This is a genomic window from Pedobacter sp. AC402 (assembly GCF_979252805.1).
In genome coordinates this window covers 1-230686 of sequence record NZ_CEEDAI010000011.1, presented here as the reverse complement: position 1 = coordinate 230686, position 230686 = coordinate 1, and the positions used below count along the sequence as shown (strand labels likewise).

The 230686-nt window shown below is 37.8% G+C and carries 226 protein-coding genes, 1 tRNA gene, 13 pseudogenes and 1 riboswitch; of the genes and pseudogenes, 142 read left to right on the top strand and 98 right to left on the bottom strand.

Annotation, left to right across the window (positions count from 1 at the left end; translation table 11 throughout):
• Positions 1 to 503 precede the first annotated feature (503 nt).
• Positions 504 to 1190 (top strand): hypothetical protein, encoded by a 687-nt coding sequence (locus AC0IWE_RS19750; RefSeq protein WP_471794424.1) that lies wholly within the window; start codon positions 504 to 506, stop codon positions 1188 to 1190.
• A gap of 145 nt (positions 1191 to 1335) precedes the next feature.
• Here the strand turns inward: AC0IWE_RS19750 and AC0IWE_RS19745 are convergent, their stop codons facing one another.
• On the bottom strand, positions 1336 to 2028 hold the full coding sequence (locus AC0IWE_RS19745; RefSeq protein WP_471794423.1) for a hypothetical protein: 693 nt from the start codon (positions 2026 to 2028) through the stop codon (positions 1336 to 1338).
• A gap of 686 nt (positions 2029 to 2714) precedes the next feature.
• On the opposite strand from AC0IWE_RS19745, the gene AC0IWE_RS19740 reads away from it, so the two are divergent.
• The 6 genes from AC0IWE_RS19740 to AC0IWE_RS19715 all read left to right on the top strand — a co-directional run bounded on the left by AC0IWE_RS19740 (position 2715) and on the right by AC0IWE_RS19715 (position 7556).
• Entirely contained in the window at positions 2715 to 3734 is a 1020-nt protein-coding gene (locus AC0IWE_RS19740) for a DUF262 domain-containing protein (RefSeq protein WP_471794797.1), read from the top strand.
• A gap of 131 nt (positions 3735 to 3865) precedes the next feature.
• Positions 3866 to 4243 carry a hypothetical protein gene (locus tag AC0IWE_RS19735; protein ID WP_471794422.1) on the top strand — a complete coding sequence of 126 codons (378 nt, stop codon included), beginning with the start codon at positions 3866 to 3868 and terminating at the stop codon, positions 4241 to 4243.
• A 782-nt stretch (positions 4244 to 5025) separates the two neighbouring features.
• Entirely contained in the window at positions 5026 to 5394 is a 369-nt protein-coding gene (locus tag AC0IWE_RS19730) for a hypothetical protein (RefSeq protein ID WP_471794421.1), read from the top strand.
• Positions 5384 to 6187: a hypothetical protein gene (locus tag AC0IWE_RS19725; RefSeq protein ID WP_471794420.1), complete on the top strand. Its 804-nt coding sequence runs from the start codon at positions 5384 to 5386 to the stop codon at positions 6185 to 6187. Before AC0IWE_RS19730 ends, AC0IWE_RS19725 begins: the two co-directional genes overlap by 11 nt.
• 3 nt (positions 6188 to 6190) lie before the next feature.
• Positions 6191 to 6280, top strand: a tRNA-OTHER gene (locus tag AC0IWE_RS19720).
• 517 nt (positions 6281 to 6797) lie between these two features.
• Complete coding sequence (locus AC0IWE_RS19715; RefSeq protein WP_471794419.1) at positions 6798 to 7556, top strand: DNA cytosine methyltransferase; 759 nt, start codon at positions 6798 to 6800, stop codon at positions 7554 to 7556.
• On the opposite strand, the gene AC0IWE_RS19710 is transcribed toward AC0IWE_RS19715, so the two are convergent.
• The 11 genes from AC0IWE_RS19710 to AC0IWE_RS19660 form a co-directional block, all read right to left on the bottom strand.
• Positions 7497 to 8390, bottom strand: coding sequence for a TOTE conflict system archaeo-eukaryotic primase domain-containing protein (locus tag AC0IWE_RS19710; protein ID WP_471794418.1), 894 nt, complete (start codon positions 8388 to 8390; stop codon positions 7497 to 7499). The genes AC0IWE_RS19715 and AC0IWE_RS19710 overlap by 60 nt on opposite strands.
• Before the next feature lie 140 nt (positions 8391 to 8530).
• Entirely contained in the window at positions 8531 to 9070 is a 540-nt protein-coding gene (locus tag AC0IWE_RS19705; protein WP_471794417.1) for a DUF4143 domain-containing protein, read from the bottom strand.
• Positions 9048 to 9881, bottom strand: a complete 834-nt coding sequence (locus AC0IWE_RS19700) for an ATP-binding protein (protein WP_471794416.1) — start codon at positions 9879 to 9881, stop codon at positions 9048 to 9050. Before AC0IWE_RS19700 ends, AC0IWE_RS19705 begins: the two co-directional genes overlap by 23 nt.
• A gap of 552 nt (positions 9882 to 10433) precedes the next feature.
• Positions 10434 to 11066, bottom strand: coding sequence for a hypothetical protein (locus AC0IWE_RS19695; RefSeq protein WP_471794415.1), 633 nt, complete (start codon positions 11064 to 11066; stop codon positions 10434 to 10436).
• Between the two features lie 577 nt (positions 11067 to 11643).
• Positions 11644 to 11892, bottom strand: coding sequence for a DUF4834 family protein (locus AC0IWE_RS19690; protein ID WP_471794414.1), 249 nt, complete (start codon positions 11890 to 11892; stop codon positions 11644 to 11646).
• 124 nt (positions 11893 to 12016) lie between these two features.
• Positions 12017 to 12214, bottom strand: coding sequence for a YwbE family protein (locus AC0IWE_RS19685; protein ID WP_055903038.1), 198 nt, complete (start codon positions 12212 to 12214; stop codon positions 12017 to 12019).
• 50 nt (positions 12215 to 12264) lie between these two features.
• Complete coding sequence (locus AC0IWE_RS19680) at positions 12265 to 13557, bottom strand: DUF3472 domain-containing protein (RefSeq protein ID WP_471794413.1); 1293 nt, start codon at positions 13555 to 13557, stop codon at positions 12265 to 12267.
• Between the two features lie 76 nt (positions 13558 to 13633).
• Complete coding sequence (gene uvrB / locus AC0IWE_RS19675) at positions 13634 to 15676, bottom strand: excinuclease ABC subunit UvrB (protein ID WP_471794412.1); 2043 nt, start codon at positions 15674 to 15676, stop codon at positions 13634 to 13636.
• Between the two features lie 197 nt (positions 15677 to 15873).
• The gene (locus tag AC0IWE_RS19670; protein ID WP_471794411.1) at positions 15874 to 16764 is read right to left on the bottom strand and encodes a hypothetical protein; all 891 of its coding nucleotides are present in this window, start codon (positions 16762 to 16764) and stop codon (positions 15874 to 15876) included.
• Positions 16751 to 18247 (bottom strand): M1 family metallopeptidase, encoded by a 1497-nt coding sequence (locus AC0IWE_RS19665; protein ID WP_471794410.1) that lies wholly within the window; start codon positions 18245 to 18247, stop codon positions 16751 to 16753. The genes AC0IWE_RS19670 and AC0IWE_RS19665 overlap by 14 nt, the downstream gene beginning before the upstream one ends.
• Before the next feature lie 9 nt (positions 18248 to 18256).
• Entirely contained in the window at positions 18257 to 18841 is a 585-nt protein-coding gene (locus AC0IWE_RS19660; protein WP_471794409.1) for a HupE/UreJ family protein, read from the bottom strand.
• A gap of 243 nt (positions 18842 to 19084) precedes the next feature.
• On the opposite strand from AC0IWE_RS19660, the gene AC0IWE_RS19655 reads away from it, so the two are divergent.
• The 16 genes and pseudogenes from AC0IWE_RS19655 (at position 19085) to AC0IWE_RS19580 (ending at position 29984) form a co-directional block, all read left to right on the top strand.
• Positions 19085 to 19750, top strand: coding sequence for a class I SAM-dependent methyltransferase (locus AC0IWE_RS19655; protein ID WP_471794408.1), 666 nt, complete (start codon positions 19085 to 19087; stop codon positions 19748 to 19750).
• A 43-nt stretch (positions 19751 to 19793) separates the two neighbouring features.
• Positions 19794 to 19934, top strand: coding sequence for a DUF6702 family protein (locus AC0IWE_RS19650; RefSeq protein WP_471794407.1), 141 nt, complete (start codon positions 19794 to 19796; stop codon positions 19932 to 19934).
• A gap of 37 nt (positions 19935 to 19971) precedes the next feature.
• Positions 19972 to 20301: a DUF6702 family protein gene (locus tag AC0IWE_RS19645; protein WP_471794406.1), complete on the top strand. Its 330-nt coding sequence runs from the start codon at positions 19972 to 19974 to the stop codon at positions 20299 to 20301.
• A gap of 330 nt (positions 20302 to 20631) precedes the next feature.
• Positions 20632 to 21708, top strand: a complete 1077-nt coding sequence (locus tag AC0IWE_RS19640; RefSeq protein WP_471794405.1) for a DUF7033 domain-containing protein — start codon at positions 20632 to 20634, stop codon at positions 21706 to 21708.
• 81 nt (positions 21709 to 21789) lie between these two features.
• Positions 21790 to 22434 (top strand): annotated as a pseudogene (gene upp, locus AC0IWE_RS19635) (uracil phosphoribosyltransferase).
• 56 nt (positions 22435 to 22490) lie between these two features.
• Positions 22491 to 22808, top strand: coding sequence for a low molecular weight protein tyrosine phosphatase family protein (locus AC0IWE_RS19630; RefSeq protein ID WP_471794404.1), 318 nt, complete (start codon positions 22491 to 22493; stop codon positions 22806 to 22808).
• A gap of 39 nt (positions 22809 to 22847) precedes the next feature.
• Positions 22848 to 23537, top strand: coding sequence for a YjjG family noncanonical pyrimidine nucleotidase (locus tag AC0IWE_RS19625; RefSeq protein ID WP_471794403.1), 690 nt, complete (start codon positions 22848 to 22850; stop codon positions 23535 to 23537).
• 77 nt (positions 23538 to 23614) lie between these two features.
• Complete coding sequence (locus tag AC0IWE_RS19620; protein ID WP_471794402.1) at positions 23615 to 24319, top strand: DUF4476 domain-containing protein; 705 nt, start codon at positions 23615 to 23617, stop codon at positions 24317 to 24319.
• Positions 24320 to 24338: 19 nt separating this feature from the next.
• Positions 24339 to 24857, top strand: coding sequence for a DUF1569 domain-containing protein (locus AC0IWE_RS19615; protein WP_471794401.1), 519 nt, complete (start codon positions 24339 to 24341; stop codon positions 24855 to 24857).
• A 40-nt stretch (positions 24858 to 24897) separates the two neighbouring features.
• Positions 24898 to 25512 carry a hypothetical protein gene (locus AC0IWE_RS19610; RefSeq protein WP_471794400.1) on the top strand — a complete coding sequence of 205 codons (615 nt, stop codon included), beginning with the start codon at positions 24898 to 24900 and terminating at the stop codon, positions 25510 to 25512.
• An 80-nt stretch (positions 25513 to 25592) separates the two neighbouring features.
• The gene (locus AC0IWE_RS19605; RefSeq protein ID WP_471794399.1) at positions 25593 to 26918 is read left to right on the top strand and encodes a flippase; all 1326 of its coding nucleotides are present in this window, start codon (positions 25593 to 25595) and stop codon (positions 26916 to 26918) included.
• Positions 26915 to 27199 carry a hypothetical protein gene (locus AC0IWE_RS19600; RefSeq protein WP_471794398.1) on the top strand — a complete coding sequence of 95 codons (285 nt, stop codon included), beginning with the start codon at positions 26915 to 26917 and terminating at the stop codon, positions 27197 to 27199. The genes AC0IWE_RS19605 and AC0IWE_RS19600 overlap by 4 nt, the downstream gene beginning before the upstream one ends.
• 56 nt (positions 27200 to 27255) lie before the next feature.
• The gene (locus AC0IWE_RS19595) at positions 27256 to 27564 is read left to right on the top strand and encodes a hypothetical protein (RefSeq protein WP_471794397.1); all 309 of its coding nucleotides are present in this window, start codon (positions 27256 to 27258) and stop codon (positions 27562 to 27564) included.
• A gap of 12 nt (positions 27565 to 27576) precedes the next feature.
• A complete protein-coding gene (locus AC0IWE_RS19590) occupies positions 27577 to 28338 on the top strand; it encodes a class I SAM-dependent methyltransferase (protein WP_471794396.1) in 762 nt (253 codons plus the stop codon).
• Positions 28339 to 28507: 169 nt separating this feature from the next.
• Positions 28508 to 29425 carry a glycosyltransferase gene (locus AC0IWE_RS19585; protein ID WP_471794395.1) on the top strand — a complete coding sequence of 306 codons (918 nt, stop codon included), beginning with the start codon at positions 28508 to 28510 and terminating at the stop codon, positions 29423 to 29425.
• A 103-nt stretch (positions 29426 to 29528) separates the two neighbouring features.
• Positions 29529 to 29984: a PA2169 family four-helix-bundle protein gene (locus tag AC0IWE_RS19580; RefSeq protein ID WP_055903112.1), complete on the top strand. Its 456-nt coding sequence runs from the start codon at positions 29529 to 29531 to the stop codon at positions 29982 to 29984.
• A gap of 149 nt (positions 29985 to 30133) precedes the next feature.
• On the opposite strand, the gene cphA is transcribed toward AC0IWE_RS19580, so the two are convergent.
• Both cphA and AC0IWE_RS19570 read right to left on the bottom strand, forming a co-directional pair.
• Positions 30134 to 32191, bottom strand: coding sequence for a cyanophycin synthetase (gene cphA / locus AC0IWE_RS19575; RefSeq protein WP_471794394.1), 2058 nt, complete (start codon positions 32189 to 32191; stop codon positions 30134 to 30136).
• Positions 32154 to 32676, bottom strand: a pseudogene (locus AC0IWE_RS19570) (cyanophycin synthetase family protein). The gene cphA and the pseudogene AC0IWE_RS19570 overlap by 38 nt, the downstream one beginning before the upstream one ends.
• A gap of 367 nt (positions 32677 to 33043) precedes the next feature.
• Here AC0IWE_RS19570 and AC0IWE_RS19565 point away from each other — a divergent pair.
• From AC0IWE_RS19565 to AC0IWE_RS19545, 5 genes are all read left to right on the top strand, one after another.
• Positions 33044 to 33919, top strand: coding sequence for a cyanophycinase (locus AC0IWE_RS19565; RefSeq protein WP_055903005.1), 876 nt, complete (start codon positions 33044 to 33046; stop codon positions 33917 to 33919).
• Positions 33920 to 34067: 148 nt separating this feature from the next.
• Positions 34068 to 34832, top strand: coding sequence for an isoaspartyl peptidase/L-asparaginase (locus AC0IWE_RS19560; RefSeq protein WP_471794393.1), 765 nt, complete (start codon positions 34068 to 34070; stop codon positions 34830 to 34832).
• Between the two features lie 162 nt (positions 34833 to 34994).
• Positions 34995 to 35555, top strand: coding sequence for a hypothetical protein (locus tag AC0IWE_RS19555; RefSeq protein ID WP_471794392.1), 561 nt, complete (start codon positions 34995 to 34997; stop codon positions 35553 to 35555).
• A gap of 234 nt (positions 35556 to 35789) precedes the next feature.
• Positions 35790 to 35945 carry a hypothetical protein gene (locus tag AC0IWE_RS19550; protein WP_471794391.1) on the top strand — a complete coding sequence of 52 codons (156 nt, stop codon included), beginning with the start codon at positions 35790 to 35792 and terminating at the stop codon, positions 35943 to 35945.
• The gene (locus tag AC0IWE_RS19545) at positions 35920 to 37980 is read left to right on the top strand and encodes a carboxy terminal-processing peptidase (RefSeq protein ID WP_471794390.1); all 2061 of its coding nucleotides are present in this window, start codon (positions 35920 to 35922) and stop codon (positions 37978 to 37980) included. Before AC0IWE_RS19550 ends, AC0IWE_RS19545 begins: the two co-directional genes overlap by 26 nt.
• Before the next feature lie 208 nt (positions 37981 to 38188).
• Here AC0IWE_RS19545 and AC0IWE_RS19540 read toward each other — a convergent pair whose 3' ends face one another.
• On the bottom strand, positions 38189 to 39130 hold the full coding sequence (locus AC0IWE_RS19540; protein ID WP_055902995.1) for an SPFH domain-containing protein: 942 nt from the start codon (positions 39128 to 39130) through the stop codon (positions 38189 to 38191).
• Between the two features lie 90 nt (positions 39131 to 39220).
• Here AC0IWE_RS19540 and AC0IWE_RS19535 point away from each other — a divergent pair, with 90 nt between their 5' ends.
• Complete coding sequence (locus AC0IWE_RS19535) at positions 39221 to 41263, top strand: M13 family metallopeptidase (protein WP_471794389.1); 2043 nt, start codon at positions 39221 to 39223, stop codon at positions 41261 to 41263.
• A 274-nt stretch (positions 41264 to 41537) separates the two neighbouring features.
• Positions 41538 to 41723: a hypothetical protein gene (locus AC0IWE_RS19530; RefSeq protein WP_055903108.1), complete on the top strand. Its 186-nt coding sequence runs from the start codon at positions 41538 to 41540 to the stop codon at positions 41721 to 41723.
• A 114-nt stretch (positions 41724 to 41837) separates the two neighbouring features.
• On the opposite strand, the gene AC0IWE_RS19525 is transcribed toward AC0IWE_RS19530, so the two are convergent.
• From AC0IWE_RS19525 to AC0IWE_RS19515, 3 genes are all read right to left on the bottom strand, one after another.
• Entirely contained in the window at positions 41838 to 42023 is a 186-nt protein-coding gene (locus tag AC0IWE_RS19525) for a hypothetical protein (protein WP_471794388.1), read from the bottom strand.
• A 44-nt stretch (positions 42024 to 42067) separates the two neighbouring features.
• Complete coding sequence (locus AC0IWE_RS19520; protein WP_055902986.1) at positions 42068 to 43165, bottom strand: CapA family protein; 1098 nt, start codon at positions 43163 to 43165, stop codon at positions 42068 to 42070.
• A 98-nt stretch (positions 43166 to 43263) separates the two neighbouring features.
• The gene (locus AC0IWE_RS19515) at positions 43264 to 43821 is read right to left on the bottom strand and encodes a C40 family peptidase (RefSeq protein ID WP_055902984.1); all 558 of its coding nucleotides are present in this window, start codon (positions 43819 to 43821) and stop codon (positions 43264 to 43266) included.
• Positions 43822 to 44327: 506 nt separating this feature from the next.
• Between AC0IWE_RS19515 and pdhA the strand changes: the two genes are divergently transcribed.
• The 8 genes and pseudogenes from pdhA to AC0IWE_RS19475 all read left to right on the top strand — a co-directional run bounded on the left by pdhA (position 44328) and on the right by AC0IWE_RS19475 (position 53045).
• The gene (gene pdhA / locus AC0IWE_RS19510) at positions 44328 to 45323 is read left to right on the top strand and encodes a pyruvate dehydrogenase (acetyl-transferring) E1 component subunit alpha (RefSeq protein WP_269426432.1); all 996 of its coding nucleotides are present in this window, start codon (positions 44328 to 44330) and stop codon (positions 45321 to 45323) included.
• Positions 45324 to 45353: 30 nt separating this feature from the next.
• On the top strand, positions 45354 to 47018 hold the full coding sequence (locus tag AC0IWE_RS19505) for a dihydrolipoamide acetyltransferase family protein (RefSeq protein WP_055902980.1): 1665 nt from the start codon (positions 45354 to 45356) through the stop codon (positions 47016 to 47018).
• A 140-nt stretch (positions 47019 to 47158) separates the two neighbouring features.
• Positions 47159 to 48937 (top strand): DUF885 domain-containing protein, encoded by a 1779-nt coding sequence (locus AC0IWE_RS19500; protein ID WP_471794387.1) that lies wholly within the window; start codon positions 47159 to 47161, stop codon positions 48935 to 48937.
• Between the two features lie 198 nt (positions 48938 to 49135).
• Positions 49136 to 49687, top strand: a complete 552-nt coding sequence (locus AC0IWE_RS19495) for a cupin domain-containing protein (protein ID WP_471794386.1) — start codon at positions 49136 to 49138, stop codon at positions 49685 to 49687.
• Positions 49688 to 49755: 68 nt separating this feature from the next.
• Positions 49756 to 50990, top strand: a pseudogene (locus tag AC0IWE_RS19490) (serine hydrolase domain-containing protein).
• Between the two features lie 5 nt (positions 50991 to 50995).
• On the top strand, positions 50996 to 51979 hold the full coding sequence (locus tag AC0IWE_RS19485) for a hypothetical protein (RefSeq protein WP_471794385.1): 984 nt from the start codon (positions 50996 to 50998) through the stop codon (positions 51977 to 51979).
• Positions 51980 to 52001: 22 nt separating this feature from the next.
• Positions 52002 to 52308: pseudogene (locus AC0IWE_RS19480) on the top strand (YbaB/EbfC family nucleoid-associated protein).
• A 59-nt stretch (positions 52309 to 52367) separates the two neighbouring features.
• Positions 52368 to 53045 carry a metal-dependent hydrolase gene (locus AC0IWE_RS19475; protein ID WP_055902966.1) on the top strand — a complete coding sequence of 226 codons (678 nt, stop codon included), beginning with the start codon at positions 52368 to 52370 and terminating at the stop codon, positions 53043 to 53045.
• Positions 53046 to 53147: 102 nt separating this feature from the next.
• Here the strand turns inward: AC0IWE_RS19475 and AC0IWE_RS19470 are convergent, their stop codons facing one another.
• From AC0IWE_RS19470 to AC0IWE_RS19445, 6 genes are all read right to left on the bottom strand, one after another.
• Positions 53148 to 53486 (bottom strand): hypothetical protein, encoded by a 339-nt coding sequence (locus tag AC0IWE_RS19470; protein ID WP_055902963.1) that lies wholly within the window; start codon positions 53484 to 53486, stop codon positions 53148 to 53150.
• A gap of 181 nt (positions 53487 to 53667) precedes the next feature.
• Positions 53668 to 54135 (bottom strand): hypothetical protein, encoded by a 468-nt coding sequence (locus tag AC0IWE_RS19465; protein WP_471794384.1) that lies wholly within the window; start codon positions 54133 to 54135, stop codon positions 53668 to 53670.
• An 18-nt stretch (positions 54136 to 54153) separates the two neighbouring features.
• Positions 54154 to 54390, bottom strand: coding sequence for an energy transducer TonB (locus AC0IWE_RS19460; RefSeq protein ID WP_471794796.1), 237 nt, complete (start codon positions 54388 to 54390; stop codon positions 54154 to 54156).
• 58 nt (positions 54391 to 54448) lie between these two features.
• Positions 54449 to 54964 carry a toxin-antitoxin system YwqK family antitoxin gene (locus tag AC0IWE_RS19455; protein WP_471794383.1) on the bottom strand — a complete coding sequence of 172 codons (516 nt, stop codon included), beginning with the start codon at positions 54962 to 54964 and terminating at the stop codon, positions 54449 to 54451.
• Positions 54965 to 55016: 52 nt separating this feature from the next.
• The gene (gene polA, locus AC0IWE_RS19450) at positions 55017 to 57824 is read right to left on the bottom strand and encodes a DNA polymerase I (RefSeq protein ID WP_471794382.1); all 2808 of its coding nucleotides are present in this window, start codon (positions 57822 to 57824) and stop codon (positions 55017 to 55019) included.
• Between the two features lie 95 nt (positions 57825 to 57919).
• Positions 57920 to 58618, bottom strand: a complete 699-nt coding sequence (locus tag AC0IWE_RS19445) for a CPBP family glutamic-type intramembrane protease (protein ID WP_471794381.1) — start codon at positions 58616 to 58618, stop codon at positions 57920 to 57922.
• A gap of 58 nt (positions 58619 to 58676) precedes the next feature.
• On the opposite strand from AC0IWE_RS19445, the gene AC0IWE_RS19440 reads away from it, so the two are divergent.
• Both AC0IWE_RS19440 and AC0IWE_RS19435 read left to right on the top strand, forming a co-directional pair.
• Positions 58677 to 59015: a hypothetical protein gene (locus AC0IWE_RS19440; protein ID WP_471794380.1), complete on the top strand. Its 339-nt coding sequence runs from the start codon at positions 58677 to 58679 to the stop codon at positions 59013 to 59015.
• A gap of 20 nt (positions 59016 to 59035) precedes the next feature.
• Complete coding sequence (locus AC0IWE_RS19435) at positions 59036 to 59356, top strand: hypothetical protein (RefSeq protein ID WP_471794379.1); 321 nt, start codon at positions 59036 to 59038, stop codon at positions 59354 to 59356.
• 186 nt (positions 59357 to 59542) lie between these two features.
• On the opposite strand, the gene AC0IWE_RS19430 is transcribed toward AC0IWE_RS19435, so the two are convergent.
• The 3 genes and pseudogenes from AC0IWE_RS19430 to AC0IWE_RS19420 all read right to left on the bottom strand — a co-directional run bounded on the left by AC0IWE_RS19430 (position 59543) and on the right by AC0IWE_RS19420 (position 61024).
• The gene (locus AC0IWE_RS19430; protein ID WP_471794378.1) at positions 59543 to 59929 is read right to left on the bottom strand and encodes a GNAT family N-acetyltransferase; all 387 of its coding nucleotides are present in this window, start codon (positions 59927 to 59929) and stop codon (positions 59543 to 59545) included.
• Positions 59929 to 60493, bottom strand: a pseudogene (locus tag AC0IWE_RS19425) (DNA-3-methyladenine glycosylase I). Before AC0IWE_RS19425 ends, AC0IWE_RS19430 begins: the two are co-directional and overlap by 1 nt.
• 177 nt (positions 60494 to 60670) lie before the next feature.
• Positions 60671 to 61024: a carboxymuconolactone decarboxylase family protein gene (locus AC0IWE_RS19420; RefSeq protein ID WP_055902946.1), complete on the bottom strand. Its 354-nt coding sequence runs from the start codon at positions 61022 to 61024 to the stop codon at positions 60671 to 60673.
• Positions 61025 to 61082: 58 nt separating this feature from the next.
• Here AC0IWE_RS19420 and AC0IWE_RS19415 point away from each other — a divergent pair, with 58 nt between their 5' ends.
• Positions 61083 to 61442, top strand: coding sequence for a hypothetical protein (locus AC0IWE_RS19415; protein ID WP_463492045.1), 360 nt, complete (start codon positions 61083 to 61085; stop codon positions 61440 to 61442).
• On the opposite strand, the gene AC0IWE_RS19410 is transcribed toward AC0IWE_RS19415, so the two are convergent.
• Both AC0IWE_RS19410 and trmB read right to left on the bottom strand, forming a co-directional pair.
• Positions 61432 to 61764, bottom strand: a complete 333-nt coding sequence (locus tag AC0IWE_RS19410) for an MGMT family protein (RefSeq protein ID WP_471794377.1) — start codon at positions 61762 to 61764, stop codon at positions 61432 to 61434. The genes AC0IWE_RS19415 and AC0IWE_RS19410 overlap by 11 nt on opposite strands.
• The gene (trmB, locus tag AC0IWE_RS19405; protein ID WP_471794376.1) at positions 61764 to 62414 is read right to left on the bottom strand and encodes a tRNA (guanosine(46)-N7)-methyltransferase TrmB; all 651 of its coding nucleotides are present in this window, start codon (positions 62412 to 62414) and stop codon (positions 61764 to 61766) included. Before trmB ends, AC0IWE_RS19410 begins: the two co-directional genes overlap by 1 nt.
• A gap of 113 nt (positions 62415 to 62527) precedes the next feature.
• On the opposite strand from trmB, the gene fcl reads away from it, so the two are divergent.
• Both fcl and AC0IWE_RS19395 read left to right on the top strand, forming a co-directional pair.
• Entirely contained in the window at positions 62528 to 63454 is a 927-nt protein-coding gene (fcl, locus tag AC0IWE_RS19400; RefSeq protein WP_463492042.1) for a GDP-L-fucose synthase, read from the top strand.
• Between the two features lie 117 nt (positions 63455 to 63571).
• Positions 63572 to 64693 carry a hydrogen peroxide-inducible genes activator gene (locus AC0IWE_RS19395; protein WP_471794375.1) on the top strand — a complete coding sequence of 374 codons (1122 nt, stop codon included), beginning with the start codon at positions 63572 to 63574 and terminating at the stop codon, positions 64691 to 64693.
• On the opposite strand, the gene AC0IWE_RS19390 is transcribed toward AC0IWE_RS19395, so the two are convergent.
• From AC0IWE_RS19390 to AC0IWE_RS19365, 6 genes are all read right to left on the bottom strand, one after another.
• The gene (locus AC0IWE_RS19390; RefSeq protein WP_471794374.1) at positions 64688 to 64930 is read right to left on the bottom strand and encodes a hypothetical protein; all 243 of its coding nucleotides are present in this window, start codon (positions 64928 to 64930) and stop codon (positions 64688 to 64690) included. The two genes, AC0IWE_RS19395 and AC0IWE_RS19390, sit on opposite strands and share 6 nt — an antisense overlap.
• A 43-nt stretch (positions 64931 to 64973) precedes the next feature.
• Positions 64974 to 65108: a hypothetical protein gene (locus AC0IWE_RS19385; protein WP_471794373.1), complete on the bottom strand. Its 135-nt coding sequence runs from the start codon at positions 65106 to 65108 to the stop codon at positions 64974 to 64976.
• Positions 65109 to 65178: 70 nt separating this feature from the next.
• Positions 65179 to 65436, bottom strand: coding sequence for a hypothetical protein (locus AC0IWE_RS19380; protein WP_471794372.1), 258 nt, complete (start codon positions 65434 to 65436; stop codon positions 65179 to 65181).
• A 97-nt stretch (positions 65437 to 65533) separates the two neighbouring features.
• The gene (locus tag AC0IWE_RS19375; protein ID WP_055902921.1) at positions 65534 to 66142 is read right to left on the bottom strand and encodes a superoxide dismutase; all 609 of its coding nucleotides are present in this window, start codon (positions 66140 to 66142) and stop codon (positions 65534 to 65536) included.
• A 253-nt stretch (positions 66143 to 66395) separates the two neighbouring features.
• Complete coding sequence (locus tag AC0IWE_RS19370) at positions 66396 to 66863, bottom strand: nucleoside deaminase (protein WP_471794795.1); 468 nt, start codon at positions 66861 to 66863, stop codon at positions 66396 to 66398.
• 297 nt (positions 66864 to 67160) lie between these two features.
• Positions 67161 to 67496: a tRNA-binding protein gene (locus AC0IWE_RS19365; RefSeq protein ID WP_471794371.1), complete on the bottom strand. Its 336-nt coding sequence runs from the start codon at positions 67494 to 67496 to the stop codon at positions 67161 to 67163.
• A gap of 177 nt (positions 67497 to 67673) precedes the next feature.
• Here AC0IWE_RS19365 and AC0IWE_RS19360 point away from each other — a divergent pair, with 177 nt between their 5' ends.
• From AC0IWE_RS19360 to AC0IWE_RS19350, 3 genes are all read left to right on the top strand, one after another.
• Positions 67674 to 69158, top strand: a complete 1485-nt coding sequence (locus AC0IWE_RS19360; RefSeq protein WP_471794370.1) for a xylulokinase — start codon at positions 67674 to 67676, stop codon at positions 69156 to 69158.
• A 68-nt stretch (positions 69159 to 69226) separates the two neighbouring features.
• On the top strand, positions 69227 to 70558 hold the full coding sequence (gene xylA / locus AC0IWE_RS19355) for a xylose isomerase (protein ID WP_471794369.1): 1332 nt from the start codon (positions 69227 to 69229) through the stop codon (positions 70556 to 70558).
• Between the two features lie 554 nt (positions 70559 to 71112).
• Positions 71113 to 72789, top strand: coding sequence for a sodium/sugar symporter (locus tag AC0IWE_RS19350; protein ID WP_471794368.1), 1677 nt, complete (start codon positions 71113 to 71115; stop codon positions 72787 to 72789).
• Positions 72790 to 73387: 598 nt separating this feature from the next.
• Here AC0IWE_RS19350 and AC0IWE_RS19345 read toward each other — a convergent pair.
• The 8 genes and pseudogenes from AC0IWE_RS19345 to AC0IWE_RS19310 all read right to left on the bottom strand — a co-directional run bounded on the left by AC0IWE_RS19345 (position 73388) and on the right by AC0IWE_RS19310 (position 79501).
• A complete protein-coding gene (locus AC0IWE_RS19345; protein WP_471794367.1) occupies positions 73388 to 73768 on the bottom strand; it encodes a hypothetical protein in 381 nt (126 codons plus the stop codon).
• Positions 73769 to 73770: 2 nt separating this feature from the next.
• Positions 73771 to 74808, bottom strand: coding sequence for an ABC transporter permease (locus AC0IWE_RS19340; RefSeq protein ID WP_471794794.1), 1038 nt, complete (start codon positions 74806 to 74808; stop codon positions 73771 to 73773).
• Positions 74805 to 75002 carry a hypothetical protein gene (locus tag AC0IWE_RS19335; RefSeq protein ID WP_471794366.1) on the bottom strand — a complete coding sequence of 66 codons (198 nt, stop codon included), beginning with the start codon at positions 75000 to 75002 and terminating at the stop codon, positions 74805 to 74807. The genes AC0IWE_RS19340 and AC0IWE_RS19335 overlap by 4 nt, the downstream gene beginning before the upstream one ends.
• A gap of 89 nt (positions 75003 to 75091) precedes the next feature.
• A complete protein-coding gene (locus AC0IWE_RS19330; protein ID WP_471794365.1) occupies positions 75092 to 75730 on the bottom strand; it encodes an MBL fold metallo-hydrolase in 639 nt (212 codons plus the stop codon).
• Between the two features lie 52 nt (positions 75731 to 75782).
• A pseudogene (gene gldD / locus AC0IWE_RS19325) lies at positions 75783 to 76371 on the bottom strand (gliding motility lipoprotein GldD).
• A 55-nt stretch (positions 76372 to 76426) separates the two neighbouring features.
• Complete coding sequence (locus tag AC0IWE_RS19320; RefSeq protein WP_471794364.1) at positions 76427 to 77170, bottom strand: shikimate dehydrogenase family protein; 744 nt, start codon at positions 77168 to 77170, stop codon at positions 76427 to 76429.
• Positions 77171 to 77268: 98 nt separating this feature from the next.
• A pseudogene (locus AC0IWE_RS19315) lies at positions 77269 to 78037 on the bottom strand (phosphosulfolactate synthase).
• 60 nt (positions 78038 to 78097) lie between these two features.
• Positions 78098 to 79501, bottom strand: coding sequence for a tetratricopeptide repeat protein (locus AC0IWE_RS19310; protein ID WP_055902889.1), 1404 nt, complete (start codon positions 79499 to 79501; stop codon positions 78098 to 78100).
• A gap of 250 nt (positions 79502 to 79751) precedes the next feature.
• Between AC0IWE_RS19310 and AC0IWE_RS19305 the strand changes: the two genes are divergently transcribed.
• A complete protein-coding gene (locus AC0IWE_RS19305; protein ID WP_471794363.1) occupies positions 79752 to 80207 on the top strand; it encodes a nuclear transport factor 2 family protein in 456 nt (151 codons plus the stop codon).
• An 18-nt stretch (positions 80208 to 80225) separates the two neighbouring features.
• Here AC0IWE_RS19305 and AC0IWE_RS19300 read toward each other — a convergent pair whose 3' ends face one another.
• Both AC0IWE_RS19300 and AC0IWE_RS19295 read right to left on the bottom strand, forming a co-directional pair.
• On the bottom strand, positions 80226 to 80447 hold the full coding sequence (locus AC0IWE_RS19300; RefSeq protein ID WP_471794362.1) for a hypothetical protein: 222 nt from the start codon (positions 80445 to 80447) through the stop codon (positions 80226 to 80228).
• The gene (locus AC0IWE_RS19295) at positions 80396 to 80872 is read right to left on the bottom strand and encodes a hypothetical protein (protein ID WP_471794361.1); all 477 of its coding nucleotides are present in this window, start codon (positions 80870 to 80872) and stop codon (positions 80396 to 80398) included. The genes AC0IWE_RS19300 and AC0IWE_RS19295 overlap by 52 nt, the downstream gene beginning before the upstream one ends.
• 273 nt (positions 80873 to 81145) lie before the next feature.
• On the opposite strand from AC0IWE_RS19295, the gene AC0IWE_RS19290 reads away from it, so the two are divergent.
• Genes AC0IWE_RS19290 through AC0IWE_RS19270 form a run of 5 tightly spaced genes read left to right on the top strand, consistent with a single transcriptional unit; the run spans position 81146 to position 86689 of the window.
• Positions 81146 to 81586 carry a carboxypeptidase-like regulatory domain-containing protein gene (locus AC0IWE_RS19290; RefSeq protein ID WP_471794360.1) on the top strand — a complete coding sequence of 147 codons (441 nt, stop codon included), beginning with the start codon at positions 81146 to 81148 and terminating at the stop codon, positions 81584 to 81586.
• A gap of 1 nt (position 81587) precedes the next feature.
• The gene (locus tag AC0IWE_RS19285; protein WP_471794359.1) at positions 81588 to 84257 is read left to right on the top strand and encodes a SusC/RagA family TonB-linked outer membrane protein; all 2670 of its coding nucleotides are present in this window, start codon (positions 81588 to 81590) and stop codon (positions 84255 to 84257) included.
• A gap of 17 nt (positions 84258 to 84274) precedes the next feature.
• Positions 84275 to 85777 carry a SusD/RagB family nutrient-binding outer membrane lipoprotein gene (locus AC0IWE_RS19280; RefSeq protein ID WP_471794358.1) on the top strand — a complete coding sequence of 501 codons (1503 nt, stop codon included), beginning with the start codon at positions 84275 to 84277 and terminating at the stop codon, positions 85775 to 85777.
• A gap of 13 nt (positions 85778 to 85790) precedes the next feature.
• Positions 85791 to 86498, top strand: a complete 708-nt coding sequence (locus AC0IWE_RS19275; RefSeq protein WP_471794357.1) for a DUF1735 domain-containing protein — start codon at positions 85791 to 85793, stop codon at positions 86496 to 86498.
• 35 nt (positions 86499 to 86533) lie between these two features.
• On the top strand, positions 86534 to 86689 hold the full coding sequence (locus AC0IWE_RS19270) for a hypothetical protein (RefSeq protein WP_471794356.1): 156 nt from the start codon (positions 86534 to 86536) through the stop codon (positions 86687 to 86689).
• A 92-nt stretch (positions 86690 to 86781) separates the two neighbouring features.
• Here the strand turns inward: AC0IWE_RS19270 and AC0IWE_RS19265 are convergent, their stop codons facing one another.
• Positions 86782 to 87072 carry a hypothetical protein gene (locus tag AC0IWE_RS19265; protein WP_471794355.1) on the bottom strand — a complete coding sequence of 97 codons (291 nt, stop codon included), beginning with the start codon at positions 87070 to 87072 and terminating at the stop codon, positions 86782 to 86784.
• A 43-nt stretch (positions 87073 to 87115) separates the two neighbouring features.
• Here AC0IWE_RS19265 and AC0IWE_RS19260 point away from each other — a divergent pair, with 43 nt between their 5' ends.
• Positions 87116 to 87259 (top strand): hypothetical protein, encoded by a 144-nt coding sequence (locus AC0IWE_RS19260; RefSeq protein WP_471794354.1) that lies wholly within the window; start codon positions 87116 to 87118, stop codon positions 87257 to 87259.
• Here AC0IWE_RS19260 and AC0IWE_RS19255 read toward each other — a convergent pair.
• Complete coding sequence (locus AC0IWE_RS19255; RefSeq protein ID WP_471794353.1) at positions 87248 to 89293, bottom strand: M1 family metallopeptidase; 2046 nt, start codon at positions 89291 to 89293, stop codon at positions 87248 to 87250. The two genes, AC0IWE_RS19260 and AC0IWE_RS19255, sit on opposite strands and share 12 nt — an antisense overlap.
• 123 nt (positions 89294 to 89416) lie before the next feature.
• Here AC0IWE_RS19255 and amaB point away from each other — a divergent pair, with 123 nt between their 5' ends.
• Positions 89417 to 90958, top strand: coding sequence for an L-piperidine-6-carboxylate dehydrogenase (gene amaB, locus AC0IWE_RS19250; protein ID WP_471794352.1), 1542 nt, complete (start codon positions 89417 to 89419; stop codon positions 90956 to 90958).
• A gap of 160 nt (positions 90959 to 91118) precedes the next feature.
• Here amaB and AC0IWE_RS19245 read toward each other — a convergent pair whose 3' ends face one another.
• A complete protein-coding gene (locus AC0IWE_RS19245) occupies positions 91119 to 91760 on the bottom strand; it encodes a GIN domain-containing protein (RefSeq protein ID WP_471794351.1) in 642 nt (213 codons plus the stop codon).
• 287 nt (positions 91761 to 92047) lie between these two features.
• Between AC0IWE_RS19245 and AC0IWE_RS19240 the strand changes: the two genes are divergently transcribed.
• The 4 genes from AC0IWE_RS19240 (at position 92048) to AC0IWE_RS19225 (ending at position 97112) form a co-directional block, all read left to right on the top strand.
• Positions 92048 to 94834 carry an outer membrane beta-barrel family protein gene (locus tag AC0IWE_RS19240; protein ID WP_471794350.1) on the top strand — a complete coding sequence of 929 codons (2787 nt, stop codon included), beginning with the start codon at positions 92048 to 92050 and terminating at the stop codon, positions 94832 to 94834.
• Positions 94835 to 94839: 5 nt separating this feature from the next.
• The gene (locus AC0IWE_RS19235) at positions 94840 to 95622 is read left to right on the top strand and encodes a GLPGLI family protein (protein ID WP_471794349.1); all 783 of its coding nucleotides are present in this window, start codon (positions 94840 to 94842) and stop codon (positions 95620 to 95622) included.
• Between the two features lie 96 nt (positions 95623 to 95718).
• Positions 95719 to 96249 (top strand): Crp/Fnr family transcriptional regulator, encoded by a 531-nt coding sequence (locus AC0IWE_RS19230; RefSeq protein ID WP_471794348.1) that lies wholly within the window; start codon positions 95719 to 95721, stop codon positions 96247 to 96249.
• A 428-nt stretch (positions 96250 to 96677) separates the two neighbouring features.
• Positions 96678 to 97112: a carboxymuconolactone decarboxylase family protein gene (locus AC0IWE_RS19225; RefSeq protein ID WP_471794347.1), complete on the top strand. Its 435-nt coding sequence runs from the start codon at positions 96678 to 96680 to the stop codon at positions 97110 to 97112.
• A 271-nt stretch (positions 97113 to 97383) separates the two neighbouring features.
• On the opposite strand, the gene AC0IWE_RS19220 is transcribed toward AC0IWE_RS19225, so the two are convergent.
• Both AC0IWE_RS19220 and AC0IWE_RS19215 read right to left on the bottom strand, forming a co-directional pair.
• A complete protein-coding gene (locus AC0IWE_RS19220) occupies positions 97384 to 98169 on the bottom strand; it encodes a rhamnogalacturonan acetylesterase (RefSeq protein WP_471794346.1) in 786 nt (261 codons plus the stop codon).
• Between the two features lie 4 nt (positions 98170 to 98173).
• Positions 98174 to 99814, bottom strand: coding sequence for a glycoside hydrolase family 43 protein (locus tag AC0IWE_RS19215; protein WP_471794345.1), 1641 nt, complete (start codon positions 99812 to 99814; stop codon positions 98174 to 98176).
• Between the two features lie 358 nt (positions 99815 to 100172).
• Here AC0IWE_RS19215 and AC0IWE_RS19210 point away from each other — a divergent pair, with 358 nt between their 5' ends.
• The 11 genes and pseudogenes from AC0IWE_RS19210 to AC0IWE_RS19160 all read left to right on the top strand — a co-directional run bounded on the left by AC0IWE_RS19210 (position 100173) and on the right by AC0IWE_RS19160 (position 116095).
• The gene (locus AC0IWE_RS19210; protein WP_471794344.1) at positions 100173 to 101129 is read left to right on the top strand and encodes a pectinesterase family protein; all 957 of its coding nucleotides are present in this window, start codon (positions 100173 to 100175) and stop codon (positions 101127 to 101129) included.
• A gap of 159 nt (positions 101130 to 101288) precedes the next feature.
• On the top strand, positions 101289 to 102959 hold the full coding sequence (locus AC0IWE_RS19205) for a glycoside hydrolase family 28 protein (protein ID WP_471794343.1): 1671 nt from the start codon (positions 101289 to 101291) through the stop codon (positions 102957 to 102959).
• A 5-nt stretch (positions 102960 to 102964) separates the two neighbouring features.
• On the top strand, positions 102965 to 104896 hold the full coding sequence (locus AC0IWE_RS19200) for a glycoside hydrolase family 88 protein (RefSeq protein ID WP_471794342.1): 1932 nt from the start codon (positions 102965 to 102967) through the stop codon (positions 104894 to 104896).
• Positions 104897 to 105196: 300 nt separating this feature from the next.
• Positions 105197 to 106228 (top strand): pectate lyase, encoded by a 1032-nt coding sequence (pelA, locus tag AC0IWE_RS19195; protein ID WP_471794341.1) that lies wholly within the window; start codon positions 105197 to 105199, stop codon positions 106226 to 106228.
• Positions 106229 to 106342: 114 nt separating this feature from the next.
• Positions 106343 to 107854: a tagaturonate reductase gene (locus AC0IWE_RS19190; RefSeq protein WP_471794340.1), complete on the top strand. Its 1512-nt coding sequence runs from the start codon at positions 106343 to 106345 to the stop codon at positions 107852 to 107854.
• 1 nt (position 107855) lies between these two features.
• Positions 107856 to 109502, top strand: coding sequence for a UxaA family hydrolase (locus AC0IWE_RS19185; protein WP_471794339.1), 1647 nt, complete (start codon positions 107856 to 107858; stop codon positions 109500 to 109502).
• A gap of 163 nt (positions 109503 to 109665) precedes the next feature.
• The gene (gene uxaC / locus AC0IWE_RS19180; protein WP_471794338.1) at positions 109666 to 111066 is read left to right on the top strand and encodes a glucuronate isomerase; all 1401 of its coding nucleotides are present in this window, start codon (positions 109666 to 109668) and stop codon (positions 111064 to 111066) included.
• Positions 111067 to 111180: 114 nt separating this feature from the next.
• A complete protein-coding gene (locus AC0IWE_RS19175; protein ID WP_055902833.1) occupies positions 111181 to 112236 on the top strand; it encodes a sugar kinase in 1056 nt (351 codons plus the stop codon).
• Positions 112208 to 112891 (top strand): bifunctional 4-hydroxy-2-oxoglutarate aldolase/2-dehydro-3-deoxy-phosphogluconate aldolase, encoded by a 684-nt coding sequence (locus AC0IWE_RS19170; protein WP_369800102.1) that lies wholly within the window; start codon positions 112208 to 112210, stop codon positions 112889 to 112891. Before AC0IWE_RS19175 ends, AC0IWE_RS19170 begins: the two co-directional genes overlap by 29 nt.
• Before the next feature lie 22 nt (positions 112892 to 112913).
• Positions 112914 to 114352 (top strand): annotated as a pseudogene (locus AC0IWE_RS19165) (MFS transporter).
• Between the two features lie 117 nt (positions 114353 to 114469).
• Positions 114470 to 116095 carry an NADP-dependent glyceraldehyde-3-phosphate dehydrogenase gene (locus tag AC0IWE_RS19160; RefSeq protein WP_463492018.1) on the top strand — a complete coding sequence of 542 codons (1626 nt, stop codon included), beginning with the start codon at positions 114470 to 114472 and terminating at the stop codon, positions 116093 to 116095.
• A gap of 200 nt (positions 116096 to 116295) precedes the next feature.
• On the opposite strand, the gene AC0IWE_RS19155 is transcribed toward AC0IWE_RS19160, so the two are convergent.
• Complete coding sequence (locus AC0IWE_RS19155) at positions 116296 to 118791, bottom strand: YfhO family protein (RefSeq protein ID WP_471794337.1); 2496 nt, start codon at positions 118789 to 118791, stop codon at positions 116296 to 116298.
• A 126-nt stretch (positions 118792 to 118917) separates the two neighbouring features.
• On the opposite strand from AC0IWE_RS19155, the gene AC0IWE_RS19150 reads away from it, so the two are divergent.
• From AC0IWE_RS19150 to AC0IWE_RS19125, 6 genes are all read left to right on the top strand, one after another.
• Complete coding sequence (locus AC0IWE_RS19150; RefSeq protein ID WP_471794336.1) at positions 118918 to 120021, top strand: alginate lyase family protein; 1104 nt, start codon at positions 118918 to 118920, stop codon at positions 120019 to 120021.
• Positions 120022 to 120067: 46 nt separating this feature from the next.
• The gene (locus tag AC0IWE_RS19145) at positions 120068 to 120382 is read left to right on the top strand and encodes a GbsR/MarR family transcriptional regulator (RefSeq protein WP_471794335.1); all 315 of its coding nucleotides are present in this window, start codon (positions 120068 to 120070) and stop codon (positions 120380 to 120382) included.
• A gap of 5 nt (positions 120383 to 120387) precedes the next feature.
• Positions 120388 to 120573 carry a hypothetical protein gene (locus tag AC0IWE_RS19140; RefSeq protein ID WP_471794334.1) on the top strand — a complete coding sequence of 62 codons (186 nt, stop codon included), beginning with the start codon at positions 120388 to 120390 and terminating at the stop codon, positions 120571 to 120573.
• Between the two features lie 273 nt (positions 120574 to 120846).
• Positions 120847 to 121539, top strand: coding sequence for a DUF393 domain-containing protein (locus AC0IWE_RS19135; protein ID WP_471794333.1), 693 nt, complete (start codon positions 120847 to 120849; stop codon positions 121537 to 121539).
• Positions 121540 to 121544: 5 nt separating this feature from the next.
• A complete protein-coding gene (locus AC0IWE_RS19130) occupies positions 121545 to 122474 on the top strand; it encodes a TIGR01777 family oxidoreductase (protein ID WP_471794332.1) in 930 nt (309 codons plus the stop codon).
• Positions 122475 to 122486: 12 nt separating this feature from the next.
• A complete protein-coding gene (locus AC0IWE_RS19125) occupies positions 122487 to 122975 on the top strand; it encodes an SRPBCC family protein (protein ID WP_471794331.1) in 489 nt (162 codons plus the stop codon).
• A gap of 18 nt (positions 122976 to 122993) precedes the next feature.
• Here AC0IWE_RS19125 and AC0IWE_RS19120 read toward each other — a convergent pair whose 3' ends face one another.
• The 6 genes from AC0IWE_RS19120 to AC0IWE_RS19095 form a co-directional block, all read right to left on the bottom strand.
• Positions 122994 to 123734 carry a rhamnogalacturonan acetylesterase gene (locus tag AC0IWE_RS19120; protein WP_471794330.1) on the bottom strand — a complete coding sequence of 247 codons (741 nt, stop codon included), beginning with the start codon at positions 123732 to 123734 and terminating at the stop codon, positions 122994 to 122996.
• A 13-nt stretch (positions 123735 to 123747) separates the two neighbouring features.
• A complete protein-coding gene (locus AC0IWE_RS19115; RefSeq protein WP_471794329.1) occupies positions 123748 to 124770 on the bottom strand; it encodes a pectinesterase family protein in 1023 nt (340 codons plus the stop codon).
• Positions 124771 to 124840: 70 nt separating this feature from the next.
• Positions 124841 to 126487, bottom strand: coding sequence for a hypothetical protein (locus AC0IWE_RS19110; RefSeq protein WP_471794328.1), 1647 nt, complete (start codon positions 126485 to 126487; stop codon positions 124841 to 124843).
• Positions 126488 to 126497: 10 nt separating this feature from the next.
• Complete coding sequence (locus AC0IWE_RS19105; protein WP_471794327.1) at positions 126498 to 128342, bottom strand: RagB/SusD family nutrient uptake outer membrane protein; 1845 nt, start codon at positions 128340 to 128342, stop codon at positions 126498 to 126500.
• 17 nt (positions 128343 to 128359) lie between these two features.
• Positions 128360 to 130669 (bottom strand): SusC/RagA family TonB-linked outer membrane protein, encoded by a 2310-nt coding sequence (locus AC0IWE_RS19100; RefSeq protein ID WP_471794793.1) that lies wholly within the window; start codon positions 130667 to 130669, stop codon positions 128360 to 128362.
• Entirely contained in the window at positions 130599 to 131591 is a 993-nt protein-coding gene (locus AC0IWE_RS19095; RefSeq protein ID WP_471794326.1) for a TonB-dependent receptor plug domain-containing protein, read from the bottom strand. The genes AC0IWE_RS19100 and AC0IWE_RS19095 overlap by 71 nt, the downstream gene beginning before the upstream one ends.
• A gap of 265 nt (positions 131592 to 131856) precedes the next feature.
• Here AC0IWE_RS19095 and AC0IWE_RS19090 point away from each other — a divergent pair, with 265 nt between their 5' ends.
• Both AC0IWE_RS19090 and AC0IWE_RS19085 read left to right on the top strand, forming a co-directional pair.
• Positions 131857 to 132867, top strand: a complete 1011-nt coding sequence (locus AC0IWE_RS19090; RefSeq protein ID WP_055902794.1) for a LacI family DNA-binding transcriptional regulator — start codon at positions 131857 to 131859, stop codon at positions 132865 to 132867.
• A 111-nt stretch (positions 132868 to 132978) separates the two neighbouring features.
• Complete coding sequence (locus AC0IWE_RS19085; RefSeq protein ID WP_471794325.1) at positions 132979 to 134163, top strand: class I SAM-dependent rRNA methyltransferase; 1185 nt, start codon at positions 132979 to 132981, stop codon at positions 134161 to 134163.
• Positions 134164 to 134303: 140 nt separating this feature from the next.
• On the opposite strand, the gene AC0IWE_RS19080 is transcribed toward AC0IWE_RS19085, so the two are convergent.
• Both AC0IWE_RS19080 and AC0IWE_RS19075 read right to left on the bottom strand, forming a co-directional pair.
• Positions 134304 to 134555, bottom strand: a complete 252-nt coding sequence (locus tag AC0IWE_RS19080; protein WP_055902788.1) for a DUF6814 family protein — start codon at positions 134553 to 134555, stop codon at positions 134304 to 134306.
• An 11-nt stretch (positions 134556 to 134566) separates the two neighbouring features.
• Complete coding sequence (locus AC0IWE_RS19075) at positions 134567 to 136090, bottom strand: MFS transporter (protein ID WP_055903090.1); 1524 nt, start codon at positions 136088 to 136090, stop codon at positions 134567 to 134569.
• Between the two features lie 141 nt (positions 136091 to 136231).
• Here AC0IWE_RS19075 and AC0IWE_RS19070 point away from each other — a divergent pair, with 141 nt between their 5' ends.
• A complete protein-coding gene (locus tag AC0IWE_RS19070; protein ID WP_471794324.1) occupies positions 136232 to 137122 on the top strand; it encodes a bestrophin family protein in 891 nt (296 codons plus the stop codon).
• A 53-nt stretch (positions 137123 to 137175) separates the two neighbouring features.
• Here AC0IWE_RS19070 and AC0IWE_RS19065 read toward each other — a convergent pair whose 3' ends face one another.
• From AC0IWE_RS19065 to AC0IWE_RS19050, 4 genes are all read right to left on the bottom strand, one after another.
• Entirely contained in the window at positions 137176 to 137721 is a 546-nt protein-coding gene (locus tag AC0IWE_RS19065; protein WP_471794323.1) for a peroxiredoxin family protein, read from the bottom strand.
• 71 nt (positions 137722 to 137792) lie between these two features.
• Positions 137793 to 139076, bottom strand: a complete 1284-nt coding sequence (locus AC0IWE_RS19060) for a hypothetical protein (RefSeq protein WP_471794322.1) — start codon at positions 139074 to 139076, stop codon at positions 137793 to 137795.
• 129 nt (positions 139077 to 139205) lie between these two features.
• Positions 139206 to 139733 carry a hypothetical protein gene (locus AC0IWE_RS19055; RefSeq protein ID WP_235525975.1) on the bottom strand — a complete coding sequence of 176 codons (528 nt, stop codon included), beginning with the start codon at positions 139731 to 139733 and terminating at the stop codon, positions 139206 to 139208.
• Positions 139726 to 140283: an RNA polymerase sigma factor gene (locus AC0IWE_RS19050; RefSeq protein ID WP_471794321.1), complete on the bottom strand. Its 558-nt coding sequence runs from the start codon at positions 140281 to 140283 to the stop codon at positions 139726 to 139728. The genes AC0IWE_RS19055 and AC0IWE_RS19050 overlap by 8 nt, the downstream gene beginning before the upstream one ends.
• A gap of 797 nt (positions 140284 to 141080) precedes the next feature.
• On the opposite strand from AC0IWE_RS19050, the gene AC0IWE_RS19045 reads away from it, so the two are divergent.
• Positions 141081 to 141485 carry a hypothetical protein gene (locus tag AC0IWE_RS19045; protein WP_471794320.1) on the top strand — a complete coding sequence of 135 codons (405 nt, stop codon included), beginning with the start codon at positions 141081 to 141083 and terminating at the stop codon, positions 141483 to 141485.
• 284 nt (positions 141486 to 141769) lie between these two features.
• A complete protein-coding gene (aspS, locus tag AC0IWE_RS19040; protein WP_471794319.1) occupies positions 141770 to 143515 on the top strand; it encodes an aspartate--tRNA ligase in 1746 nt (581 codons plus the stop codon).
• 228 nt (positions 143516 to 143743) lie between these two features.
• Here the strand turns inward: aspS and AC0IWE_RS19035 are convergent, their stop codons facing one another.
• The 10 genes and pseudogenes from AC0IWE_RS19035 to AC0IWE_RS18990 form a co-directional block, all read right to left on the bottom strand.
• On the bottom strand, positions 143744 to 144133 hold the full coding sequence (locus tag AC0IWE_RS19035; RefSeq protein ID WP_471794318.1) for a hypothetical protein: 390 nt from the start codon (positions 144131 to 144133) through the stop codon (positions 143744 to 143746).
• Positions 144120 to 144497, bottom strand: a complete 378-nt coding sequence (locus AC0IWE_RS19030; RefSeq protein WP_055902772.1) for a phage holin family protein — start codon at positions 144495 to 144497, stop codon at positions 144120 to 144122. The genes AC0IWE_RS19035 and AC0IWE_RS19030 overlap by 14 nt, the downstream gene beginning before the upstream one ends.
• Before the next feature lie 51 nt (positions 144498 to 144548).
• Positions 144549 to 144816, bottom strand: a pseudogene (locus tag AC0IWE_RS19025) (YtxH domain-containing protein).
• Between the two features lie 73 nt (positions 144817 to 144889).
• Positions 144890 to 145756 carry an AI-2E family transporter gene (locus tag AC0IWE_RS19020; RefSeq protein WP_471794317.1) on the bottom strand — a complete coding sequence of 289 codons (867 nt, stop codon included), beginning with the start codon at positions 145754 to 145756 and terminating at the stop codon, positions 144890 to 144892.
• Between the two features lie 246 nt (positions 145757 to 146002).
• Positions 146003 to 146356 (bottom strand): AAA-type ATPase lid domain-containing protein, encoded by a 354-nt coding sequence (locus tag AC0IWE_RS19015; protein WP_471794316.1) that lies wholly within the window; start codon positions 146354 to 146356, stop codon positions 146003 to 146005.
• Positions 146350 to 146937: a sigma 54-interacting transcriptional regulator gene (locus tag AC0IWE_RS19010; protein WP_471794792.1), complete on the bottom strand. Its 588-nt coding sequence runs from the start codon at positions 146935 to 146937 to the stop codon at positions 146350 to 146352. Before AC0IWE_RS19010 ends, AC0IWE_RS19015 begins: the two co-directional genes overlap by 7 nt.
• A 37-nt stretch (positions 146938 to 146974) precedes the next feature.
• Positions 146975 to 147415, bottom strand: coding sequence for a response regulator (locus AC0IWE_RS19005; RefSeq protein ID WP_471794315.1), 441 nt, complete (start codon positions 147413 to 147415; stop codon positions 146975 to 146977).
• Between the two features lie 166 nt (positions 147416 to 147581).
• The gene (locus AC0IWE_RS19000; RefSeq protein WP_471794314.1) at positions 147582 to 148034 is read right to left on the bottom strand and encodes an enoyl-CoA hydratase-related protein; all 453 of its coding nucleotides are present in this window, start codon (positions 148032 to 148034) and stop codon (positions 147582 to 147584) included.
• Positions 147953 to 148360, bottom strand: a complete 408-nt coding sequence (locus tag AC0IWE_RS18995) for an enoyl-CoA hydratase-related protein (protein WP_471794313.1) — start codon at positions 148358 to 148360, stop codon at positions 147953 to 147955. The genes AC0IWE_RS19000 and AC0IWE_RS18995 overlap by 82 nt, the downstream gene beginning before the upstream one ends.
• A 3-nt stretch (positions 148361 to 148363) precedes the next feature.
• Entirely contained in the window at positions 148364 to 148783 is a 420-nt protein-coding gene (locus AC0IWE_RS18990; protein ID WP_055902760.1) for a cobalamin B12-binding domain-containing protein, read from the bottom strand.
• 264 nt (positions 148784 to 149047) lie between these two features.
• On the opposite strand from AC0IWE_RS18990, the gene AC0IWE_RS18985 reads away from it, so the two are divergent.
• Positions 149048 to 150703 (top strand): glutamine--tRNA ligase/YqeY domain fusion protein, encoded by a 1656-nt coding sequence (locus AC0IWE_RS18985; protein ID WP_471794312.1) that lies wholly within the window; start codon positions 149048 to 149050, stop codon positions 150701 to 150703.
• 191 nt (positions 150704 to 150894) lie between these two features.
• On the opposite strand, the gene AC0IWE_RS18980 is transcribed toward AC0IWE_RS18985, so the two are convergent.
• On the bottom strand, positions 150895 to 151731 hold the full coding sequence (locus tag AC0IWE_RS18980; RefSeq protein WP_471794311.1) for an N-acetylmuramoyl-L-alanine amidase: 837 nt from the start codon (positions 151729 to 151731) through the stop codon (positions 150895 to 150897).
• A gap of 115 nt (positions 151732 to 151846) precedes the next feature.
• On the opposite strand from AC0IWE_RS18980, the gene AC0IWE_RS18975 reads away from it, so the two are divergent.
• The 4 genes from AC0IWE_RS18975 to AC0IWE_RS18960 all read left to right on the top strand — a co-directional run bounded on the left by AC0IWE_RS18975 (position 151847) and on the right by AC0IWE_RS18960 (position 156445).
• The gene (locus AC0IWE_RS18975) at positions 151847 to 153526 is read left to right on the top strand and encodes a dipeptidyl-peptidase 3 family protein (RefSeq protein ID WP_471794310.1); all 1680 of its coding nucleotides are present in this window, start codon (positions 151847 to 151849) and stop codon (positions 153524 to 153526) included.
• Positions 153527 to 153996: 470 nt separating this feature from the next.
• Positions 153997 to 154407: a carboxypeptidase-like regulatory domain-containing protein gene (locus AC0IWE_RS18970; RefSeq protein WP_471794309.1), complete on the top strand. Its 411-nt coding sequence runs from the start codon at positions 153997 to 153999 to the stop codon at positions 154405 to 154407.
• Positions 154400 to 154789: a TonB-dependent receptor plug domain-containing protein gene (locus AC0IWE_RS18965; RefSeq protein ID WP_471794308.1), complete on the top strand. Its 390-nt coding sequence runs from the start codon at positions 154400 to 154402 to the stop codon at positions 154787 to 154789. Before AC0IWE_RS18970 ends, AC0IWE_RS18965 begins: the two co-directional genes overlap by 8 nt.
• Before the next feature lie 90 nt (positions 154790 to 154879).
• Complete coding sequence (locus tag AC0IWE_RS18960) at positions 154880 to 156445, top strand: outer membrane beta-barrel family protein (RefSeq protein ID WP_471794307.1); 1566 nt, start codon at positions 154880 to 154882, stop codon at positions 156443 to 156445.
• Between the two features lie 106 nt (positions 156446 to 156551).
• On the opposite strand, the gene AC0IWE_RS18955 is transcribed toward AC0IWE_RS18960, so the two are convergent.
• The 6 genes from AC0IWE_RS18955 to AC0IWE_RS18930 all read right to left on the bottom strand — a co-directional run bounded on the left by AC0IWE_RS18955 (position 156552) and on the right by AC0IWE_RS18930 (position 163718).
• Positions 156552 to 157046, bottom strand: coding sequence for a GNAT family N-acetyltransferase (locus AC0IWE_RS18955; protein ID WP_471794306.1), 495 nt, complete (start codon positions 157044 to 157046; stop codon positions 156552 to 156554).
• Positions 157043 to 157552: a thiamine pyrophosphokinase gene (locus AC0IWE_RS18950; protein WP_471794305.1), complete on the bottom strand. Its 510-nt coding sequence runs from the start codon at positions 157550 to 157552 to the stop codon at positions 157043 to 157045. The genes AC0IWE_RS18955 and AC0IWE_RS18950 overlap by 4 nt, the downstream gene beginning before the upstream one ends.
• A 114-nt stretch (positions 157553 to 157666) precedes the next feature.
• Positions 157667 to 158959: a hypothetical protein gene (locus tag AC0IWE_RS18945; RefSeq protein WP_471794304.1), complete on the bottom strand. Its 1293-nt coding sequence runs from the start codon at positions 158957 to 158959 to the stop codon at positions 157667 to 157669.
• Between the two features lie 58 nt (positions 158960 to 159017).
• Positions 159018 to 159662, bottom strand: a complete 645-nt coding sequence (locus AC0IWE_RS18940; RefSeq protein ID WP_471794303.1) for a thiamine phosphate synthase — start codon at positions 159660 to 159662, stop codon at positions 159018 to 159020.
• 164 nt (positions 159663 to 159826) lie between these two features.
• Positions 159827 to 162274 carry a TonB-dependent receptor gene (locus AC0IWE_RS18935; protein ID WP_471794302.1) on the bottom strand — a complete coding sequence of 816 codons (2448 nt, stop codon included), beginning with the start codon at positions 162272 to 162274 and terminating at the stop codon, positions 159827 to 159829.
• Between the two features lie 913 nt (positions 162275 to 163187).
• Positions 163188 to 163718: an AAA family ATPase gene (locus tag AC0IWE_RS18930; RefSeq protein WP_471794301.1), complete on the bottom strand. Its 531-nt coding sequence runs from the start codon at positions 163716 to 163718 to the stop codon at positions 163188 to 163190.
• Between the two features lie 435 nt (positions 163719 to 164153).
• Between AC0IWE_RS18930 and AC0IWE_RS18925 the strand changes: the two genes are divergently transcribed.
• Positions 164154 to 164471: a hypothetical protein gene (locus tag AC0IWE_RS18925; RefSeq protein ID WP_055902734.1), complete on the top strand. Its 318-nt coding sequence runs from the start codon at positions 164154 to 164156 to the stop codon at positions 164469 to 164471.
• Between the two features lie 212 nt (positions 164472 to 164683).
• A pseudogene (gene carB, locus AC0IWE_RS18920) lies at positions 164684 to 167524 on the top strand (carbamoyl-phosphate synthase large subunit).
• Between the two features lie 174 nt (positions 167525 to 167698).
• Here the strand turns inward: carB and AC0IWE_RS18915 are convergent.
• The 6 genes from AC0IWE_RS18915 to AC0IWE_RS18890 all read right to left on the bottom strand — a co-directional run bounded on the left by AC0IWE_RS18915 (position 167699) and on the right by AC0IWE_RS18890 (position 172220).
• A complete protein-coding gene (locus AC0IWE_RS18915) occupies positions 167699 to 169006 on the bottom strand; it encodes a M20/M25/M40 family metallo-hydrolase (RefSeq protein ID WP_471794300.1) in 1308 nt (435 codons plus the stop codon).
• A 22-nt stretch (positions 169007 to 169028) separates the two neighbouring features.
• Positions 169029 to 169868 (bottom strand): PDZ domain-containing protein, encoded by an 840-nt coding sequence (locus AC0IWE_RS18910; protein ID WP_471794299.1) that lies wholly within the window; start codon positions 169866 to 169868, stop codon positions 169029 to 169031.
• Positions 169822 to 170304: a M61 family metallopeptidase gene (locus AC0IWE_RS18905; RefSeq protein WP_471794298.1), complete on the bottom strand. Its 483-nt coding sequence runs from the start codon at positions 170302 to 170304 to the stop codon at positions 169822 to 169824. Before AC0IWE_RS18905 ends, AC0IWE_RS18910 begins: the two co-directional genes overlap by 47 nt.
• Entirely contained in the window at positions 170292 to 170864 is a 573-nt protein-coding gene (locus AC0IWE_RS18900) for a M61 family metallopeptidase (RefSeq protein ID WP_471794297.1), read from the bottom strand. The genes AC0IWE_RS18905 and AC0IWE_RS18900 overlap by 13 nt, the downstream gene beginning before the upstream one ends.
• A gap of 227 nt (positions 170865 to 171091) precedes the next feature.
• A complete protein-coding gene (locus AC0IWE_RS18895) occupies positions 171092 to 171886 on the bottom strand; it encodes a DUF4407 domain-containing protein (RefSeq protein WP_471794296.1) in 795 nt (264 codons plus the stop codon).
• Complete coding sequence (locus tag AC0IWE_RS18890) at positions 171864 to 172220, bottom strand: DUF4407 domain-containing protein (protein WP_471794295.1); 357 nt, start codon at positions 172218 to 172220, stop codon at positions 171864 to 171866. Before AC0IWE_RS18890 ends, AC0IWE_RS18895 begins: the two co-directional genes overlap by 23 nt.
• 128 nt (positions 172221 to 172348) lie before the next feature.
• Here AC0IWE_RS18890 and AC0IWE_RS18885 point away from each other — a divergent pair, with 128 nt between their 5' ends.
• Complete coding sequence (locus AC0IWE_RS18885; protein ID WP_029277953.1) at positions 172349 to 172666, top strand: rhodanese-like domain-containing protein; 318 nt, start codon at positions 172349 to 172351, stop codon at positions 172664 to 172666.
• Here the strand turns inward: AC0IWE_RS18885 and AC0IWE_RS18880 are convergent.
• Positions 172663 to 172824: a hypothetical protein gene (locus AC0IWE_RS18880; RefSeq protein WP_471794813.1), complete on the bottom strand. Its 162-nt coding sequence runs from the start codon at positions 172822 to 172824 to the stop codon at positions 172663 to 172665. The two genes, AC0IWE_RS18885 and AC0IWE_RS18880, sit on opposite strands and share 4 nt — an antisense overlap.
• On the opposite strand from AC0IWE_RS18880, the gene AC0IWE_RS18875 reads away from it, so the two are divergent.
• Positions 172806 to 173003 carry a DUF6358 family protein gene (locus AC0IWE_RS18875; RefSeq protein WP_055902719.1) on the top strand — a complete coding sequence of 66 codons (198 nt, stop codon included), beginning with the start codon at positions 172806 to 172808 and terminating at the stop codon, positions 173001 to 173003. The two genes, AC0IWE_RS18880 and AC0IWE_RS18875, sit on opposite strands and share 19 nt — an antisense overlap.
• On the opposite strand, the gene AC0IWE_RS18870 is transcribed toward AC0IWE_RS18875, so the two are convergent.
• Positions 172981 to 174012 carry a dipeptide epimerase gene (locus AC0IWE_RS18870; protein WP_471794294.1) on the bottom strand — a complete coding sequence of 344 codons (1032 nt, stop codon included), beginning with the start codon at positions 174010 to 174012 and terminating at the stop codon, positions 172981 to 172983. The two genes, AC0IWE_RS18875 and AC0IWE_RS18870, sit on opposite strands and share 23 nt — an antisense overlap.
• Positions 174013 to 174089: 77 nt before the next feature.
• Between AC0IWE_RS18870 and AC0IWE_RS18865 the strand changes: the two genes are divergently transcribed.
• Positions 174090 to 174950, top strand: coding sequence for a hypothetical protein (locus AC0IWE_RS18865; RefSeq protein WP_471794293.1), 861 nt, complete (start codon positions 174090 to 174092; stop codon positions 174948 to 174950).
• A 713-nt stretch (positions 174951 to 175663) separates the two neighbouring features.
• A complete protein-coding gene (locus AC0IWE_RS18860; RefSeq protein WP_471794292.1) occupies positions 175664 to 176620 on the top strand; it encodes a hypothetical protein in 957 nt (318 codons plus the stop codon).
• A gap of 157 nt (positions 176621 to 176777) precedes the next feature.
• Here the strand turns inward: AC0IWE_RS18860 and AC0IWE_RS18855 are convergent, their stop codons facing one another.
• Genes AC0IWE_RS18855 through AC0IWE_RS18840 form a run of 4 tightly spaced genes read right to left on the bottom strand, consistent with a single transcriptional unit; the run spans position 176778 to position 179895 of the window.
• The gene (locus AC0IWE_RS18855) at positions 176778 to 177392 is read right to left on the bottom strand and encodes a rhomboid family intramembrane serine protease (RefSeq protein ID WP_055902711.1); all 615 of its coding nucleotides are present in this window, start codon (positions 177390 to 177392) and stop codon (positions 176778 to 176780) included.
• A 4-nt stretch (positions 177393 to 177396) separates the two neighbouring features.
• On the bottom strand, positions 177397 to 177630 hold the full coding sequence (locus AC0IWE_RS18850; protein ID WP_471794291.1) for a hypothetical protein: 234 nt from the start codon (positions 177628 to 177630) through the stop codon (positions 177397 to 177399).
• A gap of 2 nt (positions 177631 to 177632) precedes the next feature.
• Positions 177633 to 179135 (bottom strand): M14 family metallopeptidase, encoded by a 1503-nt coding sequence (locus AC0IWE_RS18845; RefSeq protein WP_471794290.1) that lies wholly within the window; start codon positions 179133 to 179135, stop codon positions 177633 to 177635.
• A 28-nt stretch (positions 179136 to 179163) separates the two neighbouring features.
• Entirely contained in the window at positions 179164 to 179895 is a 732-nt protein-coding gene (locus AC0IWE_RS18840) for a hypothetical protein (protein WP_471794289.1), read from the bottom strand.
• 59 nt (positions 179896 to 179954) lie between these two features.
• On the opposite strand from AC0IWE_RS18840, the pseudogene pepT reads away from it, so the two are divergent.
• Positions 179955 to 181209 (top strand): annotated as a pseudogene (gene pepT, locus AC0IWE_RS18835) (peptidase T).
• Between the two features lie 69 nt (positions 181210 to 181278).
• On the opposite strand, the gene AC0IWE_RS18830 reads toward pepT, so the two are convergent.
• Positions 181279 to 181608 carry a hypothetical protein gene (locus AC0IWE_RS18830; protein WP_471794288.1) on the bottom strand — a complete coding sequence of 110 codons (330 nt, stop codon included), beginning with the start codon at positions 181606 to 181608 and terminating at the stop codon, positions 181279 to 181281.
• 248 nt (positions 181609 to 181856) lie between these two features.
• Between AC0IWE_RS18830 and AC0IWE_RS18825 the strand changes: the two genes are divergently transcribed.
• Together AC0IWE_RS18825 and AC0IWE_RS18820 are read left to right on the top strand one after the other, a co-directional pair.
• On the top strand, positions 181857 to 182183 hold the full coding sequence (locus tag AC0IWE_RS18825; protein ID WP_471794287.1) for an aldose epimerase family protein: 327 nt from the start codon (positions 181857 to 181859) through the stop codon (positions 182181 to 182183).
• 191 nt (positions 182184 to 182374) lie between these two features.
• A complete protein-coding gene (locus AC0IWE_RS18820) occupies positions 182375 to 182635 on the top strand; it encodes a hypothetical protein (RefSeq protein WP_471794286.1) in 261 nt (86 codons plus the stop codon).
• A 591-nt stretch (positions 182636 to 183226) separates the two neighbouring features.
• Here AC0IWE_RS18820 and AC0IWE_RS18815 read toward each other — a convergent pair.
• Positions 183227 to 183793 carry a Crp/Fnr family transcriptional regulator gene (locus AC0IWE_RS18815; RefSeq protein WP_471794285.1) on the bottom strand — a complete coding sequence of 189 codons (567 nt, stop codon included), beginning with the start codon at positions 183791 to 183793 and terminating at the stop codon, positions 183227 to 183229.
• A gap of 180 nt (positions 183794 to 183973) precedes the next feature.
• On the opposite strand from AC0IWE_RS18815, the gene AC0IWE_RS18810 reads away from it, so the two are divergent.
• The gene (locus AC0IWE_RS18810) at positions 183974 to 184636 is read left to right on the top strand and encodes a DUF1349 domain-containing protein (RefSeq protein ID WP_471794284.1); all 663 of its coding nucleotides are present in this window, start codon (positions 183974 to 183976) and stop codon (positions 184634 to 184636) included.
• Positions 184637 to 184723: 87 nt separating this feature from the next.
• Here AC0IWE_RS18810 and AC0IWE_RS18805 read toward each other — a convergent pair whose 3' ends face one another.
• Positions 184724 to 186025 carry a leucine-rich repeat-containing protein kinase family protein gene (locus AC0IWE_RS18805; protein WP_471794283.1) on the bottom strand — a complete coding sequence of 434 codons (1302 nt, stop codon included), beginning with the start codon at positions 186023 to 186025 and terminating at the stop codon, positions 184724 to 184726.
• 331 nt (positions 186026 to 186356) lie between these two features.
• Here AC0IWE_RS18805 and AC0IWE_RS18800 point away from each other — a divergent pair, with 331 nt between their 5' ends.
• From AC0IWE_RS18800 to moeB, 10 genes and pseudogenes are all read left to right on the top strand, one after another.
• Entirely contained in the window at positions 186357 to 187037 is a 681-nt protein-coding gene (locus AC0IWE_RS18800; protein ID WP_471794282.1) for an Ig-like domain-containing protein, read from the top strand.
• Positions 187010 to 187402 (top strand): hypothetical protein, encoded by a 393-nt coding sequence (locus AC0IWE_RS18795; RefSeq protein ID WP_471794281.1) that lies wholly within the window; start codon positions 187010 to 187012, stop codon positions 187400 to 187402. Before AC0IWE_RS18800 ends, AC0IWE_RS18795 begins: the two co-directional genes overlap by 28 nt.
• A complete protein-coding gene (locus AC0IWE_RS18790) occupies positions 187356 to 188030 on the top strand; it encodes a S8 family serine peptidase (protein ID WP_471794280.1) in 675 nt (224 codons plus the stop codon). Before AC0IWE_RS18795 ends, AC0IWE_RS18790 begins: the two co-directional genes overlap by 47 nt.
• A 305-nt stretch (positions 188031 to 188335) precedes the next feature.
• Positions 188336 to 188424: riboswitch (TPP riboswitch) on the top strand.
• A gap of 61 nt (positions 188425 to 188485) precedes the next feature.
• Positions 188486 to 188689: a sulfur carrier protein ThiS gene (gene thiS, locus AC0IWE_RS18785; RefSeq protein WP_471794279.1), complete on the top strand. Its 204-nt coding sequence runs from the start codon at positions 188486 to 188488 to the stop codon at positions 188687 to 188689.
• A gap of 83 nt (positions 188690 to 188772) precedes the next feature.
• Positions 188773 to 190656, top strand: coding sequence for a phosphomethylpyrimidine synthase ThiC (gene thiC / locus AC0IWE_RS18780; RefSeq protein ID WP_471794278.1), 1884 nt, complete (start codon positions 188773 to 188775; stop codon positions 190654 to 190656).
• A gap of 6 nt (positions 190657 to 190662) precedes the next feature.
• Complete coding sequence (locus AC0IWE_RS18775; RefSeq protein WP_471794277.1) at positions 190663 to 191265, top strand: thiamine phosphate synthase; 603 nt, start codon at positions 190663 to 190665, stop codon at positions 191263 to 191265.
• An 11-nt stretch (positions 191266 to 191276) separates the two neighbouring features.
• A complete protein-coding gene (locus AC0IWE_RS18770) occupies positions 191277 to 191912 on the top strand; it encodes a thiamine phosphate synthase (RefSeq protein WP_471794276.1) in 636 nt (211 codons plus the stop codon).
• A gap of 10 nt (positions 191913 to 191922) precedes the next feature.
• Positions 191923 to 192687, top strand: coding sequence for a thiazole synthase (locus tag AC0IWE_RS18765; RefSeq protein WP_471794275.1), 765 nt, complete (start codon positions 191923 to 191925; stop codon positions 192685 to 192687).
• Positions 192680 to 193803 (top strand): annotated as a pseudogene (thiH, locus tag AC0IWE_RS18760) (2-iminoacetate synthase ThiH). The gene AC0IWE_RS18765 and the pseudogene thiH overlap by 8 nt, the downstream one beginning before the upstream one ends.
• Positions 193797 to 194834, top strand: a complete 1038-nt coding sequence (gene moeB / locus AC0IWE_RS18755; RefSeq protein ID WP_471794274.1) for a molybdopterin-synthase adenylyltransferase MoeB — start codon at positions 193797 to 193799, stop codon at positions 194832 to 194834. Before thiH ends, moeB begins: the two are co-directional and overlap by 7 nt.
• Before the next feature lie 60 nt (positions 194835 to 194894).
• Here the strand turns inward: moeB and AC0IWE_RS18750 are convergent, their stop codons facing one another.
• A complete protein-coding gene (locus tag AC0IWE_RS18750; protein WP_471794273.1) occupies positions 194895 to 195920 on the bottom strand; it encodes a hypothetical protein in 1026 nt (341 codons plus the stop codon).
• The gene (locus tag AC0IWE_RS18745) at positions 195917 to 196219 is read right to left on the bottom strand and encodes a hypothetical protein (protein WP_471794272.1); all 303 of its coding nucleotides are present in this window, start codon (positions 196217 to 196219) and stop codon (positions 195917 to 195919) included. Before AC0IWE_RS18745 ends, AC0IWE_RS18750 begins: the two co-directional genes overlap by 4 nt.
• 316 nt (positions 196220 to 196535) lie before the next feature.
• Here AC0IWE_RS18745 and AC0IWE_RS18740 point away from each other — a divergent pair, with 316 nt between their 5' ends.
• A complete protein-coding gene (locus tag AC0IWE_RS18740; protein ID WP_471794271.1) occupies positions 196536 to 197087 on the top strand; it encodes a hypothetical protein in 552 nt (183 codons plus the stop codon).
• A 78-nt stretch (positions 197088 to 197165) separates the two neighbouring features.
• On the opposite strand, the gene AC0IWE_RS18735 is transcribed toward AC0IWE_RS18740, so the two are convergent.
• A complete protein-coding gene (locus AC0IWE_RS18735; protein WP_471794270.1) occupies positions 197166 to 198428 on the bottom strand; it encodes a hypothetical protein in 1263 nt (420 codons plus the stop codon).
• A gap of 378 nt (positions 198429 to 198806) precedes the next feature.
• Between AC0IWE_RS18735 and AC0IWE_RS18730 the strand changes: the two genes are divergently transcribed.
• From AC0IWE_RS18730 to AC0IWE_RS18555, 36 genes and pseudogenes are all read left to right on the top strand, one after another.
• Positions 198807 to 199013: a hypothetical protein gene (locus AC0IWE_RS18730; protein ID WP_471794269.1), complete on the top strand. Its 207-nt coding sequence runs from the start codon at positions 198807 to 198809 to the stop codon at positions 199011 to 199013.
• Between the two features lie 63 nt (positions 199014 to 199076).
• A complete protein-coding gene (locus AC0IWE_RS18725; protein WP_471794268.1) occupies positions 199077 to 200747 on the top strand; it encodes a tetratricopeptide repeat-containing sensor histidine kinase in 1671 nt (556 codons plus the stop codon).
• 14 nt (positions 200748 to 200761) lie between these two features.
• Positions 200762 to 201427, top strand: coding sequence for a response regulator (locus tag AC0IWE_RS18720; RefSeq protein ID WP_471794267.1), 666 nt, complete (start codon positions 200762 to 200764; stop codon positions 201425 to 201427).
• Between the two features lie 243 nt (positions 201428 to 201670).
• On the top strand, positions 201671 to 202213 hold the full coding sequence (locus tag AC0IWE_RS18715) for a type I restriction endonuclease (RefSeq protein WP_471794266.1): 543 nt from the start codon (positions 201671 to 201673) through the stop codon (positions 202211 to 202213).
• A gap of 21 nt (positions 202214 to 202234) precedes the next feature.
• Positions 202235 to 202735, top strand: a complete 501-nt coding sequence (locus tag AC0IWE_RS18710) for a hypothetical protein (RefSeq protein WP_471794265.1) — start codon at positions 202235 to 202237, stop codon at positions 202733 to 202735.
• A gap of 262 nt (positions 202736 to 202997) precedes the next feature.
• A complete protein-coding gene (locus AC0IWE_RS18705) occupies positions 202998 to 203336 on the top strand; it encodes a hypothetical protein (RefSeq protein ID WP_471794264.1) in 339 nt (112 codons plus the stop codon).
• Positions 203337 to 203496: 160 nt separating this feature from the next.
• Positions 203497 to 203880, top strand: coding sequence for a DUF6232 family protein (locus tag AC0IWE_RS18700; protein ID WP_471794263.1), 384 nt, complete (start codon positions 203497 to 203499; stop codon positions 203878 to 203880).
• A gap of 39 nt (positions 203881 to 203919) precedes the next feature.
• Entirely contained in the window at positions 203920 to 204300 is a 381-nt protein-coding gene (locus AC0IWE_RS18695) for a DUF6804 family protein (protein ID WP_471794262.1), read from the top strand.
• Between the two features lie 36 nt (positions 204301 to 204336).
• A complete protein-coding gene (locus AC0IWE_RS18690; RefSeq protein WP_471794261.1) occupies positions 204337 to 205668 on the top strand; it encodes a hypothetical protein in 1332 nt (443 codons plus the stop codon).
• 33 nt (positions 205669 to 205701) lie between these two features.
• Positions 205702 to 206532 carry a hypothetical protein gene (locus AC0IWE_RS18685; protein WP_471794260.1) on the top strand — a complete coding sequence of 277 codons (831 nt, stop codon included), beginning with the start codon at positions 205702 to 205704 and terminating at the stop codon, positions 206530 to 206532.
• 261 nt (positions 206533 to 206793) lie between these two features.
• Positions 206794 to 207324, top strand: coding sequence for a thermonuclease family protein (locus AC0IWE_RS18680; RefSeq protein WP_471794259.1), 531 nt, complete (start codon positions 206794 to 206796; stop codon positions 207322 to 207324).
• A 375-nt stretch (positions 207325 to 207699) separates the two neighbouring features.
• Positions 207700 to 208554 carry a UDP-2,3-diacylglucosamine diphosphatase gene (locus AC0IWE_RS18675; protein ID WP_471794258.1) on the top strand — a complete coding sequence of 285 codons (855 nt, stop codon included), beginning with the start codon at positions 207700 to 207702 and terminating at the stop codon, positions 208552 to 208554.
• Positions 208555 to 208574: 20 nt separating this feature from the next.
• The gene (locus tag AC0IWE_RS18670; protein ID WP_471794257.1) at positions 208575 to 209564 is read left to right on the top strand and encodes a glycosyltransferase family protein; all 990 of its coding nucleotides are present in this window, start codon (positions 208575 to 208577) and stop codon (positions 209562 to 209564) included.
• Positions 209565 to 209621: 57 nt separating this feature from the next.
• Complete coding sequence (locus tag AC0IWE_RS18665) at positions 209622 to 210602, top strand: DUF6427 family protein (protein ID WP_055902616.1); 981 nt, start codon at positions 209622 to 209624, stop codon at positions 210600 to 210602.
• Positions 210603 to 210756: 154 nt separating this feature from the next.
• Complete coding sequence (locus AC0IWE_RS18660; RefSeq protein WP_055902615.1) at positions 210757 to 211491, top strand: type III pantothenate kinase; 735 nt, start codon at positions 210757 to 210759, stop codon at positions 211489 to 211491.
• Between the two features lies 1 nt (position 211492).
• Positions 211493 to 212785, top strand: a complete 1293-nt coding sequence (locus tag AC0IWE_RS18655) for an OmpP1/FadL family transporter (protein ID WP_471794256.1) — start codon at positions 211493 to 211495, stop codon at positions 212783 to 212785.
• Positions 212785 to 213357, top strand: coding sequence for a hypothetical protein (locus tag AC0IWE_RS18650; protein WP_055902609.1), 573 nt, complete (start codon positions 212785 to 212787; stop codon positions 213355 to 213357). The genes AC0IWE_RS18655 and AC0IWE_RS18650 overlap by 1 nt, the downstream gene beginning before the upstream one ends.
• 160 nt (positions 213358 to 213517) lie before the next feature.
• Entirely contained in the window at positions 213518 to 214609 is a 1092-nt protein-coding gene (locus AC0IWE_RS18645) for a peptidylprolyl isomerase (RefSeq protein WP_471794255.1), read from the top strand.
• Between the two features lies 1 nt (position 214610).
• Positions 214611 to 215516 (top strand): peptidylprolyl isomerase, encoded by a 906-nt coding sequence (locus AC0IWE_RS18640; RefSeq protein WP_471794254.1) that lies wholly within the window; start codon positions 214611 to 214613, stop codon positions 215514 to 215516.
• A gap of 151 nt (positions 215517 to 215667) precedes the next feature.
• A pseudogene (locus AC0IWE_RS18635) lies at positions 215668 to 216184 on the top strand (DUF2480 family protein).
• 97 nt (positions 216185 to 216281) lie between these two features.
• A complete protein-coding gene (locus AC0IWE_RS18630) occupies positions 216282 to 217055 on the top strand; it encodes a DUF3108 domain-containing protein (protein WP_471794253.1) in 774 nt (257 codons plus the stop codon).
• A 2-nt stretch (positions 217056 to 217057) separates the two neighbouring features.
• A complete protein-coding gene (locus AC0IWE_RS18625; protein ID WP_057930843.1) occupies positions 217058 to 217621 on the top strand; it encodes a DUF3109 family protein in 564 nt (187 codons plus the stop codon).
• A gap of 379 nt (positions 217622 to 218000) precedes the next feature.
• Positions 218001 to 219053 (top strand): dTDP-glucose 4,6-dehydratase, encoded by a 1053-nt coding sequence (gene rfbB, locus AC0IWE_RS18620; protein ID WP_471794252.1) that lies wholly within the window; start codon positions 218001 to 218003, stop codon positions 219051 to 219053.
• The gene (gene rfbC, locus AC0IWE_RS18615; protein WP_471794251.1) at positions 219053 to 219601 is read left to right on the top strand and encodes a dTDP-4-dehydrorhamnose 3,5-epimerase; all 549 of its coding nucleotides are present in this window, start codon (positions 219053 to 219055) and stop codon (positions 219599 to 219601) included. The genes rfbB and rfbC overlap by 1 nt, the downstream gene beginning before the upstream one ends.
• The gene (gene rfbD / locus AC0IWE_RS18610; protein ID WP_471794250.1) at positions 219598 to 220455 is read left to right on the top strand and encodes a dTDP-4-dehydrorhamnose reductase; all 858 of its coding nucleotides are present in this window, start codon (positions 219598 to 219600) and stop codon (positions 220453 to 220455) included. The genes rfbC and rfbD overlap by 4 nt, the downstream gene beginning before the upstream one ends.
• A 72-nt stretch (positions 220456 to 220527) precedes the next feature.
• A complete protein-coding gene (gene rfbA / locus AC0IWE_RS18605; RefSeq protein ID WP_471794249.1) occupies positions 220528 to 221388 on the top strand; it encodes a glucose-1-phosphate thymidylyltransferase RfbA in 861 nt (286 codons plus the stop codon).
• A 380-nt stretch (positions 221389 to 221768) separates the two neighbouring features.
• Positions 221769 to 223046: a nucleotide sugar dehydrogenase gene (locus tag AC0IWE_RS18600; RefSeq protein ID WP_471794248.1), complete on the top strand. Its 1278-nt coding sequence runs from the start codon at positions 221769 to 221771 to the stop codon at positions 223044 to 223046.
• A 445-nt stretch (positions 223047 to 223491) separates the two neighbouring features.
• Complete coding sequence (locus tag AC0IWE_RS18595; RefSeq protein WP_471794247.1) at positions 223492 to 223740, top strand: CpsB/CapC family capsule biosynthesis tyrosine phosphatase; 249 nt, start codon at positions 223492 to 223494, stop codon at positions 223738 to 223740.
• Positions 223737 to 224219, top strand: coding sequence for a CpsB/CapC family capsule biosynthesis tyrosine phosphatase (locus AC0IWE_RS18590; protein WP_471794246.1), 483 nt, complete (start codon positions 223737 to 223739; stop codon positions 224217 to 224219). The genes AC0IWE_RS18595 and AC0IWE_RS18590 overlap by 4 nt, the downstream gene beginning before the upstream one ends.
• A gap of 175 nt (positions 224220 to 224394) precedes the next feature.
• Positions 224395 to 224964: a polysaccharide biosynthesis/export family protein gene (locus AC0IWE_RS18585; protein WP_471794245.1), complete on the top strand. Its 570-nt coding sequence runs from the start codon at positions 224395 to 224397 to the stop codon at positions 224962 to 224964.
• Between the two features lie 259 nt (positions 224965 to 225223).
• Positions 225224 to 226309, top strand: coding sequence for a GumC family protein (locus tag AC0IWE_RS18580; RefSeq protein ID WP_471794244.1), 1086 nt, complete (start codon positions 225224 to 225226; stop codon positions 226307 to 226309).
• Positions 226291 to 227364, top strand: coding sequence for a polysaccharide biosynthesis tyrosine autokinase (locus AC0IWE_RS18575; protein ID WP_471794243.1), 1074 nt, complete (start codon positions 226291 to 226293; stop codon positions 227362 to 227364). The genes AC0IWE_RS18580 and AC0IWE_RS18575 overlap by 19 nt, the downstream gene beginning before the upstream one ends.
• 232 nt (positions 227365 to 227596) lie before the next feature.
• A complete protein-coding gene (gene gmd, locus AC0IWE_RS18570; RefSeq protein ID WP_471794242.1) occupies positions 227597 to 228688 on the top strand; it encodes a GDP-mannose 4,6-dehydratase in 1092 nt (363 codons plus the stop codon).
• Between the two features lie 173 nt (positions 228689 to 228861).
• Complete coding sequence (locus AC0IWE_RS18565; RefSeq protein WP_471794241.1) at positions 228862 to 229695, top strand: GDP-L-fucose synthase family protein; 834 nt, start codon at positions 228862 to 228864, stop codon at positions 229693 to 229695.
• A gap of 431 nt (positions 229696 to 230126) precedes the next feature.
• A complete protein-coding gene (locus AC0IWE_RS18560) occupies positions 230127 to 230462 on the top strand; it encodes an HAD family hydrolase (RefSeq protein WP_471794240.1) in 336 nt (111 codons plus the stop codon).
• A partial coding sequence (locus AC0IWE_RS18555; RefSeq protein WP_471794239.1) for a hypothetical protein occupies positions 230459 to 230686 on the top strand: 228 nt, incomplete at its 3' end. The genes AC0IWE_RS18560 and AC0IWE_RS18555, both read left to right, overlap by 4 nt.

The following is a 230686-nucleotide window of genomic DNA, read 5'->3' as shown; positions in this document are numbered from 1 at the left end:
GTAACAATTAACCGATTTATTAATAGGTTACACATTATATAACTCGTAGGCTGTTGAAGACAACGAAACCGACAACCAAGCTTTTAGAGTAAAGATAGAGCAGCTAAAAAAGTGCCTTGAGACACGGATAGAATAGAAACTACCTAAACTTTAGATATGAGTTCGATTCTCGTCGGGACCACCCCTTTTGCCAGTAGTTACGTATAACTGCTGGCTTTTTTGTTCAATGGGGCTAAGAAAGGGGCGAGTTGTTCTGAATAAGTTGGGTTAAAAAAGCATTCTTTTGAGTTATTATTAATTCTTTATCATCTTAGAAGTAAATTTCAGAACGAATATAGATGGTTCAAATCTTGTTTCGGCAAATGGTTTTTTAATTAATGCTTTACGAACTATTCCCCAAAAGCAAAGTAGATCAAAACTTAGCAAGATATTGAGATATATTACATAACCTCCTCACATATATCATAGTATTCCATCAATCAAAAATATTGTATCTTCACAATATGCTTTTATCAGAATCAATGACGCTTGCAATTCATCAACCAAGTGCTAAAATAATACATATAGATAATGCTTTAAATGGATTAGCTTGTAATTGTGTTTGTCAAGAGTGTGGTGGAATTCTTGAAGCAATTCAAGGTAAAAAAAGGCAAAAACATTTTAGGCACCACTCAACTGACACCAACTGCAAAGGTGGAGTTGAATCAGCACTACACAAGCTTGCAAAGCAAATTCTGATTGAAAACAAGTCTATTGTATTACCTCGATATGGTAAGATCATATATCATAGTGCGATTGCAGAGCAACTATTTCAAAATATAATTCCAGACATTTCGGCTGTACTTCCAGATAATCAGCAAATCTTCATTGAGATATTTCACACTCATAAGTCGACTGATTCTAAAAATAATTTCTTTATAGATGGTCAATACAAGTCCGTGGAAATCGATATGAAACATTGTCCCATTGAAACTATTTCTGAGATTGAGGATTATGTCTTGAACAAGACACACAATAAGACTATTATCTTTTGGGAACTGCAGAAAACGATAATAACATCAAAGCCTAATGAAGAATACTCTTTTTTTCAAAAGATTGTACTAGGGATTTTATCATTAATACTTTTGAGATTTGCATTTCCCGATACGTTTAAAAAAGTTTGGAGAGGAATTCGAATGTTGACAAGCTAAGATATTCAGCAGCAAATCGGAAAGGGTTAGTCCCTGCCGAATAGATTAATTCGAAATTTGCCATTTTTTATTGCTTTAGAAGGAATAACCGCTCTAAAGTCAGGTAAATAGATAGACAAAATTAAATCACTTAAATTTCGAGGGATTAATTGTTTAAAGGGCGTCCGCCAATAGTTTCAATATCAACTAGATTATCAAAGTCACATTTTGTACAATGTTCAATAAGCTTGTTATCATTTTTTCTAGAATAAATTTCAAGAGTCCTGCTTCCACAATTTGGGCATCGTGGTTCAAGATCAAAGCCAAGATATTTCATGAATAGATTCTCAAAGATAGATACTGTTGAAGCGGCTAATATAATACAGATTTTAACATCAGGGAAATTTTTATAAGAGGAATGCACAATTTCAGAGGCATAGCTCCAAGCCATGTCACTCATTTTTCTAGCGTGACTACGTAGAGTTGCATTGTTTGCACCAGGCGCATATTCATCGATGAATAATTTAGCGATACCTTTGAAGTCTCCTTTCTTTAACTGTTCGTCTTCAACGATTTTGGTGTTTCGTTTTGTGAGTTCTTGAGCCAAAGCCAAAAGACTCTCTCGACAAATTAAACCGATGGCTTGCATTTCTTCGGATTCCATGCCAATATGTAAGCGGTCAGATGCAAGTGTCAGTTTTCTTCTAATTGAATGAACCTCCTCAAGGTCTAAGGGTAATTGCGATAGTACGTCATCATCATTTTTTTGCTCAATCTCCATACGTTGAATAATGCCAACATGAAACGAATAAGCTTCGTCCGCAGTGAAATAAAATGCATCCTGCGGATAAAGATTCATTGGAACTCTTAAGCCCTCTACTACCCACCAAGCCCCTTTGTTCGTCTTGACGTTTCCAAACGTTGGCTGTTATTCCACCATCATCAAAAATTCCTTCGAGTCGTAAATCTAATACCTTAGAAATTTTATTTTCCTTTAAATACTTGATTATTCTTTTTTCAGTGTCTTTTGCTTCTTGAGAGGTCATGGTTGAGATCAATAATTTAGGTTTGATTAATTTTTAAATATAGATATTCTAAAAAATATTTACTCTAAGTAGTTAATCACTTTTGATTTATCAGGTTATCAATGACTTATAAGTATAACCAAGCTTACCCAAGCTAAAATAGTTGAATAGAAATGTTTGAAATTTCGAAAAACATCATGCCAATTCATTTAACGGAATCTTGACATAAGCATTATTCAGATTAATTTGATGAATTGAAATTGATAATGTAATTTCAGAAAAATTTCAATTTATCTAATAGCTGCCACTAGTTTTTGCTAGCCTGCTAAAATGTATCGAATTATAACGCTAATGAATATACAACCAAATAATCAAACAGTAGAAAAATGTTTGAAGCAAAGACCATATTATATCGATTTTTATCAGCGTGAGTATGTGTGGGATAAAGAAACGATCACAATTTTACTTGATGATATCTTTATTCTTTTGAACTAGCCTACGAGGACATCAAGGGAAAGATATAACCCCAGAAGTAATTGCCAAATATAATTGGTATTACCTTAATATCTATATTACAAATACAATTAATGGGAAGGAATACATTGTAGATGGTCAACAACGGCTGACGACTCTTGGTCTCATAGCTACAAAGCTTTACCACTTAGCAAATGACAATAAAGACAAGTTTGAGAATCTTTTGGACACATTAAAGGATTGTATCCTTGGAAAGGACAAATATAAAGGTAATATTTTTTGGATTGACAATGATAAAAGAGGTAAGGTAATGCAGCATATAATTGCATCGCCAAAATCAGATTATAAAGGTTTATTTGAGTACACTACCGAGGAAAATATTTTGGAAAGATTTCGGGATGTGGATAAGTATTTGGATAGTAAAAAGCTATCTCTTGATAAACTTCAAGCTTTTATTATGTATTTTTTAGAACGACTTGTTTTGGTTGAACTAAAAATTGAAAAGGATGATACTCCAATGGTCTTCGAAGTAATAAATGATAGAGGGGTAGCGCTAAATCCTTTTGAAATTTTGAAAGGAAAACTAATCGGAGCATTGGATAAAGATGATACAGAAAAGTATAGTGAGTTATGGGAGCAATCACTAAATCAATTAAAAGGTATTGAAGATGCATTTTTTATCGACTATCTCAAAGGGAAATTTATTTTTAAAAAAAATGCTGACATAGAAAAGTCTATTAACAATGAATATCATCGATATATATTTGCGGATAACGATATTGCTGATAGTCTAGGTTTCAGGAAAAAGGATAACAATCATTTAAGAAATATTAAAGATTTTATTGAGAAGGATCTTGTCTACTATTCAGCCCTATATGCAAAGATAAAAAGGAATGAATTTATATATTTAAGCTATAACTATGATATAAATGACCTCTCAGGGCAATATCAAAATATTATGGCGGCCTGTTTGGTCGATGATAAGTCTGAACAACAAAAAATTGAGACAATCTCAATGGAAAATAGATCGTCTTTATATTTTGTTGAGGCTAAATGGAATTTATAGTAGTAGTGATTATACAGAACATCAGTATAACCTTAACAAGCTTTTGCAAAATGAAGATCCTAATAATTTTAGAAGTATATTTAATAATCTGTTAACCTGAAGTTATCAAGTACTCAAGAAATGTAAGCGAGGTGAATTCTGTTTTAGAATACGACAAATTTGCCTTACGTGGATATGAAGATATTGACCGAAGACCATTAAGGTACTTTTTTGCCAGAATCGAAAAATATATATGTGATAATCTAGGCAAGGAAATGGAAAATACTGTCCACTATATTTCAACCAAAACAGGGCACAAAACAGGATACCACATTGAACACATTATTTCAAGAAACGAACAAAATAAAAAATACTTCAATAGTGAGGAAGAATTCGAAATTAAGAAGGAACAAATTAGGCGCGGCTTTTACTTTTGTTTAATATGGATAATATTATATCTAATAATGAACAATATTTCAATGGGAAGAGAAAAACCTATAATAATGGGCTTGTATAGTGTAGAACTTTGATCGATAACTTTTATCATAAGACGAATTCACGTTTTACAAATTTCAATAATCATTTTAAAGAAAGGACGGGCTTAGAATTCAAGCCGATTGACCAATTTGACAATGATTCACTCGACTATCGAAGCAAATTGCTTTATAGTATTGTAAAAGACATATGGGAAGTTGATAACGAATTTAAAGATGTCTGAAGAAAGAGAAGAATAATTTTTGATTTATATTCAGAAAATCTGTTAAGACTAAGAGAAGCAGGTCTACTAGATAACATTAAGACTACTAATGATCGTCCATATTTATGCCCAATATGTCTTGTAGAATTTACTGAGGAACATTTAAATGTCGAACTGGACTTGCACTTGACACTAGAAGATGCCCCACCAAAATCATTGGGAGGGAAAGCTCATATTTTAACGTGTAAAAAGTGTAATAATACTTATAAACATAGAAATTGATGCACACTTAGCAAATCGAATTAAAGAGCTTGACCAGACTAAATTTTTTCGTAATTCGAAAGCGAAAATCAAGGCTAGAAAAGGAGCGTTACAGGTTAATGGGACTTTAACAGTTGATAGCGATGGGGAAATGATTGTCCGTCATGAAGAGAAAAATAATAACCCAAAGATACTTGCTGAATACATCGCAAATGTACACAAGGATGATATTATTGATCTCGATTTTATGCCCTCTCAGGTTGATGATAGAAGGTTACAGATCGCATTATTAAAAACTGGCTACCTTTTGCTTTTTGAGCAGTTTGGATACCTTTTTTTTATTTGATGAGGCATATGATAGGATTAGAAACACAGTTGCTCTACCCTAGCGAAGAAATTTACCCGTTGAATTTTTGGTTTTTAGGCAATTTTGATCCAGAATTAACTAAGACAATTCCATTTGTCAAAGAAGAAGGAATTAGGTGTATTTTTCCATTCTTTCAATTAAAAACAAAGTATCTAAGCCATATTTTTGGAGTAATTTTACCAGTTAATAATGATGAAATTGAACAAATAATTTCAGGTTTCATTAAAAAGTTTGATGCTGCTTCAGGGTTTAGTGCTTTAATGGAGAAATTTGATCCTAAAGATAATTTCTTGTTAGATATGGATAGGGCAAATGAAGTTCTGAAATTTTCAAAAACATTAACCAATGATATTTAAGTATAAGGCTTATTCAGATCTTCTAATTGAACTTGGGCGTAATGACTATATTGTAGAGATTACGACTATTGCTATGAGAGATTTTTTTTCGCAAATGGAACAAGTGATTGACCCAAAATTATTTATAAAGGAAAAATGCTATAAATATGGAATAATGGTGTCTTATGACGACAAAAACAATAATCAGCTCATATTGAGCCAGATAGCTACAGTATATCACCTTGCTGAGACATTTTTCTATAACATGCAAATCGAACATAATGATTTTCCAGATACAAATAAATTTACATTCGCTTCTGGAAAAACCAAATTAGAGCAGGTGATTACCTTTATAAAAGATAAGAACAGAATAAATAACGCAGATACGATTAACCCTCACTTAATAGATACATTTGAATATTATCATGAACTTAGAGTTTACTTTGCACATAGAAAAACTGTCAATATAGGAGATCTTAAAAAAAAGTGGGAAAAAGCTGTAGAACACTTTACTCCTGAAGTCTTAGCTAAATACAAAGTAAAAAATGGTCCAAAGATTCTAACTGAACTCGATTTTGAAGATTATTTTTTATTCACACAGATAACAAAAGAGTTAGCTTTAAGGTTGAGCAGTCTATTCTACCCTGAACCACAAAATATAGTTAGAGACCCCAGGTTTGTTGCTTTGAGGAAGCATAAAGATAACATCGCTAGGGTTTTAAAAGGTGTTGAAAACATTCTTAGTACAGATTACGGATGGATAAAGGAAAATGATTCTGATACTTATTCAGAAGATATTTGTAAGTTTGTATAAATTGGGTGTTAGGTCTATTGGTTAAGACGTCCATAGCCATCTTGTTAAGCAGGATGATTGTGGGAAATGGAAGTTCGAATCTTCTGACATCCACTACAAGTTAATACCCATCGTTTAATCTTCAAGAAACTGGGGTAGATTTTAGGGTAGGTTTGTTAGAGCAAATATGATTGGATTGCGTTTGATTTGGGTTCAAAAAGATACTTTCTTAGACAATAATTGAATTCTAAATTCTGCTCGGGGCTACAAAAAAGTCATCAGTCCAATGTGATTGATGGCTTTTTTTGTTTTTGGGGCTAAAAACAGGGCGAACTAATACAAGCTGTTATAACAGTTTCTAATTATATACCGGATGATTATAATTGTATCGCAAATAACCCGGCAATAAAGATGATTTAGGATATATATAAATATATTTGTGACAAGAGATAGATGCTGTAAGTAGGTAAAATTTATATTCCATATAGTTAACAATGATCATGTAGGGAGTTAAATAAAATAAGGTGAAAGTCTTCTGAATCGACTCCAAAACAAGTCAGTGGTTATAGGAGGCTTGCTAAAAAAACAAATGTTTAATGTGGATGAGATTTTTAAAGATTAAAAGAGGCCAATGCCAAATAAAATTGAAGAAAAAGCAATAGTGATTAAGAATATTCCGATTTTATCATATTTTTCAGGTGGTGGTTTCTTAGACCTCGGCTTTGAACAAGAAGGATTTAGTTCGGTTTGGTCTAATGAAATTTCTAATGAAATTTCTAAAATGTACAGTTCAGGAATGACTTCTGCTTTGTCTAAGGAGATGAAAATATCCTCTAACGATTCTATTAGCGAATTAGATATTTCATCGTTAAAGCGGAATGTAGTAGATAAGATGCAGAACGATGTATGGGGAATTATAGGTGGCCCTCCTTGTCCAGATTTTTCTGTTGGTGGAAAAAACAAAGGTAAAGATGGAGAAAGAGGAAAACTTTCTAAGACTTACATAGATCATATTTGCCAGTTAAAACCTTCCTTTTTCATATTCGAGAATGTAAAAGGATTGATTAGGACTCAAAAACATAGAGAGTTTTTTCTTGAGTTAATTCAACAACTGGAAATGAACGGCTACGCTGTTGACGAGAAATTGTTAAATGCTTTAAATTTTGGTATACCACAAGATAGAGAGCGAATAATTTTATTAGGTATAAGGAAAGGACTATACAGAAAAATATTTAATAAGAGTTACGCTAAGAATAGAAACTGGTACCCGTGGCCATTAGAAAAATATCCTATGGCAAAAAAGGCCTTTGAGTGGAACCGAATTAATGAATTAAAATGTGCTCTTACCGCTATTTTTTCTAATGATAAATTCTCTATTCGGAAAATTTAATGATTCCCTTAGAAACTCTGTCAAGGCTGGTGTCAGGCCTTCTCTACTGATTTTAACATCATTAGAAAGGCTGATTGTCAATTTTGTAGGGGACGCATTTTCATTAGCCGCTTCATTGAAAAGCGATGTGTATATATCATTTAAATATTGTATGTCGATACGCTCTATCTTTTTTAGAAAGCCCCATTGGTCATCATATTTTTGTAGGGTATCGGGATCTATGAAACAATTATTTCCTTGGCTACTAATTGTTTGATTAAGTGGTAGGGCGATGAGATTACCAATCCCTTTTCCAGAAAGGTCGTCCTGATTTGGAAACATCCTGTCGAAACTCGCATTTTTATCGAAAATTGACACTACATTACTGCTTTCAAGAAGTTTTAACAGAATCTTCCGGGCTTTGTAAGCAGGGAAAGGCTTGTTAAAAAAAATCCATACATGCCCGCCATTGCCAGACCTTGATCTCTCAAGGTAACAAGGGATTTTATTTTTTTTGCATTCAATTATAAATAAGCGACAATCGTTTATCCAATTTTTTTCATCAAAATCTGCAGCTATAAACCACGATGTGTTGTTTTGTAAAAGAGGATAAATTCCAACAAATTGTTTTCCATTTAGATGATTCGCGATCTGGATATTGTCTAGCGCTTGATGTGTTTTTTCTGTATAGTTCTGAAAACCTCCACCTTTCATTTTGTGAATTTTATACAGATATGGGTCATACGAATAAGCTGGTGAGTATCCGATTTTCTTTTCTTTTTCCCATCGCAATGCGAAAACATCTTCTCTTCCCTTAAATAGGGACTTATACAAATTAATTTGTTCTTGAGTCAAATTTTCCATTTACGTAGGATTCGATTATAATCTTTCTGTACTACTTTTCGAATATACAGCTATGATCCTAAGATTTGATAATAAATGCTATGGACTAATTTATTTTAATTCTTTTGAGAAAATTCGTGTAAACTGCTAATCTAGATTTGTGTTTTGAACCAGGTTAGGTAATTCTCGATTTGAGATACCAGGTAATAAGGGAGATTCAATAGTTTGTATTTCTTTCCGCCGGGGGTAACGGCATCAGTAATGTGCAGCGAGCCTGCATAAAATCGGATGGCCATATTATGTGGGCACAGATCCATAAACATATGCAAAGATTTTAATTTACCTTCAGCTCCTGATTTCACTTCTACCGGAATTAGTTGCCCTTCAAAAGGTACAACGTAGTCCACCTCTGCACTTGAAGTATTCTTCTCCCGTACCCAAAAATGGAGTGCACTTAAGGATTTAAACTGTGTGGCTAACAACTCCTGACCAACCAAGTGCTCAATTAAGGTTCCTTGATAAACTTTATTTAAATCATCAGTTCCTAAAATCTCTGTCTGTATACCAGCAAAATAATTAAGCATTCCAGTATCCAGCACCTGAAGCCTTGGAGATTTCCGATAGTCTGGCAGCAAAGGCAGTTTTACATCACTTGACGGGTAAATGAGCTCAATTAACAGGGCCTTTTCCAACGTTCTTGAATGCTTCTCCCATATCCCTAGACCGGTAGGGCGAATTTCCGAAACCTTCAAACTTAATACGCTGACCGGCCTGTCCAAATGATGCCCTTATAGCATGACCTATATGTAATGCCTGTGCATTTGTGCTGGCATATTTCTCAACATCGTCCATATATGCCGTAATCAACGAATCGAAGATTGCTGACAATTCCAGTAGATCTTTGTTTATACTATACGCTGCAATAACTTCTGGCATTCCCCCTATAAGTGCATAAGTATGAAATAGCTGCATAAGTTTATCATGTGTAAAGGTTGGTGCGGGTACCTGTTGTAAATAATTTATAGCTTCCCGCTCATCCATAGCACTCAAAAATTCTGGAAAAGAAGCAGGTCTTAAAACCATATATTCCACTCTTCCGACCGGAAAGCTAATGTTTTTATCAAATAAAGTTTCGAGCATACTGCCCGCAGCTATTACCGCAATCCCTGGTTGGTCTTCATAAAAATAACGTAGAATGTTTAAGGCCTCAGGCACTTCCTGTATTTCATCGATAAACAAAAGTGTATTGTTTCTTCGGGTAAGTGATTGATTTTTAATAAAAAACAAAGATTGCACAAGTAGTTCGATCGTTGTGAATTCTTCAAAAGGCTTTCTGTCAGCAGCAAGCTCCAGATTTAGATAGATATACTGCTTAAATTTTTTTGAAAATTGCCCAACAACGGTCGTCTTACCTACCTGTCTAGCACCTCGTATAACTAATGGCTTACGATTTGATTTGGTAAGCCATTTTTCTAACTCTGTAAATATTATCCTATCGAACATTTGACAAACTTTAAATCAAAACTGCTTGTTGTTACAAAATTAGGGTTAATTAATTGATATTTCGTCACAGAATTAGGGTTAATTAATTAATTTTCTGTCACAGAATTAGGGTAAATATAATTAATATTGTAATAGAATTAGGGTAAATGTATGTGTTGTTATTGAAATGTTTGCGAAAATCATTATTGATTTTCTTGATATTTTATAGCCGGTTGTATTTAGATGTTTTTTTTGTGTTACCTCGAGAGAATGCTTTGGCACAATAGAATAATTATTCCTGCTTAGTAATGTTAAGAGCTATTTAGTTATTAATTTACAGGCGTCATTTTTCACTAAAAGTTTTATATTTTCTGAATTCAATCTTGCACCCATCAGAAAGGGGCTTTTTAAATAATACATCTATCAGGCTTGGGCTGAGCCCATCGAAATCAGCTATCCCACAATCTTTTATTTCCGTTTGATTTTCAAATAACAGGCATTTTTTAACAAGTATTCACTGTCATAACTCTACTCAATATTGGCATTACAGTTCAATCCAGGCCTATGAATTGATTATTGAAGTTTAAGCGTTCTTTGCATTCTAATTTCGCTTATTGGTAACATAAATATCGATTTTATGCAAAGGATTACCATTTCCGTTATCATCAAACTTATAGTGGTTGGCAAGGATAATAGACATATAAATTTGAGTTCCGTCTTTGGTTGTCCAAAAATCAGATCTCCACTCAAGCCTTTGTTAGTGTCAATTTTTGCCAAATCTGTCAGATCGTTCTTAGCTTCAGATACACCGAACCGAGCGGTAAGTTCCTTTAGCACAAGGTTATATTTTTTAATCAGTGCTTTATCAAATTCGATGGATTGGGCGGCCGGCTTTCCTTCTTCAAAATTCCTGGCATCCCAGCTGTATTGGATTTCGTGAATAACAGAGTCTTTTTTTGTAAAAATATAATTTATAGTGAGATCGGGAATGCCTTTTTGTGCTCTCCTATATAGGATCGGCATCTCCATCCCGCCAGGAATAATAATATCGCCACCTTTTTGATAAACCTTGCCTTTAAGTTTAGCTTCCAGTAAGATAAAGTCGCTCATTTTTTTGCCTGTAATTTCAGTACTGATCTCCTGTGAAAAGGCAGTTGTAATTTGAGATAGCAACAGGATAAGTGCTGCGAAGAGTAGTTTTTTCATGATGGGACAAGATATTGAAAATTCTTCTTATTTATGAGTAAGGCAATAAATGTTTATACAAATGCTTTTTATAGCTGCCTAATATCCTGCTTCTGTTCTCTGCTGACTGGTAACTGAAAAGCTTCTGATCTCATAAAAAAAACTGCTCGATTAAGCGTATGTCGTGCGTTACAATTTCGACATTCCCTTTATTTTTATCTAAAAAATGTTTCCGATTAAGAACTTTTCAGTTTATTAAGAAACAGAGGCATCTGGAGTTGCGCCACTTCTGGCCGAGAAAAGGCGAGCACAAGAAAGAAAAGATAATAATGTCTTACTACTAAACTGCATAGAGGCAATTCAGTTGCCCTGAACAATCAATTTTTGAAAAAAAATATTGAATGATGCTCCAATCCATATTCAACTGTGGATTCGCGTTGCTTCGAATATAATTGGTTCACATGAAGTCAACATTACAGTTGTAATCTTTTCTGTTGAGTAGAACACGAAGATTTTGAAACAATTATCCGGAATGTGGATGTAGAGAAAATATTAATTACTTTAAACAAAAAACCCTGAAGCAAGTTCAGGGTTCTTTTTATTTTACTTCCTCGTAATCTACGAAGTCGCCGAGTTTATCTGTTTTACTTTGATCGGGTTTTGGAGGCATATAATCTATAGAAATAGAACCTTCAGGTTTCGATCGCCTTTGTTGCTGCTGCCCGGTAGCCTGACTCTGCATTTTGCCCGCCAGGTTATTAAACAGCATTGGAAGAATCAGCCTAATCAACATTCTGATTAGCCAGAGTACCAATATCGTTATAAATATGAATTTTACTAATACCATTCTTTAAATTACTGTTGTTACAAATATAGACGTCAGGAAATTTATTTTGTTACTTTTTTCGCCTTTAATTGCATTTCCATTACAATATAATACGCAAATTGGCTTGTAAAAGTTTTAATATCTGCTAATCTTCGATAATTTCAGTAACGCGGCCCACCTGTCCATCTTCGAGTCTTACCTTTATTCCTCTCGAATGAAATGCCGATGATGTAAGCAGATCTTTTACCACGCCATAAGTAACATTTCCAGATCGCTGATCTTTCTTCAATATAATTCCGACCTCTAAACCCGGATAAATGTCTTTTCTATTTTGCCCGTCCATTTGTTATAATAAATAATTAAAGCCGCAAAAATCCATAATTATTTCGAATGTTAAGGTAATGTGCTGAATTCTATTTCAGGTTTTTTACCTGTAGCGTTTCTATTGAGAATTTTTCTTGGGGAGGTATAATTATTAAAGAATCCTCCATTTTTTAAGTAAAATGAACCTTGGTCTATTCCTCCCTGGTAATCCATTCTATATCCTTTTGCACCAGTATTATCGGTGGTAAAACGTGCAGAATTTAATTCAGTCCACTTGCCTTTATCATCGCAGATCCATTGATTGTTGAATAAAACTTTTCTTGATAAATCTCCCTGAACGGGTGAGAAATTTTCTAAAAAGGAATGGAAGCGTTTTAGATAAGTTTTAGTCTGTGGCCTGGTAAAACTGGCAATTAACTGCCATTTATTCATTTCTGGAGCGAAGAAATAAGCAGTATATGTAGTGATGCTATCGTTTCCGGGCACACCATGTAGCAAAAATTTATAGGTATTTCCTGCTTTCCACATGTAGTTTAAGTAACTCTGACCGCCAGCACCTTCATTGCCAAATTCACCTGTATGTACACTTTCTCCTTTTTTAAGCATTTTAATTTTGTGCGATTCTGGAATACTTTTCGGATCATCGGTATTAAAAGGACTCCATACTGAAAACAAGATGTGCCTTTCTGTCGGGCTGTTTACCTGCATACCAAAATATCCTTCCCCAAAGCCACAGGCCATAAAGTATGAACCATGAATATCTTCTCCTTTTGGCACAGTTACCTCGTTGTAATACCATTCCGCATTTACATTTTCAGGCTGTAAATAGTTTAGGTGAACAGATGGACCGCGTCTGCCCCAGTGGAAGAAATTTCCTTCATTATTTTTTACATAAGCAGTTTTGCCTTCTGTTGCCGTTCCGCTGAGAATTAAACTTGGGATGGAAGGAAATTTAGCACCACTTTTATTTATCCCTTTTATGGCAATGGCAACATATCCGGTATCTTTAATCGTCCATTCCCCAATTTTACCATCGAAAGATCTGGATTCATCGAAGTTAACTTTTTTGGGTTGATTGTTAATGGAGAATTCCAAAGTTCCCCGCCCTTCAATAACTGGCTTTTCGCTAAGGGAAATGACCAATTTACCTGGCTTTCCAACCCTGAAGTAAGCCGTAAAATATTCGTTCGGATTGCTCCAGTTTACGATTCCCTGATTGGATAAAGTTCTTTCAGCATCCTGGTGTAAGGAGCTATAGGCATTACCACCAAGCGGCAGGGAGATTGCCGCAACATTTTGGGCCTGACTTTTCAGACCCATAGCACCGAGTACGATCAGTGCTGATAGTTTAAAAGATTTCATTAAATGATTTTTAGATAACTTATTGAAAGCAATTGTAGGCTAAATTATCTAAAAATCATGCTATAAAACCAAATCGTTACGTGCCAAACTTTTCGTTAAACATTTTCTCTAAAGCAAACATTTCATCACGCAGTTTTGCCGCTTGTAAAAAGTCCATATCTTTTGCTGCTTTCTGCATATCCTTTCGGGTGGTATCGATGGCGCGTTGCATTTCTGCTTTTCCCATATATTGCACTATTGGATCTGCAGCAATGCTGATTTCGGCATTTTCTACATAAGCTCTTGCTTTGTTATCGCTTGCTTTTTGAGAGAAATCAAGTACAGAGGTCTGCTCTAAAATGGCTTCCCTTGATTTTCCAACGGTTTTTGGTGTAATGCCGTGCTCAAGGTTATATGCGATCTGTATATCCCTCCGTCTGTTCGTTTCTGAAATGGTTTTTTCCATACTTTCGGTAATTCCGTCAGCATACATAATCACACGCCCCCTATCATTACGGGCAGCACGGCCAATAGTCTGTATTAAAGATTTCTCCGAGCGCAGGAAGCCCTCTTTATCGGCATCTAAAATAGCAACCAAAGTTACTTCCGGTAAATCCAAACCTTCACGTAAAAGGTTAATCCCTACTAAAACATCAAATTCTCCAAGGCGTAAACCACGCAGGATTTCTACACGTTCCAGGGTTTTAATTTCGGAGTGGATATACCTCGTTTTAATATTTAAACGGTCTAGATATTTGGTTAACTCCTCGGCCATCCGTTTAGTCAAAGTAGTTACCAGAATACGTCCGCCATCTTTTATGGTGAGGTCAATTTCATCCAGTAAATCATCAACCTGATTAATTGCAGGTCTGATTTCAATCACAGGATCAAGTAAACCTGTAGGTCTGATTACCTGCTCTACCACTACACCTTCCGATTTTTCAAGTTCATATTCCGCAGGCGTTGCACTCACATAAATGGTTTGCGGAGCAAGAGCTTCAAATTCGTTAAAGTTTAAAGGCCGGTTATCAAGTGCTGCTGGTAAACGGAAACCGTATTCAACCAATGATAATTTACGCGATCTATCCCCGCCGTACATCGCCCTGATCTGTGGAACGGTAACATGGCTTTCGTCAATTACCATTAAATAATCTTCCGGGAAATAATCCAGCAAACAGAAAGGACGCATACCAGGCTGTCTACCATCAAAAAAACGCGAATAATTTTCGATACCCGAACAATAACCAAGTTCTTTCATCATCTCGATGTCGAAATTCGTCCGTTCTTCCAATCTTTTTGCTTCCAGCAAATGTCGGTCGGCAATGAGCTGGTTTTTACGGATTTCCAGTTCTTCCTGAATTCCCCAGATGGAAGAGTTGAACCTATCTTTTGGCGTAACAAAAAGATTTGCAGGATAAATGGCCATATCTTCAAGTTTTTCCAACGTTTTGCCCGAAACTGGATCAATTGCTGAAAGTTCTTCAATATCATCGCCGAAAAAGGAAATGCGGTAGGCATGATCAAGATAGGCAGGAAAAATATCTACAGTATCACCCTTAACCCTAAAAGTTCCGCGTTTGAACTCGGTTGTGGTACGTGAATATAGAATTTCTACTAAACTATGTAAAAAAGCATTTCTTGAAATCCGTAAGCCTACGCCAAAACGGAAAACCATTCTGGAGAAATCTTCAGGATTACCCATACCGTAAATACAGGAAATAGAAGATACCACAATAATATCGCGCCTTCCGCTCATTAGCGAAGATGTAGTGCGTAACCGAAGCTTTTCAATTTCTTCGTTTATGCTGAGGTCTTTTTCAATATAGGTATTGCTAGAGGCGATAAACGCTTCGGGCTGATAATAATCGTAATAAGAAACAAAATAATTTACCGAGTTTTCGGGAAAGAAATTTTTAAACTCGCCGTAGAGCTGCGCCGCCAGGGTTTTATTGTGACTTAAAATCAAAGTAGGCTTTTGCGTCTGTTCAATCACGTTGGCCACAGTAAATGTTTTTCCCGATCCTGTAACCCCCAATAACGTTTGATAATGTTCGTTTGCATTTACACCATCAACCAATTGTTTTATTGCGCTGGGCTGGTCTCCGGTGGGCTGATATTCTGAGGTGATTTTAAATTTCATGAGTATATCAAATATACGGTTTAGGCTGTAAAGAGTAAAACAGGCGAAAGTCAGGAAAGTTGGAAAATAAAATCCCCGTTGATTTTTTTCAACGGGGATTAGATGCAATATTAATACACTTCGCTAGTAGCTGGCAATAATTAAATTTCTCCGCTACGGTCCAAATTACGATCGCTTAGAATAAGCGCGGGTATCTTTTATTTACCCGTAGCCGCCTGCATTGGGTTTTTGCCAACAGATTGGCCTCTTACTGCCCCACCTGTTTTTACTTTATAAACTTTAAACTTGCTTTCTTTGGCTTTACCTCCCCAACTATTGTTTGTGGTATCAATATCAGCGGTTTCGCGTAATGGATCAACTAATATAGAAGCCACTTCTTTATCTTTTACATAAAATTTAGAAGTTTTCAATTCATTATGTCTCCAAATCTGTGCCGGTATACGGTCTATTTCTTTTGTTCCATCTTTATAAGTAAATTCTACAATAACCGGCATAACCAAGCCACCTTTGTTGCTAAAACTTAACTCATACAAGAATTTATTGTTGTATTTACTTTGATCTGCATCTGCAACAACTTCTACAGGTGGAGTTATATCCATCTTTGATGAAATTGTAGTATCAACAGTAACCAGGCCTCTATCATACTTGTAATAAAAATCTTGGGCTGCGGTATTTTTATCGGTATAGAAGTTGATTTTTTTATCTTCACGGTTTCTGATTTTCGAAATATCCTCAAAAGCATTCACTGCAGGCTTATCTATTTTTACCATTCTTGATCTTGCCGCAGGTACTTCTTTAGGGAAATCTGCCTTTGCAAATTTTACGCTATCCAAAGAAATGTCACATGGATCGGTTCCATAAAACCAACCTCTCCAAAACCAATCTAAATCTTCTCCACTGGCATCTTCCATCGTACGGAAAAGGTCGGCAGGTTCAGGGTGTTTAAATGCCCATCTTCTTGAATATTCTTTAAAGGCATAATCGAAAAGGTCTCGGCCCATAATTGTTTCGCGTAGGATGTTTAAACCCGTTGCAGGTTTTGAATAGGCATTCGGACCAAAACGTGCAATGTTTTCAGAATTGCTCATAATCGAGCTCCAATTCATCCTTAGGCAGTTTCATGTAATCAACAATGGTATATGCCGGCCCTTTTTTGCTCGGAAATTTATTGTCCCAAAGTTCCTCTGTTAAATATTCTACAAAAGAATTCAGCCCTTCATCCATCCAGGTCCACTGGCGCTCATCACTGTTAACAATCATCGGGAAAAAGTTGTGTCCAACTTCGTGAATTACCACGCCCAACATGCCGTTTTTAGTGCTTTCACTATATGTTCCGTCAGCATCAGTACGGCCGTAGTTGAAACAGATCATCGGATATTCCATTCCGTTGGCCGCCTCAATGCTTTGGGCAACAGGATATGGGTAAGGAATGGTGAAATCTGAATAAGTTTTAATGGTGTGGGCAACTGCGCGGGTAGAAAATTTACTGTATAAACTATAGGCTTCTTTACCATAAAAACTCATACACATTACGGTGTTGTTGTTGGCCTGGATTTTTTGAGGCATTGCATCCCAGATAAATTTCCGTGAAGAAGTCCAGGCGAAATCGCGCACATTATTGGCATTAAAAACCCATGTTTTTTTAGCGGTCGATTTTTTGGTTTCTGCAATTTTTGCTTCTGCAAGCGTTTGAATTTCTACAGGTGCAGCTGCGGTTTTAGCAGAATTGTATCTGGCCAATTGCGTTGGATTTAGAACAGCGCTGTAATTGATACATTCGCCTGTTGAACCTACCAAGTGATCTGCCGGAACAGTCATCTGTACTTTAAAATCACCAAAAGTTAAGGCAAATTCTCCTCTGCCTGTAAATTGATGGTTCTGCCATCCCTGGAAATCGCTATATACACATAAACGTGGGTACCACTGAGTCATGGTGAACAGGTAATTCCCATCATTTGGAAAAAATTCATATCCGCCACGGCCTCCAACGCTCATTCTGTCGGTAATTTTGTAGTTCCAGTCAATGTTAAAGATTAATTTTTGGCCGGTTCTTAAAGCTACAGGCAAATCAACCCTCATCATGGTTTTATTAACAGTATACTTTAGGTTTTTGCCTGTTGCATCTGTTAATTTGGTAATGTTAATCCCAAAACCATTATTATCCTTTGCACTAAGTTGATCTAAATTTTTGGTGGTACCGATAGCTGGCATTTTGGTTGCATCCTGATAGTTTGCACTTTTATCGGTGCTATGCTCGTTTTCGTCAAGCTGCAACCAGATATAGGTTAACGGATCGGGCGAATTATTGGTGTAGGTTACGGTTTCAGACCCTGTTAACAATAGGTTTTTTTCATCCAGCTCACACTTGATGTTGTAATCGGCCCGTTGCTGCCAATATTTAACGCCTGGTGCACCACTGGCTGTGCGCTGTTCATTTGGGGTAGGTAAAATAGTGCCCAATTGCTCAAACTTGTTTCCGTGGTTGCTGCCCGGATTGTTCAAAATGTTTTGGGCCATGGCCAAACTACCCGAAAAGAGTAAAAGGCCGGTTAATGTATACAGTTTATTCATAATATGTTGTTAAAGAGGAATTCTTTCCAAAGCCATTTTTAAAGCCAGGCTAAATACGGCTGCAGATACAAATAACACCCAACTGGTGCGTTTTATACGTGTATAGTTAAAAATAAAAAATGTAACCAATAAAATAATAATCACCATAAAAACCTGGCCGGCCTCTAAGCCAACATTAAAACCAAATAATCCCCACCCAATATTCTGGTCTTTTGCCAGCATAATCCTAATGGAATTTGCAAAACCCATTCCGTGGATCAATCCAAAACCCAATGCCAGAAAGTAATTGATTTTGACTGATTTTAATGAAAAATTCTTCCTGAATAAATTACTTATCGCGGTAATTACTATGGTGCAGGGAATTAAAAATTCTACCCATTTGCTTTCGAATCTGATGATGTCCAATACACTCAAAAGTAAGGTTAGCGAATGGCCGATGGTAAAAGCAGTAACGAGTATCAATACCTGTTTCAGATTATTGTAGCTGTAAATGGCCACCAATGCTAAAACAAAAAGTTGATGATCTAAAGCATCAGTGCTTATAATATGTTCCCAACCCAGTTTGAAATAAAAGATAAAATCTTGTAACGGCATGAAATAATAAGCTAACTATTGGAGGCAAAATAGATTATAAAGATTAAAAATATATTTTTAATTGCAAAAAGACCAAATATCCATTAAACAAAAGCCTAAATACCAAATTTGTTACCAATATTTTGTGTTTTACAGCAATTATTAACCAATTACAGGGTTTACAGGTGTAAACTAGATTGTTGTTTAAGCTGCACAAACAATAAGTTATATTGGTACCTGTAAATACTGGTTTTATTCATCGATATGCTTTGGCTTAAATATTATTTTCAAAAACCCGAAAAAGGTTTCGATCCTGTTCCTAAAGCTTTTGCGGAAAAGTATGCCGCAAATGAATATCAAAAATTAAATAATGAGGTGATAGAGGCCATAAAAGAACGGATTCCTAATTTTGAAAATAAAACAATACTCGATCTCGGTGCCGGACCAGGGCAATATAGCATCGCTTTTGCTAAAAAAGGGGCAAAAGTTACCTGGCACGATATCAGCCGGAACTATCTTGATATCGCCAAAACCAAAGCTGCAAACGAAAGCCTAGCACTAAACTTTTCACTTGGTTACCTGGAAGAAGCCCATGGGAAATTCGATGTAATTTTTAACCGCATCTGCTGGTATTATTGCATTAACGACATCCGTTTTGCCAAGTGCATTTACAATCTGGTAAAAGAAAACGGATATGGTTTTATTATAGTTAACAATGAAAAATACCTAAAGGAAGAACTTGAAAAAGAATCAGGATTAAAAAAAATGGCAATGAAAATGAGTTATTGGCTTAACGAAAATTTTAATATCAAATTTACCCACGTCCATCCCTCTCACAAAAAACTAACTAAAATATTTGCCAGGTTAAATTTTAAACATTTACAGCTTGAGCAACGCGGGCATAACACCTTAATTACATTTAATAAGTAGCCGATTTATCTCTTAACTTTGTTTGCTGAAAACAAAAATATTGATGCATAAATTAAAATATATTCTGCTGCTTTTGTGCGGTGCCTTTTTCTCTGTTGAGGCTGGCATAAAACACCCGCTTCATGTAAGTACAACCGAAGTAAACTTTAATGCTAAAGATAAAACGCTGGAGATAGCGCTGTAAAATTTTTTCGGATGATTTTGAGGCCATTTTGGCTAAGGTGTATAAGCAGAAAACCGATTTAAGCAATCCAAACATGAAGAATGCGATGGATGAACTGGTGAAAAAATACCTGCTTTCACATTTACAGGTAAAAGCCAATGGAAAACCCGTCTTAATGAATTACATCGGGTTTGAGATCGATCATGAAGCCACAAACATCTACCTCGAAGTTGAAAAAATTCCGGCAATAAAATCTGTTGAAGTGAACGATACTATTTTATACGATATGTTTGATGATCAGATGAGTATAGTGCATATTGTGAAGGGGAATAACCGCAAAAGTACCAAGATTCTTTACCCTGATAAAAAGTTCAGCGCAAACTTTTAATTGTAATTTTTGTATTAGATAACGGTTCAGTGTTAAATTACCGTTAATTTTATTAGGCGGTATTGTTTTGTTAATATTGGCTGAGAAATATTTCTTGTAATCTTTGTTTTAAAATTCCGGTTTGTTAAAATAGGTTATGCATCTAATCATCTTCTCCAATATATTAACGCCCAGGATAAAATATATCTTCAATTTTATTTTTAAGGATATACTTAAGGCCGAAGTCAGAATTTACCGGCAATAGCCAATATTTTCTGCAAAGCGACCAGGTTAAGATCAGCTATGGCGAGCAGCCATTAGGCGCTGAACTTTTTTTTTAAAAGTACCCCGTTGCTTTTCTCCAATAAACTGGAAGAACTAAAACCTAAAAGCATTTCTTTTGGCGAGTACCAGGTTCCTTTTCCTGTTGAGGATTCTACTTTACCCTTTGATATTTTTGCTGCCTCGTTTTTTATTGTTACCCGTTACGAAGAATATCTTCATCAGCAAGTAACAGACGAAGCTTTTAAACCATCAAAAAGTTATCAGCACAAATGGCGGATTTTAGAGCGGCCGATTATTGATGAGTGGGCGCTGATGATTAAAAGTATCATCAGGAAAAAACATCCCGAGTTTAAATTTCACGAAAAGAAATTTCAACAGCAGCCCACCATACACTTTAGTTTATCGCCCAATATACCCGATGGCTTTTTAAACCGTACTAAATTTGTTTTTAGTGCACTTTTTAAAAAAGAGAACAATTACCTCAGCTCCAAATTTGATCTGCTTACCGGTATTGGTATCAATAATGAGAAGGTTTTGGAAGAAACGAACAGTATTTTTGCCAAAAAGAAAAATAAGCCGCTTTATTTTGTCGATTTTCCTGAGGTACCGGTAGAATACCTTCGGATAAACAGCATTTCACAGCTTTTAGTTAACCAATCATTAGGTTTATTAAGGCCTTGTGCTAGCGATGTGCAAAAAAAGGTAGAAATTAAAGAAGGCTTATCGAAACTTAAAAAGATACATCCAAATATTGTTCCTTCAACCAGTCAGCAACTGGAAGTTTTAAAGTTTCCCATTTGTTACCTTAATATTCTCAACTCAGGTATTACTGCCGATTATTCGATGGGTTACAGTAATGTACCTGGTTTTAGGGCCGGTACCTGCACAGCATTTAATTGGTACGATCTGCAACTCGAAAAAGTAACGCCCCTGATTGTTAATTCTTATTGTTTAACCGATTACATTCTTCAGTTCTTACCACATCAGGACGCTACAAAAATTTTGCGGCGGTATATTGATTCGGTTAAGGTGGTAAATGGCACTTTTTATAGCAGCTGGCATTTAAAGAGTTTAGCTAACCACCCTAAATACAAAAAGTTAAAACTACTTTTTGCAGAAATGATGAGTTACACAGGTAATTGATTTAGTTTAACATATTTTGGCTTAAAATTCTTAAATTTAAACCATTACAGGGTAATTCCCTGGGTACCGAAAAACATGATTATGATTTTTGATCTGAGCAAAACAAAATCTATTGCCAATACCTTTATTGCCGAACTCCGGGATGAGAATATCCAGAAAGATTCGATGCGTTTCCGTAAAAACCTGGAGCGGCTTGGTGAGTTTTTCGCTTACGAAATCAGTAAATCACTTCAATACACAACCAAAGATATTACTACACCCCTAGGTGTTTCGCCTTGCAATGTTTTGGCAGAACAGCCGGTTATGGCTACCATACTAGGGCCGGTTTGCCCTTACAGCAAGGTTTGCTTAATATTTTCGATAAAGCAGAATGTTGTTTTATTTCGGCATACAGGAAAGTAAAAAAGAGCGGTGATTTTGTAATTCAGATGGATTACATTTCTACCCCTGATCTTGATGGAAAAGTTTTAATTATGGCCGATCCTATGTTGGCCACCGGCCAAAGCATGGTAATGTGCTGTAAAAGAGCTTATAAACCGCTATAAAATAGCAGAACTTCATATAGTTGCCGCAATAGCAAGTACCGAGGGGGTAGCACATGTACGTGCCAACCTGCCAAAGGCGAAACTCTGGCTGGGTGCCATTGATGAGGAAATGACCAGCAAATCTTACATTGTTCCAGGGCTTGGTGATGCTGGCGACCTGGCTTACGGAGAGAAAGTGTAAATTGGTCTGCAATCTATATTTTTACCCCAACGTTATTAATCATTAGTAAATAAAACTTGAATATTCTCTTTGTATGCAGTAGAAACAAATGGCGAAGTGCTACTGCCGAAACCATTTATAAAAACCATGCTGTTCACCAGGTACGATCTGCCGGAACCGAACCATCGGCCAGGATTAAAATCAATGCAAAACTGATTTTGTGGGCCGATTTGATTTTTGTAATGGAGAAAAAACACAAGCAAAGAATTACGCAGCGTTTCGCTGAAGAAACCTATCAAAAGGAAATTATTGTACTTGATATTCCTGACGATTACCAATACATGGATGAAATGCTTATTGAAGAGTTAAAAGCGAAAGTTGATGATTATTTATAATTCAAAAATCATTAGGCTACCTTTGTAAAAACTTATTTCATGAAAAAACATATTTTCTTCGACCTTGACCACACCATTTGGGATTTTGACCGCAATGCCGAAGAAACGTTGAATGAGCTTTACTTAACGTATAAATTGGATACGCTTGGCCTAAAATCCTGCTCTGATTTTATCTCCACTTATACCGAAAATAATCACCAGTTGTGGGCCGATTATCACCTGGGGAAAATCACGAAAGATTTTTTAAGGTCGGAACGCTTTAGCAAAACCTTTATTCAATTGGGTATTCATCCAGATGCAGTACCTCATCAGTTTGAAGATGACTATGTGAGTATTTCACCTACCAAAACCAATCTTTTCGAAGGAGCTGAAAATGTTCTGGCTTATTTAAAACAAAAATATACCCTGCATATAATTTCCAATGGATTTAAGGAAACCACTTTAACCAAAATGAATCTTTCTAACCTTAATCCTTATTTCGAAAATGTAATTATCTCCGAAGATGTAGGCGTAAACAAACCAAATCCACTAATTTTCGAATATGCATTGGATAAAGCCAGGGCTTCTAAAGCAGAAAGCATTATGATTGGCGATAGTTTGGAGGCTGATATTTATGGTGCTTTAAACTTTGGGATGGAGGCTATATTTTTCAATCCCATGCGCAAAGAAAAACCTGATGATGTACACAAAGAAATTCTTCACCTCGAAGAATTATTAAGACTTTTTTAGCCTTACTCCTTTTTTGTTTGATTTTGGCATTTGTTTGGCATTAGGTTAATACACACACAAATGAAACCTTAATTAAAATGAAAAAAACCATCTTTTTAGGATTGGCAATGCTATTTGCTACCCTAACTTTCGCTCAACACAATGGCAATTCTGCCGAAGTATTCTTACAAATTGTTAATCCAGGCAAGTATAGCGTGTATTTAGACGATGAACTCGTTGGATCTGCCAATGGGAGGTTCCGCTTTTACGATGTATACAGCACCGCACCAACACTATCTATTATTCAGGGCAATACCGTATTATTAAAACAGCGGCTTAGGGTTACTCCGCAAGAGCGGCTTGTATTAAGTTTTGAAAATAAGCGGTTAATCACTTTAAAACAGCTCACCATCTTCCGCAATACACAATATGCGCTAAATGATTTTGATGGTTATACCGGAGATTACAATACTGGGATTGTGCCGCCAAGGCCACCGCAACCAGAATTAAATTATAGATTACTGTCTGAGGAGGCTTTCCAGGCGTTTTTAAACCAGTACAGAAAGGAAAATTTTGATGATGGCAGACTAAGAATGATTAATGTAGTGAGTAAAAACTCCTCACTGTTAAGCGCTCAGGCAAGAATTTTGTTAAAATCTTTCAGCTTTGATGATGAGCGATTGAAAGTGGCCAGGAATCTTTATAAAAACGTTGCAGATCCTCAGAATTATTTCACGGTATCTGATGTTTTCATTTTCCCGTCTTCTAAAGACGACTTCTTAAAATATTTGGAGAAGCAGTAATTCATCCTATCTTTATTAAATGACAGCGGCAAAAATAAAGGCATCGATACATAAAATTATCGATGCCTATAAAACAAAATTATTTAATTATCCCGACGATATCTTTCAAAGTACACCCCCAATTGCCGGTTGGAGTTACAGCGAAGTATACTCACATATTTTTGATGCGAGCCTCTTATCTATAATTGCGATGGAGCATGCAGCTAACGGCAAGGGCGAAAACAAACCGACACACTTCATTGTAAAAATGATTTTACTTTTGGGTGCTCTTCCGCCTGCAAAAAAATACAAGGTGCCCAAACGCCTGGCAGATCGTGTAAAAAAGATCAGTAAAACGGAAGCTCTGGATTTTATTTTAGAGTTCGAAAAGGCGCTGGAAGATAATTATCCTTTAATTGCCAATGCGAAGCCCGATTGTAAAACCAAACACCCCAGGTTAGGCTATTTAAATGCTAAACAATGGTTAAGGTTTATTGAAATTCATTTAAAACACCATTTAAAACAGTTAGAAAGAATAGAAAAGAGTTTTCAGGCGTAAATTAATTTCACCATATTTGGGTAGTCCCAAATTCAGTCTCATGAAATACGCTTTTTACCTCCTCATTATTACTGTGCTTTGTGCCTGCAATAGCGAAAAAAAAGAAACTGCTCAAACGGTTATTTCAACACCTACGGGGATGCAGGGTTTGCAAAAAAGCAACACCGTTCAGCCAGTAAGCCAAAGTTCAAAAACTAACCTTATTTTTAATCCACCGCATGGCGCAGCTGGCCATACCTGTGCTTTAGCGGTAGGTGCACCACTAAATCAAGCGGCAGCTGCACAACCACAGCAAAAACTAAATCAGCAGGCAAATAATACTCCCGCAACACCACAAGCAAATACCTCAGGGAAGAAATTAAATCCCAAACATGGAGAGCCAGGTCATCGGTGTGATATTGCTATCGGCGCACCTCTTGACAGTAAACCCACTCAGGTTGTTACCACTCAACCTGCGGTAAAACAATCGATAGGTATTAAAACAGCCAAAGGTTTAAACCCACCGCATGGCCAGCCAAACCATAGGTGCGACCTTGCAGTTGGTGCTCCTTTAAACAGCAAGCCAATTCCATCGGTAAATACTATCCCTGCGCAAACGCCTGAAGTTAAAACAACAGAAACAAAAGTGTTGGAAAGTAAGAGTGAGGGCAAATAACCTTTATATGTACTTTCGGGATTAAATATTTAGCATTTACATCGCCTTACTTAACGCACATTTTTTACATCTTTGCGTTAATGAAATTACCCGCCATAAAAGGTTTTGACCAGGAAGCACTAATAAAGTATTTTAAAAATACAGGAATGCTTTTGATGGGGAAGGTTGGCAGTTTAGGAATTAAAATGCTAACCAATATTGCGGTTGCGAACTATTTGCTGTCTTATGGCAATGGTATTCTGACTACCTCAATCGCCTATGTTTTTTTATTTGCTGCATTGGCAGGCCTCGGTTTGGATCAGTTTCTTGTAAAAGAACTTCACCAGTTCCCACAGAAAAGAGATCAGATTTTAGGGACGGCATTTGGACTGAAAATTTTTGCTGGATTTATCTGTATTCCTTTAGTTTCACTCGCATGGCTTATTTATCCTCTACAGGATATCCAATATCAGTTCATTTTGTTACTTTCATTTATTGGTGTATTTCAATCATTTACCGTTATCGATTCTTATTTCCAGTCTGAAGTAAAATCCAAATACATTATGCAGGTACAGATTATCGGGAATTTGATATCTGCCGGAGTAAAAATAATTCTAATCTCTATTCATTCACCAATTAGTTACTTCTTCTTTGCTTTTCTTTTTGATACGATTTTACTTTCTATAGGCTATATTGTTACCTACAATAGAAAAGATAGAAATATCTTGAAGTGGAAATTTGAGAAAGCATTGGCAAAAAAACTCTTTTCGCTTTCTTGGCCGCTAATTATTTCAGGCATAATGGTATCCGTTTATATGAAAATAGATCAGATCATGCTAAAACAGATTTTAGGGGAAAGAGGAACCGCCGAGGCAGGTGCATATGCAACAGTAGTAAACTTTAGTGAGGCCTTAAACTTTGTTCCTGTTGCGATCGTTTCATCGCTATTTCCAGCAATTTTAAATGCAAGAAGAGATGATAAGGACCGCTACCAGAAAAGGCTTCAGAATTTATATGATTTAATGGTTTGGTTAAGTTTAAGTTTTGCCATTTTTATAACTTTTGCCTCGCCATTTATTTATAGTTATTTTAAACCAGAATTTGCAGACGCAGCACCTGTTTTATCAATTCATGTTTGGGGTTCTGTATTTATATTTCTTGGCGTTGCAAGCGGACAATATTTAATTGCAGAAAATTTTGGCCGCTTAACTTTTATTCGAACAGGGATTGGGGCAGTTGTAAATATCATTTTAAACATTATCCTGATCCCAAAAATGGGAATGATGGGTACAGCAATAGCAACTGTAATTGCATACTTTATTTCGGCTTTTTTTATACTTTTTATTCCTAAACTTCGTCAACAAGGTATAATGATGTTAAAATCATTATTTTTGGTCACAGCATTTCAAAAAATATTTAAACGTTGAGTACTCTTAAAGCATTAACCACATTAGTTGCAAAGCCAAGCAGGCTTAAAGCATTATTATCTTACGGTCATAAAGGCTACCTGAACAGCATTGGCTGGTTCACCGCTTTTGATAAGAAACAGGCTGTAGATGGCAAAGGAAAAGCTTTGCCCTGGGTAACCTATTCGTTTATCGATTTTATAAAGGAGCGGATCAACAAAACACAGCATATTTTTGAATACGGTTCGGGCAGTTCTACCATTTTTTATGCAGAAGAAGAGCAGGTTCGGTTACTTCGGTAGAACATGATAAAGGCTGGTTTGATAATGTTAAAAATACAAGTCCGGCCAATGCCGAGATGATTTTCTGTCACTTGGAAAAAGATGGCGAATATGCTAAAAAAGCAACTTTACTGGGTAAAAAGTTCGATATTATTATCGTAGATGGCCGCGACCGCGTAAATTGCTGTAAATATAGCGTTGATGCGTTATCATCAAATGGTGTATTGGTTTTGGATGACAGCGAACGCGAAGTTTATAATCCTGCACGTGTGCTTTTAAAAACACAAGGTTTTAAAGAAATTAGTTTTAGTGGAATTTCACCAGGGCTTTTCTACGAAAAAGCAACATCAGTTTTCTACAAGCAAGACAATTGTTTAGGTATTTAAATTAATTAGCACATGTTAAGCGAAGAAGTAAAAACCGCATACGATAATTTTTATACCAATAGCGATGTGGCCTGGCGAATGCTTGGTGCAAAATATAAAGCGCAAAACATTGTTGAGGTTTGTAAAGGGCTAAAACCTAAAAAAGTATTAGAGGTTGGTGCAGGTGATGGCAGTATTTTACACTTTTTAAATGAATGGCATTTTGCACCTGAACTTTATGCGCTGGAAATTGCGCAAAGTGGTGTCGACATTATAATAGACCGTAAGCTTGCCAGTTTAAAAGAGGCACAAACCTTTGATGGATATAAAATTCCTTATCAGGATGATGCTTTCGACCTGATCATCTTAGCGCATGTTTTAGAACACGTGGAACACGAAAGAATTTTGCTCCGTGAGTTAAAAAGGGTTGCAAAATATGTAGTGGTAGAAGTGCCAAAAGATTATCGTTTCGGTGTAGACCAAAGAATGAAACATTTTTTGGATTATGGGCACATCAACATGTATACGCCAACTTCTTTGCGGTTTTTATTGCAAAGTGAAGGTTTGGAAATTCTGGAAGATAAAGTTTCGATGACTGCCCCTGAAACGGTTAAATTTAATGAGTTTATCAATAGAAAAGCACCAAAAACGTTTTCTAAAAATCTAAAAATAGAACTCGAATACCGCATTAAAAAAGTGTTGGGCAATCTTTTTGGAAAGAAAAAGCAGGAGCAATTTGCAAACGCATACACGGTTTTAACTAAAAAATCAGATCATAACCTGCATATATTTTAAATTAGAAATACCGTCATTTCGAAACGAAGCCGAGAAGTCTTTTCACTTCATGCTAGGTTTGATGATTTTTCTCCAGTCCACGATGCTTTATCCGGTAGCTATCGGATCAAAATGACGATGAGTAACAGCAACTGGCCAATTTATTGATAGGGTAATTTATAAAACAAAAATGCAAAACTTTGCTCCAATAGCACTTTTCGTATATAACCGTCCACAACATACCGAGCGGACAATCAAATTTCTCCAGCAGAACGAACTGGCTGAACAAAGCCACTTATACATCTTTTCTGACGGGGCAAAAACGGATCAGGATAAAGAAAAAGTTGCTGCGGTACGGAAAATCATAAAAAAAATCGACGGATTTAAATCTGTCAAGGTTATTGAAAGTAAAAATAATGCCGGATTGGCCAATTCGGTAATCGCAGGGGTAAGCCAATTAGTAGAGGAATACGATCAAGTGATTGTTTTTGAAGATGATCTGGTTACTTCACCTCATACGCTGGCATATTTTAATGATGCCCTAAACCGTTACCGCGAAGAAGAAAAGGTAATGCATATTGGTGCTTATATGTATCCTTTAAAGACGGAAACATTGCCGCAATCTTTTTTTTACAGGGCTGCAACAAGTTGGGGATGGGCAACATGGGGAAGAGCCTGGAAAAATTTTGAACCTAATATAGACTTGCTCTTAAAACAATTTGATAAAAAGAAGCGTGCAGCGTTTTCTATCGACAACAAAATGAATTTCTGGAAACAAATGCAGGAGTTTAAAAAAGGAAAAAACAATAGCTGGGCCATAAGGTGGTATGCTTCCATCTTTTTAAAAGGAGGTATAACGCTTAATCCATCACAATCGCTTGTGAACAACATTGGGCACGATGGAACAGGAGTGCACTCCGGTATAAATGACATCTATAACGTTATTATCAATCCAAAACCAATTACCGAATTTCCGACAGTAATTGCTGAAGATCCTATTGCATATGCAGACATAAAAAACTTTCTGATCAAACGGAAGGGCAATATGGTTATGCGGGTGAGAAGATTCGTAAAAGAAAAACTTACACAGTATTTTTCTAAAGAATAAGCGGTTCATCTTTAGCGATCTGTTGTAAACAATCAAAAATATGACAAACCTTTTTTTGATTGTAGGTGTTGCTTTTATACATCAAAACTATAAAAATAACAACATGAAAACGACAACAGCAACAGCAGAAATATTAAACGACCTTGTTCAAATCAATAACGACCGTATTGAGGGTTATGAAAAAGCCCGTCAGGAATTAAAAGATGGCGACGCTGATCTAAAAACACTATTTTTAAATATGATTGCCGAGAGCCAAAAATATAAAATGGCTTTAGCTACAGAAGTAGCTGCATTGGGCGAAGATATTGAAACAGGAACAACCAACTCTGGTAAAATTTATAGAGCTTGGATGGATGTTAAAGCAATTTTTACCGGACACGACCGTAAAACAGTTTTAAACAATTGTGAATTTGGTGAAGATGCCGCTCAAAATGGATATAAAATGGCTTTAGAAGAAGAAGATCTTCCATCGAATATTAGAGAACTGATTTCTGATCAAAAAGCATCATTAAGAACATCACACGACGAGATTAAAAGATTGCGTGATGCACAAGCATAAATAAAAAGAATATTCAATAAAAAACCCCTCTTTCGTTTTCGAAAGAGGGGTTTTTTATGGATTTCCATCATACAAAGCTTAACAATTCTGCTATTTAAAATCCTAAAATGAATTCAAGATAAAGATGGGTAGCATAATAAAATTGAAAATTATGACTCCAGTTCACGGTCTAAATGTTCAGTAACACGCTGAATTGTATTGTCGATCGTATTACTTAAAATCGTTAAATAAGAACCTTTTTGAGCAGTTTCAATTGCAATCTGCAAACATTCGGTACTTTTATTATTGATAATGATTTCTTTATTGGGATCTACCTCTTTAATTCCTTGCACCAATAAATCAACCAGTTGCTGCTGATCTCTTCCCCTTAAATACTTTTCCTGACAGATGTAGATCTTATCGAACATTTGAGCTGAAATACGGGCAGTTTCGATAATATCTTCGTCTCTTCTGTCGCCGGTTCCAGATATTATGCCTACATGTTCTGTTGCTTCAACACTTTGTAAAAAAGATTTAACACCATTAAATCCATCCGGATTGTGCGCAAAATCAACTAATACTTTAAAATCCTTAAATCTGAAAACATTCATTCTGCCGGGAGTATGTGCTGCAGATGGAATAAAAGTTTCCAATGACAAACGGATATCTTCCGGTTTATAACCCCACAAATAGGTAGCAAGCGTTGCGGCAAGAACATTTTGGATCATAAAGTTTACCGAGCCACCAAAAGTTAAAGGAATATGAGTTGCTTTATCTACGCGAAGTTTCCAGTCGCCTGTTTTAATGGTGATAAATCCGTTTTCGTAAATGGCGGCAATGCCACCTTTTCTGCAATGCTCCTTAATTACCGGATTGTTTTCATCCATACTGAAATAAGCAACATTACAGCGTGCATCTTTAGCAATGCGTACACAATAACCGTTATCAGCATTTAATACAGCCCAGCCTTTACGGCGCACAGCACCAATTACAACCGCTTTAACGCGAGTTAAATCGTCAAGGTTATGGATATCTGAAATGCCTAAATGATCTTCCTGAATATTGGTTACCACACCGATATCACAGGCATTAAAACCTAATCCTGCCCTTAAAATTCCGCCACGGGCCGTTTCCAAAACAGCAAATTCTACGGTTGGGTCTTTTAAAATAAACTCCGCACTTACAGGCCCCGTGGTATCGCCTTTCATCAGCATGGTATTGTGCACATATACGCCATCACTGGTAGTAAAGCCCACACGCTTACCATTGCTACGGATAATGTGTGCAATTAATCGGGTTGTGGTGGTTTTGCCGTTCGTTCCGGTAACGGCAATAATTGGAATCTGTGATAATTTACCCTGAGGATACAGCATATCAATTACCGATGCGGCAACGTTTCTAGGTAAGCCTTCGCTCGGGGCCAGGTGCATCCTAAATCCCGGTGCCGCATTAACCTCTAAAACAACACCGCCATTTTCGGTTAAGGGCTGAGTAAGATTTTGGGCCATAATATCGATACCACAAATATCCAAACCGATTACCCTCGAAATTCTTTCACAAATAAAGATATTTTGAGGATGAACAATATCAGTTACATCAATCGATGTTCCGCCGGTACTTAAATTAGCGGTTGATTTTAAATAAACAACCTCTCCTTTTTCGGGGATGGTTTCTAAAGTATATTCTTTTTTGGCAAGCAGATCTAACGTATCCCGGTCTACAGCAATCTCGGTTAACACGTTTTCGTGTCCGTAACCACGGCGTGGATCTTCGTTTTCCTTATCAATAAGCTCCTGAATGGTATGGATTCCGTTACCTCTTACATGCGCAGGATCGCGTTGAGCCGCTGCAATTACTTTATGGTCAATTACCAATACACGAAAATCATATCCGGTAATGAATTTTTCAATAATAACCCTTCTCGAGTAAGTTTTTGCATATTCAAAAGCAGCTATAGAATCTTCCATCGTTTTAACATTGATGGTTGCCCCCTTGCCATGATTTCCATCAAGTGGTTTGAAAACCAATGGGAAGCCAACTTTTTTAACCGAAGCTTCAAGGTCATCAATATTGGAAATGGTAACGCCAGATGCGACCGGAATAGCCGCCTCAGTGAGCAAACGTTTCGTTTCCTCCTTATTGCTTGCAATATCTACCGCAATACTACTGGTTTTTTCAGTCATGGTGGCCCTAAAACGAACCTGGTTTTTGCCGTATCCCAATTGCACCAGAGAGCTTTTGTTCAGTCTGATCCATGGAATGCTTCTGCGTCACTGCCTCTTCCACTATTGAGCCCGTACTTGGACCCAAAGCTTCCAGCTCACGAATTTCTTTCATCCTACGGATGTCGTGCTCCAGATCGTATTCTTCATTATTAATTAAAGCTTCGGCAATTTTTACGGCAGCTTCCGCAGCATAAACACCTACTTTTTCTTCCAGATAGCTGAATACCACATTATAAATGCCTTCAGTTTTGGTTTGGCGTGTTCTACCGAATCCGGTTTCCATGCCTGCAAGAGTCTGAATCTCTAAAGCTATGTGCTCAATTACATGGCCCATCCATGTTCCTTCTTTCACGCGGGTAAAAACTGCCTTCTACCCCTTTAGAACAGCGGTGGGTAAACATACTTGGCAATAGTTTCTCTATCCGTTCGCTAAATCCTTCTATTACATTGGTTGGTTTTTGTTCTAAATCTTCTAAATCCAGACGCATCTGAATCAGTTTCTTCCGGCTAATCGACCAAATATTTGGCCCTCTCAATACTTGTATGTTTGATATCTTCATGTAATATTTTGTTCGTTTTTTAGGTAAATCAGGCATTTGAAACAGCCTGTTTTATTCAATTTAAAGAAAGAAATTGATGACTGTAAATTATGCATTTATTTTGAAAATAGGTGCCTCATTTAGCTAAATCAATTTTAAGGTGTATTTGTTTTATTTTCAAGTACAATAACGTTAAATTTAGGTTAGATTATTTTAAGGTTTGTTAATAATTTGAATATTATTGACAAAAAAAGTCGTGTTTTTTTATCTTAAGCCTATATATTTGGGTTTTTTGATACAATATAATACACAAAGAATGGTTCCGAAAGGTAAACTCATCATTATTGGCGGCGCAATAAACACAGGTAGCTTCGCAGAAACGCAATTTGGCCTCCCTGAAAACATGAATTTTTTTGAGCGTGGAATTCTTAAACGGATTACTACAGAATCGTTAAGAGACACACAATCCCGCTTCGAAATCATTACTACGGCTTCATTAATGCCCGAAAAAGTTGGCGAAGAGTACATAAAGGCTTACGCACAACTGGATGTTCATAATGTTGGTGTATTAAATATCACCAATCGTGAAGAAGCCAATTCTGACGAAAATTACGAACGGATCAAAGCAGCTGAGGTAATTATTTTTACGGGTGGCGATCAACTCCGTCTTTCTTCGATCTTCGGCGGAACAAAAATTCACCAGATTTTACTCGAAAAATATAGAAATGAACCTGTGGTAATTGCAGGTACTTCTGCAGGTGCAGCGGCGAGTTCTAAAAACATGATTTACCAGGGTAGCAGTAAAGATGCTTTGTTAAAAGGGGAAGTGAAAATTACAGGTGGCCTTGGCTTTATTGATGATGTTATTGTAGATACACACTTTGTTCAGCGCGGCAGAATTGGCCGTTTACTATATGCTGCGGCCAGTAACCCGGGTATTTTAGGCATCGGCCTTGGCGAAGATACAGGTCTTTTTATCTCCGACGGGCATATTATGGAAGCGATCGGCTCGGGGATGGTGATTTTGGTAGATGGACGCAATATGGCCGATACCAATTTAACCGATGTAGAAATGGGCCAACCGGTTTCGATTAAAAATATGGTGGTACATGTAATGTGTGATGGTGACGTTTATGATTTAACAGACCATAGTTTGGTTATTCATCATCCAAAAGTTATTCCAATATCTTAAAAGAAGATTATGGTGTAGGATTTAAAGCCAAAAGCTCATAATAATTGTTTTAATACACAAATTTAACAGATGAAACTCATCATACACGGAGGCTTTTTCTAGTGAATCGTCTACCAATCAGGAAACAAAAAAGGCGAAACAAGATGCTTTGGCTTCAATTGTTACGCTTGGGCATGAATATTTAAAAACGCATACGGCTTTAGAAACCGTTGTGTATACTGTTGCACTGCTGGAGGATAATGAGTTATTTAATGCAGGTATTGGCTCACAGATCCAAAGTGATGGTAAGGTGAGGTTAAGTGCTGCTTTAATGGATGGCAAAACAGAAAAATTTAGTGGAGTGATCAATATTGAGGATGTTAAAAACCCGATTGAAATTGCACAGAACTTATTAACTTATGACGACCGTGTTTTAAGCGGAGCTGGTGCACAGCAGTTTGCCAGGGATAATGGGTTCGACTATTTTAATCCCATTACCGCGCAACGTCAATCAGAGTATGAAGCTAAATTAAATTCAAAAAACAATAAAGGCACTGTAGGTTGTGTTGCGCTCGATGCAGATGGAAATTTGGCTGCTGCAACATCAACCGGTGGCAAAGGGTTCGAAATTCCTTGCCGGGTGAGTGATTCTGCAACTGTTGCGGGCAACTATGCAAATCAATATGCAGGTATTTCCTGTACAGGTGTTGGCGAAGATATAGTGAGCGGGGCACTGGCTGCTAAAATCGTTACCCGTGTTACTGATGGCTTTTCTTTGAAAGATGCATCTGATAAATCTTTTGATGAACTTAAGGCTTTTGATGGCTTTGCAGGAGTTGTTGGCATAACCGCTACAGGCGAGGTATACCATTGCGATTCACACCCATACATGGTTTGGGCATCTTTTGATGTTAATTTACAGGTATTTAGCTGAAATTAGATTTAAAGTATTATTTTTGTTGCATGACCAAGATTGTATTGGCTTTGATTGGCCTTTTCGCATCATTACAATTACAAGCTCAAAAACATAGATAAAACTGAAATCCAGGAACCAAATGGAGGTAGCGCTATTAATATTGCGGTATCTAAATTTGATTTGGAAGACGGAAATTCTTTTTTTGAGGAAGCAGAAGATTTAGAGCGAAAAGGAGATTTTAACGAAGCCCTTACCTTATTCGGAAAAGCCGCTTTCGAATATAATGCCGTAAAAAACTTCAACAGGTACGGTCAGGCCATTATCAAAATGAGCAGCATGCATTATCAGTTGGGCCGTTTTAGTGATGCAGAACAGATTCTTTTAAACGTTGCGCTAAAAAACTATTCTAAAACAGGCAATAGAGCGGGTGTAATGAATACTTATAGCCTATTGGGTAAAGTTTATCTGGCAGATACCAAATACACGCAGTCGATGTGGTTTTATACTCAACAGGGTATCCTTGCAAAACAATCCAAAAATAATAACGCATACATCGAATCTATTTTAGGGATTGTTCAGGTAAAAATCAAAAAGAAGGATTTCACACTTGCCCTCCGCGATCTTAAATCAGCAGAATGGATTGCCAATTCAATTAAAACTTCTCAATATAAATCACAGATTAAAGATGCAAGAGAAGTAATTGCAAGTAAAACAACAAGCAAAAAAGTAAATCCAAGCTAGTTTAAGCATTTAAACCCTCTCTTCTTCCTCATAGCTGATCTTTTTGCGTCTTTAATTAGTCAAAATCAGTTCCCTTTTAAAACAAAAAATAAGGCTCAACGTTCTCCTATAGAAATTGTTAAATAAAAAGCTTTTAGTTAGATTTGATAAAGTTTTAACAAGAGACGGTAATAATGCTGTCTCTTTTTTGTTTTTTTGCTAAAATGGTATCATATTGGCTATATAGAATTGGAAATGGATTTTAAATCATTTAAAGAGATGTTAAAGAGAATATTTTTTGTAATTTTTACTGCGGCAGTACTTGCTTGTCATGCTGCACCTAAAACTCAGCCCATGGTTGAGGGTGTTACCAATGTAAAACCTGATGAGGCAACAACAATTGGTTATTAAGGAGGTTGTAAACCTGATTGAAAGCTATAATTACAAAAAAATTCAGATTAATGATTCCATATCTTCTATTATTTTAGATAAGTACATTAAATCTCTAGACCAGGGCAAGAATTATTTCTTAGCATCGGATATCAAGGAATTCGAAAAATACAGGTATACACTTGATGATGATTTTAAAAATGGCGATTTAAGTGGCCCGTTTTTCATCTATAATGTTTATGCCAAAAGGTTAAACGAATACTTTAGCTACTCTTTAGCGCAGATCAAAACCAAATTCGATTTCAATCAAACCGATACCTATGTTTACGACAGGGAGAAAATGCCTTGGGCAGTTTCTTCAACAGCTTTAAATGATACCTGGAAAAAACGTGTTAAATATGAACTGATCAATTTAAACCTAGCAGGAACAGCTGAAGCCAAGAATGTAGAAACATTAACAAAACGTTATCAAAACCTGCAATCTCAAACTTCAAAAACAAACAATCAGGATGTTTTCCAGATTTTGATGGATGCATTTACCGAATCAATCGATCCGCATACCAACTATTTTAACCCTAGCAATGCGGTTGCCTTTAACGAGGATATGTCGCGCTCATTTGAAGGTATTGGTGCCCGTTTACAATTGGAAAATGAAGTGGTTAAAATTTCGGAAATTATAGCCGGCGGACCTGCTTTTAAAGGCAAACAATTAAGTGCCGGCGACAGGATTATTGCTGTAGCGCAAGGCGATGGTGAATTTGTTGATGTTGTGGGCTGGAGATTAGACAATACCGTAACTAAAATTAAAGGTCCTAAAGGCACAAAAGTCCGCTTAAAAGTTATCCCGGTAGGTAAAGAAATGTCATCAAAACCAGTCATAATTGAATTGGTTCGCGATAAAATTATTTTGGAAGAAACCTCTGCCAAGAAAAAAGTTAAAACGATCAACAGCAACGGTAAAGACATTAAGATCGGAATAATTACGCTGCCTGCATTCTACGCTGATTTTAAAGCAGCAAATGCTGGTGATAAAAATTATAAAAGTACCACACGTGATGTAAGAAAACTGATCGATTCGTTAAAAACATATGATAAAGTAAATGCAATTGTATTGGATTTACGCGGTAATGGAGGTGGTTCTTTAGTAGAAGCCATTTCATTAACAGGTTTGTTTATTGATAAAGGCCCGGTTGTTCAGGTAAAAGATTTACGTGGCAAAATTGAAGTAGATGAAGACGAAAATAGTGGTGTAGCATGGGATGGTCCTTTTGGTGTAATGGTAGACCGCCTAAGTGCATCAGCATCAGAGATTTTTGCAGGGGCAATACAAGATTACGGACGTGGTATTATTATGGGAAGCCAAACCTATGGTAAAGGTACTGTTCAATCTTCTATCGATTTAAATAAATTGGTAAACCCAAGCATGTTACAAAGAGTTGCCGGGTTGGTTTCTAAAGATAAAACGGTAGGTACTTCGCCAAACGGCACGAGCCCTGCTGATATTAATTTAGGTCAGATTAACTTAACCATGGCTAAATTTTACCGTGTGGCCGGAAGCAGTACCCAACACAAAGGTGTAACGCCTGATGTTGTTTTCCCTTCTATTTATCCGATGGATAAAATTGGTGAAGATACTGAGCCATCTGCATTGCCTTGGGATGTTATTCCAAGTTCTAACTTTAAAGCAGTTGCAAACTTAACAACCGTTAAGGCACAGTTGATGAAAAACAGTGAGCAACGTGTTGCAAATTCATTGGATTTTAAATACCTGAAACAAGATATCGCCGATCTTAAAAAACGCGATGCTGAGGTTTCTGTAACGTTAAATGAAGCCAAGCTTAAAGCTGAACGTGAAGCTCAGGAAGCGAAAACACTTACCAGACAAAATGAATTAAGAGCATTGCGCGGATTGCCTGCAATTAAAAAAGGAGATAAAATTACCAAACAGGATGCTTACGATTTTATCGAAGATGAATCGTTAAAAGTTATGGGCGATTTTATGCAACAATCAGGTAATTATGTAATGAACTTAGGTTTAATGCCTAAGAATAATTAATCAGAAATATTTTTAACCAAAAAGGCCGCTTTAGTTTTTTGCTGAAGCGGCCTTTTATATATTACAAACACTTCGGAGGTTTCATCGGCACCTGGCCTATCAAATCTAAGAGGTCTAAATTATTGTGATTTCGGATATTCTTATCCGATATAGCAATTTAATCTGGTTAACTGTCTAATGCTAACATCCTACTGCACTTCAAAATAGGCTAGGCTTTCTTTGAAGAGGGTTCAGTTTGTTTATTCAATTGCATCGCCATCATTTCTTTCATGGTTTTATTCATTCCATCGGCACTTCCATCTAAAAAGATTACATTACCATCCCCATTTTCTGCAAAGTGTTTGATCGATTCAGTCCACATGGTAAATAAAATTACCGAAATATCCAGGTTAGCCTGTTCCATTTCCTGTGCAGCTTTGCTCATACCATGGGCAACCTCAGCTCTGAATAAAGCAATACCTTGGCCGCGCAATTGCGCAGCCTCACGCTCTGCTGTTGCTGCAATTTTAATGGCATTACCATCAGCTTCTGCAGCTTTAGTTTTGGTAATCAACAAAGCCTGACCTTCATTTTCTGCGGCAGCTTTAAGGTTGTTTGAAGCCACCACACGGCTCATTGAGCGCATAATTTCTTCATCAAAGGTAATATCATTCAACTGAAGATCCTGAAGGTGATAACCCCAGCCATCCAGTACCTGGTCTATCTGTTCCTTAACATGCAGTACAATTTCATTACGCTGAGCCAATACGTTGGCTTGTTTTTGTGTAGCTACATATGCCCTGATTGAGCCTTCAATCGTTCTGATCAACGCTTGCATAAGGTTAGTGGCATCTACGAATTTAAAGGCTACATTTTTAATGGTTTCTTCATCCTGGTTTACTACAGAATATAAAAGCATGGCTTTAAAATATACATTGGCCTGATCTTGCGTTACCGCCTGGAATGAAAGTTCTACCGAACGGTTTTGAATCGAAATACGCGAATAAATCTGTTCTATCAACGGAATTTTAAAGTTTAACCCCGGCCTTAACTGACGGCGGTATTTACCGAAAACCGTTACCACGGCAATGGTTCCTTGTTTAACAGTAACAAACGAGCTGAGTAGAATAATAAAAGCTACTATAACTACAATGTAAATGGTGTATTGCATAATTAGATTTTTTTATGAAGTTATAAAAAATTCATGCAAACTACATCAGGCATTTAGTAGCTTTAAGTTTTTCTAACTAATTCATAAACAATGAAAACTAAATTAATTCTTCCGGCGGCCAGCATTTTGTTGTTTGCTGCTTGTCAGAATAAGAAACATCAGGAAACCGAAACGATAACTGCGCGTACCGAATTTTTTGATAAAACAGGTATGGATACCACAGTTAAGCCAGGTGATAATTTTTTCCTGTATGCAAATGGCAAATGGATTAAAAACACCGAGATTCCAAAAACAGAAACCGGATGGGGCTCTTTTTATGTTTTGTATAATGATAACCTCAAAAACTTGGATAAGATTCTTGAAAGCGCGTCAAATTCAGATGGTGCTAGGGGAAGTGCCGAGCAAAAAGTTGGCGATTTTTATGCGAGTGGAATGGATACACTTACCATCGAAAAATTAGGTATCGAACCTATAAAACCTTTACTTTCGAAAATTGACGGGATAAAAAATGATAAAGATTTAATCAACTTTGTGGCTGATGGTTATAAAAATGGCGAAGGTGGTTTGCTAAGTTTTAGTGTAGAGCCCGATGATAAACTGAGTACCATAAATGCGCTGGCATTTTCACAGGCAGGCCTTACCTTACCCGATCGGAGCTATTACCTGGATCAGGATGATAAAGCAAAAAAAATAAGAGCAGAGTATATTAACTACATCACAAAGATTTTTAGTCTTGCAGGCGATTCAATAAATGCAGCAAAGTATGCAGATAACATTTTAAAGTTAGAAACTGCCATTGCACAATCGCATTCAACACCTGTTCAGCTCCGCGATCCACAAAAAAACTATAACAAAATGACAGTGGCCGATTTCCAGAAACAAACACCGAATATTGAGTGGAAATCTGTGTTGAATAAATTAGGCGCAACTACTGATACGATTATTGTTAGACAGCCGAAATATTATCAAACTTTATCAGGCCTGTTAAAAAGCCAACCTATTGAGGTTTGGAAAGAAAAGCTAAAATTTGATGCCTTAAACCGATCGGCCAATGCTTTTACCAAAAAATTCAGAGCGGCTAAATTCAATTTCTTCTCCAAAACGCTATATGGTCAGCAGGCACTAACAGAAAGGTGGAAATCCATTGTAAACGCTACAGACAATAGTTTAGGAGAACTTTTAGGTCAATTGTATGCCGAAAAGTACTTTAAACCGGAAGCGAAAGAACGCATGTTGACTTTGGTAAATAACTTACAAAAGGTATATGCAGAACGGATTCAGAAAGTGGATTGGATGACCCCGGAAACTAAAAAGAAAGCTTTGGAGAAATTAAATGCATTTATTAAAAAAATCGGCTATCCGGATAAATGGAAAAAATATGATGATGTAGAGGTTTCCAAAAATACGTATTATGCAAACCTCCAATCAGCAAATAAGCACGGCTATAAAGAAATGATGGATAAGCTGGGCAAAAAAGTTGATAAAACGGAGTGGGGAATAACTCCGCCTACAGTGAATGCCTACTATAATCCTTCATTTAACGAAATTGTATTCCCTGCGGGAATTTTGCAGTTTCCTTTCTTTGATTTCGCGGCTGATGATGCAATAAACTATGGTGCTATAGGTGCGGTAATCGGACATGAAATGACACATGGTTTTGATGATCAGGGCCGCCAGTATGATGCTGTAGGCAATTTAAAAGAATGGTGGACCAAAGCTGATGCAGATAAATTTAAAGCTAAAGTGGGTAAGGTTGAAACATTTTACAACAACTTCACTTTGCTGGATAATCAGCACGTTAACGGTTCATTAACTTTAGGCGAAAACCTTGCCGATATTGGTGGATTGAACATCGCTTATGATGCATTTAAATTAACTGAGCAGGGAAAAGGCGATAAAAAGATTGATGGTTTTACGCCAGATCAACGTTTCTTTTTAAGTTTTGCCCAGGTATGGAGAATGAAAACCCGTGATGAAAGTATGCGTGTAAGGATAAAAACGGATCCGCATAGCCCAGAAATGTTCCGGGTAAATGGCCCGGTTTACAATATGGAGGCGTTTTACAAAGCTTTCAATATACCTGTTACGGCAAAAATGTATGTTGCACCTGCAAACCGCTTGGGTGTTTGGTAAGCAATTGATTAAAATTAAATTATAGAATCGTCATTTCGAGCGGAGTTTAACGCAGTCGGGATATCTGAATATATAGGTCTCCCCATTTCGTTACGCTCCAGTCGAGATGACGGTTTTTTTTGTAATATTTTGTCTGATAGGTATTTACTGTTTTTATAAAATTTCTGGAAGAGATAATTTACAGGCAAATTGCATTTACAACACAAGCACTTTTTTGATCGATTTAAAACAAAAGCAAAGTTATTTTGTATTAGTCATATTAAAAAATAACCTCATGAATGTAAAACGCACTTTTGGAACCGTATTAACTATATTAGGAATAATAGGCCTAATATACGCAGGGTATGGTTTTGTAAACCACAATCAAAACTCAAGAGGTTTGATGGTTTATGGAATCATCGGATTGATATTCTTCGTATCAGGCATTGGCTTGGTAAAAAACACTAAAGACGAAAGCTAAGCTATTGTTTTTGTCTTATTTTTTGGGATAGCTGGAGGAGTATCGAAGGTGCTCTGAGGTTATCCCAAATTGTTTTTATTCTTAATCGGCATTTTGTTCGCTAAATTAACTGAATCACTTCTGTTTCTTTTTTTGCTTAATAATCTGGTATTGACTAAAAGCAACAAGGCACGCCGCTAAAATAATAATACCTGCCGATAATAAGTTCTTAGGATTCTGATTGATGTAATAAGCTGCTGCCAACACCAAAAGTGCCGCTGCAATACCTATGATATAATGAATGATTAATCCGGTTTTCATGGCGCAAATATTCTTAAATAAATTGAGATTGATGTCTTAGAAGATTAATCTTTTAAGCTAATCCTGTTATCAGCAAATTTCAGCTGATGGCCAATGAAATCAATATCCGTTAATTCTTTAATCCTTTTAAAGGCACCATAATTATCATCCAATGTCAAACGGTTGATTTTATCCTGTTTAACGGAAACGATATCCGCAAAAAGAAAATCTCCTTTAGCGTTTATTTTAAGCTGTAGCAAAGGAGCAATGCCATTATTTCCTTTTAGGCTGAACATGCCATAAGTGCAAAAATTACCCAGACTGTAAGCAATAAATTTATTTTTATATACTTCAACCGCACGGGTTACATGTGGGCCATGGCCTAGTACTACATCTGCACCGGCATCTATAACGGCATGTGCAAACGCATATACATTGCCTCTGTTTTCATTGTAAAAAATCTCATTTTTGCGCGGCACATGCTCAAACCTGGCACCTTCGCCCCCGCCGTGAAAAGAAACGATTACAATATCGGCCATCTTTTTTAAACGGGTTACTAAAGCTTTGGCACTATCTATCTTATTAATAGAAACGGTATTTTCATTTGGTGCAAAAGCACAGAAAGCATATTTTACACTATCCTTTTCAAAAATTTCGAATGGTTTGTTTACTTGACCCGCATAATGAATCTGTAACGAATCCAAAATTCTTGCGGTGTTTTTACGTCCTTTCGCATCAAAGTCGCCAACATGGTTGTTTGCTATGCTTAAAACATTAAAGCCTGCACTTTTGTAAATTCCTGCATACCGTTCAGGCATTCTAAATGCGTAACAGTTGTTAGGGTTGATGCCATTACATTTATTAGAGTTGCCAGAATTAAGGAAACAACCTTCAAGGTTCCCGAAAACGATATCACCTTTTAACAGGCTATCTACCGCATCAAAACTATTTAAAGCGTCATCGGGTGGCAAATTTGTTTTTGAAGGAAATGCTGAGCCAAGCATAATATCGCCTACAGCAGTAATGGATATCGTATCTTTTATTTTTCTGATTACGGTATCCTTTTTGGCAACTGTAGTGGTAATCTGGGCATTATTACTGGTGCAACTAATCAAAATAATCAGTGCAATAGCGGATATCATTAGTGTATTGAAGAACTTCATTATTGATTTAAGCGGTATAAAAAAATCCTCCAAAATTTCTTTAGGAGGATTATGTATGTTTTAAACTGTTAACTGAAAACCGTTAACTATATATTCGTTTATTCTACTTCAAATTCTTTCTTGAACGATTCTAAAACACGACCGCCTTTGTAAAAGTAACGGCTGTAATAAGGTTCGTTCAGGTTACTGATTACCACACCGCGAGAACTTGATGCGTGAGCAAATCTATTGTCGCCTAGGTAAATTCCTACATGAGAAATACTTCTGCTTTTTATTTTGAAGAAAACCAAATCACCTTCTTTCAAATCTTCTTTAGACAATGGATCTACCATGCTGAAAATATCGCGGGAATTTCTTCTGATCGTTGTGTTGAAAACTTTGTCGTAAATCGCTTTGGTAAAAGCCGAGCAATCAATGCCTCTTTTACTGTTTCCACCATAACTATATGGCGTTCCGATCCATTCGTATATAAACTTATATAGTTTTAAATTCGAAGTTGCATCTACTGCAACACCCATCACCTGTGAGAAATATTGCGAAGCAAGATTGTCGGGATCGTTCAGGTCTTTACCAGATTCTTTTGTTTTTGTTTGCGCAAATGCGGTTGAGAGCGTGCAGATAGCGATTAAGGTTGAAAACAAAAATTTTTTAATCATGTTATACAGTTATGTTTGGGTATTCACTTACACATTAACGTACACCACATGGGCTTATTGTTGGTTGTCAAAAGTATTGATTATACAAATGTTATCCAAATGTAATCTTATAAAAAGTGAAAGTTATTAACATTTTTATTTTTTATCCACGTTTTTTTAAAAAATATTTAAGCACAGAAAGGACTTTTTTCCCCGTGCCGTTCTCACATTAAATTTCGGTTCGGGATAAAATTATTGTTTTTTAAATTATGTAAATCCCGACTTAAACAAAATTATATTTTATCGTAATTTGATTCCGTATTATGATAAAGGGTGTTGATTTAATTATAGGAAATCGTACTAAAACCGCCGAAAAATTGAAAAGTCCGGTTAGTTGTTGCATTTAATTGTAAAACAACTGTTAAATCTGATTTTAACCCTAATACTATGATGTTTTTACACTAGAAAGTGCCAAAAATTACAATAAAAAAATTAGATTTGCTGTCGCAAAAAACAAATATCCTAAAATGAGTGCAGTAGAAATAAATAAAGATACCTGGTTAAAGTGGTTTGAGTCGATGTTGCTTATGCGCAAGTTCGAAGAAAAAACTGGCCAGTTATACGGACAACAAAAAATACGTGGCTTTTGTCATTTATACATTGGACAAGAAGCTGTAGTTGCAGGTGCAATATCTGCAATGCAAAAAGGTGATTCAATGATTACAACTTACCGTGATCATGCCCATGCCTTAGCTTTAGGAGTTAGTGCCGATAGTATTATGGCAGAAATGTACGGTAAAGCTACAGGTTGCTCTAAAGGTAAAGGTGGTTCGATGCACATGTTCAGTAAAGAACATAACTTTTATGGTGGTCATGCAATTGTTGGCGGTCAGATTCCATTAGGTGCTGGGGTTGCTTTTGCAGAAAAATATAAAGGAACCGACAATGTTAATATTTGTTACATGGGCGATGGCGCGGTGCGTCAAGGTGCATTAAACGAAACATTTAACATGGCCATGCTTTGGAAATTGCCTGTTGTTTTTGTTTGCGAAAACAATGGTTATGCAATGGGTACCTCAGTACAACGTACCACCAACATGACCGATATTTATAAAATAGGTTTAGGTTTTGATATGCCATGTGCACCGGTTGATGGTATGGATCCTGTTGCGGTTCATAACGCAATGGATGAAGCAATTCAACGTGCACGTAAAGGTGAAGGACCTACTTTCTTAGAAATGAGAACTTACCGTTACCGTGGTCACTCAATGTCTGATCCGGCAAAATACCGTACCAAAGAAGAATTAGAAGATTATAAAGCAAAAGATCCGGTTGAGCATGCAAGAGAAACTATTCTTAAAGAAAAGTATGCAGATCAGGCCTGGATTGAAGAAGTAGAAGCTAAAGTGAAAGCAACTGTAGATCAGGCAGTGAAATTTGCTGAAGAATCTCCTTGGCCTGATGCATCTGAATTATACAAAGATGTATATATGCAACAGGACTACCCTTACGTAATGGACTAACAATATTTAGATTTCAATTAATTAGATATAATGGCTGATGTAATTAAAATGCCCAAGATGAGCGACACCATGACCGAAGGGGTTTTGGCGAAGTGGCACAAAAAAGTGGGCGATAAAGTGAAAAGCGGCGATGTTTTAGCAGAAGTAGAAACTGATAAAGCAACAATGGACATGGAATCATATTGGGATGGCACGCTTTTATACATAGGTGTAGAAGAAGGATCATCTGTACCTGTTGATGCCATTATGGCCGTTATCGGTAAAGAAGGCGAAGATTATAAAGCTGCTTTGGAAGCTGAAAAAGGTGCTGAAGCACCAAAGGCCGAAAGTACTGATGCTCCAAAAGCTGAAGAGAAAAAAGAAGAAGCTGCGCCTGCACAAGGTGGTGGTTTAACTGAAGAAGAATTGGCTGCTAAAGGTGTAACGGTAATCCGTATGCCTTTATTAAGCGATACCATGACCGAAGGCGTAATTGCCGAATGGCATAAAAAAGTTGGCGATAAAGTAAAAGATGATGATGTTCTTGCTGATGTAGAAACCGATAAGGCAACTATGGAAGTAATGGGCTACGCAACCGGAACTTTATTGCACATTGGTGTAGAAAAAGGTGCTGCTGCGAAAGTAAACGGAATTATCGCTATTGTTGGTCCGGAAGGGACTGACGTAAGCGGAATTTTGGCTGGTGGTTCTGCCCCGGCTCCTAAAGCTGAAAGTGCCGAAGCACCTAAAGAAGAAAAACAAGCTACAGCTGCAGATGCAAATACATCTGCTCCTGTTGCAGAAAGTTCATCTGATAGTCGTGTTAAAGCATCTCCTTTGGCAAAGAAAATTGCTAAAGATAAAGGAATCGATTTAGCACAGGTTGCAGGTAGTGCAGAAGGTGGTCGTATCATTAAAAAAGATATCGAAAACTTTAAACCATCTGCTGCTCCGGCTAAAGCAGAATCTGCTTCGGCTCCGGCTGCTGAGAAAGCTGCTGCTCCTGCACCGGTTATTCCTCAATATGTTGGTGAAGTTAAATTTACTGAAGCTCCGGTTTCGCAAATGCGTAAAGTAATTGCAAAACGTTTGGCAGAAAGTTTATTTACTGCTCCACATTTCTATTTAACCATCAGTATTGATATGGACAACGCAATGGCTGCCCGTACGGCTATTAATGCAGTTGCTCCTGTTAAAGTTTCTTTCAACGATATCGTAATTAAAGCGGTTGCTGTTGCATTGAAAAAACATCCTGCGGTTAATTCATCATGGGGTGGCGATAAAATCAGATTTAACGAACATACCAACATTGGTGTGGCTATGGCTGTTGAAGATGGTTTATTGGTTCCGGTGGTGCGTTTTGCCGATGGCAAATCTTTATCTCACATCTCTGCAGAAGTAAAAGATTTTGGTGGTAAAGCAAAAGCAAAAAAATTACAGCCAGCAGATTGGGAAGGTTCTACTTTCACAGTTTCCAACCTGGGTATGTTTGGTATTGATGAGTTTACTTCAATTATCAACTCACCTGATGGTGCAATTTTATCAGTTGGTGCTATCCAGCAAGTTCCTGTGGTTAAAAATGGAGCTGTTGTTCCTGGTAATGTAATGAAATTGACTTTAGGTTGCGATCACCGTGTGGTTGATGGCGCAACAGGTGCACAATTCTTACAAACTTTAAAAGGTTTATTGGAAGAACCAATCAGGTTATTAGCATAATCACTTAGCGATTTACAATTTCAGCTCAAGCTGACAATATATTTAAAGCCATCCTTTCAGGATGGCTTTTTTGCGTTTAAAGCTTTTAGTAAATGGCCACATATTTTACTATTTTTGAATAGAACCATAAACCAAACTAAATGAAAAAGATATTTCTATTTGCGGCCTGCATTATGGCACTTGTTGCCTGTAAACAAAAAAGCAGCCTGGATAGCAGTGCTGAAAATAAAGCTTTTGCCGGCATGTGCGAACAGTACTATCAGGACGGATTAAAATTGAATCCCATTAATGCAACTTACATTGGTGATGAAAGGTATAACGACCTTTTGGCCAATGATGGATCGCAAGCCTATTTAAAGGCATATAGATCTTACAACGAACGTTACCTTGATAGTTTGGGTAAATATGATAGAGAAAGCCTGAATGCAAATGATAAATTATCTTTCGATTACTTGAAAGATCAGTTGGATATCAATCTTGAGGGTTTGAAGTATCATTTCGAATACCTGCCCTTTAACCAGATGTTTGCTTTGCCGCTAACCATTGGTCAGTTTGGGTCGGGTACGGGGATACAGCCGTTTAAAACCGTAAAAAATTACGAAGACTGGTTAAAGCGTGTAGATGCTTTTTCGGTATGGGCAGATACTGCAATTGGGAATTTTAAAAAAGGTGCAGCTGCCGGTATTGTATTGCCTAAGGCATTGGTGGTAAAAATGATTCCTCAAATGCAAAGCATGGTGGTGGCAAAGCCCGAAGAAAGTTTATTTTATGGTCCGATTAAATTAATGCCTGGTAGCTTTTCTGCGGCTGATAAACAAAAACTAACCACAGCTTATCGCAACTCCATCACCAATGTGATTATCCCCACCTATAAAAAACTGGGTGATTATCTCCAAAATGAATATTTACCAAAAACCCGAGCAACATCTGGTTATTCTGCCATGCCAGGTGGTTTGGCCTGGTATACTTACCTGGTTAAACAACAAACAACTACCAACAAAACACCCGAGGAAATTTATCAAACAGGTTTAAAAGAAGTTGCCCGGATTAAAGGGCAAATGGACAGCATCAAAAATTTGGTTGGCTTTAAAGGCGATTTAAAGACTTTTTTCGAGTACATGAAAACGGATAAAAAATTTATGCCTTATAAAACACCTGAAGAAATTTTGGCTGCTTTTGAGAATATCCACCAAAGGATGAAGCCGAATTTGAAAAAAATGTTTGATGTGGAGCCTAAAACCCCTTTCGAAATACGCCAAACGGAAGCTTTCAGAGCAGCATCGGCCAGTGCAGAGTACAATCAGGGTTCGGCAGACGGAACACGCCCCGGGATATTTTATGTACCTATATTAGATGCCAAAACTTTTAATACCACTTCAGGAATGGAATCGCTTTTCCTTCATGAAGCAATCCCAGGTCACCATTATCAGATTTCTTTAACGCAGGAAAACAAATCGCTGCCTAACTTCCGCCGTTTTGGTGGGCATAATGCTTACGTAGAAGGTTGGGCATTGTACTGCGAATCGTTGGGTAAAGAACTGGGCTTGTATCAGGATCCTTATCAGCACATGGGCGCATTGGGTGATGAGATGCATAGGGCAATCCGCTTGGTGGTTGATGTGGCCATTCACACTAAAAATATGACCAGAGAGGAAGCCATAAAGTATATGACGGATAATGAGGCCATCAGTGATGAAGGTGCAACGGCAGAAATCGAACGTTATATGGGTATTCCTGCGCAGGCTTTGGGTTACAAAACCGGTGCAATGAAAATAAGGGAATTAAGAACAAAGTATGAAAAAGAATTAGGTCAGAAGTTTAAATTGGCAGCTTTTCATACAGCAGTTTTAAAAGATGGATCTTTGCCATTATCTGTTTTTGAAGCAAAGATGGATGCCTGGGCTGAAAGCCAGAAATAGGATAGTTTTTTGTTGTAAATAATTGTTCAAAAAGTCGTCATTTGAAGCGAAGTGCAATCTAGCCGGGAATCTGTCTGAATGAATCCCGTTAATCGATGCCTCATACAAATGACGGCTATTGTAGAAATGTGCATGAAGCAATCAAATCTTTAAACCCTTTGCCAATAACTTTGTTAACTATAAAAACATCCCTAAAACATGGACAAAGAAAAATTGATACAAGAAGCTTACCTAGTTGCGCATAAAATTGAAGAGAACGGCAATTTCCCGAATAACCCAACTTTGCCATTAATGATTTACAAAGGCACCTTTAGGCTTCATCCTGACGACAGCGAAGAGGTAATTAAACGTGTTTTTGCGCAGAATGGTTATACCAATGCCTGGGTTGATGGTATTTTCGATTATCACCATTACCATAGCAATACACATGAGGTAATGGGCGTTTTCTGCGGCAAGGCCGATGTGCAGTTTGGTGGCGATCATGGGGTTTGTATTGAACTGGATAAAGGTGATGTAATCATTATCCCCGCAGGTGTTGCACATAAAAAGCTGAACTCAAGTGAAGATTTTACTGTTGTTGGCGCGTACCCGAATGGTGCCGAATACAACATGAAATATGGCAAAGCCGAAGAGCGGCCGGAAGCAGATGATGAGATTGCAAAAGTTAAAAATCCGGATAACGACCCGGTTTATGGAAGTAAAGGTCATTTATTGGAGTGCTGGTATAACCAAAATTGCGAAAATGTGTAAAACTCTTTCGTTTTAACCGTCTAAAATTCTTTAATTTTCGGGTTTTAAATACACTATCCTTAATATAAATGAATTTTCGATACATCTGTTCAGCATTAGCCCTCTCTGTAACTTTACTAACTGCATGTTCAAGCAAAAAATCCGAGGAGAAAAAGGCGGCTGAAAAAGAAAATCCGTACCAAAGATGACGACAAAGCCGATAGCCTTTTATTGGTTTACAATCCCCAAAAGGGAGATAAATGGATTGCTGATTTTGTAGATAATCTACACCGGAAATTCGGTTTCAACGGAAATATGCTTGTGGCCAAAGATGGTAAGATCCTTTACGAAAAAGCCATAGGCTGGGCTGATTACCTGCACCGCGATAGTTTAAACATCAACTCAGAATTTGAGCTGGCATCGATTACTAAAACGTTTACAGGCACTGCAATAATGCAACTGGTAGAAGCAGGGAAGCTTTCGCTAAACGATAACGTAAAAAAGTTTTATCCTAATTTTCCATACGAAGGGATAACCGTGAAACTATTGCTCTCTCACCGAAGCGGTATGATGAACTACGTTTATTTTATCGATGATATCTGGCGGAAAGAAAAACGCAATATGAAAAAAGGCGTTACCAACCAAGAGGTTATGGATGTAATTGCCGAACGTAAACCAAATCCGTATACCAAACCCGACAACCGTTTTCATTATAACAACTCAAATTTTATGGTTTTGGGGGCCATTATTGAAAAAGTAACCGGACAGCGTTATTCTCAATATATGATGGAACATGTATTTAAGCCTGCCGGGCTAAAGCACACCCATGTATACAGCACCACTGAATATGAAAAAATACCTGTTGATGTGGTTGGCCATGACCGCAATAGCTTTAGGTATTCTGTTGCACAGAATTTTTTAGATGGGCCGGTGGGCGATAAGGGTATTTACAGTACAGTGCACGATCTGGTATTATTTGATAAATATTTGAAAAACGGAAGATTATTAAGTAAAAAAAGTTTAGATTCTGCATATACCGGACATAATAAACCTATAAATGGCCACTTTAACTATGGTTATGGATGGAGAATGTTTTGATGGAGAGAAAATGGACAAAGTGGTTTATCATACTGGCTGGTGGCATGGTTTCCGCCATATTTATGTTAGAGATTTAAACAAAAACATTGTTATTGTGTTTTTAGGCAACCTAACTAACGGAAGTTTAATGCATCTCGATGATTTATACAAACACTTTGATATGCCGATTATCCGTAAAGGTGCTTACCATGGCAACGGAAGTTTGCCAGGCTCAGACGAAGATTAATTTTTATGGCAAAAACTAAGTGGATTATTGAACCAAGTACATTAACCATCTATCCTAAAAGAAACTTGAGGATAATTGGTATTATCTTTTTCGTACTTATTGCGGCTTTTATTTTCTATCTGTCAAGGTCGGTTCAAGGTTATTCATACGGCTTAACTTTTGGGTATTATATCTTTATGCTGCTCATCCCACTATTGTTAGTTTTTGTAGCCGAAACTAAAATTATCTTTGATGGCAACAGCAGGAGATTATATAAAAAGATTGGTTTTTTGCCTACCGGATCTATTGCCTTTGATGATATTGCTTCGGTTCAGGCCTATGAAATACTGGGAAGTGGTTTTAATTACAGGCTGTTTAAAAAGAGTAACAGGCACGGAAAAGGCTTAATCGTTTCTTCTGGTTACAGCAAGGCCACCAATGCCAACCTCATTCAATTTCAACAGGAAGTACTGCCAAAAATTGATGAACTTGTTTTTGCCAATGCCCCGGTTATCCCTAAACAGGCCATTTACGATTTTAAATTTTTTAAAGAAGAGGGTGGGGTTTACCTGCTGCGCGACAATAAAATAGGCAGTTTAATTATCGGATTATTCCTGATCGGTATTACTGTTGCCATCCTACTTACCCCAAATGCTTTAAGTAGTGAAGGATCTATCAAAAGGTTATTGATAACCTATTTCCCGGCGGTTATCGGTTTGGCATTACTTTTTGCAGCAACTTCCAATATTCGTTTTGATAAAACTCAGCGTAAAATAATCCGTTCTACATTTGCTGGTCGTGTGGTAAAAGAATATCCTTTCGATGATCTGATCCGCTTCCAGATTATCCGTAAAACAACAAACCTTATTTATTCGGGTACCGAAGTTAGGGCGGAGATAGAAATTCCGGCCAAAAACAAGGCAATTACCTTAATCCTTAAAAATTTTATTGGTACAAAAAAAATCGATCGCTTTATTGATGAGGCGAATACGATTTTAGGCAGAATTTAGTTTAATATAAAACACATCCATTATGTTCGATAAATTATTTGCGGCACAACAAAAAGCCGAAGAAATTAAAAAACGCCTCGATACTGTATCAGTATATGGCGAGGTAGAAAACGGTGCAATAAAGATTACAGCAACAGCAAATAAAGCTATTACTGCTGTTTCTATTGATGAAGAATTTTTAAAAAGTGCTGATAAAGAGGAGTTGGAAGAGTTGTTACTAACCGCAATTAACAAAGCTTTGGCAAGTGCCGAGGCAGGTAAGTGCAGCAGAAATGCAAGCTTCCGCACAGGATATGCTTGGCGGGTTGGGCGGCATGTTCGGGCAATAATATCATGAGCTTTTATTTGCTTCCAATATTAATTATACTCAAATTTTGATAAAATAATCATGAAATACACCTATTATGGCCAATCTTGTTTCTTATTAGAAGCAGCTGGAAAAAAACTATTGTTCGATCCGTTTATCTCACACAATCCACTTGCTAAAAAGATAGATATTACTGCTATTGAGGCAGATTATATCTTGGTGAGCCATGGCCATGCCGACCATGTAGCCGATTTGGTTCAATTGGCCAAACAAACGCAAGCTACGGTAATTGCCATGCCGGAGGTTATCGAATGGGCTGCAAAGCAAGGCATAGAAAAAGTACATGGTATGAACTTTGGTAAATTTACCTTCGATTGGGGAACCGTACGAATGGTGCCTGCAACACATTCATCTGGTTTACCTGATGGAAGTTATGGTGGTAACCCTGCTGGCTTTGTTTTAGAGGTAGATGGTAAACAGATTTATTTTGCAGGTGATACTGGATTAACCATCGAAATGAAAGTGCTTGCCGACATTTATAACCTGGATTATGCCATTCTACCAATCGGTGGAAATTACACCATGGATGTTGATGATGCCTTAATTGCTACTAAATATTTTGATTGCGATCAGGTAATTGGCGTGCATTACAATACTTTCCCTGTAATTGAAATTGATACTAAAGTAGCTTTGGATAAGTTTGCACGTGAAAATAAAACCTTATTACTGCCAGAAATTGGCGAAACGATAAGTTTATAGTTTTAGCGGATGTTCCGCTGCCTTCAGTCGGGATGACGAGCTTAAGAAACAAAAAAGGGCCTCTGATTTTAATCGGAGACCCTTCAAATTATAAACCTGAACCTAATTCTTTTTAGCAGCTTCTTTGTTTGCTTTATAGCGCATATCTGCTGTACCATCTTTTTTAGTTGGACCAGCAACCTTAGTTACCGCTTTTGTTTTATTTTCTTTAAAACGCATATCTGGCGTACCATCTGCTTTTACTTTAGCAGCTGTAGTAGTCGTTTTTGTTTCTACTTTTTTAGCCTCTTGTTTTGCACCTGCTTTAACCGGTGCTGTGGTAGTTTTTACTTCTTTTTTGGCAACCATCTTAGTTTTAGCTGGTGCTGTTGCCGGTGTTTGAGCAAATGCTGTTGTTAAACCAAATGCTGCGATTGCGATTAAACTCAATAACTTTTTCATAATTCTTTGATTTTTTTTTAGTTGTTATGAAGCTTCTTCGTTTTACTCCGAGGTTTCATAATCTTTAATTTTTGTTTTACTCGTTTATTTGTTGATATAAAATTGATTAATTGGTATGAAGTTTTAATGAAGATAATAAAATTTGAGTTGATTGTGATATTTATTATTGGGCTTGATCTAACTAAACTTTGGTTTTTCTCAAAATAAGTTTATAACCATTATTGTGATCATTAGCAAAAATATTGGATAATGTTTGTCCGCCACCATCAAATTTCGCACTTGGTTTTTTAGCGCTAAATTCGGTTTGATAAGTTTTGTTTATCGAAATAGACTTATCTTTTGGATTAATTAACGTAAAAAATATGTTTTTGCTACACGAGCTTTTATCTTGGGCATATATCGAAATTGATTTGACAATTATGCCGTTTGTTTCTACAATAATAGAATCAACAGTAGTCAGAAAGTCCGATTGCCTGTTTTGGATCAGGTTTTTTACAGCAATCTCTTTATTTATTGAGGCTTTGAGCAAATTTGCAGTCTGGATGTCTGCGCTTAATATTTCCTGAATTTTGTCGAAAGATTTATCCGTTTGTGCAACCGAAATATGCGCCACAAATAAAATAATTGCAACAGTGAGTAAAACTTTCATTTTTGAGCGTTACCTAGATTAATTAATTACAAAGTTGATTATGATTTTGGTTTGCATAGCAGTAGGCTTGCCGAACAATGTACCAGGAAACCACGGCGGTGATAATTTGAGCACCCTAATGGCTTCCTGACTTAGCATATCGTGGGGTGATGAAAATATTTCGATATTGGATAATCGGCCATCAGTATTTACCGTTGCCGAACAAATTACTTTACCAGTAAGGTTTGGGGCAGGAAGGCGAAGCGTTTTGCTCAGAAATTTATAAAATTTAACATTACCTCCTTTAAAAATGGGTTCGGTTAAAATATTTTTCTTAGCAGCCGGCTGATTGTTTTGATCTAAATAAATACTGTCTGTTAAATCGCCTGTGGCATTGTAAAGCTCTTTTTGCCGCCAGTTGTTCGTTGGGATAAAAGATTTTCCATTCGCCGGTTTTTAAACCCTGATTAAAGGAGCCCTGATGTTGAATGTGGTCCTTATCGTAATATGACTTGAATGGACCGTCAATTTTGTTGTTCTGGAAATGAATTTCCTGCGCTGTATTGCCCAATGAATCGTAAACTATCCATTTACCTGTTTTAGCATTTTTGCTGTAATGACCGTGAATAAAAAGCTTGCCATTTAAAAATTCCTGATAACTCCCATGATGGTTTTTCAGTTGTTCGTCAGCAAAAGTCTCTTTTTTGAGCAGAACAAAGTTTTTATCAGCCGTAGTTTTAACCCATGCTAACGTGTCTCTCCTATTAATTTTGTATACGTTAACATTTTCCTTTTTTGCTTCTGCACCGCCAAAATTATAGGTTACAAGCGTATCGCTTTTCTGTGCCATGCATGTAATAAATGTTAAGCAGCAAATCAGAAATGGTAAAAACGTTTTCATGTTAATGTGCGGCCAACCAATTATCACCCTCACCAATTTCGACTACAATAGGCACAGTTAATTTAATTGCATTGCTCATTTTATCCTGGATGATTGCTTTCATCGCATCTTTTTCTGATCTCAATACGTCAAACACCAACTCATCATGCACTTGCATGGTCATGGTTGATTGCATATGCTGGACTTTCATTTCTTTATGGATATTAATCATGGCTATCTTGATCATATCTGCCGCAGAGCCTTGTATCGGTGCGTTAATGGCATTTCGTTCGGCAAAACCCCGCACAGTTTGGTTGGCAGAGTTAATATCTCTTAAATAGCGTCTTCTGCCCATTATCGTTTCCACAAATCCATTTTCTCGGGCAAAATTCATGGTATCACTCATGTAGCGTTTAATACCTGGGTATTGTGCAAAATATTGTTCGATAATTTCTGCAGCTTCTTTGCGCGGAATACCTAAATTTTGAGATAAACCAAAAGCAGATTGGCCATAAATAATTCCAAAGTTTACCGCTTTTGCATTTCTGCGCTGTGTGCCGTCCACCTCTTCAATGCTAATGCCATATACTTTTGCAGCTGTTGCGGTGTGGATATCGATGCCTTTGCTAAAGGCATCGAGCATGTTTTCTTCTTTACTGATTTCTGCAATAATGCGCAGTTCGATCTGCGAATAATCTGCTGATAACAAAATGTGGTTTTCGTCTCTTGCAATAAATGCTTTACGTACTTCCCTGCCACGTTCTGTACGGATTGGAATATTCTGTAAGTTTGGGTTGTTAGAACTTAACCTCCCTGTAGCGGCAACAGCCTGATTATATGAGGTATGTACCCTTCCTGTTTTTGGATTAACCATTAATGGCAGTGCATCAACATAGGTTGATTTGAGTTTCTGCAACTGTCGGAAATCTAAAATATCCTGTACAATATCGCTTTTGCTTGCCAAAGCGCTTAAAACATCTTCTCCAGTCTGATACTGGCCAGTTTTGGTCTTTTTAGCTTTTGGATCAAGCTGAAGTTTATCAAACAATACTTCTCCGAGTTGTTTTGGAGAGGCCAGGTTAAATTTGATTCCGGCTTTATCATACACATTCTGCTCAAACTTGATAATTTCGGTTTCAAGCTCTTTAGAATAGGCCTGTAAGGTTTCAATGTCAATCCGAACACCTTCTTTTTCTATATCTGCCAAAACATACACCAAAGGATTTTCTATTTCTTCGGCCAGTTTTGCGGCATTCAATTCTTTCAACTTAGGTTCAAAAATGTGTGCAAGCTGTAGGGTTACGTCTGCATCTTCAGCGGCATAATCCACTACATCTACCACTGCAACATCACGCATGGTGCCTTGGTTTTTGCCTTTTGCACCAATTAATTTAGTAATGGATATGGGCGAATAACCAAGGTAATTCTCAGAAAGAACATCCATTCCATGCCGGGTGTCGGGATCAATCAGGTAATGGGCCAGCATGGTATCAAAAAGTTTGCCTTTAACCTGAACACCGTACCATTTCAACACCAGGATGTCGTATTTGGTATTTTGACCTATTTTTTCGATCGCTTCATTTTCCAGTACAACCCTAAATTCGTCTACAATAGCTTGAGCTTCTGCTCTTTCGGCCGGAACTGGTATATAATAGCCGGTGCCTGGTTTTATAGAGAAAGATAAGCCCACCAAATCGGCCATGTTTGCATCTGTACCGGTGGTTTCGGTATCAAAAGAGATCCGCGTTTCAGCTAGCAAAATTTTAATTAAATCGGCTCGTTGTTCTGCAGTTTCTACCAGTTTGTAATCGTGTTCTGTATTTTCGATGGTTTTAGGTGGAAGTTTTTCTGCAGGTTCTTCTTCAATCGTGTTGGTGTATTGAATTGCTTCACCCGTTTGGTTGCCAAATAAATCCGTTTGTGTTCCTTCCTGAAAACGGGCTGTTGTAACCGAAAATTCATCACCAAATACCCTTCGCCCTAATGTTCTAAATTCCAATTCGGTAAATAACGGCTCTAATAAATCGCGGCTTGGATCACAAAGTTCTAAACTTGCTTCATCCAGTTCAACAGGAACATCGAGTAGGATGGTGGCGAGCTTTTTGGAAATTAAACCCTGCTCTGCAAAATTTTCTACGTTTTCGCGTTGTTTTCCTTTTAATTCGTGAGCATTTGCAATAATGTTTTCCATAGAACCGTATTGCTTAATCAAAGCTTTAGCGGTTTTTTCTCCTATGCCGGGTATACCTGGTATGTTATCAACCGCATCGCCCCATAAGCCTAAAATATCTATTACCTGTAGCACATTTTCGATTTCCCATTTGGCCAATACTTCTTTTACGCCCAAAATTTCCATATCATTACCCATACGAGCAGGCTTATAAATGAAAATATTTTCTGAAACCAATTGAGCAAAATCCTTATCAGGCGTCATACAATATACCTGATAACCTTTTTGTTCTGCTTTTTTGGCCAGTGTACCAATAATATCATCTGCCTCGTAACCATCAGATGTTATTACAGGGATATTAAAACCCGTAATTAATTTAATCACATATGGCATTGCTGCCGCAAGATCTTCGGGCATGGCCTGGCGGTGTGCTTTATATGCTTCGAAAGATGTATGTCTTTCTGTGGGTGCTTCGGTATCAAAAACAACTGCAATATGGGTTGGTTTTTCTTTCTTCAAAACATCCAGCAAGGTATTGGTAAAGCCCATTACTGCTGATGTATTGATGCCTGTTGAGGTAAAACGCGGGTTTTTACTTAATGCAAAATGCGCCCTATACATTAGCGCCATACCATCGAGGAGAAAGAGTTTTTTATTCATGTGATTACACTGATTTAAAGATTACACCGGCAAACGGATTTACCGGATGATAAAAGTAACCAAAGTTAAAGGTTTAGAAAAGATATACCTCCAATTTAACTGAAAAAGAACGTTAATAATACTAGGATAAAATTAAATGCCCCATGTAATAACATTGAATAGCCTAAACCATATTTTATACGAACAAATCCGAGAGATATGCCTGTAAAAACCTGCGAGATGACAAATAGTATAAAAGCTGGATCGCTTAACGTTAAACCTTTAATATTATTTATGTGTATTAAGCCAAATATAATTGCGGTATAGTAAAAAAGATATCCAAAATACCTCTGCTGGATAGCTAAGCGTTTACGAACATCGAAATGTTTAAAATATGCTCGGGCTATTAATGCGATGAATAGCGAAAAGATATAGATAGGCCATGTTAAGAAGCTACTTTTTATAAAATAGTTGAATATAAGACCTAATGTAAAGCACACAAAATAAATTGATTGATATTTTTTTTTCAGGTGCCATCTGAATAAAAATTCTTCTATTATCGGTGCTATTACACAGGCTAAAATTATAGTTACGGTAAGACCAAACCTCCGGATAATGTCAATTTTTTGCTCATATGCTTTAATAATATCAAAATGAACTAAAACACTATAGATTGTTAGTACTAAACCAGCAAATATCAAGTCTAAAATGAGTAGCCAAAGCAGATCTCTCCAAAGAGATTTATTATCTTTACTGAGTTTTAAAAGTTTTGGCTTTTTCAAGAAATGCCAAAATGCAAATAGCGTTTGTATCATTAAAATATTGAATATTATTTTTGAGTAATTAGCGTTTATATCCCGAGATGACTAACATATGAAGATTTTTAGCTTTTTTGTTCTATTTTTTATAATAGTTACTGCTGCTCAAGCGCAGGATTTTATCGTTAAAAATAATGATGATGTAATCCGTGGAACAATCAAGGGAACTGATTACTTTTCTGTTTTTATTAGTGCTAACGACGAAGCAGATGTGATTTTACCTGCAAAAGAGGTTAAAAACTTCTTCTGGAACGGCAATAGTTTTGTAAGTAAGGGCTTTGCTAACGGCCGCAATTTCGAATACCGTTTTGTTAAGGTAATTGAAATGGGAAATGTTAACCTATATTCTTTTGGTGGTGGCACTTTAGTGCCCCAAGTAAAGAGAAAAAGGTAAAATTCGGCCATCAATCGGTATTGGCGACAGGAACCGGCGGATATGGCGGTATGGGCATGGGTGGAGGCATTAGTATCGGTGGTGGCCGTAATGCTGCTCCAGAAAGACCAGCAGGAGCACCGGTAGTGCGTTATTTTATCGAAAAACCAGGTTCAGGGCCTTTGCAGGAAGTGCCTATGAAAGCAATAACTGAGGATGCCAAAAAAATTGAAGTAAAAAATATTCTTTTACAGAAAATTGGCGATTTGCCTGCATTAAAAGCCAAAGTTGAGACGGGAACCGATTTTAACAGCAAAGATGTTGTTGAGTGGGTGAAAGAATATAACGCGACTAAAAAGTAAACAGGATTAATGATCGATTATAGGATTGCAGGATCGTTTTTATCATTAAACCACAACTTTTCATAGATTTCCAAACTGATGAGTTTACCATTTTTAATTTCACAATTTTTAATCGTTTTATGGTAGTTGAATCCCATCTTTTTTAGCACCTTTTTGCAGTCTCCGTTTTCTGTTTCAACTAGAGCTTCAATTTTTTAAGTTTAAATTTTCAAATGCATAACTGCATACAAACCTGGCAGATTCGTTAATAATTCCCAATCCCCAATATTCTGGTAACAGCCAGAAGCCAATTTCTGCTTTTTCTTCGAAAGTGTTCAGGTCATTAATTCCTATTGCTCCAAAGAATGTTAAACTTTTCTTGTCGCAGATTGCCCACCAAATGCCTGTCTCATTTTTTTGAAGTTCATTAAACCAGGTTAATTGTGCATTGGTTTCCTCGAGGTTATCATAACTTACACCATAATAGCGAATCACATCCGGGTGTGATAAGCCTTTAAAAACATCTGTTAAGTCATCATTGCTAAACTGTCGCAACAAAAACCTGGCGGTATAAAGCGAATTTGAAGCGAACATTATCTTGCACAGCAATTTAATAAATGGTCATTAACCATTCCTGTGGCCTGCATATGTGCGTAACAGATGGTGGTACCGAAAAACTTAAAGCCGCGCTTTTTCATATCTTTACTGATGCGGTCGGATAGTTCTGTGCGTGGTGGAACATCACCCATTTTTTCGATAGGGTTTAAAATGGGTTTACCTTCGGGCACAAAGCTCCACATGTATTTAGAAAAACTGCCAAATTCTTTCTGGATTTCGATAAATAATATGGCATTGGTAATGGCTCCGTTAACTTTTAATCGGTTACGGATTATGCCTTCATCATTCATCAGGCGTTCCACATCTTTTTTCTGTAAAAGCCGCAACCTTTTCCACCTCAAAATCTGCAAAAGCCTTTCGGTAATTCTCCCTTCTTCGAAGGATGGTAATCCAGCTTAAACCGGCCTTAGCACCTTCCAGTATCAGAAACTCAAATAAAATTTTATCATCATAAACGGGTTTCCCCCATTCTTCATCATGGTATTTGATGTAAAGCGGATCAGAGCCGGCCCAGGTGCAGCGGATTTTTGAGTCAAGCATAGCGTTTTACTTTTAGAAATTTCAAATTAAACATTCTTTACAAACTCTGTTAAATTGGCGGTCTTTAATACTCTCGTCACCCTGAATTTATTTCAGGGCCTTTGTTTTAGCATGATTTCTAGCAAGAAAAAAGATGCTGAAATAAATTCAGCATGACGAATGATTAATCGTATGTCGCTAAACTCCCGCCTCCAAACTCAATTCGTCCCAATACTCAACAGCTCTTCTATAATGCGGAATAACAATGCTGCCCCCAACTAGATTAGCAATCATGAAGATTTCATTCATTTCGTCGCTGTTTACACCTGCATCAAAGCATTTGCCAAGGTGGTATTTAATGCAATCATCACAACGCAGAACCATAGAGGCTACCAAGCCCAACATTTCTTTTGTTTTAACATCCAGCGCACCATCGGCATAGGAAGTGGTATCAAGTGCAAAAAAACGTTTAATGTTTGTGTTTGCCGTTTCCATAATCCTATCGTTCATTTTTTCACGATAGCCATTAAATTCTTCTACTAATTTTCCCATATTTTAAAATTCAAAATCTTTTTCAACTGTTATTTGTTAGCAATATAAATATTTGATTATGAAAATGATATCTCCAAAATTTCACGCTGTTTTAGACTATATTTTGATTATGCTTTTACTGGCCTCTACAGATATTTTTGGCCTATCCAAAACAGCATCTACATTGGCCTATGCACTTGGTATTATCCATTTTTTGTTAACGGTATGTACCGATTTCAGCGGAGGCATATTCAAAATAATAAGCCTTAAATTACACGGAATAATTGAATTTTTTGTAAGTATTTTATTAGTTGTTTTAGCTTTTACCCTTTTTAAGGGCAATTTAACCGACGAAATATTTTACGCTTGCCTGGGCCTGTTGATTCTGATTATTTTTACCCTTACCGATTATAAACGGAGCTTACCTGTTATATTATAATTTCGTTCTGGGGGTTCCAAAATACCTTTTTAAAGTTAACTACTTTATCGTTCTTTACCTCAACGCCTTCTTTGTTCAGCAGTGCTTCCATCAAATCCGGCGTTTTAAAATGAAACTTTCCGGTAAGCAAACCACTACTGTTAACCACCCGGTGAGCAGGTACACTTGGGTAGGCTGTTTTGGCATAAAGCATGGCATGCCCCACCATTCTCGACGATTTTGCGGCCCCTAAACTTTTGGCGATGGCTCCATAAGAGGTAACCCGCCCTGTCGGGATAAGGCGTACAATCTCATAAACCTGCTCGTAAAAATTGGTATTCATCAGTCGAATGAAAACTGAATATAATTAATATTTTTATCGTGGAGCAGGTATTTTTTTTCGTAATAGGTTTTGATTGATAAAACTTCGTTTACCAGGTTTGATGTATATAAATGATCGGTATTTTTATGTACAGGTAAGCCCAGTTCTTCTACTTTTTCACAGGTATAAGCATACAATTGGTCGTTATCTGTTTTCAGGTTAACATTGCCACCTGGTTTTAAAACAAGTTTATACCGGTTTAAGAATGCAGGGAAAGTTAAACGTTTTTTCTCGCGGCTATCCTGAGGCTGCGGATCAGGAAAAGTTATCCAAATTTCATCAATTTCACCTTCATTAAAATAATCCAGCAAATTTTCTATCTGGATCCTTAAGAAAGCAACATTATCGATCCCATCTTCAATAGCTGTTTTAGCACCGCGCCAAATGCGGTTGCCTTTATAGTCTATCCCAATAAAGTTTTTTTCAGGAAAAAGCCTGGCTAAATTAACTGAATATTCGCCCTTGCCACATGCCAGTTCGAGTACAATAGGATTCGAATTTTTGAAATGTTCTGCAGCCCAGGTTCCTTGTAATGCCTTTCCTTCTTCTAATTGATATACGTTCGCAAATGTTTCTATTTCTGCAAAACGCCTAAGTTTATCTTTACCCAAAAGTCTTTTTTTTGCAAAAATACAATTAAATCAATAATGCGGGTTTGTTTTGACTGAAAGTTTAATACCATTCTTATTTAGGAATTGTATTTTTGTGGTTTATAAAAAACAACGTGGAAAAAAACGCTAAGATATATGTTGCAGGTCATCGTGGTATGGTGGGTTCGGCCATTCACCGTAAACTGCAAAAAGAAGGCTATGCAAATATCATTACCAGAACTTCGGGTGAACTTGATTTACGCAGCCAACAGGCTGTTACCGATTTCTTTGCTGAAGAAAAACCTGATTATGTATTTCTTGCTGCTGCCAAAGTTGGCGGCATTGTAGCAAACAATACCTACAGGGCCGATTTTCTTTTCGAGAATTTAGCCATACAAAACAATGTAATCCACAATGCTTATGTTACGGGCGTAAAAAAACTAATGTTTTTAGGCTCGAGTTGCATTTATCCAAAAATGGCTCCTCAACCTTTAAAAGAAGAGTACCTTTTAACAGGAACCTTGGAGCATACAAACGAACCTTATGCTATTGCTAAAATTGCGGGCATTAAGATGTGCGATGCTTACCGGGATCAATACGGCTGTAATTTTATATCGGTGATGCCAACCAATTTATATGGTTATAATGATAACTATCATCCTCAAAATTCACATGTTTTACCTGCTTTAATACGTAAGGTGCACGAAGCAAAAGCGAATAACGAAAAAGAAATTGTGGTTTGGGGTTCAGGCTCGCCAATGCGCGAATTTTTGTTCGCAGATGACTTGGCAGATGCCTGTTATTTTCTGATGCAAAATTATAACGAACCGCATTTGATTAATGTAGGTACCGGACACGATTTAACCATCAAAGATTTAGCGCTATTAATTAAAGATGTATTGGGTTTTGAAGGTGAATTGGTATTTGATGCCAGCAAACCTGACGGTACACCTAGAAAATTGATGGATGTTAGCAAACTTCATGATTTGGGGTGGAAACATAAAATCGAATTACCAGAAGGTATTGCATTGGCCTATCAGGATTTTGAAAGCAGGTATTAGAATAATAATCGGGTAGTATTTTTATTAACCTGATATTCTCTTATTCAAATTTAATCATTCAGTAATTTATTATAGTTAGAATTTATATCTTTGATTATATAAATAAATTTTAACTATATGACTTTAGTTCAGCTTGAATACATTGTTGCAGTAGATACTTACAGAAGTTTCGTAACTGCTGCAGATAAGTGTTTTGTAACCCAGCCAACATTGAGTATGCAGGTGCAAAAACTTGAAGAGCTGATCAGTGTTAAAATTTTCGACAGAAGTAAACAGCCTGTAAGTCCAACTGAAATTGGCGCACAGATTATTGCACAGGCCAGGATTATTTTACAGGAAAGCGGAAAAATAAAAGAACTCATTAGCAGTCAGCAACAAGATGTTTTGGGCGAATTGAGAATTGGCGTTATTCCAACTGTTGCGCCCTATTTGCTGCCCGAAGTAATTTCAGCAATGCTGGAAAAATATCCAGAATTAAAGCTCCTAATCTGGGAGTATACCACAGAAGATATTATTCATCATTTAAAAACAGGCGTATTGGATTGTGGTATTCTGGCCACCCCACTAACTGATCCGAATATTACAGAAACTCCTTTATACTATGAAAACTTTGTAAGTTACATCAGTAAAAACAGCAAACTTTATAAAAAGAAAGCTGTAGATGCTGAAGACTTAAATGATGAGAACATCTGGCTTTTAAACGAAGGACACTGTATGCGTAACCAGGTATTGAACATTTGCCGTTCAACCAAAAACAACAGGTTGCAAGGGCTGGAATATAACACGGGTAGTGTAGAAACCCTTGTCCGTATGGTCGATTTAAACGGTGGTGCAACTTTGCTTCCTGAGTTGGCTATTGCAGCGTTAAATGTGAAGCAAACCAGTAAAGTCCGCCATTTCAAATCTCCGGAGCCTGTACGCGAAATCAGCCTGGTTACCCATAAAAACTTTATAAAAAAGCGGATGCTTAATGCTTTAAAAGATGAGATTTTGGAGATTATCCCTAAGGCAATGGAAGCAAAAAAAGAAAAAAGATATTGTTGGAATTTAGACCGCGTTTTTGAAATTAATGAGGATTGGCCAAAGCAAACATTTGGTAACTTTACCCACGCGATCGTCCTGCTGAATTTATTTCAGCATCTTTATTGCTACATAAACCCTGAAATAAATACAGGGGTAAAGGGTATTCATGAAAAGTATTATAGTAACCTTTACATGGTCAACAAGAAAGATTTATAAAACCTCAGAAACTAATTCCCTATCCTTATCCACGTGATCTGCCAATTGATAACTTTGTGCTGCGGGATTCTTATCTTCTAAAAAGATGAGGATAATTAGTGAAATGATGGGGATTAAAAAGGAAATGAAAAACCAGAACCAGAAATTCCGACCTGTTCTTTTTGCCAAAAAACCTGCAAGCAGTTGTGGTGATAACAGCAAGCCGAGTACGAGAGATCCTAAGATTATTTCTGGCATGGCTATTTTGCATTAAAATCTTGCCCAGCGGTATCAGGAATGATTACTGGTTTTGCTTTTCTATTGGGGGTGCAGATAACAGTCCTTTAATATCGCTCTCCACTTCTTCTTCCTCGCCTTTTTTCTTTTTCTTGTTTTTTGCTTTTAATCCTTTGCCGCTTAAGCGTTCTTCTATCACTTTATCATACTCTGTTTGCTGCTCAGGCCTTAAAACATTGCGGATGTTTTTTGATGTCTCATTCTGTAACTTATAGAATTTGTCTACATCCTCTTTCGCGCGAATTGCCTGCCTGTTGCCTTTTAATTAAATCTGCCTGTTCTTTAGCCTGGTTAAATGTAAAGCTATAGATCACGCTTTTTTGCGTGCCATTTAATTTTAATCTTTTATCGAGATCATCTACATTCTTTTGTGCAATTTCTGAAGGAGTAGGTACTTTATTTTGCTGGGCACTTACCAATCCATTTACACCAATTACAATTAAGAATAAAATTACAAGCCTTTTCATTTCGAACATTTTATATCTGCAAAGTTACTTAATTATCTTAAAACAAGGAAGTCCCGATTTTCATCGAGACTTCCTTATATTTTAAACTATATTCGGTTTACAAAGCTTTTTTGTAAAGTTCAGCAACTGCATCCCAGTTTACTGCATTCCAAATTGCCGCTAAATAATCAGGGCGTTTGTTTTGGTATTTTAAATAATATGCGTGTTCCCAAACATCGATACCGAAAATTGGTGTGCCTTTTACTTCAGCAATATCCATTAATGGATTATCCTGGTTTGGAGTAGATGAAACCTGAAGTTTTTTATCAGCACCTACAGATAACCAAGCCCAGCCCGAACCGAAACGGGTAGCGCCAGCTTCTTGTAATTTAGTTTTAAGATCAGCAAATGATCCGAAAGTTTCGTTAATTGCTTTAGCTAAATCGCCAGTTGGCTCACCACCTTTATTGGGGCCTAAAACGTTCCAGAATAATGAGTGGTTATAATGACCGCCACCATTGTTTCTAACAGCAGCAGGGTATTTTGAAATATTTTTTACAATTTCCTCGATGCTCGAACTTGCTTCAGGTTTACCTTCTAACGCTTTGTTTAAGTTGGTAACGTAAGCTTGATGGTGTTTATCATGGTGAATTTCCATGGTAGTTTTATCAATATGCGGTTCTAATGCATCGGTTGCGTAGTGTAACGCAGGTAATTCAAAAGCCATAATGTTTTATGTTTAAAGATTTAAAAATGTTTCTTGTAGCAAATATAACATTAGAACGTTAAGATTTGTTCATGTTATTATCATCAAATCGTTTTCTGCGCTGCTATTGTAAATTTGAACGGGTTAAAAGTTGTAATGTTCAGTGCGATAGCCAATTCCTTTTTAATAAAAAAATTGATTTTTAATCAATAGTTGATGATCAATAGTTTATAGCTAATTTTTCTATTAACTATACGCTATTAACCCGTCTCCGCTACCGCTTCTTCGCAAAAAAATCCCGCATCAGTATTGCGCATTCTTCTGCCATTACACCACCTTTTAATACTGTTTTGGGATGAAGCAGGTTTGCGTTTTTTGATATAAAACCTCTTTTTTCTTCTCGGGCACCATAAACAATTCGGCCAATTTGTGTCCAGTAACTTGCGCCTGCACACATTACACAAGGCTCAATGGTTACATATAAGGTGCAATCTCTCAGATATTTTCCACCAATGGTTTGTGCAGCAGAAGTAAAAGCCTGCATTTCCGCATGCGCAGTTACATCATTAAAGCGTTCAGTTAAATTATAACCACGACCAATAATCCTGTTTTTACCAACTACTATTGCGCCAATCGGGATCTCATCTTCATTTAGCGCTTTTTTTGCTTCCTCCAAAGCCAACTTCATGTAATGAATGTCTTCCTCTTCGGGATCGGTATTTTCGAAATTGTAAAAGCTCATGTGGCAAATATAGGGTATAATGGCCAAAAAGAATTCCGATGTTTTGGTGGCCATGCGCGTGGTAAACTTCTGAAGTCTGGGTTGAAAATTGGTTAGGTTTTGGAGCGCAGTGTCGCTGATAATCGGTTACCCCAGTCCTGCTTTTCGTTACAAGTCCTCATTCGTACCTCACTCCGGTCTTTTCACTTCAATCAGGGCTATTAGACAAAGGTCTGTGCTATTGGGGAACAAATAACGCGCAGACTTCCGAAGTTTCCAGGGGCCGAAGACTAGCAAAACTTCGGAAGTTTACAAGCGTTACACAAGTTTACTTCCATTAGGCACTTTGCCCTGCACAGAAGTTAACACAATATCGCCGTTTTCATCGGCAAAACCGGTAACCAAAAATTCAGACATAAACTTTCCAATTTGTTTTTTTGGAAAATTGACCACACCAACAATCTGTTTTCCTGGCAATTCTTCCAATGTATAGTGTTTGGTTATCTGCGCACTGCTCATTTTTATGCCAAATTCACCAAAATCTACTTTTACTTTATAGGCTGGTCTGCGGGCTTCAGGAAATTCAAAAGCCTCTAAAATTGTTCCCACCCTTAATTCTACCTTTTCGAAATCATCCCAGGTTATCTGTTCCATAACTTAATTAAATATGAGCGCAAAAATAAAAATTATTAATCTCAATTGTGATCGCATTAAGCTAAAGGTGGATAACAGCTTTAAGATTAACAGATTTAATAAAAAATTTGCGATTTATTTTTTTTAAACTATCTTTATGCAACCGTTTGCATAACCAGATATTAATTAAATTAAAATATGTATTTATTAGGGATTGATTTAGGTACTTCATCCATAAAAGTGGCTATAGTTGATGTGGCAACACAGCAAAATATTGCCACTGCACAATATCCTGAAGAGGAAACGGCAATCAAATCTTTACAATCAGGCTGGGCAGAGCAATCGCCAAATGATTGGTGGCACAATGTACAGCAGGCCATTCTAAAGTTAAATGAAACAGGTTTATTCGATCCCAAACAGATTAAAGCCATTGGCATTGCTTATCAAATGCATGGATTGGTTGTTGTAGATCAAAATCAACAAGTATTGCGTGATAGCATCATCTGGTGCGACAGTAGGGCTGTGGATTTGGGAAATGGAGCATTTGATGCTATAGGAGAAGAAAAATCTTTAAAACACCTGTTAAATTCTCCCGGAAACTTTACAGCTTCAAAATTGGCTTGGGTTAAACAAAATGAGCCAGAAATTTACAGCCGTATCGATAAAATGATGTTACCAGGCGATTTCATTGCCATGAAATTATCCGGAGAAATTACCACAAGCATTTCAGCATTATCAGAAGGGATTTTCTGGGATTTCGAACAGCATGAAATATCTGAAGACGTTACCAAATATTATGGTATTGATAGCAGCCTGATACCAACTGTAAAACCTTTATTTTCTGAACATGGGCATTTGAAAGCTGATGTTGCAGATTTGCTTGGTTTGACCAAAGGTATTCCTGTCGCATATAAATCCGGCGATCAGCCTAATAATGCACTTTCACTAAATGTGTTAAAACCTGGAGAAGTTGCGGCCACAGCCGGTACATCTGGTGTAATTTATGGTGTAAGCGATGATCTTACTTATGATAAACAATCAAGGGTAAATACCTTTGCTCATGTAACCTATTCCGAAGATAAAAAACACACAGGCGTATTACTTTGCATTAACGGCACAGGCAGCATGTACCGTTGGGCAAAACATAATTTTGCGCCTCAGGCAACATATAATGAGCTGAATAAGCTGGCTGCAAAAGCGCCTATTGGCAGTAATGGATTAAAAGTACTTCCATTTGGTAATGGCGCAGAACGGATGTTAAACAATAAATATACAGGCGCTCAACTTTTAGGTATTGATTTAAACACCCATAACCAGTTGGATATTTTCAGGGCTGTACAAGAAGGAATTGCATTTTCTTTCCGCTATGGGCTCGATATAATGCGCGAAAACGGGATGACTCCAAAAGTAATCCGTGCAGGCAAGGCAAACTTATTTTTAAGTGATGTTTTTGCTCAAACCTTCGTCGATGTAACAGGTATTCCGGTTGAGCTTTACGAAAATGACGGCAGTGTGGGTGCAGCACTCGGAGCAGGAATAGGTGCAGGGATTTTTAAAAATGCTGAAGAAGCATTCACCAAACATGAAGCAATAAAAACTTTGACACCGCAATATTCCGAAGCCTATGAACCAATTTATCAGGACTGGAAGAAAATATTAGAGAAACAGTTAGCAATTGGTTAGTGATTAACCGCCCTTTGGAAGATCAACTAAAATAATCGACTAACGAACCATCACCAAAAACAAAAAACATGACAAAAGTAGTAACAGGAGCAAAAGAATTTTTTAAAGGCATTGAGCAAATTAAATTAGAGGGCTTAGAAAGCGATAATCCACTTGCCTTTAGGTGGTACGATGCCAATAAGATTGTGGCAGGAAAAACCATGAACGAACATTTTAAATTTGCCTGTGCGTATTGGCATTCCTTTAATGGCAATGGTGCCGATCCATTTGGTGGCCCAACCCATGTTTTCCCTTGGGATGAAAAGGCCGATGCAATAGAAAGGGCAAAAGATAAAATGGATGCCGCTTTTGAATTCATTACCAAAATGCAAATCCCATATTATTGTTTTCATGATGTTGATGTGGTAGATTATGGAAATGATGTTGCTGAAAATGAACGCCGTTTGCAAACCCTTGTTGAGTATGCTAAGCAAAAACAAGCTGATAGTGGTGTAAAACTGCTTTGGGGAACTGCCAATCTATTCAGCCATAAACGCTACATGAACGGTGCATCAACCAATCCCGATTTCCATGTACTTGCCCACGGCGCAGCGCAGGTTAAAGCAGCCCTGGATGCAACCATTGCGCTTGGTGGTGAGAATTATGTTTTCTGGGGAGGAAGGGAAGGCTACATGACGCTATTGAATACAAATATGAAACGTGAGCAGGAACATTTGGCCAAATTTTTACATACAGCCAAAGATTATGCCCGCAAACAAGGTTTTAAAGGAACATTTTTTATCGAACCAAAACCATGCGAACCTTCTAAACACCAATACGATTACGATGCAGCTACAGTAAAAGGCTTTTTACAGGAATACGATCTTTTGGGTGATTTTAAATTAAATTTAGAAGTGAACCATGCTACATTGGCCGGACATACCTTTCAGCATGAATTGCAGGTAGCGGTAGATAATGGTTTATTGGGCTCTATTGATGCCAATCGTGGTGATTATCAAAATGGCTGGGATACCGATCAGTTTCCGAACGATATTAATGAGTTAACAGAAACCATGCTGATTATTTTAGAAGGTGGAGGCTTGCAAGGTGGAGGTGTAAATTTTGATGCTAAAATCCGCCGTAACTCTACCGACCCTAAAGATCTTTTTTATGCCCATATTGGTGGTATGGATATTTTTGCAAGGGCGCTGATTACCGCTGATGCCATTCTTCAAAAATCTGATTATAGGAAAATAAGAACGGATCGCTATGCTTCATTTGACAGTGGTAAAGGAGCAGAATTTGAGCAAGGTAAATTAACTTTGGAAGATTTGCGAAACTATGCTGCAGAAAACGGTGAGCCAGAGGTACGCAGTGGGAAGCAAGAGTATTTGGAGAATTTGATTAACAGGTATATTTAATCTATTTATTTACATATTTATAAAATGTGATACCATGGTCTGCCTCATCACAAACCACTGGAATTCGATTAACAGGTATATTTAATCTTTCTATTTACCTTATCTATAAAATGTGATACCGTAGTCTGTGTCCTCACAGACCATTGGAATTTGATTAACAGAGATATTTAATCTATTTATATACATTATTTTAAAACGTGATACCGTAGTCTGTGCCATCACAAACCATTGGAATTTGATTAACAGATATATTTAATCGATTTATATACATTATTTTCAAAATGTGATACCGTGGTCTGTGTCCTCACAGACCACTACTTATTTATTTTATTCATTCTGCGAGGATACAGACCGTGGGGATAAATTATGTATGCAAATCGTTGTCAACCTGGGCATATTGAAAACGAACTCAATTTAACTATTACCGATTCAATCGGCTAATCAATTAAATTAATAAACGTTACATTAACATTTTTTAATTTAAAAAAAAGCAGTGATTAATTTATGATTTTACTACATTTAGGTTTCTAAACCAAATAACCACTATTATATTAATGAAACACAACTTATTGGACACGAAAGATTACATTGTATTTGCAATCTACTTCGTTATTGTGGCTGCGTACGGTCTGTACATCTACAATAAGAAAAAATCCGCATCAACCGGCTCAAAAGATTATTTCCTTGCAGAAGGTTCACTTACATGGTGGGCAATCGGTGCCTCATTAATTGCATCCAACATTTCGGCAGAGCAGTTTATAGGCATGAGTGGATCAGGCTTTAAGATGGGTCTTGCAATTGCAACTTATGAATGGATGGCTGCCCTGACCCTGGTTATTGTTGCCGTTTTCTTTATTCCGGTATACCTAAAGAATAAAATTGCTACAATGCCCCAGTTCCTACACCAGCGTTACAACGGAACCGTGGCTATGATTATGGCCGTGTTTTGGTTATTGCTATATGTAGTGGTAAACTTAACTTCGATACTTTATTTAGGTGCTCTAGCAGTAAGCAGCATTTCTGGTTTCGATCTAACATTCTGTATGTATGCCATTGCCGCATTTGCCATTGTAATTACACTTGGGGGAATGAAAGTAATCGGTTATACTGACGTGATCCAGGTGTTTTTCTTAATTCTGGGTGGTTTGGCTACAACTTATTTAGCTTTAAACCTGGTTTCTACACACTACGGTACATCAGGTATTTTTGAGGGTTATAGCTTAATGACTTCAAAAGCATCAGAGCATTTTCACATGATTTTAAAACCTGAAAATGAGAATTACATTGATTTGCCAGGCTTAAGCGTACTTGTGGGTGGTATGTGGATTGTAAATTTAAATTATTGGGGCTGTAATCAGTACATCACACAACGCGCTTTAGGTGCTGATTTAAAAACGGCACGCGGTGGTATTCTATTCGCCGCTTTCTTAAAACTATTAATGCCAATCATCGTAGTATTACCGGGTATAGCGGCCTACGTATTGTATAAAGATGGCGCTTTCCAATCGGAGATGTTACAGGATGGATCTGTTAATCCTGACCGTGCTTATCCGGTGTTGTTAAACTTATTGCCAGCGGGCTTAAAAGGGTTATCGTTTGCAGCTTTAACAGCAGCTGTGGTGGCTTCATTAGCGGGTAAGGCAAATAGTATTGCAACTATTTTTACATTGGATATTTATAAAAAAGTATTAAAAACCGATGCTTCTGAAAAAAACCTGGTTTTTACAGGTAAAATTGCTGTTGTTGTAGCTATGGTACTGGGTGTTTTAATTGCACCTCACCTTGGTATCGATAAAAAAGGTGGTTTCCAATACATACAAGAATATACAGGTTTTGTATCGCCAGGTATATTTGCCATGTTCATCCTTGGTTTCTTCTGGAAAAGGGCAACTTCAAATGCTGCACTTTTTGCAACCATTGGCGGTTTCGGATTGTCGCTAGTATTAAAATTCCTTCCGGGCTGGACAGATTTATCATGGTTATCAGGAATGGGTTTCTCAGTTAAAAATGCAGCAGGCATTTACGAAATTCCTTTCTTGGATAGAATGGGTTTTGTGTTCGTATTCTGTATTGTTGGTATGGTGATTATCAGTTTATTCGAAAATATAAATGGCGTAAATCCTAAAGGACTGGAAATCGATTCAAAAATGTTTAAAACCACTACAAGTTTTGCTGTTGGTGCATTGATCATAATCGGTTTACTGGTAGCGCTTTACGGTATTTACTGGTAAATAAAAAATTAAAAGTTTTAAAGCTTTCTGAGAAATCAGGAAGCTTTTTTGTTTAAGGGTATTTTAGAGATTAAACACGAGCCATGCTTTAATTAATAGCTATTTGCTTAATAAAAATTAATTTGATTCGCGAAGGCTTAAAGAATATCAGGTATCTTTTTTTTTGGAAATCAGGTTCAGTAGATATTGGGTAAAGATAGTCCTGCTTTACGTTCTTTCTGATGAAGGATCAGAACCACTTTGATCAGGTTTAGTTGGCAGGGATAGTACTTTTATTTGTGGTTGCGCGGTTCGTTAGGCATGAGCCCAGGGATGTGGGATTTTAATTTATAAATGAGCCATGCTTTTATCAAATTGAATGAAAGATATTTGCTCATATAAGTTAGTATGGTTTGTAAAGACACCGAACCAAGGAAAGTCGAATTTTAGGCATCCTGCTATGCAAGACTGCCCTAACCGATTCCCACAGAACCTGCGCTCCAAAAAAGGTCAGAATATTTGAAACGAGTGAGGCATTAATCTATAGAAGAAAAAAATATTTTATTTCTAAAATTGGTGTGGTTCGTGTAGACACGCACCAAGGTGTGGATATAATCAATTACTGCGCGCAAGGCCCGTCTGGAATTTCTTTGCTGATTTTAATTACTTTGGTAACCACTAAAGTCGAATCGAAGTCTGCAGCTACTGTAGCCGTGTCAGATTTGGCAAAAAAGCCTTCCAATTCGACGTATACTGGCTCGTATGGCTTTTCGAAGCCAAGGTTGCTATAAGAAAGTTCCAAGGTTTTTACACTATCCGTAACCCAATATTCGCGGCCGTCTTCGCAGAGGGTAAAAGATTTCATTTCCGGACCGAAAGTATACAGGCCCTTAACTGTTTTAATATTACTTTTTTCTCCCTCGGCCTTATCGTTTCTACAAGCGGTAAGGGCTACGCCAAGGAGCACAACAAATACGAATGCTTGTTTAAATAACTTCATTTTTATATGGATTGATTTATTTGATCTATCTTTTTAACACTCAAATTGGATGACAAAGCAGATGCCAAAAATGAGAAGATGCCTACTGTAACAAAAACTAAAACAAAATCTTTCCATTTTAGCCCTATTGGGTAGGAGGTGACAAGTGTTTTATTTTCTTCTCCCATTTTGATGAAACCGTATGTATGCTGAAAATAATAGAAAATAAGGCCGATAATTAGGCCAAGCACACAGCCCGACATGGTAATCATCATCCCCTCAAATAAAAATATACGCTTAATTAATTTTTTTCCAGCACCCAAACTGCTCAAAATGGCCACATCCTTTACCTTATCGATTACCAACATGGTTAACGACCCTATGATATTAAATATAGCAATAATCAGAATAAAAGTAAGAATAATATATACGGCCCATTTTTCGGTATTTAAAATATGGTACAGCGATTTATTCTGTTCAGCCTGGTTGCGTACCTCATATGCTTTCCCCGCTTTTTCGATCACCTCTTTTTGGAAGTTGTCTACATCAACCCCTGGTTGCAAATTGATCTCAATTGCAGACACATTTTTCTCTTCGCCCAACAATTCGCGCGCAAAGCCAAGCGGAATGATAATACCGTTATCAAAGTCCTGTTGCACTTCAAAAACGCCGCTAACGCGAATGCTTTTTGCTACAAAATCATCAGCCGGATTTAAGCTGCTTGCCGAAATGTCTTTTTTTGGCGAATAAATTTCAAGTTCTGTAAAGGGATCTACCGTATTTACGGCCAAATAACTTTGTAAAGCAGAGCCAATTACTGCATTGTCGCCATTCCTGTTGTGTAAAATAAAGTGTCCTTCTTTAATGGTACTATCAAGTTTGGCGTTTTTTAAATAATCTAAACTCACACCTTTCACCATACCTACAGCCTGTTTATTGTTGTATTTCAACAAAGCATTTTCTTGCAATACCTCTGTAAATGCAGCAACATCCTTATTTTTTTTAAGCTGGTTAAAATAGGTGGTATTCGGATCGAAGGTTTTGCCCTTGGCCGGGGTTATGGCAATTTGGGGGTAATGGTATCGAACATGTTTAACACCACCGTTTCCAAACCGTTAAATACCGAAAGAATAATGATCAATGCTGCACTGCCCACCATTACACCCACCATCGAAATACCCGATATCAGGTTGATGGCATTGGTTGATTTTTTGGCAAAAAGATACCTTTTTGCAATATAAAATGATGTATTCACGTCGGTAAAGATAGTTAAAAGGTTGAGGGTTTAAATGTATAATGCTAGCAGCCCCCACGCTTAAAAGAACTTTTAAACAATATTTAGTATCAAAAAAAAGGATTGTTTTGTTTTTCGAAACCTATGCTTGTCGCTGGTCCGTGGCCAGGATAAACTACGGTTTCATCTGGTAATACAAACAGTTTATCGGAAATGTTTTGAATTAATTGCTGATGATTGCCACCAGGTAGATCGGAACGGCCAATGCTGCCATAAAAAAGTACATCGCCACCCATCAAAATATGATCTGCTTCGCTATAAAAGCAAAGGTGTGCCGGTGAGTGGCCGGGGGCAAATATTAAGCTTAATGTACTGTTGCCAAAAGAAACTGTTCCTGTTTCAGGCAAAAAAGTATCCGGAAGTGGTGAAATCTGATAGTTGTTAAAGCCCATTGAAGGGGCATAACCCGGTACGGCAGTTAAAACAGGCAATTCGCCTTCGTGAAACTGCGGCTTTAACCCATAGGTTTCAAAAACGAATTTATTGCCGAAAACATGATCAAGGTGGCAATGCGTATTAAGCAATAAAACTGGTTTAAGGTTTTGCTGTTTTATGAATGCTGACAATTCGTTTTGCTCAAAACCCTCGTACATCCCAGGATCAATGATGATACATTCTTTACTTTCATCGTAAAGTACGTAGGTATTTTCGCTGTATGCATTAAAAGTGAAGGTTTTTACGGTAATCATAAGTCTTATAAATGTTCCTGATTAAAATTGTATCAGGCTGTTGAATATTAAATTAATTTTTCCACCTAAAGGATGAAATCAGTGTATCAATGTCTTTTTTAATGAAATTGATCACAGGAGCAGATTGAATCGTATTGTGGCCGTTCATTAAAATATAAGGCACCTCTAAAATAATGTTTTGCACTATCGGTTAGGAAAAACTGAACAGAAGATGCTGTATTTCCTTCAATGGCATAATAAATACCATACACTTTCCGATCGGGATAATTAATAAGCTTTTGATCTATCGCACTTGCTTTAATGGTATGTTTAAAGGCGAGTTTCCGGGCATCTTCTACCATTTCATTGTATTCGCCTTTGCCTGATACATCATAATAGGTTAAATGTAAAAAGCCATTGAATTGTTTGAAATGAATGTTAAACCAGTCTTTTTGTGCATCACGGCTTTTATCCTGCTCTACCACGGCATAAGTTGGATACTTAAAGCTGAACGGAACGGGCTGAATAAATGTTTTATAATTTTTTTCAGGGAATTCAATTCTGAAATAAGCTCTTGGTTTTGGGCTATAATCATTGTTCTGACAAGCTGTTAAGAATAAAAGCAGCATGACGGAAATACAGATCAGTTGTTTTAATTTCATAGCATTTTATCAAAGATTGCTTTGTCGTTCCTCCTCGAAATGACGATAAGTTAGCTTATTTATTCCAGATTGCCCAGGCTTTTTCGGCTTGTTTGTATAACATTTCCAAACCATTTTTAATGGTGGCACCGCGTTCTGCTGCTTTTGCCAAAAATGTAGTTTCTAATGGATTGTATACCAAATCATAAGCCAGGTGTTGGGGGCCGAGCTGGCTGTAATCAATTTCTGGAAAGGTATCAACATTTGGCGACATCCCCAGCGGTGTGGTATTGATCAATACTTGATGTGAAGCTAAAATTGCCGGTGTTATTTCTGAATACAATATTGCCCCCGGAACAGGTTTGCGTACCACTACCTGGTAGGGGATGTTCAATTTTGCTAAAACGTATTTAACCGCTTTTGCCGCTCCACCATCACCAAAAACCAACGCTTTTGCATGCTGCGGGCCTAATAAGGGTTTTAATGATTCTTCAAAGCCATAAGCATCGGTATTGTAGCCTTTTAAATAATTTTTGTCTTCAAAACTTTTGATGGAAATGCAATTTACGGCCCCGATTTTATCGGCTGCTTCATCTACTTCATTTAAATAGCAAAGTACATTCACTTTATGCGGTATGGTTACATTTAAACCACAAAGTGATGGGTTTTCGCTTAATAAATCGGGTAATGATTTGATATCTTCAATAGGGAAAAGTTCGTATTGGTGATCAGCAATGCCCTCATTCAAAAATTTTTCGGTAAAATACTTTTTAGAAAAGGAATGAGATAGTGGATACCCGATTAAGCCGTATGTTTTCATATGCGTATTTACGCCATTGCGAGGCACGAAGCAATCTTAACGCGATAGAAATAAACTATCAGAGATTGCTTCGTGCCTCGCAATGACGGATTTATCTTTTATTTTACTTGGTTCAGGAAATAATCGAAAGTATCTCCGCGTAAACCTAAACGAATCGTTTCCAATGGAATTACCTCAGCTGGGGCAATATTACCAAGGTTTACATTGCTGCCGATTAATTTAATAAACCAAACCTGTTGTTCTTTTTGTGGTGCTTCCCATATAATGGTTTCTTCAGGAATCTGTGTTAATATTTCATCAACCAAACCTTCCCGCACTTCTCCGCTTCCGCGGTAAATACCAACATTACCACCTTCGCGTGCTTCGGCAATTACTTTCCACGAGCCTGCTTCAATTTCTGCCTGCATTAACTTAATCCATTTGTATGGGGCAAATATTTTGGCAGCATCTTTACTTCCCACTTCAGAAATAACGGTTACCTGTTTGGAAAGTTCGCGGATGAATTCACATTTTTTGTCATGCTCAATTTCAATAGAACCATCAGAAACCTCCGCGTACTCCATGCCATATTGATCTAAAATGCGTTGGTAATCTGCAAATTGATTACGGATAATAAAGGCTTCAAACAGTGTTTCCTCCAAAATAGGTAGGAATACCGGCACTTTTATATAAAGCTAATTTTTCTTTAAGATTTGGGGTTACATGAGATGTTGCCCAACCTAATTTTACGATATCTGTATGTACGCCAGCAACTTCAATAAAATCTTCAACCTGGCGTAGGCTCAATCCCTTATCCATAACCATTGTTAAGCCTTTTTGGCGTGGTTTAGCTGGACGTTCGGGAACGTTTAATAATGGATAATTCATATGCCTACAAAAGTGAAAAAAATTTTGAGATTTATTTGTTAAATTTTTCTCACAAGCTCGTTACCGAATATATCTGTTTATAACGCTCAAAATGGCACTATTATCCTGTAATTGCGGTAAATATTCAAATAAAATATAGTGTTTATCGGGGTCAGTTGTTAAAGCCGTTTCCAAATATCCCAGCGCATCACTGTAATTGCCAAGTGCAAAAAGATAGGCTACCATACGGTAATACAGCTCGGCAGCTTCGGGATTATTTTTAATCGCCTCAGCCATTGTTTCTGATGCTTCCAAAAGTTTTCCCTGCTCGTAAAGCACGGTACTAAAATCTAGCCAGGCTTCAATATCCAATGGATTAAATTCCAAAACTTTTTCATAGGCCTCTATCGATTCCTCAATCTGACCTAATTTATAATAAGCATCGGCCATGGCAAACCAAAAATCGGGGTTTTCGGCTTCTAAATCGATCGCTTTTTTATAAAAATGCAATGATTCGAAGTAACGTTCCTCAAAATTCAGCGTAACACCGATCCCAAACCAGGCATCTGCCATTTTAGGATCCATTTTTACTGATTTTTTGTAATAAGAACGCGCTTCATCCATTTTTTCAAGCTTCTCGTAACATTCACCTATTGCGCAATAGGTATCGGCATTGGGCTGTTCGTACTCGAAAGTCTGTTTATAAACTTCAATGGCTTCATCGTATTTATCCAGCTGTACCAGTGCATTGCCTTTGTTGAAGTAAGCGGAGCTGAAATCTTCTTTGATTAAAATTGCATAATCGTAGGCATCGATGGCTTTTTCAAAAAGATTTAGTTTATGGAAACTGTTTCCCAAATTATACCATGCTGCATATGAATAAGGATCGGTATCGATGTACTGCTGATAGAACTTAATGCTTTCTTCCTGTTTATCCAGCACATCATAACAAAAAGCCAGCTCATACAAACCGTCCTGATTTTCCATATTTTGCTCTAAACTGAGTTTAATATAGGTAATGGCACTTTCATAATCGCTCATGCTTTGGTAAACGTAAGCCATCTGCAACAAAATTTCATCGGTACTTTCGGCAAGTCCTAAAGCTTTTTCATAGTTTTCGAGTGCTTCATCGTAGCGTTCGGTATTTTGGAAAATATTACCGCGCAAAAGATAAATATCCGGTTCGGATGGCTCTAATAGTTCAGCTTTTTGCAATGCAATAAAAGCTTTTTCGTTGTTATTGGTTAAAATGTAAAGATGAGCCTGCTTGATTAAAAAGACAGTTGCATAGGGGTGTTGACTGATTGCAAAATCAACCACCTGCAAAGCTTTGACCGGATCATTTTTCTCGATATAAAAATCTACTATGTATTCGAATGCGCCTGCATCGAAAAAATACTGATCCTGGTTGCGGAGCATTTCTTCGTAACGTTCTACCGAGCGTTGTGCGTCTTCGTTGGATTCAAAAAAGAATTCTTCTTCCATATATTATACTATTAAAGAACCGTGCCAATTAGCATAAAAACACATTATAAGTTTACCGATTATAATTTTCCGTTTTTAAAATAATTATTAACATCAATTGGCTTAATCAGCGTAAATCGCTGAATATAAAGTGTGTTAACTCTGGTAAAGATGTGTGGATAATCGATTGATTTTTTGCAACATCGCGGTTCCTTTTCCCTTCTTTTACAAAAATACTATAAATTTATGGTATATACGTAATTGAGAAGTCATGAAAGGATCAGTCATTTTTGCCCTGTTTTTACTATGTTTTGTTACTCAAAGCTTTGCACAGCTTAACGAGGAAGCCGCCATTAAAAAAGCGGTAAATAATCTTTTCGAAGGGATGAAGACCGGAGACAGTACTTTAACAAGGGCTGCGTTTGCCAATAGTGCTATTATGCAAACAATTGTTGAAAAGGATGGAAAAGTGGTTGTCCGTACCGAATCGGTAAATGATTTTGTAAAATTTATCGGAGCACCGCACCAGGAAAAATATGATGAACAGATAATTTTCACCAAAATATTGGTTGATGGTGCGCTGGCTTCGGTTTGGACAGACTATAAGTTTTACCTTGGCGAAAAATTTAGCCATTGCGGTGTAAATTCCTTTCAGTTGGTAAAAGGAGATCGAGGCTGGCAGATTGTTTACCTTATTGATACAAGAAGAAAAACGGGCTGTAAATAAGATATAGCCGCTATTGTTTTATCGTAACGTATTGTAATATTTAAACACTTTAATCAGGTCATCGTCCTGTTTTAAATCCAGTTGTTCGTTTTTGATGAAAGTAGCTACTTGTTCCTTTTTATCGGCCAAAACCGTAGTAATGTTTTTTGTTGAAGGCGTAAATTTTTGAATTGTTCCAGCTTTACTGGTTAAATATGCGGTACGCTGTACGAGTTTGTTGGTTTTTTCTTGGTAAACCAATCTTCTACTATTTCTTTTTTAATCGAGTATTGTTTTAGCAGGCTAACGTTGCCCTCAGCAACTGCTTCGTAAAAACCTTCTGCCTGACCGGTTTTTAATTTAATGAACTGGTGAGAATTGCCAACAGAATCAAGCAAAGTGAAAGATTGCACGGAATCCTGAATGGCGTAAACGTTTTCATTTTCTGTGTATTCCAATTGTTGCGTTTCCAGGTTATACCTTACATTTTTAATGTCAAACGCTTTTTGACTTACGGTTTTAATGCTCCCATTGGCGTATTTGGTGTTGAAATAAGGGCTTCCTTCAACAGGATTTTTAATTACTGATTTTAAAAGGGGTTTCGCACTTGGGCCAACTGTAACATTCTGTGCAAAATTGTAAGTTGCGAGGCTGATTAAAATAAGGAGTAAGAAAATTTTTTTCATGGTTGCGTTTTATAAAGATAAAATTTTGTGTGTTTCGATTGGTTCTTTTTGTTGGCGATAAATTTTAAATAAAAATTAAAACAAATGGAAAAACAAGCTAAAAATAAGAGGATTTTCTTACGGATATTGCTTATAATTCCATATTACTAAAACATTTTAGTGATTATTTAAACGCAATTTATAACATTTTTAAGATAATCATTATTTTTTTTGATTTATTGATAATAAAAACTGTAATTCGCGGAATATTAACTTAAACAAACTTTAAAAACTATGAAAAAACTCGTACTGTGTTTATTCATATTTTTATTTTGCGGTATCATACAAGCAGATGCTCAGAGTAAAAATATTACTGGGAAAGTGGTTGCATCTAATGATGGATTGCCGCTTCCAGGGGTTAGTGTCCGTGTAAAGGATACAAAAAAAGCAACATCCACCGGGTCGGATGGAAGATTTACCATTAGCGTTAATGCAAATGAGGTGTTACAATTCTCTTATATCGGTTTCGTAGCGAAAGAAATCGCAGTGGGTACGCAATCAAATTTGAATGTTAACCTTGAGCCAGACTCAAAAAGTTTAAGCGAGGTTACGATTTCTACTGCATTGGGTATTAAACGTAAGCCAAAGGAAATCGGTTATGCAACGCAACAGGTAACCGGTAAGGCACTAACCTCGAGGCAGGCCAACCAACCTTGCAACGGGTTTATCTGGTAAAGTGGCAGGTTTGCAGATTAACCAGGCCAATAACCAGATTGATGCCGGCGACCAGGTAAGGGTGGTATTGCGTGGTAACAGGTCGTTTACCGGTAACAACCAGGCGCTTTTGGTTTTGGATGGTATTATTGTTCCATTGAGCCAGTTGAACTCAATTAACCCGAACGATATTGACAATGTGAATATTTTGAAGGGTGCAAACGCAGCAGCACTTTATGGATCGGATGCATCGAACGGAGTAATTATTGTGAGTACCAAGAGGGGATCTTCTGACGGCGGTAGCATAACCTATACTAATTCCACTTTACTAAATCGTTTAAGTTACTTCCCTAAGCTCCAAACAGAGTTTGGTGGTGGTACTACTCAGGATGACTTTGGATTTGGTTTGTACACTCCTTTTGAGAACCAGACCTTTGGCGAGCGTTTTGATGGAAGCATCAGACCGTTGGGCCGTATTTTAGAAGATGGAACTTACCAGATGGTTCCTTACACTTACAAAGATGGCGAAAAAGAGAGTTTCTTCGAAACTGGTATTGATGAACAGAATGATGTTACCTACTCTGGAGGAAACGAGAATGGAACAACCTATATCAACCTTCAGCGTGTAAACAGTAAAGGTTATGTTCCGGGAGATAAATCCAACAGAACTGCAATCCGTATTAATGGAACACGTAAACTGAACAAATTTTTAGCGGATTATTCATTTAACTATACTCAGAGAAATTACGATAAGAGTAACAATCAGGTGTATAACAATGTAATCAATACGCCAGGAAACGTACCATTGACTGAGTACAGTGATTTAAATTCGAAATATGGTAATCCTAACGATTACTACAATGATTATTATAACAGCCCATATTTTGGGTTACAGCAAAACCGCAACAACGAAAGAAGAGACGATTTGCTGGGCAATGTTTCATTTACCTATAAACCAGTTGATTGGTTGAGTTTGATGGCGAGAGGTGGTTTGAGCACTAAAAACACGCTGGGTAAAAATAAGAACTATGCCTATACCTATTCGGATTTTGCACACAATTCGGGTAAAGGGATAGCAGCCAATCAATACACAAAATCATCAGTAACCGATTACAGTGAATTTGAAAGCAGGTATACAGGGGATTTTCTTGCAACTGCAACTAAAACGTTTAAGCAATTTAAATTTACGCTGATTGGTGGTGCGCAGGTGATTCAGAAAAACTATAAGTACATGACTCAATCTGGCAACGATTTAGTGGTTGATAATCTTTTTAACCTTAATAACCGTTCTGGTGAGATCGTGGGATCTGAAAACGAACGTAACTCCCGCCAGCTGGGTTTATTTGGAGATTTAACGGCTACCTACCACGATTACTTAACGATCCATATCTCTGGTAGAAATGACTGGGATTCGAGATTAGCCAAAAGTAACCGCTCTTTCTTTTATCCGGCAATTGATGCAGCTTTAACACTTACAGATGCAATACCTGCATTAAAAGAAAGCAAAATCATCAGTAACTTAAAAATCCGCGGAGGTATTTCAAAAGTATACGCAGTACAGGTTGATCCATATAACATCATTTCTACAATCAGTCCGGCAGGAAACTTTCCTTATGGTAGTACAGCGGGATATTCAATTGATAACAAATTGTTTGATCCAAACCTTAAGCCTGAAAATACAGTTTCGAAGGAAATTGGTGTTGATATTGGCTTCTTAAATAACCGGATTACCTTAGAAACCTCAGCTTATCTTCAGAATACCAGAAATCAGGAAATTATCAACGGTATAGATTTATCAGGTACAACTGGTTATACCAGTGCGGTAATCAACACAGGAGAAGGTGAAAATAAAGGTATCGAGTTTAGTTTAAATGCAGCACCAGTTATCGGTTTCTCAAATGGATTTAGATGGAATGTAGGTGTCAACTACTCTTACAATACCAATAAGGTAATCGCTTTATATCAGGGTCAAAATCAATTGGGTATTGGCGACAACAACTATATCGTAGTTGGTCAGAGTTTTCCTTCGTTACAGGTGAGCAGTTACCAAACAGATCCGCTAGGCCGTGTGATTGTGGATGCCAATACAGGTTTGCCACTTTCAAACCCAATTAATAAAGATTTCGGACAAACCAATCCAAGTACTGTAGTTGGTTTTAACACCAGCTTTACCTTTAAAAACTTTACGCTATCAGGTGTTGCAGAATACCGCAGTGGTAACGTTTTCTATAATAGTTTTGCAAGCACATTGGATTTTGCGGGTATTAGTTATACATCTGCCCAGGCTGGTCGTGAACGTTTTATTTATCCAAATTCAGTAATCCAAACTTCACCAGGAGTATTTGTTCCTAATACCAACACCACTACTATACAGGGCAATGGATCTTTTTGGGCTGATGGCATCCGTAACAATACGGCCTCTAACTACGTAATGAGTGCTGCATTCTGGAAGATCAGAGAACTTTCTTTGGCCTACCAGGTACCAACACAATGGTTACAGAGCAAAGCCAAATTTATCAAGAATGCAAGTATTGCCTTGATTGGAAGAAACTTATTTATGTTCAGACCTAGTGATAACATTTATACTGACCCGGAGATTAACGTGGGCACAGGGAATGCACAAGGTGTTAATAACTTAAATCAAACGCCTCCTACACGTATTTATGGTTTTACCGCAACAATTGGCTTTTAACAATTAATAAAAGAAACATGAAAAAGAAATTTATATATGTGTTTACAGTATCGGCAGTTTTAATGCTTGGTGCCTGTAAAAAGGGTTTTTTAGATATTAATGATAATCCCAACAACGCTACAAATGTTAAACCTTCTTTAATATTAACGGGTGCGTTAAACAATACTGCTGCATATACTACGGGCGGCTCTATTTTTTACAGCTTTGCAGCTTTGTGGATGAACTATTGGATGACCCCAGGAGGTGTTTCGGGTTGGTACGAAGAGCGTTCATACAATTTTACCACCAACTGGAGCGGTTCTACTACACTTTGGGGCAGTTTGTACGATAACCTTAACGATTACGCCTCTTTAGAAAAACAGGGCAAAGCAACAGGGCAAAATTTTTTCGTTGCGGTGGCCAAAACAATGAAAGCCTGGGACTACCAATACCTGGTAGATTTTTACGGTAATGTGCCTTACACGCAGGCGTCTAAATCGGTTCTTTTCCTTAATCCGAAATACGATAAAGGGCAGGCGATTTACGAAGATCTTGCGAAGCAATTAGATACAGCAGCAAATTTATTTAAGACAGCAACAGTAAGCCCGTCAGATGTTACAGCTGATATTTATGCCAAAGGAGATGTGAAAAAATGGGGTAAATTTGCCAATACATTAAAACTTAGGATTCTTTTACGTCAATCGGAAATTCCTGGTAGAGAACAGTACATCAAAGATGAAATTGCAAAAATTACTGCAAATGGATTTGGATACATCGGAGTTGGTGAGGGAATGTTTAATAATCCCGGTTATTTAAATACATCTGGTAAACAAAATCCATTCTGGGGCGTATATGGTTATGCTGCCAATGGCGACAAAACTGCATCGCACACCTATATGCTGGCCAGCACTTACGGCATGGATTTCCTAAAAAATAACAATGATCCGCGATTAGGTAAGTTTTATAGCACAGTTAATGATGGTGCAGGAAGTACTTATGTAAGCTTAATTTGGGGCCAGGATGTAAATTTCGATCAAACACTTACTACCGTTTCAGGTATTGGTAAAGGGGTATTAAAGTCATTCGATCAATCGCAGCCTATTATGACAGATTTTGAGAGTTTGTTCTTACAGGCAGAAGCTGCACAAAGAGGTTACCTGGGCGGTAATGCACAAGCGAATTATGAAGCCGCTGTAACGGCCAACTTTGTTTACCTGGGATTAAAGGATACAGACGCAGTAACTTATCTTGCTGATCAGGATGTGGCAAATTGGAGTGCTAACGCAGACAAAATTGCCTTGATCATTAAACAAAAATGGGCTGCCATGAACGGTACAAATGATATTGAACCCTGGACAGATTACAGACGTTTAGAGCTTCCTGCAGATATGCCGATATCTATTTCTTCTACGGTAACTACCAAAAAAATCCCGGTAAGAATGTTATATCCACAAAGGGAATATAACACCAACTCGGCAAATGTAATTGCAGAAGGTACAATTAACCAGTTTACGTCTAAAATTTTCTGGGATGTTAAATAAACCATTAAAAACGATGAAAAATAAAAATATATTTAAAGGACTTATTGCAGCATTATGCATAATAAGTTTGTCTTCTTGTTTGAAGAACAAAAATGAGCAACCTGATTTCTCATCAACAACACCAGTTGTAGAAATTCCTGTTGGCTCACCAGTGGGCGATGGCAGCATCAACTCTTTAAGCACTTCACTTATTCAAAAAGATGTTCCAACCGACTATTACTTTTATATTAACTATGCGGCATCAAGCACAAAGCCAACTGATATTAAGGTCACTTTAGCTATTGATCCGGCTACGCTTTTAACATATAATAAGGCGCACCCTACTGATACTCCATTAAAGATTGTACCAACGAATGCTTTTACAATGCCGACAACGATTACGATTCCTGCGAATGAGCGTAGGGTACAGGTTCCGGTGAAGTTTGTGAGTACAGCACTTGATCCTGCTATTGGGTACGGTTTACCTGTAATTATCAAAGATGCTTCTGGAGAAGTAATTAGCAATAAATTTGGTGCTGTGGTTATTAATGTAGGCGTTAGAAATCGTTACGATGGAAAATACTCAAGCAAAGGTTATGTTTTTAGAGAGGGTGATACTGGCGGCTTAACTGGCTTTTTTAAAGGCTTGAGTAAAGATTTGTCGAGTAATGGTGCTAATGCGGTTAATTTTTCTCAGAACTGGGCAGACGGTGGTGAAGCTTCGGTGGTATTGATGGATTAACCATTAATGTAGATCCTGCAACCAACAAGGTAACGATGAAAAGCAAGGGTAATGCAACTTTGGCCAATGATCCGGCTTACGATAACCGTTACGACCCAGCAACGAAAACTTTTTATATCTCCTTTAAATGGGGTGCTAGTCCAACAAGCCGATCGGCTACCGATACGCTTAACTATGTTTCCATCAGATAAGTTAATATAAACAGCATAAAATAAAGAAGCCCGTTTGAATCAATCAAACGGGCTTCATTTTTTAATAATATAGTTAAAGCTAATGCTAAATACTATTCCTTCCCTAAATCTGCTGCACCTTTTTTAAAGAGTTCGGCCTGTTTGGTAAAATTTGCTTTAGCATCGCCACTTACGGCTGCTGCCTGTTGCGTTTTTGCCTGCGCAGTTGCAGTGTATGCACCTGCCAGTTGTTTGTTTAAATAGGATTGCAATTTTAACCTTTCTATAGCACTGCTGATGTTGTTTATACCTTTTTCGGTAACCGAAGGATTGGTATTCGCCCTCAAGTACTGGAAATACTGGCCAACTACTGAAAAGATTTCATTCCGGTCACCAGTAAGCATAATCTTTTCATAAAATGCCTGATGTTCATCTTTAGGATCGCTAATGTATAACGAAGCAATAGAAGGTGCAATGTGGTCTTTTGTGTCCGCATCTAGTGAAGATAAAGCCGAAATGCTTTCTTGCGGAGCCAGTTTGGCTAAACCACCAATACCCGCTGCAATTACTTTGTACGATCTATCCTTTTAAGCTTTCGCTCATTAAAGTTTTATATGTTATATCTCCTGTTTCAGCTAATTTCACAATTGCAGCAGCCCTTACTTCGGTATCTTTATCGGTTTTGGCAATTTGAAGTAGGATTGGTAAAGCAATCGCTTTGATTTTTGCATCTTCCAGGTTAATGCCATCAATACTTAGCGCACGTAAATCGGGTGATTTGTCTTTTAATCCGTCCAAAAGTACTTGTTGGCCGCTATTGGCTTTGCTTTGCATTATGAACTGAAGTGCCTCTATCCTATTGGCATAGCTTGGCGCATTTTTATATTGGAAATAATAGTTTTCTGCGGTTTTATTGTCGTTAGTTTCACCAACTAAAATTTTATCTGTGTCAAAATCAATTAAATCGGGTTTACTGTTAACATCGAAACTAAAATTCTGTTCGCGGCTGTTGATCAGAATTTCTTTCCTGATTTTCTGGCCACCTGCATAAATGTCAATTTTAATTGGTAAAATAAAGGTTTGAACACTCGAATCCTGGGTCTGTTTTACTTTAATTGTGGCTTTTCCATTCTGGTAACCATAATCTATACTTAAAATGGGGTGTCCGCCATTGTAATACCACTGGTTAAAATAAGGGTTCCAATCTTTACCGGTAACCTCTTCCATAGCCAATCGCAATTGGTGCGTTTCGCCATTTTTGAAAGCATTTGTGGTTAAATAACGGTTAAGCGATTTGTAAAAAGCGGCATCGCCCATCTGGTTTTTTAATGCATACAGAATAATCGATCCCTTTGCATAACTGATATTATCGAACATATCTTCCTTGTCACCATAATAGAAACGCGCTAAAACAGGGCTTTCCCCTTTTTTGGTCGAACCGATGTAAGATTGCAACTTATCATAGCGTGACTTATCTTCTGCATCCTGACCGGCATCGTGGCCATGCCAGATTACTTCTCCAAAGGTGGCGAAAGATTCGTTCATGGTTAGGTTAGACCACGATTCTGCTGTTACATAATCGCCAAACCATTGGTGAAAAAGTTCATGTGCAATTGTTCCTTCCTCATTGCCATCCAGCAGCTCGCGATCGGTTTTTTGTACCTGTTCGCCATGCAAAGTTGCCGAAGTATTCTCCATAGCTCCCGAAACATAATCTCTGGCCACCACCTGCGAATATTTGTTCCATGGATAATCTACACCAAGCAAATTGCTGTAAAACTGGATCATATCTGGCGTTTTTCCAAAAATCTGTTTCGCATAGGGTGCAAACTTTGGTTCTAAGTAATAACTTACTTCTTTGCCTTTATAAGTATCTTTTGTTACTTTAAATTCGCCTACAGCCATCATAAACAGATATGGTGAATGTGGAAGATCCATTTTCCAGGTATCTGTTCTGGTTCCATCAGCATTGGCTTTCTGGCTCACCAGTTTTCCGTTAGAAAGTGTAGTGTATTTCGATTTTACGGTCATCGAAATTTCATCAGTAGTTTTCTGATCGGGTTTATCAATGGTAGGGAACCATGCCGAAGAGGATTCCGTTTCGCCTTGTGTCCATATTTGCGTTGGTTTATTCTTATCAGTTCCGTCCGGATTGATAAAATAAAGTCCTTTTGCATCGGTTATGGCTGCGCTGCCTTTAACTTTTAGCTCGTCGGGTTTTGCGGTATAAGCAATGTATACCGTGTACTTTTCAGTATTGGTGTATTTTTTATTTAAAGTGATATGCAGTTTATTGTCATTGTAAACATATTTAAGCGGTGTATTTCCTTTGGCGCCAACCAATGCAACCATTTTAATGTCCATGCCCTGTGCATCGAGGGTTAGCGAATCTGTGGCATAAAAATGTGGTTTAAGGGTAACCCATTCTTTTCCGTAGAGGTACCGCTTAGCATAATCAAAAGCTACATCAAGTTTGGTATGCACAAGATCATTAACCTTGGTTGCCGTTGCCCGGTAAACAGCAAGATTGGTTGATTTTTCTACTGGTTGTTCCTGTGCAAAAAGTAGGTTGGCCGTAAAAGCAGAAAACAATATTATGCCACAGGCAATAAATTTTTTATTCATTTTTAAAGATTTGATAAGTCAGTTGACTTTAAACCACGATATTAAGAATTGTGGTAAAGTAAACACTCAAATGTAGTCCCCTTTCTGTTAATTTTTTGTTTTTTTGTGTAAATCGTTAGATATATGACTACAGCTATTCAATCCATTTTAAATAAATTGGGCATTCAGGCGAGTAATCCTGCCTTTAGTACAGGCAACAATTGGGGTGGAGAATCGAATCCGGATACTTTAGAAAGTTTTTCTCCTGTTGATGGTGAATTGATTGCTTCGGCAAAAGTTGTTGCCAGTTCAGATTACGAGGCGGTTGTGTTAAAAGCGCAATCGGCATTTAAAGAGTGGCGTACCATTCCTGCGCCAAAGCGGGGAGAAATTGTGCGTCAGTTTGGCGATGCTTTACGTGAAAATAAAGATGCATTGGGTACACTCGTATCATACGAAATGGGAAAAAGCCTGCAGGAAGGCTTTGGCGAGGTGCAAGAGATGATTGATATCTGCGATTTTGCTGTGGGCTTATCACGTCAGCTATATGGTCTTACTATGCATAGCGAACGTCCGAACCACCGCATGTATGAGCAATGGCATCCACTGGGGATTGTCGGGATTATTTCTGCATTTAATTTCCCTGTGGCCGTTTGGAGTTGGAACACGGCTTTAGCACTGGTATGTGGTAATGTTTGCATCTGGAAACCCTCAGAAAAAACGCCTTTAACAGCCATCGCCTGTCAACATATTATAGCTAAGGTTTTTAAAGATAATAATATAGCCGAGGGGGTTTGCAGCCTCGTTTTAGGAGATAGAAGCGTAGGTGAAATGATGACGAATGACGGTCGCATTGCATTAATTTCTGCAACAGGATCTACTCGCATGGGAAAAGCTGTTGGAGCTGCGGTGGGTGCCCGTTTGGGTAAAAGTTTGCTCGAACTTGGAGGCAATAATGCCATCATTATCTCAGAACATGCCGATTTGGACATGAGCTTAATCGGAGCTGTTTTTGGTGCAGTTGGTACCGCAGGGCAGCGTTGCACTTCTACCCGCAGGCTGATTATTCATGAAAGTGTATATGATGCTTTTACAGCGAAGTTGGTTAAAGCCTACAGTCAACTCCGTATCGGTGATCCTTTAGATCAAAATAACCATGTTGGGCCGCTAATTGATACTGATGCGGTGACTGCCTATTTAGATTCGATAGAAAAATGCAAGGCAGAGGGTGGCAATTTTGTAGTAGAAGGTGGCGTTTTATCTGGCGATGCCTATACAAGTGGTTGTTATGTAAAACCTTGTATTGCCGAAGTTCAGAATGATTTTAAAATTGTGCAGCATGAAACTTTTGCGCCAATTTTATACCTGATAAAATATAAAACTTTAGATGAGGCAATTGCCTTGCAAAACGGTGTGCCACAAGGGTTATCATCAGCCATTATGACTTTAAATTTGAGGGAAGCAGAACAGTTTTTATCTGCTAAAGGATCAGATTGCGGTATTGCCAATGTAAACATTGGTACCTCTGGTGCTGAAATAGGTGGTGCTTTTGGAGGGGAGAAAGAAACTGGAGGAGGTAGGGAAAGTGGATCTGATGCATGGAGAGCATATATGCGCAGACAAACCAATACCATTAATTATTCGAATACTTTACCCCTTGCACAGGGTATAAAATTCGATTTGTAGCAGAATCCTTAATGCAATAGTAATAACCCATAGGTGCAGGATTTTTCCCCGAAAATTCGGCACAGGCTCTCGGCTGAAAAAGCCTTCTGGCAGTAAGGACAAAAAATAAAAAAGGCGCTGAAATTAAACTCAGCGCCTTTTTGGTAAATATATGATGGAGTTAGAATAGTTTTTCTAATAAGTTTACCTGAAGATCATCATAACGGGATTTGTTGTTTTTTGCCAAAGCAGATTTTGCAACCAGTTTAGTATAGGTATCCTGGGCTATAAATTTTCCAGTTTCTATTTTAGAAGTGATACCGCTTGTCGATTGGTATGCTTGTGTTGAACCTTCGAGCTTTAAAGCGGCTGAATCATTTACATCAGTAGTTAAATTAACTGTATTAACGTTTAGATCTGCTGATGCATCATCACCTAAAACAACGCTTAAATTTAATAAATTAAATTTCCCGGCAGTGCTAACCGTTGCGGTATTTAATGCTTCGATACTATTTAAATTATTAACGTGCGCAATAACCGTTAAAGTATTTTTTTCGAATGAGCTGATTCTCAAGGTTGCACCCTGTTGCTGTATCAATGCGTTTTTGGTATAATATTGGTCGTAAACTTCAATACTTTCTTTTACATCCTGTATCAATATCAATTTTACATTTCCAGATACTACAATTTTATTGATGTTTTTCACCATCGTTATTGCGGTGTAGTTTGCATTGTTTTCTGTAGCATTTGCTACTACTGTTGCGCTGCTTAGCGTAACCATTACTAATGTTGCTGTGAACAAATTTTTAATAGAAGTTTTCATGACCTTAATATTTTATGTTTGTAAATCTTATTTTAAGTTCCTAATAATTAGGTGGTTTTGTAATTAAGACGGTGTTCTGGTGAAAACGTTTCAGCCAATCATGGGCTATTATACCATGGGCTTTTATTTATAGACGAACGCCAAAATAACCTATACGAAAAGTATTTGGTTGTTGCCGAAAAGAATGAGATTTACTGAGTATTAAGTAATAATGTTAAAAAAAGTTAAAGGATAGCAAATAACTAATCGATTAGTTTTATCTTCGGAAAACAAAACCAAATCCTTCTATGAAACGTTTATTACTCTCGTTGTGCTTTCTTGTGTTTATCTCCTCCTATTCGAAAGCGCAGAATCTCCATACTATTAAAGGAAGAACGATTGATACGGCCTCTACAACCCTGTTATCAGGAACTACAGTTGCAGTGTTAAATGCCAAAGATTCTACACTGGTAAAATTTACCAGAACTGCAGAAAACGGCTCGTTCGAAATTAATGGTATCAAAAACGGAAAATTTATTCTCCTGGTCTCTTATCCGAAATATGCCGATTTTGTAGATCATTTTACGCTTGACTCTACCACACAGGTTAAGGATTATGGAAAAGTAAACCTGACCGGAATGGCAAAAATTTTGGCTGATGTAATTATAAAGGGGAACAGGGCTGCGATGAAAATCAAAGGTGATACCACCGAATTTGATCCAAAAGCTTTCAACATTGAACCAAACTCTAAAGTTGAGGATTTAATTAAACAATTTCCAGGTATACAGGTAGATAAAGACGGAAAAATTACTGCCCAGGGTAAAGCTGTTCAAAAAGTTTTAGTAGATGGTGAAGAGTTTTTTGGTGATGACCCTACACTTGTAACAAAAAATCTCCGTGCAGATATGGTAGAATCGGTTCAGCTTTATGATAAAGCCAGTGATCAGGCCAGCTTTACCGGAATTGATGATGGGGAAAAAACGAAAACACTAAACGTTAAATTAAAAGAAGATAAAAAAAATGGTTACTTCGGTAAGGTGCAGGGTGGTTATGGAACCGATGATTATTACACCGGGCAATTGATGTTTAATAAATTTTGGGGCAAGAAAAAATTCTCTGCCTATGGCATTTTTGGCAATAATGGTACAGTTGGTTTGGGTTGGGATGACCGGGATAAATATGGCGGTAATACAATGACTATGACCGATGAGGGCTATATGTATTTTAGCTCGGGCGGTGATGACTTTGATAGTTATGATGGGCAGTACAATGGCCAAGGGTTACCTGTAGCCAGAACCGGAGGGCTGCACTTTGATAGTAAATGGAATAAAGACAAAGAATCATTAAATACCAATTACAAAATTGGTTCCATCCGCGTTAGTGGAGATCGAAATACAATAAGCCAAAACAACTTAAGTTCTGGTATTATTAATAATGTTTCAGATCAGTTTAATGATAATGATATGTTTAGGCAAAAACTGGATGCTACCTATGAAATTAAACTGGATACGACACTGACTTTAAAAGTAAGTGTAGACGGTGCTTTAAAAGAAAGCAATACGTTTAATTCTTACAATACTTCCAGCAAAAATGGTAATGATGAACTGCTAAATAAAAGCGATAGAACTCTTAGTAACAAAGTTAACGAGCAACAGTTTAATATGAGTGCTTTATTTACCAAGAAATTGAAAAAGAAGGGCCGTACACTTTCCCTTAGTTTAAGCGAGGCCATAAGCAAAAGCAATAGTGATGGTTATTTAAATTCAAAAAACACGTTTTACACCACTACAGGAGTTCGCGATAGTGTAATCAATCAATATAAAGTTAATGATATTTCAAATAATGCGTTCAGATCTAATTTAGCATATACAGAACCACTTAGTAAAACCATAAGTGTAATTGTAAATTATGGATTAAGCTTGATGAGTGGTCAATCTGACCGAAAGTCGTTCAACAAGTCAGCAAGTGGAAATTACGATATTCTGGATACCCAATTCAGTAACGATTATAAATTGGATCAGATCATTAATCAGGGAGGGGCAGTATTCAATTACAAGAGTGGAAAATCATCAGCTACTATTGGCTCAAAATTTAGTGGCGTTAACTTCAAACAGATAGATCTTTACAACAATAAAACCTATAACCGTAACTTCATTAATTATATGCCTCAGGCATCATATCAATACAGATTTTCACAGCAAAAATCTTTGAGAATAAATTATAGTGGAAATACAAATCAGCCCTCTCTGGAGCAAATTCAACCCATTAGCGTAAATACCGATCCATTGAATATTTCCTTAGGTAATCCCGATTTACGGCCATCTTTTAGAAGTAGTATCAGTGCGAATTTCAATTCGTATAAGGTATTAACAGATCAATCGATCTGGCTAAGTGGCTATTATAGTTTTACAGCAAACCCCATTATTAGCGATGTTGTTACAGATAGCGCAGCTAAAAGTACTTACAGATCTGTTAACCTCTCGAATGAAATGCCATCAAATTTTTCAATTAATGCACAAACTAGCCGAAAAATAAAAGGTATAGATTTAAGTGTCGGTATTAATGGTAATGCATATGGAAACACTTCGTATAATTTTATTAACGGGGTTTTAAATAAAACAAAAAATTATACCTACGGAGCTGGATTAAATTTTTCGAAGTATGTTGATAAGAAGTATAATTTCTATGCCCGTTTCGGACCAACTTATAATATTGCCAGAGCGAGTGTTAATACCTCGGGCAACAGCGATGGTTGGGGCTGGGATGGTTATGCATCAGGCTCGGTAAAATTACCAGCCAAATTTGAGTTATCTACTGATGGCCAGTATGAATTTAAAGGGAAGACACAAACATTTGATGAAAACTTTCAACGTTTCCTTTGGAATGCCTCATTAACAAAAAAGTTCTTCAAATCAGAGAATCTTAAATTCGCGCTAACCGTAAACGATATTTTAAACCAAAATGTCGGCTTTGATAGATCCGCATATAACGGAAACATTACCCAAAGCAGTTATACAACTATTCAGCGGTATTTTTTATTCTCATTAATATGGGATTTCAATAAAATGGGTGGTGGCGTTAAAACACAAAAATAATGATCATGAAAAATCTGCTTATATACTTTATCTTTTTTACTGCCATTTTTATCAGTAAAAATGCATCTGCACAGAATGCGCACTTTGTTCAAAACGGTATAATCGAATTTGAAAAAAAATCGAATATGTATGCCATAATAAAGAAGAAAATTAACAAGGATAACGAAAGTTACTATGGCCCTGCTTTTGATCAATACAAAAAGAACAATCCTCAAACCAAGATCGGAAAAAGTGTATTAAACTTCACAAAAGACAAAAGTTTATATAAGGTAACTTCAGCTGAAGAACCCTTAACAAATAACTGGGTAACAAGAGATATGTTGGCCGACTTAAGGAATACCGTGGCAACAAATTTTGGTACTGAAACAAGCATAGCGCAAAAAAATGTTTACGAAGAAACCTATCTGGTGAAAGATAGTGTTCGTAAAATCAATTGGAAAATTACCGACGAAACAAGGGAGATTGCGGGTTACGAATGCAGAAGAGCTAATGCGGTAATCATGGATTCGGTTTATGTAGTGGCTTACTATACTAACCAAATTGCAGTATCGGGCGGGCCGGAATCTTTTACGGGGTTGCCAGGAATGATTTTAGGTTTAGCATTGCCTCATGAAAATGTAAATTGGTTTGCGACTAAGATTACCGAGGTTGCCATACCCGAAAAAGACTTATTGCCCCCAACTAAAGGAAAACCAATAACCAATAAAGGATTAATAGCGATTGTAACCTCAGCACTCAAAAATTACGGGCCTGAAGCATTATCGGATTTGAAAATTTTCGGGCTTTAAGGAACAGTAGATTATTACAATTATGCCTATTTTAGCAAGCCAAATAGCATAATAATGTTTACTGCGCTTTATAATCACATTAACAGATTTATAAATTTGAGTAGTGATGAACAGGAAATCCTTGAACCACTACTCAAATCGTTTTCAGTTAAAAAGAAAGCATTTTTATTGGAGGAAGGGCAAACCTGCAGGGCCAATTATTTTGTTGTAAAAGGTTGCCTCAGGCTTTATTTTGTCGACATTAAAGGTGTGGAGCAAACCACCCAGTTTGCCATAGAAAATTGGTGGATAACTGATCTCAGTAGCTTTCTGTTCCAGGAGCAATCAGAATTTTATATTCAGGCTGCCGAAGCTACAGAGGTGATTGCCATTGAGCACCACCATTATGAAGAAATGTTCCATAAATTACCGAAACTGGAAAGGTATTTCAGGTTGATCCTGCAAAAAAACCATCAGGCCTCACAACGGAGGATCAAATTTTTATACAGTCAAACGGCCGAAGAGCGATATCGCCATTTTAATAGTTTATTTCCCGAATTTGTGCAGCGTGTGCCACAGTATATGCTGGCTTCATATCTGGGTTTTACGCCGGAGTTTCTAAGTAAGATCAGGGCTAAGAAGATATAAGCCTCGGAGCCCACAGCCTTAGTTTTGCTTAACATGAGCCACTGAAACACAGAAGGGACGGATAAATACGGTACGGGTATTGAAAAAGAAAACATTGGTATATGAGGACACCAATGCTACCAAGTAAGCCCTAGTTATAGGCAAACATAATTTAACCACAGATAAAATGGATGCACACAGGTATAAAGATCTGTGTTATCGGTGCCCATTTGAGGTTAAAAACTTATTAAATAAATGACATTAATGAGAACACAGGCCTTGAAACCACTCCGTGTTAATCCGTGCTTCCGGGGCTAAAAAATAAACATAGCGCTAACTTTTTAGAAAAAAGTGTGCCCTTTGTGTTAGGCAATCATTTCTTAAACTACATTAAGTTTTTTGATCATTTCGATGCAGAACTTTACATCATAATCAAAAAAACAAATAATATGGAAAGTAGAATTGATATCCCAAAAGTAGAACCAGCAGCTTATCAAGCCATGTACGGTTTAGAAAAATACTTATCAACCAGCAAATTAGATCCTATCCTTTTAGAGCTGATTAAAATGCGTGCTTCACAGATTAATGGTTGTGCTTTTTGCTTAAATATGCACTCAACCGATGCCCGTAAAATCGGCGAAACCGAGCAGCGTTTATATCTGTTGAACGCCTGGAGAGAAACAACACTTTTTACCGAACAAGAGCAAGCGGTTTTGGCCTTAACAGAGCAGGTAACTTTAATTGGTAACCACGTTTCGGATGCTGTTTATCAAAAAGCGGCAAGCTTCTTCAGCGAACAGGAACTTGCACAGATTATTATGGCTATTGTAACCATTAATGCATGGAACAGGCTCGCAATTACTGCAAAAGTAATGGTAGGGTAGTTAATTTCAGACCTCTCAGGTTTTTAAAACCTGAGAGGTCTATTGCTACAAGATTGAATCAAAAATCTTGCTCAGGTGACTCAGGTGATCGGTATTTTTTTTTAAAAACAATGGTTTTGTATAATTTGGCCACTGTAATCCTGTTGTCCCCTCAAGTCCTCGCTCATTGCTTCGATTGGGGCTTTACGTTCTATCAGATGTATTTAACAAAAGTATGTAATTGTAAATTACCCACCATCCAGACCCCACAGGTTTCCGAAGCCTCCGAGGTCTAATTTTGCGCTCCGTTAATCTTCTTCAATTCCTCATATACCAACCTGGCAACTTCTTTTGCTCCTTCCGGCTGAAAGTGCGTATTGTCTTTTTGTCCTTTAGGATAAGCTTCATATTTTGCTGAGTCTAAATTCATAAAATAATTTTTACTTACAAATTCATTTCCTTTTGTACTAAAAAATGCTGCTGAAAGTGATGTTAAATCTATAAGTTGTACATCTAATTCCTGAGCTACATCTTTTACCGCTTGTGGATACTCGCCATGTGCACTCCCAAGTTTTCCATCTTTCCAGGGATAGTTTCTGGTTACCGGTGTAATAAGAATCGGTAAGGCACCTTTGGCCCTGGTTTCTTTCACATACATTCTTAAAAAATCTTTATAACCAGGAATATCTACATAACGGTCTGGCTTATTCTTTGCTGCGTCATTATGGCCAAACTGGATTAAAACCAAATCGTTCTTTTCCAGGGTTGATAATACTTCTTTCCATCTTCCCTCTTCAAAAAAGGTTCTGGTGCTTCTGCCGCCTTTGGCTTTATCAACCACAAGGGCACTATCACTTTTAATCAGCTTGTTTAATTTTTTTAAACTGTCTTTTTTTAAAAACTGTTGAAAAACCTGTCCCCAACCCGTTATCGGGTATTTTTTCTGAATATAACCTTCCTCCAGGGTATAATCTGCAACAGTAGAATCGCCTATTAAATAAATTTTAATGGGCTTTGGTTTTACAATGAACGACATCAGTAAAACTGCCAACAGGGCAACGGTAAGATACTTTTTCATTATTTTATTTTAAAAGTTGTATACGGAACCAATCATATTCCGCAATTCCCGAATCATTAATTTGGGCATCCCTAATGGCAAAAATTCCCACTTTTGCACCTATCCACTGTCCGGCTGTTGCTTGAAATTCATCTCCGGCATTGGTAAAACTCAGCCCATCTTCGCTGTAACTAAACTGGCATTTTGCACCAGCAGTAACCTTAACCCTAAAATATACAGTTGCTGATTTAAGCCTGGTAATTTCCTTTTCATTCTCCTTTTTTCCTTTATCTGCATTTTGGCAAACGCCGTACATCAGGGACAAACCGTCTTTTTTACTTTTAATACTTATCTGTGCATAACTCCGCCCCATTACCACCAGGCCTGTTTCTTCATTTTCCAATTTTGGATTGGGCTTAAAAACAAGTTTTGTTGTGGCCATAAATTCATCGGCAGGAAATTTCTGCATCAACAGGTTTGGAACATCCCACAGGTTTTTAGCATCATCAGGAGTTTTGGCGGTGTATAATTTCAACAAACCTTTTGCCGCATCGGTAAATAACCAGGTTGGCTGCGGGTTGGCCTGCCATTGCCATTGCAACCCCAATTGCGAAGTTCCAAATTCATCACTTTCTACTGGCGTTTCAATTGGATAAACCTTGCCCACATTTGGTTTTTTATACGTTATAACTGGCTCACCCTTGCCATCGCCATCATTATCCACGCCAATAACAGGCCAGTTATTTGCCCATTTCATTGGCTGCAAATGCACCACACGCCCGTAGGCATCTTTATCCTGAAAATGCAAAAACCAATCTTCACCAGTTTGAGTATTTACCCAGGCACCTTGATGGGGGCCATTTACAGAGGATTTTCCCTGATCCATGGCTACCTTTCGTTCATATGGACCATAAATGTTTTTACTTCTTAAAATGAGTTGCCAACCTGTAGATACGCCGCCTGCTGGGGCAAAAAGATAGTAATAACCATTTCGTTTGTAAAATTTTGGCCCTTCAATCGTTGGATCCAATTCATGACCATCGTACACAATACGACCGGTTTCTGTCGCTTTAGCGCCATCACTGGTTAAGGGCATAATGGCCAATACACTTTTTATCCCGGCCCGGCTGCCCGCATAAGCATAAGCAAGGTAAGCTTTGCCATCTTCATCCCAAAAAGGGCAAGGATCGATTAATCCCTTACCTGCTGCCACTAATTTTGGTGCCGACCAATCGCCTGTAATCGTTTTTGCTTTTGTTAAATAAATGCCAAAATCGGGATCTGGATAATAAATATAAAATTCGCCATTGTGGTAACGAAGCGAAGGTGCCCAAACACCATTGCCATGCTGCGTTTTCTCGAAATGCTCAAAGGGAGGCTGGCGTTTTAAAGCATGACCTATTATTTTCCAGTTGACCAGATCTTTGGAATGGAGAATTGGCAAACCGGGAATTGCATCAAAACTTGAGGCGATCATGTAAAAATCATCTCCCACCCGGATAGCATCCGGATCAGAATAATCGGCGTTTATAACCGGGTTTTTAAAGGTTCCATTGCCTAAATCAGCTACCCAAACTTTGGAAACATACCGGTTATCAGGCGATTGCTGGGCAAAGGCATTTAAACAAAAACTTAAAAAAAGGATTGAACTGTATAGGTATTTCATTAACAAAACTGTTTTTAATATTTGGTCAGTTATTTATCTAGCATTATGTCATTCACGCGCAGGCGGAAATCTTAATGTGGCTTATGATTGGCATTAGATTCCCAATCATGTTGGGAATGACGATGCGTGTATTTTATCAAATTAGCCTATCAACAAGATTAAGTTTTTTTTTATTTTCAGGCAAGTTGTTATTGTGCAATCGTTCCCGACATCGTTTGCGAAGTTTAATCTGTCAAATGTTTCTTTAGCATAGATTTTAATGTTTAAAATTGTTCATCATATATTTTAAAACACGGCTGCGTTACAAAGTTTTATACTTTTACGTGGCCGATTTTAATTTAAGCCTAACCAAATACACATGAAAGCAAGCATTTTATTCTTTCTTTTAGCCCTTTCACTGGCTGCAAGTGCCCTTGAAGTTAAACCCGATTTTGTGGTGGCGGCCGATGGCAGCGGAAATTTTAAAACAGTACAGGAAGCAATACATGCTGTACCCGATTTCAGGAACAAAACAACGGTAATTTTTATTAAAAAGGGTATTTATAAGGAGAAATTAGTTTTAGCAGCCTCTAAAAAGAACGTAAAGTTTATTGGAGAGCGCTTAAACGAAACCATTTTAACTTATGATGATTATGCACAGAAGAAAAATGCTTTTGGCGAAGAAAAAGGCACTTCAGGCTCCTCAAGCTTTTATATTTACGGGGAAGGTTTTTCTGCTGAGAATATTACTTTCGAAAACTCATCCGGCCCGGTGGGACAGGCAGTGGCCGTTTGGGCAGGTGGTGATAAAATCATTTTTAAAAACTGCAGGTTTTTGGGTTTTCAGGATACACTTTATACCTATGGTGGCAACAACCGCCAATATTATAAAAATTGCTATATTGAGGGAACGGTAGATTTTATTTTCGGTGCTTCTACCGCTTGGTTCGAAAGCTGCACCATTTTTTGTAAAAAGGCGGGTTACATCACCGCTGCTTCCACTGCTGATACCACAAAGTTTGGTTATGTATTAAACAAGTGTAAAATCAAGGGAGATGCACCAGCCAATACTTTTTATTTGGGCCGCCCATGGAGGCCTTATGCAAAGGTTGCTTATTTAAACTGTGAGTTGCCAGATTTAATTCGCCCTGAAGGCTGGAACAACTGGGGCAAAGAAAGCAATGAGAAAACTGCCTACTACGCCGAATATAAAAGTACCGGTAAAGGAGCTGATCCAAAAAACAGGGCAAAATGGTCGCACCAGTTAACAGATGACGAGTATAAGGCCTACATTTTGGAAAACGTTTTCCGTGGATGGAATCCTGAGGCAAAATAGTCTGCTTAAAACGTTGATATTCAATATTAAAACACCTAAATTCAGGTGTTTTTTTACTTTGTTCTCCGGCAACGATTGCATAGATTTCTCTTCGATTTTAACCGCAAACAACGTACACTTGTTATTACAATAACCAAGTATAATTTAACTGCACAAATAATGAAACATATTTCTGGTGGTTTATGCCGTATTAAAGTAGCTCTGGCATGCTTAATTTTAACTTCTGCAACTGCTATAGCACAACAAAAGCAAAGCTTACCCGTAATTCAACAGGTTAAATTTAAAAAAGATACCACAAGCATTGTAAGTTTTGGGGCAAAAGGCGATGGCATTACCCTAAATACACAAAGTATTAATAAAACCATTGCAAGCGTTAGCCAAAAAGGTGGCGGTGTGGTGTTAATTCCTTCCGGCCTGTGGTTAACCGGCCCTATCGAATTAAAAAGTAATGTAAACCTCCATTTAAAACGTGATGCCATTCTTCAGTTCACCGCTGATTTTAATCAATATAATTTAGTTCAGGGAAATTGGGAAGGCCAGCCAGCGTGGAGAAACCAAAGTCCGATTTCTGGTATCAATTTAGAAAATATAGCCATTACCGGAACAGGAATTATAGACGGCAATGGTGGCGCGTGGCGCATGGTTAAAAAAGATAAACTTACAGAAACCCAGTGGAAAACTTTGGTTGCGTCTGGCGGGGTAGTAAGGGCTGATGGTAAAATGTGGTATCCATCCGAGAAAACCGTTAAAGGCTCAAACACTAAAAATGCAGGCGTAATTGAGCCTGGAAAAACAGCGGCCGATTATGATGATATTAAAGATTTTCTCCGTCCAAACTTATTGGTATTAACAGGTTGCAAAAAAATCCTTTTAGAAGGTGTTACTTTTCAAAATTCACCAGCCTGGAATTTACACCCGTTACTTTGTGAAGATTTAACCTTAAGAAATTTACAGGTAAAAAACCCCTGGTTTGCTCAAAACGGCGATGGAGTAGATGTAGAATCTTGCAAAAATGTATTAATTGAGGGAAGCACTTTTGATGTGGGCGACGACGGAATCTGTATTAAATCAGGAAGAGACGAAGCTGGCCGTAAGCGTGGTGTGCCTACAGAAAATGTAATTGTAAGAGATAATGTAGTTTACCATGCCCATGGTGGTTTTGTAATTGGCAGCGAAATGAGTGGTGGTGCTAAAAATATCTGGGTATACGATTGCTCGTTTATCGGTACCGATATTGGCTTACGTTTTAAAACTACCCGCGGCCGTGGTGGTGTGGTAGAAAATATTTACATCAATAACATCAACATGATTGATATTCCTGGTGAAGCCATTTTATTTGATATGTATTATGCCGCTGTTGATCCGGTTCCGTTGGCCGGCGAAAAACGCGAAGCCATTAAAACTGTTACTGTTCCGGTTACAGAAGCTACTCCACAGTTTAAAAACTTTTACATTAAGGATGTTGTGGCAAATGGTGCTGAAAAAGCAATATTTTTTAGGGGTTTACCAGAGATGAACATTAAAGACATCCACCTGGAAAACGTGACCATAAAAGCCAAAAAAGGAATTGAAATTATTGAAGCGGCAGGAATTTTCTTAAAAAATATAAACGTAATTACCGAAAACACCAGTCCGGTTGTAATGATCCAAAATGGCTCAAATATTAATATCAGCGGATTAACCTTTCCAAATAACAGTAAAGTATTGTTTGATGTAAGTGGCGAAAAATCAAAAGGTGTAAAAATTACCGGAACGGATGTTTCCAAAGCAAAAACAGCCTCTCTTTTAAGTGCTGAAGTAGATAAAAAAGCACTGGAAATTTCAAAATAACCAATATGAAAAAATCAATTTTATATACAATAGCGGTGCTCATCTGTTTTTCTATTTTATCGCAAAGTGGATTTGCCCAAAAGAAATTATCAGAACAGCTGACCTTAACTGCGATGGAAAAACTGTTTCAGGATACCACACTGCTAAAAGGTGCTAAAGGCCCAAAATGGACTTATGATATGGGGGTTGTATTGGAAGGTGCAGCAAGCGTTTGGCGGAATACCGGAGATGGGAAATATTTCAAGTACATCCAAAGTTCAATGGATGCTTATTTGGATAAAGATGGAAACATCAGCACTTATAAGCCAGATGATTTTAATATCGATAACATTAAAAACGGACGGTCTTTATTGTTGCTTTACAAAGTTACCGGGCAACAGAAATACTTATTGGCGGCAACAAAATTATACGATCAGCTGCAAAAACAGCCACGTACTAAAGAAGGTGGCTTTTGGCATAAAAAAATCTATCCAAATCAAATGTGGTTGGATGGCCTGTACATGGGCGAGCCGTTTTATGCTGAGTATGCAAAATTAATGAAAAAAGATGCGGCTTTCGATGATATTGCCAAGCAGTTTATACTGATGGAGAAAAATGCCCGCGATGCTAAAACAGGCCTACTTTACCATGGTTACGATGAAAGCAGAACCGAGCAATGGGCCGATAAAAAAACCGGCCTTTCACCAAACTTTTGGGGCAGGGCAATGGGCTGGTACATTATGGCTTTGGTAGATGTGCTGGATAATTTTCCAACCGATCATCCACAGTATAAAGAGTTAATCGCCATTTTAAACCGCACGGCAACTGCTGCTGTAAAATATCAGGATCCGAAATCGGGTGTTTGGTTTGATATTTTGGATATGCCTACCAGAAAAGGCAATTATCTTGAAAGTTCAGCCTCCAGCATGTTTGTATATGGTTTGGCCAAAGGTGTGCGCAAAGGTTGGTTGGCCCCAACGTTTATGGCAGCGGCAAATAAAGGTTATGCGGGTTTAAAGAAAGAATTTGTAGAAAAAGCTGGAGAGGAACGGATAAATCTTACTAAAACAGTTTCAGTATCTGGTTTGGGTGGTAAGCCAAAATACCGCGATGGTAGTTTCGATTATTACATCAGCGAAAAAGTAATTACCAACGATCCTAAAGGTGTGGGTGCCTTTATTTGTGCAGCTTCTGAAATGGAAATAGATGTGTTGCCAAAACCGGGCAAAGGTTTAACCGTTACTGTTGATAATTTTTTCAATAACGAATATACTACTGGTCCTACTGGAGATAAAATCCCTTTCCATTATGTTTGGGAAGAAGATGATAATAACGGATTTTCATTGTTTGGCAAAGTATTTAATAACGCAGGTGTAAAAACTGCTACACTTAAAACCGCTCCAACTGCCACCAATTTAAAAGGAAGTGACATTTACATCATTGTTGATCCTGATACCGAGAAAGAAACAGCAAAACAAAACTTGATGGATGCTGCACATGCCAAACAGATTAGTGAATGGGTAAAAGCTGGTGGAGTTTTAGTGCTTTTGTTAAATGACGTTGGCAATTGTGAAATCTCAAAATTCAATGTGCTGCCAGAAACTTTCGGTATTCATTTCAATGAAGATAGCCGCAATAAAGTTCAGGGTGCAAATTTCGAGCAGGGCGCGATAAATATCCCCGCAGGAAATGCAATTTTTAAAACGGCTAAAAAAGTTTACATCAAGGAAATTTCAACTATCGTGGCCAAAAGTCCTGCAACTTCTGCACTTACAGATAAAGGTGATGTGATTATAGCAACGGCAAAGTATGGTAAAGGAACCGTTTTCGCGGTTGGCGATCCGTGGTTTTACAATGAATATATAGATGGCAGAAAGTTGCCGGCAGAATTCGAAAATTTTAAGGCAACGAATGATCTGGTGAACTGGTTGATTAAGCAGGTGCCGGGCAAGAAATAAGGTTAACCACAGATGAAAAGGATGAACACAGATAAATAATATTAGCCAGGGAAGACGCAGGCAGAGCGATCGAAAAAAAAATAGCTAATGGTCTGTGGAGACACAGACCACGGAATGGGGTTAACCACAGATGAAAAAGATGAACACAGATAATTGCAATTAATGGTTTTGGAAACATAAACCATGAAATAAAAATTTCTCCGTGTTAATCTGTGTCTCCGTGGCAAACAACAACTACGGTACATAGAAAAAAAAGAAAATTGGTGGTCTTTGAGACCACAGACCACGGAACAAACAGAAATGATGAAAATAAAAATATTGTTAACCCTAATCTGCAGCACTTTATTACTATCGTGTTATGCGCAGCAGCCTAGCGATTCTACAGCAGATAAAATGCTCGTTTACCAGTTGGGTAATGGCGGCTGGCCAAAGCAGCTTGAAGATAAAAGCGTGGTAAACTATGGTGCTGCCATAACACCTGAGCTTTTGGCAAAAATTAAAGCCACCAAAGATCTCCATGCTACCTTCGATAACAAAGCAACCAGCAGGGAAGTTGTATACCTTATTCAAGCCTATAAAAAAACAAATAACAAAACTTATCTGGCAGCAGCAGAAAAGGGATTGGATTATATATTAATGGCTCAATACGCCAATGGTGGTTGGCCGCAGTATTATCCGGATAAAAGTTTGTACCGCTCAGAAATTACCTATAACGATGATGCAATGATTAATGTGCTTAATATTTTGCAAGATATCGCTAATAAGCAAAATGGTTTTGAAGTGGTAAATCCGGCTTACATTAAAAAAGCCGAAAAAGCAGTTGTTAAAGGTGTTGATTGTATTTTAAAAACCCAAGTAAAGCAAAATGCAACTTTAAGCATCTGGGCAGCGCAATACGATAAAGATTCGATGTTACCGGCAAAAGCACGAGCGTTTGAGCCTGCATCGCTAAGTACAAGTGAATCAGTAGGAGTTGTTCGCTTTTTAATGAGGATTAAAAATCCATCAGCTGAAATAAAAACTGCAATTGCAGCAGCAGTAAAATGGTTTGATACCTATAAAATTGCCGGTTACCGGTACGACAGACCAAACGATCCTAAAACCAATATTAAAACAGCTGCATTGGTTGCAGATAACACCAGCATGGCCTGGGCCCGCTTTTACGATCTGGAAAAAAACACGCCTATTTTTGGCGACCGCGACAATACAATCAAAACAAAATTAGAAGAGTTAAGTCCCGAAAGAAGAAATGGTTACGCCTGGTATGGTAGCTGGGGGCAAAAATTAATTGAAAAAGAATATCCGAAGTGGTTAATTACCAACGGCAAATAAGTAAAAAATAAAAATCGTTATTGCGAGGCACCAGGTAATCTTACAACTATGGGTAGGCATTTTCTGCCACTTTAAGATCGCTTAGCTCCCGAAATGACGGAAACCGTAAGAACAATGATTTTAAACAAAGAAAATTTAGCAAACATTAACGGCGATAAGGTTACAAAACCTAGTGCCGAAATTTTGGCCTTACCAGAAAAGGTAATTCAGTTTGGAACGGGTGTTTTATTGCGCGGGCTGCCTGATTATTTTATTGATAAAGCCAACCAAAAAGGTATTTTTAACGGTCGCGTTTTGGTTGTTAAATCTACTTCCAGAGGCGGTGCAGATGCTTTTTCCAAACAAGATAATTTATACACACTTTGTGTTAAAGGCATTGAAGATGGTGTTAACGTAGAAGAAAATTCAATAAATTCCTCAATCAGTCGTGTTTTATCAGCATCGCAAGATTGGGCCGAAATTTTAAAAGCTGCCCACCAGCCCGAAATGCAGGTGGTAATTTCCAATACAACAGAAGTAGGTATTGTTAAAAGTGAAGATAAAATCACTGATAATCCACCGCAATCCTACCCAGGCAAACTACTGGCTTTTTTGCACGAAAGATATAAAGCCTTTAATGGCTCAGTTGAAAGTGGAATGGTTATCGTACCAACTGAATTAATCAGCGATAATGCCGATAAACTCAAAGAAATAGTATTGGATCTGGCTATCCAGAACAAATTGGGATGGGATTTCGAAAACTGGTTAAAAACAGCGAATTATTTCTGCAAAACATTGGTTGATCGGATTGTGCCAGGAAAACTTCCGGAGGCAGAGCAAAAAGCCATCGAAAGTGAACTGGGTTATGAAGATGAACTGATGATCATGGCCGAGCCTTTCAGGTTATGGGCGATTGAATCATCAAGTGAAAAAGTAAAAGAAATTTTATCCTTTGAAAAGGCTGATAAAGGCATTTTCATTGTTCCATCAATTGATAAATTTAAAGAGCTGAAACTCCGTTTGCTTAACGGTACACATACCATTAGCTGTGGATTGGCTATTTTATCAGGTTTCAATACCGTAAAAGAGGCAATGGCGAATGAGGATTTCGCAGCCAACGTGTTAAAACTGATGAAAGATGAAATTGCACCTGTTGTGGTAAATGAGGATATCACTTACGAGGAAGCAATTGCTTTTGCTGAAAGTGTGATCGACCGTTTTAGCAATCCAGCTTTAGAACACCAGTGGCAGGCGATTACGCTGAACTTCACTTCAAAAATGCAGATGCGCAATATGCCATTAATCAGAAGATATTATGCATTAAAAAATGAAGTGCCTCAACTAACGGCCCTGGGCGTTGCTGCATACATTATTTTCATGAATGTGAATAAAGAGGGAGATGTGTACACGGCCGGTGCCAATGGAAAAAACTATCCCGTACAGGATGAATTTGCAGAAATTTTATACGAATACTGGAAAAATCCTGAAACCGTTGTAGATAATACCCTTGGCGACAGACGTCTGTGGGATAAAAACTTGAATAATTATCCCGGCTTTAACGCAGCCGTAAAATCTTACGTTGATTTATTACAGAACAAGGGTGCAAAAGAAACTTTAAGTAACTTGCATTCAGAAAGAACAATTTAAAATGGTTACTAGAATTTTAAAAATCCATCCCAACGATAATGTACTTGTTGCCCTGCAAAACCTGGCAAAAGGTGAAACAGTTATTTATGATGGACAGGAATATATTTTACAGGATGACATTCAGGCCAAGCATAAGTTTTTTATGCAGGATATGAATGCAGGCGACCACATCATTATGTATGGCGTACTTGTAGGTAAGGCACAACATTTTATCCTTAAAGGTGGTTTAATGGATACTGAAAACACCAAACATGCTTCAGATCCTTATGAATTCCGGCCGTATCATTACGAATGGCATGCACCTGATGTATCTAAATTTGCAGACAGAACTTTTAATGGTTATATCCGTAGTGATGGCCGTGTGGGTACAGCAAATTATTGGTTGTTTATCCCTACTGTTTTTTGCGAAAACCGCAATCTGGATGTAATCCGCGAAGCGTTACACAACGAATTGGGTTATGCCGTAACCGATAAGTATAAATCTTATGCACACCAGTTGGTTGAGGCCTATAAAAACGGTGAGATTTTAGCAGAAGCTGACCCAAGTTCAATAGGCTTGGCAAATCCATCAGCCAACCGTGTTTTCAAAAATGTAGATGGCATTAAATTTTTAAATCACCAGGGTGGTTGTGGCGGTACCCGTCAGGATGCTGCTGTATTAAGCAAATTATTGGCCGCCTATGCCGATCATCCGAACGTTGCCGGGGTTACGGTATTAAGCTTAGGCTGCCAGAACCTTCAGGTGAAAGATTTTATGGACGATTTAAAACACCGTAGTCCGAATTTTGATAAGCCCTTATTCATTTTTGAGCAGCAGCAATCACAAAGTGAAGAACAATTGGTTAAAGAAGCCATCAGAAAAACGTTTATCGGTTTAACTGAAATCAATAAAATCGAACGTCAGCCTGCACCATTAAGCAAATTGGTTTTAGGTGTAAAATGTGGCGGTAGCGATGGCTTTAGTGGAATCAGTGCAAATCCTGCTGTAGGGTATACTTCCGATTTATTAGTGGCTTTGGGAGGCACAGTATTGCTTGCCGAATTCCCCGAACTTTGCGGCGCCGAACAACAATTGATTGATCGTACGAAAGACGAAACTGCGGCACGTAAATTCATTCAACTGATGACAGCCTACAACCAATCTGCAGAAAACGTTGGCTCAGGATTTTTTATGAACCCTTCGCCAGGAAATATAAAAGATGGTTTAATTACTGATGCCATTAAAAGTACCGGAACAGCTAAAAAAGGAGGAACATCGCCGGTAGAAGATGTTTTGGATTATACAGAACCCGCAACAAAACCAGGGTTAAACCTAGTATGTACGCCCGGAAACGATGTTGAGGCTACTACAGGAAAAGCCGCTTCAGGGGCAACCTTAATTTTGTTTACCACAGGCTTGGGTACGCCGACAGGAAACCCTGTTTGCCCAACAATTAAAGTATCAACCAACAATGCATTAACCAAACGCATGGGCGATATTATCGACATTAACTGCGGGCCGGTAATTGAAGGTGAAAAAACCATCGAACAAATGGGAGAAGATATTTTAGAATATTGCATTAAAGCAGCCAGTGGCGAAGTAATTCCTAAGGCAGTTTTACTTAACCAGGATGATTTTATTCCATGGAAACGAGGGGTTAGTTTGTAGTGAGTCTTGGAACCCAATTCCGCGTTCTGTGTCTTCATAGACCACCAAGCGAATAAACAATAAATTCAATTCCGGTTTCTGAGAACACAGACCGGCGATAAATAAAAAAATGAACAGATATACGTATTGATCACCTCAATTCTATTATCTCAAATTACATAGCATGAAATCTTTTTTAGACGAAAATTTCCTTTTGCAAAGCAAAACTGCTGAAAAGCTTTACCACAACTTTGCAAAATCATTGCCGATTATCGATTACCATAATCACCTTATTCCGGAGCAGATTGCCAATAATACGCAGTTTGCAAACATCAGTCAGGTTTGGCTTGCTGGCGACCATTACAAATGGAGAGCCATGCGTGCAAACGGTGTGGATGAAAAATACATCACTGGTGCGGCTTCAGATTATGAGAAATTTGAAAAATGGGCAGAAACCGTTCCATATACATTACGTAACCCATTATACCACTGGACCCATTTGGAGCTTCAGCGCTATTTTGGCATAAACGACCTGCTTTCTGGTAAAACTGCTCAGAAAATTTTCGACGAATGTTCTGCAAAATTGCAGACACCAGAATATTCGGTACGTGGTTTATTGGCCAAAATGAATGTTGAGGCCGTTTGTACTACCGATGATCCTTTGGATAGTTTAAACTTTCACCAACAACTGGCAAGAGAAGGCGCAAACCTTAAAATGTTGCCAGCCTTTCGGCCGGATAAGGCGATGAACAGCGACGATATTGAAGGTTTAAACGAATATATTGATAAACTGGAAGGTGTTGCCGATAAAACAATCAGTAGTTTTCAGGATTATATCGATGCGCTAAAAAGCCGTCACGATTACTTCGCGGCAAATGGTTGTTCCGTTTCAGACCATGGTTTAGAACAAATTTACGCTGAAGACTACACCAAATCAGAAATCTCAGCAATTTTTGACAAAATCCGCAGTAAACAAGCCATTTCTTACCAGGAAAACCTGAAATTTAAATCAGCAATGCTGATTTACTTTGCAGAATGGGATCATGAAAAAGGTTGGGTACAACAATATCATTTGGGTGCATTGCGCAACAACAACGCAAGGATGTTAAGGCAGCTAGGCCCTGATACAGGCTGGGATTCGATCGGCGATTTTAGTCAGGCCCGGATGCTGTCCAAATTTTTAAACCGTTTGGATAATCAGGATAAACTGGCAAAAACCATTATCTATAACCTTAATCCGGCTGATAATGAGTTGATTGCAACAATGATCGGAAATTTTAACGACGGTTCTGTAGCGGGTAAAGTGCAATTTGGGTCAGCCTGGTGGTTTTTAGATCAAAAAGACGGTATGATCAAGCAGTTAAACGCATTATCAAATATGGGGCTTTTAAGCCGTTTGGTTGGTATGCTTACCGATTCACGCAGTTTCCTTTCCTTTCCACGCCACGAATATTTTAGAAGAATTGTTTGCAACCTCTTTGGCGAAGACATTGAGAATGGCGAATTGCCTAACGACCTGGAGTGGGTTGGTAAGATTGTGCAGGATATTTCGTACTTTAACGCAAAAAATTACTTTAAATTTTAACCAAAATAGGGCTTTAGAGAGGTATTTCATTGGAAATAAATCATTTCAATCGTTTTCCTTCCTTTTTCATACCGTAACAATAAACACCATGAAATACGCCGATTAAATATAAAAATGAGCACCCAAATATTCGCTTCATCTAAAAAAGGAGAAAAAGTTTTAAGCTTTGGTGAAATACTTTTGCGCATTTGCCCCGATATGGACGGTGCATGGTTAAAAGAAAACAAACTTCCGTTTTATGTAGGCGGTGCAGAGCTAAACGTGGCCACAGCACTGGCACTTTGGAATGTACCCTCTTCTTATTTATCGGCGGTGCCGGATAATTCGGTAACCAGGGAAATTGTAGATTATCTCGATGCCAGAAACATCGATACTACGCCGATGGTTTACCATGGTGAGCGTTTGGGCCTTTATTACCTTCCGAAAGGGAAAGACCTTAAAAATGCAGGAGTAATTTACGATAGGGCAAATTCTGCTTATGCCGATTTAAAGGTTGGCCAGATCAATTGGGATGAGGTTTTTGATGGCGTTGCCTGGTTTCATTTTAGCGCAATCTGTCCGGCAATTAATCAATCAATTGCTGATGTTTGCCTGGAAGCTTTAAAAGTGGCAGCCGCAAAAAATATCACCATTTCGTTGGATCTGAACTATCGTGCAAAACTTTGGAAATATGGTAAAGATCCGATTGATGTTTTACCAGAACTGGCGCAATATTGTACTTTGATTATGGGCAATGTTTGGGCTGCCAATAAAATGTTGGGCACTGCACTGCACGAGGATTTAACCCCAAGCGAAGGTTATGCAAAGGAAACGTTACTACAACAGGCAACCGATACCGCTAAAGAAATATTAAGTTTGTTTCCGGCTTGTAAAGCCGTTGCCAATACTTTCAGGTTCGATTATGGTAAAGGCATCAGGTACTACACTGCCATTTATACCGCTGATGAGTTAACCGTTTCAGAAGAATATGTATCTGATGAAATTTTGGATAAAGTAGGAAGTGGCGATTGTTTTATGGCAGGTCTTATTTATGGCTTTTACAATCAGTTATCAGCTAAAGAAACCTTAAATTTTGCCACTGCGGCAGCATACGATAAATTATACATTCCAAGTGATGCTACAACCAGTACTGTAGCAGATATTGAAAAAAGAATACTACGAAATGATTAGCAACAAGCACAAAATTTTAGATGCCATTTTAGAGCAGGGCATGCTACCCCTTTTTTATCAAGACAGCGAATCGGGTAGTGTAGAAATATTACGTACCTTGTATAAAGCGGGTGTACGTGTTTTCGAGTATACCAACCGTGGTAAATCAGCCTTGCCGAACTTTAAAAAGTTAAAAGAAATACGCGATGCTGAAATGCCCGATCTTTATCTCGGCATCGGAACAATAAAAACGCCCGCCGATGCGCATGCTTTTATCGAAGCCGGTACAGATTTTATCGTTGCACCGATCGTTAATCCGGCTGTTGCCGAAATCGCCAATAAAATCGGGATGCTTTGGATCCCTGGATGTATGACGCCGACCGAAATCAGCGTTGCGCAGGAACATAAAGCCATGTTGATCAAAATTTTCCCTGCCAATATCTTAGGGCCTGAATTTATTTCATCAATCAAAGATCTTTTTGCCGGACAATTGTTTATGCCAACAGGAGGTGTAGAAATTAATGCCGATAATTTAAAAACCTGGTTTAAAGCCGGCGTTTGTGCCGTTGGTATGGGCAGCAAATTAATCAGTAAAGATGTGATGAGCAAAGGTCTTTATGAGGAGTTATCCGACAACACAAAATTAGCGCTTGATCTGATTCAGCAAAGCAAGTAAAACCCTAATACACCCTAACCAAATGAACCAATCCAAAACAAGCAAATACAGATGGACCATATGTTTGCTGTTATTTTTAGCTACGACCATAAATTATTTAGACAGGCAGGTACTTTCTTTAACCTGGACGGATTTTATCAAACCAGAGTTTCATTGGGATAACAATGATTATGGAAATATTACCGCGCTTTTCTCAATTTTCTACGCAATATCAATGCTTTTTGCTGGCCGGTTGGTTGATAAGCTCGACACGAAAAAAGGCTTTTTATGGGCTATAGGTGTTTGGTCTGTTGGTGCCTGTTTACATGCCTTTTGCGGTATCGCAACTGCAGGGATTATTAATGGAAACTGGTTTGTGGGATTTGAAGGTGCCAAAGAAGTTATCTCCCGCGTTAACGATACCGGGTTAGTGGTTTCAGTAAGTGTTACCTTGTTTATTTTTGCCCGTTTTGTATTGGCAGTAGGAGAAGCAGGAAACTTTCCGGCAGCAATTAAAGCCACCGCAGAATATTTCCCGAAAAAAGACAGGGCATTTGCAACCAGTATATTTAACGCCGGGGCTACGGTTGGTGCACTTGCAGCACCCATCACCATTCCCTTTATTGCAAAGGCGTATGGCTGGGAAATGTCGTTCATCATTATTGGTGCATTAGGCTTTATATGGATGGGATTATGGGTTTTTGTTTATAACAAGCCAGAATTACATAAAAGAGTTAGTGCTGAAGAACTGGCATATATACAGCAGGATGTAATTAACGACCGGAAACTGGCCGATTATGTGGAAGAAACCAAAGAAAAAGTTTCTTTTATCGACTGCTTTAAATACAAACAAACCTGGGCTTTTGCCTTTGGTAAGTTTATGACCGATGGCGTGTGGTGGTTCTTTTTATTCTGGACACCAGCTTATTTAAAATCGGTTTATGGAATGGACTCTACACAAAGTGCCCTTCCGCTATTTGTGCTTTATATGATCACACTTTTATCAATAATTGGCGGTTGGTTACCAACTTATTTCGTTGATAAAAAGGAATGAACCCTTATGAAGGCCGGATGAGAGCAATGCTGATTTTCGCATTTTTCCCATTATTGGCTTTGGCCGCACAACCTTTAGGGCATATTACCTATTGGATTCCCGTAATCATTATCGGTATTGCAGGTGCCGCCCACCAGGCATGGTCGGCCAATATATTTTCTACCGTAGGCGATATGTTTCCTAAAAAAGCAATTGCCACCATTACCGGTATTGGTGGTATGGCCGGCGGGCTAGGCTCTTTCATCATCAATAAAGGCTCTGGTTTGTTGTTTGATTATACAGGCAAAAACAAGATTGTTTTTATGGGCTTCAAAGGTGAAGAAGCTGGTTATTTTATTATTTTTTCCATTTGTGCGGTATGCTATTTAATTGGCTGGACCGTAATGAAAACCTTAGTGCCAAAATATAAAGTTATTGAACTAAAATAATTGCAGATTTAATACTCAGGTAAAGTTAAATTATCTGCGTAGCAATACCTTTGCAACAAGGTTAATCTATACTTAAACTATAGATTAACAATTATAAACCCTAACAACCAACCCAAATTGAGTACACCTCTAAACCTCGAAAGTATTTTCGTTGAAGAGAGCCAGATTCCAGATGAATTTAGGCTCACGGAAGAAATCAATCAAAAGGAGTTTCTTTCCAATGGGGAAATGAAACCCTGGAACGGACCATTTAATGAAGTGTTTTCTCCGGTATGCGTAAAAACCCCTGAAGGCTTTAAACGAAAGCGTATTGGTAGTTTCCCTGTTTGTACAGAGAAAGAGTCTGCAGAAGCTTTAGATGCAGCCGTAGCCGCTTATGACAATGGCCGTGGGCAGTGGCCTACAATGAGTGTTGCCGACCGCATCACCTGTGTAGAAAACTTTACCCATAAAATGATTGAGCAAAAAGAAATTGTTGCAAAATTGATCATGTGGGAGATTGGAAAATCTTACGCCGATTCAATCAAAGAATTCGATCGTACCGTCGAATATATCTATGCAACCATCGATGCGTTGAAGGATATCGACAGGCAGTCATCACGTTTTGAAATAGAGCAGGGTATTGTGGCCCAGGTACGCCGTTCTCCACTTGGTGTGGTACTTTGTATGGGTCCGTTTAATTATCCCTTAAACGAAACTTTTACTACATTGATTCCTGCCTTGATTATGGGCAACACCCTTTTATTCAAACCACCTAAACACGGTACATTATTACACTACCCATTATTGGAAGCTTTCCGTTCCAGCTTTCCAAAAGGTGTGGTTAATACCATTTATGGTCGCGGTAATACCATTGTTCCTGGGTTGATGAAATCGGGGAAAATTAATGTGCTTACTTTAATCGGCTCCAGTAAAGTGGCCAATGAGCTTAAGAAACTGCACCCTAAAGTAAACCGTTTAAGGGCAATTTTAGGTTTAGATGCAAAAAATGCTGCCATCATTACTAAAGATGCCGATTTGGATTTAGCCGTTTCTGAAACAGTTTTAGGTTCGCTTTCTTTTAACGGACAGCGTTGTACAGCGATTAAAATCGTTTATGTGCACCGAAGCTTGGCTCAGGAATTTTTAAAGCGTCTATCTGCCGAAGTAGAAAAACTAAAGTTTGGTATGCCATGGGTAAAAGGAGTAAACCTTACTCCGCTACCAGAGTTGAACAAGCCAGAATATTTAAAAGAATGTATTGATGATGCGGTTTCGCACGGAGCGAAAGTGATCAACAAAAATGGTGGTCAAACCTTCGAAACCTTTGTGTATCCAGCCATTGTTTACCCGGTGAACAGCAATATGAAACTCTACCGCGAAGAGCAGTTTGGCCCGATTGTTCCTGTGGTTCCTTTTGATGATCTGGAAGAGCCTATCGAATATTTAATTGGTTCTCCTCACGGCCAGCAGGTGAGTATTTTCAGCAACAATGCTGCGGTAATCTCTTCGTTAATCGATCCTTTGGTAAACCAGGTAAGCCGGGTAAATATTAACTGCCAATGCCAGCGCGGACCTGATGCCTTCCCTTTCACAGGCCGTAAAGACAGTGCCGAAGGAACACTTTCGGTAGTTGATGCATTGCGTTCGTTCTCTATCCGTTCTTTGGTAGCCACCAAATTTACAGATGATAACAAAAAGTTATTGAACGAAATTGTTAGAGGAGATGATTCTAACTTTTTAAGCACGAAATATATTTTCTAAATAACAATGATCGTCATTGCGGGGAAAAGCCTCGTAATGGCGATTTTATGTGTCGGATTTACCTCGACTTAAGCATACCTAAATGGAGAGATCTATCTAATCAGATTCTCCGCTTTATCCTGCATTTAATCAAAAATAGTATACAATAAAAAACCCCGCAAAATCAAGTTCTACGGGGTGTAATCTATGGAAGGAATCCACTAAACTTTAGCGCTCTTCTTTTTCTTTTTTTCTTCAGCATAAAATCCAAAACCCAAACCAGCCAACAACAGGATCGATCCGGCCAATGAGATTTTCTCACCAGCGTAATAAGCCGTAGGATGGAAAATAAACTCTAGTTTGTGGTTACCAGCTTCTAATTGTGCTGCACGTAAAACATAATCAGCCCTGAAATACGGTTTTTCTACCCCATCGATATACATCTTCCAGCCTTTATTATAGTAGATTTCAGAAAATACGGCAATTACATCTTTTGCGGTTGAGTATTCGTATGTTAAATGATCAGGGTTATAAGCGGTTAATTTGATAAAACCTTCCTGTCCGGTACCCAAACGTTTGGTATCAATCGAGGCTTTAAAGCTTTCATCAACAATAGCTTCTTTTTTAGCATCGAAACTGCTTATTGCTTTCATTTCTTCATCAGCATTCCTGGCAAACTGCACACTTTGCACAAACCAGGCATTGCCCGCAGCGGTAGCATTCCGTTGCATTTTATACGATCCGGTTTGAGGATCCTGCGTAATAATGTATTTTGTATTTAACATATCCAGTACATCCTGGTTGATGCTTTTCGTCAACTGGTTATCAACCAATTCCTGAAAACGTTTCAACCTTGCAGAGTGGAAACCACCAACTGTTTTATGGAAATAAGAAGTTTCGGCGCTTTTAAACGGATCGCCTAATGATAAATCGAAAACCCTAAAGTTCGGATCTTTATCCGCCGAAATAAAATTATCTACATCTCTCGGTTGATAATGATTATTCAGGTCGTTTTTGCTTACAAAATTCTGGTTATTTAAATAACGACGGTCTACCTGCCATAAATCAATCAAAACAAACAGTGCAAGTAAACCAAAGGCCAGTTGCATATTCATTTTTTTGGTTATAAAAGCCCAGGTAATTCCGAAGCCAATAGCGATAAACAATAAGGTACGTAAAGCATCAGCACGCGCCAGAGCTACACGATCTGCTACAACGCCATTTAAAATTTCAATTGCTGCACCACGGTTATTCTGCAAGGTTTGTGTTAATGCATCTACAACCTGAGCCTGGTTGGTTTGCGTAAAGCTGAAGAATGCGGTAGGGATCACCGCAATAATTAAAGCGAAACCTCCTGTAATACCTGCCGACCAGGTTAAACGCTGCACTAAATATTTTTGATCATATTGACCTTCCTGTGCCTCTTTAATAGCTAAAATAGCCAGGAGCGGCACCAATAAGCCAACAACTGCCAATATCGATTCTACTGCCCTGAATTTATTGTAACCCGGCAGGTAATCAAAGAAAATATCCGAAATAAAGGGTAGGTTTTGCCCGAAAGAAAGGAACAACAACAAAACGCTTGCGCCTAAAATCCACCATTTCCAGCGGTGTTTAACGATAAATAACCCAAAAACAAATAAGAAACAGATAATCGCACCAAAATAATATGGCCCCGATGTACCCGGCTTGTTACCCCAGTATTGGTTGGTACCCAAATTTTGGGCAACATATCCAATGGCCTGTTTTGGATCAACACCCTGAAGGTTTTTCTCCACGGCTTTATACGTGTTGCTTTCAGGTTTGATCATCTCATCAATACTGCTGGCACCGCCATAAATGTTCGGAATGAGGAACGAGAAACTTTCTCCAACACCCTGGCTCCACTGGTATGCATACTCCTTATCCAAACCGTTTGCAGGTTCAGCTTTATCAGTTGTTAAATTAGATTTGCCACGGATGGTTTCTTTTCCATATTCATAGGTTGTCCACAAGGTACCCGCATTCACCAAAACTGATAGTATAATACCCGCAACAATGTAAGCGATAGATTTACCGAATGCAGGCAGTTGTTTTGCCTTAAAAGCGTGGTAAAGTTCTATACAGGCCAAAATAAATAACGCTATAAATAAATAATAGGTCATTTGGATGTGGTTCGAACGAATCTCCAAAGCCATAAACAGTGCCAGTAAGCTCGCGCCAACCAGATATCTGCCCCTTAAAGTAAGAATAATCGCTGCTAAAATAGGCGCAAAAAAACCAATAGCCAAGGCTTTATTGCTGTGTCCGGCTGCAATAATGATAAAATTGTAGGAGGTAAATGCAAAGGCAATGGCTCCTGCTGCAGCAAGCCATGGATTTATTTTGAGTACACAAAACAATAAATAAGCACCTAAAAGGTATAATAAAACCGTTCCAACAGGATCAGGAAATATGCCTTTAATTACATCGATACCATAAGTGGTGATGTTTAAAGGATATTGCACCCAAATTTGATAAGCTGGCATACCACCAAACATTTGGTTGGTCCAGAGCGGTCCTTTGCCATCTTTTGCCTTAATATCCATAATTTCTTTCTGCATGGCTTTAGCCTGCAAAACATCGCCCTGCTGTGGCGCTTTACCCTGCAAAACAGGGCTGAAGTAGGCAAACGTAATGACTACAAAAAATGCAATAATGGCCAGGTGTACGCCATTTTTATTAAACCAGTTATTCATTAAGGTTTGTTTAAGTTTAAACGAACGTCAAAAATAAAAAATTGGGCGGTATAAAAAAGGAATAAATTAAAAGGGTGGCGAATAAAAAATTAGATTTGTGTCAGAGAATAAAAATCCAACCCGTTTATGATGAGAAAGTTTGTGATTACCCTTGCGCTCGCCTCCCTTTATTTTGCCTCCTTTGCACAACTGGTAAGTTTAAACCCTGGCGAAATCAAAACACTGAAAAGTAAGATCAAAAACAACGAAGAAATTAGAAAGCTTTATCAGGGCTTCGAAAAATCTGCTTTAGTTTACCTTAACGATCAGCCAAACCCGATTGATACCATCCGGACGGAAGGTTTACTGAAAGGAAATCCGAAAAAACTGAAAACCCAGCAGGCATTGGCCGATATGAATAAAATGTTCGTTCTGGCTTTACAATATCAGCTTAGCGGAGAGCAGAAATATTTAAACAAATGTGTAGAATTTCTTACCGCCTGGGCAAAAATAAATCGGCCAAATGGCGATCCTATCGACGATACCAATCTCGATCCGGCAGTTGAAGCCTATGATCTGATTAAGAAAGACATATCAGCTGTGGATAAAAAGCCGATTGAGCAATGGCTGAACGAAACCGCACAGGCCGAAATTAACAGCAAGCGTATGAAAGCCGGCCGGGCTACGGCAATTAACAACTGGAATGCCCACCGCCTAAAAATAGTTGGCGAAATTGGTTACGCTTTAAATAACCAGGAACTGATTAACTGGGCAATAGAAAACCTTAAAAGCCATATCAACATCAATCTTTATCCTGATGGTACCAGTTTGGATTTTAAAGAACGAGATGCCATGCACTACCACATTTACGATCTGGAACCAATGTTGAAACTGGCCATTATCATCGACAGGGCTAATGGACAGAATTTTTATAGCTATGAATCGCCAAAAGCATCATCTATTAAAAAATCTGTTGAGTGGTTAATCCCGTACATCAATGGCGAAAAGCAGCACGAAGAATATGTAAATACAACCGTTAAATTCGATCGCGACCGTGCCAAAAATAATGAACCTGGTTTTGCTCCTGGCACAATGTTTAAACCAGATTTAGCGCTTCCAGTATTAAGATTTTCAGTGTATTTCGATCCAACGCAGATTGGATTATTGCAAAAATTGAGTGGCAACCAAAATAACTGGCGAATGGTGCTCGAGGAAATTGAGCGGAACACAAAAAGTTTTCAGAATAAATAAAGTTTCAATAATTTTTGAAAGTTTAAAAATAACATTATATTTGTGTATGGAATTAGCAGGAGCAAAATTGAAATTCATAGAGGCTTGGGGTAAATTAGGCTCCGAATGGGGAATTAACCGCACCATGGCACAAGTACATGCGCTGCTACTAATTTCGGCAGAAGCACTAACCACCGAAGAAATTATGGAGCAACTGAGCATTTCCAGGGGAAATGCCAACATGACGCTCCGCGACTTAATTGGATGGGGCTTAATTGAAAAACAACATAAGGCCGGCGAACGCAAGGAATACTTTTTTGCTGATAAAGATGTTTGGAATATCGCCCGGCAGGTAGCTAAAGAACGGAAAAGAGAGAATTAGAACCTGTGTTAAAAGTACTTAACGAACTTTCTGTGGTAACAGGTGATGAAAAAGATCCTGAATTTACAACCTTTAAAAAATCAATTAAAGATATTAATAAATTGGCCATTAACGTGGATAAAACCTTGGAAACCATGCTCAAAGCTGAAGAAAGCTGGTTTTGGGGTTCGGTATTAAAAGTTTTTAAGTAGGTTGGAGATGTGAAACTTATGAGCGGTGTATTCATTACCTTAAACGGCTAAATACTAAACTAAATATTCATCCAAAAGCCCAACATTGAGTTCGGCTTAATTTTTTAAAGTAAACTTTCAATTTTTACTGAAAATATTAAAATTAAAATAATATGAAAACGCTTTACAACCATTTGATTTTGTATGACAATGAATGCCCAATGTGTAACGTATATACCAAAGCATTTGTGAAGACAGGTATGCTAGAAAGCTGGTCGGGAAGCTTACCAACAAATGCCCGAAAATATTTGCCCATTGGTAGATCGGCAACGGGCAGCCAATGAGATTGCACTCGTAAACATCGAAAATGGCGAAGTTAGCTATGGTATTCAGAGTTTATTCAAAATTATTGCGCACAGCATGCCCTTTTTTAAACCCTTGTTTTCATTTGGCCCATTTGTGTTTATCATGCGTAAATTTTATGCCTTTATCTCTTACAACCGCAAGGTGATTATTCCGGCGGCAATTAAAGAAAATACCATACAGCCAAGCTTTAAAGTTCATTACCGCATGGCTTACCTAGTTTTAACCTGGTTAATTACTGCCTATGTATTAACAGCTTATGCACACCTGCTTACCAATTTTGTACCATTAGGCAGCAAATACCGTGAGTACCTGATTTGTGGCGGTCAGTTGTTTTTTCAAGGTGCCGTTATTGCTTTTTATAAGAAAGAAAAACTTTGGGATTACCTGGGCAACATGATGACGATCTCTTTTGCAGGCGCAATTTTGCTGATACCTGGTTTAGCATTGGCCAAATATTACAATATTCACCCGCTATTTTATATCCTTTATTTTTTAATGGTTGCCGGACTCATGTTTTTAGAGCACCTTCGCAGGGGCAGGCTGTTAAAATTTGGTTTAATAATGAGTATCAGCTGGGCACTTTACCGTTTAATTGTTTTGGGTTTGATCTTTAGTTTGTAGAAATCATGAAATACGGAAAAATTATACTTGCTGGCGGAAATGGCTATTTAGGAACCATACTGGCTCAATATTTTAGCCCTTTGGCTAACGAAGTAATTATCCTCGCCAGAAAACCAAAAGCCGCAACGGGGAACATTAAAACGCTGTTGTGGGATGGTAAAACTGTTGATGAATGGAGTGTAAACCTTCAGGATGCTGATTTATTGGTTAACCTTTGTGGTAAAAATGTAAACTGCAGATATACCCAACAAAACAAGAAAGCCATTTTCGATTCGAGATTGATCCCTACACGGTTATTGGGTAAAGTGATCAGTGAAATGGAAAAACCACCAAAACTCTGGATCAACATTACCTCAGCAACCATTTACAGGCATGCAGAAGATCGTCCGCAAGATGAGTTAACAGGTGAAATTGGTGAAGGTTTTTCTATCGAAGTATGTAAAGCCTGGGAGAGTAGTTTTTTTGAAACCAATACCCCAAAAACAAGAAAATTAGCACTAAGAATGGGCATTGTAATTGGGCTTAGTGATGGTGCATTTCCAAGGCTGCTCAACCTGGTAAAACTGGGCATGGGCGGCAAACAGGGTAATGGCGAACAATACGTAAGCTGGGTACACGAGCAAGATGCTGCAAGAAGTATCGAGTGGTTACTTCAGCACAAAGAAATTGAAGGAGCTGTAAATTGTACTGCTCCGGAAGCTGTTAAAAACAATGTGTTTATGCGCAGTATCAGAAAAGCATATGGCATTGGTTTTGGGTTACCTGCCCCTGCCTGGCTATTGGGCATTGGCGCAAAAATTATTGGCACAGAAACCGAACTGATTTTAAAAAGCAGGTGGGTTAAACCGGGTATTTTACTGGCTAACGGTTTCGGGTTTAAATATGCAAATATAGATGAGGCGGTAGCGGCTTTGAGTGTAGAAGGAAAGAATTAAGTTAAAGAATTTATGCCATTAATTGTTTTAAAAACATTGATTGATGCACCTGTTGAAAGTTGTTTTAATTTGGCGAGGAGTATTGATCTTCATGTACAATCGATGCAACAATCGGGTGAGAAAGCCATTGCAGGAAAAATAAATGGACTAATTTGCTTAAATGAATCTGTTACCTGGCGAGCCAAGCATTTCGGGCTTTATTTTACCATGAGCAATAAAATTACTGCAATGGAGCGGCCAAACTTTTTTATTGATGAAATGATAAAAGGCCCTTTTAAAAAGCTCCATCATCAACACCTGTTTAAAGTACTTGGCACACAGACAGAAATGACCGATATATTTTGGTTCGAGGCACCTTTTGGTATACTTGGCTGGTTGGCAAATAAAGTGCTTCTAAAAAGTTATATGAAGAAACTGTTGTTAAAAAGAAATGAAATGCTGAGTCGTGTGGCAAATTTTGATAATTCCCCGTCTAATATGCTTAAAATCCAATATTTATAATTTAATTATATCCTATCCCTATTTTAAACTCTTAACCAGGTTAAGCTTCAACTCTTTAATGCCTTTTACCACCAAGCCGGCAATTTGTTTTGCCCCTTCAGGACTTAAATGCGTGTTGTCTTTTTTCCCGTTTGGATAATTTACATTTCCGGAATCAACATAGTTGAATAATTTGATAGAGGGTTCTTCGCCGAGGCGGTTTAATAAGCTTTCAGTTTTTGCCAGCATATCAATCATAGGAACGTTTAGCGAATCGGCAACCTGACGGGTTATCCGGGGATAATCGCCATGAGAATCGATTAATACACCATTTTTGAAACTTCTTCGCGAAATTGGTGTAAGTAAAACAGGAAAAGCTTTTTTGCTCCTGGTTTCATTTACATAGTTCACCAGATTAATTTTGAAATCAGCTAAAGAAACGCCAACAGTGGGTTTATCTACTTTTTCATCATTGTGGCCAAATTCTATAAAAACATAATCGCCCGGGTTAAGCTGAGCTAAAATAGGGTCCCAGCGTTTTTCGGCCCGGAATGATTTTGTACTCCTCCCGTTCAGTGCCCGGTTATCAACAATAACATCTGCCTTAAAATAGGATTGCAATGCCATTCCCCAGCCTGTTTCGGGGAAAGCCTTTTGCTCTTTGTTGGCGGCGGTAGAATCGCCAATAATATAAAGTTTGGTTTTCTTTTGGATGAAGGTAAAAGACAGTAAAACAGCTAAAGTTCCAGCAGCTAAAATTTTAAGGAAATTGATTTTCATATTTTCTGTTAATCTATAAATGCGGCGGATCCCATTGATCTGCTCCGCCCAATATATTTTTTAAAGTATAGTTTTTTGCTTCTTTTTCTGTCAATTGCTTCGTCCAGGGTAATCTTGTTTTTACCGATGCGCCATCACCGGTATTTTTATATTCTGCATAAAACACGGTCAGCTCTTTATCCGGAAACATTTTATCGCCTTTCCATGGGTTCCAACCTTCGGGTAAGATATGTTTACCAAGATTACAATTTATAAATACCGTTTTTGCATAAGGTCGCCACGGCCTGCCCAAATAGGCTTTTGTTACCGCAGAATCTGCAATAAGTGAACAATTTAGAAAAACAAATCCAAATTTTTGCTGTGCAGACGTTGCAGCTGCAGTTACATAAGAATCAGTCAAACTTTTTATCGTACAGTTTTGAAACACTACTGTTGCTTTGCCAAAAATAAAATCTGTTGTACCTTCTATATAGCAGTTCTGATAAAACTGGCGGCTATTTTCGATGGCGGCATAAAGCGTATCCTGATTGCCTAAAAATCTACAGTTTTTGGCTACAAATCGGTCGCCCTCTACATGCAGGGCAACTGCTTGCCCCACCCGGCCCGCTGAATTGATAATGGTTAAATTTTCGAGGTGGATATCATTCCCCTGAATCAATACTGTAAAGGAGGTATAAGTGCTGAATTTAGCATTGCCAAAAACATCTTTACCCAGCGGATTTGGCTTTCCCGAATAATCATCAAAAGTAATGATGGTTTCTGCGGCGCTTTCACCAATAATCGAGAGGTTAATTTTCCATGATGGAATAATCAGTTTTTCTTTGTACTGACCATGTTTTACAAAGATTTTAACCTCTTTTTCTCCTAAATCCCTTACCGAATTAACAGCTTCCTGAATGGTTTTATAATTTCCGCTCCCATCCTGTGCAACAGTGATTGCTGAAGGATATTTCGGGTCCTGAGCATGCAGATAAAGAAAGGGAACTGTGCTTAATATAAATAGCGCGATAAACTTAAGATAGGATATTCTTGTCATTCTTTTCAATTAAATCTACAGCATAAAGTTCATTAAAAAAGGGCAGATTAAAACCTGCCCTGTAATTTTGTTAGTATGTCCATTTAGGATCACCGATTGGCCCTCCCGCGCTTCCGGCAGTTCTTAAAGGCGAGCCGGCAGGCAATGTAAAATCTGTTGTTACAGCAGTCCAGCCTAAATTAATAGATTGGTTACTCACCAATGTTGCGGTACCAAAGGTTAGGGCGGTACCATTGGTTAATGCGCTTGAAAGATTGAAATAATTGCTGTTGGAAATTCTAAGTGTACTTGCTGCACCGGTACCCCTTATGGCAGCCGCGTTCACCGTACCTGATTTAGGGGTATTTGCTAAAATACTATTTGCAATGGTAAAGTTAATTGGGTTTGCATTTGCATCTAACAGTGCATATTTCGCATTGCCGCCAAAACCGTTAAAAGTAGAATTGGTAATGGAAACTGTAGGCGTTACATCGCCAGTGTATGTGGTGCTGGCAGTAACCAACCCAGGGCCGGCATTATAGAAAGTAGACTTAGAAATGTTAAGGTTAGCAAACTGCATTTTATTTAAATGAAAGGTATAATAGGCAGAAGAACCATTTAAACCCATATCGTATACAACCGAATTGTTAACGGTAATGCCCGTGATTTTAAAATCGCGTACTGCTGTACCCCTGTCGCCCCTTAAAAAGGCAGTAGTAGAGCCATGCGTTATACAGTTATCCACCACAACATTGGTAAAAGTTGCTGCAGATCCATTTGCTGCTTGTGAGCCGATAAAATTGATAAAATAAAGCGATGCACCAGCAGTTCCATCAAATTCAATACCTGATAGCGTTACACCTGCACCAGTGCCTTCTACATCAATCTCTTTATAATTCACTTTTGTATCGCCCGGGTTGCCCGATATTGATTTGATAGTGATGGTTTTTTGGGTAATAAAAGTTGCTGCAGCCAAAGTATAAGTACCAGGATTAAGGCCGATTATTGCGCCATTTGCCGCACTTGCAATTGCTGCTGCCAGGTCATCTCCAGGGTTGAGTTTTACCGTATAGGTAGTGGGTGCAAGTGTGGTGAAAGTGGTTATTCCCTTGCTTTTTGGTCCGGCAAATAGCTCTGCCGTGTATTTTGTGCCAGCAGTTAACGTGTTAAGTGCTTTAACACCCAATGTTACATCGCTTGTATTTAATGCAACTGTAACAGCTGCACCTGTGGCCGGGGTTACTACAATTGAAGTTAAGCCTGTTGTTGGGGTAAAATACAGTTTAGCGGTTGTTTCTTTAATTTCAATATCCCTGATGGCCTGAAACAACTGGATTCCTGTTAACTGAAAAGCACTGCTGCGAACATATTTCGATTCTGGCTGACTTTCGGTGGCATTGGCCTTAATTCTTGCGTAATATTTAGTTCTTACCGCTAAATTATCTTCAGTTACAGTTACACCCGCAGTATCGGCCGTAGTGCTGTAATTTACCGTTGCAAACAGTGAATCAGTTGAAAAATCAATACTGTATTTAAAAGTTTTCCCTGTAGACATGAGCGGTAAAGACCAGGTTAACTTTGCAGAAGTTTCTCCGGCAGTAATTTTCACATCACCCGGTTTAAAAATTCTTGCCGGTTCTGTTGGCGCATCATCTTCTTTTTTGCAGGAAGAAATTGCTACAGTCATCAATAATAAAATGACGAATTTAAACCCCAATTGATCTATAATTTTTTTCATAATAAATACCTTAATAGCCAAAGTTTTGAACCATACTTGGATTTTCGATTAGTGTTGTTTTAGGATAAGGGAACAGTTCCTTTTTATTGGCTTCGAAGTAAAAAGCAATACCGGTAGAAGTACTGGTGATCGAATTTTCTTCAGTAACGGCCTTTCTCCAGTTTTTGGTGGTATAACCCGCCGGAGCAGTTGTAACATTTAATCCGGGTGAGGCAAAAACATTATTAGGCGCTCCACCATACAAATCGAGTTTGGCTACCTCATTTACACTTGTGCCCAACAAATAATCGCTTTCTTTTGCATAAATGTAATTTGGTACACTCGCATAATCTCCCGTTCCGGCAACTAAAGCCCGGATTTTATTTCTGGTTTCCTCAAATTTACCTGCCAGTAAATTCCAGCGGATCAAATCATACTTGCGGATACCCTCACCACCAAATTCCAACAGGCGTTCCTTAACAATGGCGTTAAAAAACCCTGCTTTATCCAATGGGGTTACAGGAATTTGTGTTTCAAAACCAGCGTACGCACGTTTTTGCACTTCTTGTAATGCACTTACCGCAGTTGCAGATGGCGCACCGTTGATTTCATTATCAGCCTCTGCATACATCAGTAAAACATCAGCAAATCGCAACATTGGCCAGTTTATGCCAAATGTTTGCGCGGCAGATGAATTATTAAAGGCTGTCCACGATTTACGGAATTTTCCATCTGTCATGTTAAACAAAGTATTCACTATTTTTTTTGATGTTGCAGTAATCTCGAAAACGCCAATCGTTACATCTCTCCGGCAATCTTTATTTACATCAAATTCGTAAAAGTAAGTAGGAATGGCATTCATTCCACCACCGCCAGACCCAAAAGTAGAGGCTGAATTGAAGCGGATTCCATTATAATAACCAAGTTTACTGTCTGTAGATGCGTTTCCTCCAAAGGCTGCAACTTCGAACATCAGTTCATGTGCATCATCAAGGCGGTTTGCGGTATGCAGGGTTTTAAATACATTTTCATAAACCGGGTTCAGGTTATGCTCAGAACGGTGGTTCATCAGATCAAGGCACTCATCAAAAGCTATTTTATAATAGGTTAGGTAATCAGCACTGCGTTCCATGGTATGGCTGGCCGATCTTAATGAATAACCGCCTCTTGCTAAAGCAATGCGTGCACGTAAGGCTTTTATTGCACCTTTAGTATAACGGAAACTGCCATATTCGGCAATTCCACTTCTCCATGGCACTAAATCTTCAGCCATTTTTAAATCAGCGATGATCTGGTCGTAAGTTTTATTACGGTCTACATTAGGTCCGTACAATGTTTCCGCATCAGCAGCAGGAACAAAAGATGCCGGAACATCTCCCCAGTTGCGGATCAGTTCGTACAGAAACTGGGCCCTTAAGGTTAAAGCCTCGCCATAATAGCGTTTCATAACCGTTTTTTCTGCATCTGACCCATTGGCATAAAGTTTTGAGGCCGGAATAAATTTGATACAGATGTTTGCCCGTTCTACACCTGCATACAATTGCAAAAATGGATTAACCAGATCCGTATTATCTGAACTCGCGCCGTACATGCTTATCCCCCTACGGTCAGATGAGCTGTAACTTCCCGACGTTTTAAAATCATCGGCAGTTAAGCCAAAAAGTGTAGAAATACGACTTCCATAACCATTATCTCCACAAAGGCGGTTATACACAGCAATAATTGCCGCGTTCGTATTGGCCGTGCTTTCGAAAACAACATCAGGTGAGGAGGTTGATGGCGATTCTACATCTAAATATTTTTTACAGGAAGTAGTTATACTCAATGCTCCAATAGCAATTACCATTAAAGCCGATTTTATAAATTTATTGTTCATTTTCTTTAATGTTGAAATTAAAATACCATGTTAATACCAGCAAGTATGTACCTGCTCCGTGGGTAGGCCGCATAATCAATACCTGGCGTAAGCGGATTCGATCTGCGCGTATTCGCTTCGGGATCGTAACCTGTGTAACCGGTAATGGTATACAAGTTGTTAACCGTACCGTAAACCCTTAGTTTTGAGATAAAACCTGTTTTTTTAATTAAACTTTGCGGCAGGGAATAACCCAATGTTACGTTGCTGATTCTTAAAAAGGATCCGTTTTCAATCGCGTATGATGTTAAGGCGTAATTGCCACCTGTAGGCGTCCAAAGCGTGGTATTGGCATTCATTGCGGTTAATAATGCCGGGTCTGTAACTTTTACACCGTTTGCATCAAAATTCTGCCACCTGTCATTCATAACAGCCAGCAAATTGTTGTCCTTTACATTGTATTGTGAGGTGAATTCTATTTTATTGGCATTATAAACTTTACTTCCGTAGCTAAAGTTTACAAATACGGTTAAATCAAAGTTTTTATAGGCAAACTGATTATTCAAACCGCCTGTAAATTTCGGCTGTGCTGTACCTAAAACCGTTCTGTCATCATCACCAATCATCATGCTTGCTGATGATGATAATTTTTTCACTTTCATATCGCCCGGCTGTGGATCGCGGTTGCCCAACAAAACCCTGGCGTTAGCAACTGTTGGTTTAAGCGTATAGGTATAAGCGCCGGTAGTGGTGTTTTGTACGTTGGTAAAATCATCAACAGTATAGCGGCCATCTGAAATAAAACCGTAAAACTGCCCAACTGGTTGGCCTACCTCAACCTTAAAATCGCCTAAACTGTTCACCCATCCTGATTGTGTGATATAAGAACTTACACCATTTTGCAGCTCAACAATTTTATTTTTGTTAAACGAAATATTAAAACTGGTGTTATAGCTGAAATTTTTTGATTTTACCGCCTGATAGTTCAATTGTACCTCAAAGCCCCTGTTTTGCGTTTTGCCCACATTTTGCTGCTGTGTAGCATAACCTGTAGTTTGTGGAACGTTTGCATTTAAAAGCAGGTTTTTCGTTCTGTTATCATAATAATCCAGATTAAGCGATAACTTGTTTTTAAAGAGATCAATATCGATACCCAAGTTTTTAGAGATGTTGGTTTCCCAGGTAATGTTAGGGTTAGATAAGATATTTCCGGTAGCTGTACCCGAAATCAAACCAGTTGAAACCGTCCCATCTGTATCTGCGTAGCCACCAGTGGTTGAGCTTAGGTAAAAAAGCGTTCTGAATAAATCCTGGCCGATGCGGTTGTTCCCTGCTGCACCATAACTAAACCTTACTTTAAAATTATTTAACCAGCTAAGGTTCATGTCTTTAACAAATTTCTCTTCAGTTACTCTCCAGGCTACCTGCGCCGATGGAAAATAACCCCATTGTTTACCTGCGGCAAATAACGAAGAAGCATCTGTTCTAAAATTCACTGTAGCTAAATATTTATTCTGAAAGCCGTATGATGCCCTGCCAAAAATAGAAAACTGCCTGGTGCCTGAAATTAATGATGTTGGGCGGTCTTGTATCGTATTTGCAGGAGCTGGACTTACAAATGCATCACTCGCTGAGATATCAATGGGTAAAAATTTAAGTACTGTAGTTCTCGAATCAATATCTACCATGTTAATTTCCTGGCCTACCAAAATATCCAAACTGTGGTCTTTTCCCAAATCTGGTTTATAATTGATGGTATTGGTATTGATAAAAGATTTTTGCGAAACCGTATCGAGTTGTATTGCAGGTAAACCGGCATTATTTCTTGCCACATTACTTACGGGGCCATTAAAAGTATTGGTATGTCTGCTGGTTCTATTATAGCCCACAGTACTTTTTACGGTTAAATTTTTAAGAATGGAATACTGCACATAACCACTGCTGATTAAATCGTTTCTGTAATCATATTTCAATTCCTGGTTGGCAAGTGTAATTGGATTGGTTAATCCGGTAGTTAAATAATCAGCATCGAATAAATCGCCAGAATCACTACCGCCAGAATATGGCTGGTAACGCACAGAGTTCCTTAATCGGTTGGTACCTTGCGATCCGGTAGAAGTTGTGCCCACACCATCAATACGCTGCCCGCTGTAACGTGCATTTAAGCCAACCCTGAATTTATCCGAAAATTTATGGTCTAAACGCACCGAAGCAAAGGTTCTTCTGTAACCTGAGTTGAGCATAATACCATCTTCTTTCGTATTGTTGACAGAAACATTATAGGTCGTTTTTGTGGTACCACCAGATAAATTTAAAACCTCGGTATTGCCTCCAGGCCTGGCGACCAAAAACTTTATCCTGCCAATCGATATTCGGGATGTTTTTATAAATATCCAGATCATCGAAAGTACCGTATTTTTTGGTAAAAGTATCTTTAACATCCTGTGTGGTGTTGTTATTATAGAGCTCGTATTGATACTTGATAAACTCATAAGGATTCATCACATCGAGCTTGTTTACAATCTGCCTTGCACCTGCATAAACATCGAATGATACTACGGGGCGGCCTTTCTTTCCACTTTTGGTAGTGATGATTACCACGCCATTAGCACCTCTGCTACCATATATTGAGGTAGAAGCCACATCTTTTAAAACATCGATAGATTGTATTTCGTTAGGCGATAAAATCGATAAAGCATTTTCTACCTGGATGCCATCAACAATGTATAGCGGAGAATTATCTCCCGTAAGTGAACTTCCACCGCGCACTTTAATAACAATCTCGGCCCCCGGGCTTCCCTCTGATGTGGTAACCGAAACACCCGCCAGTTTTCCGGCTAGCGCCTGTGCTGCGGTACTTACAGGGAACTGATCAATATCTTTGCCCGTTATAGATGATACCGAACCCGTTAATGCCTCTTTACGCACCGAACCGTAACCGATGTTTACTGTAACCTCTTGCAAAGTGTTGGCATCTTCTTCAAGCGTGATGTCCATTTTACTTTGGTCGCCAATGGCAACGCTCTTGGTTTTATAGCCGATGTACGTAAAAACCAGTACGCCACCCTTGGCAGGAACGGTAATTTTGTACGCACCATTGCCATCTGTACTGGCCCCATTTTTAGCATCTTTTACCGAAACACTTACGCCGATTAAGACCTGCCCGTCTGACTTATCCTTTACCGTTCCGGTAATTTGCCTGGTTTGCGCCTGGGCTACTGATAATCCAAAAAAAGAGAGAAATGCAAAATAGAGTAAAACTCTGCTCATAATTAATAATGATTTGAAATGATTTGGATACTTATTTGAAGTTGCAATTGCTTGCATTAGAATATAATTCTATTTCGGGATGTTATTGTTTATTTATATTTGGTTACGTTGATGTAACAATTTTACAAACTAAAAACCAATTGAAACTAATTTTAACTAAAAAAGTGTGCAAACGTTCCCAAAAACGTTAAGAGAACGTTTATTATTATTAGGAGTTGAACGCCCTTAAAGAGATATTTTTCGTAACTTGTACGCACTGCGAAAAATGAGATTTGAAACATCTACCATAAAAGATATTGCTAAAGCATTAGGCCTGTCTACATCGACAGTTTCCAGGGCTTTAAGAGACCGTTACGAAATTAGTGAGGAAACAAAAAAACTGGTGCTGGCCTATGCCGAAAAGGTAAACTACCGTGCTAACCCCATTGCCAGAAGTTTAAAAGAACGCCGTAGTTACTCTATTGGCATTATTGTGAGTGAGATTGCCAACAACTTTTTTTCTCAGGTGATCAACGGAATCGAATCCATCGCATATGATAAGGATTACCACGTAATCATTTCTCAAAGTCACGAATCGTATAAACAGGAAAAACTGAATGTTGAGCACCTGGCTTCGCGCTCTATTGATGGTTTATTGATTGCATTATCTTCAGAAACACAGGATATTGATTATTTAAGAAGTTTGTACGCCAAAGGACTGCCAATTGTTTTTTTTGATCGTGTGCCGGAGGATTTTGAAACCCACAAAGTAATAGCAAATAACTTTAAAGGTTCTTTTGATGCCACCGAACACCTCATCTTATCAGGAAAAAGGACTATTGCACACCTTACAAATTCTGAAAACCTTTCGATAACCAAAGAAAGACTGGAAGGTTATAAAGCAGCTTTGCTTAAATACCACATTGAGTTTAAACCCGAACTTGTTAAATATTGTCAGCACGGGGGCATGCACAGTGCAGAGCTGGAGCAAGCAGTAAAAGAACTTTTACCTTTACAACCAGATGGAATTTTTATTTCGAGCGATCGCCTTACCACGGGCTGCATTATGGCTTTAAAGAAAACCAATCCCGAGGTTGCGGATAAAATTGCCATTGCCGGTTTCACAAACTCTAATCTTGTCGAATTATTTTCGCCCTCACTAACCTCAGTTAAACAACCCGCTTTTGAAATGGGCCAGGTGGCAACCGAGCTTCTTATTTCGATGATTGAAGCCAAAAGGCCAGTAACCGAATTCGAGACCAAAGTATTGGATACTGAATTGGTAAAAAAGCGGTAGGCATTATATCGCTGAGTATGGCATTCGATGCCGCCAACTCCAAACTTACTTCCCATTACTCAGCGCCAAACGCGCTGTGCCAAACTCCCTACAAATTATTACCTTTGCAGCATGGTAGAAATCATATTAAAAAAAGGAAAAGAAAAAGCAGCATTACAAAGGCATCCTTGGGTATTTTCTGGGGCATTGGAAAAAGTTAAAGGGAAACCTGAAGATGGTGATGTTGTAAAAGTTTTTGCTTTCGATAATGAATTTCTGGCCTATGGCTACTACAACAGCAATTCGCGCGTGGCTGTGCGTCTTTTGGAATGGGACGAAACTCAAACTATAAATAACAGCTGGTACCATAACCGTTTGAAGCAAGCCATCGCCTCACGTCAGTTTATTTTAAGCGAACATACCAATACCTGCAGACTGGTTTTTAGTGAAGCTGATTTTCTTCCGGGTTTAATTGTTGATCAATATGCAGATTTCCTCTCGCTTCAGATTTTAAGTTCGGGGATTGAAAAAGTAAAAACAGAAATTGTAGAAATACTAAAGGCTGAATTACAACCAACAGGAATATTTGATAAAAGTGACGCCACAGCCCGTACCCACGAAGGCTTGCCTATTGAAAACGGTCTGCTTTGGGGCGAAAATCCTCCTGAATTTTTACCCGTTAAAGAAAACGGAATTACTTATCATATTAACATTGCAGAAGGACAAAAATCTGGTTTTTATTGCGATCAGCGCGATAATAGGAGTATTTTGGCCAGTTATGCTAAAGGTAAAAAAGTTTTAGACTGTTTTAGTTACAGTGGTGGTTTCAGCTTAAATAGCCTTGCAAATGGGGCCGAAAGCATTACCAGTGTAGATAGTTCTGGCTTAGCTGTAGAAACGCTAAAACAAAATGTAGCCTTAAACAATTTTGATGTAAATAAGGTAACAGCCATACAATCTGACGTGAATAAACAACTCCGCGCTTTTAAAGAATCGGGAGAACTGTTCGACATAATTGTGCTTGATCCGCCCAAATATGCACCATCGCGTTCGGCCTTGGATAGGGCGGCAAGAGCTTATAAAGATTTAAACCGCCTGGGTATGTTGCTACTGGAAAAAGGTGGTTTACTGGCCACTTTCTCCTGTTCGGGCGCAGTTGATATCGAAACCTTTAAACAGATTATTGCCTGGGCAGCACTTGATGCAGGCAAAGAAGTACAGATTATTAAACAGTTTTGCCAGCCAGAAGATCACCCGGTTAGAATTTCTTTTCCAGAAGGTGAATACCTAAAAGGGCTGTTATTGCGGGTATTATAAAAATTGCCCCCTGGTTAGTAACCAACACCTATTTCTAGCCTAAAAGTGAAAAAAACACAGCCTATACGGAATAATCCATTCTTTGTGATCTTAATGCCTTTGGGATAAAAATAGCACCTTTGTCTGGTAAAAACAAGTATTTATAACTCCTCCGAACTTTCTGGTAGATGATCATACTCGCCTTTCCAGGCATAAAACCCAAAAATCATCAATCCAAGGCTAATCGGCAGAAAAATGAAGAGAATAATTGCCCATTGCAAAATGGTATTCGTTCTTTCAATATCGGTATGTGTTAATCCAACTTTATCTATTGCTTGTATAAATAGGAAAGTCATGGTCAGTGGGCCTAAAACCATCCAAACCAACCCTAAAAATTTCTTTAATATATTCATCTTGCTGGTAGCTAATCGTTAATGTTTTCGTCTCTTTTGTTTGATAAATAAATTGTTCCGATGATTAAACTTAATGTTGCAATACCTATCGGATACCATAGCCCGGAAAGTGGTGTTGCACCAGAAAAACTTGCAATTAAAGTGGCGATAAATGGAACAAGGCCACCAAAAACACCATTGCCAATATGGTAAGGTAATGACATAGAAGTATACCTGATTTTAGTAGGGAAAAGCTCAACCAAAAATGCTGCAATTGGTCCGTAAACCATTGTTACCAGCAAGATCTGAAAAAAGATTAAACCTACAAATTTCCAAAATACTGGCGTTGGTAATACCTTATCTTTCAGTATTTCCTTGCCTATTAGAACGCCCTTAGTTGCAGAAACCGTATCAGTTTGAACGCTGTTAAAAGAAGCTCCGTTTTTAAGTGTTATTTTGGTAGAAACCGTTCGTAAACTATCTGTTGTATTTTCAATTAAAACGGAGTGTACAGGTGCAGGCGTTGAAGATAAAATTGCTGATTGTTCAACTTTCGTGTAATCTGTATCATTTAAAAAAGTTTGATAAATCGGTCGGTAAAAAATAATCCCAAGAAGCATTCCGGTTAACATAATCCACTTTCTGCCCACTTTATCACTCCATGCGCCAAATACTACAAAAAAGGGTGTTGCAAAAGCAATTCCCCATAGTAAAATATACCTCGAATCGTTAAAATCCAACTTGCAGGTATTCTCCAAAAATGATTGTGCATAAAATTGCCCGGTGTACCAAATTACCCCCTGGCCCATAGTAGCACCAAATAATGCCAGTAGCACCATTTTAAAGTTCGCTTTATTGTTAAAACTTTCTTTTAAGGGGTTTTTGGAAATATTTCCTTCTGCTTTCAGTTTCGAAAACATGGGCGATTCGTGCATTTTCATCCGGATATAAATCGAAACCACAACAAGAACAATCGACAGGAGGAAAGGAATCCGCCAGCCCCAATCGCCAAAGGTTTCAGCACCGAGTATATTTTTGGTAATTACGATAATTCCTAGTGAGAGGAATAGCCCTAAGGTGGCCGTAGTTTGAATCCAGCTGGTAAAAAAGCCACGTCTATTTTTGGGCGCATGTTCTGCTACATAGGTTGCAGCACCACCATATTCGCCACCCAGCGCCAAACCCTGAATTAACCTCAACACCAGTACTAAAATAGGCGCAGCGTACCCAATACTTTTATAAGAAGGAATTAAGCCGATAAAAAAAGTAGATCCACCCATTAAAACGAGCGTGAGTAGAAAAGTATATTTTCTACCAATTAAATCGCCAAGTCTGCCAAATACCAATGCCCCAAACGGACGAACAATAAAACCGGCAGCAAAAATGGCTAAAGTATTAATGAGCGCAGAAGCACCGGCATCTTCCGGGAACAATTGATGGCCAATGATGACCGCAAGGCTTCCAAAAATATAAAAATCATACCATTCTATAAGAGTGCCCAATGAAGAGGCACCAATAACTTTGAAAATGTTATTTTTCGGCAACGTTTCGCTCATAAAAAGAAATATTTGGTAGCCCAAGATAGACATTTACTTCACAATAGCAAACCCGCGCTATTATTTAATTTGCTCATACTAAAACATTTCCGCTTTATGTTTGTATTTTCATCCGAATGAATCAGTTTCCTTTCAATATATATGCTTTTAATACAAAATATCCGATTAACTAGAATTTTAAGAAATACATGGCAAGTTGATTTAATCATGATCGCCTCATGCACAGCCGCATATTTCGTACGGGCATATTTAATTGCCCATCATTTTTCAATACCATCCATAATACCAACTGTACTGGGTACCGCAATTGCCTTTTTTATTGGTTTTAATAACAACCAGGCTTACGACAGGTGGTGGGAAGCCCGAAAGATTTGGGGTGCATTGGTAAACGATTCCCGTTCTTACGCAAGAGCATTAATTAATTATGTTGATGAAGATGATGAAAGTGTTAAGCGCATGGTATACAGGCATATTGCATTTTTATATGCGCTAAAAGCCAATTTAAGGGGAGCAGTGGATGAAATTTATACCAAATACCTTACTGAAGCAGATTTAGAGGAAATTGGGAAACATAATAATGCACACAATGCCATTTTAAACATCCAATCCAGAGATCTGCAAAAACTATCAAAAGCCAATGCAATTGATGGCTTTCGCTTTATCGAAATTAATGAGATGCTAACCCGTTTTTCAGATTCGATGGGGATGAGCGAAAGGATTAAAAATACAATATTTCCAACTACCTATTCCTATTTAACAAAAGTATTTATCTGGTTATTTGTTGTCACTTTTACACTCGTAATCAGTCAGGATGCCGGACCAGCCGCCATATTTTTAGGGTGGTTAATCGGTTTCGTATTTGTATCCACACAAATTAACGGGATGAGTCTTGTTAATCCCTTTGAAAATAATTCTGCCGGTGTTCCACTCAACCAGATTACCAGAACGATAGAGATCAATCTTTTGCAAATGCTCCAGGAAGAAAACATTCCAGAACCTATTAAACCTATAAATAACGAATATATCCTTTAATTTTATTGGGATATTACCTAGGAATTAAATTTTTTTAGCGATAAACTGCTCAATTATTGAGCAGCTATTAAGGCTTTTAGTTTTTCTTCAAAAATAATGGACTTAGTTTTAAGCTGCGGATCGGAGAGTGAAAAATTTGCCATGGCATAAACGATTTTTCCATTCTTTCCAACCAGAATATTGGATGGAAAACCATGGTTGATATTTAGCTTCCGGATTTCATCATTACTTAAGGATAAAATTTCGTATTGATAAGCATTCTTTTTTTGAAAGCGTTTGGCGCTCGAAGGAGCATCATGCGTAATTCCGATAAACCTAACACCTTTTGAAGCGTATCTGGCTGCAAGTTTGTTCAGTTCGGGCATTTCAGCAATACACGGAGGGCATTTTTCGAACCAAAAATTAATCACCACTACCTGGCCTTTAATATCAGCATTTGAAAATGGCTTTTTATTAATGGTTAATCCATTAAAAGCAGGCAGGTTTTTTCCAGATAGATCCTCAAAGAATGTTTCTTGTGTTGCCCATCTAATTGGCGCATCCTGCCCAAACGAGGGTATGCTAAATACAGTGAGTAGAAGAATCAGGCAAATTTTCATCAGGCCTAAAGATAAAAAAAAAGTCCTGCCAAAAATGGCCGGACTTAATGGTTTGTTTGGTTTGGAAATTCTTATTTAAAGGTAACTGAACCATATTCTGTTTTAACGGATACGTTTGCTGTGCCACCGCTACCAATTTTGCCCGAATATTTTTTGGTTTCATCATCTTTGCTCACCGTTGTTGAGGTTACATTCGAACCATATTTAAAGCCTGCATATGATGTTGAAACATTGAAATTTGCATTATAACGATCTGCAAAACCCAATCCCACACTTACATATTCCCCGCCAAAGGTGAAGTTTCTGCAGGCAGGTGTAATTTCATTTACACTTAGGCGGTTATAATCCATGTTGATGTTGGCATCGCCATTTAAAGTGCCCAAAGTTACATTTGAATATTCTGCATTTACCGCTATTTTACCTGCCGATGCAATATTTAAATCACCATAGGCCTGCTTAACAACTGTATTTCCTTTAACCGTATTGATATTTACCTTTGCATATTCGGCATTTAAAAGCAGGTTGCCGCCAATGGTACCAACTGTTAAGCCTTTACCGTATTGTATTTTAATATCGGCCGATTTTCTGATGGTATTGATATTTACAGCAACATATTCCGCATCAAGTTGTAACGTACCCACAGCACCAATGGTTACAGGGCCATTGTATTCATGTTTTACTACAGCAGCATTTATATCCTGGATATCGCATTTGCCGTATTGAACATTAATGTAGTTGTTTATATTACTTAAATTTCCTGCAACCAGATTGCCGTATTCTACCTTTAAAGAAGTTGGGCCAGAAAAATTACCCAATTCTACATTGCCATATTCCTGCGACACTGTTAATGGGTTTACAGCCGGCATAAATACAACATAGTTTACTTTTACTTCTCTGCGCCAGGTGGTTACGCCATTTCTTACGCCACGGCCATAACGTCCGTTTCTATCACCCATATTTGTTCTAAAAGTTACCACGTCGCCATTTTTAGTGGCATCAATGCTCACCCCATCAATCAGTTTTTGTACATCATTGTCAGAATTGCTGTAGGCTTTAATATCTACATCAACACGCACTTCTCTCTTGTCCCAGGTTTTAATTAAAATCGAACCGAATTGATTGTTCAAATTTATTTTATCATTATTATCCACAATAAAACTTTTGCTAAAAGATTTACTGCGCTCAGCATCGCTCCCCGTTTGTTTATAGTTTGATGTATTTACCATCGCCAATGTCGTCGATTTGTCGGTATATACGATTGTTTTCTCTGATGGACTATTCACCACCAATTCCTGCGCATCAACTTTTACGGCGATTAAAGCCATAAAGGCTAATAATATATTTATTGTTTTCATGTTGTTAGTTTTTAAACACCTTTAAGCTTAAAGCCTGCCGGCTGGCAATAAGCAATTCGGTGAGGCGAGCGTAATGTAATTTATTGAGCAGCAGATATCAAGATTGATCTGCCTGCTATTTTTACTTATTTAAATCTGGTTAACTCTCTTGTAATCGTCAACCTGGTTTATGATTAACAACTGTTGTTTTAACAATTGCAATTGTATTTCGCGGTTTTTTACCATCGCTTTTACCACAAAAGTTTGGTTTGGCGAAGTTGGCAGTTCTGCTTTTAATCTTTCATAATCTTCATCAAGCTTTTTCAGATCTGCAGTAAACTTTTTATATAGTTCAGGGTTTGCAGAAGCAAAAATGGCCAAGCTATCTCGTTTTTCGGTAATCAATCCTGCAAAGTGGACTTCTTTTTTGGCGTAAGATGCGCTAACGTCGGCTATTTCTAAATCTTTGTTTTGTAGCCTGCCTGCGTACAACCAAATTAAACCGAAAACCACTACAACCGCTGCTGCTGCACTCATCCATAAATATAGCTTTATCGGTTTTTTTTTCTTTTTTTGATCCAACTCCTGTTCAATCTTTGCCCAAAGTCCGGCCGATGGCTCCATTACATCGAATGCTCTACGGTTTTCCTTTACAAAGGTTTCTAATCTATTATTCATCTCTCATCCCTTTCTGTTCTAAAATACTTTTTAACTTCTTTTTAGCCCTCATGTACTGCGTACGGCTGGTGTTTTCGCTTATTTTTAAAATGTGTGCAATCTCTTCATGGTCGTAACCTTCTAAAAGATATAAACTCAATACCACCCTGTAACCATCTGGTAATTGGGCAATGGCCACTCTTACTTCATCAGCCTGTAAGCGCACTTCACTGTCATCAAAACTATCTCCATCGGGCACTTCCGATATTTCGTCGGTACTTACAAATTCCATTTTGCGTTTGCGCAGATAATTAATGGATTTGTTGATCACAATCTGCTTTAGCCAAAGTCCGAATGTGGTTTCCTGCCTAAAATCAACAATTCTGGTAAAAGCATCCAAAAATGCTTCCTGTAAAACATCTTCCGCCTCTTCTTCGTAATTTAAAATACGCAGTGCCACATTATACATGGCCTTTGCATACAGTTTGTACAATTCAAACTGCGCTGCCCGGCTGCCCTGCATGCATTTTTTTACGAGTTCTAGGTTTTTATCGATGTATACGGCTTCCAAAATTTCGAATATTCTGATTATAAGACATAAGGGATTTTAAAACGTTGCATCAAGATATAAAAAAAGTTTAAAAATGTGTTAATCTGGTTTTTAGCTAAAAATATCCCGGTTAAATAAAAGAAGGATACTGCCTTTGAAATGCTGTCCTTTCGTTTCCAAACAAATAATAATGTTTAACAGTTGATTGAAAATGATCAGGTTTGTGCTTTTGGCAATTGCTGTCCCGCTTTCCGGTACGCGTTCCGATGAAGGATCGGAAGCTCTTCCCTACAATCGGGTTTATTTGGGAAAGTTTTGTGCCCTGAAGCAAACCGCTGTTAACTAAACCCGACAGCAGCGGGCATTCCGATCCTTCATCGGGATAAAGCAAATGGCGGGGCTACAGCACCTTTGAAATGCTGTCTTTTCGTTTCCAAACAAATAATAATGTTTTACAGTTGATTGAAAATGATCAGGTTTGTGCTTTTGGCAATTGCTGTCCCGCTTTCCGGTACGCGTTCCGATGAAGGATCGGAAGCTCTTCCCTACAATCGGGTTTATTTTGGAAAGTTTTGTGCCCTGAAGCAAACCACTGTTAACTAAACCCGACAGCAGCGAGCATTCCGATCCTTCATCGGGATAAAGCGAATGGCGGGGCTACAGCACCTATGAAATGCTGTCCTTTCCTTTCCAAACAAATAATAATGTTTAACAGTTGATTGAAAATGATCAGGTTTGTGCGTTTGGCATGTGTGGAATATCAGCTGCCTGATCATCATAAATTTGAAATCCCTGATACAAACCATTAACTTCATGCCATGGAAACCGATTTAATCATTTCAGCAATAAATGAGATACACCAAAAAGCAAACCAGGCTTTAGAAAATAAGGATGTAACGGCTTACGCCGCTATATTTAATGAAGATTTAACTTATACGCCTGCTGAAGGTGTTACACTTAATAAGCGCGATTATACGATTGATTTAAAAAAGTATTTTAATCAAATTAAAGAAATCCATACCAGTTATTATCGCATTAAATCATCTTTTGAAAATGAAATTTTTACTGAAAAGATTGCTCGCAAATCGGTTGTTTTAAAGCCGCACCTGCTGATTTTTTCTAAAAAACAGACCGTACAAACTGAAGAAATTTACCATTGGAAAAAAATTAAAGCAGAGTGGAAGGTTGTAGCAATTGAAATCGTATTGGAGGAGAAATATTAATTATGCCGAATGAAGAAATACTTTCGGAAGCGATGGTAAAATAGTTTTTAGCTGTTGTTCTATCTAACTCAAAACCTGAAACGAATTCAGGCTGACGGCCTTAAGTATGTATTGATCTTGTTTCAGATCTTTAACTCAGAACTTAAAATGAATTCAGAGTAATCACTTGCATACATATTTCTATTATTTCTGTTTCTCAAAAAACCTGTTTCAAAAACCTTTGCCTATAGCATTAACTTTAAAACAAAATCGGTATTTTTGCCGCTTAATTTAGATTACAATATATGTTAAGAACAGTAACTTGTGGTGCATTAAACCTGAATAACTTAGGAGAAAGTGTTACGCTATGTGGTTGGGTACAAAAATCAAGAGATTTGGGCGGTATGACTTTTATCGACATCCGCGACCGTTATGGTATTACTCAACTGGTTTTTAACATGGATGATAATCGTGAACTTTGCGAAGCCGCACGTACCTTGGGTCGTGAATTTGTGATTAAAACCACGGGAACTGTGGTAGAAAGAAGTAACAAAAATCCGAAAATGGCAACCGGTGATGTAGAAATTAAAGTTTCTGCTTTAGAGATTTTAAATGCTGCCAAGTTGCCGCCTTTCATGATTGATGATGAAACTGATGGTGGTGATGAGTTGCGCATGAAATACCGCTATTTGGATTTACGCCGTAATCCGGTTCGCAATAATCTGGTTTTACGTCATAAAATGGCACAATCGGTTCGCCGCTATTTAGATGCTTTAGATTTTATTGAGGTGGAAACGCCTGTTCTGATTAAATCTACTCCAGAGGGAGCAAGAGATTTTGTGGTGCCTAGCCGCATGAATGAAGGTGAGTTTTATGCTTTGCCTCAGTCGCCGCAAACTTTTAAACAATTGTTAATGGTATCCGGTTTCGACCGTTATTTTCAGATTGTAAAATGTTTCCGGGATGAAGATTTAAGAGCCGACCGTCAGCCTGAGTTTACCCAAATTGATTGTGAAATGTCTTTCATCGAACAGGAAGATATATTAAACACTTTTGAAGGTTTGATCCGTACTTTATTTAAAGAGGTACGTAATTACGATTTGCCTGAAGTGCCACGTATGCAATATGCAGATGCCATGCGTTTATATGGATCTGATAAGCCCGATACCCGTTTTGCAATGCAGTTTGTAGAGCTTAACGATCTGGTTAAAGGAAAAGGTTTCCCAGTTTTTGATAATGCTGAACTGGTTGTAGGTATCAATGCAAAAGGTGCTGCGAGCTATACGCGTAAGCAATTAGATGAACTGACCGATTTTATCAAACGCCCGCAGATTGGTGCTACAGGTTTAATTTATGCCCGCCATAACGATGATGGAACAATTAAATCATCTGTAGATAAATTCTTCAATGAAGATGACCTCAAGCAATGGAGTGAAGCTTTCGGAACGGAAAAAGGCGATTTATTATTGATTTTAGCTGGCTCTATCGATAAAGTGCGCAAACAGTTAAATGAGCTCCGTTTAGAAATGGGTAACCGCTTGGGTTTACGCGATAAAAACACATTTTCTGCCCTATGGGTATTGGATTTTCCGTTGTTGGAGTGGGATGAGGAAACAGCGCGTTACCACGCCATGCACCACCCCTTCACTTCGCCGAAACCTGAAGATATTGCCTTATTGGATACCGATCCTAAAAATGTTCGTGCCAATGCTTATGATATGGTTATCAACGGTACTGAAGTAGGTGGCGGTTCAATCCGTATCCATGATAGGGCCTTGCAGGCTTTGATGTTTAAACATTTAGGTTTTAGTGCAGAAGAGGCGCAAAAACAATTTGGTTTCTTAATGGATGCTTTCGAGTTTGGCGCTCCCCCACATGGCGGTATTGCCTTTGGTTTCGACCGTTTAACTTCAATCTTCGCAGGTTTAGATTCAATCCGTGATGTGATTGCGTTCCCTAAAAACAACTCAGGCAGAGATGTAATGATCGATAGTCCGAGCACTATTGATGATAAGCAATTGAAGGAATTAAAGATTAAAACAGATTTATAAATAGATCCGTCTTGCTGAACTTGTTTCATCATCTCATTAAAAGACCCTGAATCCCGATGTAAAATTGGGACAGGGTGACGCAACGCATTAAAAAGCCTCAGAATTTTAAATTCTGAGGCTTTTTTTATAATATAATTAGCACTTTGCTTATCCAATTAACCGATTGTTAATGAATCATTAGACTAATACGTTTCACTATCTGGCGGAATGCCATAATCGATAAATTTTTTATCTTTTTTCTCTTTCTTTACCAAACCAGCTTTTTACCGAATTAAAGATCGCAGATAAATGCTCTGCATCTAATGATTTGCCTACCTTTCCCGATACCAATCCAACAGCTGCTTTGGTTAAAAAACCAGCCCCTCTAAATAAGGTTTTGTTCATAAAGAATGGTAACAGCAATGACATGGCGGTGCCGCTAATGTTAAGTTTTTCATCAGCTTTGAATAAATTATTAGGTGTAGCATACCTTTTAATTAATGCGCCTAATGTAAACTGTTTCAAATAGGCCTTTGCATCTGTTTTAAGCATATTTTGCTTAAGCGTATATGCTACCTTAAGTTCTAATTTTTTTGCCTGCAGGTTTTCCAGGTTGCGGATATCTTTATACCTTTTCATCTTCCTCCTTATCTGCAAGTTTATCAAAGTATTTTCTAATGGCAATATTGATAATTGCTTTCTCTATATATTTATCCTTGGTTAAATATACAATTATGGCTAAAAGGATATAAAATAAGGAAACACAGCCAAATCCTCCTGCGTAGCTACCTAAAACATCAGATAAGTACAGTGCCAGCGTTACAGAGCCAAATAAAAAGGCCAGTATAAAGCAGACAATAACAGTGGTACTGGTTACTAAATCGGCAAATATTTTCGATACTTTTTCTACCAGATAAAGTCTGGTATATTCAACCCTGGCTTCCAAAAAGCCTTTGGCATCCTCTACCAGATCTTCAATACTTTTATCTTTATTTTCCTGCATAATTCAGATGAGGTTTAACCGGGCAAAATGCCCAGCTATGCAAGTTATTTACTAAGCGTGCATTACGTCGTCGCTATATTCTTCTTCTACGCTTCTTAATTTCGTTTTAATCGAGCTTACCACTTTTTCTTTTTAAACTGGCAAGGTTATTAATTTCGTCAGCAGCTTTATCTTTGATAGAATCACCCAAATCTTTTAGCGATTGGCTTAATTTATCACGGGTTTCATCACCTTTATCTGGTGCAAACAAAATTCCTAACGCTGCACCTGCAGCTAATCCTGCTAAAAGCGCAACTACAACTTTTGAGTTATCATTCATAATTATCTATTTTAAGGGTTTAACAATTAAGTACAATATAAAACTACTACATTATTTTATTGTTAAGCTATAATTATAACTCACTATGCTCATTATTTGTTTTAATTCTTTCCAATCTTTCTGATGCGAGCGTACTCGTTTCATAAATTTTAACAAGCAATATAAAATAAGATAAAAGTAGCGGACCAAAAACAAGGCCTAATATTCCAAACAAAGGAATACCAATAATTACGCCAATTACTGTAATTATAGGATGAATGTTGCCAACTTTTTTTGCAATAATGAATCTGAGTACGTTATCGATATTAATTACAACCACAAAACCAAAAATAAGCATTGCCCAGCCAGCAAAATTATTTCCATTTGCGATTTGTAAAATAGCTGCCGGCACAAAAACAACAGGGGGCCCCAAAACAGGTACAAAAGATATAAATGTGGTAATTACTCCCCAAAATACAGGATCTTTATAGCCTAAAACATAAAAAGAAAGACTTACCAATGATCCCTGCACCAAACAGATTAATCCTTGCCCAAGTACATTTGCATAAGTTGTGTTTTTCATTTCATCACCAAAACGAAGTGCATTCTGTTCTCTGAAAGGAGCATATTTTACCAAGGAAAATTCGAACTTTTTTCGCTCGATGAGCATAAAGTAGAGTAAAAAGTACATTACCAGTAAACTCAATATAATATTTACTGCACTCGAAATCAGTGAGGGGAAAAGCTGTGTAGCCCAGTTACCCAGTCGGTTTAAGCCATCCTGAATAAGTTCCTGATTAATTTTTACCGGTATAAGGTGCTGTAGCTTAACCAGAATGTTTTTAAAGAAAATCTCATTATTCCGCAATTCTGAAATTTTACTGATTACCATACTACTCAATGCATAAAATGGCAAAACAATTAAAATAATGCTGATGGTGATGAGCAGAATAGGCGACAAATCTTTTATTCCAACCTTTATTTTCTGCCAGATGAATATAGGCTGGGCGCATAATGGTATAAAGTACCAATGTGCTTAAAATAGCACTAAAAATATCTTGTAGAGAATACGCAATTAACACCCCAAGCGCAATAATAATGACAAGATTAATGTTATTACGCTGTTTGTATGAGAATACTGACATGTTTAGATAATAGGTACTCTTTAAATGCTAAAATGATCAATTTTGTTTTTCGAAATTAAAATTTATGTTTGATCATCAAATCTGATTAGCTTGATTTTATTGTAAAGTGTTTTTCTATCGATATTAAGCATTTTCGCAGCCTTGGTTTTATTAAAGTTAACTGCTTTTAATACGTTTAATATGGCTAAACATTCAGCATTCTGGGTTGTAATTTTTAAATCCTGTTGTTTACTGTGCGATTGAACTTCTGATAACGAATGTTTTTTATCACGGCGATGATTTTTTGAAAAGTTCAATGCATCCAGTTCCAGAGGTAAAACACTGGCTTCAATCTGATTTCCAATTGTAAGCAGGGCCATTCTTCTAATTACGTTTTTCAGCTCACGTACATTGCCGGGCCAATCATAATTTAACAAACATGTTTAACATCCTTCGAGAAAGATTTGATGTTTTTATTTAGTTCCTTATTTGTTTCTTTAAGGAAAAAATCTGCAAAAATGAGCGCATCATCACCTCTATCTTTTAATGAAGGTACCTCAATTGAAAATTCGTTAAAACGATGAAACAAGTCTTCTCTAAACGTTCCTTTATGCATGCATTCTGCTAAATTTTCGTTTGTGGCTATAATCATCCTCACATCTAAATCTATTTCCTTTGTACTGCCAATGCGTTTTATTTTTCTTTCCTGAACTGCTCTTAACAATACTGCCTGTATCTCGTAAGATAAATTGCCCACCTCATCAAGAAATAATGTTCCGCCGTTTGCTTGCTCAAAGTGCCCTATCTTTTTAAATTCTGCTCCGGTAAAAGATCCTTTTTCATGCCCGAAAAATTCACTGGCAGCCAATTCCTTTGTTAAAGAGCCGCAATCCATGGCAACAAAGCTACCTTCTCTGCGCAGGCTGCTTAAATGGATTGCTTTTGCAACACATTCTTTCCCGGTGCCACTTTTTCCGGTTAAAATAATGCTGTAATTTGTTTGAGCAACAAGATTAATCTGATTTAAGAGATTGAGCGAAGCTTTGCTCTTCCCTTCAATGTATGGTGGTGGATCTAAAAACTTCAGGCACGCTAATTTTCGCGGCTAAATTTTTTTGTCGCCTAAATGCCTTTTGTTTTTCCAGTGCCTTATTAACTGTTTTTAATATTTCATCAGGATATAATGGTTTTACAATATAATCGTAGGCACCAAGTTTTATAAGCTCAACGGCAAGTTTAACATCCGAATAACCGGTTATAATTATAACATCAGTTGCAGGATAGTTTTCTTTTACATGAAGTAAAATCTCCCTTCCATCGGTATCGTCAAGGCGGTAATCGCACAAAATAAGATCGAATTTTTCATAATCCAGAATGTCTAATGCAACAATTCCGGATCTGGTATTCGACACTTCAAAACCATTTTTTGTTAAAAATTTAAAAAGCAATAAGCCGATGTTTACTTCATCGTCGATAATAAGTATTCTGTTTTTCATTAATAGGATTTTTAGCCCTAAAAAGAACCCCGAATAATTTAGTGGGATTAGTCAAAATGATTGAGATTAAGCAATTTTAGATGATGCATAATTAATCAAAATATTTTGAAACTAAAAATCTTATATGTTTTATTAGCTGTTTGATCGAATTAATACTACAAAATGACTATTTTCCTACAAATGCAGCTTTTCTTTTTTCTACAAATGCAGTTACCCCCTCTTTAAAATCGGCAGTTTCAAAGCATTTTCCAAATGATTCAATCTCAACAGCAAAGCCATCAGCATCATTTACCGATGCAATTACTGATTTTATTGCTGCTGATACCGCTAAGGGTGCGCGTTGTTTAATTAAATTCAAAATATCCTGTGCCTTGCTTATTAAATCTTCTTGGGGTACAACATAATTTACAAGTCCTATTTTCTCAGCTTCAGTTGCGGTAATCATATTCGCGGTAGTAATCAATTCTATGGCTTTACCTTTTCCAACCAGCTGGGTTAACCGTTGTGTGCCACCATAGCCTGGTATTAGCCCCAAAGTTACTTCTGGTAAACCCAATTTTGCATTATCAGATGCGATACGCATGTGGCAGGCCATGGCAAGCTCAAGTCCACCGCCCAAAGCAAAACCGTTAATTGCTGCAATAAATGGTTTTGAAGAATTTCGATGGCATTAAAAACCTCATCTTGCCCTTTTTTAGCCAATTCTTCTCCCTGCTTACCGTTATAATCGGCAAATTCTTTGATGTCGGCACCTGCAACAAAAGCTTTTTCGCCTGCTCCGGTTAAAATAACACCTCTTACTTCATCAGTATTTCCTGCATAGGCAATGGCTTCCGCCAGTTCTGATAAAGTATCTTTATTTAAAGCATTTAAAGCTTTTTCGCGATTTATAGTAAGGTATAGGATGTTTTCTTTTACTTCTGATATTAAATTCTGATATGCCATAGCTTAAAAATTTCTGTTTTCTGTAACCCAGTTTTGAATATATTCTACAATGCTTGCCATAGTGGTACCGGGTGGAAATAACTCACCAACCCCCATGCCGGCAAGTTTTAACCGGTCCGCTTCCGGAATAATCCCTCCACCGGTTAATAACACATCATCCATCTGTTTTTCTTTCATAAAATTGATAATTTTAGGAAAAACGGTCATGTGCGCACCCGAAAGGATCGATATCCCTATTGCATCAACATCTTCCTGTAATGCCGTATTTACCACCATTTCTGGAGTTTGACGTAAGCCGGTGTAAATTACTTCCATACCCGCATCGCGAAGCGAGGTTGCAATTACTTTGGCACCTCTATCGTGCCCATCCAAGCCAACTTTAGCCACTAAAACACGGATTGGCCGATTTAATGCTTTGCTCATAAATGAATATTAAGTTGATGTAAATGTATTGATTTTATTAGGTAATTGAGAAATAGGATAAATGTATAATATGGTTGATGGCTCATTGTTTGTAGCTGTGGTTTTTATAGGCTATTTGGCCCTTAATACTAAAGCATTGGTCTTTTCATCGTACTATAATGAAGTTCTGGGCCATTAACGATCAACCATGGGCTAATAAACCTATAATCATTGTATAAATCCGCTCAATCTTTTTACATTTGCATTCCTAATTTACAGGTTTTTATGAGTGAAGAGAAGTCATTGAACTTTATTGAAGAAATTGTTGAGAACGACTTAAATAGTGGTAAGTATGAAACCTTGGTTACGCGTTTCCCGCCGGAGCCTAATGGTTATCTGCACATTGGCCACGCGAAAGCAATATGCTTAAATTTCGGACTAACACAAAAATACGGCGGTTATACCAATCTGCGTTTTGATGATACCAACCCGGTAACTGAAAAAACCGAGTATGTGAATAGCCAGCAGGAAGATATAAAATGGTTGGGTTTTAACTGGAAAAACGAATTATATGCGTCAGATTATTTTGATGAACTGTATGGTTTTGCCGTTAAACTGATCGAAAAAGGTTTGGCTTATGTTGACGAGAGTTCTGCAGATGAAATTGCGGCTTTAAAAGGCACGCCAACTGAACCAGGACAGGATAGCCCATACCGTAACCGCAGCATTGAAGAGAATTTAGCCCTTTTTACGAAAATGAAAAATGGTGAATTTGCCGATGGCGCTTATATTTTACGGGCTAAAATTGATATGGCAAGTCCGAATATGTTAATGCGCGACCCGATTATTTATCGCATCAAACATGCTGAACATCACCGTACAGGCAACAAATGGTGCATTTATCCGATGTACGATTTTGCGCATGGACAAAGTGATAGTATTGAGCACATTACACACTCAATTTGTACCCTGGAATATGTTTCGCACCGCGAACTTTATGACTGGTTTATCGAAAAACTGGAGATTTTCCCTTCAAAACAATATGAATTTGCGCGTTTAAACCTTACCAGTACGGTAATGAGTAAACGTAAATTGTTGCAGCTGGTTAACGAAAATTTAGTAAACGGATGGGACGATCCGCGTATGCCTACAATTAGTGGTTTACGCAGGAGAGGTTTTACACCAAAAAGCGTGCGTGAGTTTTGCGAACGTATTGGTATTGCCAAACGCGAAAATTTAATTGAGTTGAGCTTATTGGAATTCTGTATCCGCGAAGATTTAAATAAAACGGCTAACCGCGTAATGGCGGTTCTTGATCCGATTAAACTGGTGATCACAAATTACGAAAAAGGCACAGAAGATTTAATTGGCGAAAACAATCCTGAGGCAGAAGATGGTGGTGGCACACGTGTGATCCCTTTCAGCAACGAACTTTGGATAGAGCGTGAAGATTTTATGGAAGTACCTGCAAAAAAATGGTTCCGTTTGGCTCCTGGTGCAATGGTGCGGTTAAAATTCGCTTATATTGTGAAATGTGAAGATTTTGTGAAAGATGAAAACGGAAACGTTACTGAAATCCGTTGTACCTATATTCCAGAATCAAAAAGCGGTAGCGATACCAGCGGTATAAATGTGAAAGGAACCATCCACTGGGTGAGTGCACCACATGCTAAAACTGCCGAAATCCGTTTGTACGACCGTTTATTTACTTCCGAAACACCAGATGCGGAAGAAGGTGATTTTAAAGATTACCTGAATCCTGATAGTTTAACAGTATTGCCAAACGCTTATATTGAGCCAGCTTTGGCAGATGCAGATTTGGAAGGCCGTTATCAGTTTATCAGAAAAGGCTATTTTTGCCTGGATAAGGATTCTACTGCCGATAAATTGGTTTTTAATAGAACGGTAACACTGAAAGATACATTTAAAAAGCCAAACTAGTTTTTACTATTTTAGGCCATATATAAGGCACAGATGAACCCAGATTATTGTGGATTATCTGTGCCTTTTTATATTATTTGAATTTAGGTGTATAATAAAAGAGGTCTGCATCAAAAAAATACACTAATCTTTCTGCGATAAACTTTTGACCTTCATTTTCTGGCTTTCGGACTTATAAATCGCCTCCCGATCTAATATTTTGTATACACATTATATAGCACCAAAACATCTACAGGTGTTAAGGTTGATGTAATATCAGATTGGATGTAATGGATCTTAAATGCGGTAATTGCAGCGGCAAGATTACTGGTATCGTAACCGATATATTTTAAAGCCATCTCGGTGTTAAAATCTACAGGTGGATTTTTTAAAACATCGTCATACCAATAGCCAAAACCTTTATCTGCCAGTTTTTTCCAAGGGAAATTTTTTGGGTCATTTTTACGTTTTGGGGCTATATCGGCGTGACCAATAAAATTTGCAGTTGGGATAGAATAAGTTCTCTTTAAGGTAGCCAGTAATTTAATTAAACTATTAATCTGTGCATCAGGCCATGGATCAGTTAAGCCATTGTTATCCAACTCAATACCGATAGAAGAAGAATTTAAGTCGGTATCTTTTCCCCATTTGCTTATGCCGGCATGGTTTGCACGCAGATAATCATTTACCATATGCACTACCTTCCCATCGCGACTGATTACGTAATGTGCGCTGGTGCCAGCTTTGGTTGAAAAGAATGTTTTGACCGTTTGTGCTAAACTATCCTGTGCGGTATGGTGAATTACTACAAAATTTGGTTTGCGTATCCCAAAATTTACAGAACCAATCCAGGTTTGATTTGTTGCCTCCAGTGAATCGTAAAGTTGACCAACCGGAGGTGTTGTGCCTATTATTTTAGAAAAATCTTTAGCTTTTTCTTTATAAATTTTTTCTGTTGCAGCATATTTACTACTTCCGCAGGAGGATAATAAAAGTAGTAATGGAAGAGCGAAAATAGTGGATAAATTTAATGTTTTGGGATATAACATGGGCATGAATTGTTAGCAAGTTGAAGTTACAAAGTTATGTGAAACTTCATCCAATGCATCAAACTTTATACAAAGCTTTCAAAATTTACTAATTTAGCAGCGATATACATCTATAATGAAGAACTTATACAAATCATCCATATTATTATCTGCCCTGGCGTTTGCAGTTGGCTCACTGGCATCTTGTACGGGCAATAATAAGCCTTCTGGTGAAAAAAATGTTGTGGTAAAAAATGATAGCCTTACCAATTACGTTGCACAGCGTTTACCCATTTACGAAAGGGTTAAACTGACCACCAATATTAATCAGCTGAGTATAAACGACCGCAAAGTTTTGCCTCTTTTGATTCAGGCTGCAGAAATTATGGATGAGCTTTACTGGAAACAGGCTTATCCGCAGAGAGATAGCCTGCTTGCTACCATTAAAGACGAAAAAACACGCGATTTTATAAACATCAACTACGGCCCTTGGGATAGGTTGAATAACGATAAACCTTTTGTTGAAGGTGTTGGTGCCAGACCTGAAGGAGCTTCTTTTTATCCTTATGGCATCACTAAAGAGGCGGTTGAAAAATCAGATCTTGCCGATAAATTTGGTGCCTATTCTGTTATTCAGAAAGATAGTACGGGCAAGTTATCTACCGTGCCGTATCATGTTTTATTTGCGGCTGAATTGCAAAAGGTAAGCTCTTTATTAAAACAAGCAGCACTAATTGCAGAAGATAAAGGCTTGAAGAAATACCTTAATTTAAGGGCCGATGCCTTGGTTACTGATAATTTTACGGCAAGTGATTACGCATGGCTTGATATGAAAACCAATGGATTGGATATCATTATCGGGCCGATAGAAAATTATGAGGATAAGCTTTTTAATGCCCGCACCAGTTACGAAGCTTACGTACTGATTAAAGATAAAGAATGGAGCAAGCGTTTGGCAAAGTATGTAAAAATGCTCCCTGAACTTCAAAAAAACTTGCCTGTTGCCGCAAAATACAAAACTGAAACACCAGGAACTGATTCTGAATTAAATGCTTATGATGTAGTGTATTATGCAGGAGATTGTAATGCCGGATCGAAAACGATTGCCGTAAACCTTCCTAATGATGAAAAGATACAGCAAGAAAAAGGTACGCGACGTTCGCAGCTTAAAAATGCAATGCAGGCAAAATTTGATAAGATCCTGGTACCAATTTCTAAAGAATTAATTGAAGCTGACCAACAACAATATATCAAATTCGACGCTTTTTTTGCCAATGTAATGTTCCACGAAGTTGCACATGGTTTAGGCATTAAAAAAACCATTACCGGAAAAGGTTTTGTACGTGCGGCATTGAAAGAACAATACAGCTGGTTGGAAGAGGGGAAAGCCGATATTTTAGGCTTGTATATGGTTACCGGCTTACTTAAAAAGGGAGAACTACAAGGTGATATAAAAGATTATTACACCACGTTTATGGCTGGTATCTTACGTTCGGTACGCTTTGGCGTTTCTGAAGCACATGGAAAAGCAAATATGCAGTGTTTCAACTACTTCCAGGAAAAAGGTGCATTTGAAAGGACCGCTAAAGGAACATATAAGGTCAATTTTGAGAAATTTGCCACAGCCATGAACGATTTAAGTGCTTTTATTATTACCCTACAGGGTAATGGCGATAAAGTTGCCGTAGAAAAAGCGCAAAAGGATAAAGCTGTTATCCATCCGGAACTTCAAACAGATCTTGACAGGTTAACCAAAAAGAATATTCCGGTGGATGTTGTTTTTGAACAAGGTGTAGATGTACTAGGTGTAAAATAGAGATTTCCTACCAAAAAGTTTAAAGCCATAGGTAAGCAGGTACTCCCTTGTTTAACTGTGGCTTTTTTGCGTTACAAATGCGTTAATGTTAAAATGGTTTCATCGTCCCCTGCGCAGGCGTGAATTTTAAAATTACGCAGGTATCGGAAGTGATTAAATTGCTTTTTGCCTCAGCAATGGCGATTAATTACAGCAAATCAAAACAATTGTTACCACACCGAAGTATCGGGGCATTTACTCTTGAGAGCGAATAAAGGGAGTATTATCATTCAATCCTATATTAAAACCTTCATCTTTTTCAAAAACCTTGTAACCTTTTTAAAATACAGTCGTCTTACCTATAACTTAACAAGCGGAAACCTTTCGTTTCCGGGCTAAACTTTAAAATAAGCAGGCAATTGAATGGAAAGCATATAAACTGTGCTATGGAAATTTTTTTGCCCGGATTTTTTAAATATTTAAACATACCAATGAAAAATTTATACAAGATATTATTTACGTTCTCCTTCTTTTTTAGCGGTGTAAATGTTTTTGCACAAACAAACCCTAAAGCCAACATTAGTGGTATAATACTGGATGAAAATAAAAAGCCTGCCGATTATGTTACGGTTGTATTGTTCAAGGCTTCTGATTCGAGTGTGGTTAAAACAGCTTTCACAGATCCTAACGGAGCTTTTGGTTTTAACATTCCAAATAAGGGAAGCTATTATTACAAAGCCAGTAATATGGGTTATAAAACGGTTAAAAGTAAAACAATTGTTTTAACGGAAGATAATCAGAAAATAGATTTTGGCACTGCACAGCTTACTGCAAGCACCCAAAATTTAAAAGAAGTTAGCGTGGCGGTTACCAAGCCGTTAATCGAAAAGAAAAATGGATAAGGTGGTGATGAATGTTTCGAACAGTTCGATCATGAGCGGTTCTACTGCGCTGGAGGTTTTGCAAAAGGCGCCAGGCATAACGGTAGATCAGAACGATAACATCTCAATGATGGGTAAACAAGGCGTGTTAATTCAATTGGATGGAAAACAGACTTATATGAGTAGTGCTGATGTGGCCAATTTGCTTCGCAATATGCAAAGTTCTGATATTGAAAGCATTGAGCTGATTACCAACCCATCATCTAAATTCGATGCATCTGGTAATTCGGGTATTATCAACATTAAAACAAAGAAAAACAAAAACGGTGGAACCAACGGCAGTCTTAATGGAATGGCCGGCTACGGCAAAAACTTTAGGGGTAATGCTGGCTTGAAGCTCTGAACCATAGGACACAAAAACTGAATCTTTTTGGAAATTACAATTACGGAAAAAACAATAGGACGAACCAGATTGATATTGACCGGATTTCGAATGGTAAGAATACAGATACCTACTTTATGCCAGTCTGGCTCCAGCCTTCGAAAACAACAAAACAATAATTTTAAGGCAGGTTTAGATTATTTTATCGATAAAAAAAATACGATTGGTTTATTGGTGAACGGTTATTTTAATCATGGAAACGAAGCCTCTGTAAATAACACCTTTATCGGGCCCTCTTTTGTTAAGGTTGATTCCAGCCTGATCACCAACTCATTACAGCAAAACAAATACAATAACGTTTCTTATAATTTAAATTATAGATCTGTTCTGGATACTGCAGGATCAGAAATATCGGCCGATGTAGATTATTCTAAATACAAAGGAAACGATGGGTCTAATTATGAAAACGATTACCGTTTTGCAAATGGAGACAGAATCCGCCCAATAAAATATACCAGGAACAATACGCCATCAATCATTGATATTAAAGCATTTAAAATTGATTATAACGTGGCACTGAACAAAACGGTAAAATTAGAAGCCGGGGTTAAGAGCAGTTGGGTTAAAACTGATAATGACTTACAGGCAGAAGAGTTGATCAACAGTGCCTGGCAGAATGATGTTAAACGGAGCAATCAGTTTATATATGATGAGAATGTTAATGCAGCTTACACCAATTTAAATAAACAGTTTAAAAATACCAGTATACAAATTGGTTTAAGGGTTGAGCAAACCAATTCGAAAGGAAATCTGATTACAAACAATACGGTTGTTGAACGGAACTACTGGGATTTTTTTCCGACATTATTTGTTCAACAAACGCTTTCGAAAAACAATCAGTTAGGATTTTCTTATAGCAGGAGGATAGACCGCCCAAGTTACGATGCTTTAAATCCTTTTATTTATTATTTGGATGAATTTACCTACAGCAAAGGAAATCCGTTTTTAAACCCGCAGTATACACACAATTTTGAGCTGAGTTATACCCTAATGCAGAAATATATGCTTACAGTAGGTTATAGCAGGGTTAATGATGTAATAACAGAAGTGATATTACCTGATGCGGCAAGTAAATCTTTATATCAAACCAATGCGAATATTGCCACAAACATCAGTTATAATGCCAATTTAAATGTGCCTGTTCAAATTACCAAATGGTGGCAGACGAATAACAATTTAAATGTTTTTTACCTGAGTTTCGAAGCACCAGATTTAGCCGGAAAGGCTTTAAAAACCGGAAAAACGTCTTTTCAGTTTAAATCCCAACAAACCTTTACCATTGTAAGTGGATTTACAGCAGAACTGAGTGGCAGCTATGAATCGCCGCTTGATTACGGAACGTTTTCTATCAGGCCACGTTATTCTATCGATGCCGGTGTGAGCAAAGCCTTGTTTGATAAAAAAGCGAGCTTGAAATTTGCACTATCTGATGTGTTTAACACGTATAAAACAAACTTATCGAGTATATATTCTGGTTTAACCTACGATCTTTATCAGAAAAATGAAAGCCAGATCGGCAGAATCAGTTTTACATACCGTTTTGGCAAGAATGAAATTAAACCTGCCCGCCGCCGTTCCACCGGTACTGAAGCAGAGCAAGGAAGGATGAAAAATTAGGAGAGAGTGCCTGTACAACCGTCATTTCCACTTGAGTTGGAAATGACGGTCTTTTTGAATTAGGCTACCATCTTAATCCTAAAACCTGACGACGAAATGCTAAACATTAAAATTTATATTCCATCACATAATCGTCCATAAAGTAGCCTTCACCAATATCGAGCTTTACGGATTCTTTAATGGTAAATCCTCCTTTAAGGTAGAAATCTTTTGCCCTATTATTCTTATTTACATTGAGCTGTAACGCGCTTGCGCCTGCATCTTTAACCTGGTTAAAAACCTCGTTGATCAGGATTTTTCCAACCCCTTTGCCATGTGCAGATGGCACTACATAAAGCTTGTGGAGTTTATAAATACGTTCTTCATGCCCAACTATAGAATACCCCGCAAAACCAAACTGATTTTCGCCCTCCTCGGCAATCAGGAAAATATGTCCTTCCATAAATTGCTTCAGCAACTCTCCTTTGTTGTACATTTTATCCAGCATGTAATCAATCTGTGCCTGCCCGATGATATCAAGGTAGGTTGATGGCCAGGTTGCTGCGGCGATATCCCTGATAATTTCTATATCTTCTTCTTTTGCTTTTCTAAGGGTAATCATATCGGTTCACTAATAAAAATCGGTTGCCCTGAGAAGGTAAATTCTACAAAGCCATCCTTTACCACAATAAAAATTTCGTCCTCATTCTGCGCTAAGTTGGTTACCTCCATGTACCGGTTGCCATGGATAAGAAATTCGCTTCCGGCAGGTTTCCAAACTGAAAAACCTGATTTAATTGGATAATGTTTTGCTTTTTCTGTAAATACCACCAGGTTGATCTGATCTTCAAATCCTGCAAATTTCTCCAAATCGAATTTTTTGGCAATAACATTTACCGCAGGGTATTTCTCTTCATATAAATAATTGATCGCCACCATTAAAGCATCAACAGGCCCCTGGATAACCTTTGTATCTTCTTGTGTTTCCTGCCCGCTACCGTTTACCAAAACATCTACCTTTAAGCCTAAGGAGAATATTTTATCATAATTTTCTCCGTTAACCAAAAGTGTTGGATCTCCATTCGAGCAGTTGCCCGAGTAACTCTTCGTTAAAATTTCCAAGCTCATCTATATATAAAGCCGGCTCTTGTTTTTCTTTTACAATATGGTGTGAAGACATAGTGCGAATATATAAATTTCGCTTTAAGTAAAATACATCAAGAATCAGAACCGGGTAAATGATTAACGGTTGTACGGATATTCACTCACCCAATGGAAGCCCCGGTTGATGAGTCTGAAATTTTTAAGGTCTTTCTTTTTAAAGCTTACCGAAATTGAATCTTTCCCCTTCAGCCCTGAAATAATCAGTTTATCTTTGCCTGTCAAGTTATAATTTAAAATATATTGTGCTGATTCTTTATCCTGAGAGTTAAATACCACTTCTTTCTTTTTGGTATTAAAAACTGTTGAAAAATTGTAGGTGCTATCGTTCATTGTTTTTACCCTTGCATAACCCGCATAACTGATAACCATCTGTTTCCATCGCGTGCTGTCGCTAGTTAAAGGTGCTACCGTTTTGCCTCTAAACTTCATGCTTTCTACATCATATATGCCATATAAAAACGGCTTTGGGGCTTCACTGCCATATATTTTTGTTTGTTGAATAAAGGTATAAAGCAAAGTGCCAATTGAGGCTGTGATATACAGATATTTTAAGCCATAGGCAGAAATGTATAGCCAGCGGTTTTTAAAAGTAGGGCGGTACATTTTACTAAGCTGTTGATTTTCATATTTGATAAAGAAACGGTATAAAGTTAATAAATGCGGGGCAAGTATAAAAAGACTCATTACCACGAGCGCGGTAGAAAGTAGTTTCACCGGAACATCGAAAAAATAGTTCATAGACATTACGTGAGCTGTTGCCGCGAGAGACAAAAACGCGCCAATTACAACTGTTCTGCGGAACAACAATAAAACAGCTGAAACTTCTACAAGGCCCATAAAAATATTATAGCCTTTAGAAAAGCCCAAAAATGTCCATGCCAAACCCATAGGTGAAGCATCGCCGAAAGGCTGTAAAAGCCGGTTTAGCGAAGGATCGGGAAATTGAAGTTTAATAACTTTTATTAAACCATATAATATTAAGGTAAATGCGAGATAAAATCTTACCAATACTACAAGCCAATAATATGCGGCATTATAACTTTTCCTGTTACGATCTAAAACAGACCAGATGATACAGCCGATTACTGAAATTAAAAATATAAAAAGTAACAGTACCCAATCGTAAGAGGTATCGCCGCTGCCGTTGGTGGTGATTGTATGATCGTAATTGTAATGGATAATATGTTCAGAAAACCATGGAATTAAATGATGTAACACCAAACTTGGCAACTGCAGTATGCCCGAAAAAAATGTAAAAGAGCCATTATTATTCAGGATTATAAAAAGAGGAAGTAAAAGAAAGAAAAACCTAAAAGCGATTTTTTTATAAATATTCCAAGCGGTGTTGGTTTGAAGAGCGTTTTCTGACATGTTAGTTTGGGTTTACCCAAAACTAAAAATTATCTAAAGACCTTCAAATTATAAAGTGTTAATTAGCAGTACTTTCTTTAACTAAACTGTAAAAATCCTGATAGGTTTCTATAAAATCATCTGCAAAATTAATTGCTCCTGAAACTGCGATTCCGTAAATGCCTGTATGCATTAACGCTTCTACATCATAGGTTTTAATACCTCCAACAGCAAGCACAGGAAGATTGATGTTTTGATCTTCAAGTTTTTTTACTGCATTTTGATAGCCTTCGATACCCAGAAGTGTATATTCATTCGGCTTGGTTTCCGTTTCAGCATAAGGACCGTATCCAGCATAGTCTGCCCCTTCTTTTGCCAGTCTGATTAAATTTTCGATTGTATTTGCCGATCCGCCTAAGGTAATGTCATCGCCCACCAGTTTACGTAGCGTGATAAAATCAGCATCCATATCTTCTATATGAAAGCCTTGTATATCCGCTTTTCCATTTAAATGAACATGATCGGTTACAATTAAAGTGGTACCCCAATCATCACAGATTTCTGCAATGGCTTTAATATCCTGCAGAAGTTCTTCATCATTCTTGCTCAAACAACGGTATTGAATCCATTTTGCTCCAGCTTCGCAAGCCTGCTGTACCTGTTCGATATGGCTTAAATGTGGAATATCATGCGTAATGTACTGGAGTTTTTCTATGTATTTCATTCTGGATCAGGATTGCTGAGATTAATGGTTATTTATGATCAGCAGGGCAATATAAACAAAATCGCCATTGCAAGTGTGCCTTGCAATGGCGATCCTTTATTTAGCTTTAGGAATTCGAGCTTACAGCTTTATAGGATGGAAAGTTGTTAACCCTGAATGGTAAACTAAAATTTCACATTTAAGCTAAGCAAAAAGTTGGTGCCTGCCTGTGGATAAAAGAAATTTTCGGTTATTCTGCTTCCTCCTGATTGGTAACCATAGGTATAACCGTTGTTTTCGTATTTTTTATCAAAAAGATTGTTTACCAATAAACCCAGATTGATGTTTTTAACCCCTGCAAATTTAAAATCGTAGCCTAAACGTGCATTGTTTACCCAGTAACCATTAATGGTTCTATCGTTGTTCTGCGTATTATCAAGGTATTGTTTGCTTACATATTTACTTTGTAACGCGATAGCAAAACCGCTAAACGGCTTATAAACCAGTTCTCCGAAAAGAACAGCATCTGGTGAGAAAGAAATGGTAGTTAGATTGTAATTGTTTATTACAAATCCGCCATTGTCATAATCTTCATAATATTCGGTAAAATTCTTGATTTTGTTTCTGCTGAATGCGGCATTGGCATTTACCATAAACTGTTTGCTGATGCTGTAAGAACCATCTAGCTCAATACCCAAACGATAACTTTTATCTACATTCTGGCGATAGTTTGCACCCACATCATTAATCTGGCCAGTAACCACCAGCTGATTTTTATAAAACATTCCGTAAGCATTAGCACCTAGATTGAGTTTATCATCTTTATAGCGGTATCCCAGCTCTATATCATTTAAATGTTCTGATTTAGGTGAAATGCCAGCTACACCAGCATCTGTATAATCATCGCGGTTTGGCTCTTTGTTGGCCACACTGAACGAGGCGTATACATTGCTCTGCGGATTGATAAAATATGTAGCACCAACTTTCGGATTAAAGAAATTTAATGTTTCGTTAATTGCCAGTGTATTCAGTTTATTTTCAGTTCCTGCGATATCGTAATATACACGGCGGTATTGCAAATCGGCAAATAAACTCAAAGATTCAACCGGACTGTAGTTTACCTTACCATAAACGTTAAAATCGGTTTTAAAACCTTCGTTATCGTAATAGTGCCTGTCGATATTGCCATTAGAAGCATACTGTGCCCAAATTACCTGTCCAAAATGTGCACCTTTATATTCATTGTAGGCACCACCGAGTGTAAAATTTAAATTCTTGTCGGGTACGTAATTAAAGGCATAGGTAACGCCATAAAAATCATTATCCAGCCAACGGCGACGGATTAAATCGGTTTCGGTAACAGGCGTTCCGCCATTGATATCGACCGGATTTAAACCATAATTTTTTAATTTATCCTGTACCCTAAATTCTTCGTAGTAACCCTCGCCTTTTGTATAGTGTAAAGCGCCGTTAAAAGAAAACTGATCAGAAAACTGCCTTGCATAAATTAGCTGATAATGATTTTGGGTATAGTTATCAGTTTGGTTATTGTAAAGGAAGCTATTGTAAGTTCTGCCCGAATTTAAAAGGTTGGCAGCATCTTCTGTGCTTAATCCATTTCTATCGATATAGGCATTCATGCCAGCTACATCATCTTCTAAACGCGATTGCGGAATACCATTCCAGGATTGATAGGTTTTCTCCGTGCCTGAAAAAACGTTTACACGCAAAAGATCTTTGTTGCCGTGGTACGCACCAGACAAAAAGTAAGATTTTAGTAATGTTGAGCCACGGTCTACATAACCATCAGAACTGATTCTTGATAGGCGGCCATCAAAGCTAAAGCGGTTATTAATTAAACCCGTTCCAACTTTTACAGTGTTTTTCCACGTATCAAAACTTCCATATGTGCTATTTACTTCTGCGTAAGGTTCCAATTCACTGGCAGTTGTTTGGATGTTTAAACTTGCACCAAATGCACCGGCTCCATTTGTCGAAGTGCCCACCCCGCGCTGAATTTGAACATTATCTATCGAAGAGGCGAAATCGGGCATGTTTACATAAAATGTACCCTGGCTTTCACTGTCGTTAATCGGAATACCGTTAACCGTTACATTGATCCGGCTATTATCGCTCCCGCGGATCCGGATGCCTGTATAACCTACGCCCGCACCAGCATCAGAGTTGACCACCACACCTGGTGTATTTTGAAGAATAAAAGGCAAATCCTGTCCGAAGTTATTCTGTTGGATCTCCTCTTTGCCAATGTTTTTATAGGTGGTCGCCGATTTTTCTGTCGCCCGCGTTGCCCTAACAATTACTTCATCGGCAAGGAAATTCTGAGGAGCGAGTGAGAAATCCAATACCGTACTTTGCTTAATTTCAACTGCTTTTTCGGTTGTTTTATAGCCTATATAACTTACTACAATGGTATATTTTCCATTAACCAGGTTCGTAATAGTATAATTTCCGGAAGCATCACTTACTACCGCGGTTTTTTGATTTCTCAATTTTACGGTTGCACCCGGAAGCGGTTGCTGGTTTTGATCTGTTATTTTACCAGTAACAGAATTCTGTGCCGATGCGATAAAAGGCAACATTGCAACAAGTGCTGCAAAAAATAAATTTTTCAATTGTATTGTTTTTAGTTAAACCCATCGGAAAAAGGGGTTTCCCCGATTTCAGTTAAACTTCCATAACTCCAATCCCTACGCCGGCATTACCCGGATCAGGTGCATTTATAAGGTTAATGGTTAGGAGATTCAAGTTTCGGTTTTTACCAAATGCTTTTATCTTTTACCTTTCACATATAAAATGGGTATGTTCTCAGCCTGTTTTTGTGTTTATTAAACAAGGCACCCCTAATGATGCTGCAAATGTAGAAAATATTTAAGAATAAACGGGTTTTTTGATTAATTGTGAGTCAATAGGGCAAAATTGACTGTAAAATGTAAGATTTGAGATTTTAGACCGTGGAAAGGAGTGGTTCTGTGCTTTTGGCCATTTCAGTCCCGCTTTCTGGTACGCGTTCCGATGAAGAATCGGAAGCTCTCCCCTGACAATCGGGTTTATTTAGGGAAATTTTGTGCCCTGAAGCAAACCGCGCTGTTAACTAAACCCGACAGAAGCGGTTCTGATCCTTCATCGGAATTAGCGGATGGCGGGGCTGCAGTACCTATCAAATGCTGTCCTTTCGTTTCCAAAAAAAACGTTTTATTGTTGATGGGAAAGGAGTGGTTCTGTGGTCTTGGCCATTTCAGTCCCGCTTTCTGGTACGAGTTCCGATGAAGAATCGGAAGCTTTTCCATACAATCGGGTTTATTTAGGAAAATTTTGTGCCCTGAAACAAACCGCTGTTAAATAAACCCGACAGAAGCGGTTCTGATCCTTTATCGGAATTAGCGGATGGCGGGGCTGCAGCACCTATGAAATGCTGTCCTTTCGTTTCCTAAAAAGAAAAACGTTTTTTATTAATGAGAAATGAGTTGTTCTGTACTTTTGGCAATTTCGAAACAATCATGAATTTGAACAAGAACTATTTATTTCTTATAAACCTAAAAAATCATCAATTGCCGTAATTGCATTTGCAAGCCTTTCATTTCCTAAGCCACCAATAACTTTATAATTGGCGTTTAGTGCCTGCAGTTCTTTATGCCAAATTTGCATAAAATATTCTCGCTTCTCCGGGAAATTGCGTAGCGGATCATCTTGCCATGGTAAATCGATATCCATTAAAAGATAAAGATCATAAGGTCTTTTTGGCAAAGCTTTTAAAACAACTTCCGGAGTTTCGCCAAGTACCTCATCGCTCCAGATTTTCACCGTAACAAAAGTGGTGTCGCAAATAATAAAGTTGCTAAGCGTAGTCACTAAAATGGCATCTTCCAAAGCTACCTGTCCGTAATACATATTTATTTCATCCTGTAAGGTATAATCCGTTACTAAATTTTCGCAATAATAACGGGCATACTCCGGCACCCATGATACATGGTAATGCTTTGCCAGTAATTGAGATATGGTAGATTTTCCCGTACTTTCCGGGCCAACAATTGCAATCTTTTTGATATTTTTATTCACGATATTTTTCTGAATACAATCAAATGTAAAAGAAAATGCCTTAAAAGAAAAAATCCGGTTGAGGAGGGCTCCTCTAACCGGATAATAAACCAAACAAACTATTTATGAAGAAATCCTCATAGCGGGTAACTAAGCCGCGGAGGAAGCTTTAGAACAATGTCTAAAGTATATACAAAACGCATATATGTTGAGCTTATTACAACATTATTGCCAATAATAGGCTCATCACAACTTCGTGACTTAATTCTGACGTGTAGGGCTACATTTGCATATTTCTTTTAACACTAATTAACATTTATGTAACTATTGCATATACAGTGTGTACACTCGTGTATAATTTATAGTACAGTGCGTAATCTGAGTGTTCATTATTTAAAACTATTTAGGCAAAATGGTGTTATTTATTTAAGACATCAACAGCTAAAACGTTATACCATGAAAAAATTATGTGTTGCATTATCACTAATAATTGTATTTGCATTGGGAGCGATTGCTTTTACAAATGTTAAACTTGGTGGGATAATTGGAAAAATTACTCCGGTGGATGCTGCTTCATCGGTTTCTCTTGTAGCTTCCACAGACACGCTTAGCGCTCAGGTGAATCAAGGTGTTTTTACTTTTACCAACCTTAAACAGGGCGTTTATACGGTGGTAATTAAAGCTAACGCGCCATATAAAGATGCCGTGATAGAAAAGGTGGCCGTAAAAGATAGTGCCACTACAGATTTAGGCGAAATAAAATTACAGCAGTAGGCTTTTCAGCAAAAGAAAAATTTATAAAGAGGGCTTTGTAAACCCTCTTTTTTATTTTAAAAAAATCCGCTTAAAATACTTCTAAAGGTGTATCTTTGCATCCCGACAGAACAGTTGGGATTTTTTCTTCATACAAGCACAAAATCTCGTTGCTTTCAAGGTTTCAATAGGAACCAATACTTTAGAATTTTAATTATTGTTTAAGCTTTATCATGCCTAAAGACACTTCCATTCGCTCAGTACTGATTATCGGATCTGGACCAATTATTATTGGCCAAGCCTGTGAATTTGATTACTCGGGTTCGCAAGCGGCACTTTCTTTAAAAGAAGAAGGAATTACCGTTTCCATTATCAACTCCAATCCGGCTACCATCATGACGGATAAGGTTATCGGTGACCATGTTTACCTGTGCCCGTTAACTGTTGATTCAATAGAGGTTATTTTACAGGAGCATATCGACTCTGCAGATTTACCTAGAATTGATGCAGTACTTCCTACAATGGGAGGGCAAACCGCACTAAACCTTTGTAAAGAGGCTGAAGAACGCGGTGTTTGGGAAAAATACGGTGTAAAAGTTGTTGGTGTGGATGTTGCGGCAATCGAAAAAACAGAAAACCGCGAAGCTTTCCGCCAGTTAATGGTTGATATCGGCGTAGGTGTTGCTGAATCGAAAATTGCCAACTCATTTTTAGAAGGTAAAGAAGCTGCACAACAAATCGGTTATCCATTGGTAATCCGCCCTTCATATACTTTAGGTGGTTCTGGTGGTGGTTTTGTGCACAAAAAAGAAGAATTTGATGCCGCTTTAAAACGTGGCTTGGAAGCTTCACCAACACACGAAGTATTGGTTGAAAAAGCTGTTTTAGGCTGGAAAGAATATGAGTTGGAGTTGTTAAGAGATAGCAACGACAACGTGATCATTATCTGCTCGATCGAAAACTTCGACCCAATGGGTATCCATACAGGAGATTCGATCACTGTTGCACCTGCTATGACTTTATCAGACCGCTGTTACCAGGATATGCGTAACCAGGCGATTAAAATGATGCGTGCAATCGGGAACTTCGCAGGTGGATGTAATGTTCAGTTTTCGGTTAACCCGGCAAATGACGAAATTATCGCCATCGAAATTAACCCGCGTGTATCACGTTCATCAGCATTGGCAAGTAAGGCAACAGGATATCCAATTGCAAAAATTGCTGCAAAACTGGCAATCGGTTACAACCTTGATGAAATTGAAAATCAGATTACCAAAACAACTTCGGCATATTTTGAGCCTACTTTGGATTATGTAATTGTTAAAGTACCACGCTGGAACTTTGATAAATTTAAAGGAGCGAACAAAGAGCTGGGTTTACAAATGAAATCTGTAGGTGAGGTTATGGCGATCGGCCGTACTTTTATCGAAGCATTGCAAAAAGCTTGTCAGAGTTTAGAAATTAACCGCGCAGGTTTAGGTGCCGATGGCAGACAAAACCGCAACATCAACGAAATTATGGATGGCCTGGACTGCACGCTTCATGGAACCGTCTGTTTTTAATAAAAGATGCCATGACAATGGGTGTGCCTTTGGAATCGATCCGTAAGGTTACTAAAATTGATAAATGGTTCTTAAACCAGATTCAAGAACTTGTTTTGCTTGAAACTGAATTAAAAAGATATTCCTTAAACAATATCCCTCAGGATTTCTTCGTAACGCTTAAACAAAAAGGTTTCTCTGATATTCAGATCGCCTGGTTGTTGGGCAATGTTACCGAAGATGAAGTTTACGATCGCCGTAAAGCTTTAGGAATCAACAGGGTATATAAAATGGTGGATACTTGTGCTGCGGAATTCCCTGCCAAAACACCATATTACTACTCTACTTTTGAAGAAGAGAACGAATCTGTTCCGTCTGATAGGAAAAAGGTAATTGTATTGGGATCAGGGCCTAACCGTATCGGTCAGGGTATCGAATTCGATTACTCTTGCGTACATGGCTTATTGGCTGCAAAGGAAACGGGTTTCGAGGCCATCATGATTAACTGTAACCCTGAAACGGTTTCTACAGACTTTAACATGGCCGATAAATTATACTTCGAGCCGGTATTTTGGGAACATGTTCGTGAAATCATCGAGCTTGAGAAACCTCTTGGCGTAATCGTTCAATTGGGTGGTCAAACTGCTTTGAAAATGGCAGAGAAACTAACCGAAAAAGGCATCAAGATCATCGGAACATCTTTCGAAAACATGGATATCGCCGAAGATCGCGGCCGTTTCTCTGATTTGTTGAAAGAATTGGATATTCCTTATCCAAAATATGGTGTCGCTGAAAATGCTGAAGAAGCAATTGTTGTGGCAAATGAGGTAGGTTATCCGGTACTGGTTCGTCCGAGTTATGTATTGGGTGGACAAGGCATGAGCATCGTAATTAACGATGAAGACCTAGAAAAAGCAGTAGTGAAGTTACTGGGCGATTTACCAGGAAACCGCGTATTGATCGATCACTTCCTGGATAGAGCAGAAGAAGCGGAATCTGATTCGATTTCTGATGGTGAGGATGTTCACATTGTAGGTATGATGGAACACATTGAGCCAGCAGGTATCCACTCAGGAGATTCATTTGCAGTGTTACCAACATTCAGCTTATCAGAAACTGTAACTAAAGCAATGGAAGAATACTCGATCAAAATTGCAAAAGCTTTAGATGTGAGAGGTTTGTTAAACATCCAGTTCGCTATCAAAGATGAGAAAGTTTATGTAATCGAGGCAAACCCTAGGGCATCGCGTACGGTTCCTTTCATCGCAAAAGCTTACGATGTACCATACATCAATATCGCAGCGAAGATTATGTTGGGTGTGGCAAAACTGAAAGATTTTACGATTGTTCGTAAACTAGAAGGTTACGCAATTAAAGAACCGGTTTTCTCTTACGAGAAATTCCCTGGAGGTAGCGAAAGAATTAGGTCCTGAAATGAAATCCACAGGTGAAGCAATCCGCTTCATTAAAGATTTAGAAGATCCTTACTTCCGTAAGCTGTACAAAGATAAGTCGATGTATTTGAGTAAGTAATCCACTTACTGAATTTATAAAAATAGCAATGGCCAGTGATTTTTCACTGGCCATTTTTTGTTGGAGTTGTATCGTACGGCTCGTCGTTCCCAACCTGATTGGGAATCTTAAAGCTTACTGCATTACGATTCCCGCCTGCGCGGGAATGACGACCGTTTTATAACTACTACCTTTTTATTTTTTCAACTTCGGTATCCTTGTTGGGGTATCTGTTCCGTTAACTATGGTTACAGCACTTTTAGCAATTGCTTTGATGGTAGAAAGTATGTTTTCAACATCTAAAGAGCTGTATTCATCTTTAACACTGTGGTACAACTTATCAATATCGATTTTATCGGTACTGATGGTATGTGCCGGAACACCTAAGGCAGCTAAAGTGGCATTATCACTTCTGTAAAATAAATTCTGATCCGGATAAGGGTCTGGATGGAACGTAAATTCGGTTCCAGCTAAGTTTTTCTGTAAAATCTTACCGAAATCAGATCTTTCATAACCGGTTATAAATGCAGTATTTTTTCCGAATTTCGAATCTTTACCGATCATTTCTATGTTAAACATGGCTACAACATCATCAGGATTTAATTTTTCTGAGAAATATCTCGCTCCAAAACCACCAATTTCTTCGGCTGTAAAGGCAACGAAAATCAGGGTACGCTCATTGTTTTTTTGCGCTTTATAATACTTGGCAAGGGCAATCATGGCCGTAGTACCCGAAGCGTCATCATCCGCGCCATTGGCAATGCTATCACCATCTACAGCTTTCAAAAAACCTAAATGATCATAATGACCTGAGAAAACCACAATTTCTTTTGCCTTTGATTTACCTGGAATTACGCCCGCAACATTAAATAAAGGCATTTTAGTTACCTTACTTTTAAATGTTGCAGAAAAATCGGTGGCAGCATCTTTACCTAAAACAAAAACCTGTACGGCGCTTGTAGTTGCTTTAACGTCTTTTTCATCAACGGTTGCAGGTTTACCGAAATAACTTTTGTAACGGTTAAACAAGTCAGCAAATTTGCTGTCAACTAAAACGATCTGATTTTTCTCTGCACCCATCATCGCCCTAAGCTGTGGTACGAATGCCTTTTCCGGATCAAGCTTAACAACAGTAGCATTCGATTTATCGAGTGAAATACTTTCGGTGGTAACTCCGGAAACAATCAGGTTTTCTGGAGCAACTTCCTGTCCATCGATTTTAACACTTGTGTTTTGAATGGCTACCTGGTATTTGTTAAAACTCTGGCGGAAAGTTTTTTCACCTGTTAAAGGCTGTAAACCTATTTTTTTAAACTCAGATTCGATAAAGCTTGCGGCCTTATCAATGCCCGGGGTAAATGTTGCACGCCCCTGCATATCATCTGCACTTAAAGTTTTAATCAGATGGTCGGTATACTCGCGCGTGATAATTTTATCGATGTTTTGCGCTTTCAGCTGCAAACTTGCCAAACCGACAATGGTAAAAAGGAATATTTTCTTCATGTATAATAAGTATTAGTTAGTTTTATTTAGATTTTACCTGCGATGATAACCATTTATCTCTGAAAGTCTGCATAGCAGGGGTTAACTTTCCGCCTGTTTTTTCGATCGGGACGATTTCTAAAGATGGGTTTTCGGTCAGGGTTAATTGGGTTGCTTTCTCTTCTCCGCGGTGAAGATAAGTAACCTTTAATACATCTCCTGGTTTGTGCGCATCGGTAAGTGTTGCAAGGGCGGCCGGATCTTTTAACGTTTCGCCATCTATGGTTAACAACACATCATCAACATCCAAACCTGCCTGATAAGCGGGTGTGCCTATGAGTGTTTGCCCCAGGATAAGCTTTCCTTCTACAGCATTAATTCTACCCAAACCGGTATAGGCTTTGTTAGGGCTTGCTTTCTGCAAAACAAGGCCTGCATTTAAAAGCAGTTTGGCATAGTCATTCTTATCTGTTCCGTAGATGTACTTTTTAAAAAAGTCGGCAGCAAAAGCGGGGTTTTTAGTTAAAAGAGCTAAGGTTTTTTCTAAATCAGGAACGGTATAAGCAATTTCCGGTTTACCATAAGCTTTCCATAGGGCGCGCATATAATCATCAAGTGTGAGCTTAAATTCGGTTCTTAAGCGAAGATCAAGTGCCAATGCTGTTGCTGCACCATAGGTATAATATGAAGTAAAGATGTTGCCTTTGTTGGTTTGATCAATTGCTACACCAGCATCGGCAAATACGGCATATCGGCTGGCTTCGATCGGCGAAAAATTCTTTGCACCTGGCGAAAGCAAAACAGCATTTACAAGGCCGTTAAAAGTTTGCACGGCATTATCTACAGTTTTTAATCCTGCCCTGGTTAAAGAGTAAGTTGCCATAATATTGCGTAAAACCTTCGGCCAGCCAAAGTTCATCGCTCATGTTGGCATGTTCGAAATTAAAAGGTTCCAGGGTTTTCGGCCTTAACCGTTCTACATTCCAACTGTGGAAATATTCATGTGAAAAAGTTCCCAGCAGGTTAGCTTCATAACCTTCAATCTTCGGTGTGCGTTGTACAATGGAAGTAGAATTTCTATGCTCCATGCCATCACCCGCATTCTCAGGATATACATCATCCAGAAAATAATAATTACCGTAATCATAGGTTGGGAATTCTCCCCAAACGGCCAAATGTTCATCGACCATTTTTTTAAGCATTTCTGCATAATTGTCAACGGTTTTTTGATCGTCGTTAGCGTGCGTAATTAAATGAATGGTTTGTTGCTTTCCGTTCAGTATTTTGCACCTTCCAGCTTGCTGTTTTATAGTTGGCAATTTCTGTTCGGGCTATCCATAAAATATTGAAGGTTGGGTGCAAAATAAGTTCCGTTGCCCATTGGTTTAAGCTGTGTGGCTACTTTCCAGTTCTGTTTTTCGGCATAATTGAATTTCACCAGTCGCGGTCTGCTATCCATACCTACCGGAAAAGCGAATGTTGCCGGAATATTCATGTGGGCATGGGTTTCATCAAAACCTGCATAAGTTCCGTCAATCCAGTTTCCAAAAAGTGTATACGTTATTTTTACGCTACTGCCGTGAGTAGGAATCTCATATACATCACCGGCTGATTGTTTGATGTTCAGCTGTTTGCCTGCTTCGTTAAAGGCTTTTAAATGATAAACATTTTTTCCAAATTCATGTGTGGCATAACGGCCTGGCGAGGATCTGCTCATCCTAACCTTTAGTGCCCCTGCTGGAACATTTTGAATGAACATACTGATTTCTGCCTCATGGTGGATCGCATTTGGAAATGAAACCGTATAACTGATCTCATTCTGTGCGAATGCCGTGAGCGATAAAAGACTTAATATTGCAGCATCTAAAAATTTCTTCATAATTCGGGAATATGGCAGCAATTTAAGGAAAAATGTAAGATGTTTGAGGTGAAATGCTTTGAGGAAAAATATTTTTGGGTTTCTGGATATATAGTCCATGGTTGATAGCCAGGTGGTTCATGGTTTTCAGGTTAATTGTTTATAGCAGATGGTTTTCCAGACCATGACTTGTGAACCATCAGGCCATTAACCTTTTTTTCTTTACATCTTTCCTTCTACATTGTCAATTATCCCTCACTATCCCAGTCGTGTTTTTCCAGATCGCGATAAGCTTTTCCCTTAATTATTTCTTTCTTTTTCGATGATTCTGAATCTACCCTGGTTTCGTGAATATTATCGGCAACTTCGAAGTGGAAATCTTTGTCTTTTTTAGAATGATAGATCGATACCTCATCGCCGTCGGAAATCGCGTAGTCATACGGTCCACGGGCACTCATTAGCTTTACAAATACGGGTAAACATTCGAAAAAGATAAACAGCAGGCCTATAAAGGTAACTGCCATTGCGGTATTGTTATCGCGCGAGCCATCAACATTAAATTTTAACTGCCCTAAGGCCCAGTTTCGATCTGCAAAGCCGGCAATATCCGATAAGCTATCCAGTTGTTTTTTGGTGTATAATTTTTCGGTAAGCAAACCATCAAATTCTTTACGTTTATCTACAAAACCTTCAGATTTATTGATGGCGGCCTTAAGTGAATCTAATTCTGTTGTGCGTTGTGCAATTTCGGTTTCTTTGCGTTTAGCATATGGGCCATACCCCATCACTCCTGATGTTTCTGTTGTCTTATTGCCAAAAATCTCAAAATTCAGTTTTTGCCTATCTGCCTTGATGCCTTTTTCGAGCGAATCTCTTGTGGCTTTTTGTTGGTTTAATCTGCCAAATTCTACCTGGTATTTTTTCTCGAAAGCTTTGTTTAAAGTATCAATTTTAGCGCGCTGGCCATTAAGGTAACTCACTTTTAACCGTTCTTTAATCTCCTTATCAAAAATTTTAAGCTCAATCGGTCTTGATATTACCATACGCAATCATTATGGCCAGCAAAATACGTGGTGTTGCCTGTAGCAGCTGTTTATTGGTAGTTGCGCTTTTATTAATGCTCGATACGATGTAGCGGTCCATATTAAAAATGGCAGCTCCCCATAAAAACCCGAAAATGATTGCAAAAATTACGGCCAGATCATCGCCTTTAAATACAAAATACATGGCGTAACCGCCAGAAAGTGCTGCAAATAAGCCCGTAAAGAAGATGGTGGCACCAATGCCTGTATATTTATTTTGTTCTGAAGGATATTTTTCCAGTGTCGGTATATGAGCGCCAGAGCAAAACCAAAAGAAACGGTTCAGTTTGTCCATTTATAACTATTTATAATTAAACGCTTAAGGGTTTAAGTTGTTACAGTTTTTGGCAAAATTTTATGGCATTTTTTTGATGGGAAGGGTAAAATTGATTTTCCTATATTTGCATAAATACATTTAATAAAATGAAAGAAATATCGGTACAGGAACTAAAAGAGAAAATCGATAATAAAGAAGATTTTCAATTGATTGATGTTCGCGAAACATTTGAATACGAAGTTTCGAACCTTGAAGGGGAGAATATCCCTTTGGGTGGAATTTTAATTGAGGCTGATAAGGTGGCTAAAGATAAACCTGTAATTATTCAGTGCCGTAGTGGAAAAAGAAGTGCGGCAGCTGTAATGCAGTTGGAGCAACAATACGGATTCGACAATCTTTATAATTTAAAAGGTGGTATTTTAGCCTGGCAGGAAGCTTTTGATCCAAGCATGCCAGTTTATTAAGGATAACCAATAAACAAATTCCAATTATCAAACTTTTGCAAATCGCGAATTAAACCTTTGTTTTTTGCTATACTGGTTTGATAATTGGTTATTGCTACCTGCTCATTATTAATTCTTTTATAATATAAACCTTCCAGTTGTGGGTAAAAAATTTGCATTAAATATCTTTTATAATTTAGCCATAATCCTTTCTATTTTCGGATTGGTTTGGTGTTACAATAACCATAAATATCTTCCTGCCGGATTTTTAGTGGGGGTTACCTGTTGCCTGTTTTACTTCAAGTATCAGCTTACCAAAGACATCAGAAAAAGCTTTAAGGAAAAAGATCAGAAGTAATACCCTCCAGGCCTAAACCAGGCAGATCATTTAAAATATACCTGCCGTTTTCAAAAGCCGGATCTGTAAAAGGATTATTTTTGGTCAGCCAAGGCCCGTCCAAATCAGCCCAGTTGCATATTGGGGCCAAAGCGGCTGCAGCTAACGTAGCACAACTGGTTTCGCTCATACAGCCGATCAGCACCTTCATCCCAAAAGATCGTGCCTTCAAAATCATTTGATGGCCTTCGTACATGCCGCAGCTTTTCATCAGTTTAACATTTATGCCATGGTAGGCCCCTTTTAGTTTATCCATATCGGCCAAACGCTGTACCGCTTCATCGGCTAACAGAGGGATCGGGCTACGTTCGGTTAACCAGGCATTTCCATCAAGGTTGTTTTTATCCATCGGTTGCTCAATTAGTACCACACCCTGTTGATGTAACCAATAAATTAAGTCTATAGCTTTAATTTTATCCGCCCATCCCTGGTTTGCATCTACATACAAGGGCACATTGGTCATGCTACGGATGGTGTTGATAATTTCCTGATCGTTATCCCTTCCCAATTTAACCTTGATAACTTTAAAGGCTTCAGCATCTTTCAGTTTTTCGCGGATTACCTCCGGAGTATCAATCCCGATGGTATAAGAAGTTACCGGCATTTTAGCTGGTTCAGCGCCATAAATTTGGTAACAGGGTTTGTTAAAAAGTTTCCCCTGGATATCATTAAGGGCGATATCCATGGCGGCTTTAATTGCTGGCTGACCAGGTGCAAGGCTATCCAGGTAGGCAATAATTTCTTCAAAATTGAAAGGGAACCGGATGTTATTCCAATCTACAAGGCTTAGAAAGGCCGCAGCACTTTCATAACTTTCGCCCATATAAGGCACCATGGAGGCTTCTCCATAACCTGTTACACCCTCGTGTTCTACCTTTAGTAACATTAAAGGTGTACTGGTTCGGGTAAATTTCGATATCGAAAAAGGATGTTTTAATTCTAATTCAAATTGCTTGCAACTAATCTTCATTATCAATCGTCTTCTAAATAAATAGGGCAATTATCGTTTGGGAAATTATCTTTGTTATTAACGCAACTACCACTGCCATGAAAAACAATTCAAGATTACGGTATTTAATTTATTTATCCTTAATAATTATTGGAGGATGTACCACAGGAAAAAAAGCCCTGCAAAAGGGTGATTATGATGCTTCTGTTGCAAAAGCGGTGAGCAGGCTACAAAACTCGCCAAAAAACAGCGAAGCCAGGGAGGTATTAAAATCGGCATACGATTTAGCCCTGCAGGATCATTTAAGGAAAATTGAAGAAGCAAAAATGTCAAACGATCTCTTCAGATGGGAATCGGTAATGTATGATTATCAAAAAATCAATCAATTGGCTGATGACATTAATAGTTGCCCGGCTTGCTTAACCATAGTTCCAAGTCCTTCAAAGTACCTTAACGAGCTTGCCGATAGTAAATATAATGCCGCAGCAGCACGATATAATTCCGGTTTAGGTTATTTGAGGGAAAATAATCGCCAGGCGGCTAAAAAGGCATATTACGAATTTGAGAAAACACAAAACCTACAGGCGGATTACAAGGATGCCAAAACCAAAATGGAAGATGCCTATTGGGCAGCTGTTGCCAGGGTAGTAGTGCAGCCGATTATTGTAAACAGCGGTATGTATAAGTTAAGTGCCGATTATTTTCAGCAACAGATTGATCAGTTTATTGGAAGTTACGCCAAGAATAAGTTTGTAATATTTTATGGCGAAACACAGGCCACTGAGCAGAAAATTGTTCCCGATCAGGTATTGAGTTTAAATTTTGATGATTTTGTGGTGGGGCAAACCTATGTTAAAGAAAGGGTTGAGAAGCTAAAACGTGATAGTGTGGTAATTGGTGAAACCCGCGATAAAAAAGCCGGTTTACGGCACTGTAAAAGCCACATTAAGCATTTTTGAAAAAAATATATCGTCTTCGGGTTTGTTGGATATGAAGCATAACCGATTGGAAAACGAGGAAACTTGTACGCCAACAGAAATTTCCGGGAACATATATTTGGAAAGACAGCTGGGCAAGCTATAAAGGAGACGACAGGGCATTAAGTAAACAACAACTGGCCATTACCAGGAGAAAAGAAATACTGCCTCCACCACCAAGTGCCTTGTTTTTAGAATTTACAAAGCCGATTTACAGCCAGTTGGTTGATGATATTAGTTATTATTATAATAATTATTAGCATTGCGTTCTTTTCAAAGAGACCAAAAATTGGTCAACCTGGGCTTGTCGAAGGACTTTCTTAAATATGCTTTAAGGTGTTTCGATAGGCTAACATTAACAGATCTGTTAAGAAAGGTTGTCATTGCACGGAGGAACGACAAAGCAATCTTTAATGCTAATGATTCTTGCCATAAAGATTGCTTCCTCGGCTGAAAAAGCCTTCTTGCAATGAAGATAACCTGAGGAGATTAATCTTTTAAGTGCTTCTGTTACTTATTTTGATTTTTATACGATAAATTAACCCTCAGGATGACAAATTTAAAGCGAAGTTTTCTCATTAAATAACAACGAAATGGAACTCGCTATATTCCTTGGCTAAAGCGAGCCTTGAAAATTGGTTCTGTTGTAATCCTTTCGTTAAAATGTATTATCGGTACAAGGCCCTAAAAATATAATGGCTAATATTGTACCGATGAATACCGGCTTATACAATCCTTTCCAAAACTTCGATTTTTTATATAAAATCTGCTTTTTAAGTGGCAAAACGTTCAATTCGCCTGTTTTGCAGGTTCCGTTAATCCCTAAATGGCTGTTGGAGCAAGCTGGTTTAAGTGGCGAAGAGCAGATCCAGTTTTTGGATGAAAGTATCCGTTCGTACAACACTTTGGTTATTCCGGTAAACAGCGAGGTTAATGAACAGTTTTTAACGCCGTTGGAAGATAAGATTGAAGCTGCGTTTGCAAAAGGCTATGATGCGGTATCCGCATTGCCAGAACTTGATCTTTTTAATTGGATCGGCAAGTTTTTATATGGTTTTGTATATATCGAAATGCACTCTGCTTTGCGCAAAGAGATGACTGCCGATGGATTGAATATGTCGCAATCATTAATGATGAAATTTGCCAACCTCAATTTCATGATGCAGAACCTGTATACCAGTCTGGAATTTGAAGATTTTTCACCATGGTCTATCACGGTAGTGAAATTAGAAAACGGAGAAACGCCATTCAGTTTCCGCGATGAGATAAATACATTGACTTTCTCATTGAAAATGAAAGATTTTGGCATTATTGCCTGTTTACAGGATAACGGAACCAATAAACGTTACCATCAGGATATTATTAATGAAATAGCGGGTAAAGCATTAACGGCCGAGCAATTTGAAGAACTTAGTGCGCGTTTTTATTACTCGGCTTATCTTTTTAACCGTTTACCCGAATATACTTTTATGCCTGTTGAGGGTACCACTTACATCGAAGCAATGCCATTACGCGGAAACATGACCAAACCGCTTTTTGATGTATGGCAACATAAAATATATGCGCAGGTGCTGGAGAATTTCTGGAAACCATGGGGTTATGTGGTGTTCGAAATTATTAAAAATCCTGATGAGCTCGATGAGTTTCTTTGAGAATCCTTTTTTACCTGCTGCGGGCTAATCAATTCAGGGCCTATTAATATGAAACATCCTGAAATAAATTCAGCTTGACCGTCGCGTGCGGAGAAATCCATCATATATCGCAAAGGATTCCCGTTTTCAGGGGAATGACGATTCTTCCTAAAGGATATTATCTTCCTCCTGTTAACATCGCAATAAAATTTTGCAAAATACCCGGAACGAATATAATGGTGAAAATCAATCCCGTTAAGGCACCAAAAAAGTGTGCATCGTGGTTGATGTGATCTCTTGAGTTGCGGGATGCATAAGCACAATAAATTAGATATAAAATTCCAAAAACTACAGCAGGGATTCCAATCGGAATAAACATGATATAAATTTTAGACATCGGATTAAATAAGATATAACTAAAAAGCACTGCACTGATTGCCCCTGAAGCACCCAGACTATTATAGTTGAAATTATCTTTATGTTTAATTACAGTAGGTAAATCACTTAATATTAATCCCAAGAAGTACAATAAACCAAATTGCCAGCTCCCCATTAAGCGCTCTAGCGTAAAAGCAAAAGCATAAAAGGTAAACATATTAAAAAACAGGTGCATCCAATCGGCATGTACCAAGCCGCTGGTGATTAAAGTATACACATTTTGTCCTTTTGATACCGTGTAGGGATGCAGCATAAACTTTCCATAGATTGAATGGTCGTAGAAAGCGTACAGGCTTGTAATAATGGTAAAAACAAAAATTACCGAGGCAACGGGTGCAATATTAAAGTATTCCATTGGGTTATTTTAAATCAAGTTTTAAAGCTGTAACCAAACGGGCTACCGGGTATCTATTGTGTGTTTTTTCGTAATAATCAGAATTTTTATACACAAAGTCAAGTTGTGCGGCACCGTTCTTTGCAAATTCGGGATCTGAAGCTTTTTTTGCTTCCAGCTTATTTTTTAAATCCGGATTGTTTTTAAGCAGTTCCGTTGCCGTATCTTCAAAAACATAAGCAGAATAATGTTCTTTCATATCTAAAACAGAATCGAAAAAGTTCCAGTTAAAAAATGAATCAGTGGCGGTGGTTCCAATGTTTCTACAATATAACGGTTACTGGGTTGATTAACGTACACTACAAAATCGCCGGTGTAGTATTGCAGGTTTTGTAGCACAGGGTTAACCTTTACTCCTGAATGAAGGTAATGCCCTTCGTAAGGCCTTGTTCCGGTTTTAAAATCGCCGATATAATAACTTTCCACAGCAATTTTCTGATCTGCTTTCAGCTCCTGCACCTTAACATTGTTCAGTTTTAGCAAAGCAATTACACGGTCCCATGCTTTTGGTATAATATAGGCAACAGGCTTTTGTACAACAATGGCGGGTTCAAACTTATTCCATTCTTTAATGGTTTTGGTGTAAGGTTTGTTGCGGTCGTAAAATAAACGGTCGGCACCACTTATAGTGCTTGGCTTCTGCCCCGCCTCAAAGCCTTTAAAAGTAAGGTCGTTTACTTCGCTTTTGTTCAACTTCCAATCTAAAGGAAATTCTTTTTGTGTACTGACTATTTCATCTGCCTTGCGTTTATTTTCGCCGATAATTTTGGCATCGCGTGCTATTATCCCAATATAATTTTGCAATAATTTATAGGTGGCATCCACACGTAAATCATATGATTTTAACATATGCGTTTCAGGCATAAAACCAATGGTATTGTGCAGGGTTGTATATCCTGTTGAATAACGTGGCGGGTCAATAAATCCTGTTATTCCCGTTTCCGGGGTTTCTCCGATCGAATTTACATAAGGGATCATCGGGTAGCCCATTTTCTCCATCCCTTTGTAAAGATCTGGCAACAAAGTTTGCGTTAAATATCCGGAAAGTATTGGGTTCAGCTTATCTTTCTGGGTAGGAATAAGCGTCATAACGTATTGGTAATCTGCGCCATTGCTGGTATGGGTATCTACAAAAATTTCGGGCTGCCAGATATTAAAAATGAGTTGAAAAGCCGCTGAGTTTTTTGAATCAGTTTTAATGAAATCGCGGTTTAAGTCTAGATTTTTACTGTTCCCCCTAAAGCCATAAGCAATGGGGCCATTTTGGTTTGCTCTAGAAGTGCCACTTCTGTTAAAACTGCCATCAATATTATAGAGTGGAACAATACAGATGACCACGTCTTTTGGAAGTTTTTTTCCCTTTAGCAGGTCGCGGGCCAGCATCATTGATGCATCTATGCCTTCGGGGTCTCCGGGGTGGATTCCGTTATTGATCAATAAAACTCTTTTATTGCTTTTTTTAATCGCTGATGGGTCAAAAACCTGATCATGTGATAACACCAATAAATGCAATGGTTTGCAAAAGTCGGTATTGCCATAGGTAAGGAGCCGGGCCTCAGGATAAGTTTTAGCCAGATTTTCGTAGTAAGCTATCGCTGCATGATAAGTTGTGGTTTCGGTTTTACCACTTAATTCGAAAGGGGTTTTCTGTGCAGTTGCTTTTAGTCGCATAGCGAGCAAACAAAACACGAAGAATTTTCTCATGCTTTAAATCTAAGAAATGAAATGCTTATTAAAGCGTTTTATGGTAAACTTTAATCTTTCCGAACATGTACTTAAAGCCGATGGTATAGCTATTGTAAACATCCGGAGAATAGTTTTTAAACTTGGTGCTCGAATCGTTATAACCATCCAAACCTTCTCCGAATGTAAAGTTAGATTGCGCATTGATATTGATGATGTACCGCATATAGCCATAACCATCATTGATATAATAATTAAAACCGAAGTTTAAAGGCACCAAAAGGTTCAGGCTTTTATTTTCTCCCGGAAAGGGGCCATAACCTGGTTCGTAAGCTGCCCAAAGTGGTTTATAACGCACAATATCGGTAATGTTATTGTTAACAACACCTATACCTACGCCAGCATACAAGCCTCTGATGTTGTACAGAAATTCACTTTTATCGTAATCTACAACTTCGCCAAGCATCAATTTTACATTCGCTGAAATTGCTGAGTACTGATTTACAAACTGGCGGTTATGCAGATCGGTTTGAACATTTCCTCCCTGAACCCTTCCTATCTGTCCTTCCAAACCTATGGTTACAAAAGGTGTAATATGATAATCGAAAACACCGTAAGCAGTGTAACCAATGCTTCCTTTATATACATCTGTATATGATTTGTTTACGCCTCCTCCAAAGCCATACGACATTTTAAAATAATTGGATTGGGCAAAAGAAAAACTTCCTGTAAAAACAAGCAAAAGGGATATATATGTAGCTCTCAGCAAATTTAAAATCATATTGTTTTTTTACAAAAATAATATGTTTATCGAATATCTATAACTTTTACCTTTGAATTATGAGCACTTACACCAACTTTAACAAATCTTTAGAACAAAGATTTATAAAATATGCAAAAATTGATACCCAATCGGATCCAGATTCTTCTACTTGCCCATCAACTGAAAAGCAAAAGGACCTGGCAAGGGAATTGGTTCAGGAATTACTGGAAATTGGGCTAAATGATGCAAAAATGGATGTTAACGGGTATGTTTATGCCACCATTCCTTCAAACTCGACCAAAACATTGCCTGTAATATTCTTTTGTTCGCACATGGATACCTCTCCCGATTGTAGTGGTGAAAACGTGAAGCCGATTATCCATGACAAGTATCAAGGGCAAGACCTCATATTGCCTGATGATAATAAAATAGTAATAAAATTATCAGCGCACAAAGATCTAAAATCCCAAATTGGGAATGATATCATTACTGCAAGCGGTACAACGCTACTGGGGGCCGATAACAAGGCTGGTTTGGCAGAAATTATGGAAGCAGCTGCTTTTTTGATGAAAAACCCTGATATAAAACATGGAACAATTAAAATTCTTTTTTACCCCTGATGAGGAAATAGGAAGAGGTGTAGACAAAGTGGATTTAAAAAAACTGGGTGCCGATTTTGGCTATACCATTGATGGAGAAACATTGGGTTCAATTGAAGATGAAACTTTTTCTGCGGATGGTGCTACCCTTAAAATTTATGGCGTGAGTACCCACCCTGGCTTTGCAAAAGGAAAAATGGAGAGTGCGATAAAGATTTTGGCCGAAGTTTTAGATTCATTACCGAAAGATGCTTTAACTCCAGAAGCTACAGCACAAAAAGAAGGTTTTATTCATCCGGTAAGCATTAGCGGACAAGTGGAGGAAGCCGAAGCACAATTTATAATCAGAGATTTTACCGACGAAAAACTTGCTGCACACGGTCTGTTTTTGGAAGAAACAGTAAAAAAAGTAATTGCTAAATATCCAAACTCCAGCTATAGCTTGGCAATTAAAGCACAATACCGCAATATGAAACAAATATTGGATCAACATCCTAAAATTGTTCAATACGGAATAGAAGCGATAGAACGGGCTGGCGTAACTGCTAAACAGCAGAGCATCCGCGGGGGTACCGATGGATCGCGACTTTCTTTTATGGGCTTACCTTGTCCTAATATTTTTGCAGGTGAGCATGCTTTTCATAGTAAACAGGAATGGGTAAGCGTACAGGATATGGAAAAGGCGGTTCAAACGATTATAAATATTGCCTGTATTTGGGAAGAGCGCGGGTAGTGATAGCAGTTTGGGCTTGGCTGTTTTGACTTTGGAGCTGTATCCAAGGGAAAACGCCCAACTCCAAACTTAATAGAAGGCTTGCCCGATATCCAGTCTGTTTAATTTTCCTTCTTTATTGAACTGAAATTTAAAGCAGGTTTTGAAATCACCCCATTGGTCGGAATGAAAGTTGCCATACACATCCATGCCATTGTTTTCAACTTTATCTATATTGGTAAAACGCTCATGGCCCAATGCTTTTTTAAAGAAATTGTTAAATTTCATCTGGTTTCCATCATCAAAAAAGGCAATATCTGAGGCAAACAAAGGAAACCAGGTTTTTTCATCTCCTTTTTGTAGCGCAGTTATAGCGGCTTTCACTTTTGTGTTCGATAATTTTGATAAATCTATCGCCATGGTTTTCTGATTTTTAGCGGTTTAATGCGCTTGATAATATAAATAAAGAAGCTATTAAGCTTTTTTGAGCTTAAAATTTAGCTAGAAGCTGCTGCATACATCATAAACAGCGCAAGAACGATACTTGCTTTTTAAAATTTTAATGGCCATTGTTGAAGATTTTTATCGTGGACTATATTTTAAGGTGATCATCAAAATTAATAAAAAAGATGTTTTTAAAGTACATCTTTTTGTTAATTTAGGGGGCAATGATAACTCTCGAAAACGATTATATAAAAGTTAGCCTGGCGGCTAAAGGTGCAGAACTTCAAGGTCTATTTAGCAAGGAAACCAATCTGGAATATTTATGGAATGCCAATCCAAAATTTTGGGCAAAGCATAGCCCGGTTTTATTCCCGATAGTGGGCTCATTAAAAAATAACAATTTCAGTTATCAAGGCAAGCATTATGAGTTGCCACGGCACGGTTTCGCCCGAGATCATGTTTTCAACATCGAAAAAACGAGTGAAACTGAAGCCACTTTTACCTTAACCCAAAATGAAGATACCTTTAAAAGTGTATCCTTTTTATTTTGAGTTGAAACTTAAATACCGTTTGATTGATCGGAAACTGAATTTAACATACGAGGTAATCAATACCGGAACAGAATCCCTTTTATTTTGCCATAGGCGCACACCCTGCATTTGCGGTTCCTAATACGCCAAATACCGTTTACGAGGATTATTATCTTGCTTTCAACGCCGATGAGAAATTAACTTATTGGAAGTTGGAAGATGGTTTGGTGGCAAATGAAACCCAGGATATTGAACTTGGCAGTCATAGGTTAAACCTTACACATGATCTGTTTTACAATGATGCACTGGTTTTTAAAACCCTGCAAAGTAATTGCATCAGTTTGCTGAATACCAAAAATGATTATGGACTGCATTTTCATTTTGAAGATTTTCCTTTCTTTGGCATTTGGGCCGCTACTGATGCTCCTTTTTGTTTGTTTAGAACCTTGGTGCGGCGTTGCGGATGGCGTTAACCACAACCAGGAATTAACAGATAAAGAAGGCATTGTTAAGCTTGGAGCACTCGAAAGTTGGTCGCGTTTTTGGGAAGTAGAGTGTTTTTAGGCTGATCTTTTGTACTTATCAGCTTTATTTACTCAGGCATTTTCTTGTGGAAAATAGGGTTAGCTTTGTAGGGATTTTACTGCCACATCAGGGTATTTTTACCTTTTAATTTGTTGTTAATGCGTTGATAACTATATTTATAACGTTAAAATTAAATCAACGGGACGATTTAGATTAAACACAAGGCCTTTCTGCAATGGAAGGCTTTTTTAATAAAAAAAACACGCTCTTAAGAAGAACGTGTTTCATTGAACTTTAAAATTATCATTGGGACGATTGAGAAGTAATTCAAATGAACTGTTTAATACCCTGATACAAATATGAAAAAGATAGCCGAAAAGTTTCCGTTCAGTTTTATTCATCTGTAAAATAGTACATTAGCTACATATGTGATAAAAATGAATAGCTGCTTCCCCTGTTATTTTATCAGCCACTTTGTTTTAATTCCGTCTCAAGATTCCAGGTCATAAATCAATTTAAGAAGCACTAAGCATTGTTGATCAGACTGATAATCTGCTCAAAGTTTCTCTGGTAACGCCCAAATAGGAGGCAATAAGGGTTTTAGAAATTCTTTTTTGTAAAGTTGGGTATTGGTTGCGCCATTGTTTGTAGCGCTCGCCCGCATTATTGCTCAACAGCGCGAGCACCCGCTTTTGCAAGGCCATATTGCCGGTGGTGTATTTTTTCCTGAAAAAGTATTCCATTTTTCTCGAGGAGGCACATAACTTCTCCTTGTTGTCGAATGAGATAGAAAGCGTTTCTGTGTCTTCGATGCAATCTACATTTAGTGTTGCTGGCGTTCCGGTATTAAAAGCATTAGGATCTGAAAACCACCATTCTTCCATGGCCAATTGTAAAATATATTCTTTGCCTTCGTGGTCGGTATAAGAAGATTTTACAATTCCTTTCACCACAAAATGTTCACAGCTGTTTACTTCACCTGCCTGAATAATATATTGGTGCTTTTTATATTTCCGCCTGGTGAAAAAAGATTCGGCATGTGCAAATTCCTCATCTGTTAAACAAACGATCTGATCAATATGCGCCCTTAAAAAATTTGTTTCCATGTTTCCGTACAACAAAACAAATGTAATATTTCTTGCAGATTTATATACTCCCTGTATCTGATCAGCCGGCTATGCGTGATAATGGTCACAATAAAATAGTGATGTATGTCCTTTGTGAAAATTACAACTTGCTTTAGGTTTGCAAAACACAAACACACAAAATCAATCACAAACACACAAATGAAACTTAAATTATTAGCCGCAATCTGCGTATTATTCTCCTTAAATATACAAAAATCAGCAGCACAAAGCCTTGCCAAAATGAACTGGTTTAATGAACCTGAGAAGTGGGAAATAAAGGATAAAAACACTTTCAGCATGTTTGTTCCGGCCAAAACAGATTATTGGCGCATTTCACATTATGGTTTTACTGTTGATGATGCTCCTTTTTATTATGCTACCTATGGTGGTGAATTTGAGGTAAAGGTAAAAATTACCGGTAGTTATGTAACCACCTTCGATCAAATGGGCATTATGCTGCGCATCAATGAGGAAGAATGGATAAAAGCTGGTGTAGAATTTGTAAATGGAAAACAAAATGTGAGTGCTGTGGTTACGCACAAAACCAGCGACTGGAGCGTAGTAGAGCTACCGCAGGCGCCTACATCTATATGGATGAAAGCGGTTAGAAAGCTCGATGCCGTAGAGATTTTTTATTCGTTGGATGATAAAAAATATACCATGCTCCGTACCTGCTATTTTAAAGATAATGCGCCGGTAATGGTTGGCCTTGTGGCTGCCTGCCCGGATGGAAAAGGTTTTAACGCCACATTTGAAAATTTTAAGGTAACCCCTACACCTGACCAGCGAAGATTAGATTGGGCAAAAAAACAGCAGAATTAAGATCAATCAACTTAGTTTATGGTCATCATGAGCTTGTTGAAGTACATAAAAGTTTTTCGACAAGCTCAGACTAACAACTTATTGGCACTAAATCTTTGCCAGTGCGTTAACTATATCTTCAAAACCTGGCCGGTTTGATGGCAATAAGTCTAAACAGGCATCTTTTATAACTGTAAGATCGGCTAATACTTTTTTGTTTGCAGTATCCTTAGCTAAACATAACAGGTCATCAAGCAGGTAACCATAAGCACTTACCTCGATCCTTTCAAGCAGGAAAGCGGTTTCATTAGCTGTTCTATCGTAAAAACTTGCTGCGCCAAAATCGCCAAACAAGGTGCTGCCCTGCTCATCAATCAGGATATTGTGTGCATATAGGTCGCCATGCATTATGCCTGCTCCATGTAATTGTGCAGCTAATGAGGCAATGGTTTTGGCAATGCTTAACAGCTGCTGTTCTGTCAATTGCATCCCGGCCGGGAAAACATCTCTTGTACAGCTTTCGAGGCTCGGTGGATTGCCCAGGTTGTAAAAATGATGAGGAATAAGATCCATCACCAAGCCTTTCTTATCTTCAGGATGGTGTGCAATCTGCCCGATCAGGTTAACAAGGCCCGGATGGTATCCGGCAGCAATATATGCGGTCATTTCATCCTCTGGTAATCCATCACTGGTTACACTGCCCTTAAAAATTTTAACAGCCACTTCACTCGTTTTATCACCAATGGTTCTGCTCGCTTTTGAGATAATGCCAGATGCACCTTCACCTAACAAATGACTGATTTCTAAATCATGCCAATTGATCAATGAAAGTGTTTCAACAGCTGGGGTTTTACTAAAATTATTGCCAGAAAAAGCTATCCAAGATAGTTTCGGCATTGCGCTTATCCATTTTGGTAATTCATGAAGTTTATTTGCTGCTATCCTAAGTAAACCCAGGTTTTTGCAATTGGCCAATTCTTCGGGCAATGTTGCTAAACGGTTTCCAGATAACATCAGTTTTTGCATGCGTGTACAAAGCCCAATATCTTTTGGTAGATCGGCGATATTATTATTGGTTAAAATCAACCAGCGCAAATTTGGATTAATGGATTTTGCAGGCACAGTTTTAATCTGATTGGATTTAAAACCCGCAATATCCAACAAAGGGCAATCGGCAAGTACTTCCGGTAAAACGGTAAAAAGGTTTTCAGAGCAGAAAAAAATCCTCAACTTTTTTAACCGGCCAAAATCTGCAGGTAGTGTACTCAGCTTATTAAAAGAAAGATCGAGCACTTCGAGTGTATCGGCGAGCTCAAATATTTCCTGCGGAAAATCCTTAAGGTTTTCCGAAAGTTTCAAAGATACTGTTCCTTTAAGTTTACCGCTTTGTAGCGCCAACAGGGTTTGCATAGGTATAAGGTTTAATAATTTGGAACGAAGATAGGCTATATGACTCATTTTAATAAAGATCGGCTGTAAATTGATGGTGTTTTCTACCGCTATAGGGAAGTTTTGCATTTTGCATGAGGCGGTAGGTGTGGATGGATGGATTAGCGTGCAGGTTGAATACTTGGGTTGATAAATATAATGTGTGTTATATTACTATATAAGTAGTTTTTTTATTTATGTATGTCTGCAATCCGCACAATTACCTTATACTTGTAAAATTTATGAAGAAGAATGTAGCTTTAAAAGTGAGTTTCTTTTTCTGTAGAAGATATTATTATTTTTAAAGTTCGTCATGAATTTATACGCCCATCGCCTTTATCTCATCCCTTTTTTATTCTGCTTTTTATTTTCTGCCTGTAAAAAATCAGAAGTGCCAGAAACCCCTGTCATCCCTGCTACTACAATATCGATAGAGCCAGGTGAGGTAAAACTCGCAAACGATAGTTTTTTTGGTGCCAGGTTAACCGTAAAAATTCAAAATTTACTTTCTGGCGAGTCTGATTCAGTTGTTTGGAGTTCTGAGAACCCAAGGATTGCCAGGGTAACGGATGAAGGTGTCGTTTGGGCCGATGCCGCTGGAGAAACCTATGTTTTAGCTACATTGGTTAATGGAAAAGGCGTAGCCAAATGCAAGGTTGTGGTTACCGACGGCAACGACTATAAATTTCGTTTGGTGCTCAAGGACAAAGGACAATCGAATTTATCGATCAATAATCCAGAATCATTTCTTTCTCCAAAAGCAATTGAACGGAGACGTAAGAGAAACATCCCAATCGATGCTTCAGACTTACCAATTTCTCCCGAATACCTAAAAGCAATACAACAGGTGGGCGGCACTATTGTAGCTAAAAGTAAATGGCTGAACACTGTAAGTGTAAATTGTACAGATGAATTCTTAATCGACAAATACAAAGCGCTGCCCTTTGTAAAAGAGGTAATTCTGGTGTGGGAAGGAAGAAGAGAAAAGAAGTAACAACCGCCTCTAAGTATGTAGATGTGCCACAAATTGGTGCTAACCGTACTCCAGGCGCATCATTAAATTATGGCTCAGCATTAACCAATATTAATATTAATAATGGCCAGGCATTACATAATAAAGGTTTTAGAGGGGAAGGAATTGATATTGCGGTGATCGATGCCGGCTTTATTAACTTCAAAACTAACCCTGCTTTAAAAAATGTAAATGTAAAAGGGGCAAAGTCTTTTGTGTACGAAAATGATAATCCTTATAGTGTAGACAGTCATGGCATTTGGGTAACCTCATGCATGGCCACCAACCAGCCGGGCAACTATGTGGGTACTAGCTCCGGAAGCAAATTACTGGTTGCTGCGCAGTGAAGATGAGTCTACCGAATATCCTATCGAAGAAGATTATTGGGTAAATGCTATTGAATATGCCGATAGTGTTGGGGTAGATATTGTTAACTCATCTCTTTCTTATTCTACAGGTTTTTATTACCCATATACGCGATATAAGTTTGAAGATATGGATGGGAAAACGGCTTTAGCAACACGTGGTGCTAATGTAGCAGCTAGTAAAGGCATTTTTATTGTTAACTGTGCCGGGAATGAAAACACTTGGGTAGGTACCCCTGCCGATTCCCCTCACGTACTTACATTAGGGGCTATTTACAGCAACCTGAACATAAGTGCCTTTAGTTCTTGGGGCGTCACGGTAGATGGCAGGATGAAGCCTGATGTAGTAGCTTTAGGTGGTACTGCAAGTGTAATTAATGAGAGTGGGAACAGTGAAACACGTAGTGGAACCTCGTACGCCAGTCCGATTATGTGTGGCTTGGCCGCCTGTTTATGGCAAGCATACCCTAAACTTACCAATGAGGAGCTTATGGAGGTTATTAGAAAGTCTGCCAACCGTGCTGGAAAACCGGAAATTCCATTCGGATATGGAATTGCTGATATGCAGAAAGCGATGGACCTAAGTAAAAAAATCACTGCATCAAGATAGGTTTGTTCGAGAGAACGAGAGCGAAGATTGGGAATGAAAATTAGTGTTTTAATCACCACGATTGTCACCTTAACGCAGTTAGGGATCTTTTCTGTACATTACGCTAATTGGAAAAGATCCTTCGTAAACAGTTATTGACAGACTCCGGTAAAGGGGGCGTCATCAGATAGCTATCGGATGATAATATTTTCAGGAGATTTGTTTCCTTAAAATTTTTGTGCCATCTCTATATTAGTCGTCATATCATATAGATTTTATCTATACCATTTTTTATTTGCTTTAGAAATTTAATCCTATATATTTACAAAAAACTTTAGGGGTGCCTACGTGCTGAGAAATACCCTTTGAACCTGATGCAGTTAGTACTGCCGAAGGGAAAAGTGAAAGCAATACCATTGCTGTCTTTTCGATCCCCAATACGGGGCAATCTCTATAGTTTTTCCAAATTTTTTATTATGGAAGTAACTATAAACAATCAGAATCATTCGCTAAAGGAAACCTGTTCCATCGAACAGCTATTTGCTACTGTTCTACTTTTAGAAACCAACGGACTTGCCATTGCGGTAAATCAAAACATCATTCCCAAATCGGGCTGGGCTGGCCATCTGTTAAGTCATGGCGATCAGATTATACTCATAAAAGCCACGCAAGGGGGGTAAAAGAACGACTGAATGTATGATTTTCAATTCATTCTTTACATCTCTTATATCCCCATTCAATCATTCAATATTCAAACTACCACATGAAACAAGAAAAAACACCAAACCAGGAAGTCATTAGCCGCAGTCCTTTTCCGGCATCACGAAAAATCTTTGTTCCCGGAAAAATTCACAATATACAGGTAGCCATGCGGGAGATCAGTTTAACAGAAACAAAAATCCACAACGGTTTTGGCCTAACCGAACCTAATCCACCGGTAACCGTTTATGATACCAGCGGCCCATATACCGATGCTAATGCAATTATTGATGTTAAAAAAGGGTTGCCGCGCTTAAGGGAGCAGTGGATTAAAAACAGGCTTGATGTGGAAGAACTTCCGGTGCTTTCTTCTTTTTATGGGCAGCAGCGTTTGGCTGATGAGAAGCTTGATTCGCTGCGGTTTAACTTCACCAACAAGCCTTATAAAGCGCAAGCAGGTGCCAATGTATCGCAAATGCATTATGCTAAAAAAGGCATTATAACGGCCGAAATGGAGTACATTGCCATCAGGGAAAATCAGCAGATTGATCTATTGAACGAACAACTTGGCAGCCAGCACGAGGTAATGAACCACCAGCACCAGGGCAATAGCTTTGGCGCCAATACACCGAAAGGATACATCACCCCCGAATTTGTAAGAGCAGAGGTAGCTGCCGGACGGGCAGTGATTCCTTGCAACATCAATCACCCGGAGCTTGAGCCGATGATTATCGGGCGAAATTTCCTGGTAAAAATCAATGCCAATATTGGCAATTCTGCCGTTACCTCAACTATTGAAGAAGAAGTAGAAAAGGCAGTTTGGGCCTGCCGTTGGGGTGCCGATACAATTATGGACCTTTCAACAGGAAAAAATATTCACGAAACCCGTGAATGGATTATCCGCAACTCTCCGGTACCCATCGGCACCGTTCCGATTTACCAGGCCTTAGAAAAAGTAAATGGAAAAGCAGAAGATTTAACCTGGGAAATTTTCCGCGATACCCTTATTGAGCAGGCTGAACAAGGCGTAGATTATTTTACCATTCATGCTGGCGTATTGCTCCGTTATGTGCCATTAACCGCCAAACGAATTACCGGTATTGTTTCTCGTGGCGGATCCATTATGGCCAAATGGTGTTTGGCACATCATAAGGAGAATTTCCTATACACCCATTTTGAAGAGATTTGCGAGATCATGAAGGCATACGATGTTGCATTTTCGTTAGGGGATGGCTTAAGGCCAGGCTGTATTGCCGATGCAAATGATGCCGCACAGTTTTCAGAACTCGAAACACTCGGCGAACTCACCAAAATTGCCTGGAAACACGATGTGCAGACCATTATTGAAGGCCCGGGCCACGTGCCTATGCACCTGATTAAAGCCAATATGGAAAAGCAGCTTGAGCACTGTTCTGAAGCTCCATTTTACACCTTGGGTCCGTTAACCACTGATATTGCGCCCGGTTATGATCATATTACCTCGGCCATAGGGGCTGCCATGATCGGTTGGTTCGGTACGGCCATGCTTTGTTATGTAACCCCTAAGGAGCATTTGGGTTTGCCGAATAAAAAAGATGTAAAAGATGGTGTAATTACTTATAAAATTGCTGCCCACGCGGCCGATTTAGCCAAAGGCCATCCTGGTGCGCAATACCGCGACAATGCCTTAAGCAAAGCCAGGTTCGAATTCAGATGGGAAGACCAGTTTAACTTATCACTCGATCCTGATACCGCAAAAGAATTCCATGATGAAACACTGCCTGCTGAGGGTGCAAAAATTGCACATTTCTGCTCCATGTGCGGCCCAAATTTCTGCTCTATGAAAATTACGCAGGATGTACGCGAATATGCTGCAAAACAAGGTGTTGAGGCAGAAGATGCTTTAGCCAAAGGGATGCAGGAAAAATCAAAGGAATTTACAGAAAAAGGCAGCGAAATTTATTCTTAAGCCATTATGGAACTGATTGTAATTGCTAAACCAACAGTTTTTAAGGAAGAAAGCCTTCTGCTAAACCAACTTTTTGAAGCAGGTTTAGCGGTTTTTCACTTGCGGAAAGAAAATGCTGATGAAGCTGCCTATCGGGATATTATTGAGGGGATTTTACCCGAATACCATCCGCAGATTGCCTTAAACCATTACCATACACTGGCCAAAGATTACAACATTAACAGAATTCACCATACCGAAAGTTTCAGAAAAAACAGTGGTGAACAGGAATTGCCTCAAAACTTCATATTCAGTACTTCTATCCATCAATTATCAGCTATTGGTGCCATCCAGCAATATAATTACAGCTTTTTCGGACCAGTATTTAACAGCATTTCCAAGCCGGGTTATCAAAGTGTTATCCCATCAGGTTTTCAATTGGAAAAGAAGACCGGTCAACCTAAAATCATTGCCCTTGGAGGCATTGGCATAAAGGAAATCGGCGTGGTAAAGGAAATGAATTTTGATGGGGTTGCCCTACTCGGTTCCATTTGGAATAACCTTTCGGAGACGTTAAATACTTTCAAGAAAGCACAGCTCGAATGTCAAACCTACACTCAAAATCTTTAAAAAACGTGAACATGATTCAGCCATTACAATATATCTCACAAGCCCCTCAAACTGGAACCCATATAGATGCCATTGAGCAGGTGCTTAAGGCTGGCGGCAAATGGATTCAGCTCCGCATTAAAAACAGTTCGGAAACTGAGATTCTCCCTTTTGCCAAAGCTGCGCAGGCATTATGCGAAAGTTATGGAGCCAAACTTATTATAAATGATTATCCTCACCTGGCCAAAGCGGTGGGCAGTTCTGGTGTGCACCTTGGTCTGCAGGATATGCCCATTCTGGAAGCGCGGAAGATTATCAATCCGGAACAGATTATCGGTGGTACGGCCAACACATTCGAGCATATACAGCAAAGGGTAGCCGAAGGGGCAGATTATATTGGTTTAGGTCCATTCCGTTTTACCCGTACTAAAAAAAATCTGAGTCCGATTGTAGGTTTGGCCGGTTACCGGAGATTGATGGAAAAAGTTCGTCAAGCTAACATAAAAACGCCAATTGTGGCCATTGGAGGTATTGAGGCGGTAGATATTCCGGCAATTCTAGAAACCGGAATTTACGGAATTGCAATATCGGCGGCACTTACCAACCAGATTCAAACCTCGGTTGTGCTAGAGGAAATAAACGGCAAATTTAACATCCATTCGCATTAAAATTACAGATATGTTAACAATAGCAGATCAAACATTTAGCTCCAGGCTCTTTACCGGAACCGGAAAATTCAGTTCGGCAAGGATGATGGAAAGTGCATTAATCGCTTCGGCTTCCGAACTGGTTACCGTTGCGCTTAAACGTGTAGATTTAAAAGGAAAAGATGATGATATCCTCCATCACCTTAAACATCCGCATATCAATTTATTACCCAATACCTCTGGTGTGCGCAATGCGAAAGAAGCTGTTTTTGCAGCTCAACTCGCGCGCGAGGCCCTGGAGACCAATTGGATTAAGCTGGAAATTCATCCCGATCCGAAATACCTGATGCCCGACCCGATTGAAACGCTAAAAGCGACTGAAGAACTGGTTAAATTGGGTTTCGTGGTACTTCCATACATTCATGCAGACCCTGTTTTGTGTAAGCGTTTAGAAGATGTAGGTACCGCTGCTGTAATGCCGCTCGGATCGCCCATTGGTAGCAATAAAGGTTTAAAAACCATTGATTTTTTAGAAATAATTATTAGCCAGAGCAGGGTACCTGTTATTATTGATGCTGGTATAGGCGCACCATCTGATGCCGCAAAAGCCATGGAGATTGGCGCCGATGCGGTGTTGGTAAATACCGCAATTGCCATCGCTAAAAACCCAACTGCTATGGCTACCGCATTTAAACTGGCTGTAGAAGCAGGTAGAATGGCCTTTGAAGCTAAACTGGGAGGCCAGCAACAATATGCAGCCGCAAGCAGTCCACTAACCGCATTTCTTGATGAATAGCTTTAACAACATATTCGAATCCTATAATTGGGACGATACCAAGGCCAGTATATATGATAAAACTGCAGCCGATGTAGAAAGGGCATTGAGCAATTCGCAACGCAGTTTGGATGATTTTAAAGCCTTGATCTCGCCTGCTGCAATGCCTTATTTAGAGGATATGGCACAGATTAGTCAAAGGCTGACCTTGGATCGCTTTGGGAGGGTAATTCAAATGTACATTCCGCTTTATCTTTCCAATGAGTGCAATAACATTTGTACTTACTGTGGGTTTAGCTACGATAATAAAGTGAGGCGAAGAACCCTGAACCCTATGGAAATTATGCAGGAAGTAGCGGTAATTAAGGGCATGGGTTATGAGCATGTTTTGCTGGTTACAGGCGAAGCCAACCAAAGTGTGCATACCGATTATTTTAAAAAAGTTTTGGATCTGATCAGTCCTCATTTTGCCCATATCTCTATGGAAGTACAACCCCTGGACACTGAAGATTACGAAACGCTGATTCCACATGGCCTGAATACCGTTCTGGTTTACCAGGAAACTTACCACCAGGACGATTACCGCAAACACCACCCTAAAGGAAAAAAATCCAATTTCTTATACCGTTTGGAAACACCTGATCGATTGGGGCAGGCTGGCATCCATAAAATGGGGCTGGGTGTACTCATCGGACTGGAAGACTGGCGGACTGATTCTTTTTTTACGGCCCTACACCTATCCTATCTTGAAAAACAGTATTGGCAAAGTAAATTTAGCATCTCATTCCCCGGCTGCGGCCTTTTAGCGGTGGTTTAGAACCTAAGGTGGTAATGAACGATAAGGAATTGGTACAGTTGATTTGCGCTTACCGCTTATTCAATAGCGAAGTAGAACTCTCAATCTCCACCCGGGAAACAATGGCTTTCAGAAACCAGGTAATTAAGCTGGGCATTACCGCCATTAGCGCAGGTTCTAAAACCAATCCAGGAGGATATGAAGTAGAGCCACAATCGTTAGAGCAGTTCGAAATATCTGATGAACGCTCCGCGCAGGAAATTGCAGCCATGATCAGAAAGCATGGTTATGAACCAATCTGGAAAGATTGGGATATGAGTTTAATTAACAAAAAATGCTGATAAAGGAAGAATTAAGCCGTTACAGCCGGCAAATAATCTTGCCAGAATTGGGTTTGGCCGGGCAGGAAAAGCTTAAAGCGGCAAGCGTGCTGGTAATTGGTGCCGGCGGATTGGGCTGCCCGGTTTTGCAATACCTGGCTGCGGCTGGAGTGGGCGAAATTGGCATTGTGGATGATGATATGGTGGAATTGAGTAATCTGCACCGACAGATTTTATATAACCATACCGACATTGGCCAGCCAAAGGCAAAGGTGGCGGTTCAAAAACTTACATTACTTAATCCGCATATTAAGCTTAGGGCTTATGCTGAACGTTTTAATGATGAATGTGCCATAAACATTTGCAGGGATTATGAGTTGGTGATTGATTGTTCTGATAATTTTAGCACCCGTTACCTGGTAAATGATACCTGCGTAAGCTTGGATAAAACACTCATATTTGGGTCGATATTACAGTTTGAAGGGCAAATTGCTGTGTTTAACCACTTTGGAAGTGTTAATTATAGAAATCTTTATCCTGCTCCACCAACCGAAAATATCAACTGTGTGGAGGGTGGTGTAATTGGCCTGCTGCCAGGTATTGTTGGTTTATACATGGCCAACGAAGCATTAAAGTTAATCACCGGCATCGGAGAAACCCTATCTGGAAAGCTGATGACTATTGATGCGCTGAATAATTCTGTTATGGTATTTAACATCGCATCAGAAAAGCGAGCAGAAACCAGTGAAATTAACGTTTTGAAAAAGAGCGATTCGATAAAAGAAATCGACAAAATAACGTTGAACAATTGGGTCGAAACAAATTCAAAAGAAATCGTATTGATTGATGTGCGCGAGGAGTACGAACATGAAGATTACAATATCGGGGGCATCAACATTCCATTATATGAACTTGAAAATTCAATTGAAACCATTCCAAAAAGTAAAACAATTGTTTGCTATTGCCAAACCGGACAAAGGAGTAAAATGGCTGCGCAAATATTGAATAAAAATTACACAGGTGAGGTCTACAGCCTTAAAAATGGAATCTGATTTTTGAGTTTAAAGCTACTGTATCGTTAATTTAAGATACAATCGCCAGAAATATGCTTACTAAAAATCAATTGAGAAACCCCCGCCAAGTACAAAACCTTTATCGAAATTTGGCGGAAGCTCACCTGCTGTATATTTCACAGCCACCTTGGTTTTCGTGCCCGGCCCAAGGTTAATTTTTAAAAGTTTTTCAATCCTGATCATATAAAAATAATTCCAGTCTTTACCTGCATTTTTCAGCAATAAATTACGGTCAAGGTCATAATATGAGTCAAATAAAAAGGCAATGCGTTCGTTTCCTGAAAATATTCCTGTTTCCCATTCTGCTTTTAGGTTCAGCCTGTTCATAAATTTAGCGTCATCAAGTAAAGGCGCAAGGCTGGTTTTGTTTGCTCCGGTTACATAATCATAGCCTACTGATAAATCCAACTGCCTTGGATTGTTGTTTTTAGCTGCCCGAAGTAAACCAAAAGGAAAATCGAGGATTGCGCTGAGGTAAGAAGTAGAAACAGAAAGCTGCGGACCAAATGCAAAGTCGTAGTTTCTGAAATCCTGTGTGGTTTCGTGTTTGGCATGCAAATTAAACGAAATCCATAAAGGTGAAGCCACCTGTGCCGCTAAATTTCTCGCTTCATTAACAAGTGGATCTTTGCCCGGAGGTAATTCCGGATCATCTTCCGCTGAGAGATCAATAGGAGTCCGCGGGCCGAGTTCTTTCCCTTTTACGTGAAAAAGGGGTTGCCCTTCCAATTTAATTTCGGAGATTAAGCTGCTGTTTTTATTTTTATCTTCAGCTACGGTTACAAAACCCCTGCTCCCTAGTGATAGATTTAATTTATTGATTTTAGCCGGATCATGACCGAGTAGATTCCGATCTAGTTGAAACTGATAATCAATCCCAAATGAGCCTTTTTCAGGATCAATAAATTTCAGATCAACCTTTAATCCATATTTATCAAAAACTTTAAACGAACTTGATTCTTCCACAATGCTTTTTTTTGCTGTGGTATCGGCATTTTCATTTACCTGTGCAACTGCCAAACTTCCAAAGCCAAGGCAGGCAATCATTAGTAAGGCCTTTTTCATTTCTCTTCCACTTTGTTTTCTGTTTCAGTTTTATCGCCCGGAAAAATAGCTTTATCCGCCCAGGTATTGATCATCGATTCGTTGGTTTGCGCATCATTATCTAGGTCTACCAGGATATCATCAAGGCCAAGTGTAACACTATAATGATCTAAAATTTTATTAAAATTATTGGCAAACCTGATTTTTGATCTTTTTATAGCATCAGGGTTTATTCCCCAATTCATGTCTTTAACCTTTGCCGCTAAAAATTCATCCCAGGCGTCAAATGGATTTACATCATCAAGCGGATTGTCTGACACTCCGAAATAAGTGCGTTTGATAAAACGCCTTTTTTTTCAATTAATTCTGATTGGTTCATGGCTTTGTTAGGGTTTAATTCAAGATGATAAGAACGTAATTAAAAGAAGGCTGTATAAGAGAACTAAATTTACATATTATGTAGTTGAAGATCAAGCCCAAATGATTATAATTATCGCATTTAGAATTACGCTGATTTGTGTTAATTTTTTGTTTATTATCAAATACAAGAGCGGTTTTTATGCTTACAACTCAAAAACTCGGCTCAATCTTTGCTCCTACCGAAATTTAAATTTTATAAGGAAACCCATTTAGATTATGAACAAATTACAAGCACTATCCCAAAAATCTGGATTTGCGATTTTAATCCTCTTCACGCTTTTTTTCTCGGCTTGCTCCGAAACCCCTGAACGTTTTTTCGACATTGCCATTTTGAACACCAACATGATCAACGATTTTGCCAGTGCCGATCTTGCCCGTCATATTAACGACGAAACCAAAGAATATCCCGATATTCCATCCAGTAAAAAGAAAGGCAACGAAGCCGTTACCAGTCTGAACAACAAAATATTATACCTTGAACAATCCCTGGAAAAAGTGAAAAAACTTTCAGCATCGGGAGATGAAGAAAAGGAAATTAAAAATCTTTCGCAGCAATTGTATGAAATGGTGATCCCTGTTTATAAAAACGAATACATGGCTTTTGCTAAACTCTGCGACAGTAAGGGCAGCGAAACGGCGAAAGATGAAATGATTAAGAGCATCGACCAGAAATATGGTGTCCAATTTGAACAAAATTTTAATGCACTGATGGAAAAAGGTAAAGTGTATGCACAAAAACACAATATCCAGGTAAACTGGGGCCAATAAAATAAGATGGTTTAACTCAGGTGAAAATATCTGGGTTAAACCATTACTTAGCTTTATTTATAACACTTATTCCTTTTTCTAAACCGGTTGTTGTACGAGTTCAGCTTCAGTAAAATCTTCAACAGCATCCATCTTTTTTCCTTTTATAGGCTCTTTAACTTCTTTCTTAAATGTGCTTGCCCAGTAACCACAAAGGCCTAAAAAAAAAGCAGTACCTAAAAACCATTTTAAACGGTTAAGCAAATACCTGTCATAAGAAGAATATTTTATTATTTGAGATGAAAGGGGTTTTAGTCTTCTGATTGTATCGGGAGGATATACGCCTGGAGCGGTAAAATATTCATGCGCCTTTCCATAACCTTTATACCACACTTTACCCATGGAATATTTTGTCAATGTATCAGGTAAAGTAATCTTTCTTTGTTGCTGTAAGAGTTTAAGATCTAACGGGATAATCGTAACTCCCGCCTTTTGTTCGCCTTCTTTAACGGGTTCGTAATGATCGCCATCCCAATACATAAATTTCTCATCTGAATTGGGTTTTCTAACGCTTGTAACCATACGCTCCCAGGCCATAAAAATTGTGCTGGTGATTGTGAGTGCTAATATGCAGGTAATAATGATTTGGGGGGGTGAGAAACGGCGGATATAGGTTGATTTAGTAGTCTCCACCTTGGAAGTTTTTACTTTCCCATTATCTTCATCATTAATTTTGATTGGAATAATTATCACTGGCGGTACATTTGGCTTATCTGCAGGATCTTCTTTATTTTGGTTTTCTATATTCCCAATTTTTTCTGTAGTATCTGGATCTTTTAAAGATTCTTTTAACTCAGTTTCTAATTTCCCAGTCTTTTCAGATTCATTAATTGTGTTATCTTCTATAATGTAAGAAATACCTTTCTCATTACTAGCGCTATTTCCTTCGGACGATTGGATAGGGAGAGTTTCATTCAAGTCGCCAACTAAATTTTTTAGCTCACGGAGATTTTTGTAATATGATCCACTAGGTCTTGGGTTAAAATCTATTAGCCAAGCCAAAAGATCACTATTTCTTTCATCAGTTGTATCTGTTTTACCCTTAATATGTTTCCATAACGCCTTAAAATAATCTGATTTAACCTCAGATATTACCTTACGGAAGTCGCACTTCATCTTATCAACATTAAAAAATACTGAAAGAATGTCTGCATCGGCTACATTGTACCTACTGTCATAAACCTTTAAGCAGGCATTTTTTAGTGATGCTGTTGTTTCTTTGGATAGGATGGTGTGGAGTTCCCCATTATCTCTCATCTTTTTATAGGTAGACAATACTAATTCTGGGTATTCGTCATTCATTTTTTTTAAAATTTAGCGTAAAAATAGAACGGAATTCTCCGGAATTTTTACGGTTTTCCGGAATTCGATAGGAATTTAATAAGAATTCTTGGAATCTTCGGAATTATCTGAAAACTAGCGATTTGAAGCTTGGATATTTGTCCCAACAATTAATTCAAGCAACGATTCAAACAATAATCTTCGCAAAGAATCAACTGTTAAAAACGAGTAGAAATCGCGGTAGTTATTAGCCGGTTTGGGAAGCAGTTACTAACTCCCGCGAAGACACTCAACACTTCCCAAAAATTTCAGAAGGCCTTCTGATTTACAGCTTGTAGCAACCCCCACGCATGGGGCGTGGGGAACTACGTGTACATCACTTTTTAAATTTTTAAAGAAATGTTTATTCCATTATTTATTGCAATCCTATTAGGATTAGCTACTCCGTACAATACAAATCAGTCTGCTTCTTGTGGCGGAACAACAACTGTAAACACTGCTGATGCCGATCCTGGTGATACGAATCCAGATGATCCAAATAACCCAGGAGACACCCCTCCGGGCGACGATACAGGTGGTGATACAGGTAATAATCCTCCACGATAGGAATAGAAATACGGGCAATTGCCCGTATTTTTTTTTAAATTAGAGGAATAAATAAAAATTGAATTGAAAAACTATTTTGCGCCTCTCCTTTTCCTATTGCTAATATCTTGCAATAAGAATAAATCCATAAACATCAACAATAGTAGTAATCCTTACTATGAGAAAGCTTGGTCTTTCTCAGATCACAACATCCCTGATAGTAGTTTTATTTATTTCAATAAAGCAAAGGAAGAATTTTTAAGTAACGATGATAGTATTGGTATAGCCAAAAGCTTAATTAATATGGCTATCATCAGCGGAGATCAAAATGATTATTTTGGTAGTCAAGAAATATCATTATCTGCAATTAAATATCTCAATGTTGAATCGGAACAACAGAAGGAGATATTATCTTCCAACTATAATAATCTAGGCAAAGTAGCACATCATTTAAAAAAATACCAGGAAGCAGATCAATTCTATCTTAAGTCCATCAAGCTAGCAGGTAAAGAGAAATCAAGAATTATCTATATTGGGAACCTTGCAATCAATTTATCGGATCAAAAAAGATATAGTGAGGCAATGGCCTATTTTGAAACCATCGTAAATAACAAAATTACTATAACCGATAGCACTTTATTCCCCCGGGTATTAACTAACATTTCTTTGACTAAATGGCGTCAAAATCCCAATTATAATCCTGTGCCAATTTTTCTAAAAGCATTAGATATTCGCGTAAAAAAGAACGATCAATGGGGACAAAATTCAAGTTTCGCCCATCTTGCTGATTTTTACATACAGAAAAAACCAGATTCAGCTTTGTTTTATGCTAATAAAATGTTTAGTGTAGCTAAAAAGATAAAAAGTGAAGACGATCAAATAGAAGCCTTACAGAAACTCATTAAACTTAGTTCAGCCCAGAAAGCGAAGTATTTTTTCGGTGTATATGAGAAACTAAATGACAGTGTACAAAATGCACGTGCTGCTGCCAAGAATCAATTTGCAGTTATCCGCTATGATTCAGAAAAAAATAAGGCCGATTTGCTAAAATCGCAGGCAGAAAACTCACAGAAGCAAAATAACATCCTCAGGTTATACATTATTTTAGTTGTATTGGCCGCATTTTTAATCTTCGGCTATTTCCTTTACTTAAAACGGAAAAAAAGCCTGCAACAGGAGAAGGAAATCGAAGTAAAAAGAACGGAGCTTAAATATGTTAAAAAAATTCACGATCGTGTGGCCAATCGGGTATACCAGGTAATGTCGGAAGTGGAAAATACTAATGAAATAGATAAAAACGACCTCGCTGATAAGCTGGATGTGATTTATAAAATATCCAGAGATCTTTCTTACGATAATAAAGATAATAGTCACGAAGAAAGTTTTTCTGTTGAGTTATCAAAAATGTTATATGCCTATGCCTCTGAGAAAATCAACATCGTTTTGGGAGGTAATGCTGAAAAACTTTGGGAAGGAATTAATGATGATACCAAAACAGAGGTATTTTGCATTTTGCAGGAACTGATGACCAATATGAAAAAACATAGCGGTGCAGATATGGTTGGAATAGATTTTAAGCGTGAAAATGGCCTTGTAAAGGTAATGTATGTGGATAATGGAAAAGGAATGGAGGTTTTAACATTTAAAAATGGTTTGAGGAATACGGAAACCCGTATAGAAAGTATTTCGGGCCATATTACTTTTGACACCAAGCCCGATGAAGGGCTTTGTGTTGAATTTTCATTTCCAATCTAATTAAAAATATAAATATGTTCAAAAACGTACTCATCGCCGAAGACCATGAAATAGTGAGTAAATCACTTCGTAGTGCACTTACCGATCTTGGGATTACCATAACTGATAAAGATTATGTATTTTATTGTGATGATGCATTTACACGCGTACAAAAAGCACTTCGAGATCGCGATCCTTATGAATTAATCATTACCGATCTTTCTTTTGATGAAGATTATCCAAAACAAAAAATATCGGGAGGTAGAGAACTGATAAAAGCATTAAAGGAAATTCAGCCCGACTTAAAAATTCTGGTATTCTCTATAGAAAACAGAGCTTTGATAGCCAATACACTTTTTAAGGAATATGATATAGATGCTTTTGTACCTAAGGCACGCCACGATGCGAAAGACCTTAAACTGGCTTTAGAAAGTGTTTATAAAAATAAAAAATACCATTCGCCCAACCTGAGGCAAAAAGAAGAATACCTGCACGATTTTACCCCTTACGACAAAACAATTGTTTCACTCATTTTAGATGGCAAAACCCAAAAAGAAATGGCTGGCATTTTAAAGGAAAAAAAAATGGAACCATCTGGTTTAAGCAGTATCGAAAAAAGGATAAGTTATATTAAAACTGCGCTGAATATTTCCAATAACGGGCAACTCATCGCTTATTGTATCGCAAATAAGGTAATTTAATAATCTTAATTCCCTTAACTGCTTAATGGTCTAAAAAATATAAAATTGATGATCAGGCTGGTTTAGCTTAAATCTGTGTGCAACGATTGGCAACGCTTTCTTCCGGCTTATTTAAAATGATAATGCGGACAAAACTTTCTATAAGCGATATCAAATAAACCAATGCACCCCTCTACGGTTTCCCGTAAAAATAAACCAAGCTCGCGTTCTACATTTGTTCAACAACCAAAAAACTCAGGCAACATGGATCTTAAACTAAAGTTAGAACAACTTCATCAGCGGGTAGTGGGTTTAAAAGACCAGATTAATACCGAGGAAGCAACAAAAAATGCATTTGTGATGCCTTTTATTCAAATTCTTGGCTATGATATTTTTAATCGAACCGAAGTGATTCCCGAACATATTTGTGATATCGGAACCAAAAAAGGTGAAAAGGTAGATTATGTGATCCGCAAAAACAACGAACCGATTCTTATTTTCGAATGCAAACATTGGAAAGAAAGTGCAGATGCACATAACTCTCAACTTCACCGTTATTACCATGTTTCGAAAGCACGTTTTGGCGTACTTACCAATGGTACGGTTTATAACTTTTATGCCGACCTGGAAAAGCCAAATATCATGGATGAAAAACCTTTTCTCACCATCGATATAGAAGATTTGAAAGACAATGCCATTAAAATTCTCGAAAGTTTTACTAAAAATGAATACAATTTAGAAACCATCCTAGATTCTGCCGAAGGATTAAAATACATTAAGGCCATTAGAAAGGAATTTGAAAAGTAGATTGATAGCCCTTCTGATGAAATGGTGAAGTTATTGGTTAACCGGTTTTTTGATAAGCCCCTTACCGCTAACCGCATGATCGCTTTTAAAGAATATACTAAAAAAGCCCTTGCCATTTCCATCAACGAATCCATTAGCGACCGTTTAAAATCAGCGCTGAATATCAATGAGAAAATTGAAAAAAAGGAAGATGATAAAGTGATTTCCATTATTGAAGATCCCGATGCATCTAAAATTGTAACCACTGAGGAAGAATTAGAAGCTTTCCAGATTGTAAAGGCCATTTTACGCGAGAAAATCCCTTCGGTTCGAATTGCTGCACGCGATACCCAATCTTATTTCGGAGTGCTTTTAGATGACAATAACCGGAAGCCGATTTGTAGATTCCACTTTAATACCGCTAATAAATACATAGAAACTTTTCACAACGGTAAAGATGCCGGAGAGAAAAAACAATTATTCAATTTGGATGAGCTATACAATTACCGTGTTCAGCTGCATCAAACCATAGATCTTTATTAATTAACGTTTCATTCTCAAAAGTGCAGAGGTTGCTCCATCGTTTGTATTGGTGGCAAACAGGGCAACCTCTCATTTTCAATACCATTTTTTTTGATCTTGTATAGCTTGATATTATAACCGAAAATACGCTACAGCAATGATTTTTATGTTAAGCCTTCCTTATACATCCAATCTTTCATAAATAAATCATCTACCCTAAATAAAATAACCCGAATGGGGTTTGCCGTAAGGAATCCGTTTTTTGCCTAAATACCTTAGCGCAATGAAACATTTAGGTACGTTACTTTTATTAACATTCGCTTTTGGCATTGCCCGTGCACAGAAACAAAAAATAATAACTTATCAGTTAATGGAACCTGGTTTTAATACCAACACCATTACAGGAACGATAAGCGAAATTTATACAACCAAACGTTACGGCAAAACATTTTGGTGGGTACGTATCGGTGCCGACACCATTTTACATGTGTGGCCGAGGTACCTCGATACCGCAACCATGAAACCTGGTATATCCCGTTCTTTTAAATCAATAAAACGCCTTGATAATAACTGGTGGATAAAAGAAAAATCTGAGAATTATATAAAGCCTAAAAATGAATAGTGTATTAAATATGCTCAGTTGATTGATTTTTATCTATTTGATAATGAGAGTGTTTTGTTTTTTGAGTGAGTTGAAAATAATTTTTTGTGTTACGGTTTCCCGTAATGTATAGCCTTGTTACTTGTCTACTTTTGGATAATAAACAACTAATAAACTACATATGGAAGCACAATTACAAAGCGAAGTAACATTTTACCAAGATATAAATGTTACGGTTACTTGCCAATCCAGGTATGTTACCAACTCAAAAACTTATGCAATGAGGAACATATCTTCTGTTCATATTTTAGAAATCATAAAAAGTAAAACTTTACCTGCTATTATGATCGTAATAGGCATGCTAATGTTACTTTCCAGTGAAGCAAGAATCATGGGCTTTATTATTCTAAGTATTGGTATTCTTATTTTAATTCTTATTAAAAATGAATTTACTGTTAGAATCAGTACGAATTCAGGAGAAGTGAACAGTATTGTTTCAAAAGATCGATTATATGTTCAGAAAATTGTAAACGCACTTAATGATGCCATTGTATTCAGGGGTTAGCGCATCCAGTTTACGATAAATACATTCTAATTCTCGATTATGAAAGTTTTTCTTATTGTTTGTGCTCTCTGTTGTTTTGCAGCAATATTGAAGTTGCCTATCGAATATTACACTTTTTTAAGAACCATAGTCTCACTTGGAGCAGTGTTACACATTTACAGCTGGATAAATCAAAAGAACTATTCGTTAGCTATTGTTTTTATTCTAGTCCTTATTCTTTTTAATCCTTTTTTCCCCATTTACCTGCACCGGAAAAGCATTTGGATTCCACTTGATGTAATTACAGGTTTACTTTTTTTACTGTTTGCTTTTTATAATAAAAAAGCACCCGCAAAAATAGAAGAAAAAACTGTTGAGTTACCACCTACTCAAAAAACATACGCTAAAGACCGCATCGTTTCTGTAAAGCGGGAAGTATAACTATAAAATAATGATTCAAACTCAAAACTAAATGTTATGATTGCTCAAATAGAAGAATTTTTTAACCCCAAAACAGCCGATGTGCCACAAGATGAAGATGTGGAGATCAAAACACCTGTTACCGAACAAGCAGCGGAGGTAAGAAAAAGAACTTACCATGAAGCAGGCTTTAGAGATGGATCTCGAAACAGTGGGAGTCCACTGGCTCTTTCGATATGTTTGAATGCTATTTATGCGAAGTTTCAAAATGAAGAAAAAGAACTTGTAGAAAAACAACAACTAGCCAAAGAACCTTACATCAATGAGCAAAGAAGCAAGGAAACTGAAATCAAGACACTTTCCATCAGCGAAGAAAGCAAAAAACAGCAGATTACTCAGGTAGAAAGCAATATTCGAAAGGTAAAAGATGATATCGAAGAGTTAAAATTCGAAATTAACGAACTGGCCCGAGATCCAGAAAAATACCAAATCAGTGCATCGAAGGGAGCTTCAGCTAAATTTTATATTGGTTTAATCATTCTCATGCCCTTAAGTTTATATTTATTTACCTTTTATATCTCCACCTCATACTCCGCTTTTTTTAAAATATTGGATGCGAATAGTATCACAGTTGTTATGAATATTTTAGATGCAAAAGCCTTTGAAAAAGCCTGGCGTGATGGATTATTAGAAGGTGTATTTGTAACCTTTATTCCTTTTGTATTTCTTGGTTTGGGTTATTTAATCCACATGTTTGGAGAGGCTAAAAGCAAATGGAATTATTTAAAGATCGGATTACTTTTCATTACCACTTTCGTTTTTGATGCCATCCTGGCTTATCAGATAGAGGAAAAGATATATAAGTTGAATAAAAACTTTGAGTCTGAGGAATTTAATGTTTCTCTTGCTATAACTAAAATAGAGTTCTGGGGAATCATCTTTGCAGGTTTTGTTGTATACCTAATTTGGGGTGTGGTATTCGATTTTATTATGAAAGAGCACCGTGAGAAAGATAAAATTAAACACGAACAGCAACGCAGAAAAAAAGATATTCAGATTCACCAGGATCGTATTGCGGATATCGAAATTCAAAAAGAAAAACTGATAGAAGAACTCAGCAGCATCAAGAAGCTTTCTGTTGAAGCGCAAGGACGCATTGTTACACTACAAAGGATCATTGATGCTGTAATTATACCTACCAAAGAATATGTACTATATGCCTCGGAGTATGTGCAGGGATGGATCACATTTGTTAATGAACAACTTCGCATTTCACAACGTGAAAAATTTGATCTTCAAAATGAATGCAGGGCCTGTTATGATGAAAACCTTAAAAATGTAGGTGCAAGTGAAGATTCCCAAAATTCCGTTTATATGTCAACTTTATAAAACTAGCATGAAAAAAAAATACTAAGCCTGTTAATGATCTTTTTGATCACTTGTATCTGCTCGAAAGGGACTAAAGCCCAGCAAAATCAAAACCTGAATATCAGTTTTTTACTTGATTTATCAGATCGGATTGACCCTAAAAAGAATCCTGGTATTTATCAACGCGATCTTCAATATATCAAATCTGTAGAAAAGCTTTTTGTTAAACACATAAAAAGAAAGAAGATGCTTCTTTTAAAGGATCAAATGCAGGTGTTTTTTAATCCTCTACCTGAAATACAAGATATTGAGTTGTTAAGTCAACAATTAAAGGTTGATTTTAATCCTAAATCCAGTAAAAATGATTTTTTAAATCTAGATAAAGTTTATAACGACAAACCTGTAAAAATTTATCAGTATGCTATTAAAGATGGTAATTATATTGGCTCCGACATCTGGAGATTCTTCAAAAACAATGTTCAGCAATATTGTATAAAACCAGATCATAGGAATATTTTAGTGATACTAACCGATGGTTACATGTACCATAAAAACAGTAAAATAGTCATAAAAGGTAAAAGTTCTTTCATCACTCCAGAATTTCTAGCTCAAAAAAAGCTAAATACCGCAGATTACCTAGCCGTTATGAAGAAAAGTAACTTGGGCTTTATCTCTTTTCCTTACAATTTAAAAGAACTAGAAATTATGGTATTGGGTATTAATCCATCTATCCAAAGTCCTTATGAAGAGGATGTGATAAAACAATACTGGTCCGACTGGTTCAAAGCCATGAAAGTGAAAAGATTTGAATTACGAACAACAGACTTAGCATCTAGCGTTGAAGCAGTAATTAGTAATTTTATGCAAGTAAGCCAGAAGCCTTAATCTTTACATTTAATCATATTCACTATATAAATAGATCATCAATTGTTGAACTTTTTACCAATCCCTAAACATGAAAACCCTCTCCCTAATCTTATTTTTCATTACCAACAATGCTTGCAAAGAAACCACAACTGTATACCTATGCAATAGCCCGGGTGCAAAAAAATATCATTATACCTCTAATTGTCGCGGTTTAAGCAATTGCACCTATAGAATTGTAAAGGTGGATATAGAAAAAGCCAAAAAGGACGGAAAAACATTATGCGGTTGGGAAAAGGGAAATTAAGTGTTCTCTTTTTGCTGCTAACCCTGCAAAGCTGTTTCATTCAACCTGGTGGAAGCAAACCGAGAAATTACAGCAACCTTGTTTTTACCGCAAAAGTAATTCGCATTTTAGATGGCGATACGATGGAAGTATTGTACCAGAACCAACCTTTAAAAATACGTTTGGCCCATATCGATTGTCCGGAAAAAAGAGGTAAGCAGCCTTTTGGTAATCAGGCTAAAAAAGCACTGTCCGATTTATGTTTCGGGCAAATGGTAAACGTACAAGGCCAGAAATACGACCGTTATGGAAGGTTAATTGCCGTTGTCATTAATCGTAAAAAGCAAGTGGTAAATCAGGAAATGATTAAACAGGGAATGGCCTGGCATTTTAAAAAATATTCAAGTGATTCACTGTACGCGCAACTGGAAATCACAGCCAGAAAAAACAAAATCGGCCTCTGGCAAGAGCAAAATGCAATTGCACCGTGGGCATGGCGCGAATCGAAACATAGCCTTTCAAAATAGAACTCTTTATCTTCTTATTTATTCAAGCGCAATAGTCTTTGATGAGAAGAATGTCCGATTTATAAAAATAGCATAAACAAAAAATTAGGCATCATTTAACCATTCTAAGTCATTTTAACAGACTTTAACCCTGAGAATAATAATTTAACAATGTCGTAACATTTGTTTGATATCCAGTGTCTTACATTTGTAATGTAAAATCAGGTAATATGTTAGAGTCATTCTTTGCCGTGTGTTTGTTAATTGTTGTACTTTATTTCTTTAGCCCCTTTGAGGTAAAACTTGATGAGGAAGAAGAGTGGTAACACCTTTACTTTATCTCTAAACTGACCCAACGAGCGGTAATAAAATTCTTCCCCCTAAAATTTCCCGTTTATGGATAAAAGAAACGTAGATGTAGTCGTAATTTCCGATGTACATTTGGGCACTTATGGCTGCCATGCAAAAGAGCTTTTAAAATATTTGAAAAGCATTAAACCTAAAATATTAATCTTAAATGGGGATATCATCGATATCTGGCAATTCAGCAAAAGTTACTGGCCCGAATCGCACATGAAAGTCATCCGTAAATTGATGAAATTTGTTTCAGAAGGCGTTCAGGTTCATTATTTAACAGGAAACCATGATGAAATGCTGCGCAAATTCGACGGCATGGAAATGGGAACTTTCCACCTTCAGAATAAATTAATTTTAGAGTTAGATGGTAAAAGGGCCTGGTTTTTCCACGGTGATGTTTTTGATGTAACCATGCAACATTCTAAATGGCTCGCCAAACTCGGGGCGGTTGGCTATGATACTCTAATCCTGATCAATAGCTTTGTAAATTGGGTGCTTACCGCATTTGGCAGGGAAAAAATGAGCTTTTCGAAAAAAATAAAAGCCAGGTTTAAAGATGCTGTTAAATTCATTAATAGTTTTGAACAAACTGCAGCAGAACTGGCCATTGAAAAAGGATATCAATATGTAGTTTGTGGGCACATCCACCAGGCAGAACAGCGCGAAATTGCTACTGAAGGTGGAAAAGTTACTTATTTGAACAGCGGCGATTGGGTTGAAAGTTTAACTGCTTTGGAATATGATAACAAAACCTGGACCGTATTTAAGTATGAACATCAACACTTTACAAAAGATGAACTGGATGAAGGATTGCTCTCTGATGCTGAAGATTTAAAAAGTAAACTGGATATAAATATTCTTTTACAGAATATAAAATATGAAATTGCCCAATAATTTTAGATATTCGGGCATAAATGAAAATACTTTACGCAATACAGGGAACAGGTAATGGCCATATCAGCAGGGCGAGGGAAATTATTCCTTTGTTACAGCAATATGGCGAACTGGATATTTTAGTAAGCGGAACACAGGCCGATGTAAAACTCAGTCAGCCCGTAAAATATCAATTGCACGGTTTCAGCTTTATATTTGGGAAAAAAGGCGGCGTAGATCATTTCAAAACCTGGCTGAACATGAATCTTTTCCGTTTCAGGAAAGACATGAAGCAGCTTCAGCTTAAAGATTACAACCTAATTGTAAACGATTTTGAACCCGTAAGTGCCTGGGCCTGTAAGCTGCAAGGTATAGAATGCGTATCATTGAGCCATCAAGCTGCATTTAAATCAAAAAAAGTACCCAGGCCGAGAACTTTGGATTGGGGAAAGCTTATTTTGAGCCGTTATGCTCCTACAAAATACCACATTGGCTTTCACTTCGACCGCTACGATACATTTATTCATACCCCGGTAATCAGGGCGGAGATCCGCAACATGGAAAGCCAAAATCTAGGTCATTATACGGTGTACCTTCCTGCTATTGATGATAAACGCCTCGTGAAGCTTTTTATGCAAATTCCCGACATTAAGTGGGAAATTTTCTCAAAACACAGCAAAGAATCCTACCAGGAGGGAAATGTTTTTGTGGCACCCGTTAACAACGAAAAATTTAATAAAAGTTTAGCCACCTGTGAAGGATTGTTTACAGGCGGTGGGTTTGAAGGACCCGCAGAAGCACTTTATTTAAAGAAAAAGCTACTTGTTGCCCCAATGCGTTTCCAGTTTGAACAGCAATGTAATGCTTACGCCCTAAAACAGTTTGGTTTGCCTGTAATTTGGGGAAGTACGAGAAACTGGCTTCCTATTATTAAAAATTGGGTGGAAAATCCTCAGCAGCACGAATTTCATTTTCCTGATGAAACCGCGCAGATTATTGATGATATGGTGAAGAAGTATGCCCGGCCTTAGTCTTTCTGCTGCTACTCTTAAATTATTTTCTTTACTTTGCCTACTCTTTAAAAAGGCATGATTAATCAGTTTAGAAAGCTAAGTCCAATTAACCTCTTGTTGCTGCTGGTTTACACATTTTTTATGCGTATGGCCATTTTTTATGAGATTCCTGCGCAATTAAACTTCGATTTCTTGGAGCCATTTGCAAGGCTTTTGATTAATATAGATTTAGATAATGCCTTTAATCCGTCCACCAATATTTTTATTGCTGCGGTGCTGGTATTTATTCAGGCTTTAATTTTTAACAGGATAGTAAATAACCACAATTTACTTGCTAAACCCAGTTTCTTACCGGGACTGATGTTTGTTACGGGAACAAGTTTATTTATGCCTTTTATGATCCTCTCTCCGGCATTGATCTGTAATTTTTTGCTGATCTGGATTATTGATAAATTTTTAAAGCTGGGTAAAAGTGCCAACTCCATCACCACCGTTTTCGATATCGGGATGATCATCGCGGTAGGCACACTGATTTACTTCCCTTTTATGGCCATGCTGCTGATGATCTTTTTGGCTTTGCTGCTGTTTAGGTCTTTTAACTGGCGGGAGTGGTTGGCCGGGTTGATCGGATTTATAACCGTATTCTTTTTTCTGGCGGTATTTTACTACTGGAACGATAATTTAAGTTCGTTTTACCAGATCTGGAAACCGCTGGGCAATAAATTCCCTTCTGTTTTTAAAATTAATTACAACGATTATTTGGTGCTCATCCCGGTAGCGATAATTATCATACTCGCATCACTTCAGCTGCGCGAAAATTTCTTCAGGAGTTTTATCAGCACCCGTAAAAGTTTTCAGCTGTTGTTTTTCATGTTTATTGTATCGGCGGTCAGTTTTTACCTCAAACCTGATTTCAGAACGTGGCATTTCCTGCTATGTGTACCACCCGGATCGGTACTGTTGGCCTACTATTTCAGTAATGCTAAAAAACGTTGGTTTTACGAAACATTGTTCCTTTTATTTGTGCTTTCGGTGCAGTATTTTCTATTTGTTTAACCTTTTTTAACAAATAACTAGAACGAAACTTGACAAAGATTAATAGCTTTGTGCATGATTTTAGAATTAAAGCTTTTTTAGTTTTAATCGGATTGATAAAAATGGAGTCATTGGAATTTCTAAACAACATATTATTTGCGGAGGGAGATTATAGATGCGTAGGCTAAGCATTGATATTGGAAATTCTTCGGCAAAGGTTGCTGTTTTTGCAAAAAAAGAGATTGTTCATCACCAGCGTTTCAATAAACTTGGGATACTTGATCTGGCTCAATTGATTGAAAAATTTGCACCGGCCAAATCAATCATCAGCAGTGTTAACCAGGAAGTTGGTCCGCTGGAAGTATTTTTAAAAAAGCATACCGATTATATCCGCTTTTCAACCATGTTGACTAACGGAGTGCAAAACAGGTATAAAACACCCGTTACTTTAGGATTGGATAGATGGGCAGCAATTTTGGGTGCAAACGGATTGTATCCTGCAAGTGCAAGTTTGGTTGTAGATGCCGGCACCTGTATTACTTATGATGCTTTAAGCGGATCAAAAGAATATTTTGGCGGCAGCATAAGCCCTGGTATAAATATGCGTTTTAAGGCTGTGCATGAGTTTACCGGCCGTTTGCCATTGGTAGAGTGGGATGCAAAAGAGGATATAGTAGAAGGGACTGACACATTATCGGCAATTAAAAACGGTGTTTTGCAAGGTATAATAAATGAAATTGAAGGCTTTATTGCCTTAAATAATAAGAAAGAAAGTGCCCTGAAGGTAATTATAACGGGTGGTGATGCTAATTTTTTGTATAAGCAATTACAAAACAGCATCTTTGCCCCTCAAATTATAAAAGATCCCTACCTGGTGTTAAAAGGATTAAATGAAGCTATTGCAGATTAAAATGTACAGAAGAATAAATTATATTGCAGCCATACTCGTTCTAGTTTGTGGTTTTGGTGCTCAGGCACAGGTTACCACATCATCACCATATTCAAGATATGGACTTGGAAATATAAAAGGATCTTTGTTGCCACAGTTTAGGGCAATGGGTGGAATTTCTACTGCCGTGAGTAAAGTAACAGGTTTCAATAACATCAATATGCAAAACCCTGCATCGTATGCTGGTATTTCGTTAACAACGATAGATATTGGTATGAGTGCAAGTGTAACCAGCTTATCACGCAATAACTTAAAAGAATCGAGCTTTAACTCTACATTTAGCCATTTGGCATTTGCTGCTCCGGTTACCAGAAGATCAGCTTTGAGTTTTGGTATTTTGCCTTACTCTGATTTGGGCTATAATTATAGGAATACGGTTAAAGTTGATACCACAACATTGGATCAATTATATGAAGGTGAAGGTGGCTTATCAAAAGCTTATTTGGGTTATGGTTACCGCTTTGGCGACCATTTAAGAATTGGTGGTAACCTGGAATATATTTTCGGTAACCTTCAAACCAGCCGTGCTACTGAATTTAATAGTGCCGGTTCTTACAATGCTAAACTTCAGACTAAAAATAGTGTTGGCGGTTTAAATTATTCATATGGTATCCAATACGATTTTAATGTAGGCAAGAAAACCATCGTTACTTTAGGATACTCTGGAAGTACTTCAGGAAAAGTAAATTCTACGCTAACCTCTTACGCTACGCTATATACAAGAGATGTGGATGGTAATGAAAGTACCGCAGCAGACACGCTAAACACAGTGGATAATGGAAAATCTAACCTTACTTTACCTTTAACACATAATTTTGGTATTGCCATTCAACAAAATGATAAATGGTTAATCGGTGCAGATTTTAGAATGAGTAAATGGTCTAAAACTAGCATAAATAATGTAAACCAAGGCTTGCAAGACAGCTGGGGTGCATCTTTAGGTGGCCAATGGACGCCTGATGCTTTTTCTTATAACAGTTACATGAAACGAGTTGATTACCGTTTAGGTGTAAGTTATGATAAAACTTATATTCAGATCAATAATCAAGACATTAAGCAAATGGGCGCATCTTTAGGTTTTGGTTTCCCACTGCCTACTGCAAGCGGTGGTACTGCATTTTATAAAATTAACTTCACAACTGAGGTTGGCCAAAGAGGCACACTCAACAACAATCTTGTTAAAGAACAGTACATCAATTTCCACCTTGGCTTTACTTTAAACGATACCTGGTTTCGTAAGTACCGTGTAGACTAATGAACTGTAGAACATTTTTATATGGTCTGTTTCTGGTGTTGCCATTGTTTTTGGCATCTTGTGGAGACGACGATCTAAAAAATGCAAATTCAGTTTCTGCAAATAAGGTAACCTTAACCAGAGACCGTACCATTGGTGTAGATATTGTTTACAGCGATTCGGCCAGATTAAAGGCCAAAGGTACAGCTCCGATATTGGATAAGGTTACGCCATCTAACGGCAGCTCTTATCAGGAAATGATCAAAGGCGTAAATATTGATTTTTACAACCCGAACGGAACCATTGATGGAAACCTGGTTTGCGATTATGCCATTAGGAAGGATACTGAACTTAAAACTGAATTCAGGAAAAATGTAGTGGTAAAAAACAGTAAAGGTGATACTTTTTCTTCTCAGGAACTGATCTGGGATGAATCCAAGAAGTTCTTTTATTCAAATCAAAGGGTGTATGTTAGGGGGGCGGATGGTAGCGTGGGAGAAGGAATTAACTTTAAAGCCCCGCAGGATTTTAGCACTTATGAAATGGATAGTGGAAACGGAGAACTGAACATGAAAGAAGGCGTGGCCCCTTAACCTATTTATTCATTAATACGGTCATTCTATCAGGAAAAAGAGGCTTCTATTTACTTAAAAATTAAACACTTGATAAATAAAATTTTGTGTTTTCTTTTTTAAGGCAAATTTGTATCTTGCGCCCTCTTAAAAAAGAACTAAATAAATTTATAATTACAATATGGGATTAATGACATTTTTGCGTAACCGTGCGGGCTATATCCTGGTCTTTGCTATAGGTTTTGCAATTGTTGCATTTTTAGTAGGTGATGCAATTAACGTGGGTAAACCTTTTTGGTCGGCAAATCAAAAGGTAGTAGGTTCTATTGATGGTAACGATATCAATATTGATGAGTTCGGACCAAAAGTTGATCAAGGTGTAAACCAGATGAAACAACAATATGGCGGTAGTGCAAATGCACAGATGACTGCCATGGCTGTAGACCAGGCCTGGAATGCAGAATTGGCTAAAGTTTTATTAACCAAAGAATATGACCGTTTGGGTTTAACGGTATCGGAAGATGAACTTGTGGATTTATTACAAGGCCAGAACCCTAGCCCGCTTATCAAACAATATTTCTCTAACCCTCAAACCGGGCAGTTGGATCGTGTAACACTGATGAACTTTCTTAAATCGAAAGAAGCTCAAGCTATACAACAATCCAATATGTTGCAGGAAGAAATTAAAAACCAGGCGTTACAAACCAAATACTCTAACCTGATCCGTAATTCGGTTTATGTAACTTCATTAGAGGCTACTGATGAATATAACAACCGCAACAAACTGGCTAACTTTAAATATGTAAGTTTAGATTATGCATCTATACCTGATAAATCGGTTAAAGTAACGGATGCAGATTATAGCGAATATTATGATCAGAATAAAGCGCGTTTCAACAATCCACAAGAAACCCGTGCTTTCGAATATGTTACTTTTAGTATCAGTCCGAACAAAGCAGATTCATTAGCCATTAAAACTCAGGTTGATAAAATTGCTGCTGATTTCCAGGTGGCTAAAAACGATTCACTTTTCGCTGCAATCAATTCAGACGTTAAGGTTCCGTTTACTTATATTACTAAAGGTAAATTAGATCCAGCTGTCGATTCAGCGGTGTTTGCTTTACCTGCCGGAAGTTTTTATGGTCCTAAATTAACAGGTAACTCATATAAAATCATCAAAGTTGTTTCTACACGCATCTCTCCTGATTCGGTAAAAGCAAGCCATATCTTAATCGATCCGGCTAAAGTTGGTGGTGAAGATAGAGGCAGTTAAATTGGCTGACTCTTTAAAAGGATTAATTTTAAAAGGAGGCAACTTTGCTGAACTGGCTAAAAACTATAGTGTTGACGGTTCGAAAGATAAAGGTGGTGAATTGCCAACTTTTGCACGTGGTGCGATGGTACCTGAATTCGAAAATGCTGCATTTGATGGTAAAGCAGGAGATATTAAAGTGGTAAAATCCCAGTTCGGATACCATATCCTTAAAATCGAAAAACAGATCGGTTCATCTAAAGTGGCTAAGTTGGCTTATGTAGAAAAAGCATTGGCAGCGAGTAGCAAAACTCAGGCAGCGGCTTATAAAGCAGCAAGCAGTTTCTTAACAGATGTAAAAGGTAATGATTTTAGCAAATTTGCTGCACAAAAAGGATTGAAAGTTGCAGTTGCTGATAAGGTTGCTCCAACTCAAGGCTTTGCTGCAGGACTGGATAACCCACGTAAATTGATCCAGGATGCTTATGCTGCTGAAAAAGGTGATGTTTTGCCAGAAATTTATACCATGAGCAATGCTTACGTAGTTGCCCGTTTAACTTCAATCAGTCCAAAAGGCATTTTAGCTTTAGATGATGTGAAAAAAGAAATCGAGCCAATGGTGATCAATGCTGTTAAAGCAAAATTATTAAAAGAAAAACTGGCGAATGCTGGTAAAGCAAGTTTAGATCAAATTGCATCAAAAATAGCGCGTCCGGTTAATCCAGTTCAAAATGTTGTGTTTGCTAACCCTGTAATTCCGGGTGTGGCACAAGAAAATGCATTGGTGGGAAGTGTTTTTGGTTCTCAACCAGGTAAAGTATCAGCCCTGTGCAAGGTGAGCGTGGTGTTTATGTATTTTCTGTTGATGGATTTACAAATCCTGCACCAATTGCAAATATGTTCAAGCAAAAAGAAAGCATGTTGTTAAGTTTAGGCCAGCGTTCATTAGGATCTGCTTTCCAGGCTTTACAAGAAAATGCGAAGATAAAAGACAATCGTGTGAAATTCTATTAATTAGAAATTCCGTAATTTTGTAACCGTTCCGATGATCAGTCGGAACGGTTTTTTTATTTAAGGCCATGGAAATTCAGGAAAACATTATTAATAAGGTAGCCAATAGCGGTTTGATCACTTTAAACCTTGAAGATTTTTATCATAAAGGCGAGCGGGTATTATATGATATCGTAGATAATCTTTTTCATGGCTTAATGCTGAGAGAGAAAGATTTCAGGGAATTTATCAAAAATCACGACTGGACACAATACGAAGGAAAGAATGTAGCCATTACCTGCTCTGCAGATGCGATAGTTCCTACCTGGGCATATATGTTACTGGCCAACCGATTACAACCCTATGCCAATGAAGTGGTATTTGGGGATTTAAATACCCTGGAGGCTGTATTATTTGCCAAAGCGCTTGGCAAAATTAATCCACAGGATTATGCAAATGAGCGTGTGGTGGTAAAAGGATGCGGGGATATTGATGTTCCGGTTTCTGCTTATGTGGAGGTTACCAATCTGCTTACCCCGGTGGTAAAGAGCATTATGTTCGGTGAGCCCTGCCTCTACTGTTCCGGTATATAAGCGAAAAGATTAAATTTTGGTTTGCTTTTTGTATATCTTCATTGGTGAAAGAATTTGACCAGTTGTATAAGACCGTTCTTTCATCGACACACACAAATGGATACAAAAGCATGAAGAAAGCAATAATCACCCTTACGATAAGTTTGTTTAGCCTTTTCGCAACAGCGCAGGAACTTCCACTGAAAAAGGAAGCCGTATTTCAGGAGGGAGAAGTTCTTCAATATAAATTAAGGTACGGATTTATTACAGCGGCGGAAGCTACGATTAAGGTAGCCAACTCAGATTTAAAATTTGATAATAAGCCTACCTATAAACTTTCCGTTGATGCACAGACCTCAGGCACTTTCGATGTGTTTTACAAAATAAGGGACCATTATGATTCCTATATTGATAAAACAGATTTGTTGCCGTATTTTTATCAGGAGAATATTCGCGAAGCCAGTTATAATCGGCAGGATAAGGCCAGGTTTAACCAGGATGCTAAAAAAGTGGTTTCCAACAGAGGAACATTTACCACGCCAACGACGCAAACTTTTGACCTAGTTTCTGCTTATTATTTTGCCCGGAGCCTTGATATCGGTAAAATCAAAACAGGTGACAAGTTTAAGCTGAACTACTTTTTAGGAGATGAGATTTCAGCATTGGAAGTGGAGTATGTCGGGAAAGAAACCATTAAGAGTAAATTGGGAAATATCCGTTGTTTAAAGTTTAGCCCCTCAATTAAGCCGGGTAGAATATTCAAAAAAGACAGTAGGTTATATCTTTGGGTTACGGATGACGGAAACCGTGTGCCTGTAAAGGCACAGGTAGAGATATTGGTTGGTGCAGTAACCATGGAATTAAAATCGGCCAGTGGGCTGAAATATGCTTTAGCAAAAGAATAATGATGATAGAAGTTGAACAGGTGCTGGTGCACGAGGATGTATTGAAAGAGAACTTTGTTTGTAATTTAAGCAAATGTAAAGGAATCTGTTGTGTGGAGGGTGATTCTGGTGCGCCATTGGATAACGATGAAAAGGCTGTTCTTGAAGAGATTTATCCTAAAATTAAACACTTGCTGAATGAAAAAGGCATAAAGGCGATTGAAGAGCAGGGTGTGTATGTGGTAGATGAAGACGGCGACCTTACTACTCCTTGTGTAGATAAAAATAAAGAATGTGCTTATGTACTTTTTGAAGGCGGCATTACCAAATGTGCGATTGAAAAAGCATATGAGCAAGGAATTGTAGATTGGCAAAAGCCGATTTCGTGCCATTTATATCCCATCCGGATTACCAAATACCCGGAATTTGATGTGTTAAATTACGACCGCTGGCATATTTGCCATGATGCCTGTACTTTCGGCCGTGAGCTTAAGGTTCCTGTGTACAGCTTTTTAAAAGGACCACTTATCCGTAAGTATGGAGAAGAGTGGTATAAAGAGCTGGAAAGCTCGGTAGCTGCGATGTAAATCTAGTTTGTTTATTAAAAATTATGATTGCAGAGGTTTCTTCGTGAATTTGTAGTTAAAAAGTTATATTCAAGTTCACCTTAGTTAAAATACTTTAAGGCTTCTTGCTTTAAACTTCTCCATAATTTATTTATTGTGGCATGGAAACTGTATCATGTGCTGAAAAGGCATTAACTATATTGTATCTACGCTTCATCTATACTTCAGCTACGCATATCTATCGGATGAGTTGGATTATCTATTTATATCAGACAGGACTTAGTTAAATGCAATAATTGCTTATCTCTTAATTCATTTAGATTTAAGGCAATGCCGAAATTAAGTTGTTTTTTGTGGAAATGTACCTTACTTTAGCAGAATTGAAAATCATTTAATAACTGTGAAAAAAATCTTAATCACTGGTGGTGCGGGCTTTATTGGCTCTCATGTTGTCCGCCGTTTTGTAAATAACTATCCTCAATATGAGATTGTTAATTTAGACAAACTTACTTATGCAGGTAATCTTGCTAATTTAACCGACATTGAAAATAAACCAAATTACAGATTTGTAAAAGAAGATATTACGGATGCTACGGCGATGTTTGATCTGTTTAAAACAGAAAACTTCGATGCAGTTATTCACCTGGCCGCAGAGAGCCACGTAGACCGTTCTATTTCTGACCCCACTGCTTTCGTGATTACCAATGTTATTGGCACCGTTAATTTATTAAATGCGGCCCGCGAATATTGGAAAGGTGATTACGACAAAAAACGTTTTTACCATGTAAGTACTGATGAGGTTTATGGCGCGTTAGGCGAAGAAGGTATGTTTACTGAAACTACCGCTTATGATCCGCATAGCCCGTATTCTGCATCAAAGGCAAGTTCTGACCATTTTGTACGGGCGTATCATGATACTTACGGTATGGATTGTGTGATTTCGAACTGTTCAAACAATTATGGTTCTCATCATTTCCCTGAGAAACTGATTCCGCTAGCCATTAACAATATTAAAAATAACAAACCAGTACCCGTTTATGGTAAAGGTGAAAACGTTCGCGATTGGTTATGGGTTGAAGACCATGCCCGTGCAATTGATGTGATTTTTCACAATTCAAAAACTGGCGATACTTATAATATTGGCGGCCACAACGAGTGGAAAAATATCGATCTGATCAACTTGCTTTGTACCATTATGGACGAGAAATTGGGGCGTGAAGCGGGTGAATCGGGTAAGCTGATTACTTATGTAACCGACCGTGCTGGGCATGATTTACGCTATGCCATTGATTCGAGCAAGTTACAAAATCAGCTTGACTGGGTGCCAAGCTTACAGTTTGAAGAAGGATTGGCCAAAACGGTAGACTGGTATTTACAAAATGAAGACTGGTTAAACAATGTTACTTCGGGTAACTATCAATCGTATTACGAACAACAGTACAGCAGTAAATAATGGAAATTGAACAAACAGGGTTAAAAGACTGCCTGATTATTAAGCCAAGGGTTTTTGAAGACCCGAGAGGCTATTTTTTTGAGAGTTTTAATCAAAATAGCTTCGAGGAAAAAACAGGTTTATCCGGGCGGTTTGTTCAGGATAATCAATCTTATTCTTCTTATGGTGTTATCCGCGGTTTACATGCCCAAACCGGAGAATTTGCACAGGCTAAACTAGTGCGTGTAACCAAGGGTGAGGTATTGGATGTTGCTGTAGATGTACGCCCAAGTTCTCCAACTTATGGCAAACACGTTGCCGTGCGTTTAAGTGCTGAAAACAAATTGCAGTTGTACATTCCTAGAGGTTTTGTACACGGCTTTTCTGTATTGAGTGAAACCGCAGAGTTTTTATATAAATGCGATAATTTTTTTAATAAAGCTTCGGAAACAGGGGTGATTTATAATGATGCGGATTTAAATATCGATTGGTTAATCCCTGAAGAAGACCAGGCTATATCTGATAAAGACCTTCTTTTGAAACCTTTTTCAGCTTTACAGCATATATGAGTAAAATATTAGTAATTGGTGCCGGCGGACAGTTGGGCCAATGTTTAAAAACGGTTGCTGAAAGAAGAGGTATCACGGAAATTGTTTTTCCCGCAGAACAGGATGCCAATATTTTAGATGAAAGCGGATTGAACAAGCTTTTAGCGGCAGAAAAACCTGGTTTTGTAATTAATTGTGCGGCTTATACCGCTGTTGATAAAGCAGAGGATGAAACTGAGCTGGCTAAAGCCATTAATGAAACCGGTGCTGCTTACCTGGCTTCCGCCTGTTTGGCCAATGGAGCAGCTTTGGTTCATGTATCAACCGATTTCGTTTTTGAAGGCAATAGTGTTAAGTTGCTAAAGGAAGATGATGAAGCAAAACCGATCAACGTTTATGGGTTAACCAAATTGGATGGTGAGCTGGCCGTAGCCGCTAAACTGCCCAATCATTTTATTATCCGTACGAGTTGGTTGTATTCTGAATATGCCAACAACTTTGTTAAAACGATGTTAAAACTTGGTGCTGATCGTGATGAGCTGAATGTTATTGCTGATCAGGTGGGTACCCCTACTTATGCTATCGACCTGGCAAATGCTATTTTCGCTATTATCGATTCTTCATCAACTGCTTATGGTGTTTACCATTATAGTAATGAAGGCGTAACCTCATGGTTTGATTTTGCAAAGGCTACTTTTGATATCAGCGAAACTGTGGTTAAGGTTAACCCTATCCCTGGATCTGATTACCCAACCAAAGCGATCCGACCAGCATTTTCGGTGATGGATAAAAGCAAAATCAAAGCAACATTTAATATCGAAATTCCTTACTGGAGAGATAGCTTAGTGGAGTGTATAAAACAAATTAATAAATAGAAGTAATACAGATGTTGAGATAGAGCCATTCATCTCAAATCTATTGTCTCACATCTCAAATCTAATACTAATATGAAAGGTATAATCTTAGCTGGCGGCAGCGGAACACGTTTGCATCCCTTAACGCTTGCCTGTAGTAAACAGATGATGCCGGTTTATGATAAACCGATGATTTATTATCCCCTATCAACCTTAATGTTGGCAGGGATTAAAGAAATCCTGATTATTTCTACCCCACACGATCTCCCTAATTTTGAGAAGTTGTTGGGTGACGGGGCAAGTTTGGGCTGTAAATTTAGTTATGCTGTACAGGCAGAACCAAACGGTTTAGCACAAGCTTTCGTTATTGGGGAAGAATTTATCGGCAAGGATAAAGTGGCCCTGGTATTGGGCGATAATATTTTTCATGGTGACGGAATGGCTAAATTGCTACAAGCCAGTTCTGATCCGGATGGTGGTGTAGTATTTGCCTATCAGGTAGCCGACCCTGAACGTTACGGTGTGGTTGAGTTTGATGCGGATAAAAATGCTATTTCAATTGAAGAAAAACCAGTTGAGCCAAAATCTGATTATGCGGTGCCTGGGTTGTATTTTTATGATAATGAAGTTGTTGAAATTGCAAAAAACATTAAACCTTCTCCACGTGGAGAATACGAGATTACTGATGTAAACCGTGTGTATTTAGAACGCAATAAACTAAAGGTTGGCGTGTTGAGCCGGGGTACTGCCTGGTTGGATACAGGTACTTTTACTTCTTTAATGCAAGCTGGACAGTTTGTTCAGATTATTGAAGAAAGACAAGGGTTGAAAATCGGTTGTATTGAAGAAATTGCCTACCGCATGGGCTTTATTGATGCAGCACAACTTAAGGCTATTGCTACCCCACTGGTTAAAAGCGGTTATGGCAGTTACCTGCTAAAACAGATTAAGTAAAAGGTTAATATCGTTTAATAACGCATTAAATTAAATCTCCGGTTGATACGATGGTATTGGCTGGAGATTTTTTTTGCATTTTATACTCAAAGCTGATTACTAATTGTAATGCATGAACTTTAAGATTCACGCCTGCGCGGGAATTACAAACCTTATAGTAGAATTATGAATAAGTAATATTACAAATTACCACATCCTATTCAATCTTCAGTCTTGCTATATAAGAGAAATCAGTGCATTTAAGCATTGTGTTGTTCTAATCTGTTTGATATTAGTTTTTTGTCTGTAAGCTTTATGGTTTACGATTTCTAGAATTGAATCAGGTACAATTAAAGCTTTTACTGATTTATCTTATCTTTGGCCAATTACCGAAAGAAAAAATGACTACACAAAAGCAGATTGCCATTATTGGCTTGGGTTATGTTGGCTTACCCCTGGCTATCGAATTTGCTAAAAAATACGATGTTATTGGTTTTGACACCAATGAAAATCGGGTTGCTGAGTTAAATAATTTACAAGACCGCACAAATGAAGCCGACCTGGAAGATCTAGGACATGTAGTTGCTGCATCTACACCAGGTTTAACATTAAGTGCCAATATAGCCGACCTGGCTAAGTGCGCAATTTATATCGTTACAGTTCCTACTCCTATCGATCATCTTAAACGGCCAGATTTGCAACCTTTGCTTGCGGCCAGTAAAATGTTGGGTATTGTACTTAAGCCTGGCGATATTGTCATTTATGAATCTACTGTTTATCCAGGTTGTACTGAGGAAGATTGCGTTCCTGTTTTAGAGAAAATATCGGGTTTAAAATATAACATCGATTTTTTCTGTGGTTATTCACCAGAAAGGATTAATCCGGGCGATAAAGTTAATACGCTAACTAAAATCAAAAAAGTTACCTCTGGCTCTACTCCTGCAATTGCTGTTGAAATTGATCAACTTTATGCTTCTATTATTACCGCTGGCACGCATTTGGCCCCAAGCATTAAAGTTGCTGAAGCCTCAAAAGCGATAGAAAATGCACAGCGTGATGTGAATATTTCTTTTGTAAACGAACTGGCCTTAATTTTCGACCGGATGGAGATTGATACGGCTGATGTATTGGCTGCTGCTGCTACCAAGTGGAATTTTTTAAACTATAAACCTGGTTTGGTTGGGGGGCATTGCATTGGTGTTGATCCTTATTACCTGGCGCATAAATCGGAAGCTTTGGGTTATAAACCTGAGGCGATTTTATCGGGGCGAAGGGTTAATGACAATATGGGGATGTTTGTAGCCAATAAGGTAATTAAAATGCTGGTTTCAAGAGATAAAGTTATTAATGGTACCAGTGCGCTCATCCTTGGTTTTGCTTTTAAAGAAAATTGTCCAGATACGCGCAATACCCGGGTAATTGATATTTATAAAGAGCTAAAATCATTTAGTATGGAGGTTGATGTATATGACCCCTGGGCCAATGCAAATGAGGTGAAAGCAGATTATAATATCGATCTGATCGAAAGCCGTGAATTTAAAAATTATGATGTGGTCATTTTAGCGGTGGCGCACAAACAGTTCTTAGAACTGGATTATGCGGGATTTAAGGATAATGGGACTGTTATTTTTGATACAAAATCTTTTATAAATAGAGATTTGGTAGATGCTAGGCTGTGAAATGACTTGTGATAATAGGTACTATCATTAATTACGATATGCGAAGTGAGTATAATTGATACCTTGATAGCATTTTATGTCGCAGAAGATCAATCAGATTGTAATAAGCTACGAATTTTATATTGTTAAAGACCTGTATTATCTATGTTTGCATCTTATTATCAATCGATTATCCTCTTAGGAATACGTAATCTTTTGGCTTAAGTTATTACATAAGAAATTAATCAAAAAAAGGGATCTACTTTTTGACTGATTTCCTCGACTCTTTAATGCGAAATTAATATCTTTACTTTTAATTTGAAGTTATAAGTACATATTGCAATAATAAAATTAGCTTATTATAGTTTATATATAAAAATAGATGATCATAATGATATTTTTTTGGTAGGGTGGTCAAAGTAAATTATAAGCTATAAACTTTACCTTTATCCCATTTCTCTAAAATATGTTAAGTTTTTTTACAAAAAAAAATAAAGTAACCGATATTTCTTGGCTAGGTGTTGACATTCATTCGCACATCTTACCGGGCATTGACGATGGTTCTCCGGATTTAACTACTTCTGTACGTATCGTTAAAAGCCTACAGGAATTAGGATTCGATCAATTATTCGCAACACCACATATTTACAAAGAACTTTATCCGAATACTCCTAGACAATTAAAAGTGCAAAAGATTTGCTCCAAACTGAAATGAAGCATCAGAATATATCTTTAACTTTGGGGGCTGCTGCCGAATACATGATTGACCAGGATTTCTCTCTCGAAAAACCGCTGTGTACTTTAGATGGCAAGCATGTACTGATCGAGATGTCGTACCTGAATGAAAGCCCCGGGATCAGCCAGACGGTTTTTGATATTGAAATCAAAGGTTATAAACCCATTCTTGCCCACCCGGAGCGTTATACATTTTATTTTAAAGACAAAACCAGGTTACGAAGATTTAAAGAGAAAGGTTGTCTTCTGCAGCTTAATCTGCTATCAGTTTTAGGTTATTATGGTAAAGAAGTAAAGGCATTAGCCGACGCATTGTTGAAAGAAGATATGTATGATCTGGCCGGTACAGATTTGCACCATGATAAGCATCTGAATACGCTGACTCAAGCGGTGCAATCGGGGAAGCTGTATGATTTGATTGGTAATTATGAATTTAGAAATAAGGAAATCTTTAACTAGAGAATGACTTAAGTGCTTTATAAAAAGGTTAATAAAAGTTTAGTTTTATCCGAAGCGAAAAAATAATACCAAGCACGAGTATATCTCTCAATCTAAGACACAGATATTACAATTAAATGATTAAGTTTGTAACCTGTCTGTTTTGTAAAATACATTTCGAGGCAGTATGAATACTATGAATAAACAATATAACGTGATTAAGACGCTAAGCATCGGTTTTACCTTGTTTATCGTTGCACTGAGCACTTCCTGTGTAAGTAATAAAAAAATAGCCTATTTTCAGGATATTCAAACAGTTAATCAGGCAAAATTAGAAAATGCTGCAACTTTTGTCGAACCGCAGATTCAACCCGATGATATATTAAGTATCAACATTTTCACGTTAAACCCTCAAAGCGGTGCAGTCGTTAATCAAGCTGCAAATACGCCTGCATTAGGAGGTAACACAAATAATAGCTTAGCTACTCAAAGTACAGGTTTCTTAGTCGATAAAAATGGAGAAATTGAATTGTCTTTGATAGGAAAAATAAAGGTTGCTGGATTAACAACTTATCAAGCTCGTGAGTTGATTAAGGATAAAGTGAGTATTTACTACAAGGAACCAAATGTTCAGTTGCGGTTTGCAAACTTTAAAGTGAGTGTTTTGGGGGAAGTGAATGCCCCCTCGGCTTACACTTTACCAAATGAAAAAGTGACCATCCTGGATGCTTCTAAGTTTAGCCGGCGATTTAACTATTTATGGTAAGCGTGAAAACGTGATGGTAATCAGAGACAATGACGGAAAAAAGGAATTCGCTAGGTTGGATTTGAATTCGTCTAATATTTTCAACAGTCCATTTTACTATTTGAAGCAAAATGATGTGATTTATGTTGAACCTAATAAAAAGAAGGTCGCGGCAACAAATTCTGCACAAATCCAAACGATCAGCGTAATAGCTTCCGTACTATCAGTTCTGGTTGTTGCTATCACAAGTTTTAAATAATAAGTTGCTTTTAAATTTTATATGAACATTTTGCAAGAAGGTTTAAAAAATAATAAAGAAGAAGATAATATTGATCTGAAGGGTATTTTCGATAAAATATTAGATAAGTGGATTTGGTTTGTTTTTAGTTTAATAGCAGGAATTTTAATAGCCTTTTTCTATATAAAATTTACCCCACCACTTTATCAAGTTACTGCAAAGGTACTGGTTAATGACAATGGTAAAAGTGGGGGCGTCGCTAAACAAGCAGGCGCGCTGATGGATTTTGGCGGTTTAATAGCTGGAAGTAATTCTGTCGATAATGAGGCAGAAATCTTAAAGACAAGATTTCTGATGGAACAAGTTGTTCGGCAGATGCAACTCAATATTGTTTACAGCAAAAAAGACAGTTGGGTTCGGAGTGAAATTTATGAATCTCCGTTGAAGCTGACTATCATTAAGGCTATTGATACAATTAGGCCAACGAGTTTAAGAATTGAGGGTTATTCAAAGAATAAGATAAAAGTCATTTGCAAGGATTTTGAAGCAGAAGTAAACTTCAACCAAACTTTCAAAGTTCCGAACATAGGATTAATAATGCTTTCTATTGATCCTGCCTTACAAAGTTTACCCAAAGGTGAATTTACTATTGACGTTTCTTCAATCGATCAAAGGGTGGCTGCTTTGATGGGACAATTGAACGTCGGAGTATCAAATAAGCAGGCAACCATTATTGACTTGGGTTTATCTTATTCAGTTCCTAAAAAAGGTGAAGATATACTAAATTCAATTATAAACAGATATATTAAATCTAATTTAGAGGACAAAAATATAATTGCCGATAGTACTACGAAATTTATCCAAAACAGGCTTAGTATTATTGCCAGGGAACTGGGGGATGTAGAAAATAAAGTTCAATCTTTTAAACAAGGTAATAAATTAGCAGATATGTCTGAACAAGGTAAGTTGCTTGTGCAGAATTCGGGTGAATTTACTACAGAGTTAGCTAAGGCTGAAACGCAGGTAACTGTTTTGAATGATTTGGAAAACTATTTAAAAGATGAGACTAAAAATAAGAGGGTATTCCCGAGTTCCCTTTACCTTCAGACATGGTTTTTTCAGGCTTGATGAACCAGTATAATGCGCTTTTGATTGAGAGAGATAAACAATTGTTAAGTGTTACAGAAGAAAGTCCATTTATACAAAATATTGATAATCAAATAGCCGGTTTACGCAGGGGGATTTTGGCGAATATTCAATCAACAAAAAATAGCTTTGTAGTAACTAGGAATAAATTGAGGACACAGGTCAATCAAAATATAAATCAGATAGCTGGTGTCCCTCAGATTGAAAAAGATTATTTAAAATTGGCTAGAAACCAGCAGATTAAGCAAGAACTGTATATCTTTTTAATGCAAAAAGCAGAGGAGACTGCCATTTCTAAAACATCTAATATATCAATTGCTAAAACTATAGATCCTCCAAAGGCTCAGGTTGCTCCGATTAGTCCAAAGAAAAATATTATTTATTTAGCAGGGATTCTGATCGGTTTAATTGTTCCTACTTGTTTTGTTTTTGTTGCTGACTTATTTAATACCGCAGTCTCTTCGAAAGAAGATATAAGTAATAATACGGTTGTACCAATCATTGGTGAGATCAGCCATAATATGGAGGGCGATAATCTGATTGTTGCAAATAAGGGTAGATCTGCAATTTCGGAGCAATTCCGGGCATTACGGACAAATTTGTCGTTTTATCTTAAGAATAGTGACGAGAAGGTAATCTTGCTTACATCCAGTATGAGTGGAGAAGGGAAATCTTTCACGGCAATAAACTTAGGAAATATCTTAGCATTAGCTGGGAAAAGAGTTCTATTAATGGAGTTGGATTTAAGAAAACCAGGTTTATCTGCAAAACTAGGTGTGTCCAACGATATTGGCTTCAGTAATTATACTATAGATGCATCATTAAGGGCTGAAAATATAATAAAGCCTTTATCGATTAACAAAAATATGTTTATAATATCTTCTGGTCCGTTACCTCCTAATCCCGCAGAGACTTTGATGTCTGGTAGAGTACCACAATTGGTTAGTGATTTAAAGGATCAATTCGATTATATTATAATGGATGCACCACCCATTGGAATTATTGCTGATGCGCAGCTCTTCATCTGTGTATGCTGATGTCACCCTGTACTTAGTTAGGCAAAAGGTCACTCAAAAAAATCAGCTAACTATCGTCGAAGAACTCTACCGAAGTGGGAAGATGAAAAATTTAGGAATAATTGTAAATGATATCATTAGCAAATACTATGGTTATGGATATGGATACGGAAACTATGGTCAAGAAAAGGATGAGAGCATCTTAAACAATATAAAAAATACTTTTAAAAAACGAGGATAAAATAGCAAAAAAATGAAAGTAGCATTAATTACAGGTATCACAGGCCAAGATGGATCTTATTTAGCTGAATTATTATTAGAAAAAGGTTACATAGTGCATGGGATTAAAAGAAGAAGCTCTCTTTTTAACACGGATCGCATCGATCATTTGTATCAAGATCCTCATGATAAAAATGTTAGATTCAAATTGCATTATGGAGATCTTTCTGATTCGACAAATTTAATCAGAATTGTGCAGGAGGTTCAACCAGACGAAATTTACAATTTGGGCGCTATGAGCCATGTTAAAGTTAGTTTTGATTCTCCAGAATATGTAGCCAATGTTGATGGCATTGGAACATTAAGAATTTTAGAGGCAGTAAGAATACTAGGTTTAGAAAAAAAGACTAGAATTTATCAGGCCTCAACTTCTGAATTATATGGTGGTTTAGCAGAAAATAAGAATGAAAAAGGCTTTTATGATGAAAGTTCACCTTTCTATCCACGTTCTCCATACGGTGTAGCTAAAATTTATGGTTTTTGGATAACTAAGAATTATCGTGAGGCTTACGGAATGTTTGCTTGTAATGGAATTTTGTTCAATCATGAGAGTCCTCTTCGTGGTGAAACTTTCGTTACCCGTAAAATTACAAGGGCAGTTGCTAAGATAGCTCAAGGCTTACAGTCTAAATTATATTTGGGTAATTTAGAAGCAGAACGCGATTGGGGACATGCTAAAGATTATGTAGAAGCCATGTGGCGAATTTTACAGCAAGATGAACCTGAAGATTTTGTAATTGCAACGGGAGTAACTACTCGTGTTCGTGAGTTTGTTCGAATGGCTTTTTCCGAAGTTGGGATAGCACTAGAATTTAAGGGATCAGGGGTAGAAGAAAAAGGTTTTGTAGTGAATTGCTCAAACCCTGAATTTCAGATTGCTGTAGGCACTGAGGTTGTTGGTGTCGACCCTGGTTATTTCCGCCCAACAGAAGTGGACGTATTAATTGGTGATCCAACTAAGTCTAAGACTAAATTAGGATGGGTGCCTAAATATGATTTGGCAGCTTTAGTAAAGGAAATGGTTGCAGCAGACGTGGATCATTTCAGAAAAAGAAGCTTTGCTTAAATCTCACGGTTATGTCATTAAAAATCAATACGAATAAATGTTAGATTTACATTTACAGCATAAAAGCGATAAAATTTATATTGCTGGACATAATGGTATGGTGGGGTCTGCAATTTGGCGAACACTTTTAGCTAAAGGATATACGAATTTGATTGAGAGCGTCTAGCGATAAGTTGGATTTAAGAAATCAAGTAGCTGTTAAAGAGTATTTGCTTCAGGAACAACCAGACGTAATTATAGATGCTGCTGCAAAAGTTGGAGGAATTTTAGCCAATAATGATTATCCATATCAGTTTATTATGGAAAATATGCAAATCCAAAATAATCTTATTGATTCGGCAATGCAAACTGGAGTAGAGAAATTTATTTTCTTGGGAAGTTCTTGTATTTATCCAAAATTAGCATCACAACCTTTGAAAGAAGAATGTTTGCTTACTGGAGATTTGGAACCAACAAATGAATGGTATGCTATTGCAAAAATCACGGGTGTTAAAGCTTGTCAAGCCATTCGAAAACAATTTGGAAAAGATTATGTGAGTTTAATGCCAACTAATTTATACGGGACATACGATAATTTCGATTTGAACACTTCTCATGTATTGCCAGCGATGGTACGAAAATTCCATATTGCAAAAGAAAATAATCATGAATCAGTTACGCTTTGGGGAAGTGGAACACCTATGCGTGAGTTTTTATTTGTAGACGATATGGCAGAGGCAGTTGTTTTTGCTCTAGAAAATAAACTTCCAGATTATTTGTATAATGTAGGAACAGGAGTAGATTTAACCATAAAAGAATTGGCAGAAACAATCCAAAAAATCACAGGACACCAAGGTGAGATTATTTGGGACGCTACAAAACCTGATGGAACACCAAGAAAGTTAATGGATGTAACCAAAATGCATAATTTAGGTTGGAAACACCAGGTTGATTTAGAAGAAGGTATTCAGAAAACTTACCACTGGTTCTTGGAAAATGTAGATAAAATTAAAGAAGTAAAGATGTAATTTGTATCAGGCCATTTTGCCATTGCTTAAAGAGCGTTTTTTTGGGAAAGACCTAAAGGAATTTGGGTATTGGGGGGATCAAGGCTTATGGCGTTGTTGTTTTTGACTGAAAGGAAATCGTTTAAGCAGTTACAGATTTAAGTTAAAGTTTAAAATAGAATTTTCTGGTTGACCTCCATCCTAAAGGGAGTTGAAAATTTAAGTTTCAGACAATAGAATTACATTTTTTTGTTAAAGACTATGAATTTGAAGTGCTTTTAAAGCAAATAATAAATTTTTCATAGAATTTGGTTTGTTTATAGGTGTGTATTTTGGATTAATTAAAATATTGACAGAAAAAAGATTGGATATTTTAAAATAAATTAAAAAAATGAAAAGATTGATAGTAGATTTAGATGATACCATTTCAATAACGGTAAGAGGGAGATTATGTGAACAGTGTTCCTATTCAAGCTCTTTCATCGATGTCTTGCATCCAGTGCAAAGCCCAAGGATTTGAAATTGCTATCAATTCCAGTCGTAATATGCGTACTTATGAATCTAATGTGGGCAAAATAAATGTTTATACCTTGCCCAATATAGTAGAATGGTTGGGAAAATATAATGTGCCTTTTGACGAGGTTTATATTGGCAAGCCTTGGTGTGGTTTTGAGGGTTTTTATATTGATGACAAGTCGATTCGACCATCAGAATTCATAAATATGGGTTATGAGGAAATTATTGCCATGTTGAAAAAAGAAAAAGAATTCATTCATTCATTGGTATGATTTTAATAACTTCTGCGGCATATATTTCTCCAGAACTCGTCACTGAGTTTGGAAAATTGCCGCCATGTATGTTGCCTTTGCAAAATAGACGTTTGTTTCAGCATCAGTTGGAATTATTTAGTAATCGAGAACAAATTGTTATTTCCCTGCCACATAATTTTGTTTTGACAGAAAGAGATAGATTATTGTTTCAAGAAAATAATATTTTAATAGTAAAGGTTATG

Coding starts and splice junctions, on each gene's coding strand:
- AC0IWE_RS19240 (WP_471794350.1), top strand. CDS start 92,048: ATGAAACGTTTATTACTCTCGTTGTGCTTTCTTGTGTTTATCTCCTCC.
- gmd (WP_471794242.1), top strand. CDS start 227,597: ATGAAAGTAGCATTAATTACAGGTATCACAGGCCAAGATGGATCTTAT.
- AC0IWE_RS19515 (WP_055902984.1), bottom strand. CDS start 43,821: ATGATTAAAAAATTTTTGTTTTCAACCTTAATCGCTATCTGCACGCTC.
- pdhA (WP_269426432.1), top strand. CDS start 44,328: ATGAGTGCAGTAGAAATAAATAAAGATACCTGGTTAAAGTGGTTTGAG.
- AC0IWE_RS19550 (WP_471794391.1), top strand. CDS start 35,790: ATGGATTTTAAATCATTTAAAGAGATGTTAAAGAGAATATTTTTTGTA.
- AC0IWE_RS19070 (WP_471794324.1), top strand. CDS start 136,232: ATGCTTTTAATACAAAATATCCGATTAACTAGAATTTTAAGAAATACA.
- AC0IWE_RS18585 (WP_471794245.1), top strand. CDS start 224,395: ATGAATAAACAATATAACGTGATTAAGACGCTAAGCATCGGTTTTACC.
- AC0IWE_RS18740 (WP_471794271.1), top strand. CDS start 196,536: ATGAACAAATTACAAGCACTATCCCAAAAATCTGGATTTGCGATTTTA.
- AC0IWE_RS18880 (WP_471794813.1), bottom strand. CDS start 172,824: ATGCAAATTTTTTACCCACAACTGGAAGGTTTATATTATAAAAGAATT.
- AC0IWE_RS19075 (WP_055903090.1), bottom strand. CDS start 136,090: ATGAGCGAAACGTTGCCGAAAAATAACATTTTCAAAGTTATTGGTGCC.
- AC0IWE_RS19175 (WP_055902833.1), top strand. CDS start 111,181: ATGAGCACCCAAATATTCGCTTCATCTAAAAAAGGAGAAAAAGTTTTA.
- AC0IWE_RS19135 (WP_471794333.1), top strand. CDS start 120,847: ATGCCCGAAAATATTTGCCCATTGGTAGATCGGCAACGGGCAGCCAAT.
- AC0IWE_RS19210 (WP_471794344.1), top strand. CDS start 100,173: ATGAAAGCAAGCATTTTATTCTTTCTTTTAGCCCTTTCACTGGCTGCA.
- AC0IWE_RS18965 (WP_471794308.1), top strand. CDS start 154,400: ATGGATAAGGTGGTGATGAATGTTTCGAACAGTTCGATCATGAGCGGT.
- AC0IWE_RS18955 (WP_471794306.1), bottom strand. CDS start 157,046: ATGATTACCCTTAGAAAAGCAAAAGAAGAAGATATAGAAATTATCAGG.
- AC0IWE_RS19725 (WP_471794420.1), top strand. CDS start 5,384: ATGATATTTAAGTATAAGGCTTATTCAGATCTTCTAATTGAACTTGGG.
- uxaC (WP_471794338.1), top strand. CDS start 109,666: ATGAAATCTTTTTTAGACGAAAATTTCCTTTTGCAAAGCAAAACTGCT.
- AC0IWE_RS18715 (WP_471794266.1), top strand. CDS start 201,671: ATGGATCTTAAACTAAAGTTAGAACAACTTCATCAGCGGGTAGTGGGT.
- AC0IWE_RS18775 (WP_471794277.1), top strand. CDS start 190,663: ATGGAACTGATTGTAATTGCTAAACCAACAGTTTTTAAGGAAGAAAGC.
- AC0IWE_RS19265 (WP_471794355.1), bottom strand. CDS start 87,072: ATGCTTACTGGTGACCGGAATGAAATCTTTTCAGTAGTTGGCCAGTAT.
- AC0IWE_RS19540 (WP_055902995.1), bottom strand. CDS start 39,130: ATGCAATACACCATTTACATTGTAGTTATAGTAGCTTTTATTATTCTA.
- AC0IWE_RS19565 (WP_055903005.1), top strand. CDS start 33,044: ATGGTTCCGAAAGGTAAACTCATCATTATTGGCGGCGCAATAAACACA.
- AC0IWE_RS19545 (WP_471794390.1), top strand. CDS start 35,920: ATGAGGCAACAACAATTGGTTATTAAGGAGGTTGTAAACCTGATTGAA.
- AC0IWE_RS19065 (WP_471794323.1), bottom strand. CDS start 137,721: ATGAAAATTTGCCTGATTCTTCTACTCACTGTATTTAGCATACCCTCG.
- AC0IWE_RS18690 (WP_471794261.1), top strand. CDS start 204,337: ATGATTGCTCAAATAGAAGAATTTTTTAACCCCAAAACAGCCGATGTG.
- AC0IWE_RS18975 (WP_471794310.1), top strand. CDS start 151,847: ATGAAGAACTTATACAAATCATCCATATTATTATCTGCCCTGGCGTTT.
- AC0IWE_RS19110 (WP_471794328.1), bottom strand. CDS start 126,487: ATGAAAAAAATTATAGATCAATTGGGGTTTAAATTCGTCATTTTATTA.
- thiC (WP_471794278.1), top strand. CDS start 188,773: ATGAAACAAGAAAAAACACCAAACCAGGAAGTCATTAGCCGCAGTCCT.
- amaB (WP_471794352.1), top strand. CDS start 89,417: ATGACTACAGCTATTCAATCCATTTTAAATAAATTGGGCATTCAGGCG.
- AC0IWE_RS18840 (WP_471794289.1), bottom strand. CDS start 179,895: ATGATTTTAAATTTGCTGAGAGCTACATATATATCCCTTTTGCTTGTT.
- AC0IWE_RS19520 (WP_055902986.1), bottom strand. CDS start 43,165: ATGAAGTTCTTCAATACACTAATGATATCCGCTATTGCACTGATTATT.
- AC0IWE_RS19750 (WP_471794424.1), top strand. CDS start 504: ATGCTTTTATCAGAATCAATGACGCTTGCAATTCATCAACCAAGTGCT.
- AC0IWE_RS19505 (WP_055902980.1), top strand. CDS start 45,354: ATGGCTGATGTAATTAAAATGCCCAAGATGAGCGACACCATGACCGAA.
- AC0IWE_RS19580 (WP_055903112.1), top strand. CDS start 29,529: ATGAAAACGACAACAGCAACAGCAGAAATATTAAACGACCTTGTTCAA.
- moeB (WP_471794274.1), top strand. CDS start 193,797: ATGCTGATAAAGGAAGAATTAAGCCGTTACAGCCGGCAAATAATCTTG.
- AC0IWE_RS18815 (WP_471794285.1), bottom strand. CDS start 183,793: ATGGAAACAAATTTTTTAAGGGCGCATATTGATCAGATCGTTTGTTTA.
- AC0IWE_RS19395 (WP_471794375.1), top strand. CDS start 63,572: ATGACTTTAGTTCAGCTTGAATACATTGTTGCAGTAGATACTTACAGA.
- AC0IWE_RS19690 (WP_471794414.1), bottom strand. CDS start 11,892: ATGGTATTAGTAAAATTCATATTTATAACGATATTGGTACTCTGGCTA.
- polA (WP_471794382.1), bottom strand. CDS start 57,824: ATGAATAAAAAACTCTTTCTCCTCGATGGTATGGCGCTAATGTATAGG.
- AC0IWE_RS19350 (WP_471794368.1), top strand. CDS start 71,113: ATGAAACACAACTTATTGGACACGAAAGATTACATTGTATTTGCAATC.
- AC0IWE_RS18655 (WP_471794256.1), top strand. CDS start 211,493: ATGTACAGAAGAATAAATTATATTGCAGCCATACTCGTTCTAGTTTGT.
- AC0IWE_RS18590 (WP_471794246.1), top strand. CDS start 223,737: ATGAAGCATCAGAATATATCTTTAACTTTGGGGGCTGCTGCCGAATAC.
- AC0IWE_RS19055 (WP_235525975.1), bottom strand. CDS start 139,733: ATGAATAATAGATTAGAAACCTTTGTAAAGGAAAACCGTAGAGCATTC.
- AC0IWE_RS18720 (WP_471794267.1), top strand. CDS start 200,762: ATGTTCAAAAACGTACTCATCGCCGAAGACCATGAAATAGTGAGTAAA.
- AC0IWE_RS19380 (WP_471794372.1), bottom strand. CDS start 65,436: ATGAAAAGGCTTGTAATTTTATTCTTAATTGTAATTGGTGTAAATGGA.
- AC0IWE_RS19700 (WP_471794416.1), bottom strand. CDS start 9,881: ATGTTCGATAGGATAATATTTACAGAGTTAGAAAAATGGCTTACCAAA.
- AC0IWE_RS19530 (WP_055903108.1), top strand. CDS start 41,538: ATGAATGTAAAACGCACTTTTGGAACCGTATTAACTATATTAGGAATA.
- AC0IWE_RS18885 (WP_029277953.1), top strand. CDS start 172,349: ATGAAAGAAATATCGGTACAGGAACTAAAAGAGAAAATCGATAATAAA.
- AC0IWE_RS19390 (WP_471794374.1), bottom strand. CDS start 64,930: ATGCCAGAAATAATCTTAGGATCTCTCGTACTCGGCTTGCTGTTATCA.
- AC0IWE_RS19495 (WP_471794386.1), top strand. CDS start 49,136: ATGGACAAAGAAAAATTGATACAAGAAGCTTACCTAGTTGCGCATAAA.
- AC0IWE_RS18595 (WP_471794247.1), top strand. CDS start 223,492: ATGTTAAGTTTTTTTACAAAAAAAAATAAAGTAACCGATATTTCTTGG.
- AC0IWE_RS18915 (WP_471794300.1), bottom strand. CDS start 169,006: ATGAAGAAAATATTCCTTTTTACCATTGTCGGTTTGGCAAGTTTGCAG.
- AC0IWE_RS18735 (WP_471794270.1), bottom strand. CDS start 198,428: ATGAATGACGAATACCCAGAATTAGTATTGTCTACCTATAAAAAGATG.
- AC0IWE_RS18660 (WP_055902615.1), top strand. CDS start 210,757: ATGCGTAGGCTAAGCATTGATATTGGAAATTCTTCGGCAAAGGTTGCT.
- AC0IWE_RS18800 (WP_471794282.1), top strand. CDS start 186,357: ATGAATTTATACGCCCATCGCCTTTATCTCATCCCTTTTTTATTCTGC.
- AC0IWE_RS18825 (WP_471794287.1), top strand. CDS start 181,857: ATGATAACTCTCGAAAACGATTATATAAAAGTTAGCCTGGCGGCTAAA.
- AC0IWE_RS19455 (WP_471794383.1), bottom strand. CDS start 54,964: ATGGCACAGAAAAGCGATACGCTTGTAACCTATAATTTTGGCGGTGCA.
- AC0IWE_RS18600 (WP_471794248.1), top strand. CDS start 221,769: ATGACTACACAAAAGCAGATTGCCATTATTGGCTTGGGTTATGTTGGC.
- AC0IWE_RS19715 (WP_471794419.1), top strand. CDS start 6,798: ATGCCAAATAAAATTGAAGAAAAAGCAATAGTGATTAAGAATATTCCG.
- AC0IWE_RS18705 (WP_471794264.1), top strand. CDS start 202,998: ATGAAACATTTAGGTACGTTACTTTTATTAACATTCGCTTTTGGCATT.
- AC0IWE_RS18850 (WP_471794291.1), bottom strand. CDS start 177,630: ATGAAAGAACATTATTCTGCTTATGTTTTTGAAGATACGGCAACGGAA.
- AC0IWE_RS19590 (WP_471794396.1), top strand. CDS start 27,577: ATGTTAAGCGAAGAAGTAAAAACCGCATACGATAATTTTTATACCAAT.
- AC0IWE_RS18680 (WP_471794259.1), top strand. CDS start 206,794: ATGCGGTTGGGAAAAGGGAAATTAAGTGTTCTCTTTTTGCTGCTAACC.
- AC0IWE_RS18670 (WP_471794257.1), top strand. CDS start 208,575: ATGAAAATACTTTACGCAATACAGGGAACAGGTAATGGCCATATCAGC.
- AC0IWE_RS19145 (WP_471794335.1), top strand. CDS start 120,068: ATGGAATTAGCAGGAGCAAAATTGAAATTCATAGAGGCTTGGGGTAAA.
- AC0IWE_RS18910 (WP_471794299.1), bottom strand. CDS start 169,868: ATGGCAACTTACTCTTTAACCAGGGCAGGATTAAAAACTGTAGATAAT.
- AC0IWE_RS19295 (WP_471794361.1), bottom strand. CDS start 80,872: ATGAAAAAAATTTTCTTACTCCTTATTTTAATCAGCCTCGCAACTTAC.
- AC0IWE_RS18675 (WP_471794258.1), top strand. CDS start 207,700: ATGGATAAAAGAAACGTAGATGTAGTCGTAATTTCCGATGTACATTTG.
- AC0IWE_RS19305 (WP_471794363.1), top strand. CDS start 79,752: ATGAAAGGATCAGTCATTTTTGCCCTGTTTTTACTATGTTTTGTTACT.
- AC0IWE_RS19685 (WP_055903038.1), bottom strand. CDS start 12,214: ATGGACGGGCAAAATAGAAAAGACATTTATCCGGGTTTAGAGGTCGGA.
- AC0IWE_RS19115 (WP_471794329.1), bottom strand. CDS start 124,770: ATGACAAGAATATCCTATCTTAAGTTTATCGCGCTATTTATATTAAGC.
- AC0IWE_RS18765 (WP_471794275.1), top strand. CDS start 191,923: ATGTTAACAATAGCAGATCAAACATTTAGCTCCAGGCTCTTTACCGGA.
- AC0IWE_RS19215 (WP_471794345.1), bottom strand. CDS start 99,814: ATGAAATACCTATACAGTTCAATCCTTTTTTTAAGTTTTTGTTTAAAT.
- AC0IWE_RS19120 (WP_471794330.1), bottom strand. CDS start 123,734: ATGAAAATCAATTTCCTTAAAATTTTAGCTGCTGGAACTTTAGCTGTT.
- AC0IWE_RS18700 (WP_471794263.1), top strand. CDS start 203,497: ATGGAAGCACAATTACAAAGCGAAGTAACATTTTACCAAGATATAAAT.
- AC0IWE_RS18645 (WP_471794255.1), top strand. CDS start 213,518: ATGGGATTAATGACATTTTTGCGTAACCGTGCGGGCTATATCCTGGTC.
- uvrB (WP_471794412.1), bottom strand. CDS start 15,676: ATGAAATTTAAAATCACCTCAGAATATCAGCCCACCGGAGACCAGCCC.
- AC0IWE_RS18695 (WP_471794262.1), top strand. CDS start 203,920: ATGAAAGTTTTTCTTATTGTTTGTGCTCTCTGTTGTTTTGCAGCAATA.
- AC0IWE_RS19730 (WP_471794421.1), top strand. CDS start 5,026: ATGATAGGATTAGAAACACAGTTGCTCTACCCTAGCGAAGAAATTTAC.
- AC0IWE_RS18950 (WP_471794305.1), bottom strand. CDS start 157,552: ATGAGCTTGGAAATTTTAACGAAGAGTTACTCGGGCAACTGCTCGAAT.
- AC0IWE_RS19260 (WP_471794354.1), top strand. CDS start 87,116: ATGTATAACGAAGCAATAGAAGGTGCAATGTGGTCTTTTGTGTCCGCA.
- AC0IWE_RS19275 (WP_471794357.1), top strand. CDS start 85,791: ATGAAAAATAAAAATATATTTAAAGGACTTATTGCAGCATTATGCATA.
- AC0IWE_RS19620 (WP_471794402.1), top strand. CDS start 23,615: ATGAAAAAAACCATCTTTTTAGGATTGGCAATGCTATTTGCTACCCTA.
- AC0IWE_RS18750 (WP_471794273.1), bottom strand. CDS start 195,920: ATGAAAAAGGCCTTACTAATGATTGCCTGCCTTGGCTTTGGAAGTTTG.
- AC0IWE_RS18685 (WP_471794260.1), top strand. CDS start 205,702: ATGATCTTTTTGATCACTTGTATCTGCTCGAAAGGGACTAAAGCCCAG.
- AC0IWE_RS19205 (WP_471794343.1), top strand. CDS start 101,289: ATGAAACATATTTCTGGTGGTTTATGCCGTATTAAAGTAGCTCTGGCA.
- AC0IWE_RS18845 (WP_471794290.1), bottom strand. CDS start 179,135: ATGAGAAAATTCTTCGTGTTTTGTTTGCTCGCTATGCGACTAAAAGCA.
- AC0IWE_RS19330 (WP_471794365.1), bottom strand. CDS start 75,730: ATGATTACCGTAAAAACCTTCACTTTTAATGCATACAGCGAAAATACC.
- AC0IWE_RS19225 (WP_471794347.1), top strand. CDS start 96,678: ATGGAAAGTAGAATTGATATCCCAAAAGTAGAACCAGCAGCTTATCAA.
- AC0IWE_RS19030 (WP_055902772.1), bottom strand. CDS start 144,497: ATGCAGGAAAATAAAGATAAAAGTATTGAAGATCTGGTAGAGGATGCC.
- AC0IWE_RS18865 (WP_471794293.1), top strand. CDS start 174,090: ATGAAAAACAATTCAAGATTACGGTATTTAATTTATTTATCCTTAATA.
- AC0IWE_RS19290 (WP_471794360.1), top strand. CDS start 81,146: ATGAAAAAACTCGTACTGTGTTTATTCATATTTTTATTTTGCGGTATC.
- AC0IWE_RS19615 (WP_471794401.1), top strand. CDS start 24,339: ATGACAGCGGCAAAAATAAAGGCATCGATACATAAAATTATCGATGCC.
- AC0IWE_RS19185 (WP_471794339.1), top strand. CDS start 107,856: ATGGTTACTAGAATTTTAAAAATCCATCCCAACGATAATGTACTTGTT.
- rfbD (WP_471794250.1), top strand. CDS start 219,598: ATGAGTAAAATATTAGTAATTGGTGCCGGCGGACAGTTGGGCCAATGT.
- AC0IWE_RS18790 (WP_471794280.1), top strand. CDS start 187,356: ATGTGGGTACTAGCTCCGGAAGCAAATTACTGGTTGCTGCGCAGTGAA.
- AC0IWE_RS18770 (WP_471794276.1), top strand. CDS start 191,277: ATGATTCAGCCATTACAATATATCTCACAAGCCCCTCAAACTGGAACC.
- AC0IWE_RS19360 (WP_471794370.1), top strand. CDS start 67,674: ATGTATTTATTAGGGATTGATTTAGGTACTTCATCCATAAAAGTGGCT.
- AC0IWE_RS19095 (WP_471794326.1), bottom strand. CDS start 131,591: ATGAGCAGAGTTTTACTCTATTTTGCATTTCTCTCTTTTTTTGGATTA.
- AC0IWE_RS19745 (WP_471794423.1), bottom strand. CDS start 2,028: ATGAATCTTTATCCGCAGGATGCATTTTATTTCACTGCGGACGAAGCT.
- AC0IWE_RS19680 (WP_471794413.1), bottom strand. CDS start 13,557: ATGAAATCTTTTAAACTATCAGCACTGATCGTACTCGGTGCTATGGGT.
- AC0IWE_RS18630 (WP_471794253.1), top strand. CDS start 216,282: ATGAAGAAAGCAATAATCACCCTTACGATAAGTTTGTTTAGCCTTTTC.
- AC0IWE_RS18710 (WP_471794265.1), top strand. CDS start 202,235: ATGGTGAAGTTATTGGTTAACCGGTTTTTTGATAAGCCCCTTACCGCT.
- AC0IWE_RS18810 (WP_471794284.1), top strand. CDS start 183,974: ATGAAACTTAAATTATTAGCCGCAATCTGCGTATTATTCTCCTTAAAT.
- AC0IWE_RS18575 (WP_471794243.1), top strand. CDS start 226,291: ATGGTTTTTTCAGGCTTGATGAACCAGTATAATGCGCTTTTGATTGAG.
- pelA (WP_471794341.1), top strand. CDS start 105,197: ATGATGAAAATAAAAATATTGTTAACCCTAATCTGCAGCACTTTATTA.
- AC0IWE_RS18730 (WP_471794269.1), top strand. CDS start 198,807: ATGTTTATTCCATTATTTATTGCAATCCTATTAGGATTAGCTACTCCG.
- AC0IWE_RS19420 (WP_055902946.1), bottom strand. CDS start 61,024: ATGGGAAAATTAGTAGAAGAATTTAATGGCTATCGTGAAAAAATGAAC.
- AC0IWE_RS19695 (WP_471794415.1), bottom strand. CDS start 11,066: ATGAAAAAACTACTCTTCGCAGCACTTATCCTGTTGCTATCTCAAATT.
- aspS (WP_471794319.1), top strand. CDS start 141,770: ATGTTAAGAACAGTAACTTGTGGTGCATTAAACCTGAATAACTTAGGA.
- AC0IWE_RS19235 (WP_471794349.1), top strand. CDS start 94,840: ATGAAAAATCTGCTTATATACTTTATCTTTTTTACTGCCATTTTTATC.
- AC0IWE_RS18650 (WP_055902609.1), top strand. CDS start 212,785: ATGAACTGTAGAACATTTTTATATGGTCTGTTTCTGGTGTTGCCATTG.
- AC0IWE_RS19485 (WP_471794385.1), top strand. CDS start 50,996: ATGGCAAAAACTAAGTGGATTATTGAACCAAGTACATTAACCATCTAT.
- AC0IWE_RS18990 (WP_055902760.1), bottom strand. CDS start 148,783: ATGAGCAAAGCATTAAATCGGCCAATCCGTGTTTTAGTGGCTAAAGTT.
- AC0IWE_RS19130 (WP_471794332.1), top strand. CDS start 121,545: ATGAAATACGGAAAAATTATACTTGCTGGCGGAAATGGCTATTTAGGA.
- AC0IWE_RS19650 (WP_471794407.1), top strand. CDS start 19,794: ATGCATAAATTAAAATATATTCTGCTGCTTTTGTGCGGTGCCTTTTTC.
- AC0IWE_RS19445 (WP_471794381.1), bottom strand. CDS start 58,618: ATGATACAAACGCTATTTGCATTTTGGCATTTCTTGAAAAAGCCAAAA.
- AC0IWE_RS19370 (WP_471794795.1), bottom strand. CDS start 66,863: ATGAGCTTTTACAATTTCGAAAATACCGATCCCGAAGAGGAAGACATT.
- AC0IWE_RS18805 (WP_471794283.1), bottom strand. CDS start 186,025: ATGCAAACCCTGTTGGCGCTACAAAGCGGTAAACTTAAAGGAACAGTA.
- AC0IWE_RS19280 (WP_471794358.1), top strand. CDS start 84,275: ATGAAAAAGAAATTTATATATGTGTTTACAGTATCGGCAGTTTTAATG.
- AC0IWE_RS19655 (WP_471794408.1), top strand. CDS start 19,085: ATGCTTTGGCTTAAATATTATTTTCAAAAACCCGAAAAAGGTTTCGAT.
- AC0IWE_RS18945 (WP_471794304.1), bottom strand. CDS start 158,959: ATGTCAGAAAACGCTCTTCAAACCAACACCGCTTGGAATATTTATAAA.
- rfbA (WP_471794249.1), top strand. CDS start 220,528: ATGAAAGGTATAATCTTAGCTGGCGGCAGCGGAACACGTTTGCATCCC.
- AC0IWE_RS19525 (WP_471794388.1), bottom strand. CDS start 42,023: ATGAAAACCGGATTAATCATTCATTATATCATAGGTATTGCAGCGGCA.
- AC0IWE_RS18870 (WP_471794294.1), bottom strand. CDS start 174,012: ATGAAGATTAGTTGCAAGCAATTTGAATTAGAATTAAAACATCCTTTT.
- AC0IWE_RS19090 (WP_055902794.1), top strand. CDS start 131,857: ATGAGATTTGAAACATCTACCATAAAAGATATTGCTAAAGCATTAGGC.
- AC0IWE_RS19150 (WP_471794336.1), top strand. CDS start 118,918: ATGATGAGAAAGTTTGTGATTACCCTTGCGCTCGCCTCCCTTTATTTT.
- AC0IWE_RS19190 (WP_471794340.1), top strand. CDS start 106,343: ATGATTTTAAACAAAGAAAATTTAGCAAACATTAACGGCGATAAGGTT.
- AC0IWE_RS19060 (WP_471794322.1), bottom strand. CDS start 139,076: ATGAAAACAATAAATATATTATTAGCCTTTATGGCTTTAATCGCCGTA.
- AC0IWE_RS19105 (WP_471794327.1), bottom strand. CDS start 128,342: ATGAACAATAAATTTATAAAATCGGCTTTAATGGTAATTGCTATTGGA.
- AC0IWE_RS19430 (WP_471794378.1), bottom strand. CDS start 59,929: ATGTTCGCTTCAAATTCGCTTTATACCGCCAGGTTTTTGTTGCGACAG.
- AC0IWE_RS18925 (WP_055902734.1), top strand. CDS start 164,154: ATGAAAAAATTATGTGTTGCATTATCACTAATAATTGTATTTGCATTG.
- AC0IWE_RS18855 (WP_055902711.1), bottom strand. CDS start 177,392: ATGGAATACTTTAATATTGCACCCGTTGCCTCGGTAATTTTTGTTTTT.
- AC0IWE_RS19660 (WP_471794409.1), bottom strand. CDS start 18,841: ATGCCGTTACAAGATTTTATCTTTTATTTCAAACTGGGTTGGGAACAT.
- AC0IWE_RS19440 (WP_471794380.1), top strand. CDS start 58,677: ATGAAGATTTTTAGCTTTTTTGTTCTATTTTTTATAATAGTTACTGCT.
- AC0IWE_RS19470 (WP_055902963.1), bottom strand. CDS start 53,486: ATGAAAAAGTTATTGAGTTTAATCGCAATCGCAGCATTTGGTTTAACA.
- AC0IWE_RS18625 (WP_057930843.1), top strand. CDS start 217,058: ATGATAGAAGTTGAACAGGTGCTGGTGCACGAGGATGTATTGAAAGAG.
- rfbC (WP_471794251.1), top strand. CDS start 219,053: ATGGAAATTGAACAAACAGGGTTAAAAGACTGCCTGATTATTAAGCCA.
- AC0IWE_RS18830 (WP_471794288.1), bottom strand. CDS start 181,608: ATGGCGATAGATTTATCAAAATTATCGAACACAAAAGTGAAAGCCGCT.
- AC0IWE_RS18580 (WP_471794244.1), top strand. CDS start 225,224: ATGAACATTTTGCAAGAAGGTTTAAAAAATAATAAAGAAGAAGATAAT.
- AC0IWE_RS18895 (WP_471794296.1), bottom strand. CDS start 171,886: ATGGTAATATCAAGACCGATTGAGCTTAAAATTTTTGATAAGGAGATT.
- AC0IWE_RS19045 (WP_471794320.1), top strand. CDS start 141,081: ATGGAAACCGATTTAATCATTTCAGCAATAAATGAGATACACCAAAAA.
- AC0IWE_RS19005 (WP_471794315.1), bottom strand. CDS start 147,415: ATGAAAAACAGAATACTTATTATCGACGATGAAGTAAACATCGGCTTA.
- AC0IWE_RS19080 (WP_055902788.1), bottom strand. CDS start 134,555: ATGAATATATTAAAGAAATTTTTAGGGTTGGTTTGGATGGTTTTAGGC.
- AC0IWE_RS19410 (WP_471794377.1), bottom strand. CDS start 61,764: ATGAATACCAATTTTTACGAGCAGGTTTATGAGATTGTACGCCTTATC.
- AC0IWE_RS19610 (WP_471794400.1), top strand. CDS start 24,898: ATGAAATACGCTTTTTACCTCCTCATTATTACTGTGCTTTGTGCCTGC.
- AC0IWE_RS19465 (WP_471794384.1), bottom strand. CDS start 54,135: ATGAAAGTTTTACTCACTGTTGCAATTATTTTATTTGTGGCGCATATT.
- xylA (WP_471794369.1), top strand. CDS start 69,227: ATGACAAAAGTAGTAACAGGAGCAAAAGAATTTTTTAAAGGCATTGAG.
- AC0IWE_RS19605 (WP_471794399.1), top strand. CDS start 25,593: ATGAAATTACCCGCCATAAAAGGTTTTGACCAGGAAGCACTAATAAAG.
- AC0IWE_RS18995 (WP_471794313.1), bottom strand. CDS start 148,360: ATGGCATATCAGAATTTAATATCAGAAGTAAAAGAAAACATCCTATAC.
- AC0IWE_RS18960 (WP_471794307.1), top strand. CDS start 154,880: ATGGTAAGAATACAGATACCTACTTTATGCCAGTCTGGCTCCAGCCTT.
- AC0IWE_RS19475 (WP_055902966.1), top strand. CDS start 52,368: ATGAAATACACCTATTATGGCCAATCTTGTTTCTTATTAGAAGCAGCT.
- AC0IWE_RS19035 (WP_471794318.1), bottom strand. CDS start 144,133: ATGAAAAGGTATAAAGATATCCGCAACCTGGAAAACCTGCAGGCAAAA.
- AC0IWE_RS19125 (WP_471794331.1), top strand. CDS start 122,487: ATGCCATTAATTGTTTTAAAAACATTGATTGATGCACCTGTTGAAAGT.
- AC0IWE_RS18940 (WP_471794303.1), bottom strand. CDS start 159,662: ATGAAATACATAGAAAAACTCCAGTACATTACGCATGATATTCCACAT.
- AC0IWE_RS19500 (WP_471794387.1), top strand. CDS start 47,159: ATGAAAAAGATATTTCTATTTGCGGCCTGCATTATGGCACTTGTTGCC.
- AC0IWE_RS19415 (WP_463492045.1), top strand. CDS start 61,083: ATGAAAATGATATCTCCAAAATTTCACGCTGTTTTAGACTATATTTTG.
- AC0IWE_RS18665 (WP_055902616.1), top strand. CDS start 209,622: ATGATTAATCAGTTTAGAAAGCTAAGTCCAATTAACCTCTTGTTGCTG.
- AC0IWE_RS19320 (WP_471794364.1), bottom strand. CDS start 77,170: ATGAAAACATACGGCTTAATCGGGTATCCACTATCTCATTCCTTTTCT.
- AC0IWE_RS18860 (WP_471794292.1), top strand. CDS start 175,664: ATGGCTAATATTGTACCGATGAATACCGGCTTATACAATCCTTTCCAA.
- AC0IWE_RS18980 (WP_471794311.1), bottom strand. CDS start 151,731: ATGTTATATCCCAAAACATTAAATTTATCCACTATTTTCGCTCTTCCA.
- AC0IWE_RS19535 (WP_471794389.1), top strand. CDS start 39,221: ATGAAAACTAAATTAATTCTTCCGGCGGCCAGCATTTTGTTGTTTGCT.
- AC0IWE_RS19625 (WP_471794403.1), top strand. CDS start 22,848: ATGAAAAAACATATTTTCTTCGACCTTGACCACACCATTTGGGATTTT.
- AC0IWE_RS19220 (WP_471794346.1), bottom strand. CDS start 98,169: ATGAAAAAGTATCTTACCGTTGCCCTGTTGGCAGTTTTACTGATGTCG.
- AC0IWE_RS18985 (WP_471794312.1), top strand. CDS start 149,048: ATGAGTGAAGAGAAGTCATTGAACTTTATTGAAGAAATTGTTGAGAAC.
- AC0IWE_RS19255 (WP_471794353.1), bottom strand. CDS start 89,293: ATGAATAAAAAATTTATTGCCTGTGGCATAATATTGTTTTCTGCTTTT.
- AC0IWE_RS18890 (WP_471794295.1), bottom strand. CDS start 172,220: ATGGACAAACTGAACCGTTTCTTTTGGTTTTGCTCTGGCGCTCATATA.
- AC0IWE_RS19595 (WP_471794397.1), top strand. CDS start 27,256: ATGATTTTCTGTCACTTGGAAAAAGATGGCGAATATGCTAAAAAAGCA.
- AC0IWE_RS19375 (WP_055902921.1), bottom strand. CDS start 66,142: ATGGCTTTTGAATTACCTGCGTTACACTACGCAACCGATGCATTAGAA.
- AC0IWE_RS19270 (WP_471794356.1), top strand. CDS start 86,534: ATGAAAAGCAAGGGTAATGCAACTTTGGCCAATGATCCGGCTTACGAT.
- AC0IWE_RS18900 (WP_471794297.1), bottom strand. CDS start 170,864: ATGAAGAAATTTTTAGATGCTGCAATATTAAGTCTTTTATCGCTCACG.
- AC0IWE_RS19670 (WP_471794411.1), bottom strand. CDS start 16,764: ATGAGCAATTCTGAAAACATTGCACGTTTTGGTCCGAATGCCTATTCA.
- AC0IWE_RS19365 (WP_471794371.1), bottom strand. CDS start 67,496: ATGGAACAGATAACCTGGGATGATTTCGAAAAGGTAGAATTAAGGGTG.
- thiS (WP_471794279.1), top strand. CDS start 188,486: ATGGAAGTAACTATAAACAATCAGAATCATTCGCTAAAGGAAACCTGT.
- AC0IWE_RS19155 (WP_471794337.1), bottom strand. CDS start 118,791: ATGAATAACTGGTTTAATAAAAATGGCGTACACCTGGCCATTATTGCA.
- AC0IWE_RS19245 (WP_471794351.1), bottom strand. CDS start 91,760: ATGAAAACTTCTATTAAAAATTTGTTCACAGCAACATTAGTAATGGTT.
- AC0IWE_RS19200 (WP_471794342.1), top strand. CDS start 102,965: ATGAAAAAATCAATTTTATATACAATAGCGGTGCTCATCTGTTTTTCT.
- AC0IWE_RS19345 (WP_471794367.1), bottom strand. CDS start 73,768: ATGAAGTTATTTAAACAAGCATTCGTATTTGTTGTGCTCCTTGGCGTA.
- AC0IWE_RS19585 (WP_471794395.1), top strand. CDS start 28,508: ATGCAAAACTTTGCTCCAATAGCACTTTTCGTATATAACCGTCCACAA.
- AC0IWE_RS19310 (WP_055902889.1), bottom strand. CDS start 79,501: ATGGAAGAAGAATTCTTTTTTGAATCCAACGAAGACGCACAACGCTCG.
- AC0IWE_RS19665 (WP_471794410.1), bottom strand. CDS start 18,247: ATGAATAAACTGTATACATTAACCGGCCTTTTACTCTTTTCGGGTAGT.
- AC0IWE_RS19085 (WP_471794325.1), top strand. CDS start 132,979: ATGGTAGAAATCATATTAAAAAAAGGAAAAGAAAAAGCAGCATTACAA.
- AC0IWE_RS18970 (WP_471794309.1), top strand. CDS start 153,997: ATGAAAAATTTATACAAGATATTATTTACGTTCTCCTTCTTTTTTAGC.